Here is a 230686-nt window from a genome sequence, read left to right as displayed (position 1 = left end):
GAACCGGGCAGCACGTGAGGGGCACGGGTCATGGACTCCTGGCCGCCGGCGACCACCACGGTGGCGTCGCCGCTGCGGATCATCCGGGCGGCGTCGATCACCGCGGTGAGGCCCGAAAGGCAGACCTTGTTGATGGTCACTGTGGGAACATTCCAACCGATGCCGGCGCCGATGGCGCTCTGGCGCGCCGGGTTCTGGCCCGCTCCGGCCTGCAGGACCTGGCCCATGATCACGCTGTCAACCTGGTCGGCCTTGACGCCGCTGGCGGCGAGGGCCGCGCGGATGGCGTGGGTGCCGAGTTCGACGGCGGTGAAGCTGGCCAGCTGCCCGTTCAGGCGCCCCTGGGGCGTGCGGGCGGCGGCGAGGATGACAACATCGTTGTTGTCTGCAGGATTGCTCATGGTCTTCTCTTCCCATCTACTTTTGTCTTACATCTACGTTATCGTGAGCCCCATCACGTATCCATTCGGCCCGGCCCCGGTCTCGGTGCGGCCCCAGGCAAATGTTGGTGCTTGCAATCCCGCCGGAAGTGGGGTAGACAAGTAGGTTGCTTTGCCGTATCGTAGATATTTGCGTCTTCCCTGTTTACCTTCAGCCTTCATATAGCGGTGGGCTTAGCCTGACAGCTGTTCCATCAATGTGCCGTCTACAACGTGCACCAGCATGGGCAGCGCGGGTCCCGGGTCATATAGCGGAACCGGACTGGTAGCGCTGCGGAGTCACTCTGCAGGGTGCACAACGGGGGAGATCTGACAACGCCTGAAGGTCTGTGGAAGGATCCCTCTTGGTCGCCTCGAGCACCTCTAATGTAAACAACGCTACCGCTATCAATGCCGACAGCACCGACGGTGCAACCCGCCGGCTCTCATTCGCAAAGATTCACGAACCCCTTGATGTTCCGAATCTGCTCGCCCTGCAAACGGACAGCTTTGACTGGCTGGTCGGAAACGAACGCTGGCAGGCGCGCGTGGCGAAGGCCGTCGAAGAAGGTGACCTCAGCGTCGCCACCACCTCGGGACTGTCCGACATCTTCGAAGAGATCTCCCCGATCGAGGACTTCCAGGGCACCATGTCCCTGAGCTTCTCCGAGCCGGAGTTCGCTGACCCCAAATACACCATGGCCGAGTGCAAGGACCGGGACGCAACGTACTCGGCTCCGCTGTACGTTAAAGCCGAATTCATGAACAACAACACGGGCGAAATCAAGCAGCAGACCGTGTTCATGGGTGACTTCCCGCTGATGACCGAGAAGGGCACCTTCGTCGTCAACGGCACCGAGCGTGTCGTCGTCTCCCAGCTGGTCCGTTCCCCGGGTGCCTACTTCGAGCGCACCGCCGACAAGACCAGCGACAAGGACATCTTCACTGCGAAGATCATCCCGTCCCGCGGCGCCTGGTTCGAGCTCGAAATCGACAAGCGCGACCAGGTCGGCGTCCGTCTTGACCGCAAGCGCAAGCAGTCCGTCACCGTGCTGCTGAAGGCCCTCGGCTGGACCGAAGGCCAGATCCTCGAAGAGTTCGGCCAGTACGACTCCATGCGCGCCACGCTGGAGAAGGACGCCACCGAGACCCGCGAAGACGCGTTGCTGGACATCTACCGGAAGCTGCGCCCGGGCGAGCCGCCCACGGTTGAGGCTGCCCAGTCCCTGCTGGACAACCTGTACTTCAACTCCAAGCGCTACGATCTGGCCAAGGTCGGCCGTTACAAGATCAACCGCAAGCTTGGCATCGACCGCTCCCTTGGCGACAAGGAAGCATCGGTCCTGCACGTTGAAGACATCGTGGCCATGATCAAGTTCCTGGTTGCCCTGCACGCCGGCGAGAAGACCCTCACGGGCAAGCGCGACGGCCAGGACCACGAGCTGCGCGTCGAGATCGATGACATCGACCACTTCGGCAACCGCCGCATCCGCGCCGTCGGCGAGCTCATCGAGAACCAGGTCCGCACCGGCCTGTCCCGCATGGAGCGCGTCGTCCGCGAACGCATGACCACCCAGGACGTCGAGGCCATCACGCCGCAGACCCTGATCAACATCCGTCCCGTCGTGGCAGCCATCAAGGAGTTCTTCGGAACCTCCCAACTGTCCCAGTTCATGGACCAGAACAACCCGCTCTCGGGTCTGACCCACAAGCGCCGCCTGTCCGCGCTTGGCCCGGGTGGTCTGTCCCGTGACCGCGCCGGCATGGAAGTTCGTGACGTGCACCCGTCCCACTACGGACGTATGTGCCCCATCGAAACTCCTGAAGGCCCGAACATTGGTCTGATCGGTTCGCTGGCTTCCTACGGACGCATCAACCCGTTCGGCTTCATCGAAACCCCGTACCGTCTTGTGTCCGAGGGCGTCGTCTCCGATGAGGTCAAGTACCTCACCGCCGACGACGAGGCCGAGGTCCTGATCGCTCAGGCCAACGCTCCGCTCGATGCGAACAAGAAGTTCGCCGAAGAGACCGTCCTGGTCCGTGCCCGCGGTGGTGGAGGCGAGCCCGTGCTGGTTCCCGCCGCCGACGTCGAGTTCATGGACGTCTCCCCGCGCCAGATGGTGTCCGTGGCTACCGCCCTGATCCCGTTCCTCGAGCACGACGATGCTAACCGTGCACTCATGGGTGCCAACATGCAGCGCCAGGCCGTGCCGCTGGTCCGTTCCGAGGCGCCGTTCGTCGGCACCGGCATGGAACGCGCCGCAGCCGTCGACGCCGGTGATGTCACCATCGCCAAGAAGGCAGGTGTGGTCACCGAGGTCTCCGCCGAGCTGGTCATCATGCTCAACGATGACGGTACGGAAACCAACTACCGCATCAACAAGTTCGCGCGCTCCAACCAGGGCAACTGCTACAACAACCGTGTCCTGGTGAACGAAGGCCAGCGCCTGGAGGTCGGCGGCATTATCGCTGACGGCCCGGCAACGGACCAGGGCGAGCTCGCCCTCGGTAAGAACCTGCTCGTGGCATTCATGTCATGGGAAGGCCACAACTTCGAGGATGCCATCATCCTTTCCCAGCGCATCGTGGCCGAGGACGTCCTGTCCTCCATCCACATCGAGGAGCACGAGATCGATGCCCGCGACACCAAGCTTGGTGCCGAGGAAATCACCCGTGACATCCCCAACGTGTCTGAGGAAGTCCTGGCAGGGCTGGACGAGCGCGGCATCATCCACATTGGTGCCGAGGTCGAGGCCGGCGACATCCTGGTAGGCAAGGTCACCCCCAAGGGCGAGACCGAGCTGACCCCGGAAGAGCGCCTGCTGCGCGCCATCTTCGGTGAGAAGTCCCGCGAAGTGCGCGACACCTCCCTGAAGGTTCCGCACGGCGAGTCCGGCACCGTGATCGGTGTCCGCGTCTTCGACCGCGACAACGACGACGAGCTGCCCCCGGGCGTGAACCAGCTGGTGCGCGTGTACGTGGCTGCCAAGCGCAAGATCACCGACGGCGACAAGCTCGCCGGCCGTCACGGCAACAAGGGTGTTATCTCCAAGATCCTCCCGATCGAGGACATGCCCTTCCTTGCCGACGGTACCCCCGTTGATATCGTCCTGAACCCGCTGGGTGTTCCGGGTCGTATGAACGTCGGCCAGGTGCTCGAGACGCACCTCGGCTGGGTTGCCAAGACCGGCTGGAAGATCGAGGGCGAGCCCGAGTGGGTCAAGCAGCTGCCGAACCTGCCGCGCGAGAGTGGCCAGACCACTGTCGCAACGCCGGTCTTCGACGGCGCGCGTGAAGAGGAAATCACGGGCCTGCTCGATTCCACCAACGTCACCCGCGACGGCGACCGCCTGATCAACTCCTCCGGCAAGACCCGTCTGTTCGACGGCCGCTCCGGCGAGCCGTTCCCGGATCCGATCTCGGTCGGCTACATGTACATCCTGAAGCTCCACCACCTGGTGGACGACAAGATCCACGCACGCTCCACCGGCCCGTACTCCATGATCACGCAGCAGCCGCTGGGTGGTAAGGCACAGTTCGGTGGCCAGCGCTTCGGTGAAATGGAAGTGTGGGCGCTCGAAGCTTATGGCGCCGCCTACACGCTCCAGGAACTGCTCACGATCAAGTCGGATGATATCCACGGTCGTGTGAAGGTCTACGAAGCCATCGTCAAGGGCGAGAACATCCCCGAGCCGGGCGTTCCTGAGTCCTTCAAGGTCTTGATCAAGGAAATGCAGTCGCTGTGCCTGAACGTGGAAGTTCTTTCCACGGACGGAACCACAATTGAAATGCGTGACTCTGATGACGCAGTCTTCACGGCTGCGGAAGAACTGGGCATCGATCTGTCTCGTGCAGAGCCCAGTTCCGTAGAAGAGGTTTAGCAGGTGGGGTTCGACGGCGGGTCACCACCCGTCGTCGAGCCTCCCCTCCCTCTTCCCGTAACCCAAGACTTCAGAATTTAGAGAACAAGAGAGAACAGGGACCATATGTCCAGCGAATCCTCCTTCGGCCTCATGCAGATCGGCCTCGCCACCGCGGAAGACATCCGTGGCTGGTCTTACGGCGAGGTTAAGAAGCCGGAAACCATCAACTACCGCACGCTCAAGCCCGAGAAGGACGGCCTCTTCTGCGAGAAGATCTTCGGCCCGTCCCGCGACTGGGAATGCTACTGCGGCAAGTACAAGCGCGTGCGCTTCAAGGGCATCATCTGCGAGCGGTGTGGCGTTGAGGTCACCCGTGCCAAGGTCCGCCGTGAGCGCATGGGCCACATCGAGCTGGCCGCCCCGGTCACGCACATCTGGTACTTCAAGGGCGTTCCCTCCCGTCTGGGCTACCTCCTTGACCTGGCACCGAAGGACCTCGAAAAGGTCATCTACTTCGCCGCCTACATGATCACGAGCGTCGACGCCGACAGCCGCCACGAAGAACTGCCCAACCTCCAGGTTGAGCACGACATCGAGAAGAAGCAGCTGATCGACAACCGCGACTCGGACATCGCCACGATCGCCCGTGACCTCGAGAACGAGCTCGCCCGTCTCGAAGGCGAAGGCGCCAAGGCTGCCGACAAGAAGAAGGCCCGCGACTCCGCTGACCGCCAGATGGCGAACGTCCGCAAGCGCGCCGACGCCGAAATCGAGCGCCTCGAGCAGGTCTGGGACCGCTTCAAGAACCTCAAGGTCGCTGACCTTGAAGGTGACGAAGGCCTGTACCGCGAACTGCGCGACCGCTACGGCATGTACTTCGAAGGCTCCATGGGTGCCGAGGCCATCAAGAAGCGTCTTGAGAACTTCGACATGCAGGCCGAGTCCGACATGCTGCGCGACATCATCGCCAACGGCAAGGGCCAGCGCAAGACCCGTGCCCTGAAGCGGCTCAAGGTGGTCAACGCGTTCCTGACCACCAACAACAGCCCGCTTGGCATGGTCCTGGACGCCGTCCCGGTGATCCCGCCGGAACTGCGCCCGATGGTCCAGCTGGACGGTGGCCGCTTCGCGACCTCCGACCTCAACGACCTCTACCGTCGCGTGATCAACCGCAACAACCGACTCAAGCGCCTGCTTGACCTCGGTGCCCCGGAGATCATCGTCAACAACGAGAAGCGCATGCTTCAGGAAGCCGTTGACAGCCTCTTCGACAACGGCCGCCGCGGCCGTCCGGTCACCGGACCGGGCAACCGTCCGCTGAAGTCCCTGAGCGACATGCTCAAGGGCAAGCAGGGTCGTTTCCGCCAGAACCTCCTCGGCAAGCGCGTCGACTACTCCGGCCGTTCGGTCATCGTCGTCGGCCCGCAGCTGAAGCTGCACCAGTGTGGTCTGCCCAAGCAGATGGCCCTGGAGCTCTTCAAGCCGTTCGTGATGAAGCGCCTGGTTGATCTCAACCACGCACAGAACATCAAGTCGGCCAAGCGCATGGTGGAGCGTTACCGTCCGCAGGTCTGGGACGTTCTGGAAGAGATCATCACCGAACACCCCGTGCTGCTGAACCGTGCACCTACCCTGCACCGTCTCGGCATCCAGGCGTTCGAGCCGCAGCTTGTTGAAGGCAAGGCAATCCAGCTTCACCCGCTGGTTTGTGGCGCCTTCAACGCTGACTTCGACGGCGACCAGATGGCAGTGCACCTGCCGCTGAGCCCCGAGGCCCAGGCCGAGGCTCGCATCCTGATGCTGTCCTCGAACAACATCCTGAAGCCGTCCGACGGCCGCCCGGTGACCCTGCCTTCGCAGGATATGATCATCGGTCTTTACCACCTGACCACCAAGCGTGTCGGTTCAGCTGGCGAAGGCCGGATCTTCTCCTCCGTCGCGGAAGCCATCATGGCCTACGACCTTCACGAGCTGCACCTGAACTCCAAGGTCAAGATCCGCCTCGAGGGCTTCGTGCCCTACGCCGGCTGGGAAGCCCCGGAGGGCTGGGAGCCCGGTCAGACCACATTGGTCGAGACCTCCCTCGGCCAGGTCATCTTCAACCAGACGCTGCCCGCGGACTACCCGTGGGTTGAGAACGTTGCCGACAAGGGCGAGCTGTCCACGATCGTCAACGACCTCGCCGAGCGCTACCCGAAGGTCGTCACCGCGGCAACGCTGGACAACCTGAAGGACGCCGGTTTCTACTGGGCCACCCGCTCGGGCGTCACCGTCGCCATCTCGGACATCGAGGTTCCCAAGGACAAGCCGCAGATCCTCGCCGGTTACGAGACCATGGCCGCCAAGATCCAGGGCCAGTACGACAAGGGCCTGATCGACGACGACGAGCGTCGCCAGGAACTGATCGAGATCTGGAACAAGGCGACCAACGAGATCGCCCAGGCGATGCGTGACAGCCTCTCGCCGATGAACACCATCAACCGCATGGTGTCCTCGGGTGCACGTGGTAACTGGATGCAGGTCCGTCAGATCGCGGGTATCCGTGGCCTGGTGGCCAACCCTAAGGGTGAAATCATCCCGCGTCCGATCAAGTCCTCCTACCGCGAGGGCCTGTCGGTGCTGGAATACTTCATCGCCACGCACGGTGCCCGTAAGGGTCTGGCTGACACCGCCCTGCGTACCGCCAACTCGGGTTACCTGACCCGTCGTCTGGTGGACGTATCGCAGGATGTCATTGTCCGCGAAGAGGACTGCGGCACCGAGCGCGGCCTGATGACCGCAATCGCGGTGGCCGACGCCAACGGCGTCCTCGTCCTGGACGAGAACGTCGAGAACAGCGCCTACGCCCGCACCCTGGCCGTGGACGTCGTCGACTCCAAGGGCAAGGTCCTGGCAGCGGCCGGCACTGACTGCGGCGACGTCGTCATTGCCGAACTGTTCGCAGCCGGCATCACCGAGGTCAAGGTCCGCTCCGTACTCACCTGTGAGTCCAGCGTCGGCACCTGCGCCCTGTGCTACGGCCGTTCGCTGGCCACGGGCAAGACTGTCGACATCGGTGAGGCAGTGGGCATCATCGCCGCGCAGTCCATCGGTGAGCCGGGCACCCAGCTGACCATGCGTACGTTCCACACCGGTGGTGCTGTTTCCGCCAGCGGCGGCGACGACATCACGCAGGGTCTGCCCCGTATCCAGGAGCTCTTCGAAGCCCGTACTCCGAAGGGTGTCGCGCCGATTGCGGAAGCAGCCGGCCGCATCACCATCGAAGAGTCCGAGCGCCAGATGCGTCTGGTCATCACCCCGGATGACGGATCCGAAGAGATCGCTTACCCGGTGCTGCGCCGTTCACGGCTGCTCATCGAAGACGGCGATCACGTCAGCGTCGGTCAGAAGCTCATCAACGGCCCGGTCGACCCCAAGCAGGTTCTGCGCATCATGGGCCCCCGTGCCGCGCAGAAGTTCCTGGTGGACGAAGTCCAGGGCGTGTACCGCAGCCAGGGCATCGGTATCCACGACAAGCACGTCGAGGTTATCGTCCGTCAGATGCTGCGCCGCGTCACGGTCATCGAGTCCGGCGAATCGGATCTGCTGCCCGGCGAGCTCGCCGAACGCAGCCGCTTCGAAGAGGCCAACCGCCGTGTTGTGTCCGAGGGCAAGACGCCGGCTTCAGGCCGTCCCGAGCTCATGGGCATCACCAAGGCGTCCCTGGCGACCGAGTCCTGGCTGTCCGCAGCTTCCTTCCAGGAAACCACCCGCGTCCTGACGCAGGCGGCCATGGAAGGCAAGAGCGATCCGCTGCTCGGCCTCAAGGAAAACGTCATCATCGGTAAGCTCATCCCGGCCGGCACGGGTCTCCCGCGCTACACCGAGGTCACCGTGGAACCCACTGAGGAAGCAAAGGCCAACCTGTTCACCGGCCCCAGCGCCTTCAGTGACTTCTCCTACGATTCCCTGGGTGGAGACGGAGCTCCCGAGTTCCACGCCATCCCGTTGGATGACTACGATCTCGGCAGCGACTTCCGCTAGCCGCTAATGCAACGCGGGGTCACTTACGGCCCAATCCACCCCGTGGATTGGGCTCAAAGTGACCCCGCGTTGCTGTTTAAGTGCTGGGCGATTCCCGGCCCCTTCCGCGCCGATTAAGGGCTGGGACCGGTCCGTGTTAGACTTGAGACTAATTGTTATTGTGGCAGTGGATGAGAGCGCCGGTTTAGTTAGACAGCTTGCAGCTGTATGGCTCAACCAGGACGACGTTTCCGGTTTGCAGGGTTCTTGTGCAACGTATGCCACATTTTCGCATGCCTAGGGGCAGTTCGGCTCGAAAGATCCTGGACCCCGGCGTGCGGTCCGACTATTAAGGCTTCGCCTCAGCTGCTCTGGAGATAACTTCAAGGCTCGAGCGGCGAGGCGCAGCGACAAGAGAGCGTCCGCCAACGGCCGCTCCGGATAAAACGGAGAACACGAGAGTGCCTACGATTAACCAGCTGGTCCGCAAGGGCCGCACGCCGAAGGTCAAAAAGACCAAGGCCCCCGCGCTTAACGGCAGCCCGATGCGCCGCGGTGTTTGCACCCGCGTTTACACGACGACCCCGAAGAAGCCGAACTCGGCTCTGCGTAAGGTTGCTCGTGTACGCCTCAACGGTGGCATTGAAGTCACCGCTTACATCCCCGGTGTAGGCCACAACCTGCAGGAGCACTCCATTGTGCTCGTCCGCGGCGGCCGCGTGAAGGACCTTCCGGGTGTCCGCTACAAGATCGTCCGTGGCGCCCTCGATACCCAGGGTGTCAAGAACCGTAAGCAGGCTCGTAGCCGCTACGGCGCAAAGATGGAGAAGAAGTAATATGCCTCGCAAGGGTCCGGCCCCCAAGCGGCCGCTAGTTCTAGATCCCGTTTACGGCTCCCCGCTGGTCACCCAGCTCATCAACAAGGTGCTGGTTGACGGCAAGAAGTCCACCGCAGAGCGCATCGTTTACGGTGCCCTCGAAGGTGCTCGCGCCAAGTCCGGCGGCGACCCCGTTGCAGCCCTCAAGAAGGCCATGGAGAACGTCAAGCCTTCGCTTGAGGTCCGCTCCCGCCGCGTTGGTGGCGCCACCTACCAGGTTCCGGTTGAGGTCAAGCCGGGTCGTTCCACGGCCCTCGCCCTCCGCTGGCTGGTTGGCTACTCCAAGGCCCGCCGCGAAAAGACCATGACCGAGCGCCTCCAGAACGAGATTCTGGATGCCTCCAACGGTCTCGGTGCCGCTGTGAAGCGTCGCGAAGACACCCACAAGATGGCCGAGTCCAACAAGGCCTTCGCACACTACCGCTGGTAAAACTTCCCGGACGCCGCTGGCTCATGAGAGCCGGCGGCGAACGTGCAGTCCATCCGAAAGGGAGACACCGTGGCACAGGACGTGCTTACCGACCTTAGCAAGGTCCGCAACATCGGCATCATGGCCCACATTGATGCCGGCAAGACCACTACTACCGAGCGCATCCTGTTCTACACGGGTGTGAACCACAAGATCGGCGAAACGCACGACGGCGCTTCGACGACTGACTGGATGGAACAGGAAAAGGAACGCGGCATCACCATCACGTCTGCCGCCGTGACCTGCTTCTGGGAAAACAACCAGATCAACATCATTGACACCCCGGGCCACGTTGACTTCACGGTCGAGGTTGAGCGCTCCCTGCGCGTCCTCGACGGCGCAGTTGCCGTGTTCGACGGCAAGGAAGGCGTGGAGCCGCAGTCTGAGACCGTTTGGCGCCAGGCCGACAAGTACAACGTTCCGCGCATCTGCTTCGTCAACAAGATGGACAAGCTCGGCGCTGACTTCTACTTCACCGTCGACACCATCATCAGCCGCCTCGGTGCCAAGCCGCTCGTCATGCAGCTGCCGATCGGCTCCGAGAACGACTTCGTCGGCGTCGTCGACCTCCTTTACATGCGCGCGCTGGTTTGGCCCGGCGACTCCAAGGGTGACGTCACCATGGGTGCCAAGTACGAGATCCGCGAGATCCCGGCTGACCTCAAGGAGAAGGCCGAAGAATACCGTGCAACTCTCGTTGAGACTGTTGCCGAGGCCTCCGAAGAACTCATGGAGAAGTACCTCGAGGGCGAAGAGATCAGCATCGACGAGCTCAAGGCCGGCATCCGCAAGATGACGATCAACTCTGAGCTGTACCCGGTGTTCTGTGGCTCCGCGTTCAAGAACCGCGGTGTCCAGCCGATGCTCGACGCAGTTGTGGACTACCTGCCGAACCCGCTCGACGTCCCGCCGATGATCGGTCACGATCCCCGCGACGAAGAGAAGGAACTGACGCGCAAGCCGTCTTCCGAAGAGCCGTTCTCGGCTCTGGCGTTCAAGATTGCCACGCACCCGTTCTTCGGCCAGCTCACCTTCATCCGCGTGTACTCCGGTCACGTCGAAGCCGGCTCCCAGGTGGTTAACTCCACCAAGGGCAAGAAGGAGCGCATCGGCAAGCTGTTCCAGATGCACGCCAACAAGGAAATGCCGGTTGACGGCGCTACCGCGGGCCACATCTACGCAGCGATCGGGCTGAAGGATACGACCACGGGCGACACCCTGTGCGACTCCAGCAACCAGATCGTCCTTGAGTCCATGAGCTTCCCGGAGCCCGTGATTTCGGTTGCGATCGAGCCGAACACCAAGGGTGACCAGGAGAAGCTCTCCACGGCCATCCAGAAGCTCTCCGCCGAGGACCCGACCTTCCAGGTCTCCCTCAACGAAGACACCGGCCAGACCATCATCGCCGGCATGGGCGAGCTTCACCTGGACATCCTGGTGGACCGCATGCGCCGCGAATTCAAGGTCGAGGCCAATGTCGGCAAGCCGCAGGTTGCTTACCGCGAAACCATCAAGCGTGCTGTAGAGCGTCACGACTACACGCACAAGAAGCAGACCGGTGGTTCCGGCCAGTTCGCAAAGATCCAGATTGCGATCGAGCCGCTGGACACGTCCGAGGGCGAGCTGTACGAGTTCTCGAACAAGGTCACCGGTGGCCGTATTCCGCGCGAATACATCCCGTCGGTCGACGCCGGTATCCAGGATGCGCTGAACGACGGCGTCCTGGCCGGTTACCCGGTTGTCGGCATCAAGGCCACGCTGATTGACGGCGCGTACCACGATGTTGACTCCTCGGAAATGGCGTTCAAGATCGCCGGCCGTATGGCTTTCAAGGAAGCCGCACGCAAGGCGAACCCTGTCCTGCTCGAACCGCTGATGGATGTCGAGGTCCGCACCCCTGAGGAATACATGGGTGAAGTTATCGGTGACCTCAACTCCCGCCGTGGCCAGATGCAGTCCATGGAAGATGCCCAGGGCGTCAAGGTTATTCGTGCACACGTCCCGCTGTCCGGCATGTTCGGCTACATCGGTGACCTGCGCTCGAAGACCCAGGGCCGCGCTGTGTACTCCATGACGTTCCACAGCTACGCCGAGGTCCCGAAGGCATACGCCGACGAGATCATCCAGAAGAACCGCGGCGAGTAGTCCCTAGGGACAATCGCAGCAACAAGAACTCGGATGCGTCTCCGCCAACGGAGACTCATCTGGTGCAAGTGGCCGGGCTCCGGTCAGCTGTAGTCCGGCCAGGCCGGAGTTCGGCCGCCTGCACGAACAGGCTCTAGGCACTAGCATTAGTACCTGAATCTGCAATTTCACCAATCCAAAGCCCCCCAAGTAGACTTACTGGAGTTTCTGCCGCGACAAGCGCGGCCGAAGGGTAAGTCATTTGAAAACGTTCTAGGAGGAACCTGTGGCAAAGGCAAAGTTCGAGCGGACTAAGCCGCACGTTAACATCGGTACCATTGGTCACGTTGACCACGGTAAGACGACGCTGACGGCCGCCATTTCCAAGGTGCTGTACGACAAGTACCCGACTCTCAACGAGAAGCGTGACTTCGCGTCGATTGACTCTGCTCCCGAAGAGCGTCAGCGCGGCATTACCATCAACATCTCCCACGTTGAGTACCAGACCGAGAAGCGCCACTACGCACACGTAGACGCTCCGGGTCACGCTGACTACATCAAGAACATGATCACCGGCGCTGCTCAGATGGACGGTGCAATCCTCGTGGTTGCCGCCACTGACGGCCCGATGGCTCAGACCCGCGAGCACGTTCTGCTTGCCCGCCAGGTTGGCGTTCCCTACCTGCTGGTCGCGCTGAACAAGGCAGACATGGTCGATGACGAAGAGCTCCTCGACCTCGTCGAAATGGAAGTTCGTGAGCTGCTCAGCTCGCAGGGCTTCGATGGCGATGAGGCACCGGTCATCCGCGTTTCGGGCCTGAAGGCTCTGGAAGGCGACCCGGAGTGGGTCAAGTCCATCGAAGACCTCATGGAAGCCGTTGACGAGTCCGTTCCGGACCCCGTACGTGACCGTGACAAGCCCTTCCTGATGCCGATCGAAGACGTCTTCACGATCACCGGCCGTGGCACCGTTGTTACGGGCCGCGCCGAGCGTGGAACCCTCGCCATCAACTCCGAGGTCGAGATCGTCGGCATCCGTCCGGTCCAGAAGACCACGGTTACCGGCATCGAGATGTTCCACAAGCAGCTCGACGAAGCATGGGCCGGCGAGAACTGTGGCCTCCTGCTCCGCGGTCTGAAGCGCGACGATGTCGAGCGTGGCCAGGTTGTCGTCAAGCCGGGTTCCATCACCCCGCACACCGACTTCGAGGCTAACGTCTACATCCTCTCCAAGGACGAAGGCGGGCGTCACAACCCGTTCTACTCCAACTACCGCCCGCAGTTCTACTTCCGCACCACGGACGTAACCGGCGTTATCACCCTGCCGGAAGGCACGGAAATGGTTATGCCCGGCGACAACACTGAGATGACCGTTGCGCTCATCCAGCCGATCGCAATGGAAGAGGGCCTCGGCTTCGCTATCCGCGAAGGCGGCCGCACCGTTGGTTCAGGACGCGTCACCAAGATCCTCAAGTAATACTTGCTGATCACAGTCATCCCGGCCGTCTGACGGCCGCGGAGAACTAAGGAACAGCCCCACTGCACTTGCAGCGGGGCTGTTCCTTTTAAGTTCCTGCTACCTTTGCAGGAGGGGAAAGGAGCTCACCATGGGCTGGTTTATTTTTCTACTGCTCGCCGTCGCGGTGGTGGTGGCATTCTTCTGGGCGAAGAAGCATTTCCGCCGGGAGATCGAGCGCACCAAACGCATCACCAGGGCAAACCGCAACGAGTAGTGCGCTGACAGCAACCGGCGGCCGACCCCGGCGGCGCGGTCGGGTGTCCGGCCGGCCCATCCGCCCGGCCTATCCTCGCCGGGGCTCCCGGGCCCGGGCGAGGTCCCGGTACCAGTAATACGACTCCTTCGGCGTGCGCTGCAGGGTCTCGAAGTCCACGTGCACCAGGCCGAAACGCTGGGAGTACCCGGCCGCCCATTCGAAGTTGTCCATGAGGGTCCAGACGTAGTAGCCGAGCAGATCGACGTCGTGGGCAATGCCCCCGGGAGCCGTGGCATCGACCGCCTCGCCAAGGTGCGCGGCCAGGTAGCTGATCCGGGCGGCGTCCGGAAGGGGACCGGTGACGTGGTCGGGCTCGGGGAAGCTTGCCCCGCTTTCCGTGATGTAGAGCGGCGGCAGTGCGTCCCCGTACCTGTCCTTCAGCTCCCGCAGCAGGATGCCCAGATGGTCGGGCGCGACGGGCCAGCCGAATCCGGTGAGCCCGTACTCCGGGAACCCGGCGAGGTGGAACGGCACCTTCAGCATCGCTTCCGCCGCGCCGGAGGGGCCGCCTCCGCCGCGCCCCGTCGCCACCTTCACGGGGTAGTAGTAGTTCAGCCCGTAGAAGTCCAGCGGCTGGCGGATGGTGGCGAGGTCAGCATCCGGGATGCCCCGCAGGGAACGAAACCACGGCCGTGCCATCAGCGGCGGTTTGGGGAAGCGGCCCAACAGGATCGGGTCCGCATAGATCCGGTTGAGCATGAGGTCGAACACCCTGGCGAGCAGCCTGTCGGTGACGGAACCGGAGGCCGGCCTTACGGGAGAATGCAGGTTTGTGACCCCGACGGCGCCCTTGACGCCCGCCGCCCGGAGGGCCTGCACCGCCAGCCCATGGCCGAGGAGCTGGTGGTGAACCGACGGCAAGGCATCGAAGAGCAGCCCGTGGCCGGGCGCATGGGTTCCCAGCGCGTAGCCGTTGAGGGTGACCGAGGCGGGCTCGTTGAGCGTCACCCACTGCGCCACGCGATCGCCGAACCGCGCGCCGGCGGCTTCGCTGTAATCGGCGAACCGTTCCGCCGTCGCGCGGTTCATCCAACCGCCGCGGTGCTCGAGGGGCAGCGGCGTGTCCCAGTGGTACAGGGTGGCCATGGGCGAAATCCCGGCGGCAAGCAGCTGGTCGATCAGGCGATCGTAGAAGTCCAGGCCCGCCGGATTGAAGGGGCCGCTGCCTCCCGGCTGGATCCTCGGCCAGGAGATCGAAAACCGGTAGGAGTCGATCCCGAGGCCGCGGATGAGCTCGATGTCTTCTTCAGCCCGGTTATAGTGGTCGCAGGCGACGGCGGGGGAGTGCCCGTACAGGATGTTCCCCGGCTTTTCCGCGAACGCGTCCCAGCCCGAGGGGCCGCGGCCGCCGGCGGCGAGGTTTCCCTCGATCTGGAAGGCCGCGGAGGCCACTCCGAGCGTGAATCCGGGGCTCAGGCGCGCGGCGAGGGCCTGAACTGCTACAGGGTCCTGCACAGTCATGCCCCTATCATCCATTTGATGGGGATGGAGGACAACGCCTGGGCGGCCCCGTTCACCGGCCTGATTCGCTTCTGCCCGCAAATTCCGGCATACTAGATGAGTTGTTCAAGCGCTCTTTCGCGTCCCGATCCGGATAATGCCGGGTGTCAGGGTCCAAGTGAGAGACCAAACATAACCCACTCCCCATGGAATTGCGGATGCGTGCGTGTGAAAACGTACGACACGCCCGACCGCGGGGGTCGGTTACGTCGGCAGGTTGAGGAACCCGGATCTTTCCGGATTCAGCTTGTGCGGCGGGTGGTAGTCACGACTTCAAATGCTTCGGCAGCCACATACAACAGGCAAGTAAACAGAGCAGCATTTACTGAAAGAGAGTCAGGCGACATGGCGGGACAAAAAATCCGCATCCGGCTGAAGTCATACGACCACGAGGTCATTGACGTTTCAGCACGGAAGATCGTTGAGACGGTCACGCGCGCAGGCGCAACTGTAGTTGGCCCCGTGCCGCTGCCGACGGAGAAGAACGTGTACTGCGTTATTCGCTCTCCGCACAAGTACAAGGACAGCCGCGAGCACTTTGAAATGCGCACGCACAAGCGTCTTATCGACATCATCGATCCCACGCCCAAGGCTGTTGATTCGCTCATGCGTCTCGACCTGCCGGCCGACGTGAACATCGAAATCAAGCTGTAGGGAGGTGCTGAGAGACTATGACCGCAACCCGTAACGTAAAGGGCCTGCTGGGCACGAAGCTCGGCATGACCCAGGTCTGGGACGAGAACAACAAGCTCATCCCCGTCACTGTGGTCCAGGCTGACTCGAACGTCATCACGCAGCTGCGCAATGCAGAAACTGATGGCTATGTCGCCGTTCAGATCGGCTACGGCCAGATCGATCCCCGCAAGGTCACCAAGCCGCTGGCTGGTCACTTTGAAAAGGCAGGCGTCACGCCTCGCCGCCACGTCGTAGAACTGCGCACTGCAGATGCTGACTCTTACGAGCTGGGCCAGGAGCTCTCCGTAGAGCTCTTCGAAGCCGGCCAGAAGATCGACGTCGTTGGCACCACCAAGGGTAAGGGCTTCGCCGGTGTTATGAAGCGTCACGGCTTCCACGGCGTTGGCGCTTCCCACGGTGCCCACAAGAACCACCGTAAGCCCGGTTCAATCGGTGGCGCATCCACCCCGAGCCGCGTCTTCAAGGGCATGAAAATGGCCGGCCGCATGGGCGCCGTTCGTCACACCACGCTGAACCTCACGGTCCACGCGGTTGACGTCGAGAAGTCGCTGCTCCTGATCAAGGGCGCCGTCCCCGGCGCCCGCGGCCAGGTCGTACTCGTACGCACCGCCGTGAAGGGAGCCTAGTTCAATGACTAGCACTGTCAAGGTTGACCTGCCTGCAGAGATCTTCGACGTACAGACCAACGTGCCGCTGCTGCACCAGGTCGTCGTTGCCCAGCTCGCTGCTGCTCGCCAGGGTACCCACAAGACCAAGACCCGCGCCGAGGTTTCCGGTGCAGGTCGCAAGCCGTTCAAGCAGAAGGGCACCGGCCGCGCCCGTCAGGGTTCCATCCGTGCTCCTCACATGACCGGTGGTGGCGTTGTCCACGGCCCCACGCCGCGTGACTACAGCCAGCGCACCCCCAAGAAGATGATTGCTGCTGCACTGCGCGGCGCACTCTCGGACCGCGCCCGCAACGGCCGCGTCCACGTCGTTGCTGATCTGGTTGCCGGCTCCACGCCGTCCTCCAAGGAAGCACTGGCAACCCTGCGCGGAGTTTCCGAGCGCAAGAACCTGCTCGTTGTCATTGAGCGCGCCAACGATGTTGCTGCACTGTCCGTGCGCAACCTCGAGGAAGTTCACGTTCTGTACGCAGACCAGCTGAACACCTACGACGTTCTCGTTTCCGACGACGTAGTCTTCACCAAGGCCGCCTACGAAGCATTCGTTGCTAGCAAGGTTGCAAAGAACGAGGAGGATGCCAAGTGAGCGCAGCCACCATCAAAGACCCGCGCGACGTCGTGCTTGCACCCGTTGTTTCGGAAAAGAGCTACGGCCTGATCGATGAGGGCAAGTACACCTTCCTGGTGGACCCCCGCTCGAACAAGACCGAGATCAAGCTGGCCGTGGAGAAAATCTTCTCCGTCAAGGTCGAATCGATCAACACCATCAACCGTGCCGGTAAGCGCAAGCGGACCAAATTCGGCTGGGGTACTCGCAAGAACACCAAGCGTGCAATTGTGAGCCTCAAAGAAGGCACTATCGACATCTTCGGCGGTCCGCTTTCATAGCGGAGACCACTTTAACGAGGAAATAAATTATGGGAATCCGTAAATACAAGCCGACTACACCGGGCCGCCGTGGCTCGAGCGTAGCGGACTTCACTGAAATCACGCGGTCGACGCCGGAAAAGTCGTTGGTACGTCCCCTCCCGAAAAAGGGTGGCCGTAACAACTCCGGTAAGATCACGACCCGTCACAAGGGTGGTGGACACAAGCGCCAGTACCGTCTGATCGACTTCCGTCGCCACGACAAGGACGGCGTCAACGCCCGCGTTGCCGAAATCGAGTACGACCCGAACCGCACGGCTCGGATCGCCCTCCTGCACTACGTTGATGGCACCAAGCGGTACATCATCGCCCCGAACAAGCTGTCCCAGGGTGACTTCGTAGAGGCAGGTGCCGACGCTGACATCAAGCCCGGCAACAACCTTCCGCTGCGCAACATCCCGGTCGGTACCGTAATCCACGCAGTCGAACTGCGTCCGGGTGGCGGCGCCAAGATGGGCCGCTCCGCCGGCGCATCGATCCAGCTTGTTGCCAAGGAAGGCCGTTTCGCCCAGCTGCGTCTGCCCTCCGGTGAAATCCGCAACGTTGACGTGCGCTGCCGCGCAACCGTCGGCGAGGTCGGCAACGCCGAGCAGTCGAACATCAACTGGGGCAAGGCTGGCCGCATGCGCTGGAAGGGCGTTCGCCCGACCGTCCGTGGTGTCGCCATGAACCCGGTTGACCACCCCCACGGTGGTGGCGAGGGTAAGACGTCCGGTGGACGTCACCCCGTCAACCCGAACGGTAAGCGCGAAGGTCGCACCCGCCGTCCCAACAAAGAGAGCGACAAGCTTATTGTTCGTCGCCGTCGTACTGGCAAGAACAAGCGATAGGAGCCTGGACACATGCCACGCAGCCTGAAAAAAGGTCCTTTCGTTGACCAGCACCTCTTTGTGAAGGTAGCAAGGGAAAACGAAAAGGGCACCAAGAACGTCATCAAGACCTGGTCCCGCCGTTCGATGATCGTCCCCGACATGCTCGGCCACACGATCGCCGTGCACGACGGACGCAAGCACATCCCGGTGTTTGTCACCGAGTCGATGGTCGGGCACAAGCTCGGCGAATTCGCTCAAACGCGGACATTCCGCGGCCATGTCAAGGACGACCGTAAGGGCAAGCGCCGCTAGGCGCCTGCACTTACGTCAAAGACGAGAGAAGGAAAGCAATGGAAGCCAAGGCAATTGCGCGTCATATCCGCGTAACGCCTATGAAGGCCCGGCGCGTCGTCAACCTTGTTCGTGGTAAGCAAGCGAATGAGGCTCTGGCAATTCTGAAGTTTGCCCCGCAGGCAGCTTCGGAGCCGGTATTCAAGGTAGTACAGTCAGCAATCTCCAACGCCCGGGTCCTCGCGGACCGCGACGGTGTGGCGTTTGACGAAGGTGACCTCATCATCAGCGAAGCGTTTGTTGATGAAGGCCCGACCATGAAGCGGTTCCAGCCGCGTGCCCAGGGTCGTGCATTTCAGATCAAGAAGCGCACGAGCCACATCACCGTGGTAGTCGCTACCCCGGAGAAAGAGGAGGCTCGCTAAGTGGGACAGAAAGTTAACCCGCACGGGTTCCGACTCGGCATCACCACCGATCACGTATCGCACTGGTTTGCTGACAGCACCAAGGCCGGCCAGCGGTACAAGGACTTCGTTCGCGAAGACATCCGTATCCGCCAGCTCATGTCCACGGGCATGGAGCGCGCCGGCATCGCCAAGGTCGAAATCGAGCGCACCCGCGACCGTGTCCGCGTGGATATCCACACGGCACGTCCGGGCATCGTTATCGGCCGCCGCGGCGCCGAAGCAGACCGCATCCGCGGCGAGCTCGAAAAGCTCACGGGCAAGCAGGTTCAGCTGAACATCCTCGAGGTCAAGAACCCCGAGATGGAAGCTCAGCTTGTTGCCCAGGGCGTTGCTGAGCAGCTGACTTCCCGCGTGGCATTCCGCCGTGCGATGAAGAAGGCCATGCAGTCCGCACAGCGTGCCGGTGCCAAGGGTATCCGTATCGCATGTTCGGGTCGACTGGGCGGCGCGGAAATGTCCCGCTCGGAGTTCTACCGCGAAGGCCGTGTGCCCCTGCACACCCTGCGTGCGAACATCGACTACGGCTTCTACGAGGCCAAGACCACCTTCGGCCGCATCGGCGTGAAGGTCTGGATCTACAAGGGCGACGTCACCGCCAAGGAACTGGCTCAGCAGGCAGCTGCTGCTCCGTCCCGCGGCCGTGGTGCCAGCGACCGCCCGGGCCGCCCGGGTGGCGCCGACCGTGGTGACCGCCGTCGTCGTACCGACCGCCCCGCAGCTGAGGCAGCACCCGCTGCCGCCGAAGCTCCGGCAGCTGAGGCGGCTCCTGCCGCTGTAGAAGGAGGACAGGCTTAAATGCTTATCCCACGTCGAGTCAAGCACCGTAAGCAGCACCACCCGGGTCGTTCCGGCGCTGCTACGGGTGGCACCCAGGTCTCCTTCGGTGAGTGGGGCATCCAGGCTCTGAGCCCGGCCTACGTCACGAACCGTCAGATCGAATCTGCCCGTATCGCGATGACCCGCCACATCAAGCGTGGCGGAAAGGTCTGGATCAACATCTACCCGGACCGTCCGCTGACGAAGAAGCCGGCCGAAACCCGCATGGGTTCCGGTAAGGGTTCTCCGGAATGGTGGGTCTCAAACGTCAAGCCGGGCCGGGTTCTCTTCGAGATCTCCGGTGTCGAGGAATCTGTTGCTCGCGAGGCACTGCGCCTGGCGATCCACAAGCTCCCGTTGAAAGCACGCATTCTGCGTCGCGAAGGTGGTGAATAGAAATGTCAGTAGGATCCAAGGAACTTGCATCCGCACAGCTGGACGGTTTCGACAACGAGCGACTCGTTGAAGAACTCCGCAAGGCCAAGGAAGAGCTGTTCAACCTGCGTTTCCAGTCCGCCACCGGTCAGCTGGAGAACCACGGTCGTCTGCGCGCGGTAAAGAAGGACATCGCCCGCATCTACACCGTTCTCCGTGAGCGCGAGCTGGGCATTCGTGCCGAGGTTGCCGCACCGGTTGTGGAAGCCAAGGAAGAAAAGAAGTCCAAGAAGGCTGCAACCAAGAAGGCTGAAAAGGCTGAAACGGTTGAAACCGAGGAGGATGCCAAGTGAGTGAAAAGGACGAGAACGTGACGGAAACTGTTTCCGACGCAGCCAAGGCTGACGAGCGCGGTTACCGTAAGACTAAGCGCGGCTACGTCGTCTCGGACAAGATGGAAAAGACCATCGTTGTCCAGGTCGAAGACCGCGTGAAGCACGCCCTCTACGGCAAGGTCATCCGCCGCAACGCCAAGATCAAGGCTCACGACGAAGAGAACAGCGCCGGCATCGGCGACCTCGTACTCCTCGCCGAGACCCGTCCGCTGTCCGCTACCAAGCGGTGGCGTCTGGTCGAGATCCTCGAAAAGGCCAAGTAACACCTGCACCTAGGTGCCTGGTGATACAGCAGAAGCCCTCGTTCCCCTCTGGGGGAGCGGGGGCTTCTGCGTTGCCGCGGGGAGCCGGCGGCCGCGCTGGCCGCGCTTGGCGTCACGCCAGGCAGTCTTTGAGGGGGCCCACGACGGCGCCGGGCCGGGTTTCCGGGGGAGCGCAGCCGCAGCCGAGCCGAAAGTCTGTCCTGCGTGACGCCGTTCACTCTCTGTCTGCCGGGGCTCCGGGGGAGTGGGCCGGCATGGGCCGGGCTGTGCTGCAGGGACCCGCTGTGATATGGGGATACGCCTGAAACGTGCTAAGATTTTGAGTTTGTATGGCGCATTTTGCGCGCCGTCATCAACCTCGTAAACAATCGTGCCACGGCATAGTGCCCCCTTGCGCCCCGATTCGTCGGAATCCGCCTGGGAAGCAAATGTTTTTGGCACGGGCGTTTAGGCCTGGTTCTGGCAAAATCCAGGCAGGTCAAGAGACACCCCGATCAACCGTTCCGCAAGGCTCATTCCGTAGGAAGAATTTCGGTCTGAGAACCAGCGCGACGCAAGGAGTAAATAGTGATTCAGCAGGAGTCGCGACTCAAGGTCGCCGACAACACGGGTGCTAAGGAAATCCTTACCATTCGCGTTCTCGGTGGATCTGGCCGTCGCTACGCAGGCATTGGCGACGTAATCGTCGCTACCGTCAAGGACGCAATTCCGGGCGGCAACGTAAAGAAGGGCGACGTCGTCAAGGCTGTCATCGTCCGTACCAAGAAGGAACGCCGCCGTGCGGATGGTTCCTACATCAAGTTTGACGAGAACGCTGCCGTCATCCTGAAGAACGACGGTGACCCCCGCGGTACCCGTATCTTCGGACCGGTGGGTCGTGAACTTCGCGACAAGAAGTTCATGAAGATCGTTTCTCTGGCTCCGGAGGTGCTCTAGTCCATGGCTAAGATCAAAAAGGGTGACCTCGTTCAGGTCATCACTGGCGCCAAGGCTGAGCGCGGCGGCGACAAAGGCAAGCAGGGCAAGGTTCTGCGCGTATTCCCGGAGTCCAACCGCGTGTTGGTCGAAGGCATTAACCGCGTAACCAAGCACACCAAGGTCGGTCAGTCGCAGCGCGGCACCAAGACCGGTGGCATCGAGGTCGTTGAGGCTTCGATCCACATCTCCAACGTGGCTCTGGTTGACCCGTCCACCAAGAAGCCCACCCGCGTCGGTTTCCGCACCGAGACCGTTGAGCGCGATGGCGTGAAGCGTGAAGTGCGCGTCCGCGTGGCCAAGAGCTCAGGGAAGGACATCTAATGACTGAGACTCTCGAGACTCCGGCAAGCAAGATCGTTCCTCGCCTCAAGGCCAAGTACGCCGATTCCATCAAGAACACGCTGACTGAGGAATTCAAGTACCAGAACGTCAACCAGGTTCCCCGCCTGGTGAAGGTCGTTGTGAACATGGGTGTTGGAGATGCCGCCAAGGACTCCAAGCTGATCGACGGCGCTGTCCGCGATCTGACCCTGATCACCGGCCAGAAGCCGCAGGTAACCAAGGCCCGCAAGTCGATCGCACAGTTCAAGCTGCGCGAAGGCATGCCGATCGGTGCACACGCAACTCTGCGTGGGGACCGCATGTGGGAATTCCTGGACCGTCTGGTCACGCTGGCTCTGCCGCGTATCCGTGACTTCCGTGGCCTCAGCGGCAAGCAGTTCGATGGCAACGGCAACTACACCTTCGGTCTGACCGAGCAGGTTATGTTCCACGAGATCGACCAGGATTCCATCGACCGCGTTCGCGGCATGGACATCACCGTCGTGACCACTGCCAAGACCGACGACGAAGGCCGCGCGCTGCTCAAGGCGCTTGGCTTCCCGTTCAAGACCGAAGACTAATCTAGCTACGTAAAAGGTCCGCCCGCGCTCGTCCCGAATTACTTCGGGAAGACAGCACGGCGGAAACCGTTATGAGGAAGGGCAAGAGCCCACATGACAATGACAGATCCCGTCGCAGACATGCTTACGCGTCTGCGCAACGCTAACTCGGCATACCACGATTCCGTGACCATGCCGTACAGCAAGCTCAAGGCACGCGTTGCCGACATCCTGAAGGCCGAAGGTTACATCGCCTCCTGGAAAGAAGAAGACGCTGAGGTTGGCAAGAAGCTGACCCTCGAGCTCAAGTTCGGTCCGAACCGCGAGCGTTCAATCGCTGGTGTTCGTCGTATTTCCAAGCCGGGACTGCGCGTTTACGCAAAGTCCACCAACCTGCCGCACGTGCTCGGTGGCCTGGGTGTCGCAATCCTGTCCACCTCTTCCGGCCTCTTGACTGACAAGCAGGCCGGCAAGAAGGGCGTGGGCGGCGAAGTCCTCGCTTACGTCTGGTAACGGGAAAGGAAGAGAATAATGTCACGTATTGGACGTCTCCCCATCACCGTTCCTGCCGGCGTTGAGGTCAAGGTTGACGGCTCTGTCGTCAGCGTCAAGGGTTCCAAAGGCGAGCTGAGCCACACTGTGCCCAGCCCGATCGAGGTTTCCCTGGAAGAAGGCACCCTGACTGTCGCCCGCCCGAACGACGAGCGCGCCTCACGTTCGCTGCACGGCCTGACCCGCACCCTGATCGCCAACATGATCCAGGGTGTCACCGCAGGCTACGAGAAGAAGCTTGAGATTGTCGGTACTGGTTACCGCGTCCAGGCCAAGGGTTCTGACCTGGAGTTCGCTCTGGGCTACAGCCACCCGGTCAACGTCTCGGCACCGAACGGCATCACCTTTGCAGTTGAGACCCCGACCAAGCTCTCTGTTTCAGGTATCTCCAAGCAGCAGGTCGGCGAGGTTGCTGCCAACATTCGCAAGCTGCGGAAGCCGGACCCCTACAAGGGCAAGGGCATCCGTTACGCAGGCGAAGTCATCCGCCGCAAGGTCGGAAAGGCTGGTAAGTAACCATGGCGATCGCAATTAACAAGAAGCGTACGAACAAGAGCAAGTCTGCCCAGCGCAGCCGCCGCCAGCTTCGTATCCGCAAGCGCATCTCCGGTACGGCTGTACGCCCGCGTCTGGTCGTCAACCGTTCCGCACGTCACGTATTCGTCCAGGTTGTCGATGACACCAAGGGCCTGACCGTGGCAAGCGCATCCACACTGGAAGCCGACCTTCGTGCATTCGATGGTGACAAGACCGCCAAGGCCAAGCGCGTTGGCGAACTGGTCGCCGAGCGTGCCAAGGCTGCCGGTATCGAAGCAGTTGTCTTCGACCGCGGTGGTAACAAGTACCACGGCCGGATCGCCGCCGTCGCTGACGGCGCACGTGAAGGTGGGCTGGCACTGTGACCGAAAATAACGAAAAGGACATTCAGGTGACTGAAGCTGTAGCTGCTCCGGCAACTGAGACCGCTGCGCCTGCTACCACTGATGACCGCCGTGGTGGCGCTCGTCGTGGCGAGCGTGGCGACCGCGGCCAGGGCCGTGGCGACCGTGGCGGCCGTGGTGGCCGTGACGGCGGCCGCGAAGCCGAGAAGAGCCAGTTCGTAGAGCGCGTTGTAACCATCAACCGTGTTTCCAAGGTCGTCAAGGGTGGTCGTCGCTTCAGCTTCACCGCCCTCGTCGTCGTCGGTGACGGCAACGGCATGGTCGGCGTCGGCTACGGCAAGGCCAAGGAAGTTCCCGCCGCCATCGCGAAGGGCGTTGAAGAGGCCAAGAAGTCCTTCTTCCGCGTTCCCCGCATTGGCAGCACCATCCCGCACCGCGTTCAGGGTGAAGCCGCCGCAGGCGTCGTCATGCTGCGTCCGGCTTCCGCCGGTACCGGTGTTATCGCCGGTGGTCCGGTCCGTGCAGTACTGGAGTGCGTGGGCATCCACGACATCCTCTCCAAGTCGCTCGGTTCCTCCAACGCCATCAACATCGTTCACGCGACCGTTGATGCGCTGAAGCGCCTCGAAGAGCCGGCAGCAGTGGCAGCACGCCGCGGCCTCCCGCTCGACGAGATCGCTCCGCCGGCAATGGTGAAGGCGCTCCTGAACCAGAAGGCAGGTGTCTGAGTCATGGCTAAGAACGTGCTTGTCTCCGATGCAAAGTTGGAGATCACTCAGATTAAGTCCGCCATTGGCGGCAAGCAGAACCAGCGCGACACCCTTCGGTCCCTCGGCCTGAAGCGGATCGGACACACCGTTGTCCGCACCGCCGACGCCGTGACCGTTGGAATGCTCAACACGGTTCCGCACCTGGTAAAGGTAGAGGAGGCGAAGTAAATGGCTGAGAAGAACACCGCCGAAAAGGCACAGGGCGCCGCTGAGAAGCAGAACGCACTGAAGGTTCACCACCTGCGTCCCGCCCCGGGTGCCAAGACCGCCAAGACCCGTGTTGGTCGTGGTGAAGGTTCCAAGGGTAAGACTGCCGGTCGCGGTACCAAGGGTACGAAGGCCCGCTACCAGATCAAGGCTGGCTTTGCCGGCGGCCAGCTGCCGCTGCACATGCGCCTGCCGAAGCTGCGCGGCTTCAAGAACCCGTTCCGGGTTGAGTACCAGGTCGTAAACCTGGACAAGCTCAACGAGCTGTTCCCGGAAGGTGGCGCAGTCACCGTGGAGAACCTGGTCGAAAAGGGTGCCGTTCGCAAGAACCAGCCCGTCAAGGTGCTGGGCACCGGCGACATCACCGTCAAGGTTGACGTCACCGTCCACGCATTCTCGGCCAGCGCCGCAGAAAAGATTGCCGCAGCAGGCGGAAGCACCACCGCCCTCTAACCGAGGCGGCGGGGCATTCGCCCGTTGTTGAAACTCCCGGCACTTGGGGCTTAGGCCCCCGGTGCCGGGAGTTTTTTCACTTTTCGGGCCCCGCCGATTGTTCGCCGGACGCATCCACCCGTTAGACTCGGTTGTTGGGTTTATTTGACCTGTCTCACACAACTTTACTTATTACTCAGGAGGACGCTTGCTTAGCGCATTTGGCCGGGCCTTTCGCACGCCTGATCTGCGACGCAAGTTGTTGTTCACGCTGGGAATCATCACAATCTTCCGCTTGGGTGCCTTCATCCCCTCGCCTGGTGTGAGCTACCAGAATGTCCAGCAATGCTTGCAGAACGGTCAGACCTCGGGCGGGATCTACCAGCTCGTCAACCTGTTCAGCGGCGGTGCATTGCTGCAGGTGTCCATCTTTGCCCTGGGCATCATGCCCTACATCACCGCAAGCATCATCGTCCAGCTGCTCCGGGTGGTCATTCCCCGTTTCCAGCAGCTGTACGACGAGGGTGCCTCGGGCCAGTCGAAGCTGACCCAGTACACCCGCTACCTCACGATCGCCCTGGGCTTGCTCAACGCCACCACGCTGGTGTCGCTGGCCCGGTCCGGCCAGCTGCTGCCGAACTGCCAGCTGCCGATCATCCCGGACAGCTCCATTGTCACCACGGTCCTCATCGTCATCACACTGACGGCCGGCACCGGCCTGATCATGTGGATGGGCGAGCTCGTGACGGAGAAGGGCGTCGGCAACGGCATGTCCCTGCTGATCTTCACGTCCATTGCAGCGGGCTTCCCGGGCTCGCTCGGTGCGATCTGGAAGGCCCAGGGTCCCGGAACCTTCTTCCTGGTCCTGATCATCGGCCTGCTGACCGTGGCCCTCGTGGTCTTCGTCGAGCAGTCCCAGCGCCGGATCCCGGTGCAGTACGCCAAGCGCATGATCGGCCGCCGCACCGTCGGCGGAACCAGTACGTACATCCCCATCAAGGTGAACATGGCCGGCGTCGTGCCCGTCATCTTTGCTTCGTCCATGCTGTACCTGCCGGGGCTGATCGCACAGTTCAACCAGCCCAAGGCCGGCGAGCAGATGGCACCCTGGGTTGAGTGGATCAACAACAACCTCACCAAGGGCGATCACCCGATCTATATGTTGCTGTATTTCGCCATGATTGTGTTTTTCACCTACTTCTATGTTGCGATTACTTTCAACCCTGAAGAGGTCTCGGACAACATGAAGAAGTACGGGGGCTTCATTCCGGGCATCCGCGCCGGGAAGCCGACGGCGGATTATCTTCAGTACGTCCTATCCCGGATCACCCTGGCCGGAGCCTTCTACTTGGGCTTCGTGGCACTGATCCCGCTGGTTGCACTGGTTCTGATCAACGCGAACCAGAACTTCCCGTTCGGCGGCACCTCGATCCTGATCATGGTGGGCGTCGGTCTGGAGACCGTGAAGCAGATTGATGCGCAACTACAGCAACGTCACTACGAAGGGCTTTTGCGATGACGAGAATGTTGATTATCGGACCTCCCGGCTCCGGCAAGGGAACGCAGGCGGAACGCATTTCGGAACGCCTCGGCGTCGTTGCGATCTCCACGGGCGACATCTTCCGCGCCAACGTCAAGGGTGAGACGCCGCTGGGCGTCGAGGCCAAGAAGTACATGGACGCGGGCGACTTCGTTCCGGACAGCGTCACCAACAAGATGGTGCGCGACCGCCTCAGCGAGGACGACGTCGAGCCCGGCTTCCTGCTGGACGGGTACCCCCGCACCACTGCACAGGTGGACTACCTCGACTCGATCCTCGCCGACGCGGATCAGCGGCTCGACGTCGTGCTGCAGCTCACCGCGGACGATGAGGAACTGGTCAAGCGGCTTCTGGGCCGTGCCAAGGAAACTGGCCGCAGCGACGACAACGAAGGCGTTATCCGTCACCGGCTGGACCTGTACCACGAGCAGACCGAACCGGTCGTGGCGAAGTATGCCGAGCTCGGGCTCCTGACCCAGGTTGACGGCATCGGCGGCATCGATGAAGTCACCGAGCGGGTCATGGAAGCGATCAAGTCGGCCCAGACCGCCTGATCCACGCTGACGCCCCTAGGGCCGGCGCGTTGGGCCTGACGCACCAAGGAGGGCGCGTTCCGTACCATCAGGTACGGGACGCGCCCTTCGCTGTTGCCGGAGCCGGAGCCGGAGCCGGAGCCTGGCCGCATGGCTGGCCGCCTGGCGGCCTGTTCGAGGAGCCCATCGGGCCGGGCCGTCCCGTGCAGCCGTGCCGGTGCGGGAGAATAGAGCGAGAAGACTTGGGTTGATGACCCAGGGTGGAGGTCCGGGAGCACACCCGCCCGGACCGCGAGACGAGAACACTGAGGTAGAGATGGCATTCGGCCAGCCCCGCATTGAATACAAGACCAACGCCCAGATGCGCACCATGCACGAGGCCGGGCTTGTCCTGAGCCGGGCTCTGGATGCCGCCGTCGCCGCGGCCGCCCCGGGCGTCACCACCGCCCGTCTGGACGAAGTGTTTGCCGCCGTTCTGCAGGACGCCGGCGCCAAGTCCAATTTCCTCGGCTATCACGGCTTCCCGGCCACCATCTGCACCTCGGTGAACGAGGAAGTGGTGCACGGGATCCCCGGCAGCCGGGTCCTTCAGGATGGCGACATCATCTCGATCGACGGCGGCGCGATCGTGGACGGCTGGCATTCGGATTCCGCGCGAACCGTGATTGTGGGCACCGCCGATCCTGAGGACGTGCGCCTGTCCGCGGTCACCGAGGAAGCCATGTGGCGCGGCATCGCGGCTCTGGCGACGGGCAAGTTCGTGGGCGACATCGGCAACGCGGTGGACGACTACGTCTCCTCCGTGCCGGGCAAGCCGCTGGGCATCCTGGAGGACTACGTGGGCCACGGCATCGGCTCCGAGATGCACATGGCACCGGACGTGCTGAACTACCGCACCAGCCACCGCGGGCCCAAGATCCGCCCGGGGCTGTGCGTGGCAATCGAGCCGATGCTGGTCCGCGGCAGCATCGACACCGCGATTCTCGACGACGACTGGACAGTGGTCACCACCGACGCCAAGCGGTCCTGCCAGTGGGAACACTCCGTCGCCGTGCATGAGCAGGGAATCTGGGTGCTCTCGGCGGCGGACGGCGGCGCAGCGAAACTGGCGCCGCTCGGCGTCGTGCCGGTCCCGATTCCCTGACCGCAGGAGCACGGCCACACGCAGGTTTTCCGGCGACACGAAAAATCCCTGGCGACACCGGAAATAACCGGGAGCGCCAGGGATTTTGCGTGTGGCCGGGTAACTAAGCTTTCAGCTTCGGTTTCACGTCCTTGGTGTAGATCCCCTCGAGGGTCGTCTTCAGGGCGGCCATGGTGGCCTTGACGTCGCCCTGCTGGGTGAGGATCGCCGCGGCCGCCTTGGCCATCTCCTGGTCCGCGCCGGGCAGGAACACCCGGGCGTTGTCCTGGACGCGGGTGACGGCGAGCTGGTCCATGGCGGTCTTGATCTGCGGGGTCTTGGCCAGCACGGCGCCCATGTCGGCCGACGTCCGGGTGGGCATGTAGCCGGTGGCCGCGGAGAACGCCGCCGTGTTTTCCGGTTCCGTGATGAACTTCAGGAACGTCGCAGCAGCCAGCTGGACTTCCTTGCTCACGCCGCTGGGGATGCCGAGCCCCGCGCCGCCCGTGGGGCAGACCCCGGTTTCCGCCTTGGGGCCACCCGGCAGGTAGCCGACGCCCACGTTGAATTTGGCGGACTTCAGGACGCCCAGCAGGGATCCGGTCGAGGAAATGGTGGTCGACGTGATGCCTGCGGCGAAGTCGTCGGCGGCTTCCTTGGAGGAGACGCCGGCCCATTTGTCCTTGTAGATCGAGTCCTGGGCCCACTGCAGGGCAGCCACGGACTCGGCGGAATCACAGGTGATGTCCCAACCGTTGGACCAGCTGCCGCCCCAGCCCCACAGGTTGTTCTGCAGCGTCCAGCCTGCGTAGCCGGCCAGTGCGGGGTAGATGTAGGCGTACTGCGCCCCGGAACTGGCCTTGAGCTTCGGCGCCCACTGGCCAAACTCCTGCCAGGTCTTGGGTGCCCGGTCCGGCAGTCCGGCGGCCTTGAAATGGTCCTTGTTGTAGTAGAACAGGGGGGTGGACCGGCCGTAGGGGAGTGCCCACTGCTTGTCCGCGTATTTGTAGTCCGCAACGAGGGACTTCTGGAAGTCGCTGATCTTGAGGTCCAACTGCTTGATCAGTCCGTCCAGGGGGATGATGTTGCCGTTGGTGAAATAGCGGAACCACCAGACGTCCGAGAGGACCACCAGGCCCGGCAGGGCCGATTTCGCGGCCTGGGAGGTCTGGAACTTCTGGGCGATTTCCTCGTAGTTGGCGCCCGCAGTGACGAGGTTGACAGTGATGTCCGGGTGCTTCGCGTGGAACTTGTCGATCATGGACTGTTCGACGTCCTGGGACTTGCCCGGGTGGTTCGTCCAGAAATCGAACGATGCGGCCGGTTTGACGCCGCTGAAGTCGATCTCGGTTGCGCCGGTGGCGGCAGCCGTTCCGGCGGTCGACGGGCCGCCGCAGGCAGCCAGGGCGGCTGCTCCTGCGCTGGCGCCGGCAAGCCCCAGGAAATGCCTGCGGTCAAGGTTTAGTGCCACGGTGGATCCTCTCAAAGGTACGGACTCGTTGGTTCTGATGACGGAGATAGTGGATGGAGAAGGGCAGGGCATCGGTACGGGCGGTGTCAGCCCGTGACACTGCCCTGGGTGAGGCCGGCCACGATGTAGCGCTGCAGCGCTGCGAAGACCAGCAGGATGGGGACGATCACGAGGACGGCGCCGGCCATGAGGATGCCCCAGCCGGAGCCGTTGCCCTCGGAGTTCTGCAGCAGGGTCAGGCCGACCGGCAGGGTCATGGTCTCGGGCCGGTCGGTGATGATGAGCGGCCAAATGTAGTCGTTCCACTCGCTGACCACCGTGACCAGGGCAACCGTGGCGATGGAGGGGACGGAGACGGGCGCCACGACCTGCCAGAGCCGGCGCCAGTGGCCCGCGCCGTCGATTTCCGCCGCCTCGAGAATGGACCCCGGGAGCGTCCTGAAGTGCTGGCGCAGCAAGAAGGTGCCGAAGGCGGTGCCGAGGCCCGGCAGGATGATGCCCCAGAGGGTGTTCTTGCCTCCCATCCCGGCGATCAGGATGTAGTTGGGCAGGATGGACACCTGCGGCGGAACCATGAGGGCCACGAGGATGAGCACGAAGATGGCGTTCTTGAACGGGAAGCGGACGAACACGAGGGCGTAGGCCGTCAGGATCGCCAGGATCACCTTGACGGACGAACCCACTGCCGTGACGATCAAGCTGTTCATGAAGAACTGTCCGAACGGCACCGTGGTCATGGCCGTTTTGTAGTTTTCCAGATTGACGGTGTCCGGCAGGAGTTTGAGGTCCATGGTGATGATCTCGCCGGGCTGCTTGAACGAGCTCAGGAGCATCCACACCAGGGGCAGGACCACCACCAGGGTGGCCAGGATCAGCGGGACGTAGCCTCCGGCGATTGTCTGGACCAGGTTGGCGCGGGAGAAGGGCGCCGGGCGCCGGGGCGGCGACTCGGGTCCGGAGCCGGGGGCGCCGTCGGGAGCGGGGGATAGGACGGTGCCGGCGGGACCGGGGCTGACGGGCGAGAGTGTGCTCACGAGTAGTGCACCTTCCTTTCGACGAACCGCAGCTGGAGCACGGTGATGATGAGCAGGATCGCGAAGAGCACGACGGAGATGGCCGCCGAGTAGCCGGCCCGGTTGAAGGCGCCGAAGGCCTGCAGATAAGCCTCATAGATCAGGGTGCTGGTCCCGTTCCCCAGCGGCGTCATGATCCGGATCAGGTCAAAGGCCTGTAGGGAGCTCAGCATGGTGGTGATGAGCAGGAAGAAGGTGGTGGGGGAGAGCAGCGGCAGGGACATGTTCACGAAGCGGCGGAAGCCGTTCGCGCCGTCCAAGGCGGCCGCCTCCATGACGTCCGGCGGCAGCGACTGCAGCCCGGCGAGGTAGACGACGGCGCAGTAGCCGAGGTTCTTCCAGACGTAGACGATCATCACCATCGCCAGGGACAGCTGGGGATTGTTGATCCACTGCGGGCTTTGCTGCCCGACGCCGCGCAGCAGCCACGCGAGGACCCCGTAGCCGGGATCGAAAATGAAGAGCCAGACGAGGCCGACGCCGACCCCGCTCAGCACATAGGGCGCGAACACGGCGGAGCGGGCAAACGTGGTGCCGCGGACCTTGGAGTTCAGGGCCAGGGCCACGAGAAGGCCGAGCACCATGGACCCGCCGACGGTAACCACGGTGAAGACGGCCGTGGTTCCCAAGACGTTGGGGGCATCGGCGCTGGTGAAGAACGTCACGTAGTTCCCCAGGCCCACCACTGTTGCGGACGCGGAACCCAGCGTCCAGTCCAGCGTGGAGTAGTAGATGTTGTTCAACAGCGGCAGATACGTGAACACCGCGATCAGCGCGAGGTTCGGCAGCGCAAGGGCCAGGAAGACGAAGAAGTCCCGGCGGGCCCGGCCGGACCAGCGCGGCCGGCGCGGGGTTGCCATGGCGGCCTGCGCGACGGCGGGAGGCCGGTCAGTCAATTGTCTGGTCATTCGGGTCTCTATCGGTGCCGGGCCGGCCGGATGGCAGGCGGTTGGGCGGGGGACCTGACTCACTTCAGCACATGCCTGACGGCCGAAATCCCGCATCGGGGCCTTCCCGGACTTTGTTGCCCGAGGCTTCCATGCGTGTTCATGCCGTGTTTGCCGAAGAATTCCATAACTTTTGTTTTCAGCCGGATCCGGCCCCGCGCCGCTCCTCAGGTCGGGCGGGCCCGCGCTGCTTTCCCCTCACGCCGGGCGCACAATGGAGCCATGGAAGCAACGGGAGCGATCACCGATGTCGCGGGGGTCCGCGTGGGGCATGTCCAGAAGACCGACGACGGCTGGCTGAGCGGGGTGACGGTGGTCCTCCCTCCGCCGGGCACGGTGGGCTCGGTCGATGTCCGCGGCGGCGGACCCGGAACACATGAGACCGACGCGCTGGATCCGACCACCCTGTCCTCGACCGTGGATGCCGTGGTCCTCACCGGGGGGAGCGCATATGGCCTGGCGGCGGCACACGGCGCCCAGCGCTGGTGTGAGGAAAACGGCAGGGGCTTCGTCGTCCCGGGCGGCCTTGTTCCGATCGTGCCGGCCGCTGCCATTTTCGACCTGGGCCGCGGCGGCGATTTCTCCGCCCGCCCCGGCGAAGCCATGGGCTACGCGGCAACGGCCGCCGCCGGCGCGCATTCGGACGGGCACGACGTCGAGCGAGGCAACGTCGGCGCCGGCACCGGAGCAGCAATCGGCCGCGGCACCTACAAGGGCGGAGTAGGCACCGCCTCCATCACCCTGGAAAACATTTCCAAAGACGGGCCAGTGGTGGTGGGCGCCATTGCGGTGGTCAACGCGCTGGGACTCCCATTTGGCACATCGCCGCAACGGGCGGAACCCGGCAGCGTGCGTCTAAGCGACGAAGGAGCGAGCACGCAGAGGGTTTCGGCCGCTGCGGCGAAAGGCGCGGTAAGCGGGACTGCCGAGGCGGAGGCCGAGCCTCCGGCACTCAACACCACGCTCGTCGTCGTCGCCACTGACGCCGTGCTGGACAAGGCGGAGTGCAAGCGGACGGCCTCGGCGGCCCATGCCGGACTGGCCCGGGCGTTGAATCCGAGCCATACCCTCGCCGACGGCGACACCGTGTTCGCACTGGCGACAGGCGCCGTAGCGCTGGACCGCAGCACCCCGGCGGCCCGGCAGGGGGCGCTTATTGCGCTGCAGAGCGCGGCCGCCGACGTCGCCCGCCTGGCCATCCTCGACGGGATCTCGCGGGCCGAAGCGGTGACGACGGCGGCGGGCACGCTAGGTGCGTACGGACGCTGAGTGCGCTACGATGGCTGGATTTAACTCCGGATTTAACAATCGGGCCGCGATGGCGTAGTGTGGACTGTTGGTTGTCTGCCCCGTTGTGCCCTTTTGGGGTCCGGTGGCACCAGCCAATCAATCAAAAACGTCCGCGGTCATGACCGGTGCAAACCGGGAGGCTGCGGCAACAACAGTTAGCGGAGGGTATGGCCAAGAAGGACGGGGTCATTGAGATCGAGGGCGTTGTGACTGAGGCGCTGCCTAACGCGATGTTTCGCGTTGAGCTCACCAACAAGCACATCGTTCTGGCACACATCTCTGGAAAGATGCGCCAGCACTACATCAGGATCCTCCCCGAGGACCGCGTAGTGGTGGAGCTGAGCCCTTACGACCTGACACGTGGTCGTATCGTCTACCGCTACAAGTAAACACTGGGCGGCCAGGGCAATAGCCGAGGGCCGTTTCAGCTGACCAACTGCAACACGCAAAGGAACGCCATGAAGGTCAAGCCGAGCGTCAAGCAGATCTGCGAAAAGTGCAAAGTGATCCGCCGTAATGGCCGGGTCATGGTGATCTGCGAGAACCCGCGCCACAAGCAGCGTCAGGGCTAATTTCCCTCTCGGGAAAACCCTGGGTTGCTAACCCACGCAAGTAAATAGAAAAGGCAGCACAAGCTGAACTGGGACGTAATGGGCCCGGACAGCTAACCCCCGGTCGGAGGCTGGGGCCGCACTGAACGTGCGGGTGTACTGCCTACGACCTCCGGTTTATACAAGGAGCACTGCCACTATGGCTCGTCTCGCTGGCGTAGACATTCCCCGCGAAAAGCGGTTGGAAATTGCGCTTACTTACATCTATGGCGTGGGCAAGACCCGTGCACACGAAACCCTGGCTGCCACCGGCATCAGCGCTGACGTTCGGGTCAAGGACCTGACCGACACGCAACTGGTCGAGCTGCGTGACTTCATTGAAGGCAACTACAAGGTTGAGGGTGACCTTCGCCGCGAGGTAGCCGCTGACATCCGCCGCAAGGTTGAGATCGGCAGCTACGAAGGCCTGCGTCACCGCAAGGGCCTGCCCGTACGCGGACAGCGTACGAAGACCAACGCCCGTACCCGCAAGGGCCCGAAGCGTACCGTCGCCGGCAAGAAGAAGGCTCGCTAAACCCCACTTGCCTCCTAGGGTCGCTCACGCGATTTCCAGGAACCAGGCAAATGTGGGCCCAAGCGTAGGCTTTCCCCCAATAACTTTCTGTAGGAGAAAAAATGCCCCCGAAGACTCGTGGCGCGGTTCGCAAGCCGCGTAAGAAGGACAAGAAGAATATCGCGCTGGGCCAGGCGCACATCAAGAGCACCTTTAACAACACCATCGTTTCCATCACGGATCCGAACGGTGCTGTCATCTCCTGGGCTTCGTCCGGTGAGGTTGGCTTCAAGGGCTCGCGTAAGTCCACCCCGTTCGCTGCCCAGATGGCCGCCGAAGCCGCCGCAAAGCGTGCACAGGAGCACGGCATGCGCAAGGTTGACGTGTTCGTCAAGGGACCGGGTTCCGGACGCGAAACGGCCATCCGTTCGCTGCAGGCCGCTGGCCTCGAAGTTGGCTCCATCCAGGACGTCACCCCCAGCGCCCACAACGGCTGCCGTCCGCCGAAGCGCCGCCGCGTCTAAGGCTTTCCAGCGCCCAGGAGCTTGCCCGGACCCTTACCGGTCCGGGCAGGCCCGGCCGCGTTAAGTCTTCAGACCGATCTTTCCACCACCTGTGTTGCGTCATATAGCGGATGCTCGCCGAAAGGAAACCTAAGTGCTCATTGCACAGCGCCCCACCCTCTCCGAAGAGGTCGTCTCCGAAAACCGCTCCCGGTTCATCATCGAACCGCTCGAGCCGGGTTTTGGTTACACCCTCGGAAACTCCCTCCGCCGTACCCTGCTCTCCTCGATCCCCGGTGCCTCTGTCACCAGCATTCGGATCGATGGCGTGCTGCACGAGTTCACCACGGTTCCGGGTGTCAAGGAAGATGTCACTGAGATCATCCTGAACATCAAGAACCTGTCGGTTTCCTCCGAGCACGACGAGCCGGTTGTTGCTTACCTGCGCAAGCAGGGCCCGGGAGTCGTCACCGCCGCGGACATCGCTCCGCCGGCCGGCGTCGAATTCCACAACCCGGATCTGCACATTGCCACGCTGAACTCGAAGGGCAAGTTCGAACTCGAACTGACCATCGAGCGCGGTCGCGGCTACGTTTCGGCAGCTCAGAACAAGTCCGGCGACTCCGAGATCGGCCGCATTCCGGTCGACTCGATCTACTCGCCGGTCCTGAAGGTTACTTTCCGCGTGGAAGCTACCCGTGTTGAGCAGCGCACTGACTTCGACAAGCTCATTGTCGACGTCGAGACCAAGCAGGCTATCGCCCCGCGCGATGCCGTTGCTTCGGCCGGTACCACCCTGGTGGAACTGTTCGGTCTGGCCCGCGAGCTGAACACCGCAGCTGAAGGTATCGAGATCGGCCCGTCGCCGACGGACGCTGCCCTGGCAGCGGACATGGCTCTGCCGATCGAGGATCTGGACCTGACGGTCCGTTCCTACAACTGCCTCAAGCGTGAGGGCATCCACACCGTGGGTGAACTCGTTGCCCGCTCCGAGGCTGACCTCATGGACATCCGCAACTTCGGTGCGAAGTCCATCGATGAGGTCAAGGCCAAGCTGGTCGAACTGGGTCTGTCCCTCAAGGACTCCCCTCCCGGTTTCGATCTCGCAGCACGTGCCGCAGCCATCGAAGAGGACGACGCCGCGTTCAGCGACGACGAGCTCTAACCAACAGATCTTGGCCGGCTGGCTGGATGCACCCTGGCGTGCGCAGCCCAACGGCTTCCTATGAGGAGAAACTATTATGCCTACCCCCGCTAAGGGTCCGCGCCTCGGAGGCGGAGCGGCTCACGAGCGCCTTATGCTCGCGAACCTGTCCGCCGCACTGTTCGAGCACAAGCGGATCACCACCACGGTGACCAAGGCCAAGCGCCTGAAGCCGTACGCCGAGCGCCTGGTGACCTTCGCCAAGCGTGGCGACCTGGCTTCCCGCCGCCGTGTACTCGGCCTGATCAGCAACAAGGGCGTCGTCCACGAGCTGTTCACCGACATTGCACAGGCAGTGGAGAACCGCGATGGCGGCTACACCCGCATCACCAAGATCGGCAACCGCAAGGGCGACAACGCCCCCATGGCTGTCATCGAACTGGTCCTCGAGCCGGTTTCCGCCAAGCAGGCCGTCGTAGCCGAGGCTACCTCCGCTGCAAAGCGCGATGCTGACAAGAAGGATGCCGAGAAGGCCGAAGCTGCTCCGGTTGTTGAAACCGAAGCTGCTGAGACCGAAGAGGCCCCGGTTGCCGAGACCGAAGCTGCTGAGACCGAAGAGGCTCCGGCCGCTGAGGACGCAGCCGCCGAGTCCGAGAAGGACGCGAAGTAATTCGCTAAAACCTTCTTATAGACTTAAGTCTATGAACGAGCTCAAACCCGCTGCCCCCGTCTTGGGGGGCGGCGGGTTTTTGCGTATCCGGTTGGATGTGGCGTACGACGGCGGCCCCTTCAGCGGATGGGGCGTGCAGCCGGGTCTGCGGACCGTGCAGGGCGTCCTGGAGGAGGCCCTCCAGCTGCTGATCCGCCGCCCGGTGCGGGTGACCGTGGCCGGCCGGACCGACGCCGGGGTGCACGCCCGGGGGCAGGTGGTCCACCTGGATCTGACCGAGGCCGAGTGGCTGGGGCTCAATCGCGGGGCTGAGCTCGATCCCGCCGTCGCCCTTCTCCGGCGCATCCGCGGCGCCTTGAGCCGCGGGCTGGGAGACCTCAGCGGGTCGGTGGAGGTCCACCGGGTCGCCTTGGCGCCCGCAGGCTTCGATGCCAGGTTTTCCGCGCTCTGGCGCCGGTACTCGTACCGGATCGCGGACGGCCCCGCACTGTGGGACCCGCTGGGCCGTTCGTCCACGCTGTGGCACAAGAGCCCGCTCGACGTCGGGCTCCTGAACGAGGGGGCCGCGCAGCTGCTCGGGCTGCAGGACTTCCGCTCCTACTGCAAGCCCCGCGAGGGCGCCACCACCATCCGGGAACTGCAGCGCTTCGAGTTCGCGCGCGGCACTGACGGCGTCATTGTCGCAACCGTGCAGGCCGACGCGTTCTGCCACAACATGGTCCGCTCCCTCGTGGGCTCGGCACTGTACGTGGGGGAGGGCGTCGAGGCCCCGGGCTGGCTCTACGAGCGGCTCCTCGCCCGCCAACGCGACGCCCGCTCCGTGCTGGCCGCCCCGCACCCGCTGGTGTTGGAGGAAGTGGCCTACCCCAGTGAGAGCGGCATGCAGGCCCGGGCCGAACTGACCCGCGCAATGCGCGCCTAGAACGTCCGGCGAATTCGCCGAACAGCTGCCAAGTCGCCGGAAGGTCCCGGCGACCCGGCAACTGTCCGGCGACCTCGGGCCACAGTTGGGGGACGTCCTAGAAGGCGGCCGGAGGCCCGTCGGCGGGAAGCTCCACCGTGAAGGTGCTTCCGTGGCCCGGAGTCGTGCAGCAGGAAATGGTGCCGCCGTGCCGTTCCACGATGGCCTTCGTGATTGACAGTCCCAGGCCGGCTCCGGGAATCGAGCCGTCGCGGACCACGGGACTGCGGAAGAAGCGAGTGAAAATCCGCGCGGCGTCCGCGGCGGTCATCCCCATGCCGGTGTCTTCGACGTGGAGGCGCACCAGCCCGCCGCCCGTGCTGGCTGAGATCCGCACCGATCCGCCGTCGGGGGAGTACTTGATCGCGTTGGAAACAAGGTTGTCCAGCGCCTGGCTGATCCGCAGCGGGTCCACGTTCGCCCAGAGCGGGCCCGGGACGTCCATGGCGAGGCAGACGCGGGAAGCCTGGGCGTGAGCCTGGGCCGAGCCGAGGCTGGCCTCCACCAGCCCGGCGAGGTCGGTGCGGCGGGGATGGACATGGACCGCTGAGCTGGCGGACATGAGGAGGTCCGACACCAGGGCCAGCAGCCGCTCAGCGTTGCGTTGCGCCACTTCGACGCGGCGCACTGCCGGACTGTCCAGACCCTCGGTGTCGGCAAGCACCAGGTCCAGGTTGCCGATGATGGACGTCAGCGGCGTGCGGAATTCATGCGAGACCGTGGAGACGACCTCGTCCTTCGCGGCGAGGGCGTCCACCAGCCCGGTGACCTCGTTGAACACCACCACGGCCCCGCGGAAGTCGCCGGCGTCGTTCTTCAGCGGCCGGGCTCCGGTCGAGACGACCCGGCTGTCCGCGGCCTCGCCGAAGCAGACGAGGTAGTCGGCAAAGGATTCTCCTCCCAGCGCCCGCCGGATGGGGCGGCGCTCCAGCGGCAGCGGTGTGGTGCGGTCCTGTCCGGTCAGCAGGAGCTGGCTTTCCTCCTTCGGCGTTTCCGCAGCGCCGGGCGCGGTGGCCGCGGATTCCTCCAGTTGGGTCTGCCAGCTGTTGGTCAGCAGCCGGCGGCCGCCGGCGTCGACCGCAACGATCCCGACGTCGACAGTGTCAAGAATGGTGTTCAGGAGCCGTTCGCGTTCCCTGCTTCCCTCGAGCAGTACCTGCAGCTCCGCTTCCTTGGACTCGATCCGCCACTGCTCATGCCGCAGGCGGGCCCGGGCGAAGCGCATGGCCAGCGAGACGGCGAACATCATCAGCGGGACCAGCACGGCCTCGCCGGCGCGGGCCGCAGGGGGCGCCGGGTCCGTGAGGAGCCAGGGCAGGGCGGCCAGCAGGGGAACGGCGAAGCTGAGCGAAAGACTTCCGGCAGTGGACAACGTGGACGCGGAAATCCACACCACGGGAAGAACGGAGAGCACGCCGGGATCCGGCAGGCCGGCCGAGCTGCCGTCCCGGAGGAGCGCGATAGCGACCAGGTCCACGACGGGAATCGCCAGCGGAGCAAGGGGCCCGAAGCGCTGCCAGGGGACCAGGACACATGCCGCCAGGAGGGCGGCCTGCAGTCCGAGTGCGTACCGGCAGAACGGACTGTCCAGAAGGGCCGGCCAGGCGGCCGGGGCAGCGAGCAGGACTCCGGCCATGAAGAGGGCCAGCGGCAACTGGCAGATGAGGACCCGCGCGCGCGGCCCCAAAGCCTTGACGTATCGATCCGCATACCGGATCAGCCGCTGTCTAGCCAAAGACGCCCCGCCCCTTTCTCGTTGCTCCAGTTTTACACCCGGTGTCACGCAAACTTGACACAAATCGAAGTTTTGCGATTTCTATTACTGAGCCGCCGGGATTTTGCCCCCTGCGATGGGTATTCTGGCAATGCCGGTGGGGGCCGGAGAGTTCATTGTTGCCGCCGCATTCGCGACCGGCAGCGTAGCGTGCCACATGAGGGGGGCCATGACCGACCTGGGAGTCGCCGTCGTTGTAGAAGACGACGAAGATGTTCGGAACCTTGTCGAAGCTGTATTGAGCCAGGCAGGCTTCGAGGTTCATTCGGCCGCCGGCGGGAGGGAAGGGGTGGACGTCGTGCGCGAGCTGGAGGCGAGCGTGGTCACCCTGGATGTGGGGCTCCCTGACATCGACGGTTTCGAGGTGCTGCGCCGGATCCGGCAGTTCAGCGATGCGTACGTGGTCATGCTGACGGCCCGCACCGACGAACTCGACACGCTCACGGCCTTTCACACCGGCGCTGATGACTTCCTGGCCAAGCCGTTCCGGCCCCGTGAGCTGCGCGCCCGGGTGGGCGCCATGATGCGCCGTCCCCGCCAGGACATCCAGGCTGCGCTGGCACCCGTGACGGCTCCCGAGCCTGTTCCAGGGACGGTCGCCTTCCAGAGCCCGGTGCTGCGCCACCGCGGGCTTGAGCTGAATCCGGAGACCCGCTCCGTAACCGTCGACGGTGCGGCCGTCAGCCTGACGCGCAGCGAGTTTGATCTCCTGCAGGCGCTCCTCAAGGGCGCCGGCGCCGTTCGCTCCAAGGTCGAACTGGTCCGGGTGGTGCGGGGGGACTACTACCGTGCGGACGCCTACATCAGCGAATCCGATGAACGCGCCGTGGAGGTGCACATCGGCAACCTGCGGCGGAAACTCGGCGAGGACCCGGTGCAGCCGCGCTGGTTGCAGACCGTCCGCGGCGTGGGTTACCGGCTGGCACCGGAACGGTAGCACCGCGCCTGGCCGGCGTGCAGCGCCGGGCTCGCTTGTTTCGCGCGGCTCGCGCGCAGCGCCCGGCTCGCTTGGCGGTGCCAACGGGTCCGGTGCGACTAGCTTTCCCACAGGACGTAGCTGTACTGCAGCTCGTCAACGGTTTCGCCGCCGCGTTCGGCAACGTCGCACAGGAGTGACAGGGCGCGGTCTATGTCGCCGGCCCTGATGGCGTCCTCGAGTTCGCCGGCGAGCTGGGCCAGACGCAGGCCGCCGACCATGGCCGAGGACGTCTTGAGGCTCAGCACCGCGTCCATCGAGCCGGCAAGGTCTCCCCGCTCCAGGGCCGAGGCCAGCGAACGGTAGCGCTGGTCCCACATCTTTGTGTAGTCCCGGGCGAATCCTTTCGCCACGGCCGGGCTGTCCAGCTGGGCACCCAGGTCCTGGAGCGCCGCGGGGTCCACCAGCGGTGCAGCGGCGCACGATGCCAGCGCCGCGGTCGCAGCGGCTGCCTGCGCCGGCAGCCCGACGGGCGCCGTAGAAGCGAGGCCAATGCTGGCATTTCCGTCATCGGGGCACGCGCTGGGGAGGGACATGTGACCACGCTACTTGCTGACACGGCCGATGCTGTGCAGCCCGGCCTATCCTGCGGAAACCTTGAGGCTTTCCGCAGGCGAACCAATCACGGCGAGTATTGCCGGGACCAATACCGGGCCTATCGCCTCGACTCCGGCCGGAACGCGCGGCAGGAACGAACCCCCGAAGAGAACCCCCACAGAGAACCCCAGAAGAGAACCGCCGTCGGGGAGGCTGCTACTGGCCGCTGAAGGTGTCGATGGCGTTGATGACGGCCGGTCCCAGGATGGCGATGAAGAGCACCGGGAAGATGAAGAACAGCAGGGGGAACAAGATGGTCACCGGCAGCTTCATGGCCTTTTCCTCGGCCCGTTGGCGCCGCTTGACGCGCATCACCTTGGCCTGGATCCGGAGCACCCGGCCGATGGCAATGCCGTAGGTGTCGGCCTGCACAACGGCCTGGACGAAGCTGCGCAGTTCCGGGATGTTGGTCCGTTCCGCCAGCGCCACGTAGGACTCCCGCCGGCTGCGGCCCACCTGCATGTCCTGCAGGGTCCGGATCAGTTCCTCTGCCAGCGGGCCCTTGCCGTTCTCCCCGGCCCGGGCCATGGCACCTTCGAAGCCCAGTCCCGCTTCCACGGAGATGAGCATCTGGTCCAGCGTATTGGCCAGCTCCAGCTGCATGAGTTTCTGCCGTTCCTGGCCCTTGCTGTAGAGCATGAGGTCGGGGATGAAGTAGCCTAGCAGGAGCACAAAGATCCCCACGAGCTTGAGGATCGGCGTCGGGCCGTTGGCGCTGATGTAGAAGCCCAGCAGCGCGCCAAGTAGGCCAAGCAGCGGCTTGGCCGCGAGCACGCGTCCCAGCGGCAGCGATGCGGGGCGCCCGGCGAGGGACAGCAGCCTGTCCAGTTTGCGGACGTAGGCTGCGGGCGTCAGCCGGTAGCCGGCCCGTTCCAGCAGGCTGCTGCGCGCCTGTTGTGTCAGCTCGGCGGGGTCCGTGCCCAGCGCCAGCATCTCCCGCGTGGCCCGCTGTGCCTTCCGGTCTACGGACAGCAGCGACCAGACGAGGTAGCCGATCGGAATCGCCACCAACAGCATGGCCAGGAGTACAGAAGGTGCCATGGCGGCCTCAGAACTTCAGGTCGATGATCTTGCGCATCCACAGACCGCCAATGGTCATAAGGATCACGGACGCGGCGATCATGCCCCAACCCAGCGGGTGGGTGAACATGACGTTCATGTAGTCGGGGTTGACCAGCATCAGCATCGCCACGATCCCGATCGGCATGGCCATGAGGATGTAGGCGGAGAATTTGCCTTCGGCCGCGAGGGATTTGATGTGTCCCTTGATTTCGCTGCGCTCGCGGATGGTCTCATTGACCTGGTCCAGGACTTCGGCAAGGTTGCCGCCCACCTCGCGGTTGATCTGGATGGCCTGGGCGATCCAGACGAAGTCCTCGTTCCGCATCCGGTCCGCGGTGTCGCTGAGGGAGGCCAGGAGGTCCCGGCCGAGGCTGGTCTCGGTGACCACGCGGCGCATCTCCTCCGACGTCGGGCTTTGCGATTCGGACGCCGCGGCGTCAATGGCCCGCAGAATGCTGTGTCCGGCCCGGAGGCCGCCGGAGAGCAGCTGAAGGGTGTCGCCGAGCTGCTGGTCGAACTTGTTGCGGCGCTTGCCGGTCAGGAGCCCGATCACCAGGTTCCCCGCAACCGGCGCCAGGGCCACCAGCAGGAGTGCCAGCAGCGGCCCCGCGACGACGATTCCGGCGATTGCCCCCGCAACTGCCCCGGCCAGCAGCAGGACGTAAAAGTCCGCCTGGCTCAGGCGCAGGCCGGCCTGTTCCAGGACCTCGCGGTTGAAGAGCCGGACTTTGCGGCGTGAGAAGAAGCCGTCCACCAGGTTCACGGCTGAGCCCGCGAACCGTGTCAGCTGCGATTCGGGCTGGCCCTGGACGGGCCTGCGCCGGTCCAGCGGGACGCTGGCCCCGCCCGGAGCTATCAGTAAGATCCCCAGGGCCAGCACGGCGCAGAACAGCAGGCCGACGCCGATGGTCAACACAGTCATGGACAGATCACGCCCTTCCTGCCGGCGCCAGCGGCGCGGCGAACACGCCGGGGGAGACATGGATGCCGAGGTCTTCGAAGCGGTCGATGAAGCGGGGGCGGATCCCGGTAGGGACCGGTTTGCCCAGGAACCGGCCGTGGGCGTCAACCCCTGCGGAGTAGTCGAACACGAAGGCGTCCTGGAGCGTGACGATGTCCCCCTCCATGCCTTGGACTTCCGTCACATGGGTGATCCGCCGTGTTCCGTCACGCAGGCGGGAAATCTGGATGATCAGGTTGACGGCCGAGGCGATCTGTTCGCGGATGGCACGCAGCGGCAGGTCCATGCCGGCCATGAGGACCAGGGTCTCCAGCCGGGCCACGGCATCCCGGGGCGAGTTGGAGTGGACGGTGGAGAGTGAGCCGTCGTGGCCGGTGTTCATGGCCTGGAGCATGTCCAGCGATTCGCCGCCACGGACCTCGCCCACCACGATCCGGTCCGGCCGCATGCGCAGGGAATTCCGCAGCAGTTCGCGGATGGTGACCGCGCCTTTGCCCTCGGTGTTCGGCGGCCGGCTTTCCAGCCGCACCACGTGTTCCTGCTGGATCTGGAGCTCGACGGCGTCCTCGATGGTCACGATCCTCTCGTCGTTGGGTAGGAAGGAGGACAGGACGTTCAGGAGCGTGGTCTTGCCGGTGCCTGTGCCGCCGGAGACGATGATGTTGAGCTTGGCCCGCACGCAGGCGTTGAGCAGTTCGGCCATTTCGGGTGTCAGCGTGCCGAACTCGATGAGGTTCCGCACGGTCAGCGGCACCTTGCTGAATTTTCGGATGGTCAGCGACGAGCCCCCGACGGCGAGCGGCGGGATGACGGCGTTGACGCGGGAACCGTCCTCGAGCCGGGCGTCCACGAGGGGCGAGGACTCGTCGATCCGCCGCCCCACCTTGGACACGATGCGTTCAATCACCTTGCGGAGGTGGTCCTCGGAGCTGAAGCGCGACTCCGTCAGGGTCAGCTTGCCGTGCCGTTCCACGTAGATCTGGTCCATCCGGTTGACCATGATTTCTGTGACGGCAGGATCGTCCAGGAGACGCTGCAGCGGACCGTAGCCCAGGACATCATCGGCCACATCGCGGACCAGCCGGGAACGCTCCTCGGCGGACAACGGGACCTGTTCGGCGTCGATGATGCGCGTCAGCTCCTCCCGCGCCGAGCTGCGCAGGTCCTCTTCCTTGGTCGCGGAATCGTTGAACCGGGATCCCAAGCGCTCGAACAATGCCGTGGCGGCCCGCTGCTTGAGGGCCGCGAAGGCGTCGACGGGCTGCTGGCCGCGGGCGCGTGATTCGTAAGGCTCGCTGAAACCAGGCAGCGGCGTCGGGCTGCTTTTCGCCAGGACGACGACGGCGGGCGGTGCTGCCGTCGTCGTCGTCTCACCGCCTCCCGCAGGAGACACGACCGGCAGTGACACGGCCTGCGGGGCATCGGCGGCCGTTCCCTCGACGGAGCGGAGCCGCTCGGAAAGTTTCATCTAGACCACCACCCGCCGGTGCAGTTTCTTCTGGGCGGTGGCGCGCCACGCCGGATCGAAGCGTTTGACGAGCTGTTGCAGTCCCTTGACGGCTGGATCCTTGCGTCCGTCCTGAAGCACCGGGATGCCCCGGTTGGTCGAAAACGCGACGGCCTGGGACCGGGGGATGCTGACGTCCACCGGGGCCCCAATGGTGGCTTCGACGTCTTGCACGCTCAGCCCGGACTTGGTGTCGGCCATATTCAGGACCACGTGCCGCGTTTCGGGGAGCAGGTCCAGCCGGCGGAGGATTTCCAGTCCGGAGCGCAGCCCGCGGATACTGGGCACGTCCATGGCGGTCACCCAGACAGCGTCGGTGCATTGTTCGAGTGCTGCCAGTCCGACCTCCGGAAGCCCGGGAGCGGTGTCGACGACGACGTACTGGAACTGTTCGGCAAGTTGTTCGAGCAGCCGGGTGATCTGCCGTGGGGTGATGTCGTCAGCCTCTTCGGGCGTCCGGGGCGCGCACAGTGCGTAGATGTTCCCGGGGTGCACGGTAAGGAAGGCTTTCAGCACGAGGGAATCCTGGCTGGCCGAGGACGAGACAGCATCGGTGACGGTGTGCTCGGGGTTCAGATACAGGCCTGAGGCCACATCGCCGAACTGCAGGTCCAGGTCCACGATCACCACGCCCATCGGCGCCACCTTGCCCAGCCCGATTGCGATGTTGGTGGCGATGGTGGTCTTGCCGACCCCGCCCTTAGGGGAGAAGACCCCGATCACGAGTCCTTTGGGGGTGTCGGGGCTTTTCAGCGTGGAGGTGGACGTGCGGTTACGGCTGGCGAACGACTGGCAGGCGCGTTCCAGCAGCACCCGGATCTGCGCCGGGTCCGCCGCCGGGCTGAGGATGTCCCGGATGCCGGCGCGCATGGCCAGCAGAATGAAGCTCGGATCTGCCTCGCCGACCAGGATGACGCTGAGCTCGGGAATCTGGACGTCGAACACCGTCGCCAGGCGCAGGGCATCCTCAACGGGGACATCGGGCCCCAGGATCAGGACTTCGGGGCGTTCCTGGTTGAGGTTCGCGAAGAGCTCCGCCGGGTTCGCGGGGTTGACGAACGCGAACGTCTGCAGGCCGCCCGGGAGCCCGCCGGCCAAGGCCTGGCGGACGCGGGCATCGAAATCGGTGTTGGGGGAAATCAGTACAAAGCGACTCACTTGTAGACCTCCGGTCGGGTGATGATTCCGGGCCGGCCACTGTCCGTCGCGTCAAGTGGCTCCCTGCTCAACCAGACGCTCGCAACGTCCGTGAAGTTCGAGGCGTAGACAATCTTCGTGGCGTCCACATCGTTGACGGCGACGGTCACGATCATGGAGCCGACGGGCAGGGCCGTGTCCTCAGCGGGTGCGGCGGAGCCGGTCGCCGAGGGCTGCGGTGTGGGGGTGGTGACGGGAGCGCGCTGCACCGCCGTCACCAGGGCCTTGTGCACGGTCAGCTGGGTTGTCTGCTTTTCAGGCTTGCCCTCGATGCCGCCGTCCTTCAGGTTAATGAACACGCCGACGTGGTCGCCCGCCGCGATGCGACCGCCGACCACCCTCTGGGGCTCGAGTTGGAAGGAGACCTCCTGCAATCCCTTGGGGACTTCCACAGATCCACTGGTCTTGAGCGCCTCCGGTGCGACCAGCCGCTCGGCTACGAGCTGCTCTCCAGGCAGGAGGTCGACGGCGGTGACTTTGCCGGCCAGCCCGTCCAAGTTCTGGAGCGCCGACTTCGTGACAGCTTTCCCGGGAAGTTCCTCGCTGGTGACGAATTCTTTCAGGGCCGCGACCGAGGTGCCGGCGGGCACCGCCTTGTTAACCACCAGAACGGTCATGGGCGCTAGCCCCTGGACGGCCCGGCTGTCGGCTCCCTGCGCGTAGCTGACCACCAGGATGGCTCCGACGACGGCCAGCACCAGGGCCGCGATTCCTGCCAATAAGCGTGACTTCAAAAACTGCTCCTGAACTGGTGAGTGGTTGGTATTGCGACGGCGGGTGCTATTGCGTGAGTTTGACGATCGTGGCTCCGTTGGCGTCTACGGGCCCCAGTGTGAAGCCGTTCGCCAGCGACACGTACTGGATGAAGCTCCCGATGATTCCCCTGCAGTTGCCATCACAGGCAACCGAGGAACTGACATCGGGCGACTTGTTGTGGAACGAGTCGGGGAGGCTGTTGTTGCCGCTGAAACTCCAGCCGGCCACCTTGAAGGCCGCAAACGAGATCAGTCCGTACGTGGCGCCGGCTCCGGTGCCGGACACCTTGTTGAAGACCGGCAGCAAGACAACGACGTCGCGGCCGGCGGTGATATCGGCGGCCCAGCGCTGAAGCGTTGCGTCGCAGGCGGCGGGGGCGCTGTTGCCGGGATCGCTTCCGCCTTCGCTGACCGCCAGGTTTATCAGCCCCCCACAGATACCGGGATCGTTGGGGAGCCAGCCGAAGCCGCCTTCGACCGCAGCCCCGGACGGACCGTAATTGCAGCTCGGGTTCGCGCCGCTGCCGTGGCCCTGAAGCAATTGCAGGGTGCCGTCGACGTGTCCCCTGACCTGGCAGATTGAGAAGGTTAGGGGGAATGCCGTTGTGCCGGCAACGGGGCTGCCCCATTGGACCGTCGAAGGGGCCGTGACTTCGGTGCTGTTGAGGCCAAATACTCGGGCAAAAAACAGCGAAACGTTGTTGGCTTGCTTGCCCGCCTCCTGGGCGCCGGCAGTGACTGTGACGGTGCGGGCGGTCTTGTCCAGCGACAAGGACTTCACGTTGCTCAGTCCGTCGCCTGCATTGCTGTTCGCAAGGCCCGCGGCAAGGGTGGAGGTGCTGGAACAGTCGGGGTCATTGACATCCTTGGCACACTTCTGCGCGACGGCTAACGCCGCAGCGTCGGCTCCGTTACGCAACTGGGTCCGTTCTGCATAGAGGACACCGGTGTCGACCGCGAGTGCGCCAAAGCCCAAGAGGACCACCATGAGGATGGCGACGAGGACGCTGATGGCGCCGCGCTCGCCGTGTCCCTCAGCGGTTCCCCTGCCTAGCCGCCGCATACCATGACTCCTTTGCCTTGCATGGGGAATGGGCCGGCAATCCCTGTCATGGTGGCGAGGGTGTAGGTGATGGTGAAGGTCACTTGCGCTCCGGTGGTACACGTGGCGGGACTGACGGTGATATTGGCGTCCGTCAATGCAGGCTTCAGAGCCGTAGCCGCATTCTTGGCCGCGGTGCGCGCGGCCGTGCTGTCGTTTCCTATTGCCATCACGCGCACGCCTTCCCTGGCGGCGCTGGACAGGGAAATCTGGACGTTATAGGCACGGCCGAATTCCATGATGCCCAGCAGCAGCATGACGAGTACCGGAGCCAGGAGCGCGAACTCCACGGCCACGGACCCCCGTTCTTTTGTCGTGGACATAGGGGGCCGCCTTTCTGCCTGTGGCTTGCCGGATTTGGCCGTGTGGCGGCGACTCAGAGCCGCCACCACACATGATGTTTCGAGGCCAGGGGGATTACGGCGCGCAGGAGGCCTGTCCGGCGCCGCCGCCTGCAGCGAACGTCCCATGCGACACGGAGCACTGGATCTGGACAAACGTGTCATGCAAAGTGCCACCGAGGGCAGTGACCGCGATGATGATCACCACGGCTATCAGCGAGACCATGATGCCGTATTCAACGGCGGTCGCGCCGCGCTGGTCGCGGCAAAGAGGGGAAATGATATTACGAAGGAATGAACGCATGGATGCCTCCCAGCGAGGTATTCGGCTGGCCATTAGCGGATTTGAAGTGATGTGGCGGGAGCTAGCTGCACTTGCCGCCGCCGGCCGCGGCGCCCGCTGTGTAAACGTGAGCACCGCCCATGACGCTGCACTGGACCTGCGTGAACGTGTCCTTCAACGTTCCGCCGAGGGCCGTGACCGCAATGATGATTACTACGGCGATGAGGGAAACCATGATGCCGTATTCGACGGCGGTGGCGCCGCGCTGGTCGCGGCGAAGACGGGTTGCGAAAGCGGAGAGGAAGGAACGCATTGGGACTCCTGAGCGAGTTGGGCGGCTGGCCCTGCACCAGCACTGAGAGGAACTTAGCAACCGGCGACACGCCGATGATTCGCCTTTGACGCATCCTGTGCTAAGGCTTCCCAAACTGCAGGTTTCCTGTACATTCCTTGCGCCCATCCTGCGCCGGGCGCGCCTCTTTGCCCGGACGCACAGGAGGACCCCCTCGGCTCTGGGTCCAAGGGGGTCCGGTCTTGGGGCTGCCCGAAGACGGGCGGTCGGGTTACTTGTTGGCGAAAACGCTCATGATGCTCATCACCGTCGGTCCAAGGACCACAATGAACAGCGTCGGGAGGATCGAGAAGATAAGCGGGAAGAGCATCTTGACCGGCATCTTCATGGCGTGCTCTTCAGCCCGCTGGCGCCTCTTGATCCGCATGTCCTTCGCCTGCGAGTTGAGCACGTTTGCAATAGCGATGCCATAGGCGTCGGCCTGGACCACGGCCCTGACGAAGGACCGCAGGTCCGGAACGTCCACGCGCTGGGCCATGGCCAGATAGGCGTCTTTCCGGGAGCGGCCGACTTGAATGTCCTGCAGCGTCCTGATCAGTTCCTCGGCGAGCGGACCCTTGCCGTTTTGTCCTGCTCTCGCCATGGCAGTTTCGAAGCCAAGCCCGGCCTGGACCGAGATGAGCATCTGGTCCAGCGTGTCCGGCAGCTCGAGTTTGATGGCCTCGCGTCGCTTTTGGGCATGATTCCGGAGCAGGATGTCGGGGACAAAGTAGGCAAGCGCCGTGATGCCCACCATTAAGACAACGTTGATAGCCGTTGGACTTCCGGCCACGAGAAAGATCCCCATGACCGCGCCAGCGAGGGCCAACAGAGGCTTGACCATGATGACTCGCCCCAGCGGCCAATCCTTGGGCCGACCGGCACCGGCGAGATGTTTGTCCAGCCACGCCGCATAGCCTTTCGGGGTGATCCTTCGGCTGAAGGCTGCGAATTCACCCGTGGCGGACAGCACGGATCCGGCAGCCTGCGGTCCCAGCCCGAGATTCGACTGGATATTTCGCAACCCGGCCCGGTCGCCGGTGAAGGCAAGCCAGGTCATAATCGAGAGCGGGGCGATGACCGCCAGGATTGCTGCGTAGGCAATAGTTTGCACAGTTCTCTCCCTTCCTCTCAGAACTTCGGCTTGATGAGTCGGCTCAGCCAGAAACCGCCAACGGACAGCAGGACAACGGCAGCTAGGATCATCAGGAAGCCTGGAAAAGTGGTCAGAAATACCTTTGAATAAAGCGGGTTGAAAAGTGTCAGCCCGATGAACATCAGCACCGGGAGCGCCATCAGGACCAAGGCGGAAATCCGCCCTTCGGCGCTGAGCGCCCTGACCTGGCCCCGGAGCTGAGTGCGGTCACGGATGGTCTCGCTGACATTGTCCAGGACGTGGGCGAGGTCTCCGCCGACTTCCCGGTGGATCTCGATGGCCCGGGTTATTGAGGCGAAGTCCTCGTTGTTCGTACGCCGGGCCACTTCCCCGAGCGACTCACCGAGGTCCCGGCCGATCCGGGTCTCGTTCACCACGCGGTTGAGTTCCTCTTTCATTGGGGCCTCATTCTCCTCCGCGGCAGCATCCACCGAGCGGAGCAGACTGTGCCCTGCTCGCAGGCCGCCGGCGAGCATTTGCAGTGAATCCGCCACCTGCTCGTCGAACTTCTTGCGTCGCCGTGAGACCAAGAGATTGAGGAACAGAAGGAGGCCGACCGGTGCCACGAGCAGCATCAGAACGGAGAGGAAGGGGCCCGCCAGAAGGAATCCGAGGACTACTGCCACGAACGTGAGGGCGCCGGCCATGACCAAGTAGTCACCAGGTTGCTTCTTCAGCCCGGCGCTGTCGAGCTTTTCGCGGCTCAGCAGTCCGGAACCGCGGGTGCGGAGGCCCTGGTTCAGTGTGTGCACCGCATGATCTGTCAGCCTCGTCAAGTTGGACGAATGGACCGCCGCCTCCTCCGGACGGCGCCGGGACAGGGGCACAGACCGGGCTTTGAAAACGACGGAGACCATGATGGCAAGTGCCGCGTAAGCGAGAATAAGGCCGGCGGCGAAGATTAGGGGAGACTGGTCCTGCATCGTCACCGCCCCCTGACTGGTGCTGCGCCAAATACCGCCGGCGAAATCGGAATCCCGAGTTCTGCGAAGCGGTCGGTAAACCGCGGACGCACACCGGTGGGGATGGGCTTGCCAAGGAACCTGCCGCTGGCGTCGACGCCAGCGGAGTAGTCGAATACGAAGGCATCCTGCAAGGTAACGATGTCGCCCTCCATGCCCTGGACCTCCGTGATGTGCGTGACGCGGCGTGATCCGTCACGCAGACGGGAGATGTGGACGATCAGGTTGACCGCCGAGGCCACCTGTTCGCGGATGGCCCGCAAGGGCAGGTCCATACCGGCCATCAATACCAGGGTTTCCAACCGGGCAATCGCGTCCCGGGGGGAGTTAGCATGGACCGTGGAGATGGAGCCGTCGTGGCCGGTATTCATGGCCTGCAACATGTCCAGGCACTCCCCGCCGCGGACTTCGCCGACCACAATCCGGTCAGGCCGCATGCGCAGGGAGTTGCGGACCAGGTCCCTGATAGAGATTTCGCCTTTTCCCTCGATGTTCTGGGGCCGGCTTTCCAAACGGACCACGTGGTCCTGCTGCAACTGCAGTTCCACCGCGTCCTCGATCGTGACAATCCGGTCCGAGCTCGGAATGAAGGAAGACAGCACGTTCAACAGGGTCGTCTTTCCGGTTCCGGTACCGCCCGAAACGATGATGTTCAGCCGGGCCAACACGCAGGCCTTCAGCAGCTCCGCCATTTCGGGCGACAGGCTGCCCATCAAAATCAGGTCGTGGACGGTCAGTGGATCGCGGCCGAACTTCCGGATTGTCAGGGCAGGCCCATTGACGGCCAGCGGCGGGATGATGGCGTTGACTCGGGAGCCATCCGAGAGCCTGGCATCCACCAAGGGGGACGATTCATCGATCCGGCGCCCCACATTCGAGACGATCCTTTCGATGACCCGCCGCAAGGCGTCGTCGGAGGTGAACTTGGATTCCGTCAGCTGCAGCTGGCCCTGGCGTTCCACGTAGATCTGGTCGAAGCGATTGACCATCACCTCGGTAACCGTAGGATCATCCAAATAGCGCTGAATAGGACCGTGGCCGAGCACGTCGTCGATGATTTCGCGGATTAGCCGCTGGCGTTCGATCGCAGTGAGCGGGATTTGCTCCTCGTCCACGACGGTCTTCAGTTCGTCCTTGACTGACTGGTGGAGTTCAGCCTCATCGATCGAGGAATCGGTGATGCGCGACCCAAGCCTCTCAAAGAGCGCCTGGCTGGCGCGTTCCTTGAGCGCATTCAGCGCCTCGCTGGCGAGCGACGCCGTCTGCTGGAGCTCCGGGAAGCCGGACTGCGACTCTGCCGCAGTCTTGGCCTCGAGGATCCGCCCCAGCGTGGTCGGCTGGTCCTGCGAAGCAAAGACGTCGACGGCAGCTGGCTTTTCCTCGGGCGCGGAGGCCTGGCCACCGCTGCGCAGTTGTGCAAATCGATCGGTGAGGCTCACTGGACTACCGCCCTTCTGTGGAGTTGCTTGTGTGGCCTTGCTTCCCATTCGGGCTTGAACCGGTCGACCAGTTGGCGGAGACCCTTGAGGGCAGTGTCCCGGCTGCCGTCCTGGAGGACAGGGACACCCTTGTTGGTGGAGAACGGAAGGGTCCTGGAGCGAGGCAACACCACGTCCACGGGGGCCCCAATGGTGGCTTCGACGTCCTTGAGCGACAGCCCCGTACGGCGGTCGGCCATGTTGAGCACGATGTGACGATGTGCCGGCACCAGGTTCAGTTCGTCCAGGATTTGGAACCCGGTCCGCATGCCGCGGATGCTGGGGACGTCCATGCCGCAGATCCACACAGCATCGGTGGCCTGCTCCAGCGTGGCTAGAACGTGTTCGCCCAATCCCGGTGCCGTATCCACGACGATGTACCGGAACTCCTGCCGCAACTGCTCCAGCAGGTGGGAGACGTGGGCGGCGCTGATGCGGTCCATCTCCACAGGCGTCCGGGGAGCGCATAGCGCGTAGATGCCCGCTGGATGAACCGTGAGGTACGTCTTGAGCACCATGGAGTCTTGGCTGGCCGCCCCCATCACAGCGTCCGTGATGGTGAACTCAGGTTCGAGCAACAGCCCGCTGGCCACGTCGCCGAATTGGAGGTCGAGGTCCACGATGACCACACTCATGGGGGCGGCCTTTCCGAGTCCAACCGCGAGGTTGGTGGCCAGAGTCGTCTTGCCGACGCCGCCCTTGGGCGACATCACCGCGATGACGCGTCCGGAGCCGTGGTCGGCGTGCTCGGTGGTCTGCGGGCCGAGACCGCGACGCCGGCCGGCGGCTGCGAGGCTGGCCCGCTCGAGCATGACCCGGATGGTGTCAGGGTCGGCACCAGGATCCAGCAGGTCCCGGACACCGGCACGCATCGCCTGAACGACAGTTTCCGGGCTAGCCGTGACGGCGAGAACCACGCTGATCTCCGGATACTGGAGGTCCATGACGGCCGCTAGCTTCAACGAGTCGGCCACGGGTACGCCGGGACCAAGGATCAGTACTTCGGGCGGCTCGCCCACCATTTGACGCATGATGTCGGCGGGACCTTCAGGGAGGTAATCGGCTTTGAAGACGTGAAGCTCGCCGTGCATTCCGCCGATAGCCAGGCGCACCAGCCGCTCGAAGTCAGTGTTGGGCGTGATCAGGATGAAGCGGCTCATCGGAACAGCCCTGCCGCGTCTACAGTGCCCTTGTCGGACGCGACCGCGTCGCCGGGCTCCTTTGACAAGTAGATCTTGCCGAACTCAGCGGCGAAGACGATCCGCTCGGCGTCGGCAGAGTTCCTGGCCAAGGTGATGAGGTAGCTGCCGTCGCCCTGGGCCTTGGTGGACGAGGTGGATGAGACTTGGCTGGCACCGGCTGCGGTGTCGGAGGTTCCCGTTTGCGTGGCTGCGCCGTCGCTGAACTGCGCCGCGGTCACAAGGACCTTGTGGAAGGTCTGTTGCGTCTTACTTAGCTTGGCGCCGGCTGCACCGTCCGCCCCCGTACCTGCGACGTCCATGGACAGGAAGATGCCGACGGTGTCGCCGGCCTTCAGGATGCCGCCGGCGACGCGCTCGATAGGAAGCTTGAGCGTGATTTCCTGCAGTCCCGTAGGTACCTGGACCCGTGCCGGACCGAGGAATGCGTTCTCGTCCACCATCCGGCTGGAGAGCAGCTGCTCGCCCGGCATCAACGTGACCGCGGTGACCTTTGACCCCAGAGATGCGAGATCCGTGACGCTGTTGTCGGCCAGGGCCAGCTTCGGGACGTCCTTCTTTGTCACCATGGCCGCGATCTTGTCCGCAGCGGTTCCGGCCGGAATGGCCTTTTGCACAACGTAGATTGATTCTGTTTCCGTGCTGGCCAATGCTCGTTTATCTGCGTTCTGAACATATGAGACCAACAATACGGTTCCGATAATTGCCACAAGTAATGCGGCGATGCCTCCCAGCAGGCGTGTTTTCATCGTAACTCCCTAAATATTGCTTATTTGATGAGTTTGATATCGACGGTTCCCAAATCAGTGCCGCCGCCCGAAGAGTTTCCAGTTGAATTAATAGTTTCGAATTTCACGAATTGGCCGATGATGCAGCGATCGTTGCCCCCGGAGCAAGCCAGGGCGCTCGTCATATTGGGGTCGCCTGCAGTGTCCCGGAATTCGTAGTTCCCGTTGTTGCCAAACTTCCAGCCCCACATCTTGAAGGTGGCGTAGCCGATCACGTGGAAGGTGCCGTTCTGGCCTTGGTTCGTGGCGTCATCGAAGACGGGAAAAGCTACCTTGACGTCGCCGCCAGCCAGGATGGTGGTGATCCATCCGCCCAATATGGTGTTGCAGTCGCCCGGCGGGCTGTTGCCGGGATTTGATCCGACCTGGTTGTTGCCTGTCGCTGTCACGGCGACGCATGGCGAACTCCGATCGAGCCACCCCCAGCCGCCCGGGATTTGAGTTCCCGACGGGCCGGTGCAGGTTCCGCCCGGCTTGTAGGAGATCCTCTGGACGTCTCCGGTTGCAACCGCCCCCGAGAGGTTGTAGCAGTTATCGGAGATCGCCAGCGGAAACCCGGACCCACTCGTGGGCGCCGCCCAGGACGCGGCGGCGCCGGTACGGACTGTCGCCGGCGGGGCGTTCAGCGCACTGGCAAACAACTTTGTCAGGAAGCCGGCTCCGTCGGTGCCTAAGGTGGATGTGACCACCCGGACCTGGCCGGGGACGGACAGGTCCACCGAATCAACCGCCGAGACGCCGTCGTTGGAATTGGGTCCTGCGAGTTCGCGGGCCCACCCCAGAGCCTGTGAGACAGTGCATGTTCCCGCTGCGTGGCACCTCTGTGCGACCGCCAGGGCGCCTGCATCCGCAGCGTTCTGTAGCTGGGCTTCTTCGGCATAGATTTCGCCAGTGTCAACGGCAAGTGCGCCAGCTCCGATCAGCACCAGCATCAGCACTGCCACCAGGACGCCGGCCGCGCCCCGCTCGGACTCCTTACCACGCGTGTTCTTCAGGATGCCCCTCAGCCGTGGCATCGCATGGCTCCAGTTCCGCTGACAGTGACAGAGCCACCGAAAATTCCTGTCAGGGAGCTCGCGGTGTAGCCAACCGCCACCTTGGCGTTGCCTGTGCCGCCGGTAGGGCACGCGCCCGTGAAAGTGTAGGTGAATCCGGCTGGATTTAGCCCGGGCGCACCAGCAATTGCGGCCGCCTGCGCGCGGGCTGGATCGTTGAAGATCGCCATGGTCCGTGCAGCTTCGCGGGCCGCTTGGGTGACAGAAATCTGCAAGTTGTAGGTGTACGAAAATTCAATGATCCCGCCAACTAGGGCGAGGAGGATAGGGGCGACAAGGGCGAACTCGACGGCGGCGGCCCCTCGCTCACGTCCCTGCGCTCTAAGCCGGCGCGACGGCAATATGCTGCGCTTCATTGGATCCCCCCAGGGATAGATGCAGCCGAAGGATTAAGAACTGTGCCGCGTCCGCGGAACACGGACGCGGCACAGAGAGTGTTGCTGAGACCTGTGGTCGACCTGCTGGCGCCTAGAAGTTGAAGCGGCCCACGTGGGCCGCGAGGTTTTCGAACCAGGTGTTGAGTGCACCGCCGAAGGCCCCGACACCGACGATGATGAGGAACGCGATAAACGCGACCAGCAGCGAGTATTCCGTCGCGGTGGCTCCCTTTTCGGAGGTGAGCTTGTCCTTGACGCCGGCGACGAAAGCGAGCATTGAGACCATGAGACCAGTCATTTTAGTTTTTCCTTTTCCAGAGATTGAGTAATGAACGAATTTCCAGCAAATCCCCGATTGCTTATTTGCTGGTGCTTCGTTGGGACAACATTTGCACGGGCACAAACGCCGCGGCAATGAGGTTCGATACTCGACTTTCTGGAGGGAAAACATGGGTACCACTCGCCCGCAAAAGGGGTGTACTCAGTTTTTTAGCGAGCGCATCGCTGGATTACTTGGTTTAGTAAGCCGTCTTACTAAGCCGCACCCGCGTATCGGGGCGCGCCCACCTAGGGCAGCAGCAGGATGACGGCCAGGCTGGCGGCCAGCATGGAGGGCCCGTAAGGGACTTCCTTTGGCTTGTTTCCGCGGTTTTTGAGCACCAGAAGCGCGGAGGCCATGCCCCCCGCGACGAACCCCAGGGCCCCGCCGTAGAACAAGTGGGACCAGCCTAGGTAGCCCAAGTACAGCCCAAGTGGTGCTGCAAGCTTCACATCGCCCATGCCGAGGCCGTTTCGGCTGGTCAGAGCAAGAAAAAGGTACAAAACGAACAAAATTACGGCGCCGGCGGCCCCGCGCAGCAGGTTCCCGGCATCGCCGGACACTCCTGCGGCGGCAGCCAACAGCGCCAGGCCCACCCCCAGTAGCGGCAGAACCATCCGGTTGGGCAGCAGGTGGTGGAGCAGGTCGATCCGCGCCAGCTGGACGCCGGCCGCGGCCAGAAGCATGTACGCGGCGAGCTCCGGCGATGGTCCGAAGCGCCATGCCACGAGGGCGCAGAGCGCGAACGTGACCGCCGCCGTCGTAATTCTGCTGCGTGCGTTAAGGGGGTCGGCAAGATGGGGGAGCGCGCGCCGCATGAGCGGTTCGGCCAGCAGGGAGAGGCAGGCGCCCAGGAGGCCAATCCCGGCGATGAAGAGAACCCCGGGCAGGGTCCCGGCCGGCGCGGCGAAGAGCAGGGAGACGGTGCCGGCGGCGGCGGGATCGGACACAGTTCCTCCAGGGATGCGACGGGCCGGCACGGGACAGCGTGCGAAACAGCGAGCACACGGGATGCATCCGGACACCCCATTTTGACCCAAGAGGCCGCGGCAGGCTATTCTTGGTAGTCGTTGTGCGTGTCCTATCTCGATGGTGCGTGCCCGCTTGAGAATCCGGTTGCAGGATAGCTACTCAACGTGCACATTCGAGAGCTCAGGATGACTGGTTACATGGAGCCCTCACCTCTGTTCCGGTAGCGCATAGATAGTAGGTGCACCGTAAGAGTGACGCCTAAAACAAGAACGCCAGAACAAGAACGAGGCAAACACCGTGCGTACGTACACCCCGAAGCCCGGCGATATCAACCGCCAGTGGCACGTCATTGACGCCACCGACGTTGTCCTTGGTCGTCTCGCCAGCCAGACCGCAATCCTGCTGCGCGGCAAGCACAAGGCCACCTTCGCGTCCCACATGGACATGGGCGACTTCGTCATCATTATCAACGCTGAAAAGGTTGCCCTCACCGGCGCCAAGCTGGAGCAGAAGCGCGCATACCGCCACTCCGGTTACCCGGGCGGCCTGACCTCCGTAAACTACGCGGAGCTGCTTGAGTCCAACCCGGTTCGCGCCGTGGAGAAGGCCATCAAGGGCATGCTCCCGAAGAACTCCCTCGCTGCGCAGCAGCTGGGCAAGCTGAAGGTGTACCGCGGTGCCGAGCACCCCCACGCCGCCCAGCAGCCCAAGACTTTCGAAATCACCCAGGTCGCCCAGTAGTCCTGGCCACCAAACAACTTATCTATACAAGGAGAACCGTGGCTCAGAACGAAGAGACCACCGAGGCCGTTGTGGCTGAGGAAAACCTGACCAGCTACACCTCGGAGAGCGGTCCTGCGGAAGCAGAAGCGCCGAAGAAGGAACGCCCGGCACTGACCGTCGCCGGCGCCGCAGTTGGCCGTCGCAAGGAAGCCGTTGCACGCGTTCGCGTTGTACCGGGCTCCGGTAAGTGGACCATCAACGGCCGCGAACTGGCGAACTACTTCCCGAACAAGCTGCACCAGCAGGACGTCAACGAGCCCTTCAAGATCCTCGATCTTGATGGCGCCTACGACGTTATTGCACGCATTCACGGTGGCGGCATCTCCGGCCAGGCCGGCGCCCTGCGCCTCGGCATCGCCCGTTCGCTGAACGAGATCGACACCGAGAACAACCGCGCCACCCTGAAGAAGGCCGGTTACCTGCGCCGCGACGCTCGCGTCATCGAGCGTAAGAAGGCCGGTCTCAAGAAGGCCCGTAAGGCTCAGCAGTACTCCAAGCGCTAAAAAATCGCTTGCACGAAAGCCCGTTTCGCCACTCGGCGGGACGGGCTTTCGCCGTTTAAGCCCGACTTGCCCCGCCGATCGACTAAAGTTGAGTCAATGTCTAGATTATTTGGAACCGATGGAGTCCGGGGCCTGGCGAATGGATTGCTGACCGCCGAGCTCGCCATGCAGCTGTCCCAGGCCGCCGCCGTCGTGCTGGGCCATGACCGCAACACGACCGGGAACCGGCCCCGCGCCGTGGTGGCTCGCGACCCCCGCGCCAGCGGAGAGTTCCTCGGGGCGGCCGTAGAGGCAGGCCTCTCGAGCTCGGGAATCGACGTTTACGACGCGGGAGTACTCCCCACTCCGGCAGCGGCGTACCTCGTGGCCGACCTCGACGCCGACTTCGGCGTGATGATTTCCGCCTCCCACAACCCCGCGCCTGACAACGGCATCAAGTTCTTCGCCCGGGGCGGCCAGAAACTGCCCGACGACGTCGAGGACGCCATCGAAGAGCAGCTTGGCAAGGAGCCCTTCCGTCCGGTGGGCGGCGAGGTGGGGCGGATCCAGCGCTTCGCCGACGCCGAGGACCGCTATATTGTGCACCTGCTCGGCACGCTTCCGTACCGCCTTGAAGGCCTGACCGTGGTCTTGGACTGCGCGCACGGTGCCGCCAGCGGCTGTTCCCCGCAGGTGTTCAAGGATGCCGGCGCCAACGTGATTGTCATCGGCGCCGAACCCGATGGGCTGAACATCAACGACGGCGTGGGGTCTACCCATCTTGGCCCGCTGCAGCGCGCTGTCCTGGAACACGGGGCAGACCTCGGGATCGCCCATGACGGCGACGCCGACCGCTGCCTCGCCGTGGACCATGAAGGCAACGAGGTGGACGGCGACCAGATCATGGCCATCCTGGCCGTTGCCCTCAAGGACTCGGGAAAGCTCAAGGACGATGTGCTGGTGGCCACGGTCATGAGCAACCTCGGCCTGAAGCTGGCCCTCCGCGACGCCGGGATCAGCCTGCGCGAAACCGGTGTGGGGGACCGCTATGTCCTCGAGGAAATGCGCAACGGCGGGTTCAGCCTGGGCGGCGAACAGTCGGGGCACGTGATTTTTGCCGACCACGCCACCACCGGCGACGGTGTGCTGACCGGGCTGCAGCTTGCGGCCCAGGTGGCCCACACCGGACGCCCGCTCAAGGAACTGGCCAAGGTGATGACCAAGTTGCCCCAGGTCCTCATCAATGTCAGGGGCGTGGACCGCACCCGCGTGAATGGTGATGAGGCGGTGGCGGTGGCCGTGGCAATCGCGGAAACCGAACTCGGCGACACCGGCCGCGTCCTGTTGCGCCCCTCCGGCACGGAGCCCGTGGTGCGCGTGATGGTGGAGGCCGGCGACCTGGAAACCGCCCAGGGCGTCGCGGAACGCCTTGCCCAGGTGGTCCGCACTGAGCTCGCGCTGGAACTCGTTTCCGAATAGCCAGCCTGCAACAGTCCCGTCGGCCTCACGCCTACCGGTAGCCCGGAGCGGCCTCTAAGCCGAAGTATTGCTCCAGCGTGGCGATGCCACGGGTGGACATGTCCTTCGCCGCCTCGACGCCGATGAAGCGCAGGTGCCAGGGCTCGTAGTAGTAGCCCGTGATTTCATGCAGCATCCACGGGTAGCGGACCACGAAGCCGAAGCGGTGCGCATTGGCCTTGGCCCAGACCGCGGCCTGCTGCTGGGCGAAGCAGGGCTGGAAGCTGCATGCCCCACCGCCGTCGCCGATGTCGAAGGACCAGCCGGTCTGGTGTTCGGAGTAGCCGGGCCGGGCGGAGACGGTGTCGGCCTCGGCCCGGCCCCGGGTGCGCACGTAGCTGCCGTACGTTGCCGTCTGGGTCTGGAACGACCGGTATCCGCTGGCCAGGGTGATGATGACGCCGTCGGCGGCCGCGGCAGCGAACATCTTCTCCGCCGCGGCCGCCGTCGTGCTGTTCAGCAGCGCAGCCTCGCCCGAAGTGGCCAGGCGAACGGCCGGCCGGGCCAGATCCGGCGGCACGAAAGTGGCGGGGGAGAGCGGCCGGTGCTTGTTGACAACCACCCACGGGCTGGCGGGGTCCGTCAGTGAATGCTGGGGTCCCGGCGCCGCAGCCGACGGCGGGTCCGCCTTCAGGGGCGTTGCCGAGGCCCTGGCAGTCGCGGGCGCCGCGCTGGCGGGAAGCGGCGGGTGCGACGCCGTAGCGGTGGCGCTGGGCGTGGCACTGCCGGTCCCCGTTACCGGGCTGGGGCCCGGTTCCGGCGTGCCGGCCGGCGCGGAAGCTGAGCCGGGGGTGCAGGCGGCCAGGGCGGCGAGGCCGGTGCCTGCCAGCAGGAGGCGGCTGAACGCCCGGCGGCTGGGCGAATCCGGGCCAGCTTCCCGCCTGCCCGATGCCTCGCCCCCGCCTTGGTAGCACATGCGTGCTAGACCTTCCTCAGCAGCATCCGCCGGATGGAGTGGTCCGAGTCCTTGGTCAGCACCAGTTGCGCCCGGCCCCGGGTGGGGAGCACGTTCTCCTCGAGGTTCGGTTCGTTGATGCGCTTCCAGATGTCGCGGGCCGTCTGTTCGGCCTCGGCGTCGGAGAGGGTGGCGTAGCGGTGAAAGTAGGACTCCGGCTGGGCGAAGGCCGTGCTCCGCAGTTTGCGGAACCGGTCCACATACCACTCCTCGATGTACGAGGTCTTCGCATCGACGTAGATGGAGAAGTCGAAGAAATCACTCAGGGCGAGGCCCTGCCGGCCGTCCTGCCGCGCTCGCGCCGGCGCCAGGACGTTCAGGCCCTCGACAATCAGCACGTCCGGCCGGCGCACCACCACTTCCTTGCCCGGCACAATGTCGTAGGTCACGTGGGAGTACCAGGGCGCACGGACTTCCTCGGCGCCGCCCTTGATCTCGCTCACAAACCGCAGCAGGGCCCGCCGGTCATAAGACTCCGGGAAACCCTTGCGTTCCAGCAGTTGACGGCGTCTTAACTCGGCGAGGGGGTAGAGGAAGCCGTCTGTGGTGATCAGCTCCACGTTGGGGGTGCCGGGCCAGCGCCGAAGCATTTCCCGCAAAACGCGCGCGATCGTGGACTTGCCCACGGCTACCGAACCGGCCACACCGATCACGAACGGCGTGCGTTGGGTCTTTTCGCCCAGGAACGTGGTGGTGGCCGCGTGCAGTTGGCCGGCGGCCTCCACGTAGAGGTGCAGGAGCCGGGAGAGGGGGAGATAGACCTCGCGGACTTCCCTCATGTCGAGCGGGTCGCCGAGGCCGCGGAGGCGGAACACGTCCTCTTCATTGAGGGGCTGCTCCATTTGGGCAGCGAGCCGGGACCAGGTCTGCCGGTCCAGCTCCACGAACGGGGAGACGCCGTCCCCGTTCGCTTCATTGCGTTGCAAAGTCACCTTAGAGATTCTGCCCTTCACAGCGCCGAGAGCGAAATGGACTGGCCGGTCGGAGCCGGGACGGAGGCTGGGCAGCCCGGAACCGGGCCGTCCCCGCCGTGTTGTCACACGGCGTCCCCTCCGCAAACCCGCTAGGCTTATGACCATGTGTGGAATCGTTGGATATGTGGGCCACTCAGATGGCCGGGTAAATGCTGGACACAATGCCTTGGGCGTTGTCCTCGAAGGATTGCGGCGCCTGGAGTACCGGGGGTACGACTCCGCGGGTATTGCAGTGGTGGCCGACGGCACCATTTCTTCCCGGAAGAAGTCGGGCAAACTGAGCAACCTTATTGCCGAGCTTGAGGCCAGCCCGTTGCCGGAATCCCTGACCGGGATCGGCCACACGCGCTGGGCGACGCATGGCGGCCCGACGGACCAGAATGCGCACCCGCACCTGTCCGACGAGGGAAAGCTGGCGCTGATCCACAACGGCATCATCGAGAACTTTGCCGAGCTCAAGCTGGAACTCGTGCGCAAGGGCGTCGTGTTCCAGTCCGAGACCGACACCGAAGTGGCGGCCGCCCTGCTGGGCGACATCTACCGCAACCAGATGGGCGGCGACGCTGCCAAGGGCGGGCTCACCCGGGCCATGGAGCTTGCGTGCCAGCGGCTTGAGGGCGCGTTCACCCTGCTGGCCATCCACGCCGACCAGCCGGACGTGGTGGTCGCGGCCCGCCGGAACTCCCCGCTCGTCGTCGGTCTTGGCGAGGGCGAGAACTTCCTCGGCTCCGACGTCTCCGGCTTCATCGACTACACCCGGCGCGCCGTCGAGCTCGGCCAGGACCAGATCGTCACGATCACCGCCGACGCCGTGGAGATCACCGACTTCTACGGCGCCCCCGCCGAGGGCAAGGAATACCACGTCAACTGGGACCCGGCCTCCGCGGAGAAGGGCGGTTTCCCGTCCTTCATGGAGAAGGAAATCCACGACCAGCCGGACGCCGTGCTGCAGACCCTGCTGGGCCGCTCCGACATTCATGGCAACCTGACCCTGGACGAGCTCCGGGTTGATCCGGAACTGCTCAAGAGCGTGGACAAGATCATTGTCCTGGCTTGCGGCACCTCCGCCTACGCCGGGCAGGTGGCGAAGTACGCGATCGAGCACTGGTGCCGGATTCCCACCGAGGTCGAGCTCTCGCACGAATTCCGTTACCGGGATCCGATCGTGGACGAGAACACCCTCATCGTCTCCATCTCCCAGTCCGGCGAGACCATGGACACCCTGATGGCCGTCCGGTACGCCAAGGAACAGGGCGCGAAGACGGTCTCGATCTGCAACACCAACGGGTCCACCATTCCGCGGGAATCCGATGCCGTGCTCTACACGCACGCCGGCCCCGAGATCGCCGTGGCCTCGACCAAGGCATTCCTGGCCCAGATCACCGCCGCCTACCTGCTGGGCCTTTATTTGGCACAGCTGCGCGGCAACAAGTTCCAGGGCGAGATCAAGGACATCCTGGCCGACCTCGGCAAGATTCCGGCCAAGGTCCAGCACATCCTCGACAACGAGGACCAGATCAAGGAACTCGGCCGGTCCATGGCCGACGCCAAGTCCGTGCTGTTCCTGGGCCGCCACGTCGGGTTCCCGGTCGCGATGGAAGGTGCGCTCAAGCTCAAGGAACTCGCGTACATCCACGCCGAAGGCTTCGCCGCCGGCGAGCTCAAGCACGGCCCGATCGCCCTGATCGAGGAAGGCCAGCCCGTCTTCGTGGTGGTCCCGTCCCCGCGCGGCCGCAACTCGCTGCACGCCAAGGTGGTCTCCAACATCCAGGAAGTCCGCGCCCGCGGCGCCCGGACGATCGTGATCGCCGAGGAAGGGGACGAGGCCGTCAAGGCCTACGCCGAGCACGTCTTCTACATCCCGGAGACCCCCACCCTCCTGGCCCCGCTGCTCACCACCGTGCCGCTGCAGATCTTCGCCCTCGCACTCGCCTCGGCCAAGGGGTACGACGTGGACCAGCCTCGCAACCTGGCCAAGAGTGTGACCGTAGAATAACGCCATGATCGTAGGCATAGGCGTAGACGTCGTAGACATTGAGCGGTTCGGGCGCCAGCTCGAGCGCACCCCCGGGCTGCGCGACAGGCTGTTCGTGCCTGCCGAGCGTGAACTGAACACGCGGTCCCTCGCCGCGCGGTTTGCGGCGAAGGAGGCCGTGGCCAAGGTCCTCGGGGCGCCGGCCGGCATGAACTGGCAGGACTGCTGGATCGGGCTGGACCAGAACGGTCCCACAGTCCAGGTCAAGGGCACGGTGCTGGCCGTCGCGGAGTCCAAAGGCGTCAAACGCTGGCACTTGTCCATGAGCCACGACGGCGGGATCGCAACGGCGACCGTCGTCGCCGAGGGCTGATCCGGCGGTCCATGCAGAACCTGAGCGCCAGCATTCCCCAGTGACAGCACCGCGAACGGACTGAAACCATGATCAGCGCCTACACCGGAACCCAGGTACGGGAAGCCGAGAAGCCATTTCTCGACGACGCCCTGGGCTCCGGTGCGGGCGCTGTTCTCATGCAGCGGGCCGCGTACGGCCTCGCCAACGCCGTCATCCATGAACTGCGGGGCCGCGGCCGGCGGCTGTACGGCTCCAGCGTCGCCGTGCTGGCGGGCAAGGGCAACAACGGCGGGGACGGCCTCTTCGCCGCCGCGCTGCTGGCCCGCCGCGGGATGCGGACGACGGCGGTGCTCACCGCCGGAATCGCGCACGACGCCGGGCTGGCGGCCTTCCGGCGGGCCGGCGGACATGCCATCGAACTTACCGGGGACAACGTCGCCGGACTGGCCGCGGCGGCCGGAAGCGCCGACGTCGTGATCGATGCGGTCCTCGGCACCGGAGCGCAGGGCGGCCTGCGGGGGCCGGCAGCCGGGCTGGTCGAGGCGCTGGGACGATCCAGGCCGGCGTTTGTGGTGGCCTGCGACATTCCCAGCGGCGTCGACGCGGACACGGGGGAGGCGCACGCGCCGGTTTTGGCCGCTGATCTGACCGTGACGTTCGGCGCCGCCAAGGCCGGCCTGCTCGCGGACCCGGGCGCGGACCATGCCGGCAGCATCCGGGTCATCCCCATCGGGATCGAGGACGCGCTCCCGGAACCGGCCCTTCGCAGGCTCGAGGCCGCGGACCTCGCCGCGCTCCTGCCGCACCCCGCCCGGCGCTCACACAAATACTCCCGCGGGGTGCTCGGCGTCGTCGCCGGCTCCTCCCGGTACCCCGGCGCGGCCGTGCTGGCCTGCAAGGGCGCCCTGGCCGCCGGGATCGGCATGGTGCGCTACCTGGGGCCGCCCGATGTCGCAGGCCTCGTCCGGCAGGCGTGCCCGGAAGTGGTGTGCGGCGACGCAGTAAGCGACGCCCACGTCCAGGCCTGGCTCCTGGGCCCGGGAATCGATGCCACCGCCCACGAACAACTGCAGCGCGTCCGGGACGCCGCCGCCACCGGGCTGCCCGCCGTTGCCGACGCCGGTGCGCTGCCCGCGCTGCCCCGCGTGCTGGCACCCCACGTGATCCTGACGCCGCACGCCGGCGAACTGGCCGACCTCCTGGCCCGCTACGGCGCCGGGACCGGCCGGAGCGACATCGAGGACAACACGCTGGCCGCCGTCCGCCAGGCGGCCGGGCTCAGCGGCGCTACGGTGCTGCTCAAGGGCGCCACCACGCTGGTGGCACCGCCGTCGGGCCCGGTGTTCAGCCAGGCCGAGGCCACCCCGTGGATGGCCACGGCAGGGAGCGGCGACGTCCTGGCCGGCGTGCTGGGCGCGTTGCTGGCCCAGCTTGCCGGCGGCGCCGAAAACTCTGACTCCCGCTTTGCCGGCCGCGGCATCGACGAACCGCACCGGTGGGCGGCCATAGCCGCACTGGCGGCCAGCGTGCACGGCCGCGCCGGCGTCCGGGCGTCCGGCGGGGGGCCGGTGACGGCGTCGGACGTGGCGAAATCCGTGCAGGAGGTCATGACGAAGCTGTAACAAATCCGCGCGCCAGTGCGCCGAGTCAATTAGTAACCCTACTTACAAGTAGTCTGTCTAGAGAATTTTCGCCACGCACGAGGAGTACACATGGAAGTCTGGCCCGGAACGGCTTATCCGCTGGGAGCCACCTTTGACGGCACCGGTACCAATTTTGCCCTGTTCAGCGAACGTGCCGAGCGGGTGGAATTGTGCCTCCTTGCGGATGACCTGAGCGAGACGCGGGTTGAGCTCACCGAAGTGGACGGCTACGTGTGGCACTGCTACCTGCCGCAGGTCCAGCCCGGACAGAAGTACGGCTACCGGGTGCACGGCCCGTACGAACCCGAGAACGGCAACCGCTTCAACGCCAACAAGCTGCTGATGGACCCCTACGCCAAGGCCGTCCAGGGCCAGATCGACTGGGACCCGGCGCTCTTCACCTATGAATTCGGCGACCCTGACTCCCGCAACGACAGCGACTCGGCGCCGCACACCATGCACGGTGTTGTCATCAACCCGTTCTTCGAGTGGGACGGCGACCGCCAGCTGCGGGTCCCGTACCACCAGTCCGTCATCTACGAGGCCCACGTCAAGGGCCTGACCGAGCTCCACCCGGACATTCCCGAAGAGCAGCGCGGCACCTATGCCGGCGTCTCGCACCCAGTCGTGATTGAGCACCTGAAGAAGCTCGGCGTCACCGCGATCGAACTCATGCCCGTGCACCAGTTCGTCAACGACGGCACGCTCGAGGAGAAGGGCCTCAACAACTACTGGGGCTACAACACCATCGGCTTCTTCGCACCGCAGAACACCTACAGCTCCTCCGGCGATGTCGGGCACCAGGTCCAGGAATTCAAGGCCATGGTCCGCGAGCTGCACAAGGCCGGCATCGAGGTGATCCTCGACGTTGTCTACAACCACACCGCCGAAGGCAACCACCTCGGGCCCACGCTGTCCTTCAAGGGCATCGACAACCAGGCCTACTACCGGCTGGTCGACGACGACATGAAGCACTACATGGACTACACGGGCACCGGCAACTCCCTCAACGTCCGGCACCCGCACTCCCTCCAGCTGCTGATGGACTCCCTGCGCTACTGGGTCACGGAGATGCACGTCGACGGCTTCCGCTTCGACCTCGCCTCCACGCTGGCCCGCGAGTTCTACGACGTCGACAAGCTGTCCACGTTCTTCGAACTCATCCAGCAGGACCCGATTGTCTCCCAGGTCAAGCTGATCGCCGAGCCGTGGGACATTGGCCCCGGCGGCTACCAGGTGGGCAACTTCCCGCCGCAATGGACCGAATGGAACGGCAAATACCGCGACACGGTCCGCGACTTCTGGCGCGGCGAGCCCTCCACGCTGGGCGAATTCGCTTCCCGCCTGACCGGCTCCGCGGACCTCTACGAAAGCTCGGCCCGGCGTCCGGTTGCCTCGATCAACTTCGTCACTGCCCACGACGGCTTCACCATGCGCGACCTCGTCTCCTACAACGAGAAGCACAACGACGCCAACGGCGAGGGCAACAACGACGGCGAATCCCACAACCGCTCGTGGAACTGCGGCGAGGAGGGGGACACGGACAATGACCACGTCCTGACCCTCCGCGCCCGCCAGCAGCGCAACTTCATCGCCACCCTGCTGCTCTCGCAGGGTGTCCCGATGCTCCTGCACGGCGACGAACTCGGCCGCACGCAGCAGGGCAACAACAACACCTACTGCCAGGACTCCGAGCTGAGCTGGATCCACTGGGACGCGGTAGACCAGCCGCTGGTCGAGTTCACCGCCGTCGTCAACAAGATCCGCCAGGACCACCCGACCTTCCGGCGCAGCCGCTTCTTCGACGGCCGCCCGGTGCGCCGTGGCGAGGGCGAGAAGCTGCCGGACATCGTCTGGCTCAAGACCGACGGCACGGAAATGCTGCCCGAGGACTGGGACAGCGGGTTCGGCCGGACCATCGGCGTGTTCTACAACGGCCACGGGATCCAGGAACAGGACTCCCGCGGACGCCGGATCACGGACGACAATTTCCTGCTCGCCTTCAACGCCCATGACGGCGACGTCGACTTTGCGCTGCCGGCCGATGAGTACTCCCGCTTCTGGGACGTGCTGGTGGACACCGCCGACCAGGCCAACACCGAGGAACCGCTCAAGGCGGGCTCGGTGGTGAAACTGGCGGCCAAGTCGATGGTGGTGCTCCGGGCACATTCCGGTCCCGAGGTGGAAGTGGACTACTCCGCAGCCGCGTCCCTGGCAGCGATGGCCGAGCACGAGGAAGAGGGCACGGCAGCGGCTGCCGCCGCAGCCGAGGCGGCCGCCGCCGCAGAAGCCGCTGCCGCGGAAGCCGCTGCCGCGGAAGCCGCCGCCAAGGCCGCTTCCGCGAAGGGCCCGGCCAAGGGGTCCAACCGGAAGAAGGCGGCCGGGAAAGCGAAGAACTCGAAGGGATCCGCTTCATGAGGACCCCTGTCTCCACCTACCGGCTGCAGATCCGGCCCGGCTTCACGCTGCAGGACGCCGCGCAGACCGTGCCCTACCTGAAGTCGCTCGGTGTTGACTGGATCTACCTCTCGCCCATCCTGACCGCGGAGAAGGGCTCGGACCACGCTTACGACGTCACCGACCCCTCCGCGATCGATCCTGACCGCGGGGGCGCCGAGGGCCTCGTCGCCGCGTCGCGGGCGGCGCGGGACGCCGGCATGGGCGTGCTCGTGGACATCGTGCCCAACCATGTCGGCGTCGCAACCCCGGTCCAGAACCCGTGGTGGTGGTCCCTGCTCAAGGAGGGACAGCAGTCCCGCTACGCCGCGGCGTTCGACGTCGACTGGGACTTCGGCGGCGGCAGGGTCCGGATCCCCGTGCTGGGGGAGGACTCCGACGTCGACGCGCTGGAAATCAAGGACGGGGAGCTGCAGTACTACGACCACCGCTTCCCGCTCGCCGAGGGCACCTATACCCCAGGTGACCCCACTGCGGATGACCCCCGCGAGGTCCACGACCGGCAGCACTACGAGCTGATCGGCTGGCGCCGGGCCGACAACGACCTGAACTACCGCCGGTTCTTCGCCGTCAACAGCCTCGCCGGCATCCGGGTGGAGCTCCCGGAAGTCTTCGACGAAGCCCACGCCGAGGTTGTGCGATGGTTCCGCGACGGACTCGTCGACGGACTGCGCATCGACCACCCGGACGGCCTGGCCGATCCGGAAGGCTACCTGCGCCGGCTCCGCGAGGTCACGGGCGGCAGCTACCTGCTGATCGAGAAGATCCTCGAGCCAGGGGAGCAGCTGCCAGCAGGCTTCGACTGCGAGGGCACCACCGGCTACGACGCGCTGGCGGACGTGGACCGGCTCTTCGTCGACCCCGCCGGGCAGGAGACCCTCGACGCCCTCGACACCGAGCTGCGCGGCGGCCGGCCGGCGGACTACGAGGACATGATCCGGGGCACCAAGCGCCGGATCACGGACGGTATCCTCCACTCCGAGATGCTCCGGCTGGCGCGGCTGGTGCCCGCCACAACGGGGCTCAGCGGCGAACGCGCGGCCGACGCCCTGTCCGAGATCATCGCCGCCTTCCCGGTCTACCGCAGCTACCTGCCCGAGGGTGCTGAGGTGCTGAAGGAGGCGTGCGAACTCGCCGTCCGCCGTCGCCCCGAACTGGCGGAGGCCGTCGGGCTGCTGCTGCCGCTGCTGCTTGACGCCGGGCCGGAGGACGGCGCCGAGCTCGGACGCCGCTTCCAGCAGACCTCCGGCATGGTGATGGCCAAGGGCGTGGAAGACACCGCGTTCTTCCGCTACACCCGGCTGGGCACCCTGACCGAGGTGGGCGCCGACCCCACGGAGTTCGCCGTCGCCCCCGGGGACTTTCACGGCCGGATGGCCCGCCGCCAGGCCGAAATCCCGCTGTCCATGACCACGCTGAGCACCCACGACACCAAGCGCAGCGAGGACACCCGTGCCCGGATCTCCGTTCTCGCGGAGCTGGCGCCGGAGTGGAAAGCCGCCCTGGGCCGGCTGCAGGAGCTGGCGCCGCTGCCCGACGGGCCGCTCGCCAACCTGTTGTGGCAGGCCATCGCCGGTGCCTGGCCCGCGGACCGCGAGCGGCTGCAGTCGTACGCGCAGAAGGCGGCCCGGGAGGCCGGCAACTCCACCGACTGGCTGGACCCGGACACCGCCTTCGAGGAACAGCTGGCGGCCGCCGTCGACGCGGCCTTTGACAACCCCGCAGTCCGGGCGGAACTGGAAGCCCTCGTGGAGCGCCTGGCGCCGTACGGTGCCGTCAACTCGCTCGGGGCCAAGCTGGTCCAGCTGACCATGCCGGGAGTCCCCGACGTGTACCAGGGCACCGAGTTCTGGGACCGGTCGCTGACCGATCCGGACAACCGGCGCCCGTTCGACTACGGTGCCCGGCGCGCGGCCCTGGCCGCGCTCGACGCCGGCGAACGTCCGGCGTCGTACATGGAGGACGCGGCGAAACTCCTGGTCACCTCGCGTGCCCTCCGCCTGCGACGGGACCGGCCGGAGCTGTTCACCGGGTATACGCCGGTCACGGCCACGGGGGCCGCTGCTGCGCACCTGGTCGCCTTTGACCGCGGAACGGCCTCGGACCCCGGGGCCTTGACGCTCGCCACCCGGCTGCCCCGCGGCCTCGAACTGAGCGGCGGATGGCGGGACACGGCGATCCAGCTCAACTCGGCCATGACCGATGAACTGACCGGACGCGTCTACGGCCCCGGCCGCGTGGCCGCGGCGGAGATCCTCCGGGACTACCCCGTTGCCCTCCTTGTGCCCACCAACGCGGGGTCAGATATGGCCCATCGGGCGGTGTCGGATGGGCGCTAAGTGACCCCGCGTTGACGTATTGACCGATGAACCGACTTGGGGAATGGAACACGACGATGACCTTGCCTGCACACGGAAGCGAACGCTTCGATCTCTGGGCGCCGCGGGCGGCCAGCGTAACGCTGCTCGCCGGCGGCCGCGAGTACCCGATGGCCCCGGCCGCCGGCGGCGCTGACGGCGGGCAGTCCCACGAGGGCGCCGGAAAGGGCTGGTGGACCGCGCCGGGGGCGCCGGCCTCCGGGGACGTGGATTACGGCTACCTGGTGGACGGGGATCCCACGCCGCTGCCGGATCCGCGGTCCCGGCGCCAGCCCGGGGGCGTGCACGCCCTCTCCCGCACCTTCGACGCCGGGCAGCACCAATGGGCGGACGGGCAGTGGCCGGGGCGGGAGCTCAAGGGGGCCGTCATCTACGAACTCCACGTGGGCACCTTCACCCCGGAGGGAACCCTGGACGCCGCGGCCGGGAAACTGGGGTACCTGGCGGAGCTCGGCATCGACTTCGTCGAACTCCTGCCCGTCAACGGGTTCAACGGCACTCACAACTGGGGCTACGACGGCGTCCTTTGGTACGCCGTGCACGAAGGCTACGGCGGCCCGGCGGCGTACCAGCGCTTCGTGGACGCAGCCCACGCCGCCGGCCTCGGCGTCATCCAGGACGTCGTCTACAACCACCTTGGCCCCAGCGGAAACTACCTTCCGCGGTTCGGTCCGTACCTGAAGTCCGGCGAGGGCAACACCTGGGGCGACTCGGTCAACCTGGACGGACCGGACTCAGACGAGGTCCGGCGCTACATCCTGGACAACGCCGCGATGTGGCTGCGGGACTATCACGTGGACGGTCTGCGGCTGGATGCCGTGCACGCCTTCAAGGACGAGCGCGCCGTCCCCCTGCTGGAGGACTTCGGCGCCCTCGCGGATGCCGTCGCGGCGGAAACGGGCCGTCCTGCCACCATGATCGCCGAGTCGGACCTGAACAACCCGCGCCTGCTCTACCCGCGCGGCGTCAACGGCTATGGCCTGGCCGGGCAGTGGAGTGACGACTTCCACCATGCGGTCCACGTCAACGTCAGCGGCGAGAGCACCGGCTACTACGAGGACTTCAATTCCCTCGGCGCCCTGGCCAAAGTCCTGTCCAAGGGCTTCTTCCACGACGGCAGCTACTCGAGCTTCCGCGCACGGCACCACGGCCGGCCCATCGACGAGGCCCTCGTCCATCCGGCCGCCCTCGTGGTCTGCAGCCAGAACCACGACCAGATCGGCAACCGGGCCACCGGGGACAGGCTGTCCCAGACCCTGGGCTACGGGCCCCTGGCGCTGGCCGCCGTGGCCACCCTGACGTCCCCGTTCACGCCCATGCTGTTCATGGGCGAGGAATACGGCGCCACCACACCCTGGCAGTTCTTCACGTCCCACCCGGAACCGGAACTGGGCAAGGCCACCGCCGAGGGCCGGATCAGGGAGTTCGAACGCATGGGGTGGGACCCCGCCGTCGTTCCCGACCCGCAGGACCCGGCCAGCTTCACGCGATCCAAGCTCAACTGGGCCGAGGCCGCGGACGGGGACCACGCCCGGCTCCTGGAGCTGTACCGCGCGCTCATCGCCCTGCGCCGCTCGACGCCGGAGCTCGCCGGCCTTGGCTTCGAGGGCACCGAGGTGGACTTCAGCGAGGCGGACGGCTGGCTCATGCTCCGGCGCGGCCGCACCCAGGTGGCCATGAACTTCTCACCGGAGCCCCTGTTGCTCGGCGTCCGGGGCGGGTCGCTCGCCCTGGCCACAGACGACGCCGTCCGGCTCGACGCCTCTGCCGGGGACGGCGGACAGCTCGAGCTTCCCGGCCACAGCGCCGCAATTCTCACCAATGAGGCAGGATAGAACGTATGACTTATTTGGCAGCTGACACCCGCTACGATTCCATGCCCTACCGCCGCGTGGGACGCAGCGGCCTGAAACTCCCGGCCATCTCCCTGGGCCTGTGGCACAACTTTGGCGACGACAAGCCCTTCGAGATCCAGCGTGCCATCCTGCGCCGGGCCTTCGACCTCGGCGTCAACCACTTCGACCTCGCCAACAACTACGGGCCCCAGGCCGGGTCGGCGGAGACCAACTTCGGCCGCCACCTGAAGGATGATTTCGCCCCGTACCGCGACGAGCTCATCATTTCGACCAAGGCCGGCTACAACATGTGGCCCGGCCCGTTCGGCGAATGGGGATCACGCAAGTACCTCCTCGCCAGCCTGGACCAGTCGCTGAACCGCATGGGCCTGGACTACGTGGACATTTTCTACAGCCACCGACCCGACCCGGAAACCCCGATGGAAGAGACCATGGGCGCCCTGGACCACGCGGTGCGCTCCGGCAAGGCCCTGTACGCCGGCATCTCCTCCTACACCCCTGAGCAGACCATCGAAGCGGCCCGGATCCTGAAGGAGCTCGGCACGCCGCTGCTGATCCACCAGCCCAGCTACTCGATGCTGAACCGCTGGACGGAGAACGGTACGCCGAACCTCTACGAGGCGCTCGAACAGGTGGGTGCAGGCTCTATCGCGTTCTCCCCGCTCGCGCAGGGCATGCTCACCGACCGGTACCTCAACGGCATCCCGGCCGACTCCCGCGCCGCGCAGGAGAAGTCCCTCGCCGAGTCCATGATCACCGCGGACAAGCTGGACCGTGTGCGCGGTCTCAGCCGGATCGCCGAGGGCCGCGGCCAGACCCTCGCGCAGCTGGCCATCGCCTGGATCCTCCGGGAACAGGGCAAGGGCTCGTCCGTGACGTCGGCGCTGGTCGGCGCGTCCAGCGTGCGCCAGCTCGAGGACACCCTGGCCGCGGTCAACCACCTGGACTTCACGGCCGACGAGCTCGACGCGATCGATGAGTTCGCCGTCGAATCCGACATCAACCTGTGGGCCCAGAAGTAGCCGGCCCCGCCAGCTGAGAGCCACACCCGTCAACACCGCCGGGGCCGCAGGGAACAACCGCGGCCCCGGCGGCGTTGACTAGACTACTAAGGGCGCCTAACGGCGCCGTGTCTGCCTGCCGACGCACATCAGAGTGCGGCCGCGCCGGTCACACCCTTGTCCTCTAAAGGAGTTCCGTGTCTTCACATCCGATTCGTGTTGCAATCGTCGGCGTAGGTAACTGCGCCACTTCGCTGGTCCAGGGCGTCCAGTACTACAAGGACGCCGACCCCCAGGCCACGGTTCCGGGCCTGATGCACGTGGAGTTCGGCCAGTACCACGTCGGCGACGTCCAGTTCGTTGCCGCATTCGACGTCGACGGCAAGAAGGTCGGCCAGGACCTGTCCGCCGCCATCCTGGCCAGCGAGAACAACACCATCAAGATTGCCGACGTCCCGCCGACCGGTGTCACCGTCCAGCGCGGCCCCACCCTGGACGGCCTCGGCAAGTACTACCTCGAGACCATCGAGCAGTCCCCGGAGGAGCCGGTCGACGTCGTCCAGGCCCTCAAGGACGCCCAGGTGGATGTCATGGTCTGCTACCTGCCCGTGGGATCCCAGGAAGCCGCCGAGTTCTACGCCCAGTGCGCGATCGATGCCGGCGTGGCCTTCGTCAACGCCCTGCCGGTGTTCATTGCCGGCACCAAGGCGTGGGCCGACAAATTCACCGCCGCTGGCGTGCCGATCGTGGGCGATGACATCAAGAGCCAGATCGGCGCGACCATCACGCACCGCGTCATGGCCAAGCTGTTCGAGGACCGCGGCGTCACCCTTGACCGCACTTACCAGCTGAACGTCGGCGGCAACATGGACTTCAAGAACATGCTGGAGCGCGACCGCCTCGAGTCCAAGAAGATCTCCAAGACCCAGGCCGTGACCTCCAACGTCGAGGCCGACCTCGCCGCCAAGGACGTCCACATCGGCCCGTCCGACTACGTCCAGTGGCTCGATGACCGCAAATGGGCCTTCGTCCGCCTCGAGGGCCGCAACTTCGGTGACGCCCCGGTGTCACTGGAGTACAAGCTCGAAGTCTGGGACTCGCCCAACTCCGCCGGCGTGATCATCGATGCCATCCGCGCCGCCAAGATCGGCCTGGACCGCGGCATCGGCGGCCCGCTGGTGTCGGCGTCGAGCTACTTCATGAAGTCCCCGCCGGAACAGTTCAACGACGACCTCGCCCGTGAAAAGGTCGAGGCCTTCATCCGCGGCGACCTGGAGCGCTAACCACTCCCGCCCCCGCACAATGCAACGCGGGGTCACTTACGGCCCATCCCGAGGGGAATTATGGGCCGTAAGTGACCCCGCGTTGCTGTTTAAAAGAGGCCGACGGGGTTCCCGGCGTCGTCGACGTCCATCCGCATCGCCGCCGGGACCTTGGGCAGGCCGGGCATGGTCATGACCGCGCCGGTGAGGGCCACGATGAAGCCGGCGCCGGTCTTGGGAATCAGGTCCCGGACATGGACGGTGAAGCCCTTGGGGGCGCCGAGCCGCGTGGCGTCGTCGCTGAAGGAGTACTGGGTCTTCGCCATGCACACCGGCATCCCGGACCAGCCGTTCTTCTCGATCTCGGCCAGCCGCTTGAGCGCCGGCACCGAGAAGTCCACGCCGTCGGCGCCGTATACCTCCTGCACGATGGTCCGGATCTTATCCTCGACGGACATGTCCAGCGGGTACAGGTGCCGGAAGCTGTGCGGGGCGTCGATCGCGGCCGCCACCTTCGCGGCGAGCTCGTCCCCGCCGTCACCGCCTCCGCCGCGTCCCCAGACATCGGCCACCGCCGCCTGGACGCCCTCCGCGGCGCACCACTCCAGGAGCCAGTCGAGCTCCTCGGCGGTGTCCGTGGCAAATTTGTTGATCGCCACGACCGGGACGATGCCGAACTTCTCGACGTTGCGGATGTGGCGCTGAAGATTGGCGACGCCGGCGGCCAGCGCCTCCACGTTGGGCTCCTTAAGCCGGTCCTTCGCCACCCCGCCGTGCATCTTCAGTGCCCGGACGGTCGCCACAAGGACGACGGCGGACGGGGCGACGTCGGCCATCCGCGACTTGATGTCCATATACTTTTCCGCCCCCAGGTCCGCGCCGAAGCCGGCCTCGGTGACCACGACGTCCGCGAGGCGGCGGGCCGTCTGCGTGGCGATGAGGGAGTTGCAGCCGTGGGCGATGTTGGCGAACGGGCCGCCGTGCACGAGCGCCGGGGTGCCGGCGATGGTCTGGACCAGGTTGGGCTTGATCGCGTCCTTGAGCAGCAGGGTCAGTGCGCCCTGCACGCCCAGATCGGCCACCGTGACGGGCTTGCGATCGTAGGTGTAGCCGAACGTGATCCTGCCCAGCCGCTCGCGCAGGTCATTCAGGTCCGTGGCGAGGCAGAACACGGCCATGATCTCGGAGGCCACGGTGATGTCGAAGCCGTCCTGCCGCGGGACGCCCTGCACCGGACCGCCGAGTCCGATCACGACCTCGCGCAGGGACCTGTCGTTCATGTCCAGAACCCTCTTGAACGTCATCCGCCGGGGGTCGATGTTGAGCTCGTTGCCCTGGAAGATGTGGTTATCCACCAGGGCCATCAGGGCGTTGTTCGCCGAGGTGATGGCGTGGAAGTCGCCGGTGAAGTGCAAATTGATCTGGTCCATCGGCAGCACCTGGGAGTAGCCGCCGCCGGTGGCGCCGCCCTTCATGCCCAGGATGGGGCCCAGGGATGGCTCGCGCAGCGCGATCATCACCTTGTGCCCGGCGCGGGCCAGGGAGTCGGCGAGACCGACCGTGGTGGTGGACTTGCCCTCGCCCGCCGGGGTGGGGGACATCGCCGAGACGAGCACGACCTTTCCGGGAGCAGATGCGGGGGCATCGACCGGGGAGCCGGGCGGGCCGGGTGCAACGCCCGCCGTGATGTTTAACTTCGCCGGATCGATCTTGGCCTTGTAAGGTCCGTAGAGCTCCAGCGCCTCCGGGTTGATGCCGGCGGCCGCCGCGATCTCCTCGATCGGCTTCATGACGGCTTGCTGGGCAATTTCCAGGTCGCTGGGCACGTTGTTCCCGGCAGTGGTGGTCTCAGACATCGTTGTCCTTCGGCTCGTGGCGTCGGCGGGTTCCCGGTCCAGTGGTGCCGGCACGGGGGCGGGTCCGGCTCAGGGCGTGTGGCCCACCGGAATGGTCAGGTTTCCAAAATACTGGCTCACGGCGGTGTGATAGCTCTCCAGGGTAATCGCGGCGGTGCGTTGCCAGCCGAAATCCTGGGCAAGGATCGCGGCGGCGCGCCCCATGTCGGTGCGCGTTTGGGGGTCGTCGTAGAGCGCTTCGAGGGCGTCGGCCCAGTCGCTGGCCTTGTGGCCCTCGACCAGCATCCCGGTTCGCCCGTCCTGGACTGCCCGGGACAGCCCGCCCACTTTCGTGGCGAGGACGGGGGTCCCGCAGGCCTGGGCCTCCAGGGCCACCAGGCCGAACGACTCGCTGTAGGAAGGCATGACCACGACGTCTGCCGACCGGTACCAGCCGGCCAGCTCGGGGGCGTTGACCGGCGGGTGGTGGGTGGCGACGTCGTCCATGCCCGAAGCGCTGATCAGCGCCTTGAGGTTGAAATCCTGGGCCCCGCTGGCAGCCCCCAGAATGGTGAGCTGCAAGTCGATGTCCGGGCGGCGGGACCGCAGGAGCGCGGCCGCCTTGATCAGGATCTGCGGGCCCTTGAGCCGCTGGATCCGGCCCGCGAAGAGCAGATGGAACTTACCCGGGGCGATGCCGTGCTCGGTCCGTGCTCGGTTCCTGAAGGACGGCGTGAAGACGGCGAGGTCCACACCCGGCGGCGCGACGTCGATGCGGTCGATATCGGCGTTGTAGTGCGAGACCAGCTCGGCCGCCTCGGTGCCGGTGTTAGCGATCAGCCGGGAGGCGCCGTCGACAATCCGCTGCTCGCCGTCCTCACGCCGCCGCGGCTCGGGCTGTTCGCCGGACTCGAGGAGCTGGTTCTTGACCTTCGCCATTGTGTGCATGGTGTGGACCAAGGGCAGCTGCCACAACTCCGCGAGCTCCAGCCCGGCCACGCCGGACACCCAGTAGTGCGAGTGGATGACGTCATACCGGCCGTGCGGCTGGAGGTTCCGGATCCGGTCGATTTCGGCGACCATGCTGTGCAGCAGCCCGGGGAGCTCCTCCTTAGGCAGCTTCCGGGGCGGCCCGGCCAGGACGTTGTGCACGCAAACGCCCGGGGACGGGTGCTCGACGGCGGGCTGCGAGGCCGACGTGGAGCGGGTGAAAATCTCCACCTCGACGCCGGTCTCGGCGAGGGCCGCGGCCAGCGCCCTGACGTACACGTTCATGCCGCCGGCGTCGCCGGAACCGGGCTGTTCCATCGGCGAGGTGTGCAGGGAGAGGAACGCGACGCGGCGGATCAGCGACACGGTTCCCCTTTCCCCTGCACAATTTTCTTCTGCCAAATGCGTTTCGATAAAACATTACTCCTCATGTCCGGGCCGGTTCACGGGACTGCTCGTGGGGCGGTTCGCGGGTTGGTTCACCGGTTGGTTCGAGGGCCGGCCAAATTGCCCGTCGGAGGTGTTCGGTGTCCGGCCCCGGAACGGGCGGCAGTGCAGTTTCATCTCGCGGCTGACAGGGCCGCGCGGAGTGCTAACGTGGCGGCTGTGAACGCTTCCACAGAACTGAAACCTGCAGCCGGCTGGGAAATCCGCGAGGCCCGCCCGGAGGACTGGCCGGGCATCTGGGCGATTCTGGAACCCGTCATCCGCGCGGGGGAGACCTTCACCTGGGACCGGGACACCGCCGAGGACGAGGCCCGCGCGCGCTGGTTCAAGCAGGCTCCGGGGCAGACATTTGTCGCGGTCGGTTCCGGGTCCAGCCCCGGAGACCGCACGCGCGGCGGCACGGGCGGCGCCGATGGGGACACCGGCGGGGCCGGCGGGGCCGGCCGGGCCACGGACGCCGAGGCCATTCTTGGCACCGGCGAACTGCACCCCAACCAGGGCGGCGGTGGCAGCCACGTCGCCAACGCCGGCTACATGGTTCACCCCGCGCAGGTAGGCCGTGGCCTGGCCCGGGCCCTCTGCGCCTATTCGCTCGACGCCGCCCGCGAGGCCGGCTTCCGGGCCATGCAGTTCAACGCCGTCGTGGAAAGCAATGCCCGTGCGGTCGCAGCCTGGAAATCCATGGGCTTTGAGGTGCTCGCGACCATTCCCGAGGCATTCAACCACCCCACCTTGGGCTATGTGGGCCTGCACGTTATGTACCGCAAGTTGTAGCCGGGGCCCAGGTCCCGCTCCCGGAGCCGCTCCGGGCCGGCTGCCCGCGGGACGCTTAAAGCCTCGCCACGGACGGCGTCCTCACGGGCCGATGTGCCAGAGGCTGCCCAGTTCCGGGAACGCCGCCTCGTACCCGGTGAGCAGTTCGGCGGCGAGCACTTCGGAGTCGACGAGCGGATGCCGGGCGAAGGCGGCGAGGGCTGCCTCCCGGCGGCCGGTGGTCACCGCCTCCACCACGAACCGTTCGACTTCCTTGACCCGGCGCATCAGCGTCAGCTGCTCCGGCCCGGGCGGATCCTGCGGAAGGGGCACCGCGCCGTCGGACGTCACAGCGCAGGGAACCTCGACGACGGCGTCCGCCGGCAGCCCCGGCACGGCCGGCACCGCCGACCCGGCGACGGTGTTGACCGTATTGAGGATCAGGTCGGTCGGACCGCCGCCGGACAAGGCGCGCATGGCCGCCAGCGCAACCCGCTCGTAGCCGCCGCCGGCGAGGTCGGACTCATCCCGGTGCTCGCCCGGCGTGCGGGCTTCCGCGAGGTAGCCTTCTTCGCGTGACCGGCGTGCGGCCTCCCAGAGCGCAAACGCGTCCGGCCCGGCCGATGCCAGCCGGGGATAGAGCTCGGCCTGCTGCCGGGCGATGGACTCGCCCCGGGTCAGGTCGGCGCCGCGCATGCCGGCCAGCGCGCGGGCGGTGTCGTAGTAATAGAAAAGGTACTCATTCGGCAGGCAGCGAAGGTCCGCCAGAAATTCGGGCGGAAACAGCCGGCCCTCCTCGAACCCCGCCAGGGCTGCAGGGTTCGCCAGCAGCCCGGGCAGGGCATCCCGGCCGCCGGACTTCAGACGGTACAGCCAGCCGAGGTGGTTCAGGCCGTAGTAGCCGACGCCGTCGAGCCCGCCCGCCGGGAGCGTGACCCCGGCAGCCCGCGCCGCCCGGTGCACGAGGCCGCTGGCGGAGTCGCAAATCCCGATCACCCTGCGTCCGAGCACCGGGACCAGGGCCTCGGTAACCATTCCGGCGGGGTTGGTGAAGTTCAGGAGCCAGGCCCCGGGGCAACGGTTCCGCATTTCCTCGGCGAGCCGCAGCATCGGCGGAATGGACCGCAGGGCGTAGGAGATGCCGCCCGCACCCGTGGTTTCCTGGCCCAGGAGGCCCAGCTCCAGTGCGATCCGCTCGTCGGAGATGCGTCCGGCGGTGCCCCCAGGCCGGATCGCGGCGAAGACCATATCGGTGCCGTCGAGGGCCTCGGCGAGCGACGAAGCGGTTCGGACCTGCGGGCCGGCACCCTGCGGGCCGTGACCCTGGGGGCCCTGACCATGGGTGCCCTGCTGGGCAAGGGCGGCCAGGGCCGCCTCGATTGCCGCCAGCCGGCCGGCGTCGACGTCGTAGAGCACCAGCTCCCGCACCAGCCCCGCGAAGGGGCCGGCGAAGAGCGCCCGATAGACCAGGGGGACCCGGAACCCGCCCCCGCCGACGATGGTGAGCCGCATGCCGACAGTCTATTCCCCGCCCCAATCCCAACTTGTCACCGCTAGTACCGGGCTGATTCTGCCGGGGCGCCGCGGCGAGCCCGCCGACGGCCGTTCGGCGTCGGGAGGCGCCAACCGGGGCGCCGCTGGTGGCGGTTCCCCTCGACGGCGGTACAGCGTAGTCTGCCGTGTATGGACGCGATCCCGACGCCGCGGTTTGACCCGCTGTCTGCCGTCCGCAGCACGGCCGCGGACGGTTTCGACCTGCTGCTGACCGGCACCGTGTTCCAGGACATCATCTTCACCGGGCTGCCCCACGCGCCCCAGCCCGGAACGGAAATCTGGAGCGACGGCATGGGCAGCTGCCCCGGCGGGGTCGCCAATCAGGCGATTGCCGCGTCCAGGCTGGGACTGCGGACCGTGCTGGCCGCCGCGTTCGGCGACGACGGTTACGGGGACTACAACTGGAAGATCCTGGACGCCCAGGAACATGTGGACCTCTCGCTGTCCCGACGGGTGCCCGGCTGGCATTCGCCCGTCACGGTGTCCTTGAGCGTGGAGAAGGACCGGTCCATGGTGACGCACGGCCATCCTGCGCCGGTGTCCTCCACCGAGCTCATCGGATGTCCGCCGACCGCGCTCGCAGCCGTTGCGGAGCTGGGGGAGGAGCTCGAACCGTGGGCCCTCGACGCACATAAGAGCGGCGTGCGGCTGTTCGGCGACGTCGGCTGGGATCCCACCGGCGCGTGGTCCCCGTCCCGGCTGGACAACCTGCAGTACTTCCACGCGTTTATGCCGAACCAGCACGAGGCGATGAACTTCACGGGCCGCGACGACCCCTGGTCCGCGCTGTATTCGCTCGCGGACAGGGTCCCGGTGGCGGTGGTCACGCTCGGTGCCCAGGGGTCCATGGCCGTGGACTCGCAAACGGGGGAGGAAGAGTGGGTCCCCTCCCTGCCCGTCCGGGCCTACGATCCCACCGGGGCCGGTGACTGCTTCGGCGCGGCCTTCATCGTGGGCTGCCTGGCCGGCTGGCCGCTCGGCGACCGGCTGCGGTTCGCGAATCTCTGCGCGGCCCTGGCCGTGCAGGAGGTCGGCGGCTCGCTGGCTGCCCCCGGCTGGGGCGACATTGCCGATTGGTGGCAGCGGGCCAACGCCCGCAAGGAACGGCAGGGCAGTCAATGGCTGCGCCGTTACAGCTTCCTGGAAGAAATCATGCGGGATGTTCCGCCCGAGGCGCAGCGGCGGGCGACGGCGACCATCGCGCACCTCTCCGACGCGTAGCCGCTGGACATACCCCTCGCTGGGGCGCGCGGCGTGTTCACCACTGGACATGTCCCTTGCTGGGGCGCTGGAGTGGGCACGGGCCCGTTATGTGCGGGCTTGGGTGTGAGGAATGGGCATGTCCCTCGGGTGGGCCTGGGAGGCTGCGTGTTCACCACTGGACATGTCCCTTGCTGGGGCGCTGGAGTGGGCACGGGCCCGTTATGTGCGGGCCCGGGTGTGAGGAATGGGCATGTCCCGCGGGAAGAATGGGCATGCTCAGCGGCGGATGGGCCCGCGGATTATTCGGCCCGCGGCGCCGCCCCTAGAATCGTTAAGTGACTTACCAAGCAGCAACAGGCGGCCTCGTGTCCGATTCGGCGGCAGCGCCGGTCCGTGCGGAGGAACGCTCGGCAGTAATCGATCTTGAGGCCATCCGGCACAACGTCCGCCACCTCGCGGCGGTGGCCTCGCCCGCGAAGGTCATGGCCGTGGTCAAGGCCGACGCCTACGGGCACGGCGCCGTCCAAGTGGCCCGCGCCGCTCTCGGCGCGGGAGCCAGCTGGCTGGGCGTCGCCCACATCTCCGAGGCGCTTGCACTGCGCGCCGCGGGCATCGAGGCGCCGCTGCTGGCGTGGCTGCACACCCCGGACAGCAACTTCGCCGCCGCCGTGGCTGCCGGAATCGACATCGGCTGCTCGGGCTGGGAACTGGACCGGATCGTGGCCGCCGCCCGCGAGCAGGAACGGCCCGCCCGCATCCACCTGAAGGTCGACACCGGGCTCGGCCGCAACGGCGCCACCCTCGACGCCTGGGACAGCCTCGTCGGGGAAGCCATGGAACACCAAGACCAGGGACTGCTCCGGGTGGTGGGGATCTTCTCCCACCTCGCCGTCGCCGACGAACCCGAGCGGCCTGAAACCGACGAGCAGCTGGCCGCGTTCCGGCAGAGCCTCGCCGTCGCCCAGGACGCCGGAGTGGACCCCGAGGTCCGCCACCTGGCCAACACCCCGGCCACCCTCTCCCGGCCCGACACCCACTTTGACCTGGTCCGCGTGGGTCTCGGCCTGTACGGGCTGTCCCCCTTCGAGGGACAACGCCCGGCCGAGCTGGGGCTGCGCCCGGCCATGACAGTGCGCACGGTGGTGTCGCACTGCAAGGACGTCCCCGCCGGGCAAGGGGTCTCCTACGGCCTGAACTACCGCACGGACGGACTCAGCACCCTCGGGCTCATCCCGCTGGGCTACGCCGACGGCGTCCCGCGCATCGCCACCGGCGGCCCGGTCCGGGTCGAGGGCGTGAACTATCCGGTAGTGGGACGCATCGCGATGGACCAGATGGTGATTGACCTCGGACCCCGCAACGTCACGGCCGGGGGCCCGAGCGTCCTCGGCGCCGAGGCGGTACTGTTCGGCGACGGTACCGACGGCGGACCCACGGCCGATGACTGGGCCAGGGCCGCCGGAACCAACAATTACGAGATCGTCACCCGGATCAGCCCCCGCGTGCCGCGACGCTATATTAACGAAGAGCCCTCCACCGGCGAAGAGCGGCCGTGAGCGCCCCCGCCTGGGAACGGCGCCTTGAGGTCCGGACGGCTGCGGAGACGCACGCGCTCGCCGCCGCCTTGGGCGCGGTCCTGAAAACCGGTGACCTGCTGATCCTCACCGGCGAACTGGGCGCCGGCAAGACCACCTTCACACAGGGGCTGGGAGAGGGACTGGGCGTCCGGTCCGGCATCATTTCGCCGACGTTCGTGCTGGTGCGCATCCACCCCAATCTGCCTGAGGGCCCCCGCCCGGGCGGTCCGGACCTAGTGCACGTGGACGCCTACCGGCTCGGGTCGGCGGCCGAAATCGATGACATCGACCTGGAAAACACGATGGACAGCGCTGTCACGGTGGTCGAGTGGGGCCGGGACCGGGTTGAACACCTGAGCGACAGCCGGCTCGAGGTGGAGCTTCACCGCACCCGGGGAGGCGCCGCCGCAGCGGCGCCCGCCGGTCCCGACGCCCAGCCAGGCGTGCTGGATTTCGACACGGACGACGACGACGAGCCGCGGTCCGTGGTGATCCGCGGCTATGGCCCGCGCTGGGCCCAGGCTCCAGTCCTCCCCGACGGCCTCGTCGAAGAGACCCTGCCTGAGACCCTGCCCCAGACCCCGGAACGGAACTCCTGATGCTGATCCTCGCCATCGACACCTCTGCCGTCGCCAGCGCCGCCCTGGTCTCCGACGACGCGCCGGAGTCCGTGCTGGCCAGCTTCGCCACCGAGGACACGCGCACGCATGCGGAGGTCCTGGCGCCGGGTATCGACGCGCTGCTGGCCGAGGCCGGCGTCAGCGGGCACGACGTCGACGCGATCGTCACCGGCGTCGGCCCCGGACCGTTCACGGGACTGCGCTCCGGGATCGTCACCGCGCGCACCCTCGCCTTTGTCTGGGACAAGCCGCTTCACGGCGTCATGAGCCTTGACGCGATCGCCCTGGAGGTGGCCGAATCCACCGAATCGGCCGCGGAATTCATTGTGGCCACCGACGCGCGCCGCAAGGAAGTGTACTGGGCCCGGTACACGCTCTCCGATGCCCAGCTGCCGCATCTGGCCGACGGTCCGCACGTGGGCTTCGCGGCGGACCTGCCCGATCTGCCCGTCTACGGCGCCGGGGCCGGAATCTATTCCGACGTCGTCAAGGCCGTCGCCGAATTCAGCACCCGGCAGCCCGAGGCCCTCTCGCTGGGTCAGTTCGCACTCGCCCGGCTGGCGGCGGGGGAGCAGCTGCTGGACTCGACCCCGCTGTACCTGCGCGAGTCGGACGCCCAGGTGCCCGGACCCCGGAAGCGTGCACTGTGAGCGCCGGGCACGCACAGCTCAGGCTGCCGGGCGGAATCACGCTGCGGGACATGGAAGCCGCGGACATTCCGGCCGTCCATGAACTGGAACAGCGCCTGTTCCCGGTGGACGCGTGGCCGCTGCCGATGTTCCACGACGAGCTCGCGCAGACGGAGACCCGCCGATACCTCGTCGCGGAATTCCGCGGCGGAATCGTGGGCTATGCCGGGCTGATGTGCATCGAGCCGATCTCGGACGTCCAGACCATCGCGGTGGTGCCCGAGCAGGAGGGCAAGGGCATCGGCTCGGCCCTGCTCACCGAGCTGATCGCGGAAAGCCGCCGCCGCGGTGCCCAGGACGTGCTGCTGGAGGTCCGGGCGGACAACCCCCGGGCCCAGCAGCTCTACCGGCGCTTTGGCTTCGAGCAGATCCACGTCCGGCCCCGCTACTACCGCGACGGCGTCGACGCCCTGATCATGCGGCTCCAGCTGCCCCGCGAACCACTCAGCCCCCAGCCAACGGAAGCAGGCCGACCATGAACCGCACCCAGCCGCTGGTGCTCGGCATCGAGTCCTCCTGTGACGAAACCGGCGTCGGCATCGTCCGGGGGACCACCCTGTTGACGAACACCGTGTCCTCCTCGATGGAGGAACACGTCCGCTTCGGCGGCGTGATACCCGAGATCGCTTCCCGGGCGCACCTCGACGCTTTCGTGCCCACGCTTCAGGAGGCGCTGGCGGAGGCGGGCGTATCGCTCGCGGACATTGACGCGATCGCCGTGACGTCCGGGCCTGGCCTGGCCGGGGCACTCATGGTGGGGGTGTGCGCGGCCAAGGCGCTCGCCGTCGCCACCGGCAAGCCCCTCTACGCCATCAACCACCTCGTGGCGCATGTCGGCGTCGGGCTCCTTGAAGGGGCCACCGGCACCCGCGGCGCACTGGAACCGGCAGCAGACGCGCCGCGTGAACCTGCACAGTCAGCCCTGCCGGAGAACATGGGGGCCCTTCTGGTGTCCGGGGGACACACCGAGATCCTGCGGATCAGGAGCATTACCGACGACGTCGAGCTGTTGGGCTCCACAATCGACGACGCCGCCGGCGAGGCCTATGACAAGGTGGCGCGGCTCCTGGGCCTGGGCTATCCCGGCGGCCCGGCCATCGACAAGCTGGCGCGCACAGGGAACGCGAAGGCCATCAGGTTCCCGCGCGGCCTCACGCAGCCCAAGTACATGGGGACGGTCGAGGAACCCGGACCGCACCGCTATGACTGGTCCTTCAGCGGACTCAAGACCGCCGTCGCCCGCTGCGTGGAGCAGTTCGAGGCCCGCGGCGAAACGGTTCCCGTCGCGAATATTGCCGCGGCCTTCCAGGAGGCGGTGGTGGATGTGATTACCGCCAAGGCGGTGCTCGCCTGCCGCGAAAACGGGATCACGGAGGTCCTCCTGGGCGGGGGCGTCGCTGCCAACTCGCGGCTGCGCCAGCTCACCGAACAGCGCTGCCGGGCCGCCGGGATCCGGCTGACGGTCCCGCCGCTGCCGCTGTGCACGGACAACGGCGCCATGGTGGCGGCCCTCGGGGCGCAGCTGGTGATGGCCGGAGTGGAACCGAGCGGGATCGGGTTTGCCCCGGACTCCTCCATGCCGGTCACGACAGTCTCCGCCTGAGGGCACCGGCCAGTCGCAGCCTGCGTACCGACGGAGGCTGCGTGCAGCCGGCCCGCGGGATGCTCGTTCCAGGCTCCGACCGCTGCCGCCCGATGCCGCGGAGGGTCCCCTAAAGGGCTAGGCCTCCGGGCCCTGGCGCATCTGCTTGACCAGGTCCAGGACGACGGCGCGCAGGTCCCCGCCGTGCTCGGCGGCAACCCGGCGCTGCCGCTGGTAGCCGGCTCCGCGCTTGATGATCTTCTCGACGTCGGCCAGTTCGGCGCTGCAGCCGAGCTTTTCCGCGACGGGCTCGAGCCGCTTCAGCGTTTCGCGGAGGTGCTCCGTGACGAGCTGCTCGTTGCCGTCGGCGTCGAGGATGATGATGGCGTCCAGGCCGTACCGGGCCGCACGCCATTTGTTTTCCTGCACGTGCCACGGCGGCATGGTGGGGATGGTGCCGCCGTTGTCCAGGGTGGTGGAGAATTCGTCGACGAGGCACTGTGTGAGGGCGGCGATGGCCCCGACCTCTTCAAGGGTGGCCAGGCCGTCGCAGATGCGCATCTCGATGGTGCCGAGGTTCGGGACGGGGCGGATGTCCCAGCGGATCTCGGACAGCGTGTCGATCACCCCGGTGGTGAACATGGCCTGGACGTAGGATTCGTAGTCCTCCCAGCTGGAGAACTGGAAGGGGAGCCCGGCGGTGGGCAGCTGCTGGAACATGAGCGCGCGGTGCGAGGCGTAGCCGGTGTCTTCGCCGCCCCAAAACGGGCTGGACGCCGAGAGCGCCTGGAAGTGCGGGAAGTAGTTGACCAGGCCGTCCAGAACCGGAAGGACCTTGTCCCGGCTGTCCAGTCCGACGTGGACATGGACGCCGTAGATGACCATCTGCCGGCCCCACCACTGGGTGCGGTCAATGAGCTTCGCGTAGCGCTCCTTGTCCGTGACGGGCTGCAGCTGGGGCGGGCTGAAGGGGTGGCTCCCGGCGCAAAAGACCTCCACGCCCATGGGATCGGTGACTTCCCGGACGGCGGCGAGTGAACTTTTCAAGTCCGCCTTGGCCTCGGCCACGGTGGTGCAGATGCCCGTGACAAGTTCCACGGTGTTCAGCAGCAGCTCCTGCTTGATGTGCGGGTGCTCGTCGTCCTCGTTGAGTTCGGGATGCCGGGCAGCGACTCCGCGGAGTACCTGGTTCGCGACGGAGGCCAGCTCACCGGTCTCGGCGTCAACGAGCGCCAGTTCCCATTCCACGCCAAGAGTCGACTGCCTGGATGAAGCGAACTCGATCTTCATGTGGTCCCTTCACTGTTTTGCTGTCCCTGGCCGTCGTCCGGGCGGGAAATGCGCTGTCAACACCCGCGGACGTGCCCCGGGGCGTGGCACCGGCGGTGTTACATGCCGTTTCCACGCCAAGGCGCCGGCCGGGTGGCTGGCAGGGCTGTGGGTGGTCCAAGTCTAGTGCAGGGGCAGGCCGGGGACGGTGTCAAAGCCGGGGCTGGCGCGTGAGGGTCTTCACAAACGCCGCTGGTCAGCGACTGCTTCTGCGCCGGGTCGGGCCGCAGTTGCGGCCGGCCGGACCGCCCCTGGCGTTTAATGGAGCTGTGCCCATTCTGAACAAAGACATGACCCTGTGCATCTCGCTCTCGGCCCGGCCGAGCAACAACGGGACGCGCTTCCACAACCACCTGTACGAACAGTTGGGCCTGAACTGGATCTACAAGGCCTTCGCCCCCACCGATCTCGGCCAGGCAATCGCCGGGGTGCGCGGCCTCGGCATTCGCGGCTGCGCTGTGTCCATGCCGTACAAAGAGGATGTGATCGCCCTCGTGGATGTCATGGACCCTTCGGCCAAGGCCATCGATTCGGTCAACACCATCGTCAACGACGCCGGCAGGCTCACCGCCTACAACACCGACTACACGGCCATTGAGCAGCTCCTGGCGCGCAACGCCGTCCCCACCGATTATTCGGTGCTGGTGCTGGGTTCCGGCGGCATGGCCAAGGCCACGGTGGCCGCGCTGCGCGACGCCGGCTTCAAGGACGTGACTGTCGTGGCCCGCAACGAGGACTCCGGACGCGCCCTGGCCGACCAGTACGGATTCGCCTGGAGCCCGGAACTGGGCTCCGCGAGGTCCGGGTCCGGCACGGCGGACATGCTCATCAACGTGACACCTATCGGGATGGCAGGCGGCCCGGACGCCGAGGCACTGTCCTTCCCGCAGGAGGCCATCAACGCAGCAAAGGTGGTGTTCGACGTCGTCGCCCTGCCCGCCGAGACGCCGCTCATCAAGGCCGCCCGTGCAGCCGGCAAGACCGTGATCACGGGGGCCGAAGTGGCCACGATCCAGGCCCTGGAGCAGTTCGTGCTCTACACAGGAATCCGGCCCACCGATGAGCAGATCCGGGCCGCCGAGGAGTTCATGCGGGCCCAGTAACCCCCGCCGTTTCGTCCGGCGATGCTGAGCCGGCGATGCCGCGCCGGCGATGCTGCGCCGGCGGTGCTGAGCCGCCGGAGCTAGACCGGCTCCACCGAGATGGCCACCCGGTCCTCGCCGATCCTGGTGAGGACCAGGGTGGCCGTTTTCTTGCTCTTAGCCTTTGAGCCTGCCGGCTTCCCGCCGGGCAGCAGTTGCTTGCGCAGCTCCTCGGGGGTCACCGCGGTGCCGCGCTTCTTGATGTCCAGGACGCCGATCCCCTGGTCCTTGACCCAGGATTTGAGTGCCTTGACGTTGAAGGGCATCACCTCGAGGACCCGGTAGGCCTTGGCGAACGGGGTATCGACCAACTCCGGGGCGCAGATGTAGGCGATGTGCTCGTCCAGGAGGTGCCCGCCCAGTTGCAGGGCGACGTCGGCCACCAGCCCCGCCCGGATCACCGCGCCGTCGGGCTCGTACAGGTAGCCTTCCACCGGACCGACGGGCGCCGTCGGGCCGGCCCCGAAATCCTCGCTGCTGGTGAGTTCGGCGGCCCCCTGAGAACCGAGCAAGAGGGCGGCGCGCCGCACCCCGGGGCGCCGCACCGCGTTGAACCACAGGGTCACCTCGGTCACGTCCCCGCCCACGGAGACCCACTGGGCCTCGCAGTCCGCCGGCACGGAATCATGCGGCATCCCCGGTCCCATCTTCACGCCGACGGCGCGCCCGGAGGCGGCCAGCGATTCCACGAAGGACAGCGGAGGGGAGAAATCCTCCGGATCCCAGATCCGTTTGGTTCCCGAGGTGGACGTGCTGCGCCGGGCGGGGTCCAGCCAGACGCCGTCGATCCCGTCGAGCGACACCGCGGCGGCGTCCGAGTGGACCACGGTGGCATTGCGGAACGGGATCAGGTTCATCGTGGCGCAGGCGGCCGTGGCCTCGTCCATCTCCACCGCGGTGACCGTCAGGTCCAGGGACGCCAGTGCCATCGTGTCGGCCCCCAGCCCGCAGCCGAGATCGGCGACATGGCCGATGCCGGCTTCCGCGAACCGCTGCGCGTGCCGGGCCGCCACCGTGAGCCGGGTGGCCTGCTCCAGGCCGGCCTTGGTAAAGATCATCTGCCGGGCGAACTCGCCGAATTTGGCCTCGGCTTTGGTCCGCAGCCGGGACTGGGTGAGCACCGCCGAGACCAGCTCGGGGGAGTGGCCGGCCTTGCGCAGCGCCGCGGTGAGGCGGAACGCCTCGTCCTCGCGGTACGGCCCCAGGGACGCCAGCAATTCCCAGCCCTCGGGGGTGAGGATCGGGGCGATGTGTTCCTGCGGTGCGTCAGTCATGCCATCCAGCGTAGTTCAGCGCCGCGGGCACGCGGCCACCCGACGACGGGGATAGGCTTGACGGCATGGAAGACAGCGGCAGAGGCGACAGCACGTCAGCGGACATGGCCGGGCAGGGCGACGCGGGACAGGAAGAGACCCGGTTGAGCGACGCGGGGCAGGACGCGGCCGATCAGGACGATACCCGGCAGGAGCGCCGCAGCCCGCACGGGCTGGCCCGCTACGCGCGGCCGGCCCTCATCGCCGGCGCGGTGATCGCCGTCGTGTGTATAGCCCTTCTGGTGATCATTTTCTTCCTCGATTCCTTCAACGCCACCGTGTATTCGGTCGGCGGCAAGAATGTCCAGGACGCCACCGACGAGGCGCGGGCCATCCGCGACACCTATGCCGCGGCCCGGCTGGGCGGCATCATCTTCCTCATCGCAGGTGTCCTGTTGGCCGCCGCCGGGGCCGTGTTGACATACCGGCACCGGAACGACGCCGGCCGTGGCCGCGACGAGGACGCCGGCGAGGACGTGGACTTCGAGGACCTCGCAGGCGAGTAGCCCCAGGGCGCCGCGCCTTGGGGACATGCTCATTCCTCGGTACCAGCAGTGGGCATGCCCGTCCGGGCGGCCCGCACTCGTTGGACATGCCCCTCGCTAGGCGCCAGGAATGAGCATGTCCTGCGGGCGGAGCCTGACCCGTTGAGCATGTCCACTCTTGGGCGCGCCGGCTGGGCATTGCGGCGAAGAGTCCATGGGTGGCCGCGAAAAATGAGCATGTCCCTCGGCGGGACAGGTGTTCACCCGGGACGAATTTCTGGCACTCGCCTTGACCGAGTGCTAACCAGTTACATAGAGTCGTCATTAGCACTCTCCCTAGGAGGGTGCTAACACGTGAAGCACGCTCCGCCAAGCTACTGCCGGCACCGCGACGACGGTCAGTACGCCATGGCATCACCGCTTCATAGTCCACAAATTTGCTGACGAAAAGGAGAGGTCCGAGTGTCGGTCTCTATTAAGCCTCTTGAGGATCGTATTGTTGTCCGCCCGCTCGAAGCCGAGCAGACCACGGCTTCCGGCCTGGTCATCCCGGACTCCGCACAGGAGAAGCCGCAGGAAGGCGAAGTTGTTGCAGTAGGCCCCGGCCGCTTTGACGACAACGGCAACCGCGTTCCCGTTGACGTTGCCGTTGGCGACGTCGTTATCTACTCCAAGTACGGCGGAACCGAAGTTAAGACCGGCGGCACCGAGTACCTCGTGCTCTCCGCCCGCGACGTTCTGGCGATCGTCGTAAAGTAACTCTCTTGGACCCCCGCGCAGCAGATCCTTCATCAGGAACGGATCAGTTGCGCGGGGTTCTGTCTTGAAAGGACAAAACCATGGCAAAGCAGCTTGCGTTTAACGACGCTGCCCGCCGGTCGCTTGAAGCCGGCATCGATAAGCTCGCCAACACGGTCAAGGTCACGCTCGGCCCGCGCGGCCGCAACGTCGTGCTGGACAAGAAGTGGGGCGCCCCCACGATCACCAACGATGGTGTGACCATCGCCCGTGAAGTCGAGCTGGATGACCCCTACGAGAACCTTGGCGCGCAGCTTGCCAAGGAGGTCGCCACCAAGACCAACGATGTTGCCGGTGACGGCACCACCACCGCCACAGTTCTGGCCCAGGCTCTGGTCAAGGAAGGCCTCCGCAACGTAGCGGCAGGCGCCGCGCCGGGCGAGATCAAGCGGGGCATCGAGGTTTCGGTCGAGGCCGTCGCCGCCCGCCTGCTGGAGAACGCACGGCCGGTCGAAGGCACGCAGGTTGCCAACGTTGCCGCCATCTCCGCCCAGAGCGACGAGGTCGGCGAGCTCCTGGCCGAGGCGTTCGGCAAGGTCGGCAAGGATGGTGTGATCACCATCGAGGAATCCTCCACCACGCAGACCGAGCTGGTCCTCACCGAGGGCATGCAGTTCGACAAGGGCTACCTGTCCCCGTACTTCGTCACTGACGCGGAACGCCAGGAAGCAGTCCTCGAGGACGCCCTTATCCTGATCAACCAGGGCAAGATCTCCTCGGTGCAGGATTTCCTGCCGCTGCTGGAAAAGGCGCTGCAGAGCTCCAAGCCGCTCTTCATCATCGCCGAAGACGTCGAGGGCGAGGCCCTGTCCACGCTCATCGTCAACCGCATCCGCGGCACCCTGAACGTCGTCGCCGTCAAGGCGCCGGGCTTCGGTGACCGCCGCAAGGCAATGCTGCAGGACATCGCCACCCTCACCGGTGCGCAGGTTGTCTCCCCGGAGCTGGGCCTGAGCCTGGACACCGTTGGCCTCGAGGTGCTCGGCACCGCACGTCGCATCACGGTCACCAAGGACAACACCACGATCGTCGACGGCGCCGGTTCGGCCGAGGACGTCGCTGCCCGTGTTGCCCAGTTGCGCGCCGAGCTGACCCGCACGGATTCGGACTGGGACAAGGAAAAGCTGCAGGAACGCCTGGCCAAGCTGGCCGGCGGCATCGGCGTGATCAAGGTTGGCGCTGCCACCGAGGTTGAGCTGAAGGAAAAGAAGCACCGCATCGAAGACGCGGTGTCCTCGACCCGCGCTGCCCTTGAAGAGGGCATCGTGGCCGGCGGCGGCTCCGCCCTCATCCACGCGCTGAAGGCGCTCGACGAGGACGCTTCCGTCCAGGCCCTCGAAGGTGACGCGGCGGCTGCTGTCGGCATCGTCCGCCGGGCACTGACCCAGCCGTTGCGCTGGATCGCCCAGAACGCCGGCTTCGACGGCTATGTCGTAGTTGCCAAGGTTGCCGAATCCGCCGTCAACCAGGGCTTCAACGCCAAGTCAGGCGAGTACGAAGACCTGATCGCCGCAGGCGTGATCGACCCCGTCAAGGTGACGCGTGCGGCTCTGCGCAACGCGGCCTCCATCGCGGCACTGGTCCTCACCACGGAAACCCTCGTGGTGGAGAAGCCGGCCGACGAAGACGAGCACGCAGGCCACAAGCACTAATTTCGGCCCGCACAGGGGACGGTCCGGCAGATTTTGCCGGGCCGTCCTTTTTTCTGCCCAAATAGTGCCCCATGTGGCCCGCGGTAGACTCCTCGCCGGCCGGCCGTCAGCGCTGAGGACGCACGGCCCGGCGCCGCAACTGCAACGCGGCGTCCGGCGACAGCCGCTTGGTGACCAGGCGGTAGAACAACAGCACCCCGACGGCGGCCACCACGATTCCCAGCAGGTTCAGGAACAGTTGCAAGGCCGATCCGGCCGCCTTCTGATATTCGCCCAGAACGAGTGCCACGGCCACATATCCCGCCGCCGGCACCGTGGTCACGGAGATAAACACCCCGATCAGCGCCGCAGAGCGCCGGCTGATCACTGAGAGCATCCCGGCCATGCCGGCCAGCACGGCGACAATCAGCGAATACGGGCCCGGATGGTAGATGAATTCAACCGCCGAACCGTGGTCCAGCGCGTCCCGGGGGAACAACCCCAGCGGCACGGACAGCCAGGCGGTGAGGGCGGCGGCCAGCATGGCGACCGGAAAGCCGATGCCGAGCGCCAGCGCCGCGTCCCGTCCGAGGCGCCGCTCGCGCCGGACCAGAGCCACTGCAAGCGCAGCCAGCGGGCCGAACTCCGGGCCGACGGCCATGGCGCCGACGATCGCGATGGTGGAGTCCGTGACAATGCCGATGGCCGCCAGTTGGGTGGCCAGGATCAGGAAGGCCAGGAAGCTCCACGTCAGCCGTGAATCTTCGCCGGTCTGCCGTGACACCTCGTCCCAGATGACCGCGTCCGCGCCCTGACCCGGTGCCGCGGCCTCCGCCTTGTCGGCCCGGTCCGAGAGCACCAGGTCCGGCATGATGACCGATATTGAGCCGCGCTTCTGGACATCGAGGGCGTGGAGTTTCTCCACGAGCCCCTCCACAGATTCGCGGGCGAGCATGATTTGGACCACGTCCCCGGCAGGCATGACCGAGGCGCCCTTCTGCAGAGCGATTTCCGCGACGCCTACTTGGGATTCGCAACTCTCGACGACAATTCCGGACAACTCACCCGGGACACAAATGCGTAGCTGGACGATCACTTAGCGGCCTCCTCAGACTCTGACCAGCCTAGCTGGCACGCGAATCGCGCCGGCCGGCTCTCCCATGCGCGCCCCCGCAGGCGCCCCACGCGCGTCACCGCAGGCGCCGCACGCGCGTCACCCGGGGAGGCCCGAATCAGGCCCCGGAGACGAACCAGGGGGCGCACCAGCAGGTGGCAGGCGATTCGCAATGAAGGTTACGGTTCGGTAACATTGAGGTTTTGGAGGATGGCCTGAAAGGTTTTTAGTGTCGAACGAGCGAACCATCGCCACCCCGCGGGCAGCGGACGCGGGTTCTCCGGCGAGCCAAAAAACCAGCTACCGCCCCGAAGTCCAGGGCCTGCGCGCCCTGGCGGTCCTCATGGTGGTTACGTACCACGTGTGGCTGGGGCGGGTATCCGGCGGTGTGGACATCTTCCTTCTCATCTCGGCATTCCTGATGACGCTGAGCTTCACGCGCAAGGTCGAAAGCGGTGCGCCGCTCCGGCTGCTCAGCCACTGGCTGCACCTGCTCAAGCGGCTGCTGCCCGCCGTCGTGGTGGTAATTCTCGGCGTGCTTGCCGGCACCTGGGCCATCCTGCCGCAGAGCCGCTGGCCGGACATCCTCGACCAGGTCTGGGCGTCCCTGCTCTACCGGCAGAACTGGCTCCTGGCGGACAGCGCCGTCGACTACTACGCCCAGGACCATTCGGGCGCGAGCCCGCTCCAGCACTTCTGGTCACTCTCGATCCAAGGCCAGGTGTTCGTGCTCTGGCCGCTCGTCTTCGCGGGCACGGCGCTTCTTTGTCGGCTGCTCGGTAGCCTGCGCAGCCGCGGGATCGTCAAGGACCACGCCCTGCTAGGCTACCGGCCGCTGCTGACCGCAGCCTTCGGCGTGATCTTTGCCGTATCCCTCGTGTATTCGATCCAGCAGACCTCCACCAACCAGGCCCACGCCTACTTCGACACCGGCGCCCGGCTGTGGGAATTCGCCCTGGGTTCGCTCCTGGCCCTCGCCCTGCCGTACCTTAAGCCGGGCAAGATCCTGCGCGTTGTTCTGGGCTGGGCCGGCCTGGCCGCCATGCTGTCGTGCGGGCTGCTGCTGACGGTGGACCGCTCGTTCCCCGGCTACATCGCACTGTGGCCCACGCTGGCGGCCGCCGCGATCATCACCGCCGGACAAAGCGGCAGCCGCTTCGGCGTCGACCGTCTCCTGACCTGGAAACCGCTGGTGGCGCTGGGAGACAACTCCTATGCGCTCTACCTTTGGCACTGGCCGCTGCTTGTCCTGGCCCTCGCCGGCGCGGGCATCACGTCACCAAACCTTTTCCAGGGCCTGTGCATCGTGGCCGTGTCCATCGTTTTGGCCGTGCTCACCACCCGCTTCGTCGAGAAGCCGCTGCGCGAATGGCACTGGCCGAAGAGCCGCACCTGGCGCACCGCCGTCGTGATTGCCGCCTGCGGCGCCCTGCTGGCGGGTCCCGTCGCGGTCTGGCAGAGCCGGCTCGTGGCCGACGAGGCCGCGGCGGCGTCCCAGCCCAAGGAACTGACCCCCGGTGCGGCCGCCCTCGCGCCGGAAAACGCGGGCAAGCCCACCCCGGAGGCCAAGATCATCCCCGCGCCCGCCGCGATGAAGAACGAATGGGCGGACATCGACGGGCTGTGCACGGACAACAACGTCCCGTCAGACCCCCTGCTGCAGGGCTGCCTGCAGAACAACAAACCCGAGAAGGTCACCAAGCGGATTGTGGTGCTCGGGGACTCGCATGCCCAGCAGTACATGGCGGCGCTGGGGCCGATCGCCAAAAACCACGGCTGGGAAGTCGTGACCTTGCTCAAAGGCAACTGCCGCTTCGGCGGCGAGTCCCCGGAACGGGACGCGGACTGCAACGCCTTCAACAAGGCCAGCACCCAGTACGTCCTGGACCACCGGCCCGACGCCGTCTTCACCGTCGCGTCGCTGACCCACAAGGACGCCCCTTTCGAGACCGAAGTGCCGCAGTACCTTGAAGGCATCAAGCCTTTCACCGACGCCGGCATGGACGTCGTGGGCATCCGCGACAACCCCCGCTTCAACATCAACATGCCCGAGTGCGTCCAGAAGAACGGCGCGGATGCCTCCGAGTGCAACGTGCCGGAACAGGACTCGCTGGCGGGGTCCTCGCCGCTGGACGCCTACCGCGGCAAGGTGCGCGGGCTGCACCTGATGGACATGAGCGATTTCATCTGCGCCAACGGGACATGCCCCGCGGTGGTCGGCAACGTGTACGTCTACAAGGACGACAACCACCTGACCAAGACGTACGTGCAGACCATGATCCCCATGTTCGAACGAAGGCTCCTCGCCGCCACCGGCTGGAAATAGGCGGGACGGCCCGTACTGAAGCCGCACATTACTGCCCCGGAATATGGCTATCGCCGCCAAGGTTCTACTATTTATTAATCCCTTCTGCACAGACCAGACCCGTAATGACTGGCTGGTCATCTGTTGCAACCCCTACCCGTGAACCCCGTAACCCAAGGTAAGAGGCGCACTCATGACCCAGCCCGAACACAATCCCTTTGGCTTCATCGGCCTGACGTACGACGACGTCCTGCTTCTGCCCGGCCACACCGACGTGATTCCCTCCGAGGCGGACACGTCCTCGCGGATTTCCAAGCGCATCACGGTCCAGACCCCGCTGCTGTCCGCGGCAATGGACACCGTCACCGAGTCCCGGATGGCCATCGCCATGGCACGCCAGGGCGGCCTCGGCGTCGTGCACCGGAACCTGTCAATCGCCGATCAGGCTGACCAGGTGGACCGGGTCAAGCGCAGCGAATCCGGCATGATCACCAACCCGCTGACCATCGGGCCCGAGGCCACCCTGGCCGAGCTGGACGAGATCTGCTCGCACTACCGCGTCTCCGGCCTGCCGGTGGTGGACGAGGGCATGCGGCTCCTGGGCATCGTCACCAACCGCGACACGCGCTTCGTGCCGGAAGCGGACTTCCCGCTCCGGCTGGTCAGCGACGTCATGACCAAAATGCCGCTCGTCACCGGGCACGTCGGCATCAGCCGCGAGGAAGCCTCGCACAAACTTGCCACGAACAAGATCGAGAAGCTCCCGCTCGTCGACGAGCAGGGCCGGCTCAAGGGCCTGATCACCACCAAAGACTTCACCAAGGCCGAGCAGTACCCCTTGGCCACCAAGGACGACGCGGGCCGCCTGCGCGTCGGCGCGGCCATCGGCTTCTTCGGCGACGGCTGGGAGCGGGCCATGGCGCTCGTCGACGCCGGCGTGGATGCCCTCTTCGTGGACACCGCGAACGGCCACTCCCAGGGCGTGCTGGACATGATCCGCCGGCTCAAGTCCGATCCCGCAGTGGCACACGTGGACATCATCGGCGGCCAGGCAGCCACCCGCGAAGGTGCCCAGGCGCTGATCGACGCCGGTGCCGACGGCATCAAGGTCGGCGTGGGCCCCGGCTCCATCTGCACCACCCGTGTGGTTGCCGGCGTCGGTGTTCCGCAGATCACCGCCATCTACGAATCGGCCAAGGCGGCCATCCCCGCCGGCGTGCCGCTGATCGCCGACGGCGGCCTGCAGTACTCGGGCGACATCGGCAAAGCGCTCGTCGCCGGCGCGGACACCGTCATGCTCGGCTCCCTTCTGGCCGGCTGCGACGAGTCCCCGGGCGATCTGATCTTCGTCAACGGCAAGCAGTTCAAGCTCTACCGCGGCATGGGTTCCCTCGGGGCCATGCAGACCCGCGGCAAGAACACGTCCTATTCGAAGGACCGGTACTTCCAGGCCGACGTCTCCGGCGATGACAAGCTCATCCCGGAAGGCATCGAAGGCCGGGTTGCCTACCGCGGACCGCTCGCCTCGGTGGCATACCAGCTGGTCGGCGGCCTCCGCCAGACCATGTTCTACACCGGTGCCCCCACCGTCGCCGAGCTGAAGGCCCGCGGCAAGTTCGTGCGCATCACCCCGGCCGGGCTCAAGGAATCGCACCCGCACGACATCCAGATGACGGTCGAGGCCCCGAACTACGGGTCACGCTAAACCACCGGATCGTCAGCGAACAGGCCGTGGGGAGTTCTCCCCGCGGCCTGTTCGTGTCTGCACCCCGAACTAGGCTGGAGGCATGTCCGAACTCCTGCCCGCACGTGAGCCAAAGCGCAAGCTCGCGCTGAGGCCCTACGCCCGCGCCGTGGCGCAGGTGCTGCGGGTAAGTTTCCGGGCCTCGCCCGCCGCCGTGGTCATGAAAGTCCTCGGCTCGCTGATCTCGGCGCTCCTGCCGCTGGTCACGACGTACTTCGCCGCCCTGACCACCACGGCGCTGGCCGCCGCCTACGCTGGCGACCCGGCGGCCGGGCAGCGGGCGATAGTCTACGTCATCATCACGGCAGTCCTGGGCCTGTTCTGGGGCTCGTTCAGCAGTGTGGACCGCTACATCCAGCAGCTCATGAGCTTCCGGGTCGGGGCGATCGTCGGCGACCTGATGTACGAGCGCTTCCTTACCCTGGACTTCTGGCGCTACGACGACAAAGAGACGGTGGACCTCTACGACCGCGCCAAGCGTTTTTCCGATTCCTATGCACGGGTCCTGGACCGGATCGCCGCGATCTTCACCCAGTTCGTCTCGGTGATCCTGGCCATCGGCGCACTGTTCCTGGTCAATTGGTGGATCTCCGTGATCGTCCTGATCGCGATCGTGCCGAGCGTGTACCTGCAGTTCCGGCTCTCCCGCGAACAGATCGCGCACTGGAACACCCAGGTGGATTCCCGCAGGCAGCGCAGGATGATCGAGACCAACCTCCTGCGCCCCCAGCACATCGCCGAGATGCGGCTGTACGGGATCGTCGGCTACCTGATGGGGCTGCGCTCCCGGCTCCGGGACGCCGACGAGAAGCGACGGCTGGACTTCCAGAAACGCTACATCCCCAAACAGCTCGCGGCCGATGCCCTGCAGTACGGCGCCGAAGTGGTTTCCCTGATCTGGGTCGTCGGCCAGATCATTGCCCGGGCCCAGCCGGTGGGACAGTTCCTTTACGTCCAGCAGATTGTCAGCCGGGCGCTGTCCACGGCGAACAGCCTCGTCTCCTCGCTCAGTTCGATCGACGAGGACCTGGCAAACCTCACGGACTATGAACTGTTCATGGCGCTGCCGGTGCCTTCCGGCCACGCCCCGCCGCTGCTGCAGGCGCCGAAGACCGTGGAGCTGCGGGACATCCACTTCACCTATACCGGCAGCGAACTGGAAGTCATCCGCGGCATTTCGCTGACCATCCGGCAGGGCCAGCACATCGCGATTGTGGGCGAGAACGGCGCCGGCAAATCCACCCTGATCCGCATCCTGGCCGGGCTTTACCGCCCGGATTCCGGCCAGGTGCTGCTCGACGGCGTCGACCTCGCCGCCGTGGACGTGACGTCCTGGCACCGGCACCTGGCGGTCCTTAGCCAGGAGTTCCTCAAATATGAGTTCGCTACCGCCGCGGAGAACATCTTCTTCGGCGACGTCGATTCGCCCCGCGAGGACGGCCGGATCCGCCGGGCCGCCGCGGACGCCGAGGCCCTGGAATTCATCAACAAACTGCCCAACGGGCTGGACAACCACGTGAGCAACTGGATGGAGGATCCGCGCGGACGGAAGGGTTCAGGCCTCTCCGGCGGGCAGTGGCAGCGGCTGGCGATGGCTCGGAACTTCTACCGCAACGCCTCATTCATGGTGATGGACGAGCCGACGTCGGCCATCGATGCCCTCGCTGAGCACCGGATCTTCACGAGGCTCTTCGCCGACCGCAGCAGCACCATCATCGCCATCAGCCACCGCCTCGCCACGATCGAGAAGGCCGACGTCGTCTACATGCTCGAGGACGGCCGGATCGTCGAACAGGGCACGCACAGGGAGCTTGTGGCGCTGCGCGGCCGGTACTTCCGGATGTTCGAATCCCAGCTCGCCGTGGACGACGCCGAAGGCATCTGAGCCGAAGGCGCCGATGAGCGGCGGCTTGACCGCATCAGCGCGTCCAAGCCAATGCGCGGGGCAGGCTGCAGCCCGGCGCAGGCCTCCAGGCTGGTCCCCTCCCTGCCAGCCCCGCGAGGGGGACTTCTACCCGCCGAACCGAATCACGGTGGTCCGCACCCGCGCCAGGCTGGGCACCGGCGGAACGCTGCTGAAACCAAAGGTGACTTCGGGCCGGATGGCGGACAGGGGCCCCGCGTCTCCGCCGTCCCAGCCGACGCTCGCCGAGTCGATGCGGTGAAGATCGGTCACGCCGTAGTACTCCTCCCGCCCGCCCTTCGCGGCCCCCGCGGTGCGCACCCCGGGGCTGAGGAGGGCAGCGAGCGGGCTGATGGCACGCAGCCACTGCGGATGCACGGCCACCGGACCCGGGACCAGCCGGGCGATGCTGCCCAGCCGGGTTCGTTTGCCGATGGCGGCGCGAATCCGGAGCGGGCCGGCGTCGACCCGGAGCCACTGCCCGCCGTGAGACGCGGCGACGTCGAGCACACGGGTTTCGTCAAAGTTGTAGACCGAAGCGATGAGGTCGCCGATCTCAGCGGTGGGCGCGAGCAGGATCCGCCGGCCGGAGGCCAACTGGACCATCGCGTCGGCGAACGGACCGAAGGGGGAGCGCTGCCAGAGGCCCACCACCGCGCGCAGACCGGACTCCGTGCCGATGCCGGCGATGTGCCCGTCGAAGATCCACCGCATACCCATGCCGCCACCTTACGTCGGTGCCGGACGTTCCGCAGCGGCCTCCTCAGCTGGGCGGACGTGTCCCGGCTGCCACGTCCCGGCGGGGATTCGGTCCGCCAGGACACGGTCGCCGGGAAAACGCCGCCCTGGGATAACCTAGAGCAGTGACTTACGAGATTGAGATTGGCCAAGGCAAGCGTGGGCGTCGTGCCTACTCCCTGGATGACATTGCGATCGTCCCCAACCGACGCACGCGTGACCCCAAGGACGTATCCGTCTCGTGGCAGATCGATGCCTACAAGTTCGAGATGCCGGTCATCGCAGCTCCGATGGATTCGGCCATGTCGCCGGAAACCGTGATCGCTCTCGGGCGCCTCGGCGGACTCGGGGTCCTGGACCTCGAAGGCCTGTGGACCAGGTATGAGAACCCGCAGTCCGTGCTGGACGAAATCGCGGTCCTCGCGGACGAGACCAACAGCCCCGCCGTCACCCGGCGGATGCAGGAGCTCTACCAGGCGCCGATCCAGCCCGAGCTGATCACCTCCCGCCTCGCCGAGATCCGCGCCGCGGGGGTCACCGTGGCCGGCTCGCTGACCCCACAGCGCACGCAGGAACACTACAAGACCGTGGTGGCTGCCGGCGTCGACATCTTTGTCATCCGCGGGACCACCGTCTCGGCCGAGCACGTCTCCAAGGCCCACGAGCCGCTGAACCTCAAGCAGTTCATCTACGAACTCGACGTCCCCGTGATCGTCGGGGGAGCGGCCGGCTACACCCCGGCCCTGCACCTGATGCGCACCGGTGCCGCCGGCGTGCTGGTCGGCTTCGGCGGGGGAGCCACCACCACCACCCGCCGCGCGCTGGGCATCCACTCTCCGATGGCCTCCTCCATCTCCGACGTCGCGGCCGCCCGCCGGGACTACATGGACGAATCCGGCGGACGCTACGTGCACGTGATCGCCGACGGCGGCATGGGAACCTCGGGCGACATCGTCAAGGCCATCGCGATGGGCGCCGACGCCGTGATGCTGGGCAGTGCCCTGGCCCGCGCCGAGGAGGCGCCGGGCAAGGGCTGGCACTGGGGCCAGGAGGCACACCACCTCGAACTGCCCCGCGGCGACAGGGTCAACGTGGGAACTGTTGGACCGCTCGAGGAGGTCCTGTTCGGGCCAGGCCACCACACCAACGGCACCTCGAACCTGATCGGGGCGCTGCGCCGTTCGATGGCAACCACCGGCTACTCGGACCTGAAGGAATTCCAGCGCGTCGACGTCGTCGTCTCGCCGTACGCCGGAAACTGAACCGCACGCCGGCAGGGGATTAGCCCTGCCCATCCGGAGGACTTGGACGTAGTCTGGTGCCCTAACGAGGTTTGATCCGGATGGAGGCGTGACATGAACAGTTTTCCCGGCGGTTCTGCCGTGGCCGGAGGTGCCCTGGGTCCTGCAGAGCGCGATGCTTCCATCGCCTTACTCAAGGGCACTGCTGACCCGGGCAAGGAACTCGACATCCTGATCGTGGGCGGCGGCATCGTCGGCGCCGGCGCCGCCCTGGATGCGATCACGCGCGGGCTCAGCGTCGGCATCGTCGAGGCCAACGACTGGGCAGCCGGCACGTCGTCCCGGTCCTCCAAGCTCATCCACGGCGGCCTGCGGTACCTGGAGATGCTCGACTTCGCCCTGGTCAAGGAGGCCCTGCACGAGCGCGGGCTCATCCTGTCCGTCCTGGCCCCGCACCTGGCCCGGCCGGTGCCGTTCCTCTACCCGCTGACCAAGCATGTGCTTGAGCGCCCCTATGTCGGCGCCGGGATCGCGCTGTACGACGTCATGTCCATCACCGGCGGACACAGCCGCGGCGTCCCGTTCCACAAGCATCTGACCCGCCGCGGGACCCTGCGGGCCGCGCCGAGCCTGAAGGACGACGCCTTCGTGGGGTCCATCAGGTACTACGACGGCCAGGTGGACGACGCGAAATACGTCGCCAACCTGGTGCGGACCGCGGCGCACTACGGCGCACACGCCGTCAACCAGATGTCCGTGGTGGACTTCCTGCGCGAAGGGGAGCGCGTCGTCGGCGCCAAGGTGGTCAACCACGAGGACGGATCAACGTTCAACATCCGGGCCAAGCAGGTCATTAACGCCACCGGCGTCTGGACCGACGAAACCCAGGCCATGGTGACCGACCGCGGACAGCTCAAAGTTCGCGCCTCCAAGGGCATCCACCTGGTGGTGCCCCGGGACCGGATCCAGTCCACCGTGGGACTGATCCTGCGAACCGAGAAGTCGGTGTTGTTCGTGATCCCCTGGGGCAGGCACTGGATCATCGGGACCACGGACACTGACTGGCACCTCGACAAGGCCCACCCGGCGGCCTCCAGCAAGGACATCGACTACCTGCTGGAGCACGTCAACAAGGTCCTCAAACGGCCCCTGACACGCGAAGACGTCGAGGGCGTTTACGCGGGCCTGCGCCCGCTCCTGGCCGGGGAAAGCGATTCCACCGCCAAGCTCTCCCGGGAACACGTGGTGGCCCACCCCGTGCCCGGGCTCGTGGTGGTGGCCGGCGGGAAGTGGACCACCTACCGGGTCATGGCCAAGGACGCAGTGGACGAGGCAACGCGCAGCATGGACGAGCGCGTCCCCCCCAGCTGCACGGAGTCCATTCCGTTGCTAGGGGCCAGCGGTTTCAAGGCAGCGTGGAACAAACGGAACCGGATGGCGGAGGAGACGGGCGTGCATGTGGCCCGGATCGAACATCTGCTCAACCGCTACGGCGCCATGACGCCGGAAGTGCTGGCCCTGATCGCCGGTAACCCGGAGCTGGCCGAGCCGTTGCCCGGCGCGGACGACTACCTCGCCGCGGAGGCCGTCTATGCGGCCACGAACGAAGGCGCCCGCCACGTTCAGGACGTGCTGACCCGCCGCACCCGGATTTCGATCGAGGCCTGGGACCGGGGTGTGTCCGCCGCTCCGGTAGTCGCTAAACTAATGGGAGACGTTCTCGGCTGGAGTGATGCGCAGCGCGAGGGCGAAATCAAGCACTATCTGGCCCGGGTCGATGCCGAGCGCCTGAGTCAGCAGCAGCCGGATGATGAATCCGCCGACGCCGCACGGCTGGGCGTGGAGGATATTGTCCCGTTGCGCTGAGTTTCAGCACCGGCCGGCAGTGCTGACCACATCGCAGGTCAACTGACTGCCGGCCGGCGTGCACTGACGCCACTTCGAAGGGACATCACTTGGCGCAACCACTGGACCGGTACGACGCCGAGCTCACCACGCCCGAGATGGTGATCCTGGAGATGGACGCCACGGACAAGCTGGACGCCACGTCCCAGCTCGCAGAGCGGATGTATGCGGCGGGACGGATTTCCGATCTCGATGGCTTCCTCAAGCAGGTCAATGCCCGGGAGCACCAGCTCGCAACCGGCCTGCCCGGCGGGGTGGGTCTGCCGCACGCCCGAAGCGAGCTGGTCTCGCAGACCTCCATTGCGGTCGGCATCACCAAATACGGCAGGGCACTGGACTTCGGTGCCGCAGACGGCCCGGCCACCGTCATACTGCTCATCGCCACCCCGGCGAGCTCTTTCTCCGATCACCTTGAAGTGCTCGCGACGCTGGCCCGCTCGCTCTCGAAGGAGTCCTTCCGCGAGTCGCTCCGCCGGGCCTACGACGCCGAAGTGATCGCCGAGCTCATCAATTCCAGCCTGGTGTTCTTCGACCACTAGCAGGTTGGGGCAGGCCTTTCGTGTCGAGGTAGTCGCCGCGCAGGGACTCGGCTGCCGCATTCTGGGGGCAGGACCTTTCGTCGCGAGATCGTCGCCGCGCTGGGACTCGGCTGCCGCATTCTTGGGGCGAGATATTTGAATTCTGGATCCGGAGTGGGCCCATCAGCCATTTCGAAGGTTCCCGGCGCTGGACGTCAAAGCAGCCGATCAAAGGTCAGAACACCTTAGGGTGCGGTTCACTCTCCTGGAGGATCAGCTGGTCCGTGCTGCGGGAATCGAGGTCTCGGGTCCTCCCGAGTCTGTCCTCTTCTCGCCCGGAGTCCGCACGCAGTTTGGCCGGCCGCGGGTCCTGGACCGCGCCGCCTTAGTACGGTCTGATCGTTCTCCGGCTGGCAGCCAGGGCCGGATCCTGGACGTCGGCCGAACCTCACGGATCTTCCCGCCCCACATCCGCAAAGCCCTCATCGCCCGCGACCAGGGCTGCACCTTCCCCGGCTGCACCATCCCCGCCGCCTCGTGCGAGGCCCACCACATCCACTACTGGTCGCGGCGGCCTCACCGCCACCGACAACGGCACAATTTGTGAATATGACCCCACTCGAGGGTCGCTGTGTCAAAAGCCGAGTCCTCGCCTATGGCCCGGTAGATTGAGCGCATGAGTGAAGTCGTCGCCAAAGCATTCCTGAGCTATGCCCATGTCGATAACGAACGGGAAGACGGTAGGATTCGGCGTCTCGCCGAGCTTCTCAGGGCGGAGTTCGAGTTCCTCACCGGCGAAACAATAGACATCTTTGTTGATTCGGCTGAAATTCGCTGGGGGCACGACTTTCGGGCGCAACTCGATGAAGCCTTGCAAAACACGACGTTCTTCATACCCGTGTTGACCCCCACATACTTCCTGCGCGAAGAGTGCAGGAAGGAAATGGTTCAATTCGTTTCATCGGCTCGGTCGTTGGGGCTTCAGGAGCTATTGATGTCGATCCGATACACACCAGTGCCTGATCTTCGAGAAGGTAGCACCGACGAACTCAAGGACATTGCGGCGCGCATGCAGTTCGAACCCTGGGACGATGTCCGACTTCTGGAGGAGACGTCATCCCCTTACCGGACGCGGATCCACCGCCTCGCGACAAGGCTAGTGGAATTGACGCGCGACCTCGAAGCACGACCGGTGCACCTTGCTTCAAACCCGAAGCGCGCGTCGGTGGACGTGATCGCGAAAAGTGCGGAGGCAGGCGAGCCGCCGTCAGCGGCACAGCGCCTGCGACCGGCGCCAGAAGAAGAGGAAGCCGACGATGCCCCTGGATTTCTGGAGCTAATGGCTGATTTTCAACCGGTCGCGGACGAGTGGACGAACACTCTCACGACTCTCGGGCCTGCGGTTGGTGAATTCGGAGAGCTTTTCAGTGCCTCGTCCAAGGAGATGGAAAAGGCGAACAAGAAGCCGAACGCGTTTGCCGCGAAGATCGTAATCGCTCGGCAACTGGCAAAAGATGCCGCGGCGCCCCTTGAAACCATCGAGCATATGTCTAAGGAATACTCGACCAGTCTGCTTCGCATGGATCCCATCATTAGGGCGGTGCTAGAGGTGTTGGCCCACCAGGAGGAGGACGCAGGCAACGGGGATGCCGTGGCAGGAATTAGGCGTCTGATCGACTCCTCCCGAGAGGCCATGGCAACGATAACCGAGGCCGCTGATGCTGCTAAGGCCAACGCCGGGATGAGCAGGGACCTGCGCCCACTGCTCCGCAGATTTGAAACAGCGCTCAGAAATGTGGTTGATGGTCAGGACCTAATTGACGGCTGGGAGCCGCTCCTCGAGGGAGCCGCGAAGCGGCTCCCATCACTTGAAGTAGCAACATAACTCGGAAGGCCTGAATTGCCGTCCGTAGGGGCATCGAATTTGTAATGGTGTCGTGCAGGAATCGAAGGGGAAGTTTGTTGTATCCAACGGCGTTGGGAACATTGCCCCTACACTGATGCCGTGACCTCCGAGTCGATTCCTTTGCCCGACGGCGTCCGGCTACGCGCAGAGCCGCTCCCCGGGGCGCAGCCGCCCCGATGGAAAGGGACTAGTGTTCGGCGTCGTCTGGTGGCCTTGGTGGTCTTTTCGGGCGTTCTCTTCACTGGAGTAGCCGTCACTGCCGTCGTCGCCTTTTCTTGGGCCATGATCCCTGTCTGGGGCAGCCATGTGAAGGTGCCCGCCACCGTCACCAGCCAGTACGGTTACTACAAGAGGGACATTTATTCGGTGGATGGCCACCACTGCATCGTCGGTCTCCAGTATGCCCTCGACGGTCGGCCTATAACTGCATCCTCTGACACGCACACGACGTGTAAAGGTTCCCCGTCGTCGGGGTCTACGGTAACGATCAGCGTCTATCAAGAGAATACGGTCGATCCAATCATCGACGGCTATTACACCTTCCAGAGCTCGCTGCCTGGGATGGTCGGACTCCTGGGCCTCGGCTGGGTTTTCGGTTCTGGGTACCTCTTAGTCCTCGTCGGGGTCTCCTATTGGGGCGCACGTCGAATAGGGGAGGGTGAGTCCTCATGGCGGCAAGTGACAGCGACCGTAAAGCAACTCGAGAAGTTCAGATCCTCGACTACCGTGACTCTTGAAGCTGAGGATGTGACTGGGGCGCTCCGAATTTTCCGGATCAGGTATAGCTTCAGGAGCCCGTGGCTCGAATCCTCCCCCCAAGGCACGGTCAGCCTCACGATGTTGGGCAACGGCGGAGATAGGCTCCTGTTCGCGCCTCCGGGCTCCCGTAACGTCAAGGTCGGTTACGTTTCTGTCCCGAGCCAATTTGAGCTGCGGGCGCTCGGACTCTAGCGTTCGCAGTCAGGAGTCCGGGGGCATCAGAAAAGCCGTTCCAATGCATAGTGACTGGCGTACGGGCGTCGCCGCGTAACGACCACCTCTGCATGATTACGGCTCGGCCGCGGCCAGAACCACGGCAGCACAGCGGCGCGGCCGCCAGGACTATTGCCGCAACACCCCTGCCTGCGTGCCTGCTTTGGATACCGCCCAGCATTCTGGGCGGTAGGCAAGGCGCCCTGGGAAGGGTTCGCGTCGGATCGTCGCCCCCAAATGAGGGGTGAAGCCGGCGCGGTGCCCGTTTCGCTGTTCTACACGGGGACGAAGTACGGTTAAGAGGTGCTGAAAACTGCCCTTAAACCCCGCTGGATCGCAGGACTCGTGTTCGCGATTGCCATTTCCGGGGTGTTTGTGCTGCTCAGCCAGTGGCAGTTTGGCCGTTCAACGCAGCCGGAAACCCCGGTTTCCACCACAACAGAGGACCCGCGCGAGCTCACCTCGGTCCTGCAGCCGGGAGGATTCTTCCCAGGTTCGGTGGCGGACCAGATTGTCTCCGCCACGGGAAGCTACGACCCACAAAAGCAGGTCCTCGTTCCGGACCGGCTCAACGACGGTGCCAAGGGCTACTGGATCGTGTCCGCCTTTGCCGTCAAGAACGCTCCCGTCCTAAAGGGCGCGGGGGCCACACCCCAGACCTGGATTCCGGTCGCCCGCGGCTGGGTCGCGGATCCCGCGGACGCCGTGGCGCCGCCCACGGGCACTATCGAACTGACCGGACGGTTGCTGCCATCCGAGTCGCCGCTGCCGCACACAGACCCCGGTCCCGGCCGTGTCAGCGCAGTCTCGGTCGCCGAGCTCATCAACGACTGGAATATCAGCAGCTACCCGGGCTTCGTCGCCGCGAGGACCGAACTCTCCGCCGGAGCCGATGTCGGGGCCCCCGCCAGCAGCGGTGCCGTCAAACCCCTCCTGATAGGCCCGCAGCCGCCGGCCCAGCAAGTGAATTGGCTTAACCTCTTCTACTCCGTGGAATGGGTGGTCTTCGCCGGCTTCGCGCTGTTCATCTGGTGGAGACTCGTGAAAGACGACTACCGCCGCGACCTCGAAGACGCGCTGGACGACGAAGAGTCGGGCCATGACCCGGGCGCTTCCGAAGGACAACAGCGCCGGGCCGACGCGTTTCCGGCCGCACAGCCCGCCGCCGGTGGGAACCCAGCCGGGCACAACCCCGTCGAACCGAACACAAGCGCAGCACATCCCGCAGATCCCTATAGCACCGCCACCCATCCCACCGACCCGAGAGTGCAATCATGATCGAGCCCCAGCCCGCCATCCAGCCGCCATCAACCAACGGCGCGGGGGCCGCCGGCAAGAAGCGACGCTTCGGCGGCACCGAGGCCCAAATCCGGTCCGCCCTCAAGTTCTACAAGGTGATGGCCTACCTGACGGGCTCCATGCTGCTTCTGCTGTGCGCCGAGCTGGTCGCCCGGTACGGCTTCGGACAGTACCTCTTCGCCGGCGGCACCGACGCCGTCACCGGACAGCCGTTCGGCCTGGGCTTCGCCGATGCCGAACCGCCGGGAGTGATCGGGGGAGTCAACCTCTCCATAGCCGTCCTGATCGTGCACGGCTGGATGTACGTTGTCTACCTGATTTCTGACTTCCGGCTGTGGTCGCTCATGCGCTGGCCGTTCGGCAAACTGGTGGTCCTGGCCCTGGGCGGCGTCGTGCCGTTCCTGTCCTTCTTCGTCGAGAAGAGGTTCCATGCCGAGGTCGAGGCGGAACTCGCGGCGAACCCGCAGGCACCCCAGCGGTACTGACCCCAGAGGTACTGACTCAAGCGGCGCCAGCAGCACTGACTCCAGCCTTCGTGGACCGGGGCACCCCGCGGGGGGCCGCCGTCGGGCGTGTGAGTTCGCTTACCCCGGGGGCGATTCGTGGCCCGCAGGGGCTTCTCAATGTGCGGGCGGGCAGCGGGGCAAAGTAGTCTTGTGGGGTGACTACTCCCACTGCATCCCAGACGTCCCACAGGCCCGTTCTGGTTGTTGACTATGGTGCCCAGTACGCGCAGCTGATTGCCCGCCGCGTCCGGGAAGCGAATGTGTATTCGGAAGTGGTTCCGCATACCTACAGCACCGAGCAACTGCTGGCCAAGAACCCCGCTGCCATCATCCTCTCGGGCGGCCCTGCCAGCGTATACGCTGACGGCGCCCCCAGCGTAGGCGCCGATCTCTTCGAGGCCGGCGTTCCGGTCTTCGGCATCTGCTACGGCTTCCAGGCCATGGCGAATGCCCTCGGCGGCAAGGTGGCCCAGACGGGACTCCGCGAGTACGGCTCCACGGAGACCACCACGATTGGTGAAGGCCGGTCCATCCTGGCCGGCATGCCTCAGCATCAGAGCACCTGGATGAGCCACGGCGACTCCGTCCACGAGGCCCCCGAGGGCTTCGAAGTCCTCGCGACGACGGCAGGCGCCGAAGTAGCTGCGTTCGCCAACGAAGAGAAGTGCCTCTACGGCGTCCAGTGGCACCCCGAAGTGAAGCACTCGGCCTACGGCCAGCAGGTCCTGGAGAACTTCCTCTTCAAGGGCGCCAAGCTGGAACCGAACTGGACCGCCGGCAACATCCTCGAGGAGCAGGTTGACCGGATCCGCGAACAGATCGGCGACGCCCGGGTCATCTGTGGCCTGTCCGGCGGCGTTGACTCTGCCGTTGCCGCCGCCTTGGTCCAGCGCGCCGTCGGCGATCAGCTGACCTGTGTGTTCGTGGACCATGGCCTGCTGCGCGAGGGCGAGGCCGAACAGGTCGAACGCGACTTTGTCGCCGCCACCGGCGTGAAGCTCTATGTCGCCAACGAGCAGGAGCGCTTCCTGAGCGCCCTGGCCGGCGTCAGCGATCCCGAGACCAAGCGCAAGATCATTGGCCGCGAATTCATCCGCGCCTTTGAGGAAGCTGAACTGGCAATTATCGCCGAGGCGGCAGCGCACGGTGAAAAGATCAAGTTCCTGGTCCAAGGCACCCTGTACCCCGACGTCGTCGAATCGGGCGGTGGCGAAGGTGCGGCCAACATCAAGAGCCACCACAACGTGGGCGGCCTGCCCGAGGACCTGCAGTTTGAACTCGTGGAGCCGCTGCGCGCCCTGTTCAAGGATGAGGTCCGCGCCGTCGGTGCCCAACTCGGACTCCCGCAGGAAATCGTCGGCCGCCAGCCCTTCCCCGGACCCGGCCTCGGCATCCGGATCGTCGGCGACGTCACCAAGGAACGCCTGGACCTGCTGCGCAAGGCCGACGCGATCGCCCGCGCCGAACTGACCGCGGCCGGCCTCGACAATGAGGTCTGGCAGATGCCCGTGGTGCTGCTGGCAGACGTCCGCAGCGTCGGCGTCCAGGGCGACGGCCGCACTTACGGACACCCGATCGTGCTCCGTCCGGTGTCGTCCGAGGACGCCATGACCGCCGACTGGTCGCGGCTGCCCTACGATCTGCTGGCCCGGATATCCAACCGGATCACCAACGAGGTGGACGGCGTCAACCGGGTGGTGCTGGACGTGACCAGCAAGCCGCCGGGAACCATCGAGTGGGAATAAGAATGTGAATGGCCGGCCTTTCGAGGCCGGCCATTTCATTTTGTTGCTGACAATCCGGGTTGATCCTGGCAATTCGGGCTGAATTTTGCGCCGTCCAGTGTTGCGGCCCCGCACAGGCAGGGGATTCGGGCTACCCTCGAATGCATGCCGGTATGGTCCAGAGCGTCCCGCGGAAGCCAAGCAACCGCGAACACACGATACGCGGCCGGGGAAAGCGCGGACGCAACACAGACAAGCGTTCAGACGAACGCGCCCCGGTCGAGCCCGTCACGGACCGGCGCGGAGAAAGCCGGCACCGAGAAGTCCGGCGCAGAGAAGTCGAGCACAGAAAAGAAGGCAGCAGTGTCAGTTGGTCAAGGCCACCCCGAGGGCTCCGAGGAGTTCAGGAAATGGCTGTCGGGGCTCAAACCCGTCACCGGAGCAGATACGATGCTGCGCTTCACCAAGACGCCCGAAGGCTCAATTGACCTGACCCATGCCCATCCGTCGGGGCTGGCCCAGCTTATGGCAGGCCGGCGCACCCGGCTCTCAACCCTGATCCGGGACCGCCAGCAGTACGTTATTGCGGCCCGGGCCTCACGCAACCTGCGCTCCAAGATCTTCGAACTGGCCAACGACCGCGGCATCGACGCCGGGTATTTCTCCGCCGGAACGGTGGTCTGGACATCCGCCGTCGGCGGCAAACCGCAGCGGGTTTCCGCCCCGGTCATGCTCGCCGCGATCTCCCTCACGGTGCGTCCTGGCGAGGACGACTACGAACTGCAACTGACCGAGCAGGCGCAAATCAACCCGGCTCTGGTCCGGCACCTGAAATCAGTCCACGGGATCGTCTTTGACGTGAACGCGGTGACGCGGATGGCATACAGCACGGCCCGCTACGACCCCCAGCCCGTCCTGGAGCGTCTGGGCACCCTGGTCCAGCCGATCCACGGCGCCGAGGTCGAGCACAATCTGCTCGTGTCCACGTTCGCCGACCTCTCGGGCAACCTGGACGATCCGTGGATCAACCAGAACAACCCCATCGTCACCGCCCTGGCACGGGCCGGTTCCGGCGAGCACGTCGACGTGCCCGCGGTCGATCCCGGCCGCTTCCCCAGCACGGACCATCGCGATCCCGCCGACGAGCTCCTGCTTCTCGACGCCGACACGGACCAGCAATACGTCATCGATGCCGTCCGGGCCGGAGATTCTCTGGTGGTCAGCAGCCCGCCGGGCACAGGCCAGACCCAGACCGCCATGAACTCCATCGGCGCCCTCGTGGACGAGGGCAAAACCGTGCTGGTGGTAGGCGACAGGCGGGCCAGCCTCGCCGAGATCTCCACACAGCTGGAGGGCCTTGGTCTCGATTCACTGCTCCTGCAGCTCACCGGCCAGGCCAGTCCACTGCAGCTCAAAGGGCAGCTGGTCCGGGCGATCGTCCGGAACGAGAAATCGCTCCAGCCGCAACTTAGCAACCTGCACGCCACCCTCACCGGGCACCGCCACGCCTTGATGGACCACGTGGCCTCGCTGCACAACGTCCGGGACCGCTGGGGGTGTTCGCCGTACGAGGCCATGCAGTCCCTGGCCGAACTGACCTCCATCCAGCCGGCGCCGGCCACGACCGTCAGGCTCAAGCGCAGCGTCCTGGATAACATCCGGGACCGCGAGGAACTCGCCGGCCGGCTCCGCCGCGCCGCGGAACTCGGCGGCTTTAGCCGCGCGTCGACCACCAGCCCCTGGCATGGAGCGCGCCTGCTGACGCGCAAGGAGACGCAGGAAGCACAAAAGGTTGCCCAGTCCGTGGCGGAGAAGCTCCCGCTGCTGCGCGGCCGCATGGACGGTGTCGCGGAACACGCCGAGATCCGTCTCGGCGGGACTTTCGCCGAGTGGGGCGGCCAGATCGAGCTCCTTGTCGCCGTCCGCGAAAGCCTGGACAAGTTCACCCCCGACATTTTTGACCGGCCCGTCCACGACCTGATCTCGGCCACGGCGTCTTCCGCCTGGCGCCGCGAACGGGGCATCGAGATGCCGTCCATGCAGCGGTCCCGTCTGCGCAGGGTAGCCAAGGAATATGTCAGGCCCGGCGTGCACATCGCGGACCTGCATAGCTCCCTGGTCCTGGTGCAAGAGCAGCGCGCGGCCTGGTCCGGCTATGCGACGACCCAACGGCACCCGGCCGTGCCGTCCGGGCTGGCCGAGATCTCCGGCCTCTACCGGGAGCTTGACGCGGAACTGGCTGAACTGGGCCAGGCAGTTGAACACACCGCCGCCGGCGGCGAGTTGGAGAGCGCGCCCTACGACGAACTCCTGAGCCGGGTGCAGCGCCTCGTCGCCGACACCGCAACCCTGGAAACCCTCCCGGAGCGCACACTGCTTGTCGAGAGCATGCGCGAACATGGCCTGGGCGAGCTGCTCGCGGACCTCGCCGAGCGTGAGGTTTCGGAAGACTCTGTGACCGCGGAACTGGAGCTGGCCTGGTGGCAGTCGGCGCTCGAAGCCATGATCAGCGGAGACGACTACCTGGCCATGTCCGACGGCGACGCCCTTCGCCAGCTGGAGGCGGAGTACAGGCTTGCGGACAACGCCCATGTCGCCAGCGGCGCCGCCCGGCTGCGATGGAATCTCTCCGAGCGCTGGCGCGTGGCAATCGCAACGTACCCGCGCCAGGCCGAGCTGCTGCGCAGCCTGCTGAAGGACGGCCGGGTAACACTGTCAGCGCTGAGCGGCCAGGCGCAGGAACTGTTGCCCACGCTGGTGCCCGTGTGCTCCGTCAGCCCCTACCTCCTGACCGGGGTACTGCCGATCGAGCAGACCTTTGACGCCGTCGTAATCCTCGACGCCGAGACAACGTCCCTGCAGGCCGTCCTGCCGGCCATCGCCCGTGCCCGGCAGGTCATCGCCTTCGGCGACGATCAGATCGCCAGCCCCCGGAGCTTCACGGTGGGGGTCGAACGGCTGGCCGCGGGGGAGAGCTCTTATCAGAGCGTCGACAGCGCGTACCGAGCGCTCTCCGCAGTGCTGCCCGTGTGGAACCTGAGGACCGTTTACCGCGCGGTGGATGAAGATCTGGTGCGCCAGCTCAGCAAGGGATTCTACGGCGGGGAACTCACCCGGCTCCCGGAAGGACAATCCGCCACCGGACTGGACCGTGCCTTGAGCGTGGAATATCTTCCCGACGGCACCGGGCTTCCCAGCGCCGACCACGACGGCGTTGAGTCGGTCGTGGCCGAAGTGAACCGGGCGGTGGAGCTCGTCTTTGAGCACGCCCGGCTCCGGCCGCGGACCTCGCTGGCTGTCGTCACCGGCAGTCTTCGCCATGCCGCCCGGATCGGCGAGGCCATCCGGGCCCAGCTGCCCAACTACCCCATGCTCGGCAGTTTCTTCACGGCCGGGGACGAGTCTTTCCGTGTGGTGGACCTGGAACGGGCCCAAGGCTTGGTCCGCGACCATGTCATTTTCTCCCCGGGCTATGGCCGCACACCGCACGGGCGCACCCTTCACAGCCTCGGCCCGCTGTCCGCCGACGGGGGACGCGCCAAATTCGCCCTGGCAATGACGCGCGCACGCCGATCCCTGCATGTGCTCAGCTGCTTCCGCCCCGAGGACCTTGACGTCAGCCGGCTCAGCCACGGCGCCGTGGACTTCTACCAGCTGCTGGACCGTGAAATTGCCGGCAATTCGGATCTCGGCAGCCCTGCCTCCCGGGCCGCTGCCAGCGAGCAGGCCCTCGGCGCAGACCCGCTCGTGGCAGACCTGGGCGACCGGCTCCGGGCCCGCGGCGCACGGGTGTGGCACCAGTACGACGGGGCCCTCAACATGGTCGCTGCCGCCGATCCTATGACCACGATCGGACAGGACGATGCGGAAATTCCCCGGCCTGTGGCAATAGAGTCTGACGGCACCGGCCACTACCGGCGGATGAGCGTCCGCGAACGCAGCAGGCTCCGGCCGCAGCTCCTGGAGCGCCTTGGCTGGCGGTATATGCCGCTATGGACCATAGAGGTGTTCACCGATCCCTCGGCCTGCGCCGACCGGATTGGGGGCTGCCTCGGGTTGGAGAAGCCTGCCGTGTCCAGCCGGCTCCGGGCAACGCACGGTTTCTTCGATGACGACGTTGAGCATCTGGCGATTGATGATGCACGGGCCTCGGAGGGGCTTGTGTTCTTACCGGCGGAACCTGCCGAGCAGGAATTCGCCGGCCACGAGGCGCAGTCCCCCCGCACTGCCGGGAGGCAGGGCGAAGCGACCGACTCCGGGAGAAGGCAGTAACCGTAGCCGCCGCCGGCCGCGGCAGGCAGTACACGTAAGACGGGCGCAGTACATGCAAGACAGGCAGTACACGTATGACAGGCAGTAAGGAGGCCGGCGGCATGAATGCGGACGGCGAGATTGCAAAGAACACCGGCGAGAGAATCGCGGGCGCCAACGACGGCGAAGAGACTGGGGCCACTGAGGCGCAGCCGGGCGAGACGAGCGGGGACCGGCAGGACCGGGACGCGGCCGAGGAGAAGTCCCGCCGGGCGACGGAACCGGCGACCGGGCCCGCAGGCGTGCTGCCGAACAAGGCAGCCGAAGATGATCCGCGGCGCTGGGGCGACCAGCCGGACAGCTACGATCACGATGCCTGGCTACAGGAGCAGAAGCCTCCGCACTGGGGCTGAGGCTTCCGGCCGTGCCGGCCGGCCGCCGCGTTGACGGCGGCCTTCCGTGCCCGGGCTTTGACGGCCGCAATAGGTGGCAGCAGGCCATGACAGCAGGCTGCCGCAGTGGCTGCTCAGCGCCTAGCCGGGTGCGGCCGCCACAAGCACGAAGAACAACTTGCCCTGCGTTGATGCGCCAGCCAGCCGACGTGCCTGGTCAGCCCCCGCTGCCACGACTATGAGCCCGTCGGAATCGGCTGTGGCGAGCCACGGCCCTGCCTTACCGCCCTGCACGGAGGTCCACAGCACCGGGACCGCTTCTGCCAGGACTTGGCTTTGCGCCGTCTGTTTGAAGTCGTTGCCGCCGGTGAGCACTACATTGACGAGCTGCCCGGGGGACACCAGCTGGATGGAGGCCGGATCGGACATCCTCAGCGGCACCGCGGCTGTGCCGGCCGGGCTTCCCGCGAGCAGGCCGGGTCCAAGGATCTGCGCATCAGTGAGGAGTTGGCCCCGGCGCAGGGGTGTGGCGAGCTGTTTTCCCTCGAACGCGGATGCGCTTACCGGGCTTCCGGAGGGCACCAGGCCGGGAGGCACGCTGATACCGCTGACATCGCCGGGTTCCAGGGTCTTTCCGGCGGGGAGATCCCCCGCAGCAGCGAATGCGATAACAGTATCGGCAGGAGCCGGAGTCAGCTGCTGAACCGTCAAGCCCGCTGCGATGCACAGCAGGAGGGCCGCAACAAGCCTCCGGTTCCGGTTCAGCCAGCCGCTTAGGCGCCGTCGTGAGGGCCTGACGGGCCGCCGCCCGGCAAGCTTCGCGGACCCGGTCCGGCGTCGGGCGGAACGGCCAGCCGAAGGTGACCTAACTGGAAGAAGGCCGCCGGAAGTGGTCCCATTGCGCTTCCAGCGGCCCGACGCCGCGGCTAGCGGCGACCGGAACGACACACCGGGCGGTGACAAGTTGGGCGGCCGCAAACGCAACAGAAACAGGCTGGGCGGCCGCCAGTTCAGGATCGAGGCAGCCTGGGGATCCGCGCGGAGGTAGTTGAGGTAAAGTGCCATGCCGTTACGCTACGGAGCGGCGCAGGGACGCGGCAGCCGCGAAGCTGTCTATGTGGACGACGGCACGCTATGTGGAAAACGGCAAGGCAGCGATGGGCTGCGCGGGCGCGGCCGACGGGCCTAGCTGGCCGGGGCCGCCGCGGGTGCGGGCGTCGGCGCGGCTGCCGGGGCCGCAGGAGCCGGGGAGACCGTGCTGCCCTTGGTGTCGCGCGAATCGTTCCGGTAGAAGCCGGAGCCCTTGAACACTACGCCGACGCTGTTGAATTTCTTGCGCAGCGTGCCCTGGCACTCGGGGCAGGACGTCAAGGAATTGTCCGTGAAGGACTGCACGATCTCGAAGGCGTGGCTGCAGTCCTTGCAGGCGTATGCGTAGGTGGGCACTGGAAATCCTCCTTTGGGACAAACGAGCAGGTCCCGTGCTGTGGAGTCCGGATCTTAGCCGATCTCTCGATCGACCGGTTCCGTCACTAGCAGTCGCAGGGCCTGAGTGCTAATTCTATCACCCCGGCAGGGACCCACCTCAGCCCAGCCGGATGACGCCGCCCGGGGTCAGCGCCGCGTGGACCTTCCGGTCGAACGACTCGGCGCGAATACTGCCGGCGGGCAGCACCTCGGTGTCATAGACGACGGCGGCAGTCGGCAGTGCGCCGACGTCGGATCCGTCTCCGGAGGCAGGCTGGAGGGCGGCCAGGGCGGCCAGGAATTTGTCATAGTAGCCGCCTCCTTGCCCGATGCGGTTGCCCGAGAAATCCACGGCGGTGGCGGGAAGGAATATTGCGGTGGCGTCCAGCATCACCGACGTGCCGAGGCGCTCTCCGACAGGTTCCTGGATGGGGGCAAACCGGCTGCGGACAAACCCGGAATCCGGGGTCCAATACACCCAGGTGAGCTCAAGGCGGGGTTCGCATACAGGAAGCAGCACCCGGTGGCCGGCGTCGACCAGTGCGGACAAGAGTGGCAGTGTGGGCGGTTCCGAGCCCACGCCGAGGTAAGCGGCGAAAGTGGCCGGCCGGCCGCCCGCCAGCCCGGAAGCCCACTGCAGCCCGTGGCGAGCGATGCTTGCCGCAGCTGCATCCAGCGCGGCCGGCGAAAGCCCGGCACGCCTGGCCCTGTGGCTTGAGCGTATTTCATCTTTTGACGCCATGCTGGCCCGTCCTCCGCCTCGTACAGCCCGAACCGCACCCTCAGATGGCCCGCCGGGCGGTGCGAATAATTACGCAATGATTGGTCCCTCCGTTAGATTAGTCGAGTGAATACACCCAACGCTTCCGTCCGCAAGGCCGTCATCCCCGCCGCGGGCCTTGGCACCAGGTTCCTTCCCGCCACGAAGGCCATGCCTAAGGAAATGCTGCCTGTCGTCGACAAACCGGCCATCCAGTACGTCGTTGAGGAGGCCGTGAACGTCGGCCTGAACGACATCCTGATGATCACCGGCCGCAACAAGCGGGCCCTGGAGGACCACTTCGACCGCGTCCCCACCCTGGAAGCCACCCTTGAAGCTAAGGGCGACACCGCCAAGCTCGAGTCCATCCAGGCGGCCAGCAACCTTGGCGACATCCACTATGTCCGGCAGGGCGACCCCATGGGCCTCGGCCACGCGGTCCTCCGGGCCAAGCAGCACGTCGGGTACGAACCCTTCGCGGTACTCCTGGGCGATGACCTCATCGACGCCCGCGACGAGCTGCTCAGCACAATGATTGAAGTCCAGGCCAAGACCGGCGGGTCCGTGGTGGCTCTGATCGAGGTGGATCCGTCCCAGATCAGCGCCTATGGCTGCGCCGACGTCGCGGCGATCGGCGGCGAGGAGTATGTCCGCATCAATCAGCTCGTCGAGAAGCCCGACGTCGAGGACGCCCCGTCGAATCTTGCCGTGATTGGCCGCTACGTGCTGCACCCGGCTGTCTTTGAAGTGCTCGAGCGCACCGCGCCCGGCCGTGGCGGAGAAATCCAGCTCACCGACGCGCTGCAGGAACTTTCGACCGGAACCGGAGAGGGCTACGGCGTTTATGGCGTCATCTTCCGAGGCCGCCGCTACGACACGGGCGACAAGCTCAGCTACCTTAAGGCCTGTGTTCAGCTCGCCTGCGACAGCGAGGATCTCGGCCCGGGCCTGCGCGACTGGCTGCCCGGATTCGCGGCCAACCTGACCCCCAGCCTCACCAAGTAACCCCCATGGGGGCCACCTTCACCTGGCCGGTGACCCTGGAGAGCGGCGACATTGTGCTGCGGCCCATCCGTTACCGGGACCGCAAGGAGTGGACCGAGCTTCGGTCCCGCAACTGCGAGTGGCTGGCCCCCTGGGAAGCCTCCAACCCGAGCCCCGGCGGCGGGCTGCCGGACTACCGGCAGATGGTGCGGTCGCTGAAGTCGCAGGCCGCGCAGGGATCGGCGCTGCCTTTCGTGATCGCCGAGTGGACACCCGGCCACGAGAAGCCGGTAATGGTGGGGCAGCTGACCGTGTCCTCGATCGTGTGGGGATCGGCCATGATGGCGACTCTTGGTTATTGGGTGGACAAGGACCGGGCCGGCCGGGGGATCGCCCCCACCGCTGTGGCCATGGCGACGGACTACTGTTTCGGCACCCTCGGCCTGCACCGCATGGAAATCAACATCCGGCCGGAGAACGGACCGAGCCTGCGTGTGGTGGAAAAACTGGGGTTTCGGGATGAGGGATTCCGGCCCCGGTACCTGCATATCAACGGTGAATGGGCCGACCACCGGACCTTCGCGCTGACGGCCGAGGAAGTGCCGGAAGGCCTCCTCGCGAGGTGGTTGCGAAGCCGCCCGACCTGAGCCAGCGATGCCCGTCTGACCAGCGCCGATGCTCCGTCGCCGGCCAATTGGAGTCCCGCGTGCGACACACCCCTGACAATGCGGCGCCGCGCCCCGTATACCTCATACGGTTTTGAGTGTGGACTTCCCTCTTAGCAGCTCTGTGATCCTTGTCATTGCTGTTGCGCTCTGGATCGTGTGGGTGGCACCTTACATTCTCCGGAATGGGCGCCACCAACTGCAGCCTGCGGGCGAATTCATGGCGGACGTTATCGATCTGGGACCGGCAGACCCACAAGCGGGGAAAGTTATGAAGATGGCGGCGCACCAGGAGAAACCCATGACCAGCAACCAGCGCGCGGAATCTGCCGGCGGCACCGCAGGGCCCCGGGCGACGCCTGTGGCGAGCCCGGCCGCCGGGTCTTCCCCGGCGTTCAGGATCCGTTGGGGCAGGCTCGTGCTGGCGCTGGCGGGCATGCTCGCCTTGCTCACGGGAGTGGTGACCGCGGGTCTCCGGCTGTTCGGCGTTGACTCCGGGATACTGCCGATGGTTGCCCTGCTCGGCGCCGTCGTGTCAGTGGTGCTGCTCCGACGCCTCGCTGTCCGCGACCGCCGCCGGAAAATGAATGCCGCATTCCGTGCCGCCATGGGTGGCCCTGAACACCGTACGGCGCGCCCGTCCGAGCACGAGCAGCTCCCCGCCGTTCCTGCCGGCCGCCCGGACGCGCGGCCAGAAAGCCCACTATTCGACGCCGAAGCGGGCCGCTCCACCCCAGAACCTGCGCCGAAGCCACTCACCGCGCTCGATCTTCGCCAAGCAGCCCTGGCCGAAGCGGCAGCCTCCGGTGACACCGCGGCGGCTGTGTCAGTGGGCCCGGCGGCACCTGCAAGCGGTCCCAGCTGGGAACCCGTCGATGTTCCGAAGCCCACCTACGTTGAAGCGGCTAAGGCGGAACGCGCCGCGCCCATGCCGCTCGATCTTCCTGAGGCGCCGAAAGCCGTCGGTAAGCCGTCGCTGAAGCAGGCCTCGTCACGGCCGGCCTCGTCCGACCCCCGGACCGCTGAGGCTTCCGAGGGGAAGCAGCTCACCAAGGCCCAGAGCGCCTTGAGCAACCTCGACGACGTCCTCCAGCGGCGGCGCGCCTGACCTCGCCCGCACCTCGGAAATTTCGCCCCGGGCAGCCAGCGATGGCGGCCCGGGGTTTTTCATATCCCTGACGCGCCGCTGACGCGCTGCTGGCGTGGACGCCTGCGGTAGCCTCGGGGCATGACAAGAATCTGCGTAGCCGGCGGAACTGGCCAAGCGGGCAGGGAAGTCGTGCGCCAAGCCGTCGGCGCCGGGCATTCCGTGGCGGTCCTGAGCCGCAGCGTGCCGCCCGACGGCGCCCCCGGCCGGATTGCGGGCGCGGAGTACTTCCGCGCGGATGTGACGACGGGGGAGGGGATTGCGGCCGCCGTGGCCGGAGCCGACGTCGTGATCGACTGTCTGGAGGGACGCTCCGGGAAGGCGCTCCGGGGCTTCGCCGACGGCGGCGCCAGGCTTCTGGCCGCCGCCCAAGACGCGGGATCCGCCAGGGCGGTGATGTTGTCCATCGTAAATTGCGACCGCAGCAACGCGTCCTTCTACCGCTCGAAGGCTTCCAAGGAGCACGTCTACGAGCTGTCCGGGCTGGACACCGTGGTGGTCCGGGCCACTCAGTTTCACTCCCTGCTGGCCATGATGTTCGGCGCCGGCTCGAAGTTGCGGATTATTCCGGCGGTGCGAGGCGCCCGATTCCAGCCCGTGTCGCCAGCCGATGTCGCAGCGATGCTCCTGGAAACCGCCCTCGACCCGGCGCCGGTTCCCGTTGCGGACCCGCGGCACCGGGTACTGAACTTCGGCGGACCGGAATCGAAGGACATGACCGACTTTGCCCGGGAGTGGCAGCAGGCCACAGGCGCAAAGGGCCAAGTGGTGCGCCTGCCGCTGCCCGGCGCGATGGGCCGCTACCTGCGTGAGGGGCTGAACCTGGTGCCGGAAGCGCGACACGGCAACGAGACATTCCGGGGCTGGCTGGAAAACAGCGCGGATACTTTGTAGCCTAGGGAAACCAGCAACGCCGTTCCGCTTGGACCGGCGTTGCTTAGGGGCTATAGCTCAGTTGGTAGAGCGCTTCGTTCGCATCGAAGAGGTCAGGAGTTCGAATCTCCTTAGCTCCACAATTTGCAGGGGTTTGTGGGTCCCTCGGAACAAACGCCGCGAACTTGCCGCCGGCATCGGCTCCGGCGTAACCGCCCGGTTTCACGGAAACGCCTTTGGCAAAGACACCAGCGAGGCCGTCCTCGGCCTTCAGCGCGGCGGGAAGATCACCGCCGACTGCCGGGTGTTCGGGAAGACCCGCGACGCCGCCGAGCCGGTCCGCGGAGCGAAGGGCAAACGCGGGCCGCGAGGCCCTGGCCGCACTGGAAGTCCCCGCCGTCCAGCCGGGCTCCATCGTCGCCGCCCCGGCATGCCGCAGGAGTCCATCGACCTGGGACGCATCTATACCGCACAGTGGACGCGCCGCGACGGTGGCCTCTACGCCCTCCTGCCCGACGCTGACGACACGTTCCGGAACGCCCCGATCACCGGCGACCGGGTGCAGATCCGGCTGTCCGAACTCCACCTCGCCGACGAGGCGCGCCTGGCCGCCCGCCAGCTGGCTGGGGCAAGCACTTAGCGGCAGGTTTGTGCCGCCCGGGACGATCCCATGCCCCCGCGGCACGCCAGAGACCTCATCCGGCAACATGCTGCCTCGGGAGTCCCTGCCTTTCGGAGACGTTGAGTTAGGCTGTCCAAGGATCCGAGAGGACCAAGAATTTGGGGGATACATCTTGAAATCGAATACACGCATGGCCGCCGTCCTGGCAATCCTGACGGCAGCTGTGGCATTGGCGCTCGGCGCCGCCGGCCCCGCTCAGGCACTGACCTGCGCACCAGGCTACGTACTCGCGGTCGCAGGGAAGGGAACCAACGTTCCGGCCGATCCGGTTCCTGCAGGAAATGGCTTCGCGCAGGCCGCGCATAGCCTGCCCGTCAAGAGCTTTGTTCCAAGGGAGAACCGTGTGGCTGCCGGCGTCCCCTTTAGCGCACTGACAGCCAAGGCAACCCCGGGCTGCCAGCCAAACACCCACTGGGTCGGCGACGCCCAGCACTCCGGTCTCCCCGTCGGTGACATAGGCCGCATCAAGGACCCCAGCCCCTAAACCTCGCCAGGTCGAGAAAGCGTCCCAGGCCGCCGGCGGCACACCGCAGCGTTCATTGCCGCCGGCCTCGCCGTACTGCTCGTCGGGCCTGGCGCGTGGCAGTGGCGCAGGAGTCGTCAGACGCGGGCCGCAGCGGCGGCCGCTGCAACGGTCTCAGAGGCGGTGGGCAATCGTCTGCACACATGCGGCGAATGACTCATGCCCGCGCACCCAGACTTACCGCCGTGACCGCCACATGCTTCCGCAATGAGGTCATGAGCCGCGACTACGCCAAGGAACTGTTCCGGCTGGTCACCGCCGAGTAGCGCCCGCTGCTGCGGGTCGTTTCACCGACCCTCGACGGCGCCGCGCACCTTTTCCAGGCAGCTCACGACGCAGGCCGGCCCACTGCCGTGCTTGTGTTCAGCGCTGATGAGAGCGGACGCACCCCGGCAGGGCCTGCAGAGGCCTGTCCGAATACGCCCGCGAGCTCGGCTACTAGCCAGCGGTGGGTAAAGCGGCAACTGCCGCACACATGACACACGTACGTCGGGGAAACAGCGGCTGCCCCGGGGCCGAGGGAAGCCGTCCGACCAGGGCTCCCGGGACTGAAACTGGCCGGACGTGGTGCTAATGCCACGGAGCGCCGGAGCACGCCGTAGAGGTGCCGGGGCGGAGATTCGGTGCTGCCACCGTATTGATCCGCAATTTGGCGAAGCCGGGATGGCTCAGCGCATAGAGCGTCCCTCTCCTAAGGGGAAGATCGCAGGTTTGAATCCTGCTTCGGGCACGAATTACACCGCGGCCGGAATGGACCGGAGCGGTGCGAACTACGAAAGGCAGGCACCGATGAGTGAAAACCTGAAAAATCTCCTTGACACCGCTGCGCCGTCCCGCCGCGGCCTCATCGTTGCCGCGCTGGCAGGAACAGCCGCGGCCATGACCGGCTTGTCGCCCGCCGTCGCGGCGACGGCCGGAACAGTGACGGGCGGATTCACATTCCAGGGCGAAAACCGCCGGTTCGGCACACCGAGAAATCAGCTGCCGCCGTCGCGGGGGACCAGCGGGGCCCTGCAGGGCTTCCTGGGGCAGCTCGCGTCCACCGCCCGGCAGCGGGTCATCGACCTGTACGTCAGTTCGACCCAGAAGAACTTCCAGGTGAAGGCCTACCGGTTGGGAAACTATGCCGGATTGGGCCAGCGTCTCGTCTGGTCCTCGCCTGTAACACCCGCCATCGCCCAGGCTCCGGCCACCGTGGACCCGGCCACCCGGACAACGTCTTGTAACTGGAAGATCAGCCTCAAACTGGACACCTCGGCGTGGCCCGAAGGGTTCTACTACCTGGTCCTCTCCGCACCGGTCGCCTGGTACTCCCGCGCGCAGGGGGCTCAGGCCCACATGATCCCGCTCGTGGTGGAATCGGCGTCCCTGGCCGGCAAGGCCGTGCTGGTCTTCAACGACCTGACTATGCAGGCCTACAACAAATGGGGAGGGGCATCCCTCTACGCCGGGGCTAACGGAACCGTGCCGAGCCGGTCCCTCAAGGTATCGTTCGACCGGCCCTACGCCGATCCCGAGGTGTACGAGACTTACAACGTTCCTATGATCCGCACGGCTGAGAGCATCACAGACAGCCGGGTCTCGCTCGGCTACACCACCGAAGCGCGGCTGGCCGGAAACCCGGCCCTCCTCACCGGCGCGGCTGCGGTCCTGTTCTCTGGCCACTCCGAGTATTGGACGCGCGGAATGCGCCGCGGCGTGGAATCGGCGCGCGACGCCGGGACAAACGTGGTGTTCTTCGGCGCGAACAACGTCTACTGGCGTACCCGCACCGAACCCACCGCCCTCGGGCCCGACCGCATGGTCGTCTGCTACCGGGACCCTGCGCTGGACCCGCTGGCGTCCGCGCACCCGGAGCTGGCCACCACCCGGTGGCAGGACGCCCCTTACCGTGAGCCGGAATGCTCCCTGACCGGAAGCATGTACGGGGACTTCCGCGTCACGGGCACCTTCACTGTCACCGAACCCTCGTTCTTCGGCTTCCAAGGAACCGGGGTCAGGCGCGGAACGACGTTCCCGGGCATTGTCGCGGGGGAGACTGACGCCTCCAACAACCCGTCGCAGCCCGGCAACCTCATGGTTTTCTCGCACTCGCCCTCGTCCGGTTTGTACCGGTCCAAGGACTGGAGCGACGGTTCCGTCTACACCACAAAATCAGGGTCGGCTGTCATCAACATGGCCACAACCAACTGGCTGGCCGCCCAGTATGACCCCGCCGTCCCTGCCCGCTCCCGCCAGTTCGCCGCCCAGGTCACCCGCAACATCATTACCGCCGCCGCCCAGGGCCCGATCGCACAGCGCTACGCGCGGCCGGCTGTCTAAACCCGGGAGCACCACTACCTGCCGAGGCGGAAATCGGTCCAGCGCTCCGGGAACCGTTGCAGGTAGTGGTGCCAAAGGGCTTATCAGGGTCTTCGCTTGCGCTCCGTCGGGTCGCGTTTGGATCCGCACCCGCGAGTCACCAGCTGTGCGACGGCGGCAATCCCCGTTGACGGCCCGTCGACAGACTGGCCGCATAGAAGTATCGAGCGGTACGGACGCAACCGTCGGCCCGGGCATTGCCCGGACCGGCGGTTTCCCTCTTCTATCGGCGGGTGATGCTGGCCGGGCTGGGAACCAGGGAGCCTTTCAGAGCTCCAGTCTGTACCGTCGGCGTCGGTGTCGCACTCGGCGACGAAGTAGGAGTGGGCGAAGGCGTCGACAGCGTGACGGTGAACTTTCCGTCCGGGCCGAGCGCCACCGACCCGTTTTCGAAGGTCACCGCCGTCCCGCCGGCCACGGCGTGGACGCCGCTCGTGGGGTATCCCAGGGCCTCCAGGTCCGTGTCGCTGACTCCATCCAGCCAGGCGTTGGGCAGGTAGTGGACTCCGGCGCCGGCCTTGTAGAAGATGCCGCCGTTCTGGAACCACTGGCCGGCAACCGAGAAAGCGCCGGTTGCGTCTGGCTGGCTGGTGCCTTCATTGTTGGAGATGTAGCCGACGACCTTGGCCCCGCCGGCGGCGAGGTATTCCTTGTAGAAGTCACCGAACACGACATGGGCATGGCCCGGGTCCTCGTTGAAGACGGGGACCCCCACACCGTTCCAGGAGATTATGCCGTGCTCGAAGTTCTGGTAGACGAAGCTTGCCCCGGCGTTCCTGGCGCTGATCTCACTTGAGGTGGGGAACCCGAGCGGGCCGCGCTCTGCACCGGTCTGGGCGTATACGGAGCGGATAGCGCCCAGCGTGGCGTGGGCCCCGCGGGACGCGGTCCAGTAGATGATCCCGCCCTTGAACTGCTGGTAGACGCCGCCTCCGACCGTCGGTTTTTCCTCGGTGATCGGCAGTCCGAGTTTGCCGGCGTCGGAGCCGTTGCTCCTGTACTCGCCGAGGATTCCGCCGCGGACCGAGTGGGCGCCGGTAGCCGATGACCAGTAGATGAGCCCGTACCGGAAGTTCTGGACCCGGTCTGCGCGGCCGCTGTACTCGTTGGACGTCGGGGCTCCGAGGGTGCGTCCCTGGGAGTTGTAAAGGAAGCCGATGGCTCCGCCGGTGGTGTATCCGGCCGCTTCAGCGGGTACGGATGCGGCGACGGTGCTGCCCGCGAGGGCCAGGGCGGCCATGGCGAGCGTGAGCGGTCGTTTGATGAACACTGCAGACCTCATATTTTCCGCAGCGCCTGGCGCTGCCTCGAACCGGTGATGTCGGGCTTGACGCCGGCTGAGACAGTTCCCCCGCCTGATTGTTTCCCCCAAGTAGGAGAATACTTCCACTTCGCGTGTTTGTGTATATCGAATCGGGACCAGATTGACTGCACCAGGATCGTTGCAGACCCGTGTGACGGGCCGCCCCAGACGAGGCGGCAACGGGGACACCGAGCGTCAAATCTCGTTCCGTTTCAGAGTCCCGGAGTAGGCGCCCCTCATGTCGGGCATCCGGTCAGGGGACCGTCACTGGCTTGAACCGGAACGGTCCGCCGCATTGGGGTCCGTCCGGGTGCTCTCCAGTGGATTCCGTTTCGATCGCCAGTGTGCGGGCAACACGGGCGCCTGAAGCGCCCACCGCGTCCACGGAGACCGAGGTAACGCTGACCGACGGCGCCAGGTACGGCGCGGACTGCGGCACCAGCCACCTGCCGTCGGCGGTCCTGGCCACAGGGGAAGGGGTGCAGCCCTCCCCGAGGCAGGCGGCCACGGACTCCGGCTCGTGGGCGAAGATCAGCTCCACATCGCCGGTGTAGGCGTACCCGGTGGCCGGGCAGATGGTGCCGACGGGCCCGTGGCTCATCGCGGCCACAGACAGGACAGTAACGAGCATCCCCAGCATGATCAGAAAAAGCCCCCGGCGCTTCATGGCGTGAGCCTACCCCAGCAACCCGGCCGCCTAAAGGGGGAGCACGGCCGCGGCTACTGGCACCCCGCCGTCACGGCATCGGTCTCCATCCTGGCCGGCACAGAAAATCCGCAGGATCACCGCACTTTCCTCGTGCTCCGTGGATCTTCTGGGTAAGGTTTTGGCGGGTGCCCGGGGCTGTTTGAGCACGTGTGTTTCCCGCTCCCGCCCGTCCGCCGGCCAACACCGGCCGCACCTGAGGACCTCCATGACCGCACCGCGCCTGTCCAGCGCCGCCGCAGCACTGAGCGCCACCGCCCTCCTGCTCGGCACCCTGTTCGCTCTTCCTGCCGCAGCGGTCCCGAACCCGGCCATCGACCCGCGCCCGGTCGCCCCGCCCGCGACGACTTCGGCGCCGGCACCGGCCGACGCGGCCGGCCGCTTCGTGGTGAAATTCAAGACCGGGACCGCCAACGCCCGGGCCAATGCGTACGGGAAGGCAGCGAAGGCTGCCGGCGTCTCCATCAAGGAGCTGCACGCCACGGCACGCGGAGCGACCGTCGTTCAGGCCGCCGGATCGCTCACGCCCAGTGAGAGCGCCGGGGTCCTGGCGTCGCTGCGCGGCCAGGCCAACGTCGAGTACGCCGAACCGGACACGTTCATGCGCCCGGCATCAACGCCGAGCGATCCGCTGTACCCGCAGCAATGGGATCTGTTCGAGGACGCCGGCGGCATGCGCGTCCCCGCCGCCTGGGACATCACGAGCGGGCAGGGCACCGTGGTGGCCGTCGTCGACACCGGCATCACGCCCCACAGCGACCTGACCCAGGTCCTCCCTGGCTACGACTTCATCTCCGATCCCACAGTGTCCAATGACGGCGACGGCCGCGACAGTGACGCCACCGACGCCGGGGACTACTGCCAGGGCGGAACCTCGTCCTGGCACGGGACCCATGTTGCCGGAACCATCGGAGCCGCCGCGAACAACGGCATCGGCATAGCCGGCATCGCCTACTCTGCGAAAATTCTCCCGGTCCGCGCCCTCGGGGCCTGCGGCGGCTACCTCAGCGACATCGCCGATGCCGTTGTCTGGGCAGCCGGCGGGACCGTCTCGGGCGTTCCGGCAAACCCGACTCCCGCCAAGGTCATCAACATGTCCCTCGGCGGGGCAGGGCAATGCGATTCCTTCTTCCAGTCCGCGCTGGACTTCGCCGCCGCGCAGGGCGTCGCCGTCGTCGTAGCTGCCGGAAACTCGGACGCACCGGCCTCCGGCTCGACGCCGGCGAACTGCAACAACGTCATCACCGTGGGCGCGACCGGCCGTGAAGGCAGCAAGGCCGTCTACTCCAACTACGGTCCCGAAGTTGACGTCAGCGCACCCGGCGGGGACAGCTCCACCGGCGGAGCCAACACCATTCTGTCGACCTGGAACGACGGCACCACCGTGCCGGGCAACGAAACGTACGGCTATATGCAGGGCACCTCGATGGCCGCACCCCATGTTGCCGGCGTCGCGGCCCTCATGATGACCGCCAACCCGGCCCTCACCCCGGCCGAGGTCGAGGCGCTCCTGAAGCAGACGGCCCGCCCGCTGCCGGGCACCTGCGACACGGGCGGATGCGGGGCAGGGCTGGTCGACGCTGGCGCCGCGGTGCAGGCGGCGATGCCAGACCTGCAGCAGCCACCCGTCGCGGGAACTCCCTCAATCCAGGGGGAGGCAAAGGTGGGGTCGGCGCTGACTGCCGACCCGGGCACCTGGACCTCGGGGCCTGTCAGCTTCAGCTACGAATGGTTCCGCAACGGCACCCCCATCGCCGGCGCCACAGGCAGTACCTACGCCGTGGGCGCAGCGGACGTGGGCCAGACGCTCACGGTCTCCGTCACCGGCACCAAAGCCGGATATGAGCCGGTGACTGTCGCCTCGGCACCCACCGCTCCGGTCCAGGCCGGAACGCTCACCGGTCCCGTCCCTATCATCAGCGGCACGAAGAAGGTGGGCTACACCCTGGCCGCAGCGCCGGGCACCTGGACTGCGGGCGCGGCCCTGAAATACCAGTGGTACCGGTCCGGCATCGCCATCACGGGGGCCACAGGGTCCAAGTACGCCCTGGCAGCGGCCGACCTGGGCAAGGCGATGCGGGTCCGTGTCACCGGCAGCAAGGACGGCTACGTGACCCTCAGCAAGGACTCTGCCTTGACCACCGCGGTCATTGCCGGGTCCCTGACCGTGGGGAACCTCTGGATCAGCGGCTACCCGCATTACGGCTACACCCTCACGGCCAACACAGGCACCTGGACCGCCGGGACCACCCTGCGGTACCAGTGGTACCGCTCGGGGGTGGCGATCGCCGGAGCCACGGGGCGGTACTACCGGATCGTCTGGGCTGACCGCTACGACATCCTCAAAGTCCGCGTCGTCGGGTCCAAGGCGGGCTACACCACAGTCACCAAATACTCAGGGCCCACACTCCGCATCCCCTAGCGCAGGGCAAACGTCACCCGGTGGCGGGTCCGGCGGGTTCTGCCGTTAGCCTTGGTAGTGACAAGAGGAGAACAATGACCACCCTGAAAGAACGCCTGCACGCCGACGTCGTGAGCCACATGAAGGACCGCAACATGGTTGCCCTGACCACTGTGCGCAACGTCCTGGGCGAGATCGAAACCCGCGAGAAATCGGGCAAGACGCCGATCGTGCTGGACGACGCGCAGGTGACCTCGCTCCTGCAGAAGGAAGCCGCCAAGCGCCGCGACACGGCCCGCATCTATACCGAGGCCGGTGAGGCCGAGCGTGCGGCCGCCGAGATCGCGGAGGCGGAGGTGATTGAGGCGTACTTGCCTAAGGCGCTCACCGCGGACGAGGTCGAGGCCATTGTGGACGAGGCCATCGCGGCGCTCAAGGCCGACGGCGTCGAACTGTCCCTGCGCCAGCTGGGGGCCGTGATGAAGCCAGTTACCGCCAAGGTGGCCGGACGCTTTGACGGCAAGGCCGTCAGCGAAATCGTGCGCAACCGTCTCGCGCAGCAATGAGCCTGATCCGGCTCCACGACGTCGGGGTCCGCTTCGAGAATGCCCAGATCCTGCGCGAGGCCTTCTTCCGCCTGGAACCGGGGGACCGGGTCGGCTTGATCGGCAAGAACGGCTCCGGGAAGACGACCATACTCAGGCTGGTCCTGGACCAGGTCGCCCCGGACACGGGGACGGTCACCGTGGAGCAGGGAACCAAGGTGGGGTATTTCTCCCAGTTCTCCGACCTGGACGGCCAGGCGGCAATCCTTGAGGTGCTCGACGGCCTGTTCGTCGAGATCAAGGCTGCCGAGGCCGAACTGGCGGACATCGACGCCGCCATCGCCGCGGACCCTGCCGGCGACGAACTGGACCGGCTGATCCGCCGCCAGGCCGAGCTGTTCGAGGACATGGACCGTCTCGACGGGTGGGACTACAAGCGCCGTATCGACACCGTCCTGACCACGCTGGGGTTCAGCGAGGCGCACCGGAACTGCGCCATCGACGAACTCTCCGGCGGCTGGCGCAACCGCGCCGCCCTGGCCAAGATCCTGCTGGAGGGCCCGGACGTGTTGCTCCTGGACGAGCCCACCAACTACCTCGACGTGGCCGGCGTCGAATGGCTGGAAAGCTGGTTCCGCGACTACCGCGGCGCCGCGATCATCGTCTCGCACGACCGGAAATTCCTCGATGCGGTGGTCAACCGGATCATCGAAGTGGAGAACTTCCATCTGCACGAGTATCCGGGAAATTTCGCCGAATACGTTGTCCAGAAACAGTTCCGGCTCAAGACGCTTGAGGCTCAGTTTGTCCACGAGTCCGAGCTCCTGGCCTTCGAAGCCGAGGGCATCGCCGATCGCCGCGAGGCCGCCAAGGCTGCCAGCCGCGGGCTTGGGAACCAGCTGGCCAAGATCAAGAAGGCGCGTGCGCCCCGGCCTGTTGACCAGATCGTCACGGAGATCTACGGCGGCCTCCACGTCAAGGACGTCCTGTGCCGGGTGGACGGACTGGCCAAGTCCTACGGTGACAAGGTGCTGTTCGAGGACCTGGACTTTGAGATCCGCCGCGGCAACAGGATTGTGGTGCTGGGTTCCAACGGCAGCGGCAAGTCCACCCTGCTGAAAGTCCTTACCGGCGAGGAGTCGGCGGATTCCGGCCAGGTGGTCTGGGCCAAGGGCCCGGGTTTTGTTTCGTACAACAAAATGCTGGAAGAACTCGACGACGCCGACACCGTTTCGCACGCGGTCAATGCTCTGCCGGACAGCCTGGCCTTCAGCGCCACGAAGAAGTCCGTCAACAGGTTCCTCGCCATGTTCCAGTTCTCCGAGGCCGACCTCAAACAGAAGATCGGGAACCTCTCCGGCGGGCAGAAGGCACGCGTCGCCATGGCTCAGTGCCTGCTGTCTGGGGCCTCGGTGCTGCTTCTGGACGAACCCACCAACCACCTGGACATGTCCAGCACCCAGGTGATGGAGCGGGCACTGCTCCACTTCCCCGGGGCCGTGGTGGTGGTCAGCCACGACCGCTTCTTCACCGAGAAGATCGCCAACCGGAAACTGGTCTTCGGCAGCGAAGGCTCCGAACCCGGAGAGATTGACGTCCGCGCCGCCTGATGGGCGTGGCGTTGCGGGTCCGCGGGATAATGGGAGCATGACCGACCAGCAGCAGGACCGCGACCCGTGGGAGGAGTTCGACCGGCTCAAGCCCGCCGGCCCGGACCGCGTTGCCGGCTACCCGGGAGGGGAACCCCAAGGCTTTGGTTTCCGGACCGGTGTCCGCAGCGCGCGCGTCGCCTTCGGATTTGCCGTCTATTCCCTGGCGCTCGGCAGCATTCTCGTCCTCACGGGGGCTATCGTCTTCATCGGCAGCGGGAAGTGGCTCTTGCTCGGGCTCATGGTGCTCATTGAGGTCATCTTTGTGCTGGCCTTCCGCCGGCTTGTGGCCCTGGCCCGGAACCGTCGCTCCTCCGGTTAGTGCACCGAAGGGCCACGGCCCGGCGGCTGCGGGTCAGCCTCCGGTGCCGGTGTCTGTGCTCCGCCGCCCGGCCCGGCGACCGGACCGGCGCCCGCTAGAGCCAGCCCTTCTTCTTGAAGATTGCGTACATGAGCGCCGCCGTCCCGGCCATGAGCGCGACTGCCATCGGGTAGCCCAGGGGCCAGTGCAGCTCGGGCATGACGTCGAAGTTCATGCCGTAGAGCCCGGCCACGAACGTCGGGGCGAAGAAGATCGCGGCCCAGGACGAGATCTTCTTGACCTGTTCGTTTTGTTCCGCGCTGGCCTCGTTCTGGCGGTTGGCGGTCAGGGTTCCGTCCAGGGTGAGCGCGTTCTGCAAGAGGTCCCGGAAGGAATCGGCGCGGGAAATCAGCCGCTCCACGTGGTCCTCGACGTCGCGGAGGCTGTGCTGCAGTTCGGTGTTCACCATGTACTTTTCGAAGCCGCGGCGGAGCTGGTGCATCATGGCCGGCAGCGGATGAATGGCGCGCTGGAAATGGATGACCTCGCGGGCGAGTTCGTAAATGCGCCGGGACACCAGCGGGTCGCCGCTGAAGAGCTGGTCCTCGATCTCGTCGATGTCGTTTTCCAGCCCGGCCACCACAGGCCCGTAGTCATCGACCACCTGGTCCATGAGTGCATACAGGACGGCCTCGGGGCCGTGGCACAGCAAGTCCGGGCGGCTCTCCAGCCGGCGCCGGACCTGGCCCACCACCTTCGTCTCGGCGTGCCTGACCGTGACCACGAAGTTCCGGCCCGTGAAAACGTGCAGTTCGCCGAACTCCACGGTCTCGGTCTCATCCAGATACCGGGCAGGACGGAGCACCGTAAACAGGTTGTCGTCGTAGCGTTCCAGTTTGGGGCGCTGATGGGCCGAGATCGCGTCCTCCACCGCCAGACGGTGCAGTCCGAATTCCGCTGCGACGGCGGCCATTTCGTCCGGCGTGGGCCGGTACAGGCCAATCCAGGCCATGCCGCCGTGCTCGGCCAAGGTCTCGAAGGTCTGCTCGAGGTTCCGCGGCTCGGCGCTGCGTTTGCCATCCACGTAGACGGCGTTGTCGATGATAGTCACCGAAACATTATCCAGTGTTTGCCTGTTGTTCGGCGGAAGCGGCCCGGCGCGACGCCGGCCGGCCGGGGGCGAGTGCGTTGCCCTGGGCGAGCCTGCTGATCAGAGGCTCGGTGCGGTAAGGGATATGGGTGTGCAGGGCCAGAACGGTTTCCGTGCGGATCACGCCCTTGATCCGAAGAATGGACCGGAGAGCGGCCTGCAGATTATGGGTATCCGTCGCCACTACCCGGCACCAGACGTCCCCGCGTCCGGAGATTTCGTGGACCTCCAAGACCTGGGCGATCAGCCTGAGGGCACCCACCACGCCGTCGAGCTCCCGGTGGTTGACCTCGATCGTCACGAACGCGACGACGTCGTAGCCGACCGCCTCCAGATCGATCTCACGCCCGCCGTCGTGCAGTATGCCCGAGCGGAGCATGCGCCGCACCCGCGACTGGGCGGTATTCCGTGCGATGCCCAGGGAATCGCTGAGCTCGCCGATCTGGATCCGCGGATCCCGGATCAGCTCCAGCAGGATCTTGAGGTCCGTGGGGTCCAGACTGTTCAAATCGTCACTCCCGTTCACTGATACAGCCAGAGAATGACTGTTTTGCTCAATTTTGGCACATAACTTAGTCATCGGGATCATTGGTATTGCATTGTGGAGATATCAACTTTCGACCGGGCCGGGCGTTTCCTCCACAACAGGGAAAGCCTGGCCTGCACTTTGCAAGGGCGCGGCCATGACAGTCTTCAGCGAACTCCGCATGCGCCCGGCCACAGCTGACCGCTGGGGCTGGGACGCTTCCACCACCGCACGGCTCGTGATGGCCGGAGTCGTGATCTTCACGCTGCTCGTCGGCGCAAACCTTGCGACGCCGCTGTACCCGCTGCTGCAGGCGAAACTCGGCATCACGGCGCTCGATGTCACGGTGGCGTTCTCGGCCTATGTCCTGGCTCTCGTGGCCACCCTGGTCCTGGCCGGTCACTGGTCCGACCACATCGGACGCCGCGCCGCCCTGGTGCTCGCGGTCCTGGTGGGCCTGGTCGGCGGCTTCGTCTTCGCCACCGCCGGCAGCCTCGCGGCACTCTCCGCCGGGCGCGCGCTGCAGGGCGTGGCCGTGGCGCTGGCCACCGGCGCCAGTTCGGCAGCCTTGCGCGAACTCCTGCCCAGCCGGCCGGAGTGGGCGTCCCGGTTCACGCTCCTGGCCTCGGCCGGGGGCGTCGCCGCCGGCCCTGCGATCGGCGGAATGCTCTCCCTCCTGCCCGGGCCGACCTCGACGCCGTACTTCGTGCACTCCGTCGTCCTCGCCGCCGTGCTGGTTCCTCTCTACCTGCTCAAGGCGCGGCCCGCGATCACCCTGCAGGCCGGCCCCCAGCCGCTGCGCGTTCTGGCGCCCCGGCGGCCCTCGATCTCGTCTGACGCGCGCGGCGCCTTCTGGCTGGCCTCGTCCGTGGGATTCCTGAGCTTCACCGTCTTCGGCTTCTGCCTCTCGCTCGCGCCCGGCTATTTTGCCCAGATTGTGCACGCCGATTCACGGCCGCTGATCGGCCTCCTGGCCGGACTGACGCTGGGATCTTCGGCCCTGAGCCAGCTGTTGGCCATCCGGGGACGGTTCGCAGTGCCGGCCGGCCTGGCGGTCCTGGGCGTCTCCGTCCTGCTGATCGCCGCTGCCGCCGCCTGGAGCAGCCCGTGGCTGCTGATCCTGGCCAGCATCGCTGCCGGCGTCGGCCAGGGCGTGGCCTTCCGGACCGTCTTCAACGAAGTGGCCGGCAAAGTGGAGGCCGCCCGGCACGCCCAGATCATCAGCACCGTCTACGTCATCACGTATCTCGGCAGCGCGTTTCCGGTGATCGGGCTGGGGCTTGCGGCCGGCATGGTGGGGCTGCAGACCGCCGTCGCCGGCTTCGTCACGGTGTGCGCCGCCGCGGCGCTAACCCTGGCGGTCATCACGCTGAGGGCCGCGCTGCGCCCACGCGCCTAGGCCGGCCAAAGCGCCTTGGGCGCCTTCAGTGCCGGCGCGTTCCCGGGAACCGTTAGGGCAGCGGGCCGTGGTTGCCCTGGATGTGGTCGAAGACCAGCGTGGTTTCGGTATGGCCCACCACAGGGTCGGTCGCCAGATTGTCCAGTACCCAGTCGCGGAGGTCCTCGGTGGTTGCCACGGCGATGTGCAGCAGGTAGTCCACCGATCCGGACGTGTGGAAGGTCGAGAGCACGGCCGGCAGTTTCGGGACCCGGGCGGTAAAGCGGTCGATCTGCTCGCGGTCGTGGGCGCGGAGCCGGACGGCGATGAGGGCCTGGACCGAGCGCCCGATCGCGGACAGGCTCAGGTTGGCCTCGAAGCCCTCGATGATGCCGCGCTCCGACAGGGCACGGGTGCGCATCAGCGCCGTGGACGGCGCGATGCCCACGAGCTCCGCCAGCTGCTTGTTCGAGATCCGGGCATCCGCAACGAGGGCAGCGAGCAGGCGCTCGTCGATCGCGTCCAGCGGCTCGCTGGTTCCCGGCCGAACATTCTTCGCACTGCTGCTCACGGATCCTCCTTGTGGTGTTGTGAGTTCATCATAAACGGCAATTTCCGACAGTTCCATTCAGAACCCCTATAAAACCTCGAATTATTGCCAGATACTTGCGGAATTCAAAGGCGAATATTCGTAAGGAGTTAGGGTGCTTTCTCAAGATTCACTGGCGGTACACGCAGGCCGGGACGGGCTAACCGAACTGGGGGTGCACGCGGTGCCCATTGACTTGTCCACGACGGCGCCCCTGCCTTCCGTGCACGACGGCGGCCTGGCCTACGAGCATATGGCCACCGGCGGGTCACATATGGAGGGTCAGAGCACTGTCTACCAGCGGTTGTGGAACCCCACCGTGGCACGCTTCGAGGAGGGTGTCTCCGTCCTGGAAGGTACCCCCGAGGCGGTTGCCTTTGCCACCGGCATGGCGGCGCTGAGCGCGGTGCTCCTCGCGGTGGTGGCGGCGGGCAAGAAGCATGTGGTGGCCGTGCGGCCCCTCTACGGCGGCAGCGATTACCTGCTTGCCTCCGGGGTCCTCGGCAACGAGGTCACCTTCACGACGCCGGAGGGCGTCCGGGGCGCCCTCCGGCCGGACACGGGCCTGGTGATCCTGGAGACGCCGGCCAACCCGACCCTCGAACTCGTTGACATCGCCGGGGTGGCAGCCGCCGCCGACGGCGTGCCGCTTCTGGTCGATAACACGTTTGCCAGCCCGGTGCTCCAGCAGCCCTTCAAGCATGGTGCCGCCATGGTCCTGCACAGCGCCACGAAGTTCCTGGGCGGCCACGGCGACGCCATGGGCGGCGTGGTGGGCGCGGCCCCTGAATGGGCGGTGCGCCTGCGCCAGATCCGCGCCGTAACCGGTGGAATCCTGACCCCGTGGCCGGCGTATCTGCTCCACCGCGGGCTGGCAACTCTCCCCGTCCGGGTGCGTGCCCAGCAGACCAGCGCCGAGAAGGTCGCAGTGGCGTTGTCCGGGCACGGGCTTGTCAAGCGCGTCTACTACCCGGGGCTGGCAGAATGCGACCCGCAGAGCCTCATCGGCACGCAGATGTCCGGCCCGGGATCGCTCATGGCCTTCGAACTCGCCAGCGCCGAGCACGCCGAACGCATCCCGGCCGCCGTCGGCATGATCACGCACGCCGTCTCCCTGGGAGGGATCGACACGCTCATCCAGCACCCGGCCGGGCTTACCCACCGTCCTGTCGAGGCTTCCGCCAAGCCGCATGCGAGCCTGCTGCGGATCTCGGTGGGGTTGGAGGACCCGGCCGATATTGTGGCCGATCTGGTGCAGGCGATCGAGGCCACCCGGTAGCTCGGCGCCTGCCGGGACGCGGTTGCCGGGACGCGGCTGCGTGCCCCGCCGCGCCGGCGCCTACCGGGACGTGCCTGCCGTGGTGCCGGGGGCGGCCCCGGCTGCGGGCGCCGATGCGGGATGCGCGACGGCGGTGATGACCGCCGTCGTGCCGGCCAGAGCAATGACCGTCAGGGCAAGGGCCGTCCAGCCCAGGCCCTGGAAGACCAGGCCGCCGGCCCAGCCAAGGACGCTGGAGCCGAGGTAGTACGCGAGGTTGTACAGCGAGGCGGCCTGCGCCCGGCCCGTCGTGGCGATCAGTCCGGTCCAGCCCGAACCAATGCTGTGCGCCGCGAAAAAGCCGCCGGTGAACAGCAGCAATCCCAGCAGGATCAGAACCAGCAGTTGCGTGAGCGTCATCGCCAGCCCTGTCGCCATCAGCCCGGTCCCGGCCATCAGGACGGTGCGCCGGCCGAAGCGCATGGTCAGTCCCGCCGCCCAGCGCGCCGAAACGGTTCCGGAGAGGTAGGCCAGGAAGATCAGGCTGATCGCCGTCGCCGGCAGGCTGAACGGCTGCCCGGACAGCCGGAACCCGAGGTAGTTGTAGACGGCTACAAAGCCGCCCATGAGCAGGAACGCCTGGACGTAGAGCGCCAGCAGCCGGGGGTTGCGGGCATGGCCGGACAACGTACGCAGGGCACCACGGAAGCCGCCCGCGGCCGCCGCCGTGAACCCCCGCGCCCGCGGCACAAGCAGGAGGAACACGACGGCCGCGGCGGTGGCCAGGACGGAGACGGCCAGGGCCGCGGCCCGCCATCCCCACAATTCGCCGGCCGGTCCGGCGACCAGCCGGCCCGCCAGGCCTCCCAAGGTGGTTCCGGCAACGTAGCTTCCCGCGGCGAGCGCGGCGTGGGCCTTGTTGACCTCTTCGTTGAGATAGGCGATCGCGATGGCCGGGATGCCGCCCAGGGCCATGCCCTCCAGCAAACGCAGACCGAGCAGCACGGGGAAGCTCGGGGCCAGGGGAACCAGCAGGCCCAGGACGGTCGCCGCGGAGATGCCCCACATCATCGCCCGGACACGGCCGATCCTGTCGGCCAGGAAGGACCACGGGAGAACGGTTAGGGCCAAGCCCACGGTCGCCAGGGAGATCGTCAGCGCGGCCTCAGCGGCCGAGACGTGCAGATCCGCCGCCAGAATGGGAAGCACCGCCTGCGTCGAGTAGAGCTGAGCGAAGGTCGCAACGCCGGCAAAGGCGAGCCCGGCGAGAATACGCCGGTATGCCTCGGAACCCTTCGGGTGGCCGGCCCACACGTCCGGCGTGGCCCCCGGACCAGCCCCTAAACCGGGGCCGGGATCAGTCCCAAAACCGGGGCCGGGGGCGGGGGAGATGGATAGGCGCGGCATGCCTTCAGCGTAGAACCTGCCCGAGGGATGCTTCCAATGCATGATTTCCATAGGATAAATAGCAAATATGGAACAGTGGGAGATTCGGGCCTATGGACGTCGAACACAAACAGCTGGTGCAGTTGCTGCCCCTCCTGCCGCTCTTGGCAGAACTCGGACGGACTGAGCACATTACCGAGACGGCCGAGCTCCTGGGCCTGCCGCAGTCGACCGTGAGCAGGGCGGTCGCGCGTGCCAGCGCCATCGTCGGGACTGAGCTGTTGATCCGCGACGGCCGCGGCGTGCGGCTGACTCCTGCGGCGAAGACGCTCCTGCCTCACGTGGAAGCCGCCCTGGCCGAATTCCAGCGGGGTCTGGATGGTGTCAGGCACGAATCGGAAGTGGTCCGCGGCCGGATCGCCGTGTCGTTCCAGCACACCTTCGGCGAGGCGATGCTGCCGCTGCTCATCAGCGCGTTCCGTAGCCGGCATCCGCAGACGGCCTTCGACCTCAGCCAGGGGGCCCGGGACGGCTGTCTCGCCGAACTCGCCGCCGGCTCCGCGGACCTGGCACTAACGGCACCTGTCGCCACCCCCGGGAGGACCATCGCTTCGGCCGCGCTGTACCGGGAACCGCTCCGCCTGGTGGTGCATCACCGGCATCCTCTCGCCGGCCGTCCCCGGGCCCGGGTTGCCGATATCCGGCATGAGCCGTTCGTCGCGATGGGGCCCGGCTACGGCATGCGCTCGCTGACCGATGCGCTGTTCCGGGAGGCCGGTTTCCGCCCGCGCATTGCCTTCGAGAGCCAGGACTCGCATACCGTCCGCGGGCTCGTCTCGGCCGGCCTGGGTGTCAGCATCCTGCCGCCCGGCGGTTCCGCACCCGGCAGAGCCGCACCAGACAGCAACCGCCCGTCCCCGGGCGCCGGAGCCGACGGCGGCGGTCCGGGGTGGGTGGAGATTCCCCTGGATTCGGCCTTGGCGTACCGCGAGATCGGCCTCGCATGGCGGGAGCGCCGCGGCGGGGCCGACGCCGAGCCCGACCCCGTCCGGCTGTTCCGTGAACTGGTGCTGCGCGACGGGCCGGATCTCCTGGCAGGATTCGTGCGCGAACGCTCGGGAGGCTGAGCGGAAGAGCCGGGCCGGGCCGGGCCGTTAGAGCGGTGAGCGGTGAGCGGTGAGCGGTGCGCGGTGCGCGGTGCGCCGAAGTCGCCGGAAGCCTGCGGGGTCGCTGTGCTCTTACGGCGGTTTCGCGCGTGTCCGGCGACTTCGGGGGCTGTGAGGGTCTGCGGGTCTGTGGGGCTGCGCGGATCGCCGTTTCTCAGTGGCCCGCGAGCAACCCGGCCAGGATGCCTGCCACGGGCCCGGCCTGGGCCTGCTGCCACCCGGTGCCGGCCCACAGGTTGAGGCGCTCTGCGTCGCCGGCTGCGGCAGCCGCGGCCCGGAGCGGAGCCGTGAGATGGTGGACCGCCGGATAGGCAGCAGGTGCCTCGGGGTGGTCGCGGACGAACTCGTTCTCCAGGGCCCGGGCCAACCGACCGGTGAAGGCGCGCGTCAGCCGGGTCCGCGTGAAGTGCGGATCCGCCAGGGCGTCCTTGTGCAGCTGCCGGGCGCCGCTTTCGTCCGAGCGCAGAAAGGCGGTTCCCAGCTGTGCTGCGGCCGCTCCGGCGCGCAGCACGGCGTCCAGCCCTGCCGCGTCCATGACGCCGCCGGCGCCCACCAGCGGGAGTCCGACGGCGGACCGCACCTCCGTGAGCAGCTCCGCCGTAGTGCCGCCTGGCTGTGAACCGAAGGGCTGTGATCCCGCGGCCCGTGATCCGCCCGGCTGGGATCCGCCCGGCTGTGAACCGCCATGCTGGGATCCCGCGGGCGGTGAACCGGATGGCAGGGATGCTGGCGCCGGCGCGGGCAGGAACGCCGAGCTGTGTCCGCCGGCGCTGGCGTGCTGCACCACCAGGGCGTCCACGCCCTGGTCCGCCGCCTGCCGTGCCTCTGCCGCGGTGGTGACCGTTGCCAGCACCGCAGACCCCGCCCGCTGCAGAGCCCGGACGACGTCCTGGCCGGGGAGTCCGAACGCGAAACTGACCAGTTCCACGGGATCAGCCAGCAGGACATCGATCTTGGCCCGCCACTCGTCGTCGTCATCGAGCCGCAGCTGCGGGAGCTCCACGCCGTAACGCAGGGCATCGGGGCGCAAGCGCAGCCTGTATTCCTCCAGTTCCGCCAGCAGGGCCGCGGACGGCGCCAGCTGGGCCGGATCCGGAACGAAGACATTCATGCCGAACCGCGCACCGGACTCCCGGACGGTGCGGATATCCGCCTGCATGGCCGCAACGCTCTTGTAGCCGGCGGCCAGGAAGCCAAGTCCGCCGGCGCGGTGGACGGCCGCGACAAAGCCCGGGGTCGAGGTGCCCCCGGCCATGGGCGCCGCGATGACGGGTGTGCCGAAAAGACCGTGGGACATTGCGGGCTCCTTGCAGCTATTCAGTAACCTGTTCCAGTGACTAACACTGATTTCCCGCCGGCGGCGGACTCCGTTCCATCTTCCACCACGCCATCCGCCCCGGCGACGACGGGCGCCGTGATCGGCCTGGACATCGGCGGATCCAAAACCAGGGGAGTCCGGTTCGAGGACGGCATGCCCGTGGCCGACGAATCGGTGGGCAGCTCCAATGTCCAGAACGTCAGCCCCGCGGAAGCCGCGCGGCACCTCGCCGAACTCTTCGGCAGGATCGGCGGGGGCGAGGTCGCCCAGGTCTACGCCGGGGCCGGCGGCATCGACACCGACGACGACGCCGCGGCGCTCGCGGCACTCATTGCCCCCCATGTTCCCGGCGCACGGATCACCGTGGTCCATGACTCCCGGTTGCTGCTCGCCGCCGGCGGCGCCAGCACCGGCGTCGCCGTGATCGCCGGCACCGGCTCGGCCGCCTGGGGCCGGAACAGCCGCGGCGAGGAAGCCCGGGCCGGTGGCTGGGGCTACCTCCTCGGCGACGAGGGCAGCGGCTACTGGCTGGGCCGGGAAGCCGTCCGCCACAGCCTGCGGCGAATGAACCAGGGTCTGGACCCGGACGGGCTCACCAAAGTCTTGTTGGCCTCCTGCGGGGTGGACCACCCGAACAAGCTCATTGCGTTGTTCCATTCACCGGAGACCGGGCGCCGGTTTTGGGCCCAGCAGGCCCGGCTCGTCGTGGAGGCCGCGGCCGCCGGCCATGCGCCGAGCCAGACGCTCATGAACCAGGCCGGGAGCGACCTCGCCGACCTTGCCGCGCAGACCGTCCGGCAGCTTGGCATCGAGGGTCCTGTCATCCTGGGCGGCGGACTCGGCATGAACGTGCCGCCCCTGCAGGAGGCCTTCCGCGCGGCCCTTGCCGCCTTGGGGATCACCGACGTCCGGGTCCTGGAGCAGGAGCCCGTTTTCGGCGTACTGCAGCTGGTGGCGGAACAGGAGTAACCCGGGGCAAAACAGGCGGCTACTACGCTGGGGGAATGAGCATGCAATTCGACACCAGGCCCGCAGCCTACGCCGTGATCATCCGCGACGCCGAGATCCTCCTGGCCTACTGGAAACAGGACGGGCGCGAGGGCTGGACGCTTCCCGGCGGCGGCCTGGATCTGGCCGAACACCCGGTGGACGGGTGCCGCCGCGAGATCGCGGAGGAAACCGGCTACGACGCCGAGATCGGCGTCATGCTGGGGATCGACGTCGGGCACTGGCCTTCAGAGGTCCGGCTCGACGGCGGGGAACGGGACTTCCAGTCCCTCCGCCTGGTCTATGAGGCAACGGTCACGGGCGGGGAACTGCGGCACGAGGTGAACGGCACCACCACCCACGCGGCCTGGATTCCGCTGGACGCCGTGGCGGAGCTAAACAGGGTTTCGCTGGTTGATGCCGGGCTGCGCCTGTACCGCGAGCGGCCGCTGAACGGAAAGCTTTCCGGCTGAGTCCCCAGCCACGCACGCACCCGGCCCGCGCGCCACCCATCCGGAATCGTTGTGCTTCCGAAGCCTTACCGGAGCCGCGGCGCTGCTGACAGCATTTCCATGACATTGTCATGAGTGCTGGTTAGTCTAAGTGCTAACTGCTTTATGGCCAGCACACTGAGGATCAGTTGGCTGGCCGGTTCGATGTTACCGCCAACAGTTAGGTATGCCCGGAAATGGCCGAAGCCATGATCGAGTTCCAGAACGTCACAAAGCAGTACCAGGGCGGCCAGGCCGCCGTTGACGGGCTGACCATGTCCATCGACAAGGGCGCCATCACGGTTTTCGTCGGGCCCTCCGGCTGCGGAAAGACCACCTCGCTGCGGATGATCAACCGCATGGTGGAGCCCACCTCCGGAGTCATCACCGTGGGCGGGGCTGACATAACCTCGGTGCCGGCGCCCCAGTTGCGGCGTTCCATGGGCTACGTCATGCAATCTTCCGGCCTCATGCCGCACCGCTCCGTGCTGGATAACATCGCCACCGTTCCCCGGCTCAACGGCGTGTCCAAAGCCGATGCGCGCAAGCGTGCGCAGGAGCTGCTCGACGTCGTCGGGCTGGCCTCCTCGCTGGGCAAGAGGTACCCGTCCCAGCTTTCCGGCGGCCAGCAGCAGCGCGTCGGCGTGGCGCGGGCCCTGGCGGCCGATCCTCCCGTGCTGCTCATGGATGAGCCCTTCAGCGCCGTGGACCCTGTGGTCCGCGACGAGCTGCAGCAGGAACTCCTCCGGCTCCAGCGCGACCTCGCCAAGACCATCGTCTTTGTCACCCACGACATTGACGAGGCCACTGTCCTGGGGGACAAGGTGGCCGTTTTCGGCCTCGGCGGCAAACTGGCGCAGTACGCCGCCCCGGAAGAGATTCTGCGCGCGCCGGCCAACGACTTTGTGGCCTCCTTCGTGGGCCGGGACCGCGGTTTCCGGCACCTGGGGTTCAGCCCGTCCGACGGCGTCACCATCCATCCCGTCCGCCCGGTCACGCCCGAGCAGCTCCGGCAGGAGGGCAGCTCCGGGGACTGGCGGCTGGTGGTCGACGACGCTCTGCGCCCCCTGGGCTGGGCCGGGCCCGGCCCAGCAGGGGCCGAACCGGTCATGGTCGCCGGCGGCTCCCTCTTCCGCAAGGGGGACACGCTCCGCCGCGCCCTGGACGCGGCACTGTCCTCCCCGTCGGGCTTCGGCGTCGCAGTGGACGACGACGGCCGGGCGGCCGGCCTCATCGCCGCCGCCGAGGTCCTTGCCGTGATCGAGTCGGACCGCAATATCCGGCATGGAGGGCTCTGATGGAGTGGTTCCTGGCCAACAGCGCGGAGGTCTTCTCGCTCGCCGGCCAGCACCTCGTCCTAGCTATCTTGCCGATGATATTCGGGGTGATCATTGCCGTTCCGCTGGCCCAGCTGGGCCGGCAGAACCGGGGACTGCGGTCCGTGGTCCTCACCGGTTCCTCGCTCCTGTACACGATCCCGTCCCTTGCCCTCTTCATCATCCTGCCGACCATCCTCGGAACCCGGATCCTGGATCCCGTCAACGTCGTCGTGGCCCTGACCATCTACGCCGTCGCCCTGCTGGTGCGCGCCGCGCTGGACGCTTTTGACTCGGTGGACGAGGACCTCCGGCAGTCCGCCGTCGCCATGGGCTTCAAACCTTTCGCCCGCTTCATGCAAATCGACCTGCCGCTGTCCCTGCCGGTGCTTTTCGCCGGGCTGCGGGTGGTCTCCGTCAGCAACATCTCGCTGGTCAGCGTCGCGGCTCTGCTCGGCATCGGCAATCTGGGCATGCTCTTCACCTCGGGTCTGCAACGCGATTTCGTCACCGAAGTGGTGGTGGGCATCATCGCCATCCTGATCCTGGCGCTCCTGATGGACTCCATCCTGGTCCTGCTTGAACGGCTGCTGACCCCCTGGACCCGCGCCGCCGCGGCCTCCGGTGCGGGCACCGACGCGGGCACCGGCCAGGCGAAGCCGGGCACCGCTGCCGCGGCATTGCGGCTGTCGCGTCCCGAGGCCGGAGGGGGAACCGCATGAGCAACGTCGTCACGGACACTATCGCCTGGCTCACCGATCCTGCGAACTGGTCCGGCAGCGCCGGGATTCCCGTCCGGCTGGCAGAACACCTGCTCTACACGGGTCTGGTGATGGTCATCGCGATGGCGATCGCCATTCCCATAGGGCTGTTTGTCGGCCACACCGGCCGGGGGAGGGTGGCCATCGTGGCACTTGCCGGCGCCCTGCGCGCCCTGCCCACCCTGGGCCTGCTGACCCTGTTCGTCCTCCTCGCCGGCATCGGACTGATGCCGCCGATCTGGGCCCTCGTCATTTTGACGGTCCCGCCCCTGCTGGCCGGCACCTACGCCGGGATCTCCAGCGTCGACCGGAACGTGGTGGACGCTGCCCGCGCCATGGGCATGACGGAGATGCAGGTGCTCTTCCGCGCGGAATTCCCCAACGCGCTGCCCGTCATGTACGGCGGGTTCCGGACCGGGGTGCTGCAGGTGATCGCTACCGTCTCGGTGGTGGCCTACATCAATCTGGGCGGCCTGGGCCGCTACCTGTTCGACGGGCTGGTGCTGTCTGACTTCCCACAAATGCTGGGCGGTTCCCTGCTGATCGCGGGCCTGGCTATTACCGTCGACCTCGTCCTCGCCCTTATTCAGAGGCTGTTCCTGTCACGGGGCGCCTCGTCACAGCCAAACCGCAGCCAGCAGGCTGCGGTTGATCTCACAGACCCCGCATTGGCGGAGACTGTTGTTCAAGGAGGTACGTCATGAAGGAATCCAGCCAACGAGCCCTCGGCAGGCGCGCATTCGGCGGTCTGGCCGCCGGCGTCGGCATTGCCCTGGCCCTGTCCGCCTGCGGAGGCTCATCCAACCCGCTGAGCTCGGCCCCGGCCAGCGGCGGTGCTTCCGGTTCCGGCGGCGCCCTGGTGATCGGCTCCGCTGACTTCCCCGAAAGCCAGATCATGGCCGAGGTCTACGCCGGCGCCCTGAACGCCGCCGGTGTCACGGCCAGCACCAAGCCGAACATCGGCTCCCGCGAGGTCTACTTCAAGGCCGTCCAGGACGGCTCGGTGGACGTCGTTCCCGACTACAGCGGCAACCTGCTGCTGCACGTGAACAAGAACGCCACCGAGGTCTCCGCCGAGGACATCGCGAAGGCGCTCCCGACCAAGCTGCCGCAAGGCCTGGCTGTGCTCGATGCCTCCAAGGCCGAGGACAAGGACGCCATGGTGGTCACCAAGGCCACGGCCGAAAAGTACCAGCTCAAGTCCATCGAAGACATGGCGAAGGTCTGCGGCAACCTCGTCATCGGCGCGCCGGCAACCTTCGCCGAACGCGCATACGGTCTCCCCGGCCTGGCGAAGAACTACAACTGCGTGCCCAAGAAGCTGGAGCCGTTCAGCGACGGCGGCGGCGCCGTCACGCTCAAGGCGCTGCTCTCGGACCAGGTCCAGGTCGCGGACATCTACACCACCACCCCGTCCATCCCGGACAACGACCTCGTGGTGCTGGAGGATCCGAAGAACAACTTCATCGCCCAGCAGGTCCTGCCGCTGTACAACACGGCGAAAATGACGGACAAGGCCAAGGAAGCACTGAACGCCGTATCCAAGGTCCTCACCACGGAAGACCTCATCAACCTCAACCGTGCCGTTAGCGGCAGCCAGAAGCAGAACCCGAAGGACGCCGCGGACGCGTGGCTGAAGGAGAAGGGGATCGTCAAGCAGTAGCTTGACGGGTAACCGACTATTCGCTGACAGGTAACCAGCACCTCACCTGCACGCCGTCGATCCGTCGATGACACGTTAGGTGCGCCGGCGGCGGGGCCCACAGCCCCGCCGCCGGCGTCGTTGTTACTGCCGGGTCGGCGTGTGAGTCATGTCTCAGCGGAAGTACATCCTCCATATGGCATATTTGATGAATGGCAGAATTCAAGCAGTCCACCAAGCTTCATAATGTCCTTTACGACATCCGTGGACCGATTCTTCAGGCCGCCCAGCAGATGGAGGCGGAGGGTCACCGGATCCTCAAACTGAACATCGGAAATCCGGCCCCGTTCGGGTTTGAAGCGCCGGACGCGATCCTGGTGGACATGATCCGCCACCTGCCGCACGCCCAGGGCTACAGCGACTCCCGCGGCATTTTCTCCGCCCGCACCGCCGTCTCGCAGTACTACCAGACCCGCGGGATCCAGAACATCCACGTGGATGACATCTACCTGGGCAACGGTGTCAGCGAACTTATCACCATGTCACTCATGGCATTGCTCGACGACGGCGACGAGGTCCTGATCCCCACCCCGGACTACCCGCTGTGGACGGCCTCGGTTGCCTTGGCCGGTGGCAAGCCCGTGCACTACCTCTGCGACGAGGAGTCCGGCTGGCAGCCCGACCTCGAGGACCTGGAAGCGAAAATCACGCCGCGCACCAAGGGCATTGTGGTCATCAACCCGAACAACCCCACGGGCGCGGTGTATCCCGAAGCAACTCTGAAGAAAATCGTCGCCCTCGCCGAGAAGCACGGGCTGGTGCTCTTCGCCGACGAAATCTACGAAAAGATCCTCTACGAGGACGCCGTGCACGTGAACCTCGCCTCGCTCACGGGCGACGACGTCCTCTGCCTGACCTTCAGCGGGCTCTCCAAGGCCTACCGGGTCTGCGGATTCCGGGCCGGCTGGATGGCCATCTCCGGGCCGAAAAAGGACGCCGCGGACTACCTTGAGGGCATCAACCTGCTCGCCAACATGCGCCTCTGCGCCAACGTGCCGGCCCAGCACGCAATCCAGACCGCCCTCGGCGGCTACCAGAGCATCAATGACCTCATCCTGCCCGGCGGCCGGCTCCTGGAGCAGCGGAACAAGGCCTACGACATGCTCAACGCCATCCCGGGCGTCAGCACGCAGCAGGCGCGCGGCGCCATGTACCTCTTCCCGAAGCTTGACCCCGAGGTTTATCACATCCGCGACGACGAGAAGTTCGTCCTGGACCTGCTCCGCGAACAGAAGATCCTCCTCTCCCACGGCCGGGCGTTCAACTGGGTCCGTCCGGACCACTTCCGGATGGTGACGCTGCCCAACGTCAAGGACTTGGAGGAAGCGATCAACCGGATGGCGGACTTCCTCAGCCGGTACAAGGGGAACTAGGCTTCGGTCAGCAGCGCAACGGGGCCCTCGCCCCGCGGTCCAGGGCTGCGCCAACCGGAAAGAGGCATTGATGGCAGGCTCCGCGACATTCGATGACCAACCCTCGAAACTCCTGAAGGTCGGGAAGGGCTTCAGCCTGAAGGCGCTGGACCCCGACTCGACCCCCGGATACGACGGCGACAAGCCCGACGGTGAGCAGCTCCTGGACGACCTGGACGACAAACTTGCCCGGCTCCAGGAACAGCTCTTCGCGGAGTCCCGGTTTGGCGGGACCAAGCGGATCCTGCTGATCCTGCAGGCCATGGACACGGCCGGCAAGGGCGGCATCGTCACCCACGTTATGGGCGCCATGAATCCGCACGGCGTCCAGCTGAAGTCCTTCAAGGCGCCCACTCCGGAGGAAAAGTCGTACGACTTCCTGTGGCGGATCGAGAAGGAAGTGCCGGCCGCCGGGATGGTGGGAGTCTTTGACCGGTCCCACTACGAGGACGTCCTGATCCACCGGGTGCACCGCTGGGCCAGCCCCGAGGAACTGGAGCGCCGGTACCGGGCCATCAACGAATTTGAGACCCGGCAGGCGGGAGCCGGGACCAAGATCGTCAAGGTGATGTTGCACATCAGCCGCGACGAGCAGAAGGCCCGGCTGCTGGCCCGGCTGGACGACCCCGCCAAACTGTGGAAGTACAGCGGCACGGACCTGAAGGAACGGGCCTTCTGGGCAGACTATATGGATGCCTACCAAAAGGCCTTCGACAAGACCAGCACCGAACTGGCGCCGTGGCACGTGGTGCCGGCCAACAAGAAATGGTACGCCCGCATCGCCGTGCAACAGCTCCTCCTGGAAGCACTGGAGAGCCTGAAGCTTAAGTGGCCGGTTCCCGAATTCGACGTCGACATGGAACGGGAACTGGTGCAGCGGTCCTGATCTGCGGTCCTAAACGCGGTCCCGATCTGCGGTCTTGTGGAGCGCAGTCCCGTTAGTTTTCCGTGGCCTGGTCCCGGGCGGCGGCGAGGCGCTTGCGGGCGCCTTCCAGCCACTGCTCGCAGCGCTTGGCCAGAGCCTCGCCGCGTTCCCACAGCGCGAGCGATTCCTCGAGGCTGGCGCCGCCGGCCTCGAGCTTGCCCACCACGCCTAGCAGCTGCTCGCGGGCGTCCTCGTAGCTGAGGGCGTCGATGTCGGCGTTCGGGGACGTTTCTGCTGCCATGTGGGTGCTCCTAGTTTGTCTGGTGGCTGGTTCGAGAAATCTGTGTCGAGGAATCTGTTTCGCTGCGCCGGGTCCGGTGGTTGGCGGCCCGGGGAGAGGCCGGCGGATCAGGCATTTTGGCTCCCGTCAGGTCCCGAGGCTCATTCCACGGCGGGGTCCTCGCCGCCGGTGGACTGTGCGCTGAATCGGCCGCCGGCCACCCGTACCGTGAGGTCCGTGCCGGCAGGCGCCTGCGACGGGTGCCGCACCACGTCCCGGCGCGTCCCCGGGGCGTCCCCGGGGGCGGCGAGCTGGACCACTGCGTAACCGCGGTCCAGCGTCTTCTGCGGCGAAAGCGCGCGCACCTGCGCTTTGAGGTGGACCAGCTGATCGGCGGCCCGCACCACCGCGGAGCTGATGGCCGAGTGCGAGCGGACCTTGAGCCGTTCGACGTCGTCGTGGCGGTGGGTGATCATGACCTCGGGGGACAGCAGCACGGGCCGGGAGCGTAGGGACGCCAGACGGTCGACTTCGCGTTCCACGAGCCGGGTGACGCCGCGCCGTAGCTGATCCCGTGCCTGCCGGACCCGGGCGAGCTCTTCGGCGACGTCCGGAACAATCCTCTTCGCGGCGTCGGTCGGGGTGGACGCCCGGAGGTCCGCGACGTCGTCCAGGATCGGGCGGTCCGCCTCGTGCCCGATCGCGCTGACCACGGGGGTGGAGGCCGCCGCGACAGCCCGGATGAGTTCCTCGCTGCTGAAGGGCAGCAGGTCTTCGAGGGCGCCTCCGCCGCGGGCAATGACAATGACGTCGACCTCGGGGTGGCTGTCCAGCTCCCGCAGCGCGGCGATCATCTGGGTCACGGCGGTGTTGCCCTGGACTGCGACTTCGCGGATCTCGAATTCGACGGCCGGCCAGCGCAGGGCAGCGTTGCGCAGCACATCCTTCTTGGCGTCCGAGTCGCGTCCGGTGATCAGTCCGATCCGGTGCGGGAGCAGGGGGAGCCTTTTCTTGCGGGAGTCTGCGAAGAGCCCTTCCGCGGCGAGGGCATGGCGGAGCCGCTCGATCCTCGCGAGGAGGTCGCCGAGCCCGACGGGCCGGATGTCCTTCACGGACATACTCAGCCGGCCGGTCTTGAGCCAGAATTCGGCCTTGAGAAGTGCCACCACCCGGGAACCGCGTTCCAGCGGAATGTCTTGCCGGTCCAGCACAGTGGTCCAGACCGACGCCGGCAACGAGATCTCGGCGTCGATGTCCCGCAGTGTCAGGTAGGCGTTGCTGCCGCGCCGGTTCAGTTCGATCACCTGACCCTCGACCCACGCGGAGGGTGCGCGATCGATGTGCATCTTGAGCTTCTGGGACAGCAGCTGCAACGGCCAGGGGTTGTCCGGGCTGGTTTGGGCCGCGGTGGCCGGCAGTGTGGTGGCCGCCGCTTCCTCAGGCATGCGTGGGCCCCTGGGCGGAGAATGCCTGGTGGAGTGCCATGTGCATATGCGTGCGTGTCCTTTGCTGCGTGCCCTCACTGGGGGCTTTACTCGGGTTCTACCGGGGTTTTACCGGGCCATTTATTGGGGCGTCTACTGGGTGTTCATTTTGGCGTTGCCGTTACCGGGGCTGCCGGCTGCCCCTTCCCGGGCAGGGATGGCCGGCCGGCAGCCGGAAGTTGTCTCGTTCAACTCTATCCATAGCTCTATCACCGGGGGCTGACTTTATGACCACGACCGGACCCGCCATAGGATGGTGGCATCCCAACGAGCTCCTAGGAATCCCTTGCGCACTTTTGTCTCCGCCGCCGCCGTACTTGTCGGGCTCTTGATGGCCGCCGTCGCCGTTCCTGCCATGTGGGTGGACCGGAACATCGTCCAGGAGGACGGCTTCGTGGCCCTGACCGCCCCGCTGGGCAAGGACCCGGCATTTCAGCAACGGCTGGCCACGGCCGCCGTCGGTACCCTTGCCTCCGGCGCCAACATCCCCGATGTCGTCAAGGAACTTGCCCGGCCGATCCTGGACAACGCGGCCCAGTCGCTCACCGGTCTGCCCGGCTACCCGGATGCCTGGGCCGAAACCTTGCGCAAGAGCCACAGGCTCACGTTCGCCGACCCCAACACGCTTCCGCCAGCCTCCGGCGCCAGCTCATCGCTCACGCTGGATGTCGCACCCCTTGCGGGGCTTGTGGCGAAGCAGGTTTCGGACACGACGAGCATTCCGTTGAAGGCCCCCGGCCAGGTGCTCATTAATATTGGTCACTCCGACCAGCGCCAACTGATCGAACGGGTCACCGTCTACGCCCCGATGGGCTATGCCGTCGCGGTCGGCGCGGGCATCGCCTTCGTCCTGGCGTTCGTTGCCGCCCGGCGGCGGTGGACCGTGCTGGCCGGCATGGGCGTCGGGGCGCTGCTGCTCGCCGGGGTCTGGAAACTGGCCAGCGACGCCGCGGGCACCGCCGTCGCCTCGACTTCGAGCGGAAACGATGTGGCCGAGCTCTTCAAGAGCGAATTTGTCGCGGCGTGCTCAGCCAGCTTCGGCCAGTGGATCGTCGCTGCCGTCGTTGCAGGAGCCGCCCTGCTGGCCGCGGGCATCGCGGTCCGCGTTGCCGGCGGCCGCAAGCGTGGCAACATCGAACACCGGTAGCATGGGGGCATGACCACCACCGCTGTTTCCGTTCCGATGCCATCCGTTCCGCGCCGGCGGCGCTCACCGGAAGACGTCCTGGCGGCGGCCCCCGTCGCCGGTCCCAAGAAGGTCCTGCTCGCAGCCCCGCGCGGCTACTGCGCCGGCGTCGACCGTGCGGTCATCGCGGTGGAAAAGGCCTTGGAGCACTACGGCCCGCCTGTCTACGTCCGCAAGCAGATCGTGCACAACGTCCACGTGGTCAGCTCCCTCGAGGAGAAAGGCGCCATCTTCGTCGACGAGACCGACGAGGTCCCGGAAGGTGCCCTCGTGATCTTTTCCGCGCACGGCGTCTCTCCCGCCGTCGTCCAGTCCGCCGAGGACCGCGGCCTGCGCACCATCGACGCGACCTGCCCGCTGGTGACCAAAGTGCACCGCGAAGCCGTCCGGTTCGCCAAAGATGACTTCGACATCCTGCTGATCGGCCACGACGGCCATGAGGAAGTGGAAGGCACGGCCGGCGAGGCCCCCGAGCACATCCAGATCATCAACGGCCCGCACGAGGTCGACAAGGTCACCGTCCGCGATCCCGAAAAAGTCATCTGGCTTTCGCAGACCACCCTCAGCGTGGACGAGACCATGGAGACGGTCCGCCTCCTCAAGGAGCGTTTCCCCACCCTGCAGGATCCGCCCAGCGACGACATTTGCTACGCCACCACCAACCGCCAAGTGGCCATCAAGAAAATCTCACCCCAGGCGGAGCTGGTGATCGTGGTGGGTTCGGCCAACTCATCGAACTCCGTCCGCCTCGTGGAGGTGGCGCTGGAATACGGTGCCAAGGCCTCCTACCGCGTCGACTTCGCCAACGAGGTCGACGAAACCTGGTTCGAAGGCGTCGCCACCGTCGGCGTGACCTCGGGGGCGTCAGTCCCGGAAGTGCTCGTCAAGGACGTCCTGCGGCTCCTGGCCGACTACGGCTACGGATCGGTCGAGGAGGTCGTCACTGCGGAGGAAGACTTGCTCTTCTCCCTGCCGAAGGAGCTCCGGGCCACCCTCAAGCAGGCCGGTGACGTCTCGCGCGCCCTCGGCGGCCGCGGCACCCGGCCCGAACAGTCCTAGCGGTCCTACGCCGCTGACTCTTCCGACTCCTCGCGGGACTGCAGCTCCGGCGCCGCGACCGCCCGCGGCGTGACCTCGACGGCCGGGGGAGTGACCAGGCCGGCGGACTCCAGGGCGTTCAGCTTCCTGGCCGTGGGCAGGACCCGGGCCTCAAGGGTCCCGACCATGGAGTTATACCGCTCCACCGAGGTCTTCAGCGAGGACCCCAGCTTGGTGACGTTCTCCCCGAGCGTCCCCATCCGGTCGTAGAGCTGCCGCGCGAGTTCGAAGAGTTCCCGGGCGCTGTCCGTCAACACGTCCTGCCGCCACGTGAACGCCACGGACTTCAGCACGGCCAGCAAGGTCCCGGGCGAGGCGAGGACCACGTTCTTGGACAGCGCATAGTCCAGCAGCGCCGGGTCCGCAGTGAGGGCGGCGGCCAGGATGGACTCCGCCGGAAGGAAACAGACCACCAGCTCCGGGGAGTTGCCGGAGATGTCCCAATACTTCTTGCTGCCCAAAGCGTCCACGTGGGCCTTGAGGGCCTTGGCATGGGCGGCGAGGTGCGCCTGCTGGCTGCCGGGGTGCTGCGAGGACTGCTGGCCGGCCTGCGCCGCGCCGAGGTCCTGGGCGGCGAGGTAGGAGGCCAGGGGCACCTTGGCGTCCACCACCAGCTGCTTGTCACCGGGCAACTGCACCACGAGGTCGGGCCGGAGGCTGGTGTCGGGGCCGGAACTGTGGGACTGGCCGCTGTGGACCTGTTCGTAGAAATCCACGTGCCGCAGCATGCCGGCGGCCTCCACCACGCGGCGCAGCTGGACCTCGCCCCACTGGCCGCGGGCGCTGTTGGAGCGCAGGGCAGACTCCAGCGCATGCGTGGACCGCAACAGCTGCTCGTCCGACAGGCGGGCCTCCTGCAACTGCTGGGCCAGCTGGCCGTATTGCTCCAGCCGGTCCCGTTCCAGCAGCGAGACCTGCTGCTGTACCGCCGTGAGTTTTTCCGCGACCGGCGCCAGGGCACGGAGCACACTGCCGTCCTGGTTCCGGGACTCGCCCAGTTCCCTGTTCTGGGCGGCGAGAAGGCGCCTCTCGGCGTCGGCGGCGGCGAACTGCGAGCTGACCTCGGACAGGCGCGCCGAAACGCCGTCGAAGTCCTGTTCCACGGCGAGGTTGCGCCGGCGGAGCGGGACGTAGACGGCTGCGGCGCCCGCAACGGCGCCCAACAGCAGCATGAACAGGGCAAGAATCAGTGCAAATGCATCCATGACTTCACTGTGGCATGCCCCTGTGACAGTTTTAGCCACGACGCCCGGACAGCCCCGGAAAGCCCGGAATCGTTTCCGTTACATGGCCGCTAAGTGGCCGGAATTGCCGTCAGCACGACGCTCCGGCCCGCGCCGGGACCTGCGACGGCGCTTGGTGATCGCTGCGTGCCACCCCCGGGCCGGGGCCCGGGACGGCCGCCGCAGCGATCACCAGCCGGGGCGGGTAGAATATATACTCGTGGCACTTACTATTGGCATCGTCGGACTGCCCAACGTCGGCAAATCAACCCTCTTCAACGCACTGACCCGCAACCAGGTCCTCGCGGCGAACTACCCGTTCGCCACGATCGAACCCAACGTCGGCGTCGTGAGCCTGCCGGATGCCCGGCTCGAAAAGCTGGCCGGCATCTTCGGCTCCCAGCGCCTGCTGCCCGCCGCGGTGTCCTTCGTGGACATCGCCGGCATCGTCAAGGGCGCATCCGTTGGCGAAGGGCTGGGTAACAAGTTCCTCGCCAACATCCGCGAGGCCGAGGCCATCGCCCAGGTCGTGCGCGTGTTCGATGACCCCGACGTCATCCACGTCGACGGCAAGGTCGATCCGCGCTCGGACATGGAGACCATCAACACCGAGCTGATCCTGGCCGACCTCCAGACCATCGAAAATGCCATCCCCCGGATCGAAAAAGAAGTCAAGATCAAGAAGCGGGAAGCCGCCGAGCTGGCCGCCATCAAGGCCGCCCAGGCCGTGCTGGAACGTGGCGACACCATCTTTGCCTCGGTCAAGAGCGACAAGCTGGAGATGGCACACCTCAAGGAGCTCGGCCTGCTGACTGCCAAGCCCTTCATCTACGTCTTCAATGCCGACGAGGGGATCCTGGGCAGCCCGGAGAAGCAGGCGGAACTGCGTGCCCTCGTCGCCCCGGCAGACTCCATTTTCCTGGACGCCAAGCTGGAGTCCGATCTGGTGGAACTCGATGAGGCGGAAGCCCGCGAGATGCTCGAGATGAACGGCCAGGATGAATCCGGGCTGGACCAGCTGGCGCGCGTCGGCTTCCACACCCTCGGACTGCAGACCTACCTCACGGCCGGCCCCAAGGAAACGCGTGCGTGGACCATCCGGCGCGGCGACACCGCCCCGCAGGCGGCCGGCGTGATCCACTCCGATTTCCAGCGGGGCTTCATCAAGGCCGAGGTTGTCTCCTTCGACGACCTCGTCGAGGCCGGCTCCATGGCCGAGGCGAAGGCCCGCGGCAAGGTCCGGATCGAAGGCAAGGAATACATCATGGCCGACGGCGACGTCGTGGAATTCCGCTTCAACGTCTGATGTCCGCCGCCCGGCAGCGCGGTAATTCTGCCAAGTAATAACGGATTAACTGAAGGGCCCCGATTTTCGAATCGGGGCCCTTTCTGTCGTCGGCGGTTTTATCCTTTTGTTACGCCTACGTCAATGATTTTGGGAAAAGCGGCGCGTGCGGAACGCCTCCAATGTTGCAGCTCGGTAACGAACTTTACGGTGAGTCAACAATGGTGGCCCCAAGTGGCCTCTGGGGTTTACGCTTCATGCCATGTGAGACGGGCCACACTGCCGCTGGGGGAGTGTGGACGTCTGCCTGGCGCTTCCGGCGCCGGTCTCACCCACACCACAGAAACAAGGAGGCGGAATGCGCTTGGGTCGTATTTCCAAAGCAGTGGGCGTGGCAGCAGTAGCTGCCATCGCCCTCAGCGCCTGCGCAGGCAACAGCGGCGGGACAACCCCGACCACCGCGGCCGCAGCAGGCAAGCAAGGCGGATCGGCAACCGTTGTAGAGGTCAACGCGTTCAACACGTTCAACCCGAATACGGCTGACGGCAACACTGACATCAACTCAAAGATCAGCTACGCCACGCACTCGGGCTTCTTCTACATCGACAACAAGCTCAATGTCGTCCGCAATGAGAAGTTCGGCAAGATGGAAAAGGTCTCCGACAATCCGCTGACGGTCAAGTACACCATCAACGACGGTGTGAAGTGGTCAGACGGTACGCCCGTCACCGCGGCCGACCTCGTGCTCCAGTGGGCCGCTTTCTCGGGCTACTACAACGACGCCAACGCCGAAAAGAAGACCGGAACGTCGTACTTCTCCTACGCTGGCGACCCCACCGGTCTTGCCCTCACCGACTTCCCGGAACTCGGTGACGACGGCCGCAGCATGACCCTGAAGTACTCCAAGCCCTTCGCGGACTGGGAAATCGCCCTCGGCGGTCCCGGCATCGACGTCCCGGCCCACGTCCTCGCCAAGAAGGCAGGCCTGGCCGACACGAAGGCTTTCCTTGACCTCCTTAAGGGCATGCCCCGTGGCGATGCCAAGGCCCCCAAGCCGGCGAACGCCAAGCTTAAGGCCATGGCGGACATGTGGAACACCGGCTTCGACACCAAGACCCTGCCGGCCGATCCGAGCCTCTACCTCTCCGACGGACCCTTCATCGTCAAGAGCGTCAACCAGGACCAGTCACTGACCATGGTCAAGAACCAAGACTACAACTGGGGTCCGACGCCCAACCTGGACGAAATCACCGTCCGCTACATTGGTGAGGCCCCCGCCCAGGTCCAGGCGCTGAAGAACGGCGAGGCGGACATCATCGCCCCGCAGGCATCCGCGGACACCGTGGAGCAGCTCAAGGCGCTTGAAAGCCAGGGCGTGAAGGTCGACGTCGGCCACCAGCTCGCGTACGATCACCTCGACCTGAACTATTCGGGCCCGTTCGCCGACAAGAACGTTCGTGAAGCGTTCATGAAGGCCGTCCCGCGTGCGGACATCGTCGACAAGATCGTCAAGAAGCTCGACCCGCAGGCCGCGCCGCTTGACTCGCAGCTCTTCGTCCCGGACCAGGCACCGTACGCCGACTCCGTGAAGAACAACGGGTCCTCCGCGTACCAGGGTGTGGACATCGAGGGCGCCAAGAAGCTCCTCAACGGTGCCACCCCGTCAGTGCGCATCATGTACAACAAGGACAACCCCAACCGTGTCGATGCTTTCTCGCTGATCAGCGAGTCCGCCACCAAGGCCGGCTTCAAGATCGTTGACGGCGGCCTCGGCAAGTCCGACTGGGGCAAGGCCCTGGGTGACGGCACCTACGACGCCACCATCTTCGGCTGGAGCAACTCCGGTGTCGGCGTGTCCGGCGTCCCGCAGATCTTCAAGTCCGGCAACGATTCCAACTTCAACAAGTTCAGCGATCCGGCAGCGGACAAGCTGATGGACGAACTGATTGTCACCACCGACAAGAGCAAGCAGGACGGCCTCGTCACGCAGATCGACAAGAAGATCTGGGACTCGGCCTACGGTCTTCCGCTCTTCCAGTCGGTTGGCGTGGACGCATACAGCGACCGCATCACCGGTGTGAAGTACATGCCGAACCAGACCGGCGTTTGGTGGAACTTCTGGGAATGGGCGCAGAAGTAGCCCGCGACCGCAAGTAACACTGCTTGAAAGGCGTCGGGACCACAGCTTCTTCGGTCCCGGCGCCTTTCTGGCGACCTCCCTGGCGATGCCGTGGCCCCGCCGCCACATCGGCGGGAACCGGCCAAACTCCGCGACCGGTCCGGGCAATCCCCGGACCCGAATACCGAGGTTCAATTCCAATGGTGACCTACATCTTCCGGCGGCTTGTCACTGCCGCCCTCATCCTGCTCGGCGCATCGTACTTCGTGTATCTCCTGACAGCGGCGTCCGGCGATCCACTAGAGGACCTTCGCGCCAACCCCACGCCGCAGAAGCAGCAACTGATGGACGCGAGGACCGAGCTCTTGCAGCTGGACACCCCCGCCCCGCTGCGGTATTTCAAGTGGTTCGGCGGCGCTGTCCAGTGCCTCGTTCCGTTCGCCAACTCCTGTGACCTCGGAAAGAACATCGCCGGCCAGCCCGTCACCGAGGCTCTCGGCTTCGCGCTCGTGCAGACCCTGACCCTCGTCACCGCGGCGACGGTGCTTGCCATCCTGATCGGCATTACCCTGGGCATCGTCACCGCCCTGCGCCAGTACAGCACTCTGGACTATGGCGTGACCTTCATGGCCTTCCTCTTCTTCTCCCTGCCGATCTTCTGGGTTGCCGTCCTGCTCAAGGAATTCGGCGCCATCGGCTTCAACAACTTCCTGCGAAACCCCGAAATTCCGCTGACCACGGCGCTCGGCATCGGCGTCCTCGTCGGCGCGCTGACCGCGGTGGCGGCGGGCGGGGTCATGAAGCGCAGACTGATGGTCGGCGCCATCGCTTTCGCCTTCGTCACCGTGGTGCTGATCTACTTTTCCGCCACCGAATGGTTCAAGAACCCGGGCTTGGGCCCCGTGGTCATCGCCATCGCCGGTGTAGGCATCGCCTTTGCCGTCACCCTGCTCTCCGCCGGACTGAAAAACCGCAAGGCCCTCCAGTCGGCCCTGATCGCCGTCGGCGCCGGCGTCGTGCTGTACTTTGTCCTGCAGCCGCTGCTCAACGAGGCCACGTTCCTGATGATCGTGATCCTCGCGGTCGTCTTCGTCCTGCTCGGCATGGGCATCGGCTATCTGGTGGGGGGCTACGACCGTGGGCAGTCCATGCGGGCCGCCGGGATCACCTCCTTCCTGGTCGGCTTCCTGATTCTGCTCGACCGCTACATGCAGGCCTGGCCCAGCTACTTCAACAACAGCCGCGTGCGCGGGCGGCCCATCGCCACCATCGGCGCCAGCACGCCGAACATACAAGGAGACTTCTGGGTCCTGAGCCTTGACTCCTTCACCCACCTGATCCTGCCCACGCTGGCCCTGATTCTCATTTCGCTGGCCAGCTACACGCGGTTCACCCGGGCCTCCATGCTGGAAATCATGAACATGGACTACATCCGCACGGCCCGGGCCAAGGGCCTGAGCGAGCGCACCGTCGTCATGCGCCATGCCTTCCGCAACGCCCTGATCCCGATCGCCACGATCGTGGCCTTCGATATCGGGGCCCTGATCGGCGGTGCCGTCATCACCGAGACAGTCTTCTCGGTCCGCGGCATGGGCTTCCTCTTCCTGGACGGAATCTCGCACGTCGATCCCAACCCGGTCATGGGCGTCTTCATCTGCGTGGCCATCACGGCCATGGTCTTCAACCTCATCGCGGATCTGGCATACTCCGCACTGGATCCGCGCGTAAGGGTAAAAGCATGAGCCAGCCAAGTCAGCAGGAAGTCATCATGGCCGAAGACGGTTCGCGGAAACCAGCCGCGGCAGGCATTGAGCCAGTTCTTGAGGCCAAGGGCCTCAGCCAGGGCCAGATCGTCAGGAAGCGGTTCCTCGGACACTCCGGGGCCATCATCGGCCTCGTGGTCTTCGCCTTTATCTTTGTCCTGGCCTTCACCTCCGTGGGCTACCTGGGCATCCCGGGCTGGTGGAAATACACCCACGAGCAAGTCTCCCCACTGGTCAACGACGGCGTACCGACCCTCTCGCTGTGGCCGCTGGCCTGGGGCGAACATCCCTTCGGCCAGGACCGGATCGGGCGCGATCTCTTCGCCATGACCATGCGCGGGGCGCAGCAGTCCATCACCATCATGATCGTGATCGGCCTCATCGCCGGCCTGATCGGCGTGGTGGTCGGAGCCATCTCCGGCTACTTCCGGGGCTGGGCCGAGGCCATCCTGATGCGCGTGACTGACGTCATCATCATCATTCCCGCCCTGCTGCTGGCCGCCGTCATGGCGCAGCTCGCCGGCCGCCGGGACCAGGGAAGCTGGTTCGCCTCCTTCACAAGCACCAACGGCGTCCTGGCCCTCGGCATCTTCCTGGGCCTGATCAGCTGGGTCGCCCTGGCCCGCCTGATGCGCGGCGAATTCCTGTCGCTGCGCGAACGTGAATTCGTCGATGCGGCCCGCATTTCGGGGGCCAGCAACGCCCGGATCATCTTCAAGCACATCCTGCCGAACGCCGTCGGCGTGCTGATCGTGAACGTGACCCTGACAATGTCCGCGGCAATCCTCACCGAAACGGCCCTCAGCTACCTGGGCGTGGGCGTCAAGGCCCCGGACACCTCCCTGGGCCTGCTCATCTCGCAGAACCAGCAGGCCTTCGCCACCCGGCCCTGGCTCTTCTGGTACCCGGGCATGTTCATTGTGCTCATCTGCCTCAGCATCAACTTCATCGGCGACGGCTTGCGTGACGCCTTTGATCCGCGGCAGAAGAAATTCAATGCCAAGAAGGCAATCGATCACGGGGGACCGGCGGTCCAATCAAGCGCCGTCACCGCCCTCGACGGGCCGGATCACGGTGAGTCACGGAACGATTCACCCGGGACCGACGGATTCCGACCCGGCGGACCGGCCGACGGAACCCAGGGCAAGTAGGATGCCGGCATCCTGCAGGGCCGTGCTAGCGGACGGTCACGGCCAGGTAGCTCGCCGCCAAGAGAAGCACGACGGCGCCGATCGCCACCCAGCGGACCGTGACGGTCGCCGCGGTGGTGTCGGCGTCGCCGGAAGCGAGCCGACCGCTTTCCGCCAGCTCATGCCACCGTGCCCGCACCAGCATGGCGGCCTGGCCCGAATCCGTGGTTTTCAGGTCGCCGGGACGGACCGACCTGCCGGGACCGTACGTGGTTGCCGGCAGGCCGTGGAGGTCCTCGGGGCGGGCATGGCGGCCGCCCCAGATGCCGGGTGCGGGTGCGGCCCAGGACGTGTAGCTCTTCCCGGCGGTAACCAGGGTGAGCGCGAAGCGGGTGTCGACGTGCACCAGCGCGGCCCACGGGACCTCGACCGAGCGGAACGGATTTTCCAGTGTGACGCCCGCGTCGTGCACCACCACGGACGGCATCCAGAACAGCTGCCAGCCCATGAAGGCAATGAAGGCCAGCGGGGCGAGGCCCGCCAGCGCCCCCGGACCGGCCATGGCAATCGTGGCCACAGCCCCGAACCCGGCCACGGCCCAGGACAGCCAAGCGAACCATTTGTTCGTTCGTGCCTTGAAGACTTCAACATTTCCGGCGTGCGGCGCAGAGCTCATGCCCCTAATAATTCAGTATTCCGAGCCGCAGCACTAATCCCCGGTGCACCGGCGGCTCGGGCGGAAGGATGGCCCCATCATGACTGACTTCATCACCCTCGATCCCCCCGCGGACGCTGCGCCCGGCAGAGGCGAGCCCGTCCTGGAAGTCCGCGACCTCAGCGTGGATTTCGGCGTGGACAAGAAATGGGTTCCGGCCGCGATTGGCCTGAACTACGAGGTGCGTGCCGGCGAAGTGCTCGCCATCGTGGGGGAGTCCGGATCCGGGAAAAGCGCAAGCTCGATGGCGCTCCTGGGCCTGCTGCCCACCAACAGCCGTGTGACAGGAAGCGTCAAGCTCGCCGGCCGTGAACTGCTGGGGGCCAATGAGGCCAACATCCGTGCCGTCCGCGGCAAGGACGTCGCGGTGATCTTCCAGGAGCCGATGACGGCCCTGAACCCGGTCTACACCGTGGGCGCGCAGATCGTCGAAACTGTGCGACTGCACAATGAGGTCTCGCCGGAAGAGGCGCGGATCCGGGCCCTGCGCATGCTGGACCTTGTGGAACTGCCCGATCCGGAAAAGGCCTTCCGGTCCTACCCCCACCAGCTGTCGGGAGGCCAGCGCCAGCGAGCCATGATCGCGCAGTCTCTTTCCTGTGACCCGAAGCTGCTGATCGCCGATGAGCCCACCACGGCCCTCGATGTGACAGTCCAGGCGGAAATCCTTGACCTCATGCGCAACCTGCGGAACAAACTGGACAGCGCCATTGTGCTCATCACCCATGACATGGGCGTGGTGGCCGACCTCGCCGACCGGATCGCGGTGATGCGCAAGGGCCTGATTGTGGAAACCGGAACGGCCGCGCAGATCTTCCACAACCCGCAGCACGAATACACCCAGGCGCTGCTGGCCGCGGTGCCCCACCTGGGCCAGGGCGGCACGGATGCCACGACGGAGGTTGACGTCACCGCCGCGCTGGCGGCCGCCACGCACGCCGAGATCCTCTCGATCCCGGAAGATGAGCTGATCCGGCGGGAGCGGGAAAACGCCGCCGCCTTGGCCGCGGCGGAGGCGGCCAAGCCGAAGGGCGAACCGGTCCTGGAGCTCAAGGACGTCGCCATCGAGTACCCGAAGCAGGGCCGGGTGCCGGCGTTCCGGGCCGTGGAAGGGGCGAACCTGGTCATCTATCCCGGCCAGGTGGTCGGCCTCGTGGGGGAGTCCGGCTCGGGCAAGACCACCATCGGCCGGGCCGCCGTCGGCCTCCTGCCGGTGGCAGAGGGCACCATGCGAGTGGTGGGGCAGGACATTTCCGCCGCCAAGAGGAACGGCCGGCAGCTGCACGAAATGCGGCGGCATGTCGGCATGGTGTTCCAGGATCCGTCTTCCTCTCTGAACCCCAGGCTGCCGATCGGCGAGAGCATTGGGGAGCCGATGTTCCTGGCCAAGGTCGCGAAGGGCGCCGAGCTGCAGCACCGCATCGAGGCCCTCCTGGACCAGGTCGAGCTCCCGCGCGATTACCGCAACCGCTACCCGCACGAACTCTCCGGCGGCCAAAAGCAGCGCGTGGGAATCGCGCGCGCCCTCTCGCTTAAGCCGAAGCTGATGGTCGCCGATGAGCCGACCTCCGCCCTCGATGTATCGGTTCAGGCCAGGGTGTTGGATCTCTTCCAGAATCTGCAGAAGGAACTGGGATTCGCCTGTCTCTTCGTCACCCATGACCTGGCCGTAGTGGACGTGCTCGCGGACCGGATCTGCGTCATGCAGCGCGGCAGGATCGTGGAGCAGGGGACCCGGGACCAGATCCTCCGCAACCCCCAGGAGCCCTACACCCAGCGGCTCTTGGCCGCCGTCCCGCTGCCCGATCCGGACAAGCAGCGCGAGCGCCGCGAGCTGCGTGCGCAGCTACTCTCGGGCGCCAGCTAGGGCGGGCCGCGGGGGCGTAAAGCCGCCTAATTTGAGTTAATCGGGCGTAACCCGGATCACAGTGGGGGCGAATAGTACCAGCCAGTAGCGTGTGACTTGAAATACTTTGCGCTTGACGCTAACGGTCAAGACACTGTCGAGTCACGGTTTGGCAACGGAGTTCCAACATTCGGACATTTTGGGGCTAGGCTACTTCCATATGTAGGCCACGTCACAGGGGATACCCCTGTGCCTGCTTACGGGGAAGCATAAGTTTTTCCCTCACGAACTCCCACAACTCATAGGAGGCGGAATGCGTTTTTCGCGCACTTCCAAAGCACTGGGCATGGTGGCCATCGCTGCCCTGGCCCTGACCGGATGCGGTGCCAGCGGCTCCGCAACCGGTAGCGGCAGCACCGGTGGCGACACCAGCAAAGTGATCCTCGCCGACGGCTCCGAGCCCCAGCGTCCGCTCATGCCTGCCGACACCAACGAGGTCGGCGGCGGCAAGGTCATCGACATGATCTTCGCCGGTCTGGTCAGCTACGACGCCAGCGGCAAGGCAGTCAACGAACTCGCCGACTCGATCGAGGGCAAGGACGGCCAGCACTTCACCATCAAGATCAAGAAGGGCGAGAAGTTTACGAACGGCGAGGCCATCACGGCCAAGACCTTCGTCGATTCCTGGAACTTCGGCGCAGCGGCCAAGAACGCTCAGCTCAGCGGCGGCTTCTTCGAAAGCATCAAGGGTTACGACGAGGCGAGCAAAGAAGGCTCCACCGTCACGACCATGTCCGGCCTGAAGGTCGTTGACGATCAGACGTTCACCGTCGAACTGAAGCAGCCGGAATCCGACTGGCCGCTTCGCCTGGGCTACACCGCCTTTGTCCCCGTCCCCTCCGGTGCCCTCAAGGACCCGAAGGGCTTCGGCGAGAAGCCGGTCGGCAACGGCCCGTACAAGCTTGCGGACGGCGGCTGGCAGCACAACGTGCAGATCCAGCTCGTTCCGAACCCGGACTACAACGGCCCGCGCAAGGCCAAGAACGCCGGCGTGACCTTCAAGATCTACCAGAACGACGACGCCGCCTACCAGGACCTGCTGTCCAACAACCTGGACATCCTGCAGACCATCCCGACCAGCCAGCTGAAGAACTTCAAGTCTGACCTCGGCGACCGCACCATCAACAAGCCGTACGCCGGCAACCAGACCATCGCCATCCCGGAATACCTGCCGGAATGGAGCGGCGAGGCCGGCAAGCTCCGCCGCCAGGCTATCTCCATGGCCATCAACCGCGACGAGATCACGAAGGTCATCTTCAACGGCGCACGCAAGCCCGCCAAGGACTTCACGGCTCCCGTGCTTGACGGCTACAGCGACGCGATCCCCGGTGCAGAGAACCTGACGTTCAACGCCGATAAGGCCAAGGCAGCATGGGCCAAGGCCGACTCGATCAAGAAGTGGGACTCCAACGAGACCTTCACCATCGCCTACAACGCCGACAAGGGCGGACACAAGGCATGGGTTGAGGCAGTGGTCAACCAGCTCAAGAACACCCTCGGCATCAAGGTTGAAGGCAAGCCGTACGCCACCTTCAAGGAAGCCCGCAACGACGCCACCGCCAAGACCCTTACCGGCTCCATCCGCGCCGGCTGGCAGGCAGACTACCCGTCGCTGTACAACTTCCTCGGCCCGATCTACAAGACCGGTGCAGGCTCCAACGACGCCAGCTACGCCAACCCGGCATTCGACAAGGCCGTCTCCGACGGCCTGAACGCCTCGAGCGTCAGCGACGGCAACAAGGCCATGAACAAGGCCCAGGAGATCCTCCTGACGGACCTGCCGGCCATCCCCCTGTGGTACCAGGTTGCCCAGGGCGGCTGGAGCGACAAGGTCAGCAACGTTGACTACGGCTGGGACGGCGTCCCGCTGTACTACGAAGTCACCGGCAAGTAACACCTAAGCGACGGCGGGGGCCGCCCTTTATGGGGCCTCCGCCGTCGTCGTGTTTCCCCTTTATTTTCTTGATGCCCGGCTCTCCGGGCGAACTTTTCGCAGCCCTGACGCCGTGAGTGAACCGGCGCCGGCCTGCATCCATAGTGAAAAGGTTCTTTGATGAACAACTCCGCCGCATCCCTGGACAGGATGCCTGCCAACGAGGGTGTGACTCGCTGATGCCGACATACATCCTCAAGCGTTTCCTGCAACTGATTCCAGTCTTCCTGGGCGCAACACTGCTGGTCTACTTCCTGGTCTTCAGCCTGCCCGGTGACCCCATCGTGGCACTGTTCGGCGACAAGCCGGTCAACGTGGCCGTCGCAGCCAAGCTGCGGGAGCAGTACCACCTGGACCAGCCGTTCTGGATTCAATACCTGCTCTACCTCAAGAGCATCTTCACGTTTGACCTTGGCCAGGACTTCTCCGGACGTCCCATCGCCACGGTGCTTGGCGAGGTCTTCCCCGTCACGGCGCGGCTGGCCATCATGGCGCTGATCTTCGAGGGTGTCTTCGGCATCGTCTTCGGCCTCATCGCCGGCCTGCGCAAGGGTAAGTTCTTTGACGCCACAGTTCTGATCGCCTCACTGGTCGTGATCGCTATTCCGATCTTCGTCCTGGGCTTCCTGTTGCAGTTCACCATCGGAGTCCAGCTGGGCTGGGCCAAACCGACCGTCAGCTCCGCCGCGACCGTCCAGGACCTCATCCTGCCGGCGATCGTGCTCGGACTGGGATCTTTTGCCTATGTCCTGCGCCTGACCCGCACGTCAGTCATCGAGAACATGAACGCCGACTATGTGCGCACCGCCACCGCCAAGGGCCTGTCCCGGTTCCAGGTGGTCCGGGTCCACATCCTGCGCAACTCCCTGATTCCCGTCATTACGTTCCTGGGCGCCGACCTCGGTGCCTTGATGGGCGGCGCGATCGTTACCGAGGGCATTTTCAACGTCCCGGGCGTGGGAAACCGGCTCTACCGGGCCGTCCTGTCGGGCGAAGGCCCCACCGTGGTCTCGATCGTCACCGTTCTGGTGCTGATCTACTGCCTGTCCAACCTGCTCGTTGACCTGCTTTACGGCTGGCTTGACCCGAGGATCCGTTATGACTCCTGAGAACACCACCGCACGCCACGCCGTTGCCACCCGTCCGGCCCGCCGGATCGAGCACTTCGTTGCCGATGTCTCCGAGACCCCGCTCCAGGTAACGGACCGGGTCAAGGACGAAGCCGCACCGCTGAGCCTTTGGGGCGAGGCCTGGAAGAACCTGCGCAAGCAGCCGCTCTTCCTCATCTCCGCATTCCTGATCCTGGTGGTCGTGGCGGTCTCCCTCTTCCCCGGGCTCTTCTCGCCGATCGACCCGACGTCGGAGGCGTGCCAGCTGGCCAACTCAGACGGCGGCCCCGCCGCGGGCCACCCCCTGGGCTTCACCCAGCAGGGCTGCGACGTCTATGCCCGCGTCATCTTCGGCACACGCTCCTCGGTCACGGTGGGCCTCTTCACCACCCTCGGGGTCCTCCTGTTCGGCTGCATCCTCGGTGCCGTGGCCGGCTACTACGGCGGCTGGATCGACTCAGTCCTGGCCCGCATCAACGACATCTTCTTCGCGCTGCCGCTGATCCTGGGCGCGATCGTGCTCATGCAGCTGCCGATGTTCCGGACGAATCGGACGGTTTGGACGCTGGTGCTGATCCTGGTGGTCTTCGGCTGGCCGCAGATCGCCCGCATCACCCGCGGCGCCGTCATCGAGGTCCGCAACGCCGACTTCGTCACGGCCGCCCGGTCGCTCGGCGTCTCGAAGTTCGGCGCCCTGATGCGGCACGTCCTGCCGAACTCGCTGGCTCCGATCATCGTCGTGGCCACCATCTCCCTGGGCACGTTCATCGTGGCCGAGTCCACGCTGTCCTTCCTCGGCATTGGGCTGCCGCCCAGCGTCATGTCCTGGGGCAACGACATCCAGGCGGCGCAGTCCTCGCTCCGGTCCAACCCGATGCCGCTGCTCTACCCGGCCATCGCGCTGTCCATCACCGTCCTGAGTTTCATCATGCTGGGCGATGCCCTGCGTGATGCGCTCGATCCCAAAGCCCGCAAGCGATGAAAGGGGACACCATGAGCGCCTCTGTTGAAATCCAGGAAGCGGAAGACGCCATCGAGCGCCCGCTGCTTGAAATCAAGGACCTGGCAATCGGCTTCACCACCAGCAACGGCGAGGTCAACGCCGTCCGCAACGCCCACCTCACCATCATGCCGGGCGAAACCGTCGCGATCGTGGGCGAGTCGGGTTCCGGCAAGTCCACCACCGCGCTGGCCGCAATCGGCCTGCTCCCGGGCAACGGCCGCGTCGCGGCGGGCCAGATCCTGTTTGACGGCGAGGACATCTCCAACGCCAGCGAAAAGCGGATGATCGAACTCCGCGGCAACAGCATCGGCATGGTCCCGCAGGACCCGATGTCCAACCTGAACCCGGTCTGGAAGATCGGCGACCAGGTGCGCGAGACGCTGAAGGCCAACGGGCTGCCCAGCGGCCCCGACGACGTCGCCAAGGTCCTGTCCCAGGCCGGGCTGCCGGACGCCGCCAGCCGTGCCAAGCAGTACCCGCACGAGTTCTCCGGCGGCATGCGCCAGCGGGCCCTGATTGCGATCGGGCTCTCCTGCCAGCCGCGGCTGCTCATCGCGGACGAGCCGACGTCGGCCCTCGACGTTACCGTGCAGCGCCAGATCCTCGATCACCTGGACAAGATGACCACCGAGCTCGGCACCGCCGTGCTCCTGATCACGCACGACCTCGGCCTCGCCGCCGAGCGCGCCGACCAGGTAGTGGTCATGTACCGCGGCCAGGTTGTCGAATCCGGGCCGTCGCTGGAGCTGCTGCAGAACCCGCAGCACCCGTACACCCAGCGGCTGGTCGCCTCGGCGCCGTCGTTGGCGTCCCGGCGCATCCAGGCCGCCAAAGAGCTGGGCGTGGAAACGGACGACCTGCTCGCCCCCGCCGAGACCGGAGTGGCTGTACCGTCCAAGGCCGACGAGATCCTGCAGATCCGGGACCTCAAAAAGGTGTTCAAACTCCGTTCTGGCCTGGGTAAGTCCACGGACTTCACCGCCGTCGACAACGTCTCGTTCAGCGTCAAGCGGGGAACCACGACGGCGATCGTGGGGGAGTCGGGGTCCGGCAAGTCCACGGTGGCGCAGATGGTCCTGAACCTCCTGTCGCCGACCTCGGGCAAGATCATCTTCGACGGCGTGGATACCTCCACGCTGAACAGCAAAGAACTCTTCGCCTTCCGGCGCCGGGTGCAGCCGATCTTCCAGGACCCGTACGGTTCGCTGGACCCGATGTACAACATCTTCAGGACCATCGAGGAACCGCTGCGGACCCACAAGATCGGGGACAAGGCGAGCCGCGAGAAGAAGGTCCGGGAACTCCTGGACCAGGTGGCGCTGCCGCAGTCCACCATGCAGCGGTACCCGAATGAGCTCTCCGGCGGCCAACGCCAGCGCGTCGCGATCGCCCGCGCACTGGCACTGGACCCCGAAGTGATCATTTGCGACGAGGCCGTCTCGGCACTGGACGTGCTGGTGCAGGCGCAGGTGCTGAACCTGCTCGCCGAACTCCAGTCCCGGCTGGGCCTGACCTACCTGTTCATCACTCACGACCTCGCGGTGGTCCGGCAGATCGCGGACCACGTGTGCGTCATGCAGAAGGGCAAGCTGGTGGAGACCGGTTCCACGGATGAGGTCTTCGATTCGCCGCAGCAGGAGTACACCCTGGCCCTGCTCAACGCCATCCCCGGTGCCGGCCTCATGCTGCCGCCGGAAGTTGAAGTGGCCTGACCGGCCCTTTCCCTAGGGCTTGAACACCTCAGCCGTCACCAGCACAGAAGCCGGTGCCCGTCCGTTGGACGGGCACCGGCTTCTGTCTTTTTAGGCCGCCGCTAGCGCGTCAGGCCGCCGAGCAGGCCGGGGTCCGCGTAGTCAAACCCCATGGACTCGAGCCGCTGCCCGAAAACGGCGCCGAGGGCCGCGTGGCCCTGCCGGTTCAGGTGGACCCCGTCCGCCATCGAGCCCGTGAGGTTGTAGCGGGTGAGCCAGTCGCCCGCGCTGACGAACGGCAGTCCGTGCCGGGCCGCCACCGTCCCAAGAAGCGTATCCACCTCGCTCCGGCGTCCTCCGCCGTTGCGTGCGCCGCGCGCGAGCGTGCCCACCATGAGCACCCGGGCCGCGGGGTAGCGCTGCTCGATGCTGGTGATCAGCCGATCTGCGTTGGCTGCGATCTGCGCGTCCGAGGCGCCGCGGCCGGCGTCGTTCCCGCCTCCTTCGATGACCACGAGGGAAGGGGTGCCGTAGGGGAGTTTCCAGTCGCCGTGCTGGAGCGCGTCAATGTAGTTCCCGGTTTTGCCGTTCGACGCCACATACCCGGTGCCGCCCCGGCCGCAGAAGAAGACCTTGTACCCGGCCGCCGCCAGTCCCTGCCTGGTCCACCCGTAGGACGGTTCCGACTGCGAGTCGCCGATCAGTACGGCCATGTTGGCGGTGTCCTTGACAATCACCTCACTGCGGCCGTTGATGGGGTTACGGTAGACGGCGCCGCCAGGCAGGGCGGCGGGGTCGACGTCGGAACCGATCCTCGTGTTGGCGGCGGGCCCTGCGGCGACTGGAACACCGGCGCCGTTGGCCGCCGCACTTCCCGTTGCCGCCTTGCCGGCGTTGAACGGCCCAGCATAAATGCCCGCGCCTGACGCGGGTGTTGAAGAAGGTGCCTGCCCGCAGCCGCCAAGAACCACGCCTAGGGCGATCATCGTTGCGACAAAGCAGGACGTTGCCGAGGCGTTGCGCATAAATGTCTCCGGGCTTGCTCGCTGTTATCAGGGCAATGATGGTGCACGTGCGCCAGAAAATCCAGTGACTTTACTCACATGTGATAATCCGCTTCCGCGTGTCTTTCGGGCGCCGGCGGCGCCGGGAAGGCCTGCGCCCAGTCCATCAGGGTTTGGCATTTTAGGCCAATAAATGACCTAGCGCTTAGAATGGATGAAGGTGCCCTGTGCCAAAGGGGCGTAACCGTCGTGCGTTCCGGTTGGAAATGTCGCGATACCACAGCTGACTTCACCACTGAATCGAGCAATAACGCATGTCTGAAACCACCACCAACACCGCGGTAGCCACTGCATCGCGCAGTGACCTGCGCAACGTCGCGATCGTGGCCCACGTTGACCACGGCAAGACCACTCTGGTCGACGCCATGCTCAAGCAGACCAACTCCTTTGCCGAGCACAACCACCTCGAAGACCGTGTCATGGACTCCGGTGACCTGGAACGCGAAAAGGGCATCACCATCCTGGCCAAGAACACCACGGTGGCCTACAACGGCCCGTCCTCCAAGGGCGAGACCATCACCATCAACGTGATCGACACCCCCGGCCACGCCGACTTCGGTGGCGAGGTGGAGCGCGGCCTGTCCATGGTCGACGGCGTCGTCCTCCTCGTCGACGCATCTGAGGGCCCGCTGCCCCAGACCCGTTTCGTGCTCCGTAAGGCTCTCGCCGCACACCTGCCGGTGATCCTCCTCGTCAACAAGACCGACCGCCCCGACGCGCGGATCGAAGAAGTTGTCCACGAGTCCATGGACCTGCTCCTGGGCCTCGCCTCCGACCTCGCGGACGAAGTTCCGGACCTGGACCTGGACAAGATCCTCAACGTTCCGGTCGTTTACGCCGCCGCCAAGGTCGGCCGCGCTTCCCTCGAGCAGCCCGCCGACGGCACCGCCCCGGAGAACGAGGACCTCGAGCCGCTCTTCAACGCCATCATTGAGCACATCCCGGCTCCGACCTACAACCCGGACGGTGTCCTGCAGGCGCACGTCACCAACCTGGACGCCTCGCCGTTCCTCGGCCGCCTTGCACTGCTGCGCATCTACAACGGCACCCTGCGCAAGGGCCAGACCGTGGCCTGGGCGCGCGCCAACGGCGAAATGAAGAACGTCAAGATCACCGAGCTGCTGGCCACCAAGGCCCTGGACCGCGTTCCGGCCGAGTCCGCCGGACCGGGCGAGATCGTCGCCGTCGCCGGCATCGACGAAATCACCATCGGCGAGACCCTGACCGACGTCGACAACCCGCAGCCGCTGCCGCTGATCACCGTTGACGACCCCGCCATCTCCATGACCATCGGTATCAACACCTCGCCGCTGGCCGGCCGGGTCAAGGGCGCCAAGGTCACGGCCCGCCAGGTCAAGGACCGCCTGGACAAGGAACTGATCGGTAACGTCTCCATCAAGGTGCTCCCGACCGAGCGTCCTGACGCCTGGGAAGTCCAGGGCCGTGGCGAGCTCGCGCTGGCCATCCTGGTCGAGCAGATGCGTCGCGAAGGCTTCGAGCTCACCGTGGGCAAGCCGCAGGTTGTCACCAAGACGGTCGACGGCAAGGTCCACGAGCCGATGGAGCACATGACCATCGACGTGCCGGAAGAATACCTCGGCGCCGTCACCCAGCTCATGGCAGCCCGCAAGGGCCGCATGACGAACATGGCCAACCACGGTACCGGCTGGTGCCGCATGGAATTCATCGTTCCGGCCCGTGGCCTGATCGGTTTCCGCACCAAGTTCCTCACGGACACCCGTGGCGCCGGCATCGCCGCCTCGATCTCTGAGGGCTACGAGCCGTGGGCCGGCCCCATCGAGTACCGCACCAACGGTTCGATGATCGCCGACCGCGCCGGTGTGGTGACCCCGTTCGCCATGATCAACCTGCAGGAGCGCGGCTCCTTCTTCGTCAAGCCCACGTCCGAGGTTTACGAAGGCATGATCGTGGGCGAGAACTCCCGCGCCGACGACATGGACGTCAACATCACCAAGGAAAAGAAGCTCACCAACATGCGTGCCGCTTCCTCCGACACCTTCGAGAACCTGACGCCCCCGCGCGACCTGACCCTCGAAGAGTCCCTCGAATTCGCCCGCGAAGACGAGTGTGTTGAGGTCACCCCGGATTCCATCCGGATCCGGAAGCTCATCCTGGACGTCAACCAGCGCGCCAAGTCCAACCGGGCCCGCGCCAAGGTCTGATCCCGGTCCCCGGGCTTCGGCTGAAACGTGAATAGGAGAGCTGCCGGTACGGCAGGCGGCATTGCCGCCGCCGTGCCGGCAGCTCTTTTTGTTGCCTTGGCCGGCACGGCCCTGCACCGGCGCGATCTGGTTCTGGGCGGCGCGCAGATTCCCTGGGGTGCCGCAGCGGCACTGCTCCTGCTGGGCTCGGCCGAACTGTGGCTCGGGGCGGCATTCCGGTCCGTGATCCCGACGGCGGTCTGCGGGGTCCTCTGCTATGCGCTCACCGGCTGGTTGTCCACGCTGGAAACAGGCAAGCGGCTGGTGATCGGTGACGCCGCGGGCAATATCTGGGTCTTCGGCATCGGAGTCGTCACCCTGGTAATGCTCCTCTGGTGCCGCCGGTACCGGCCGCCCACAGAATAAAGCGTTCGCGGCCCCCGTGCGCGGGTGGCGTGCTGTCGGGTGTCCCGTCCCCGCAGTCCTCCAGTTCTCCACATAGCGCGGGACCTGACTTCCAGGCCGCGGTGGAGGGCTCCACCATAGGAGCATGGCCAACATCATCGAGGTGCTCTCCAAATACGACGGCGTTGCGCGCGCCAAGCATATTGCCGCGGCAGGAGTCTCCGATTTCCAGCTCAAATCAGCCATGGCCGCAGGCGCCGTGTCCCGGGTATCCCGCGGAGTCTATGCCTTGCCCGGCGCCGACGCGCAGCTGATCTCGATACGCTCGCTTCCAGCAGAGCCGGCCTGCATTACAGCCGCCCAATTCGGTGGGCTGTGGGTGCTCGAAGCACCGGACCATCCACACGTTGCCTTGACCCACAGCAGGACTTATCAGGGCTTCGTCTGTCACAGGAGTTCCACCCCGCCGGGGCTCCTGGACACCGTCATCCAATGCCTGCGCTGCTTACCGGAACCGGCAGGGCTGATCATTGCCGAGTCCGCAGTCGTTCTCAAGGGACTGGAGTTGGCATCCTTACGCCGGCGGCTGAATGGACGGAAGGACGCGCGCGAACGCCGGATCGTGTCGGGAATTGTCCCGCAGTCGCAGTCAGTGATCGAATGCCTGGCGCGATTTCTTCTGCGGCGTGCCGGTTTCCACGTCGAATCGCAGGTCAACATCCCCGGCATGGGGCACATGGATCTCATGGTCGACGGACGCCTCGGCATAGAGACAGACGGGGCCGCGTTCCACATGGACAGGGTGAGCTTCGAGGAAGACCGGCGGCGCTGGAATGTCACAACCCGCAAGGGAATCCCGACCCTGATCGTGAGCTATCAGCTGCTCAGGGACCATCCCGAGGAATTCATCACCATGGTCCGTGGAACTCTGAACAGGCTGTCTGCCGCCGCCTAGATTTACTGAGCCAGCAGGTTGGTGCCACCCGGGTGATGGCTCAATACGGTGATGGCTCAATACATAGAGCCGTATGTGATTTCTCCCTTCTGCGTGCCGGGGCCATGCGCCTTCGAATGCCCTGCCGAAACGGCCACGTGCATAGTCGCGTAGATTCACCAATGAGCATGTCCCTTGCTGCCTGCAATAACCAGTGGACATGTCCCGCGCTGGCCGTCGTCGATGGACAAGGCGCCCAAGTGTCCATTGGCGGCAACCTGGGGAGAGCATGTCCATCGGTTACGGCCGATCAGGGCGGGCATGCCCATTTGCCAGGGCGCGAGATGAGCATGTCCATCGGCTGTGGCAGTGAGAGGGAACATGTCCATTGCTTGTGCGCCGGGGAGGGCATGTCCAGTGGTTGCCACGGCTGCGGCTGGAGATGTTCTCAGCTGGTCAGCAGGGGAGGGCATCTCCAGTGGTTGCCACGGCAGCGGCTGGAGATGTTCCCAGCTGGTCAGCAAGGGAGAGCATGTCCATTGGTGACGGCCGATAGGGGAGGGCATGTCCATTCATCACAGACCAGCTCCGGGTGCGAGATGGCCATGTCCAATGCTCGGGGCGAGGGGAGGGCATGTCCGGGGGAGTTTGGCCCGTGCCGGGACGGCGCGCCCGCCGCTCCAGGGATCGTCGCGGGCTTATGGGCCCGGCACCCGTGGGGCGCGGCGGGGCGGGGCCGGCGGGACTTCCTTGGCCGCCACGACGAGCGGGAAGGCGATGACGACGTCGGAGCGCCGGGTGCGGACGGTGCACGCGCCGTCGGCACGGTGAACGAGCTCGCCAAGCGCGTCCGTCAGGCCGCCGTCGATCCGGTACCGGACCACAACGCGGGTGCCGAGCGGGGCACCGGAAAGGAACTGCAAGGGCAGGGGCAATGGCGAGCTCACCAGAACATAGTAAGACGCGGACCGTGTGTGACGCCCCGCTAGGTTCGCGGGAACAGGCTGGGAGATAATAGGCTCAGAAGTCAGCAGCCGGGCTTAGGGCCTGGAAATCATCCGGCCGGTCGCCGGAACCAACGTGGAGAGGCCAGGGACGTGACGTACGTAATCGCGCAGCCGTGTGTAGATGTCAAAGACAAGGCATGTATTGAAGAGTGCCCCGTCGACTGCATTTACGAGGGTGAGCGCTCCCTGTACATCCACCCCGACGAGTGCGTGGACTGCGGTGCCTGCGAGCCGGTCTGCCCCGTCGAGGCGATTTACTACGAGGACGACACCCCCGAAGAGTGGGCCGACTACTACAAGGCGAACGTGGAGTTTTTCGACGAACTCGGCTCCCCGGGCGGGGCCGCGAAGGTTGGCAACACTCATACCGACCACCCCATGATCGCTGCCCTGCCGCCGCAGAACCAAGACAACTAGGGCGGCCCTTCGGTGACATCCGTGGTGCGCACGTTCGGCCTGAGCTTGCCCGACTACCCGTGGGAGGCCATGGCGCCGTATCTCGCCACGGCAGCCCGGCACCCGGCGGGCGCCGTCAACCTTTCCATCGGGACCCCGGTGGACCCGACGCCGGTCCTCATCCAGGACGCGCTGCGCGCCGCGGCTGACGCCCCCGGCTACCCCACGGTCCACGGGACGCCGGCACTCCGGGAGGCGATCGCCGGCTGGTTTGCGCGGCGGCGCGGTGTGCCCGGGCTGGATCCGCAAAACGTGATGCCGACCGTGGGTTCCAAGGAGCTCGTCGCCTGGCTGCCGTTCCTGCTCGGCCTGAGGGCCGGCGACGTCGTGGTCCGCCCCACGGTCGCCTATCCCACCTACGACATCGGCGCCACCTTCGCCGGTGCGGAGCAGATCGCCGCCGATGACCTTGACGAGCTCGACGCCGCCACCCGGGCCCGCGTGCGCCTCATCTGGGTCAATTCGCCGGCCAACCCCACTGGCAGTGTCCGGGACATCGCGTCGCTGCAGCGGATCGTGCGGCAGGCCCGCGAGATCGGCGCCGTCGTCGCGTCCGACGAATGTTACGCCGAACTCGGCTGGGGGGAGTGGGACGTCCAGCGCGGCGGCGCCCCGGTCCCCAGCATCCTGGATCCCCGGGTCGCCGACGGCTCCCACGAGGGCCTGCTCGCCGTCTATTCGCTCAGCAAACAGTCCAACGTGGCCGGCTACAGGGCGGCATTCGTCGCCGGCGATCCGGCAATCATGGCGAACCTGGTCAACAGCCGTAAGCACGCCGGCATGATCGTTCCCTATCCGGTGCAGGAAGCCATGCGCGTCGCGCTCGGCGACGACGCCCACGTCCAGGCGCAGAAAGACCTCTACCGGAGCCGGCGGGAGCGGATCGTGCCCGCCCTGGAGGGCTTCGGCCTGACGATCCACGAGTCCCGGGCGGGACTCTACCTTTGGGCCACGGCCGGCGAGGCGACGTGGGACACGGTTGGCAGGCTCGCGGACCGCGGAATCGTGGTCGGCCCCGGCGTGTTCTACGGTGACGCCGGCAACGGATTCGTGCGGGTGGCGCTCACCGCAACCGACGAGAGGATCGACGCCGCCGTGGCGCGGCTGGACGCGGGAGCGTAACAATGCTGTGACGCGTGCCACATGTGGCGTGTTTTCGGTGCCGCGGAGGCCTCCCGGATTAGTGCCACCCGCGAAGTGAAGGTACTTTTTAACTGACGATCAATGGTGGCTTTCCACAAGAAGGCAGCGCAGCCTTTGGAAATCCTGTCCGCACAGGATCCGCGGGCAGCTTCACCAGATGTTGGACCAGCTTTCGACAGAGGCCCCGATGCCTCATGAGGAGACTCCATGACTGAAACCACCAGCGCAACCCTGCGTCATGCCGGCGGCGAACTCGAACTCCCGCGCATCAAGGTTGTAGAAGGAAACGAAGGCTACGACGTTTCCAAGCTGCTGAAGCAGACCGGCGCCGTCGCCTTCGACCCCGGTTTCATGAACACCGCGGCCACCACCTCGGCCATCACCTACATCGACGGTGACGCCGGCATCCTGCGCTACCGCGGGTACCCGATCGAGCAGCTGGCGCAGCACTCGAGCTTCCTGGAAGTCTCCTACCTGCTGATCTACGGAAACCTTCCGACGCCCACGGAGCTGGAGTCCTTCGACCAGCGGATCCGCCACCACACCCTGCTGCACGAAGAGCTCAAGGGCTTCTTCAGCGGCTTCCCGCGTGACGCCCACCCGATGCCCGTGCTTTCCTCGGCCGTGTCTGCGCTCTCGACGTTCTACCAGGACTCGCTGGACCCGTTCAACGCCGAGCAGGTGGAGGTGTCCACCATCCGCCTCATGGCCAAGATGCCGGTCATCGCCGCGTACGCCCACAAGAAGTCGATCGGGCAGCCCATGCTGTACCCGGACAATTCGATGAACCTGGTGGAGAACTTCCTGCGCCTGAGCTTCGGCCTGCCGGCCGAGCAGTACGAAGTCGACCCCGTGGTCGCGAAGGCCCTGGACCTGCTCCTGATCCTGCACGCGGACCACGAGCAGAACTGCTCCACGTCCACGGTGCGCCTGGTGGGCTCCTCGAACGCCAACCTCTTCGCGTCCGTCTCCGCCGGCATCAATGCCCTCTTCGGACCCGCCCACGGCGGCGCCAACGAGGCTGTGCTGAAGATGCTGCGCCAGATCCAGGCCGACGGCATCAAGCCGGAGGACTACATGGAGAAGGTCAAGAACAAGGAAGACGGCGTCCGCCTTATGGGCTTCGGGCACCGGGTCTACAAGAACTACGACCCCCGCGCCAAGATCATCAAGGCCACTGCCCACGAGGTCCTGAGCAAGCTCGGCGGCAATGACGAGCTCCTCGACATCGCCATGCGCCTTGAAGAGAAGGCCCTGGGCGATGACTACTTCATCCAGCGCAAGCTCTACCCCAACGTGGACTTCTACACCGGCCTGATTTACAAGGCCATGGGCTTCCCCGAAAAGATGTTCACCGTGCTGTTTGCCATCGGACGCCTGCCGGGCTGGATCGCCCAGTGGCGCGAGATGATCAGCGACCCCAACACCAAGATCGGCCGCCCGCGCCAGCTTTACGTAGGCGAACCGGAACGCAACTACCCGGCGCTGTAAGGCGCGCGCAGGGGCGGCACCTGCCGTCCCCGGCAACAACGCACGGCAACAATGCAGGGCAACAACGACGCCGGCCGCGCACCTTCGCTGAGGTGCGCGGCCGGCGTCGTACTGGGGGAGCGACGCCGGCTGTGACCCCTGCCACGCTGCCGGTCGTCCCCGGTGTGCCCCCGGACGGCAGCGGCACGGACGTGCTAAAAAAGACCAGTGCCTAAATTTGTCGACGCCGTAATCCGGCGCCAGGAAATAGTTGACGCGGTGTTCCGGATCATTGCCACGGACGGTCTTGAGCGGGCTTCCCTGCGGGAAGTCGCGGATGAGGCCCAGCTGGCCGTCGGCTCGGTGCGGCACTATTTCGCCAGCAGCGACGAGTTGCTGTGCCACGCGTTCGCCGTCGCAGTGGACCGGATCGTCGGCCGTCTTACGGTGGCGGACTCCCGGCTGGCTGACCTGCCGACAGGGGCGGCGGAGCACCACAGTGCCGTATTGGCGCTGCTGGCAGAATTTCTTCCGCTGGACGAGGACCGCGCCGTGGACGCCTGTGTCTGGATGGCCTTCAAGAACGCGGCGCGGACAAAGCCGTTCCTGACCTCGGAGGCCGACCGAAGCCATCGCGCCGTGGCCGCAATCGTCGGCGGCCTCATTTTGGGCGTTGCCGGAACCGCCTCTGCAACCGCTGCGGCTGACGACGCGGCCGCCGGAGTTGACCAGCAGGTGCTGGTCACGGAAGCTGAGCTGCTGCTGGCCGTCTTGGACGGGCTCACGATGCACGCGCTGCTGCAGCCGGAATGGATGACGGCCCAGATGTGCCGCGACGTGCTCGAGGCCCATCTGGAGGGCTTGAATCGCCGGCTGCCGGGCCGGGTGGCGAGCCGTTAACGTGCGATAACAACAGGAATAGACTGAGATAGTACTTCTTGCCAAGGGAGGCAATTGGATGCACCACACCGGCGGACCTGGCTGGCGGATCACGATGGATACTTCTGGTCCCATGCTCATCGCCCTTTACGTTCGTGACGCAGCCGGTCTGGACTCCGCGGGGCATCCGGCACTGTGCCACGCGGCGCCGAAGATCCGCGCGTCGGACCATACCCATCTGATCGCCGAGGCCGGCGGCCCCGCCGCGCTCAAGACCGAGTGGGAGGCATGGTGGGAGCAGCTGCTCAAGGCGCACCCGGAAATGTCGCCCGAGCTTACCCCGCCGGGCTTTGGCACGTTCAGCAATTCACCGGCGCTGCGGCGTGTGCTGCAGGCGCACTTTGGGGCCGCGCTGACGTGGGCCCGGGAACGCCGCGCGGAATACGTGGCCATGGAAGCGGAGCGGGAAGCCAACAGCAACAACGAGCTCTTGGCCGACATGGTGGAGGACCGGCTGCTTGAGGTGGGCCGGGCCGCCAGGGATTTCAGCCTGACGATCATCGAGCTGCCGCTGGCGGAGCCGCGGGCCTGGTACCTCGAGCCCGACAAGATCATCATGAGCCACGAGCTCCTGTCCCAGCCCGAACTTTTCCGCAGCTACGTCCAGCCGGTGGTCGACCTGCTCGTCTGAGCCGGGTCCTGCCCTGGCAACCTGCCTGGTGCAATGCGGGGTCACCTACGGCCCGTCCCGAGGGGAATTACGGGCTGTAGGTGACCCCGCGTTGCACTCTGTTGCTAGGTCCCGGGCGTGGCGGCGACGGTGACCCTGACCTGGCCGGCCGGAACCTGTGCCGGCTGCCAGCCGTCGCGGGACTGCCGGTTCCAGGCGCGGCCGTCGACCTCGACGCTGGTGATGGCGAGTGCCTTGGCGTTGGCCACGGCCCACTGCCCTACAGCCCAGGCCTCGGTGCCTTGTGCGTCCACCACCAGCGTCCTGCCGGCGGCGGACGTCCCGACATTGCCGAGCGCCGTGGTCAGCTCGTCGGCGACGACGGCAGGGTCCCCGGCGGCGTCGGGGGAGCGCAGCGAGCAGTCCAGTCCCGCGGCCGTCTGTCCGCTCAAGGCAGAGGCAAACGCGCGCGCCATTCCCTCATGCTGGGCATAAGCGCCGGGGTACGCCGAGTGCTGGACCTGCTGCGCGGCGTCGGTGATGTCCAGTGACTGGTACCCGGCGATCTCCACGAGCGCATCGTAGAACGCATTGCTGGCGTGGTACGGGTCCATCACCTGCGCAGCTGTGCCCCAGCCCTGGGAGGGCCGCTGCTGGAACAGCCCCCGCGAGTCCGGGCCCGCCTGGTCCCCGTGGCCGATGTTGCGCAGCTTGGATTCCTGCATCGAGGTGGCCAGCGCGATGCTGGCGGCGCGGGCGGGAAGCCCGCGGCGGACCGCCACGGCCGTGATCAGGGACGCGTTGGCGGCCTGGTCCGGGGCGAGGTCGTCGCCGCTGCTGCCCACGGCGGTGCAGCGCTCGGTGATCAACGTTTCCGAGCGCTGCAGGAAAGCCACCGCGGTGTAGATCGCGCCCGCGACCATCGCAAGGGTCAGCAGAAGGACGATCCGGCGTCGCCAGCTCCCTCTTCGTGCCACGAAAATAACTCCTCAGGCCCTAGTGGGCTGCATCATTGGCTGCGTCTTCGAAGGGGCGGCCCCCTCGGGACGGCCTACGCCGCCCGCCATACGGTACCAGCCGGTGCGGTCAGTTGGCGTGCAGGTCCGCGTTGAGCTCCACGGTCTGGCCCTTGCGGGGGAGTGCCTCGACCGTGCCGGTGGTGGAATTGCGGCGGAAGAGCAGGTTCGGAACCCCGGAAAGCTCGATGGCCTTGACCACCCGGCTGGTGTCTTCGCCTTCGGCGTCCCGGGGGCTAACGACACGGACGCGCGTTCCGGCGGTGACGTACAGCCCGGCCTCCACCACGGAATCATCGCCCAGGCTGATGCCCACGCCCGAGTTGGCGCCCAGGAGAACCCGTTCGCCGATCGCGATCTGCTCCTTGCCGCCGCCGGAGAGGGTGCCCATGATCGAGGCGCCGCCGCCGACGTCGGAGCCGTCACCGGTGACGACGCCGGCCGAGATCCGGCCCTCGACCATGGAGGTGCCCAGCGTTCCGGCATTGAAGTTCACGAAGCCCTCGTGCATGACCGTGGTGCCCTCGGCCAGGTGGGCGCCCAGCCGGACCCGGTCGGCGTCGGCGATCCGGACTCCGGAGGGGATCACGTAGTCCACCATGCGCGGGAACTTGTCCACGCCGAAGACGGTGACCGCGCCGCGCTTGCGCAGGCGTGCACGGGTGAGCTCGAAGTCCTCCACCGCTGCGGGGCCGAAGTTGGTCCACACCACGTTGGGAAGCTTGCCGAAGATCCCGTCAAGGTTGATGGTGTTGGGCTGCACGAGCCGGTGGGAAAGCAGGTGCAGGCGAAGGTAGGCGTCCGCCGTGTCCGCGGGTGCTTCGTCGAGGTTGATCTGGGCGAAGATGACCTTCTGCTCCGTGCCCCGGTCCGCGTCTGCGCCATTGGCGGCGATCTCCATCAGCGACTGGTCCGCGTTCTCCACATCACGCAGGTTCTGCGCCGCAACGCCGAGTGCCGGAGCCGGAAACCATACATCCAGGACTGTGGCGGCACCGTTGCGGATGGACACGGTGGCCACCCCGAAGCCATAGGCAGAACGAGCGTCAGAACGGGCGTCGGCGGGCACAGCGGAAGCAGCAGTTTCAGTCATGCGCCAAGTCTAACGAGAGGGTCCGTGCGCGCTGAAACTCATGACAGCCCGAGTGGCTCGCCGCCGGCCGTGTGACGCGCGAAAACGGTCCCTGCCGGGAGCCGGCTGGAAGGGCGCGGTGAACGGATAAAGTGGGACGGTGACCGCCACGAACCCCCGCACCCCTGCCAGCAATCCCGTACGGGCCGCCGTCCACCTGGACCTCCGCAAGGACGTTGCCCTGCTGACGGCCGCTCTGATCGACATCAACAGCGTCTCCGGCAACGAAAAAGTGCTGGCCGACGCCGTTGAGCATGCCCTCCGCCGGCTGCCGCAGCTGGAGCTGGTCCGCGACGGCGATTCGATCATCGCCCGCACCAACCTCGGCCGCGCCGAACGCGTGATCCTGGCCGGCCATCTGGACACGGTGCCCCTGCCCGTCACCGAGGGCTCGCTCGGGACCGTGCCGTCTTACTGGCCCTCCGGGGCCCCGGGGGAGGGCATTCTCTACGGCCGCGGCGCCACCGACATGAAGGGCGGCGTCGCCGTGCAGCTGGCGCTGGCAGCGACCATGTTCGACGCCGGGGCCGAACCGGACAAGGACGTCACGTTCGTCTTTTACGACCATGAGGAAGTCGAAGCCGTGAAGAGCGGCCTGGGCCGGCTGGTGCGCAATCACGGGTCCATGCTCGGCGGAGACTTCGCGATCCTGCTCGAGCCGACCGACGGGACAGTGGAGGGCGGCTGCAACGGCACCATCCGCTTCGAGGCCACGACGCGCGGGGAAGCGGCCCACTCGGCCCGGGCCTGGATGGGCAGCAACGCCATCCATGCCGCGGCTCCCATTTTGGCCCGGCTCGCCGCGTATGAGCCGCAGACCGTGGCCGTGGACGGCCTCGACTACCGGGAAAGCCTCAATGCCGTGAAGATCCACGGCGGCACGGCCGGAAACGTCATCCCCGACGCGTGCGTGGTCGAAATCAACTACCGGTTCGCGCCGGACAAGTCCCCGGACGCGGCCGAGGCCGTGGTGCGCGAGCTGCTGGACGGGTTCGACGTCGTCCGCACGGACAGCGCCGCCGGGGCCCGGCCGGGACTGACCCACCCCGCCGCAGCATCGTTCGTGGCCGCCGTCGGTGCTGAGCCGAAGCCCAAGTACGGCTGGACCGACGTCGCACGGTTCAGCGAGCTGGGCATCCCCGCGGTGAACTTCGGCCCCGGCGACGCGCTGCTGGCGCACAAGGACAACGAGCACGTTGAAGCGGACGCGATCCGGGAATGCCTCAGGGCTCTCCGGACCTGGCTCGGCGCCTAAGGCGCCTAGGGCTTACCGCCGACAAGCGACCCGCACGCACAAAGGGTCCGGAAACCCCACGGGGTTTCCGGACCCTTTATGCGTTGACAGGCTTATGCGTTGACGGGCCTTGAACCGAGGAGACCTACTTGGCCGCCGGGATTCCGGCAACCGGCACGTGCGCCACGCCGCCGGCGGCGCGCCTGGAGCCGCGCCGCTCCAGCCAGATGGCGAGGCGGGAGACGGCCAGGTCGATGGCGATGTAGATGGCCGCGGCCACGAAGAACACCGGGAACAGGTATTGCGGGCCGAGGAAGTCGGCCATGACCTGCACTGCCCGGAGCAGCTCGCCGTAGGCAACGATGTAGCCGAGCGAGGTGTCCTTGAGCAGCACCACGAGCTGCGCCACCAGCGAGGGCAGCATGCGCCGGATGGCCTGCGGCAGCTCAATGGTCAGCCGGGACTGGAAGCTGGTGAGGCCAATCGCCAGGCCAGCCTCACGCTGGCCCTTGGGCAGCGACTGGACACCGGCGCGGATGATCTCGGCAAAAATCGCCGAGTTGTACAGCACCAGGCCGGCCACGACAGCGACGAACGAGCTGGTGGCGAAGACGAGCAGCACGAACAGCATCATCAGCACCACGGGCATGCCGCGCAGGAATTCCAGCACGATCCGGGTGGGCACCCTGATCCAGGCGTTGTCCGAGATGCGCATCAGGCACAGGAGCAGGCCGAGCGGGAAGGCAATCACCGCCGCCACTGCCGCAGCGGCGAGCGTGGCGCCGATGCCATTGGCGATCAGCACCCAGACATCGGGAATCTGGAACACCGCCCAGCGGTTGGCGTCGAAGATTCCCTGCTGGGCGAGCGTCATGACCGCCAGGACCAGGAGGCCACCGATCACGACGACGCCGATGATGGAGCCGATCAGCGAGATGCGGCGGGCCTTGGGGCCGGGGACGTCGTAGAGAACTGAACTCATCGCGCGATTGCCACCTTTCGTTCAACGACGTTGGCGAGGTAGCCAAGCGGGATGGTTATCAGCAGGTAGAAGAACGCGACGCCGACCAGGACCCACACGACCGCGTCGCCGTTGGCGTTGGCCAGCTGCTTGCCTTGGCCGAACAGCTCCAGCACGTAGAACGCGCCGGCCACGGAGGAGTTCTTGACCAAGGCGATCAGAATGTTGATCAGCGGCGGGATGACGGTGCGCAGGGCCTGCGGAAGGATGATGAGGGTGAGCACCTGGCTGAACTTCATGCCGATGCTGCGGGCGGCCTCTGCCTGGCCCACCGGGACACTGTTGACGCCGGAGCGTACGGCCTCGGCGATGAAGGCCGAGGTGTAGGCGCTCAGCGCGATGATGGCCGCCACCTCGAACTGCTGGAAGGTGATGCCGAGGCGGGGCAGAACCACGGCCGCGAAGAAGAACGCGATGGTCAGCGGCGTGTTCCGGACGATCTCGACGTACACCATGCTGAAGCCGCGCAGCGCGGCGATGGGCGAGACACGGGCGGCGGCGAGCACAGTACCGAAGATCAAGGCGATAATCCCCGAGACCACGGACAGGAAGAGGGTTCGGAGAAAACCGTCCCAATACTGCGGGAGGTTTTCAATGATGACGTCCATAAGTTCCTTCAGCTGCGTTGAGGGGATTCCATGCGGAAGACGGGCGTGGCGGCTGCCGAGCTGCGGAAAATCCGCTGCCCGGCAGCCGCCACAGCCGACTAGTAGCGGTTGATCGCGGGAAGCTCGGGCGCGGTCTTGATGACGGTGCCGGCGGTGGCGTCCCAGGCCTTCTTGTAGGACCCGTCCTTGGCGAAGGCCTCCAGCTGGTCATTGATCCACATGCGGAAGGTCTTATCGTCCTTCTTCAGGCCGATGCCGTAGGGCTCCTTGGTGAAGGTCTGGTCCGAGGCCAGCTTGAACGCATCCGGTTCCTTGGACACGAACCCGGCCAGGATCACGTTGTCAGTGGTGACGGCTTCAACCTGGTGGTTGCGCAGCGGCTCAAGGCAGGCGGAGTAGGTCGCGGCCGGAACCAGGACTGCTCCATACTTCTCCACGATCGTCTGGGCCGGGGTGGAGCCGGTCACGGAGCAGACGTTCTTGCCCTTGAGGTCCTCGGGCTTGGTGATGGAGTTGTTGTCCTTGTTCACCATGAGGGCCTGTCCGGCCTCGTAGTACGGGCCGGCGAAGTCAACTTGGGTCTTGCGCTTGTCGTTGATCGTGTAGGTGGCGACGATCATGTCCACCTTGCCCTGCTTGAGGAACTCCTCGCGGTTAGCGGAGACCGTTTCAACCCACTCGATCTTGTCGGCGGGGATGCCCAGCTTGGCGGCAATCAGCTTGCCGATTTCGACGTCGAAGCCAACCGGCTTGCCGTCGAGGCCCTTCTGGCCGAAGAGGGGCTGGTCGAACTTGGTGCCGATGGTGATCTTTCCGGCGTTTGAAAGCTTGGCCATGGTGGAATCGGCAGCAAAGCTCGGCTTCTCGGCTACGGGCGGGTTAGTGGTAGTGGAGGAGCTGCCGCCACAGGCGCTCAGGCTGAGCGCGAGTGCTGCGGATGCGGCAACCAGAAGGGTTTTCCTTCGGGTCAAAAATGCCTTCATGACATTCCTTTCATTGGACGGCCGCCATCCGGCGGCCAGAGTGCGAACTCGTCGGGACTTAGTGCGTCAGAAGCTTGGACAGGAAATCCTTGGCCCGGCTGCTCTTGGGATTGGAAAAGAATTCCTCAGGGGTCGCGTCCTCGACGATCTGGCCGTCGGCCATGAACACGACGCGGTCGGCGGCCTTGCGGGCGAAGCCCATCTCGTGGGTGACCACGATCATGGTCATGCCCTCCTTGGCGAGCTGGACCATGACGTCCAGGACCTCGTTGATCATTTCCGGGTCCAGCGCAGAGGTGGGCTCATCGAAAAGCATCACCTTCGGCTTCATGGCCAGGGCGCGGGCAATGGCAACGCGCTGCTGCTGGCCGCCGGAGAGCTGCGCCGGAAGCTTGGGGGCCTGATGCCCGACGCCGACGCGCTCCAGTAGGGCCATGGCGTCCTTGTCGGCCTCGGCCTTGGAGACACCCTTGACCTTGATCGGGCCGAGGGTCACGTTTTCCAGGATGGTCTTGTGGGCAAACAGGTTGAAGGACTGGAAGACCATGCCGACGTCGGCGCGCAGCTTCGCCAGTTCCTTGCCCTCCGCGGGCAGTTCCTTGCCATCGATCCTGATCTCGCCGTCGTCGATCGTTTCCAGGCGGTTGATGGCTCGGCACAGCGTTGACTTGCCGGAACCGGAGGGTCCGATGACAACAACGACCTCACCCTTGCGGACATTCAGGTTGATGTCCTTCAGGACGTGCAGCTGGCCGTAATGCTTGTTCACGGCCTTCAGGGAGACGAGCGCATCGCCGGGCACTTGAGTAGTCATAAGAAGAATCTATCGAAGATTGACGCGGTATGACCGCAATCACTGCCTTTGGCGAGGATCGTGATTCAAGAGATACCTGCACGTCAGGGCCTCCGGCGGTGTCTCGGCCGGCCCCTGCGGCGCCGCCGCCGCGGGGCCTTGGCGGCTCGCACGGACGCTTCGCCGCCGACGTGCCGGAGCGGCGGAGCCGGTGTTCCGCGCTAGCCTATGGGCATGAGTACCGATCCGCAGCAAGGCCCCAAGCAAGACGCCGACCCCAACGCCGCAGGGAAGCCTGCCCGGGAGGCCCGCATGACTCCGGGACCCAACGGGATCCGCCATAAGGGCCCGCTCGAGCTGCGCCGCAAGGCCGCCAAGGTCACGATGTCGGACCAGACCTTGCTGGACACCAAGGGGCCGGGGCAGTTCGTGCACACCGATCCCTGGCGCGTCCTGCGGATCCAGAGTGAGTTCGTGGAAGGCTTCGGCGCCCTCGCCGATCTTGGCCCCGCGGTCAGCGTCTTCGGCTCCGCCCGCACCCTGCCGGGCAGCCTGAACTACGAGCTCGGCGTCGAGGTCGGGCGCAAACTGGCCGAGGCCGGGCTGGCCGTGATCACGGGCGGCGGTCCCGGTTCAATGGAGGCCGCGAACAAGGGCGCCGTGCAGGGCAACGGCATCTCCGTGGGGCTGGGGATTGAACTGCCCTTTGAGCAGGGCATGAACCAATGGGTGGACCTGGGCATCAACTTCCGGTACTTCTTCGCCCGCAAGACCATGTTCGTCAAGTACGCCCAGGGCTTCATCGTGCTCCCCGGCGGCCTTGGCACCCTGGACGAGCTCTTCGAAGCCATGGTCCTGGTCCAGACCCGCAAAGTCACGTCCTTCCCGATCGTGCTGGTGGGAACCGCCTTCTGGACCCCGATGCTCGAATGGGTCCGTGACACGCTCGTCGCGGAGGGGATGGTTTCCGAGGAGGACCTCGACCTCGTGCAGGTGGTGGACGACGCCGCGCTGGCCGTCGAACTCGTCGTGGAGGGTGCCGCCCGCCACCGAAACCCGAACGGGAACGCCAACGGGAACGGCAACGGGGACGGCAACCGAACGCGCGGCTGAAGCGTCCGGCCGCCGGCGTCTGGCACGATGGTCTAGTGAGTCTCTTCCTGGTTTTCCTGGCGATAGTGCTGATCGGCGTCGCCGTCCTCCTGGGCACGGGCCTGGCGCCCAAGATCTTCGGCCGGGGCCGGGGCGGCGGTGCGGCCGCCTCGTTTGAGGACGGTTTCGACGAGCCGGTTGCCTCCCTGCCGCCGGTGCTGCTGCCCGAGCACGCGGCAGCGGCTGACATCGACCGGCTCCGTTTTGCCGTCGGGCTCCGCGGCTACCGGATGGACCAGGTGGACCAGGTCCTGGATGACCTGCGGGACCAGATCGTCGCCAAGGATCAGAAGATCGAGGCACTCGGGGAGGAACTGGAACGCCTCCGCCCGCCGGCGGAGCAGGGTCCGTGAGCCACGTGGACAACCCGGAGACCGTCGCGGGGCCTGAGGCCCGGACACCGCTGGGGCTGACCGCTGTTCTGTGGAAACGCATCGCAGCGGCCGGCGACCGGTTGTCGAGGTGGCCGTGGTGGGCCCAGGTGGCCGGCCTGTATGCCCTCGCCCGCCTCCTCAGCGCCTGCATCTTCATGGCAGCCGCCCTGCACCAGGGCGTGAATCCGTGGTTTCCCGCCAAGCCGGACTACTGGAACTTCATCAATATCTGGGATGCCCGCTGGTACGCCGATGCGCTCCAGACCGGGTACCCGGCGCTGCTGCCTACCAGCGCCGCAGGTACCGTCGAGGAGAACACGTGGGCCTTCTACCCGCTGTTTCCCGTCCTGGGCCGGGTGGTTTCCGGACTCACGGGCACGGGCCCCGCGTGGTCGCTGACGGCCATCGCGCTATTCTCCGGGCTTGGCGCTGCCCTTGTGGCCTACAGAATTTTCCGGCACCGGGCCCCCCACCGCACGGCGCTGTGGGGGACCGTCTTCCTGGCGGCCTTTCCGGTGGCACCGGTGTTACAGGTGCCCTACGCCGAATCCCTTAACCTGTTGCTGCTCGGCGCCGCGCTGCTCCTGGTCCTCGAGCGCCGGTACCTGTGGGCCATGCCCGTAGTGGTCCTGATGTGCCTCTCCCGGCCCACCGGCGTGCCGTTCGCCGCGATGACGGGGCTGCTGTTCCTGTACCGGATGTGGCAACGACTCGCATCCGAGCGTCTGGCGGCCAAGGCCCCGGCAGGCCAGACCCCTGCAAGCGAGGGCCTCGCATCCGAGGGCCTCGCAACCGACGGCCTCGCAACCGGGCGCCCGCGCGGCGGTCCGGTGCACGCCACCTCCCAGCTCTGGTCCCTGGCCGGGCTCACTGTTGTCAGCGGGATCGGTGCTCTGCTGTGGCCGGCCATCGCCTGGGCCGCGACTGGCGATCCGAGCGCCTACACCAAGACCGAAACCGCATGGCGCGGCGCTGACCTGGTGCCCTTCAAGCCGTGGTTCGATACCGGCATCATGCTGTTCGGCCCGACGCTCGGGATACTGGCGCCGTTCGTGTTCGTTGCCGCGTTCACCCTGCTGATGATGTCCCGGCCCGTGGTGGCGCTGGGCACCGAGCTGCGGCTCTGGTGCTGGTGCTACATGGGGTATTTGCTGGTCTTCCTGCAGCCCCAGACCAGCACGTTTAGGATGCTGTTGCCGCTGTTCCCGCTCGCCCTGAGCGCGGCACTCCTCTCACGCTCCCGCGCTTACCGCGGGGCGGTGGTGGTCATGTTTGTGCTGCTGCAGATCGTCTGGATTGTGTGGTTGTGGGCGTGGGCCCCGCTGCCGGGCGGAGGGGACTATCCGCCGTGACGCACGGCACCATTTCGCGGCACCGGCCCGGCTTTGCGGGGCGCGCGGGAAAGTCCAACGATTAGCTCCGGGCGCATTGTTACGCGATAATAGAGGATAAGCAAGGACAAGAAGCACACTGAATAACAGCGCACTGAATAAACACACACTGATTATTCGCACGCGGTTCATCTGTGAACGGTTTGTCATGGCGGCCTCGTGGAGTGCTGCCGGACGGCTAGATTGACCAAGCGGACGCAGCCCGGCCGGGCTGGTATGTCAGGGACTAATGGAGGGGATATTCCTTATGGCGGCAATGAAACCACGCACCGGCGACGGCCCTATGGAAGTGACAAAAGAGGGACGAAGCCTGATCATGCGTGTTCCGCTCGAAGGCGGGGGGCGACTCGTGGTGGAACTCAACGCTGCTGAGGCGACAAACCTCAAGGAATGCCTCGTAGGCGTCACCGAATAGCTCCGCACCAAGAGATTCGCAAAAGGGCGGGGTCCCAGCCATCAGGCTGCGGACCCCGCCCTTTGTTGTCGGCGCCCGGCACGTCACCTGTGACGCCTGGGCGGGCCTGCGGTTGCGGCCGCTACTTCTTGACCGCGATCAGCAGGCCGTCGCCGGTGGGCAGCATGGCAGAGGCGAGGCGGTCGTCGTCGCGGATGGACTTGCCGATCTGGCGGAGCACCACCGTAGTGGCATCCCGGGCTGCCGGATTCGCCACCCGGTCCTTGTCGAGCGCGTCATTGACAATCAGCAGGCCGCCGGACTTGAGCAGCCGCACGGCCTGTTCCACATAGCTGGGGTAGTTCGGTTTGTCGGCGTCAATGAACACGAGGTCGTACGCGCTGTCCGTCAGACGGGGGAGGACATCCCCGGCCCGGCCCGAAATGGTGCGGGTGCGATTGGCGGGGCTGCCCGCTTCATGGAACGCTTCCCGTGCCGCCTTGAGGTGCTCGACGTCGACGTCGATGGTCGTCAGGACAGCCTGCGGACCCAGCCCGCGCAGGATGCACACGCCGGACACCCCGGCGCCGGTGCCGATCTCCACCGCGGTCTGTGCCTTGGACGCAGCCGCCAGCACCGTCAGCACGGCACCCACCCCGGGACCGATCGGCGTCACGCCAAGCTCGAAAGACCGTTCGCGCGCGTGCAACAGGACCTCATCCTCGGCAGGCAGATCTTCTGCATAGGACCAGCTCGTGGACTTATCGGCGCTCATGGGATATCGCTTTCTGGGCGGCAGGGGAGTGTTCACTACAGCGTACTGTGTCCGGCGGGACGGGACACGGAGGCGGCAGCGCCGTGGCCCCGGCGGCCGGGAAGGCGATTGCCCTTTGGCGCAGTTTTGCGAGTGCTAGCTGGCGGGGTCGTATTGGAAAGCGCGCACCTCCTGCGCGCAACGGCAGGAGACCGCGATCTTGGCGGCCCACTCCAAGGCCGCCTCATAGGAGGGCAGCTCCAGCACCGAGTAGCCGCCTTCGAGCTGCGCCGTCTGCGGGTACGTGCCCTCGCGCACGGTTCCATCGCCGTCGACCATGACCGGAGGGATGCTCTCATCGATGCCGCCGCCGAACACCCAGACGCCGGCGTCCTTCGCCTCCTGAACCACCGCATGCGCCGCATCCGAAACGGCCTGCAGCTCTTCGTCAGGGAAGTCCATGGCGGCACTCGGAAACGAGATCAGGTACTTGGTCATCACGGCTCCTTCTTCGCGGCACGGGGATCGCATTCATCCTCGCCGATGCCATCTTGCCGACGCAAGGCTCTCGGCGGTCGCTGGTGCAGTCTCGCCGCTGCGTTGCTTGGTGAATGTCCGCGGGGCGCGCTTCTCTCAGCGCCTCTCACAGCGAAGTGATGGTGATCTTCATCGGGGCGGTGGAATCCGGGCCTTCAAGGACTCGTTGACGGGGGCGAAGGCGATCCGATCCAGGACGAGTTCGATCTCGCGGATTTTGTCTGCGGTGATCGTGAGCAGCTCAATGCACCTCACGGCACCGGCAGCCGTATCGGTGACGAAGTCGTACACGATGCAGGCGCGGTCGCGGTCAGTGAAGACCTCCCGGATCTCATTGCGGACCAGCACCGGGAGGAGGCGCTTGAGTGCCGCCATCCAGCCGGCCTTGTCGAGAACCGTGCCGGCGAATGTGGCTACGAGATCCTCGTCGAGGAAAGTATCAAGGGTGTCCATATTGTGGGAGCCAACGGCCTGGATGTAGGACCGTGCGATCCCCTCGACGCAGGCGTCCGGCATGGGTGGTCCTTTCGTGAGTGGCGCTGGGACCTCCTCGCGGGCCACAGGCAAGCCTGGAACCCGCGGGTGGTCGCAGCGTTTTTTCGAAAGCCTAGCGGCGGGCACCTGGCACGGGAAGCTCCGCAGGCGGGCGGTCTAAATCATGGGTGCGGGAACCGCCGGTTGTCCGGATGCCGACGCAAAGCCCTTTCCAGCGACACCCAGTGTTCGCAGACCGCCGCATGAAGCGCGGAACTGCGCGCCCGGCGTCCGGGACAGGCGTTCCGCCTTGGGCTGAAGACGGGTCTGCGTCAGGTAATTCCCAGTTTATTTTGAAATGATGGGAGTCCGCTCATCCGCGTGGTGATCGGCGTCGAATGAAGGGTGCGGAACCTGTGCGAGCAGGCACCGCTTCGGGCGTAGGTACCATCCATGAGGGGAGCGGACGATGTCGGTTCTGACACCTGTCCCGGCAACTGGGGCAACTGATCCGGCCGGCCAGCCCGGCACCGCGGCGGAAGCCGAGTGGGTCCGGCCGACCTGGGAGGAAGTGGTGACCAACCACTCCGCCAAGGTCTACCGCCTTGCCTACCGGCTGACCGGAAACAAGTACGACGCCGAGGACCTCACCCAAGAGGTTTTCGTCCGCGTGTTCCGTTCGCTGGAGAACTTCAAGCCCGGCACACTGGACGGCTGGCTGCACCGGATCACCACCAACCTGTTCCTGGACCAGGCCCGGCGCAAGAACCGCATCCGCTTCGATGCCCTCTCCGACGACGCCGAATCGCGGCTTCCCGGCCGGGAACCGGGCCCGGAGCAAAGTTTCGAGTTCAACAACCTTGACGTCGATGTTCAGGCGGCGCTCGAGGAGCTGCCCCCGGACTTCCGTGCCGCCGTCGTGCTGTGCGACCTCGAGGGGCTCTCCTACGACGAAGTGGCCGCCGCGCTGGACATCAAGCTCGGCACCGTCAGGTCCCGGATCCACCGGGGCCGGACGATGCTGCGCGAGAAGCTCGCGCACCGTGACCCGCGGCCGGCGCAGCCAGCCAAGCAGTCCCTCAAGCCGCGGCTCAAGATGCCGCGCATCGCCGGCCTCCTCTGAAGCGGTCAATGGGTCTGCTGAAACGTTTACTGGGAAGTTCCGGCTGCAGGTTCTCCGCTAGGAGCCGCGGCGCTACGCGGTTGTGGGCCGCCAGCCACCATGACCATGTGGCGTCGTGTGCCGAGTGCCGCGCCCGGCAACAGCGTGAACGGCAGTATCTTGAGCGGCTCCGTGGCGCCGCCGTGCCCGAGGCCAGCGAGGACCTGACCGCGCGGCTCCTCGCACGGACCGAGCAGTTGGCCGCCGAACGGACTGATGCGGATCCGGAGCGCACGCCCCGGGATCCGGCAGGCGGGCTGCCCGCAGGACCGGCCGCTCCCGGTCGGGCCGCGACGGACGGGCCCTTCGCCGACGGGCCGGTTCCGGTGGCCCGTCCTCAGGGCGGCCGTCGAAGCGGCGCACGCGGGCCTGTCCTGGCGGGAGCCGGGGCCATCGCCGCCCTTGCCCTCATGGCCGGCACCGCCTACTTCATGGGGGGTGACGCCGGGATCCCCGCCGACGGCGCCGAGGGCAGCGCCCTCGCACGGCCGGATTCCGCCGGTCCCCTCAATACCGCCGGTTCCCTCGATGCCGGCGAACCGCTCGGGGCAGGGGAACTGCCCGGTGCCGCCGGCGGTGCCGGGGTCCCCGGGAACGCCGATGCGCCCCGCGTCGGGTTCGGCCCAGGCGACGGGTCAGACATCGCTCCCGCCGGCGCGCTGAGCGCCGGCCAGCTGACCGTGCTCCGTGCCCAGGGATGGACCTGTCCGGAACTGCGCGACCTTGGGTTCCATCTCATGTGGGCCCGTGCCGGCGTCATGTCCGGGGTCAAAGTCCTGGAACTTCGGCTCACGGACGGCCGGCACTTTGCCACGGTCCTCGAGCAGCACATTTCCCCGGACCAGGTCCACGGCACTCCGCCCGCCCAGGCCGATGCTTCGCCCATCAATGTCCTGACCGGCCACACCGCCCGGGCCGACGGCTTCACCCCGGCCCCGGCCGGACTGCTGTCATCCGCCCCCCGGCCCCGCAACGGTGCGCTCTGGATCAACCCGGCCCCGCCGTACCGGGCCATCTACCAGAGCGCGGCGGGCACGTACACCTACATTTCGGATCTGCCGGCCGTACAGGCCGGCGACGGCGCCGCGGCCCTCACCCGGGTCAGAAGCGAAGCCCCGGCCCCGGCATCACGCGACGGCATTCCGGAGCGGATTGAGCGCGGACTGAGCCGAATCCTGGAGCATCTGGCCCCGTGAGGGACGGATGCGGCCGACATCATCGGCGCCAGCCCTTCGCCAAATCGTCGCCAGCCTGAATGAGAGGGTAATCTTCCTAAAGTGCTTGGAATCAATGGACCGGAGTTTGTACTTCTGCTGATCATCGGCCTTCTGGTGATTGGTCCCAGCAGGCTGCCCGAATACACCCAGAAACTTGCCAATATTGTCAAGGAAGTCCGACGGATGGCGTCGGGTGCGCGGGAACAGATCAAGGAAGAAGTCGGCATCGATATCGATGAGGTCGACTGGAAGAAGTACGATCCCCGGCAGTACGATCCCCGCCGGATCATCAAGGAAGCCCTCCTGGAGGATGACACGAAGCCCGTGAGCCCCGGGGCCCCCGCAATGGCCGCGACGGCCGCCGCGGAGCGCCGTCCGGCGCGGGTCATCGAGCACCTGGCCGACGGCGAACCGGCGCCCTTCGACTCAGAGGCAACCTAGGCCGTCCCCGGCCGGATGCGCCGGACCGGACGCCAGCGTCCACGTCCGTGCAGCCCCCACGCCCGCACAGCCCCCTTAACGCGTAGCCTACTTGGCGGGTGGCCCGTCGTCAGCGGGGCTGGAGGCCAAGCGATAAGCCCGTGAGACCGCGGGGAACCGACGTCAGCTTTCCGGCGATCCCCGTCAGGGCCACGGCAGCCGGGGTTTCCGGCCGGCCCAGCACCAGCGGCACCCCGGCATCCCCGCCCTCGCGCAGCAGGACTTCGAGGGGAATCTGGCCCAGCAGGGGAACGTCCGTACCCACGGTCGCCGAGAGGCGCTCGGCGAGCACGGCCCCGCCGCCGCTGCCGAACAGTTCCATCCGGCCGCCGTCGGGCAGTTCAAGATAGGACATGTTCTCGACGACGCCGGCCACGGTCTGCCCGGTCTGGGTGGCGATCGCGCCGGCCCGCTCGGCAACATCCGCCGCCGCCGCCTGGGGGGTGGTCACCACCAGGATCTGCGCCTTGGGTAAAAGCTGGGCCACGGAGATCGCGATGTCGCCGGTACCCGGGGGGAGATCCAGGAAAAGGGCGTCGAGGTCGCCGAAGTAGACGTCAGTGAGGAACTGCTCCAGCGCCCGGTGCAGCATCGGTCCGCGCCAGGCCACGGGCTGGTTTCCGGTGACGAACATGCCGATGGAGATGACCTTGACGCCGTAAGCGACCGGCGGCAGGATCATGTCGTCCACCCGCGTGGGGGCCTGGGTGATGCCCATGAGCGCCGGAACGGAGAACCCGTAGACATCCGCGTCCACGATCCCCACACGGAGCCCCTGGGCCGCCAGGGCGCACGCCAGATTGACCGTCACCGAGGATTTGCCTACGCCGCCCTTGCCGCTCGCGACGGCGTACACCCTGGTCAGCGAGCCCTGCTCATTGAACGGGATGCCCCGTTGGGTGCCGGCACCGCGCAGCCGCTCCTTGAGGGCGTCGCGCTGGGCCTGGGTCATGACGTGCAAGTCAACCTCGACGCCGGTGACGCCCGGGACGGCGGACAGGGCCGCCTCGGTGTCGGCCGTGATGGTGCCGCGCAGCGGGCATCCCACGATGGTCAGCAGGACCACGATCCGCACGCGGCCGCCGTCGGTGACCTCCACGGACTCGACCATGCCGAGCTCGGTAATGGGACGGCGGAGTTCCGGGTCGATCACGGTGGCAAGTGCCGCGCGAACGGCCTCTTCCAGGGCGGGACGGTTCCGGGCGGGGCTCTCCAGGGGAGGAGCGTCCGTGGAAGGGCGGTGCGGCGGGGTGCTCATGCGGGCGGTGCTCAGCTTTCGGGAAAGGTGCGGTGCGCGGGGAGGCGGGCCGGGTCTGCAGGGGACGCGGACGAGTTCGCCGTGGCGTCCTCCGGCGGAGTGTCCCGTTTGCGTCCGGCCTTGACCCGGGGAATCTGCTGCGTGCGGGGGCTTCGCTGCTTGTCGCGCCGCTCTTTCATTTTCTCTTTGACCTTGTCCCGCGGGGTCTCGTGGACGCCGGCGGAAGGATCGTGGGTCCGCAGTTCTTCCTGTGCCTCCAGCATGTCCTCGAGCAGGCTCCGCAGCTCGGCGCGGACGTAGTCGCGGGTGGCGACCTCGCGCAGGGCGATGCGCAGGGACGCAAGTTCCCTGGTCAGGTATTCGGTGTCGGAGAGGTTGCGTTCGGCCCGCTGGCGGTCCTGCTGGAGCGAGACCTTGTCCCGGTCGTCCTGCCGGTTCTGCGCGAGCAGCAGCAGCGGCGCCGCGTAGGAGGCTTGCAGGGAGAGCATGAGGGTCAGCAGCGTGAAGCCCAGTGCCCGCGAGTCGAACTGCCATTCCACCGGAGCCCACGTGTTCCAGCCCAGCCAGAAGACACAGAAGACGGTCATGTAGAGCAGGAACTGGGGCGTGCCCATGAAACGGGCGAAACCTTCCGTGGCATGGCCGAACGCGTCCGGGTCGGGCCGGAAGTTCGGCAGGATGCGTTGCCGGCCGCTCAGGGGCGTGTCGAGGCCGCCGGAGGTCCGGCTTCCGGGCCGGGCGTTGGAGGTGCGTGGTGTGGGGGAGTCAGCCAATGCGGCCTCCAAGCTTCCTTATCGGGGCGTCGTCCTCATGGGCGCGCCAGTCGTCCGGCAACAGATGATCAAGCACGTCGTCAACAGTCACCGCCCCGACAAGCCGTCCGTCCTCGTTGACCACGGGGAGCGAGTTGAGGTTGTAGGTTGCCAGCGTCCGGGCGACCTCACTGATGTGGGCCTGGTCCGAGACCGGTTCCAGGTTCTTGTCCACCAGGTTGCCCAGCGGTTCGGGCGGCGGATAGCGCAGCAGCTGCTGGATGTGCACGACGCCGAGGAAGCGCCCGGTGGGCGTCTCCAGCGGCGGGCGGGCGACGAAGATCGAGGACGCCAACGCGGGGGAAAGTTCCTCCCGGCGGACGTGCGCGAGTGCCTCGGCGACGGTTGCCTCCGGCGGCAGGATCACCGGAACCGGGGTCATGAGGCCGCCGGCTGTGTCCTCGTCGTATTCGAGGAGGCGGCGCACGTCCTCGGCGCCTTCGGGTTCCATCAGCTGCAGGAGTTCCTCGGCCTGCGCGCTGGGGAGTTCGGCGAGGAGGTCGGCGGCGTCGTCGGGGTCCATTTCCTCAAGGACGTCGGCGGCACGGTTGACGTCCAGGGCGGAGAGGATTTCCACCTGGTCACCTTCGGGCATCTCCTGGAGGACGTCCGCGAGACGCTCGTCCTGGAGTTCGCTGGCGACCTCGAAGCGGCGCTTGTCGCTCATTTCCTGGAGGGCTTCGGCGAAGTCGGCCGGCTTGAGGTCCTCGTGCGTTGCCACGAACTGGGTGGCGGCCTGGGGCTCGGTCTTGGCGCCCTGCCGGGCATCGGCCCAGTCAATGATCATGGTTTCGTTGCGGCGCAGCCGGCTCAGCGGCGAGAGTGAATGGCCGCGGCGCACGAACAGCTTACTGACGAACCAGTCGCCGGAGCGGTGCTTGTCCATGGCGATGTCCTCGATGGTCGCGTCTCCGCTGCCGTCCGCGAGGGTGACCCGGCGGTCGAACATTTCGGCTACCACGAGGGTCTCCGCGCCGCGCTGTTCGAAGCGGCGCAGGTTGACCAGTCCGGTACAGATGATCTGGGTCTGGTCAATGGAGGTAATCCGCGTCATGGGCACGAACACGCGCTTCTTGCCGGGGACCTCGACGACGATGCCCACCACGTGCGGGGCGCCCCTGGTTCCGCGCGAGAGCACCACGACGTCGCGCAGCCGGCCCAGCCGGTCGCCCAATGGGTCGAAGACGTCCAGTCCGAGGAGGCGCGCGACAAACACCCGCGATACATTTGTACTCACTTATACAGGCTACCGAGTCTGCTCTCTTTTAGCTGAATTTCCAGCCACACACCAGCCGGATAGGTGAGAATGGGCGTATGTCAAACATTTTTGGTGCTCCCAGGGCCGGTGCCCCCAATGGCCCGGACGAAGCGCGCGCTGTCCCGAGAGGTGACGTCGTCGGTTCGTACAACTCCTACCTGGATGCCCAGAAGGCGGTGGACTACCTGGCCGACCAGCAGTTCCCCGTGCAAATGGTGTCGATCGTGGGCAACGATCTGAAGATGGTGGAGCGCGTCACCGGCCGGCTCACGTACCCGCGCGTAGCCCTGTCCGGCGCGCTCAGCGGCATGTGGTTCGGCCTGTTCGTCGGCGTCATGCTGTCCTTCTTCTCCACGACCCCCGGGTATTTCTCGATTGTGACGTCCGTGCTGATGGGTGCTGCGTTCTTCATGCTCTTCGGCATCGTCACCTACGCCATGCAGCGCGGCAAGCGCGACTTCACCTCGACCAGCCAGGTGGTGGCGACTAACTACGACGTCGTGGTCTCCTTCGAGGCCGCCGGCGAGGCGCGGCGCCTGCTGCACCAGTTGCCGATGACGCCGCATGACGCCTCCGGCGTAGCCGCGGCGGGCTATCAGCAGCACGACTACCGTCATCAGGAGCCGCAGCAGCACCACCCCCAGCAGCCCGGCCATGCGCCCCAGCGCCCGGCAGGCTGGAATGATCCGTACGGCCAGAGGACCCCGGAGGCCGGCAGCGGCCCGGCCGGCCAGTACGAGGGTGGCCAGTACCAGGGTGGCCAGCCCCAGCAGGGCGACGCCGCGGGCCACGCGGCGTCGGGCGCGGAAGAGGAAGAGGCGCCCCGCCCCGCCGGCCGCGTCTCCGGTGTGACGTATCCGGACCTCCCCGACGGCCGTCCGCAGTACGGCGTCAGGGTCACCGACGCTGACAAGCAGGCGCCCGGCCAGGACGGCCGGCAGCACTGATTTAGCAAAAAAGCGAGGGTCCCGGACATCCGGGACCCTCGCTTTTCTGCTTTGTCCTGATGCTCCCGCCATGCCGGCTGGCCGGCGGGAGCATCAGGCGGGCAGGATGCTACGGCGTCTGGCCGTCAACTTCCAGGTAGATGCCCGCCATCCAGGACTCGACGTCGTCCGCCTTGCGCGGCAATGCGGCGCTGAGGTTGACCGGGCCGTCGGCCGTCATGAGGATGTCATCCTCGATCCGGACGCCGATGCCGCGGTATTCCTCGGGAATGCCGATGTCCTCGTTCTTGAAGTACAGGCCGGGCTCAATGGTGAACACCATCCCGGGCGTCAGGACGCCGTCGAGGTAGAGCTCCCGCTTCGCCTGGGCACAGTCGTGGACGTCCAGGCCCAGGTGGTGGCTGGTGCCGTGCGGCATCCAGCGGCGGTGCTGCTGGCCTTCGGGGCTGACCGCCTCCGCGACGGAGACGGGCAGGAGGCCCCACTCGGCGAGCCGTTCGGCCAGCACGGTGGTGGCCGCGGTGTGGATGTCGCGGAACTTGGTGCCCGGCCGGGCGGCGGCAAAACCGGCGTCGGCGGCGTCGAGGACTGCCTCGTAGACCTTGCGCTGGATCTCGGAGTACTTGCCGTTGGCCGGCAGGGTCCGGGTCACGTCGGCCGTGTACAGGGAGTCGGCCTCGACTCCCGCATCCAGGAGCAGCAGCTCGCCAGCGTTGACCTTGCCGGTGTTCCGGGTCCAGTGCAGCACGGTGGCGTTGTTGCCTGAGGCGGCGATGGTGTCATAGCCGAGCTCGTTGCCTTCCTCGCGGGCCCGGGCGAAGAACGCCCCCTCCACCACGCGTTCGCCGCGGTGGTGGGTCAGCGCCCGCGGGATGGCCTTGACGACCTCCTTGAAGCCGGCCACGGTGGCGGCGACGGCGATCTTCATCTGCTCGATTTCCCACTCGTCCTTGAGCAAGCGCAGTTCGGAGAGGGCCTCGGTGAGCTTCTCGTCCAGGGCATCGAGGACGCTCAGGTCCAAGTTGTCGGGGTCTTTGGCCGTGTTGTAGCGGGCGGTGTCGACGAGGGCGTCAATGTTCTCGTCAACCTTGCGGACCAGCCTGACGGAGATACCGCCGATCTCCGGCGCGCCGACATTTTTGGTGATCGCGAGTTCGAGTTCGGCAATGTCCGCCGTGTCCAGTCCGAGCCTGGCTTTGAATTCTGCCAGGCTGGGGCGGGCACCGATCCAGAATTCGCCGGAGCGGGAATCGGCGTAGAACTGCTCGGTGTCGCGGCCGGCCAGGGGATGGAAGTAGAGCGTGGCGCGGTGGTTGCCGCCGTCGTCGCCCGTACCCTCCGCCACCGGCTCCAGGATCAGGACCGCGTCAGGTTCGTGGTCCACGCCGAGGCCGGTGAGGTGGGCAAACGCCGAGTGCGGCCGGAAGCGGTAATCGCAGTCGTTCGAGCGGACCTTCAGCGGGCCTGCAGGGATGACCAGGCGTTCACCTTTGAACTGGCCTGAAATAGCCCGGCGCCGGGCGGCGGCGTGGCCCGCGACGGCTTCGCGTTCGGGGACGTGTTGCGTGGCCGGAGCCCAGTTGCCGGCCATAAAGGCCTTGAAGGCATCGGAGCTGGGCCGCTGCGAGCGGTTGTTGACGCGCTCTTCGAGGGGCTGGGAAGCGGAGACTTGGGTGTTATCTGCATCGTTCACCGTCCCATAGTCTCACCAGCGCCGAGGCTTAGGCCAACGGCGCGCGCCCCGCCACGGGCACCAGCCCTTACGGCAGCACGGCTGTGGATCCGGCCATCTACTAGGCTGGTGGGGTGAGGATAGACCTGCATGCGCACTCGAACGTTTCCGACGGCACCCAGGCGCCGGCTGACGTCATTGAGTCCGCCGCAGGCGCCGGGCTGGATGTCATCGCCCTGACCGATCACGACTCCACGGCCGGATGGGACGAGGCCGCCGCCGCTGCCCGGAAGACGGGAGTCGCCCTGGTCCCTGGCATGGAGATCTCCTGCCGGACCGCGGAAGGCATCAGCGTCCACCTCCTGAGCTACCTCCATGACCCCGCGCATCCGGGGCTGCTGGAGGAAATCACGAAATCCAAGGATGCCCGGCACGCGCGGGCGCAAAGAATGGTCACCCTGCTGGCCGAGGACTACCCGCTGACGTGGGACGACGTGATTCACCACGTGGCTCCGGGCGCTACCCTCGGCCGCCCGCACATCGCCGACGCGCTTGTTGCCGCCGGTGTGGTGGAGGACCGGGCCGAGGCCTTCGGCTCCATCCTCACCTCACGTTCGCGCTACTGGGTCCAGCACTACGCGCCGGAGCCGGCGCTCGCCGTCGAACTGGTCCGCGCCGCCGGCGGCGTGCCGGTTTTTGCGCACCCCGTTGCCTCCGCCCGCGGGCGGATCGTGGGGGAGGAGACCTACCGGGAGATGGTCGACGCCGGGCTGGCCGGCCTGGAAATCTACCACCGCGACAACCCCGAGGAAGGCCGGAGGTTTCTCCGCCGCATCGCCAAACAATACGGCCTGCTGGTCACCGGGTCCTCCGACTATCACGGCGCCGGGAAGCCGAACCTGCTGGGGGAAAACCTGACCACGCCCGAAGTCCTGGCCCGGATCGAGGAAATGGGCACCGGTTCGTCCGTGGTGCGCTGACCCGGCAGGGTCAGGCCGGCGGGAAGGAAGTGAACTGGGCTTGCACGGCCAGGCGTTTGGTCATGACGTCGACGGCGGCCTGGTTCTGGTCCACGCACACGAACCTGCGGTCGAGTTTCGCGGCCACGGCGCCGAGCGTGCCTGAGCCGGCGAAGAAGTCCAGGCACCAGTCGCCGGGCCGGCTCGAGGCCGCCACGACCCGCCGGATGAGGCCCTCCGGCTTCTGCGTCGGATAGCCGGTCTTTTCCTTACCCGTAGGTGAGACGATCGTGTGCCACCAGACGTCCGTCGGGAGCTTGCCGAGCTCACGCTTGGCAGGAGTGACCAGCCCGGGGGCCATGTACGGCTCACGGTCCACCTCGGCGCTGTCGAAGTGGTATTTCGCCGGGTTCTTGACGTAGACAAGGATGTTGTCGTGCTTGGTGGGCCAGCGGTACTTCGCGCGTGCGCCATAGTCGTAGGCCCAGATGATCTCGTTCAGGAAGCATTCCCGGCCGAAGATCGCGTCCAGCATGACCTTCGCGTAGTGCACCTCGCGGTAGTCCAGGTGCAGGTACAGGGTCCCGTCGTCCGCCAGCAAACGCCAGGCCTCCACAAGCCGGGGCTCGAGGAAGGACCAGTAGTCGCTGAAGGCGTCGTCGTAGCTGTGCAGGGCGCCCTTGATGGTGTCGTAGGACCGGCCCTTGAATCCGACCCGGTCACCCTCGCCGCCGGCATTGAGCACCATCTTGGTTTCCTGGCGCCGCTGGACCCGTCCGGTGTTGAAGGGCGGATCCACATAAATCAGTGTGAAGGCGCCGTCCGGCAGCGTGGGGAGATAGTCCGCGTTGTCCGCGTGTACCACCAGGTTGCTGCCGTCCGGCGCCCAGACGGTGTCAGTCATGGAGGGGATTAGGCCTCTGCGCCGCGCGGCTGTGCGTCGCCGCCGGCCACCACTTCGCCGTTGTGGCGGCGGGTGCGGGTGCGGCGGCGCGCACGGGTCGCCCGGTCCACCTCGGTCGGAGCGCTGGCCGAAGCCGCCCGCGCCGACGCGGCCGACACGGGGGCCTGGGCCGAAGCCTCAGCAGGGGCGGCGGCGGAGTCCGTGGCGGTCGAACGGCGACGGCGCGAAGCCGGGCGTCCTCCGGTTTCGCCGGCACCGGAACCGCCGCTGCGGCTGTTCTCGCGGCTGGAGGTACGGTTGCCCTCGCGGGCGCCGTCGCGGCTGGCGGTGCGGCTGCCCTCGCGGGCACCGGTACGGCCGCTGTCCTTTGCGCTGCTGCGGGTGTTCTTCTTGCCGGTCTCGCCGAGGTCTTCGAGGACCTCAGCATCGACGCCGGCCAGCACACGCTTGTCGCGGGGGAGCCGGCCCTTGGTGCCCTCGGGGATATCAAGTTCCTCGAACAGGTGCGGCGAGGAGGAGTAGGTCTCCACGGGCTCCGGGTAGCTCAGGCCCAGGGCCTTGTTGATGAGGCCCCAGCGCGGCATGTCGTCCCAGTCGACAAAGGTCACGGCCGTGCCCTTGTTGCCGGCGCGGCCGGTGCGGCCGACGCGGTGCAGGTAGATCTTTTCGTCCTCGACGCACTGGTAGTTGATCACGTGCGTGACGTCGTCGACGTCGATGCCGCGGGCGGCGACGTCGGTGGCCACGAGGACGTCCACCTTGTTGTTGCGGAAGGCGCGCAGCGCCTGCTCGCGGGCGCCCTGGCCGAGGTCACCGTGGATGGCGGCCGCGGCGAAACCGCGGTCCACCAGTTCCTCGGCCACCTTCGCGGCGGTGCGCTTGGTCTTGGTGAAAATGATGGTGCGGCCGCGTCCGCGGGCCTGCAGGATGCGGGCGACGACCTCGACCTTGTCCATGCTGTGGGCGCGGTAGATCAGCTGGCGGATGTCGCGCTTGGTCAGGCCCTCGTCGTCCGGGTCCGCGGCGCGGATGTGGGTCGGCTGGGTCATGTAGCGGCGGGCCATGGCGATGACCGGGCCGGGCATGGTGGCCGAGAAGAGAAGCGTCTGGCGCACCGCGGGGGTACCGGCGATCAGGGTTTCGACGTCCGGCAGGAACCCGAGGTCCAGCATCTCGTCGGCCTCGTCGAGGATGACGATCTTGACGTTCTTCAGGCTCAGGTGCTTCTGCTTGTAGAGGTCTATCAGGCGGCCGGGAGTGCCGACGACGATCTCGACGCCGTTCTTCAGCGCCTCGACCTGCGGCTCGTAGGCGCGGCCACCGTAAATGGTGGCGATGCGGGCGTTGCGCTTCTTCGCGGCGTTCTCGAGGTCCTTGGCCACCTGGACGGCGAGTTCGCGCGTGGGCACGATCACCATGGCCTGCGGGGCGCCGGGAACGGCCAGCTTGTCGAAGCCTGCATCGTCACGGCCCACGACGCGCTGCAGCGCCGGAATGCCGAAACCGAGGGTTTTGCCCGTGCCGGTCTTGGCCTGGCCGATGATGTCGTGGCCGGCCAATGCGACCGGCAGCGTCATGGCCTGGATCGGGAACGGGTGGGTGATGCCGGCGTCGGCCAGGGACTCCACGATGTCGGCGCGGACGTTGAAGTCGGCAAAGGTCTTTTCGGCGATCTCGTGCGGCTTTTCGTCCGAAATGATCGTCTCTTCGGGCTCGATGGTCTCCGTGCCGGACTCATCGGTCAGAAGCTGGTGCGTGTGCAATTCACTCACAGGTGAGTTTCCTTATTCATTTTGGGCTGCGCTGCTTGCTCAACGGGGGCGGCCATAATGACCATTCCGGAGCACGCTCAGAGGCGCAAGCAATTCCAGTGGAAGCCGATCGCGGGCTATCTAAATGCTGGCACTGGGGACCAGCGGGTGTATCTCAAGATCGCGTAGGGGCGGGCTTGTTGAATTCGAAAATCATGGAAATCAACGACCGGGCATCCATTTCTACTTCTCCAGTCTAGCTGGCCGTGGCCCGGATCCTCGACTGGGGCCCCGATCGTGCCGCCGGGCCAGGGCCGCGGCGGATCCTCAGCCCACCAGCTCCAGCCGGATTTCGCGGGTGGCGATGTCCGAGGAAACCACCCGGACCCGGACCTGCGTCCCCGGTTCCAGCTCGCCGGGGCACCGCGCGGTCACGGCCGGCTCGGCGATCTGGACTATTCCGGACGGCCCGTTGCCGTTGCCGTTGGCCTTGCCGCCGTTCCCGTTGCCGTTGCCGGTGGGCTTGCCATTGGCAGCGGTGCCCTTCGCCGGCTTGGAGCCCGAGATGACCACCGCGTCGAACTCCTGGCCGACGTGGTTGACCAGGAGCGCCGCCTCCACGGTGTCCAGTGCCAGCCGCTCCAGCCGTGCGGCCATCTGGTCAGACGTGGCCATGATGGCCGGCAGGGAAGGCAGGGCCTCCCTGGCCCAGGCCGGAACTTCCGTTCCGCTGCTCAGGGCCTCGCAGATCACCAGTACGAAGCGGTCGACCAGCCGCCGCAGCGGCGCCGTCGAATGCGCGTAGGCGGCGCCAATGGCGGACTGGGCGGCGGCCTGCGGCACGGTGCCGTCGAAGGTCGTGTAACCGGCGCCGCGGAAAAGCATGCCGGCGGAATGCACAATGGCCAGCTGCCGCGGGTCGGTGGGATCAAGCGTCCGCAAATATTCGCCGTACCGCATCTCGCCGTCCCAGGGCTTGCCGAGGGCGTGGGTCTGGCGGTGGAAGTGCCGCAGCGACGCCTCGTCCGGTGCCGGCATGGTGCGCAGGATGCCGACCTTGCCGCGGAGCATCAGTGCGGCGGCCGCCATCCCGGTCATGAGCGAAATCTGGGCGTTCCAGTCCTCCACCGGAAGCGGCGGGGCCGCCACGATCCGGTAGCCGCCGTCGGGCAGTTGCTGGATCTCCTGCTCGGGCATGTTCAGGCTCGCCCCGCCGCGCCTGCGTTCCAGCTCCACCCGCTTGATGCCCACTTCTTTCAAGAGCTGCAGCACCGGCACCGCGGTGCCGGCGTCGAGCTCGGCCTGGACGCCCTTGTAGCTGAGCTTCGCGCGGCTGCGGACCTGCGCCCGGCGAACCAGCACCGAGGTCACCTCGGCGGCGTCGTCGAGCTCGAACTCCCAGACGAAAGCCGCGCACAACTGCCCGGCGAGGAGGCTGCCGGCGGCCTCGCTGATGATCTCCGGATGCAGCGGGATCCGCCCGTCCGGCGTATAGAAGGTCTGGCCGCGGCGCCGGGTCTCGGCGTCGAGCGCCCCGCCCGGAGCGACGAACGACGGGACGTCGGCAATGGCGTAGTACACCTTGTAGCCCTCGCCGCTGCGCTCGATGGACAGGGCCTGGTCGAGGTCGGTGGACGACGCGGGATCGATGGTCACGAACTCGACATGCGTGAAGTCCAGGTCCGGCAGCTTGTGTTCGGCCACCGCAGCCTCCGCGTCTCGCAGCACATCTTCGGGGAACGGACCGGGGAGTTCCAGCGTGGTTCGCAGCGCCTTGAGAGCCTCGGCAAGCTGGTTTTGCTGCTCGTGAACGCTCGGGGTCAGGCGATGATGTGACACGAAAATCAGGTTAGCCCGATTTCCGCGATTAGTCTTGGAATATGAGCGCAAGCCCGGGCGATCCCGCCCGCTACAACAGCTTCCTGACGGATCTGCTGGGGGTCATGGCCTACGGCGAGCTTTCGGCCTTCGAACGGCTGTCCTCTGATGCCCGATATTCGCCCACGCTGCACGACCGTGCGGTGCTGGGCAGGCTCGCCGTGGCCGAGTTCCAGCACTACGAACTCGTCCGGGACCGGCTTGAGGGCATGGGCATGGACACCGAGGCCGCCATGCTGCCGTTTCAGCCCTCCGTGGACCACTTCCACGAGCGGACGCGCCCGGCGGACTGGTACGAATCCCTCATGAAGGCCTACGTGATCGATACCGTTTCCGCGGACTTCTACCGCGCCGTCGCCCGGTACGTCGACGCCGGAACCAGGGAACTGATCGGTCAGGTTCAGTCTGCCGACGCCGCCACCACGGTCTTGCAGGAACGGCTCAAGGCGGCCCTGTCCGATGACCCCCGGCTGGCGTCACGGCTGGCGCTGTGGGCCAGGCGCTTGCTGGGCGAGGCCCTGAGCCAGGCCCAGCGGGTCAGCCTGGAGCACGAACTCCTCGGCGGCCTGTCCGGCCTGGACGACGCCGGCGCCAGGGAGCTGGTCCGTGCCCTGACGGTCGAGCTCGCGGCGAACCACGCGCGCCGGATGGCGCAACTGGGGCTGCCCGGCTAGGTTCGCCGCCGGGCAGCCCGCCCGGGAATCAGCGGGCGTCCAGGGCCGCCAGCAGTGCGGCGGCGGCGTGGGCCGGATCATCGGCGTCGGTGATGGCCCGGACCACGACGATCCGCCGGGCACCGGCGTCGACCACCTGCTCCACATTGCCGAGATCGATCCCGCCGATCGCGAACCACGGCAGCAAGCTTCCTGCCGGGCCGTCCGCGTTGCCGGTGCCTTCCGCGTCCGCCCCGCCGGTTGCCCGGGCGGCGTAACGCACCAGGTCGAGGCCGACGGCGGCCCGTCCCGGCTTCGTGGGAGTCGCCCACACGGGGCCCACGCAGAAGTAGTCGAGTCCCTTCCGGCCAGGCGAGGACGCAATGGCGGCGTCCACCTGCTCCGGGCTGTGGGTGGACAGCCCGATCACGGTGTCCTTGCCGAGGAAGCCGCGGGCGGCGTCCAGCGAAATGTCCTTCTGCCCGATATGGAACACCGGCGCCCCGGACAGGGATCCGATGTCCGCCCGGTCGTTGACGGCCCAGAGCCGGCCGTGGCGCTGCGCCGCGGCCTGCAGGACCTCGAGGAGTTCCAGTTCCTCGGTTGCTTCGAGTGACTTGTCGCGCAGCTGGATGATGTCCACCCCGCCGGCGAACGCGGCGTCCACGAAGTCCGCGAAGTCGCCGCGGTCCCGGCGGGCGTCGGTGCACAAGTAGAGGCGGGCAGTGGTGTGGAGGGAGTCCTGGCTCATGAGAGAAGCCTAGTTCCTCTAAACTGGGCCCATACCGCGGGAGCCCGCAGCGGCCATGCCACCGCTGCCCGGCTGAGAGGGCGTCAGAGCCGACCGCTTGACCTGATCCGGCTAGTACCGGCGTAGGGAAGGAATTTTTCATGGGCACAGCAGCAGGCCGTGAAGCCGAAGCCGCAGATGACGCCGCTTCCAGGGATTGTGACACCGGGCCCGGCACCGCAGCCGGCCCCGCAGCCGGCCCCGCAGCCGGCCCCGCTGCGGGGCCGCGGGGACGGCACAGCGCCGCAGGGGACAGCACAGTAGGGGACTTCGCCGCTGACGTTGCCGTGATCGGCGGCGGGGTGATCGGCCATGGCATCGCCTTTGAGGCCAGCCGCGCGGGCCGGTCCGTGATTGTGATCGATGACGCGCCCGGCAGCGGAGCCAGCTGGGCCGCGGCCGGCATGCTCGCCCCGGTCAGCGAACTCCACTACCAGGAAGAACAGCTCCTCGAACTGATGCTGGAGTCCTCCCGGCTGTGGCCCGGGTTCGCGGCCGGGATCGAGGCCGGTGCCGCCGGGGAAGCAGCCGGGGCCGATACCGGTTATTTGACGACGCCGACGCTCGCCGTCGGGGCGGACGCGGCGGACCGGCGCGCGCTCGCGGACCTGCGCGAAGTCCAGCAGTCCTGCGGCCTCAGCGTGGAACCGCTGGCCGTGCGCGAGGCACGCGGCCGGGAGCCCCTGCTGAGCCCCGGCATCTCCTGTGCCTTCGACATCCCGGCCGACCACCAGGTGGACCCCCGCCGGCTGCTCGCGCGCCTCGCCGAGCTGCTCGAGGCAGACGGGCGCAGCAGCTTCGTCCGGCGCCGCGCGGCGGGACTGCTCTGGGAAGACGGCCGCGTTGCCGGGGTCCGGCTGGAGGGCGGCGGTGCCGTGCGGGCCGCGGAAACCGTGGTGGCCAACGGGCTCGGCGCGGCCGGGCTCGGCGGACTGCCCGCCGGACTCGTCCTGCCCCTGCGGCCGGTCTACGGCGACATCCTGCGGCTCCGCGTGCCCGCGCACCTGCAGCCACTGCTCACGGCCACCGTGCGGGGCATGGTGCGCGGGGTGCCCGTGTACATCGTCCCCCGGCAGGACGGCACCGTGGTGATCGGAGCCACCCAGCGCGAGGACGGCCCCTCGGATCCCCATGCCGTCTCTGCCGGCGGCGTCTACCAGCTGCTGAGGGACGCGCAGCTGCTGGTGCCCGCGGTGGCCGAACTGGAGCTGCTCGAAGCCACGGCGCGGGCGCGCCCGGGAACGCCGGACAACGCTCCGTTGCTCGGACGCGTCCCGGGGCCGGACGGCGGGGACCTCCCTGGACTCATCATCGCCACGGGCTTCTTCCGGCACGGCGTCCTGCTGACCCCCGCGGCCGCCGTCGTCTGCCGGCAGCTCATGGACGGAACGGCGGACCCGCGCTGGGCCGGTTTCCGCCCCGACCGTTTTTCCCGTATCCCGGATACGTCCGGGGACAGCCCCAACAAGGAAGCAGCATGAACATCAGACTGAACGGATCGGAGCAGACCGTCGCCGACGGCGCCTCCGTCAGCACCCTCGTCAGCCAGCTCACGGGCCGGAACATCGGTCCGGACGGCCGGGCGGCCGACGGGCAGAAGCTCGGCGTCGCGGTGGCCCGCAATGCGGAGGTGGTGCCACGAAGCCAGTGGCACGCCACGGCGCTCGCCGACGGCGACGACGTCGAACTTGTCACGGCAGTCCAGGGAGGATGACCAGCATGAATGAGACAACCATCGCGGGAACAGCGGCGGTTCCGGCTGTATCAGCCGCCGTGGCCGATCCGTTCGTGGTCGACGGCGTAACGCTCGGCTCCCGCCTGATCATGGGCACCGGCGGCGCGCCGAGCCTCGACGGGTTGGGCGCCGCTCTCGTGGCCTCGGGGACGGAACTGACCACCGTGGCGATGCGCCGCTATTCGCCCGCGGAGACGGGCTCGCTGTTCCAGCTGCTCGTGGACCATCACATCCGGGTGCTGCCCAACACAGCCGGCTGCTTCACCGCCAAGGACGCCGTCCTCACCGCCGAACTGGCCCGGGAGGCCTTGGAAACGGACTGGGTCAAGCTGGAGGTCATTGCCGACGAGCACACCCTGCTGCCGGACGCGGTGGAGCTCGTGGACGCCACAGAGCAGCTCGTGGCCCGCGGTTTCAAGGTTTTCGCCTACACCAACGACGACCCCGTACTTGCCCTCCGCCTGGAAAACCTCGGCGCAACGGCTGTCATGCCGCTGGGTGCTCCGATCGGCACCGGCCTGGGCATCCTGAACCCGCACAACATCGAGCTGATCGTCTCGCGGGCGTCCGTGCCCGTGGTTCTGGATGCAGGGATCGGCACGGCCTCCGACGCGGCCCTTGCCATGGAACTCGGCTGCGATGCCGTGCTGTTGGCCACGGCCGTGACCCGGGCCCAGAACCCCGCACTCATGGGGGAAGCCTTCAAACACGCCGTCATCGCAGGCCGGCTGGCGAAAGCGGCCGGCAGGATCCCGCGGCGCGAGCACGCGCTGGCGTCATCGGCCATGGAAGGCCGCGCCGAGTTCCTCTAAACGGGCGCGCCTAAGCGGGCGCGCCCGACGCCGGGCCGGACGGCGGCCCGGACGGCGGGACCGACCCGGCCCGGCGTCGTCCCAGGTCGGCAAAAGGGCCCTAAGGCACGTTCCGACCGGTCGCGGGCCCGCAACGAACCGTGACCACGCACCCTGTTGGGCGCGTGGTCACGGATGAATTGGTACCGGCGGGGGACTGCGTGGCGGGACGGGCGGCGACCGGACCTCCCGACGCGGATCCCGTGCTGCCGCTGCTTGCAGGCGTCCGTTAGAGCTTCAGGATGGCGGTCAGCCGGTCAGTGTCGTGCCGGGTGCGGACCTTGCCGAGGTACACGGCAGCGGCAATGGAGGCCGCAGTGCCCAGAATCATCGGCAGGATCCAAGGGATCCAGGTAAGGCCCGGCTGGTAGCCGAACCCGGCCGCCATGAAGATAATCCAGCTGAGCATGCCGACCGCGGCCGCGACGGCCGCCGGGACGCTGATGCCGTATTTCGTGTGCCGCTTGTCATTGGCCCACACCACGAAGCCCGCAGCAATGGTCACCATGGCGACCACAATCAGGGAAAGCATTCCGGACACCTCGAGCCGGGCTACAGCGCGCCGAAACCGACGCGGCGGGCCTCTTCTGCACCGATTTCCACGTAGCCCAGGACGTTCGCGGGGACGATCACCAGACGGCCCTTGTCGTCCTTCAGCCGCAGTTCGCCGCCCTTAGCGATCGCGTCGCCCACCACCTTGGCGACCGCTTCAGCGTCCTGCGCCGATTCGAGCACAATTTCGCGGCCGATGTTCTGAATGCCAATCTTTACTTCCACTGCAGGGCCTCCCAGCCAGTCAACGTCCAATAAAAGTCCAAGGTCAATCTCTATTTGTAGCCTAGGTTTCCTTGGGGAAGCGGGAGATTCCGCGCCAAGCTAAACGGTAGATGAGATCGCTGGCCACATCGAGATCCAGGTTTCCGTCCGTTTCCAGCCAGTACCGGGCGCTCACCTGGGCCAAGCCGGCCAGTCCCCGGCCCAGCAGCTGGGCCTCCAGCTCCGGCAGCTTGGTGTCCTCGGCGATGACGCGGGCGACGGCGTCGGCAAAGGTCTTGTTGAACGTTTCCAGCCGCGCGCTGACGTCGGGGTCGTTGATCAGGTCGGATTCGAAGACGAGCCGGTGCGCCTGGTCGTCGTGGGCGATGAAGCGGAAATAAGCGCGCATCACCGCCTGGACGCGTTCGTCATTGTCGCTGGTGGAATTCAGGGCGCCCAGGAGGAGGTCGATCAGCTTGCTCAGATGGCTGTCCAGCAGGGCCAGGTAGAGGTCCCGCTTGGACGGGAAGTGCTGGTACAGCACCGGCTTGCTGACATGGGCCGTCTCGGCGATCTCGTCCATGGCGGCGCCGTGGTAGCCGTTCGCCACGAACACTTCCTGCGCGGCCGCCAGCAGCTGAGCCCGGCGCTCGTCACGGGGGAGCCGTGCCGAACGCTGTCCGCTCCGCGCCTGCCCGGCCGGCGGCTTGCCGGTCTCGTCCCGCTCCACCGGTGCCTGATGAACCACTGTCGGCCTTCTTTCCCTATTCACCCAAGTGCGCGCAGCGCGACTGAACCCTATTTGCACTCAACTACTCTGCACTCAACCACACTTTACGCGCGGGTAATATGACCTGGTGGTATCTTCGGGCATAGATTGAAGTATGGCTTCCAAGTTCACCGCCAACGGTGCCCCCGCAACCGCCCGGACGCAGCTGGATCCGCGGCCCGGTCCGCTGGTTGACCCGGCAGCGGATCTCAGCCCGGAGGAGGTGGAGCGCTACTCGCGCCACCTGATTATTCCGGAAATCGGGGCGATCGGTCAGCGCCGCCTCAAGAACGCGAAGGTTCTGGTGATTGGGGCCGGCGGCCTTGGTTCTCCGGCCCTCCTCTACCTCGCCGCCGCCGGAGTGGGTACCCTCGGCATAGTCGACGACGACGACGTCGACCTGAGCAATCTTCAGCGGCAGATCATCCATGGTGTCGCGGACGTGGGCAGGCCCAAGATCGAATCCGCACGCGATGCAATCGCCGCCCTGAACCCGCTCGTGAACGTCCGGCTCCACAATGTCCGCCTCGACGCGTCCAACGCTTTGGACCTTTTCGCCGGCTACGACCTCATTCTCGACGGAGCGGACAACTTTGCCACCCGCTACCTCGTCAACGATGCCGCCGCCATTCTGGGAAAGCCTTACGTCTGGGGGTCGATCTTCCGCTTCGACGGCCAGGTGAGCGTTTTCTGGGAAACGCACGGCCCCACTTACCGGGACCTCTACCCGGAGGCGCCGCCGGCCGGGTCCGTGCCGTCCTGCGGGGAAGGCGGCGTGTTCGGCATGCTGTGTGCCGCCGTGGGATCGCTGATGGTGACCGAGGCGGTCAAGCTGATCACCGGCGTCGGGCGGTCACTCCTTGGCCGGCTGGCGCTCTACGACGCGCTGGGCGGCACCTGGCGGGAGATCAAGGTGGCCCGCGACCCTGCTGCCGCGCGCATCACGGAACTTACGGATTATGAGGCGTTCTGCGGGATCACGCCCACGGCGGAGGCCGGCACGGAGCACACCGTCACCGCGACCCAGCTCGCCACCATGCTGGCCTCCCGTAGCGCCGGTCTCAAGGACTTCCACCTGGTGGACGTGCGGGAGAGCGGCGAGCACGAGATCGTCCACATCGAAGGGTCGGTGCTGATCCCGCAGGGCCGCATCCTCGCGGGGGAAGCCTGGCAGGAACTGCCTCAGGACGCCGAGATCGTCTTCCACTGCAAGGCCGGGACACGGTCCGCCGCCGTCCTGTCAGCGGCCCGCGCTGCCGGTTACGAGCGCGTCAGCCACCTGGAAGGCGGCATCCTGGCCTGGGTGCGGGACGTGGAACCCGGCAAACCTGTGTACTGAAGCCGTCCCGCGGGTCACGCCGGCGGGACTTGAAGAACACCGAGCAGCACGCGAACAGCACGACCCGTGGAAGGCGCCCTCCATTGAAAGGCTTGGTCATGAACGAGGAATACACCCTGACGCCCCAGCGAAAGATCGGTTCCGGCTTCGGCCGGGACTCGACGGCGGCGGAGGTTATTACCGGCATCGACCTGAGCGGCAAGACCGCGATGGTCACGGGAGGCTACTCGGGGCTGGGCTTGGAAACCGTGCGGGCACTGGCGTCCGCCGGTGCAGCTGTGGTGGTGCCGGCCCGCCGGCCTGAGCATGCCCGCAGCGTCCTTGCCGCGGCGGGGCTGGCGCCGGGAACCCGCCTCGGCGATGTCAGCGTGGCCGAACTGGACCTTGCCGATCAGGCAAGCGTGAAGGAGTTCGCCACGAATTTCCTGGCCGGCGCGGCCCCAGGCACGCCGCGCGCCCTGGACATCCTGATCAACAACGCCGCCATTATGGCAAGCCCGGAGCAGCGGGTGGGCCCGGGCTGGGAGGCGCAGTTCGCCACGAACCACCTGGGCCATTTTGCCCTCACCAACCTGCTGTGGCCGGCGCTGGCGGCAGCGGGGGAAGCCCGGGTGGTCTCGCTGTCCTCCACCGGGCACAAGCTTTCCGGGATCCGCTTTGAGGACATCAACTTCGACGCCGGCTATGACAAGTGGCAGGCGTACGGCCAGGCCAAGACGGCCAACGCGCTCTTCGCGGTCCGGCTCGACGAGCTGGGCAAGGATGCCGGGGTGCGGGCCTTTGCCGTGCACCCCGGCGGCATCATGACCGAACTCCAGCGGCACCTGCCGCGGGAGGAAATGATCGCCGCGGGCTGGATGGACGAGCACGGCACTCCCGACTCCCGGTTCAAGACCCCCGCGCAGGGTGCTGCCACGTCGGTCTGGGCCGCGACGGCGCCGGCGCTCAAGGGCATGGGCGGCGTGTACTGCGAGGATTGCGATATCGCCGAGCCCACCGTGCCGGGTTCGCCCGAAGCGAGGATCAGGGGCGTGGATGCCCATGCGGTGGACCGGGAGGCGGCTGCACGGTTGTGGGAATTGTCCGCCGAGATGACCGGGATCAACGCTTTCGCCGGGTAGGCCGGGTGGGCCCGGGGGAGCCGCGGCCAGGGCCGAAGCTGCATGTGCGCGGGAGTCAGCGGTGCGCCGCAGGCAGCTAGGCGGTTTCGCGGATGTCGCCGACGGCGGGGCTGCTGTTCACGGTGGTGTGCTCCACCGGGCACTCCGCAGCGGAACCGGCAACGCCGGAAACCGCCGCGCCGGGGGCGGGCTCCACCGTGATGCCGTACAGAGCCTCTAGGCCCGCAACATAGGCATCCTGCTGCCCGTTGGCGGCCAGCTCACGCGCCCGGACGGTGGGGACGTGGAGCAGTTGCTTCACCATGCGGCGCAGGGCAAATTCGACTTCCTCGGCGGCGGCGGTGCAGCCGTGCCGGGCCCGGACCTTTTCCATTTCCGCGTCCAGGACGTTCATCGTGTGGCGGCGCAAGGCGACAATCGCCGAGTCCACGGAGCGCGCCTCGCGCTCCTGTTCGAAGGCGCCGGCCGCGCCGGCCACAATGCTGCTGGCCTGCGCCAGCGATTCGGCTTGTTCCTGGGGCGCGGCGAGCCGGACGGATTCGAGCGTGAGGAGTTCGACGCCGTCGAGGTCGCCCACCGCCGGGTCGAAGTCGTGGGTCAGGGCGAGGTCGATCGCGATAAGCGGCTGGGGCGAGTCCGCCCGGATCCGGGCGAGGTCATCCGCTTCGACCCGGCTATCGGAGCCGCTGCAGCCGATCATGACGTCGGCGGCGGCGACGGCGCCCGGAAGGGTGACCTCATCCAGGGCGGTGCCGCCGCGGGTGGCGACGAAGCCGGGGGCGCGGCCGGAGGAGGAAAAGACGCTGACATCCGTGCAGCCGCGTTCGCGCAGCAGGGACATGGTGGCTCCGGCGTAGGCGCCGGTACCGAAGACCACCGCCTTCTTGGCGGACCAGTCCGGGCTTTCCGACAGGTCCGTGGCAAGATCCAGCGCCACCGAGACGATCGAAAGGCCCCGCGATCCGAGCGCCGTCTGGGCGCCCACGTCTTTGGCGGTCTTCGAGGCGGCCTGGAACAGGCGGACCAGGCCGGAGCTGGCGGTGCCCTCGTGCTGGGCGGTGATCAGGGCGCGGCGGACCTGGCCGGCGATTTCGCGTTCGCCGACGACGGCGGAGTCCAGGCCCGAGCTAACCGCGAAAAGATGCTGGCTGACCTCGGCGCCGGTGCGGGTGCTGAATGCGCGGGAGACGAGCTGATCGTTGAGTCCGCTGGCCCCGCTGATCTGGGTGATGAGGGCCGCCCGGGCCGCGTCGACCGCGTCGGGATGGGGGGCCTCGCCGTAAATTTCGAAGCGGTTGCAGGTGGCAAGCACAACGGCACCCGCCACGGCCGGCGATCCGGCGAGGGCGGATGTGGCAAGCCCTGAAGCGCCGGTGCTCAACTGAGCAACGGTTTCAAGGTCGATGTCGGCGTGTGTAGCCACCAATGAGAAAAGAACCACAGCACGACCATCATAGCTTTTTCGCGCCCGTGTAGAACAACTATTCCGACGTGGGGCTCCGCACCCCGGCCTGTGATTCCCGCCACGGCGCAGCCGCCGGAGCGGCCCCGGCACCGCGCGTGACAGGCTGTCGTTATCTTTTGGGCGCAAATTTGGGCACAATCGGAGTCATGACTCCAAGCGCTGCGGCACGTGCCGGCACGACAAATTTCAGTACGTCCGACCATGACGCCACCGCCGATGCGGCACCCGACTCACCCGCAAACGCCGCAGCCGGCCTCCCCGCCGGACACCCGCTGATGGACGGCCGCACCGCAGGCTCCCCGCTGATCACCGCCTACCGCGGCGGCACGCCCTCCCGGCGTCCCGTCTGGTTCATGCGGCAGGCCGGCCGCTCGCTGCCCGAATACCTCAAGATCCGCGAGGGTGTCGCGATGCTGGACTCGTGCCTGCGTCCGGAGCTGGCCTCCGAGATCACCCTCCAGCCGGTCCGGCGCCACGACGTCGACGCTGCCATTTTCTTCTCCGACATCGTCATCCCGCTGAAACTGGCCGGCGTCGGCGTGGACATCGTTCCCGGCGTGGGCCCGGTCCTGGACGTGCCGGTGCGCACGGCCGCGGATGTCGCCGCCCTGCCGCAGCTGAGCTGGGAGGCCCTGGAACCCATCCGCGAGGCCGTCCGGCTCACCGTGGCCGAACTCGGGAGCACCCCGCTGATCGGCTTCGCCGGCGCGCCCTTCACCCTTGCCGCGTACATGGTCGAAGGCAAGCCGTCGCGCGACCACCTCGGCCCGCGCACCATGATGCACGCCGACCCGGAAACCTGGACCGCCCTGGCCAACTGGGCCGCCGACGCATCCGGCATGTTCCTCCGGGCACAGCTGGAAGCCGGCGCCTCCGCCGCCCAGCTCTTCGACTCCTGGGCCGGTTCGCTGGGACTGGCCGACTACCAGCGCTTCGTTGCGCCGGCGTCGGCCCGGGCCCTGGACCATGTCCGCCACCTCGGCGCACCGCTCATCCACTTCGGCACCGGCACCTCGGAACTGCTCGTCGCCATGCGCGACGTCGGCGTCGACGTCGTGGGCGTCGACTACCGGCTGCCGCTGGACGAGGCCAACCGCCGCCTCGGCGGGACCGTTCCGCTGCAGGGCAACATCGACCCCGCGCTCCTCTCCGCACCGTGGGAGGTCCTGGAGGCGCATGTCCGCGACGTGATCGCGGCCGGCTCCGCGGCGCCGGGCCATGTCCTGAACCTGGGCCACGGCGTGCCCCCGGAGACGGATCCGGCCGTGCTGACGCGCGTCGTCGAACTCATCCACTCCATCTCCCCGGAGTAACGGGCATGGACGCAGGCGCCGCCGGAACGTCCGCGGAAGGCACCGCCGCGGCGGCTGCGTCCCTTGACGGGACCGCGGTCGTGGTCGGGGGCGGGATTTCGGGCCTGCTCGCGGCCCGGGAGCTCGCCCGGGCCGGCGTCCGCACCACCGTCCTGGAGGCCAGCGACGCCTGGGGCGGCTGCGTGGGCAGCCATGTGATTGACGGACTGACCCTGGACAGCGGGGCGGAGTCCTTCGCCACCCGCACCCCGGCGGTTGCCGATCTCGCCGCCGATCTCGGGCTTGCGGGCGAGATCGTCGCCCCCAACCCCGGCGGCGCCTGGGTCCAGCTCCCCGACGGCCCGCGGGAACTGCCCAAAACCGGGGTGCTCGGCATCCCGGCCAGCCCGTGGGACCCGGAAGTCCGCCGGTCCCTGGGCCTGCTTGGCTCCCTCCGCGCCTCCATTGACACCCTGCTGCCGGCCTCGCTGGGCACTTCCGATGCCGCCACGAGCGTGTCCGTGCTGGTCCGCCGGCGGATGGGCAGGCGCGTGCTTGACCGGCTGGTCGCACCGGTCGTCGGCGGCGTCCACTCGGCCGATCCAGCAGTACTCGACGTCGACATGGTGGCGCCGGGATTGCGGGCCGGCATCCGCCAACACGGATCACTCGCCGCAGCCGTCGCGGCCCAGCGCAGGGGAGCGGCCGCCACGGGCGCGCCGGCGAAGCCCCAGTCCCCGGGACTTCAGAAGGCCGGCTCCGCGGTGGCCGGCCTGCGCGGCGGCATGCACACCCTCGTGGACGCACTGCTGGCCGATCTGCGGCAGCGCGGCGTCATCCTCCTCGACGGGACCCCGGCCCGGTCCGTGCAGCGAACGGCCGGCGGCTGGAGGATCACCACAGACCATGCGAGGTACGACGCCGGCCTGCTGGTAGTTGCCGTCGAAGGACCGGCCGCCATCGGGCTGCTCGCGGAATCCCTGCCGGACCTTGCGCCTCTCCGCCCGGACGCCGGACCCGATGTCAGCCTGGTCACGCTCGTGGTGGACCTCGCGGCCCTCGACCGGGCGCCGCGCGGCACGGGCGTGCTCGTGGCGCCGCAAAGCCCGGGCGTGCAGGCCAAGGCGCTGACGCACGCCACCGCCAAGTGGGCCTGGCTGGCGGACCGCACCGGCCCGGGCAGGCATGTGCTCCGGCTCTCCTACGGCCGGGGCGTGGCCCCCGGCGGTCCCCGGGAGCCAGGCGGCGGCACAGCGGCCGCGGGGCAGCGCCCGGACGATGAACTCTTCCGCGCTGCGCTGGCCGATGCCTCGGCCCTGCTCGGGGTCCCGGTCACTGCCGCGAACGTGGTGGGCTGGGACGTCGTCCGCTGGGCCGGTGCGCTGCCGTTTGCGTCCCTCGGCCACAAAGAGCGCGTCGCTGCGGTCCGGAGCATCTGTGCCGCAGACGGCTCGCTCGCCCTGGTGGGCGGCTGGTTGTCCGGCAACGGACTGGCGGCGATCGTGGCCGACACCCCGCGTCAGGTTCGGGCCCTGCTGACCTGAGGGCCGGCTGACCTGAGGGCCGGGTGACCGGAGGCGGCCCCTCCGGCTGCCCCGACGCGGCCCCGCGAACGTCACAGAGCCCCCCCTCAGTCACAGCAATCACAGCGGTCCCGGATGCACCCTTGGGCCCTCCGGCCCCGGGGGTTACTGTCCAGTAGTCCGCGGTTTTTCGCCGGTTTTCCCTCCCGGCGCATCCCGGCTAGGCTCGATGACCATGGTTATTTTCAGGTCCAACGTGTCAACAACGAAGACCCGGCGCCATGGGGGACTCCGGCGCGGCGCAGCGGCAGCTTCGCTCGGGGTGGTACTGGCAGTCACCGCAGGAGTTCCTGCTTCGCACGCCGCCACGGAGGTTTCGGCAACGGCGTCCGCCCCGCTGTCGGTTCAGCGCTCACTATCCCAGGGCTCACTGACCGTCGGCCTGGACGACGTGCTCGGCAACCTGCTGGGCTCCTCGTCCACACCGAGCCCGTCGATCTCCGCCGACGTCTCCGGCTCGGGCGGGTCCGACTCAACGCCGTCGCCGTCCCCCAGCAGCAGCCCGCAACTCGCGATCCCGGAGTCCAGCAACCCCCAGCCGGGCACTCGGCAGCCCGCCGCTCCGCGCACCAGCGCTCCGCCGGCCGGCACTCCGAGCGCGAATGCCCCGCAGTCCTCCGCTCCGTCGGGCCCGGGCGCCCCGCTCACTGCCCCCGCGCCGGGAGCGCCTGCCGCAGTTACCGCCGCCGGGCCGGTGCCAGGCCCGGCGGCGGCGGCCGGCAGTGGCGCCGGCGCGGCCGGATCCGCGCCCGCCGCAGGGGGAGGCGCCGTCGGGCAGTCATCGCCCTCGCGCCCTGCCGCGGCGCACGCTGCCGTGGCGCGCCCTGCCACGGCGCAGCCTTCCAGCCCGGGCTCTGGCCCGGCCGATCCGACAACGCCGCCGGCCCAGGGCCAGGGCCACACGGGCGGCACGTCGCTGCAGGCCACCTCGGCGGTGGAACCCGCAGGACCGTCCCCGCTCATCGGCTGGGGCATTGGCCTGGTGGCGTTGTCCCTCGGCGCCGGGGTCGCCGTCGTCCGCATGCGGAGGAGCTGACGCGGCCGCCGGGTTCTCGGGGCGCTGGACGCGGGGGACCACGGCCCACGGGACTCGTGACCCGGCGACACCCAGCGACCGCCGCACGGACTCCGCAACCGCGACCGCCGGAACGTCAGCATGTGAAATAAAGCACTTCTACGCCTTGTAGAAGTGCTTTATTTCGACTTCACTGAGGAGAGGGGGCAGACTGGTAGGCATGAGCCACACTTCTGCCGAATCTGTCACTAAAACCGGTATGCCCGTCCCCGGAGAATCAGTCGCCGGGGCGACGGCGCCCGACAATTCACCCGAGCAGTTCTTCACCCTCTGGACCGTTTTCAAGCGGTCCGCTGACGTCCCCCGCGATGCGGACGCTGCCGGGGGCTTCGAGTCGCTGATGGCGGGCCTCGCCGACTCCGGCGTGATCCACCGCGGCAGCTACGACGTTTCCGCCATGCGCGCGGACGCAGACATCATGATCTGGCTCCACGGGCCGAAGCCCGAGGACCTGCAGCGAGCGGTCCGGGACATCCGCCGCAGCAAGCTTTTCGCGGGCACCGAGATCGCCTGGTCCGCCATGGGCGTGCACCGTGAGGCGGAATTCGCCAAGAACCACACGCCCGCGTTCTCCCGCGGCGTCGAACCGGCCGAGTGGCTCTGCGTCTACCCGTTTGTCCGCTCCTACGAGTGGTACCTCCTGCCGGACGCCGAGCGCGGCGCGATGCTCCGTGACCACGGACTCCTGGGCCGCGACTTCCCTCAGGTCATCTCCAACACCGTTTCCTCCTTCGCCCTGGGCGACTGGGAATGGATCCTTGGCCTGGAGGCGCCCGAGCTCGTGGACCTCGTTGACCTGATGCGGCACCTGCGCGCCACCGACGCGCGCCACCACGTCCGCGAGGAAATCCCCTTCTACACGGGCCGCCGCGTCAGCGCCGCCGAGATCGCCGAGGTTCTTGCATGAGCCCGCTGGACCCCCAGGAGATCGCCACGGCGGTGACCGCAGTGAACCCCGTCACCGAGGCCGGCCGGATGGCCCCCAAGGATTACGACGCCGTCCTCCTGGCCTCCTTCGGCGGGCCGGAGGGGCAGGAAGATGTCATCCCGTTCCTCCGCAATGTCACCCGGGGCCGCGGCATCCCGGACGAGCGGCTCGAAGAGGTCTCGCACCACTACCGCGCCAACGGCGGCATCAGCCCCATCAACGCCCAGAACCGCGCGCTCAAGGCCGCCATGGAGACCGAGCTCGCTGCCCGCGGCGTGAATCTGCCGGTCTTCTGGGGCAACCGCAACTGGGACCCCTACATCCCGCAAACGCTGCAGGACATGTACGACGCCGGGCACCGCAAGGTCCTTATGGTCACCACGAGCGCCTACTCCTGCTACTCCAGCTGCCGCCAGTACCGCGAGGACATTGGCATGGCCCTGACCGAAACCGGGCTGGACGGAAAACTCGAGGTGGACAAGGTGCGCCAGTACTTTGACCACCCCGGCTTTGTCGAGCCGTTCATCGAGGGCACCGCCGCCGGCCTGGCCGACGTCCGGGCCCGTCTCACCGCGGCCGGCAGCCCCGACGCCCCGGTGCACATCCTGTTCGCCACCCACTCCATCCCCACCCGTGACGCCGAGGCCGCGGGCCGTTCCGAGGGCGAGCCCCGCCACTTCGAGGAAGACTCCGCCTACGTGGCCCAGCACCTGGCCACCGGAACCGAGGTCATCCGCCGCGTCGAGGCCGAGTCCGGCCTGACCGCACCGTGGTCTCTGGTCTACCAGTCCCGCTCCGGCGCTCCGCACGTCCCGTGGCTCGAACCCGACATCAACGACGCCATCGAGGATCTCGCCGGCAAGGGCGTCAAGGGCGTCGTGATCGTGCCGCTGGGCTTCGTCAGCGACCACATGGAGGTTGTCTGGGACCTGGACACCGAGGCACTGGAGACCTGCGGCAAGCTGGGCCTGGCGGCGACCCGCGTCCCCACGCCGGGAACCCACCGCAAGTTCGTCGGCGGGATCGTGGACCTGATCTGCGAACGGACCGCGGCGAACAACATCGCGGACCGGCCGCACCTGACCGGACTCGGCCCCTGGTACGACGTCTGCCGGCCCGGCTGCTGCGCCAACTTCCGCGGCGAAAAGCCCACCATCGCGGGTGCCGACACTAGCATCGGCACGGGCCACGATCCCTACCCCGCCGCAACGCCCGCAGCCGCGGATATGGCGACCCCGGCGGCTGGTCAGGCAACGCCGTGACCGTCCGGATCGGAACCCGCGCCAGCAAACTGGCCCTCACCCAGACGCAGCAGACCGCGGACCAGCTGGCCGCCGTCGGCGGGTTCGCCGTGGAGCTTGTCCACATCCGGACCGACGGTGATGTCCTCACCGGATCGCTGTCCCAGATGGGCGGCACCGGCGTGTTTGTGGCGGCCCTGCGCGACGCCCTGCTGCAGAACGCATGCGACGTCGCCGTGCACTCGCTCAAGGACCTGCCCACCGGGCCGGCGCTTGGCCTGACGCTCGCGGCGACGCCGAAACGCGTCGACGTCCGCGATGTGCTCTGCGCCCGCGACGGGCTCAAGCTCGCGGACCTGCCCGCCGGCGCCAGCGTGGGCACCGGTTCCCCGCGACGCGCCGCCCAGCTGCGCGCCGCCCGTCCGGACCTGGACATCCGGGATATCCGCGGCAATGTCGACACCAGGCTCGGACGCGTCCCCGGGTTGCCCGGCAACTCGACCGACGCCGTCGTCGACGGCAAGTCCTGCGACCTCGACGCCGTCGTGCTCGCCGCCGCGGGCCTGCACCGGATCGGCCGGCTGGACACGGTCAGCGAATACCTCGAGACGGACATCATGCTGCCGGCCGCCGGGCAGGGATCCCTCGCGATCGAATGCCGCACGGCCGACGCGCCCCGCAAGGCCGGGTCCACCGAAGGGTCCCAGGGCGTCCTCGCCCAGGCCCTCGCAGCCCTCGACGATCACGACACCCGGCTCGCCGTCACCGCCGAGCGGGCGCTCCTGGCCCGCCTTGAGGCAGGCTGTGCCGCACCGGTGGGCGCCTACGCCTACCGGAAGGGATGCATGCTGCACCTCGAAGCCGTGGTCTGCGCCGTCGACGGCACCGCCAACGTCCGGGACCGGAAGGCAACCGACGGGCTGACCGAGGTGGGGGCGACCCTGCTGGGGATCGAACTGGCCGAGGTCCTGCTGGCCCGCGGCGCCGCCGACATCGCGGACCTGACCGCTTCCTGAACCGGGGGATCCACCGCATATGGGACGGGACAGCGCCAGCAACGAGGGCACCAGGGGACACGACGGTCAGGCGCTGGAAGGTGCCCGGATCCTGATTGCCCGCAGCCCGGACCGCGCGGGCGACCTCGTCGCGGCCCTGCGCCGCCTGGGCGCCGAGCCCGTCCTGCTGCCCCTCATCGACTTTGAGATGGCACGCGACCAGCACTCCCTGGACGTCGCCTTCGACGCCCTCGGCGCCGGAGCCTACAACTGGCTCGTGATCAGCAGCGTGACCACCGTCCAGGTTCTCGAGGCCAAGGCCGTGGAGCGGGGCTCCACCCTCGCCGCGTGGCTGCCGGGCCACGTCCAAGTTGCCACGATCGGCCCCGCCACCCGGCAGATCCTCGAGTCCCGGGGAATCAGCGTGGACCTCGCGCCGACGGCACTGCAATCCGGCACCGGATTGCTTGGCGTCTGGCCCGAGGGGCGCAGCAGCGTGCTCCTGCCCCAGGCGGACATCGCCGATCCGCGGCTTCGCCGAGGACTGGAACGCCGCGGGGCCTCGGTTCAGGCCGTCACCGCCTACCGTACCGTCGAGTACCCGGCTGATCCCCGCCTGAGCCTTCCGGCCAGCCGCCCGGTGGAAACCGGCGCCGCCGTGAACGGTCCCCCGGCCGACGTCCTGACAGCCGCCGAAGCCAGACGCGAGATCCTCGCCGGCCGGCTCGACGCCGTCGTTGCCGCGTCCCCGAGTGCGGCGCGCCGCATTCACGCGGACCTCGCCCCCCTCGGCGCGTGCCGGTTCGTCGCGATCGGGCGCTCTACAGCGGGGGAGGCGGCAGATCTTGGACTCAGCGTTGCCGCCGTCGCCGAGGCACCGACCGCGTCCGGCCTCGTCGCCGCCGTCGTCCGCGCCCAACAATCCCGGCAGCCGCAGCAGCCATCCGCCTGGCCCGCACCGGCAGGGCAGCCGCCGGCACATCAATCTCCGGCAGTTCGTTTTCCAGCAGAGCATCCAGCGAAGGACAACACATGAGCTTTCCCAGCCACCGGCCCCGCCGGCTCCGCACCACGCCCGCCATGCGGCGGCTGACGGCGGAGCACCGCCTCTCCGCCGCCGAACTGATCCTTCCCGCCTTCATCCGTGAGGGCCTCAACGAGCCCAACCCGATTGCCTCGATGCCCGGCGTGCAGCAGCACAGCACCGAGTCGCTCAGGCGCGCCGCGGCCGAGGCCGTGGAGCTGGGCGTCGGCGGCATCATGCTGTTTGGTGTCCCCGCCGTCCGGGACGCACGCGGCACCGCCTCCCTGGACCCCGACGGCGTGCTGAACAAGGCCATCAGGGACGTCCGCGCCGAGGTCGGCGACGAGCTCGTGGTCATGAGCGATGTGTGCCTCGACGAGTTCACCGATCACGGCCACTGCGGCGTCCTGGACGCCAACGGCTACGTGGACAACGACGCGACCCTGGAGATCTACGGCCAGATGGCCGTCGCGCAGGCCGACGCCGGTGCGCACGTCCTGGGCCCGTCCGGCATGATGGACGGCCAGGTCGCCGTGATCAGGCAGGCCCTCGAGGACGCCGGGCACGCCAACACGGCCATCGTGGCCTACGCCGCAAAGTACGCCTCCGCCTTTTACGGGCCCTTCCGCGAGGCCGTCGACTCGCAGCTGACCGGAGACCGCCGCACGTACCAGATGGACGCCGCCAACCGCCGGGAGGCCATCCTCGAGGTGGACCTGGACCTGGCCGAGGGCGCCGACATGGTCATGGTGAAGCCGGCCATGAGTTACCTGGACATCCTCGCCGACGTCGCGGCCATGAGCCCGGTGCCGGTGGCCGCGTACCAGATTTCGGGCGAATACTCGATGATCGAGGCCGCCGCGGCGAACGGCTGGATCGACCGCCGCGCAGCCATCACCGAATCGGTCCTGGGCATCAAGCGCGCCGGCGCCAACATGGTGCTGACCTACTGGGCGAGCGAGCTCGCCGGCTGGCTCAAGGAGTCCCGGTGAACCCGGCCCCCGAGGACCGGACCGCTTCCCCCACGGCTTCTCCCACGGCTCCGGTAGGGCCCGGGCGGATCCTCCTGGGACTGAACACGTTCGGTGACGTCGGCGTCTTCCCCGACGGCCACCCCGTCCCGCACGCCCAGGTCCTCCGGCAGCTCCTGGAGCAGGCTGAGCTGGCCGATGAGGTCGGCCTGCACGCCTTCGCGGTAGGGGAGCACCACCGCCGCGACTTCGCGGTGTCCGCCCCCGAGGTGTTTCTGGCCGCAGCGGCCGCCCGCACCAAGCACATCCGGCTCGGCTCGGCCGTCACGGTGCTCAGCTCCGATGATCCGATCCGGGTCTTCCAGCGCTTCGCCACCGTGGACGCCATCTCCAGCGGCCGCGCCGAAGTCATGCTGGGCCGCGGCTCCTTCATCGAATCCTTCCCGCTGTTCGGCCTCGACCTGGCCGATTACGAGGTCCTTTTCGAGGAAAAGCTTGAGCTCTTCGACAAGGTCCGGGCGCAGGAACCGGTCCACTGGGAGGGACGCACCCGGCCCGCCATCAGCGGCCTCAGCGTCTATCCGCCGCTGGAGCACCACCTGCTGCCCACCTGGATCGGCGTCGGCGGAACTCCCGAATCGGTGCTTCGCTGCGCCGAGTACGGCTACCCGATCATCTTCGCGATCATCGGCGGCCAGCCGCGGTCCTTCGCCCCGCTGGCCGGTCTCTATCGTGAGGCCATGGCCAAGTACGGGCAGCCGATGCAACAAATGGCCACGCACTCACCCGGCCACGTTGCTGCCACCGATGAGGAAGCCCGCGAGGAGTTCTTCCCGCACTGGATCGCGATGCGCAACCGGCTGGGCGCGGAGCGGGGCTGGGGCCCCGGGAGCAGGGCCGAGTTCGACGCCATGTGCACCCCCGAGGGAGCGCTCTATGTGGGCTCCCCGGAAACCGTGGCCGCGAAGATCGCCCTGTTGAAGAAGAACCTGGGCGTGGACCGCTTTGATCTCAAGTACAGCAACGGCACCCTGCCGCACGCGGCCATGATGCGCTCCATCGAACTGTTCGGCACCGAAGTGGCACCCCGCGTGGCCGCGCTGCTGGCCAAGGCTGCAGGAAACTGAACCGGCCGCAAAACTGAAAGAATAGGAACCATGACTTCCAGCATGCCTCGCAACGAGGAACTCTTTGACCGCGCCCGCCAGCTGATGCCCGGCGGCGTGAACTCACCCGTGCGTGCCTTCGGCTCCGTGGGCGGAACGCCGCGGTTCATGGTCTCCGCCAAGGGCGCCTACCTCACCGACGCGGACGGCGCCGACTACGTCGACCTCGTCTGCTCCTGGGGCCCGGCGCTGCTTGGACACGCCCACCCGGAGGTCATCGCAGCGGTGCATGCCGCCGTCGACCGCGGCCTGTCCTTTGGCGCATCGACGCCGGACGAGGCCAACCTCGCCGCGATCGTCAAGGAGCGCGTGCCGGCCGCCGAACGCGTCCGGATGGTCTCGACCGGCACCGAGGCCACCATGACCGCCATCCGGCTGGCCCGCGGCTTCACCGGCCGGAATCTCGTCATCAAATTCGCCGGCTGCTACCACGGCCACCTCGACGGACTCCTCGCCGCCGCGGGCTCGGGTCTGGCGACCCTCGCATTGCCCGGCTCGGCCGGCGTCACTGCCGCCACCGCCGCCGAAACCCTTGTGCTGCCTTACAACGACCTCGACGCCGTCGAGGCCGCCTTCGCCAAGCACGGTGAGAACATCGCCGCCGTGATCACCGAGGCCGCGCCCGCCAACATGGGCGTCGTTACCCCCGGCGAGGGCTTCAACGCCGGCCTGTCCCGGATCACCCGCGAGCACGGCGCCCTGCTGATCCTCGATGAGGTCCTCACCGGTTTCCGCACCGGCTACTCCGGCTACTGGGGACTCACCGGCGGGGCCGCCGACGCCGCCGAGCCGTGGGCCCCGGACCTGCTGACGTTCGGAAAGGTGATCGGCGGCGGCATGCCGACGGCGGCCCTCGGCGGCCGCGCCGATGTCATGGACTACCTGGCCCCGGTGGGACCCGTCTACCAGGCCGGCACCCTCTCCGGTAACCCGGTGGCCATGGCAGCCGGAGTCGCGACCCTCACCCACGCCACCGCCGAGGTCTATTCCTTCGTGGACGCCCGGTCCCTGGAGCTCTCCGCGGCCCTCTCTTCGGCCCTCGACACGGCCGGCGTGGACCATTCCATCCAGCGCGCCGGCAACCTGTTCTCCGTGGCGTTCGGCACGTCCGCCCGCGGCGTCCACAACTACGACGACGCCCAGGGCCAGGAAGTCTTCCGCTACGCCCCGTTCTTCCACTCCATGCTCGACTCGGGTGTCTACCTGCCGCCGTCGGTCTTCGAGGCCTGGTTCCTCTCCGCCGCGCACGACGACGCCGCGATGAACCGGATTTTCGACGCCCTGCCGGCCGCGGCCAAGGCAGCCGCCGGCGCGAAACGGTAACAACCGGGCCGAGCGCCGCATCAAACCCGCTGGCGTTCGTCGGCGGCCACGGTCCTTAATCGACTGATGGCACCCGCAGCGGCGGGTGCCATCAGTCGTTTAACGCCGCCGCAGCGGCCGCGTTACCTAGAGGACGTCGGAGAGGAACCCCTGAAGGCGTTCGGTGCGCGGGTTCGTGAAGATCTGTTCCGGCGGTCCGGACTCCACGACGACGCCGCCGTCCATGAACGTGACCGTGTCCGAGACGTTGCGGGAAAAGCCCATCTCATGGGTCACCACCACCATCGTCATGCCGCCCTTGGCGAGGTCGGCCATCAGCGCCAGCACGCCCTTGACGAGCTCCGGGTCGAGGGCCGAGGTGGCCTCATCGAAGAACATCACCTCAGGCTTCATGGCCAGGGCACGCGCAATGGCGACACGCTGCTGCTGGCCGCCGGAGAGGTTGGCAGGACGGGCGTCGGCCTTGTGCTTGAGGCCGACCAGATCGAGCTGCTCGAGCGCCTCGGCCCGGGCCTGCTCGGCCGGCAGCTTGCGCAGCTTCCGCAGGGCGAGCGAGACGTTGTCCACCACGGTCTTGTGCGGGAACAGGTTGAACTGCTGGAACACCATGCCGATCCGCTGGCGCAGCTCATCCGGGTTGTCCTTCAGGACCGACCGGCCGTCCAGCAGGATGTCGCCCTGATCCGGTTCGATCAGGCGGTTCATGACCCGCAACAACGTGGACTTCCCCGACCCGGAGGGGCCGATCACCGACGCGGTGGTGCCCTTCTCGACGTGCAGGTCGATCCCGCGGAGGACGTGGTTCGAGCCGAAAGACAGGTGCAGGTTCTTGCCGGTCAGCGAGCCGGAGGCGAATTCGCTCATGGCTGTGCTCCCTTCCCGATCAGGGCCGCGGCGTCGTCCGGCTGCTGTTTCTCCGGACGGCCCGTGCGCAGGCGCTTGTCGATGTAGTTGACCAGGTGCGTGAGCGGAACGGTCAGGATGAGGTACATGAACGCCGCGGCAACCAGCGGCGACAGGTTCCCCGTGAGGGCAGCGGCGTCGTTACCGATCCGGAAGATCTCACGCTGGCTGGTGATCAGGCCCAGCAGGTAGATCAGGGACGAGTCCTTGATCAGCGTGATGAACTGGTTGACCAGGGCCGGGAGCACCCGACGGATGCCCTGCGGAATCACCACGAGCCGCATGGAGGAGCCGTAGCTGAAGCCCAGGGCCCGGGACGCCTCCAGCTGGCCCTTTTCCACGCTCTGGATGCCCGAGCGGAAGATCTCGCCGATATAGGCCGCCGCCATGAGGGTCAGGGCGAAGATGGCGAGCGGGAACGGATTCGTGGATCCGGTCGTCACCCGGACCACGGGCCCGAGCCCGAGGCCGATCAGGAGGATGACCACAATCGCCGGGACGCCGCGGAACACGTCCGTATAGATCCGGGAGAGCCAACGCAGCGCAGTGATCCGGGACGTGCCCATGACGGCCAGGACCATGCCCAGGATGCACCCGAGCACGCCCGAGGAAACCGCCAGGATCAGGGTGTTGGGCAGGCCGAACCGAATCATGTTCGGTAGGACGGCTGCCATCGCCTCCCAGTCAAAGAAGGTCTTGACGAGTTGATCGAGTGCATCCATGGACTAGGACTTCGGAACGGTGACGGCCTTGGAGCCCGGGGACCACGTGGCCGGGGTCTTGCGGTCCGGGTACCATTCCTTGGTCAGCTTGGACCAGGTGCCGTCGGCAATGACGGCGTCGAGGCCGGAGTTCAGCGCATCGATGAGTGGCTGGTTTTCCTTATTCACGGCGTAGGCGGTGAAGTTCTGGGTGTTCACCACCGACTCGGCGATGACCGTGCCGTCGCCTTCCTTGACCTGGCCGGTGGCCTGCTGGGACGGGGCCACCCAGGCGTCAACCTGTCCGCTCTTCAAGTTGGCGTAGGCGGTGTTGTAGTCCTCGAAGCGGACCGGCTCGATCTGGAGCGTGTTCGTGACGTAGTCATCCTGCACGGTGCCCTGGACCACGGCGATGCGGGTGTCCTTGGTCAGGTCCTTGAACCCCTTGATGTTGGAGTCCTTCTTGGCCACCACTGCCATGTAGCCGAAGTCGTAACCGTTGGTGAAGCCCACGGTCTTGCGTCGGGCGTCGGTGGTGGAAATCGAGGAGGACCCGAGGTCGAACTGCTTGTTCTGGACCTGGGCGAGCAGGGACGCGAAGCCGGTGGACTTGAACTCCACCTTGAGGCCCAGCTTGTCCGCGATGGCCCGCAGGAGCTCGTTGTCGTAGCCGGTGAACTTGCCGTTCTTGTCGATGTAGATGTTCGGCGGGGCGTCCGAAAGGGTGCCGACGGTGAGCGTTCCATCGCTGATGAGGCCGAGCTTGGACTTGTCGATCTTGTCCAGGGGAGTGACGTCCTTGGTCGTGTATTTGTCCAGGGATTTCTGGTCGCTACCCTGCAGGGCATCGGTCGATGACGCCGTTGACTGCGCCGACCCGCCGCCGCACGCTGCAAGGGAGACCGCCACGGCTACGGCCACGGGAACGGTGGTCAGCCACTTCAAGGCTTTGCTTTTCATCACGCAATCACTTTCGTCTGAAATTCGGTGGTTCGCGGGGAGGTCCGTCGGGCTCCAGACATCTGGCTTGGGTGCCGGGCGGAGCAGGCACGCCGCGAAAGATAATTGTGTCACCCGCCGTTGATGCCAAATGAATCCGAATTAATCAGAGGCAATCTGGAATGCAGGTGAACTATCTTCATGCCCTGGGATGAATGACAGCGCTTCGGGTAGTGCCCGGAAGCTGTGACGGAATCATCGGCGGGGAGGGGCGCGGCGGACGGATGCCCCGGACGGTGTGAGTTGCGTCGCAATCGCTGGAATTCCGCGCCACCGGGGACTAGCCGGATCTGTTCGGCGGCCATTCGCCGCCGAACGTTTCGTTTTAAGAAGTGCCGGGCCGCATTCAGGCAGCCACGGTTAAGACTGCAGCAACGGTTAAGCGTCAGGCCAAGCGGGTCGCGGACCGGAGCCCGGACTTCACCCCTGCAGCGGCCAATGAAAGGCCGGCTGGTCCGGGACGATCAGAAGTCGCCGCGGCTGGCGTCTTCCGGGGGAAGCACCGGCCAGTCGCCTTCGATCACGGCTGCCGGCTTGGTCTTGCGCAGGTAGCTCTGGAAGTCCGCGGCCTGGGCGGAGGCCCATTCGACCTGGAGCTGGTGCAGGTTGCCCGCCGGCATCCTGAGCTTGGGGAACTTTCCGGCCATGGCATCGAGCATGCGCAGGGTTGCCAGGGCGTCGGCGGCCGAGGTGTGGGCGTTGTCGAGGCCGACGCCGTATTCCTCGCATAGGGCCGTGAGCGTGCGTTTGCCCTTGCGGTACCGGTCCACCTGCTTGTTCATGATGTACGGGTCCAGGACTGGAAAACGGCTCAGCTGGGGGACCCCGTAGCGGGCCGATTCGGCCGCGAGCACGGTGAAGTCGTAGCTGGCGTTGAAGGCGATGACGGGCACGCCGGCGTCGAACAGCTCCTGCAGCACAGCGGCGAGTTCGCGTGTCACTTCGGCGGCGGGCCGGCCCTCGCGGCGGGCCTGCTCGGTGGTGACGCCGTGGATGTCGCTGGCCTCGGTGGGAATCTCCACGCCCGGGTCGGCGAGCCACTCGTGCTCGTGGATCACGCCGCCGTCGGCATCCACCACGGTGACCGACGCCGTGACGATCCGCGCAGACCGGGAGTTGCGGCCCGTCGTTTCGAGGTCGAAGGCTGCGCGGGGAAGGCTGTTCCAAGTGCTCATGCGTCAACGCTACCTGCTGCCTGCGACAGTTCCTGACCGGAGTCCGCGCGTGCCGTCAAGGCATCTTCCCCGCACCGTGCCGGAGCCCGGAACGGCTAGGCTGGATCGATGCGGACGGAGTATGTGGAGGCGGTGCTGGAACTCGTGGCGTTAATCCCGGCCGGCACCGCGGTGGCTTACGGCGACGTCGCGGAGCTCCTGGGCTCCGGCGGCCCCCGCCAGGTCGGTTCGGTCATGAGCCACAACGGCAGCAGCGTGCCGTGGTGGCGGGTCCTGAAATCCAGCGGAGACGCGCCCCCCGGCCTTGAGTACGAGGCGCTGGCCCTCTATCTGCGGGAGGGGACCCCGCTGCTGGGCAGCTACAACGACTTCCTGCGGACCGGCGAGGGACGCTGGCGCGTTGACCTGGCCACCGGCCGGTGGGCGCCCACCGACGCCGATTTCGACCGGATCGACGCCATCGCCGAGCGCCTCGAGCGGCAGTTGCATAAGTTGTCGGTGCCGGATGATGAAATGACCGTGTGAGTATCCCCAGCCGCGGCCACCAGTTAGAGCAGCCGGAATCCGAGCAGCGCGAAATCCACGATCCTGGCCAGCGCCGGCCGGCTTCCAGACCGACGTCGAACCCCTCTACCGGGGCGCGATCGGCAGCGGGCGCGGGGTTGCGCCTGCTGCCGCCCCGGACCCACCACAGCGCGGTCCCGGTGCTGTCGCCGGACCAGCAAGCCGCGGTGGACGTTCCGCCCGGTTCCGGCCCGGTACTCGTGGCCGGTGCACCCGGCACCGGCAAGTCGACGGTCCTCGTCGAGGCCGCCGTCCGCCGCACCCTCCGGGACGGCCTTGACCCGGAGCGGATGCTCATCCTGGCTCCCGGAAGGCTCGCCGCGGATACGCTCCGTGACCGCTTCACCGCCCGTCTGGACCGGAGCCTGAGCACGACGCCGGCCCGCACCTGGGCGTCCTATGCGTTCGATCTGATCCGGCGCGCCAAGGCCGAGGGCATCCTGCCGCTGCCGCGCCAGCCGAAGCTGCTTTCCGGGCCGGAACAGGACCTGATCATCAAGGAACTGCTCGAAGGGCACGGGCTGCCCGGCCTCGAACTGCCGTGGCCCGAGGACCTGGGCGCCGCCCTGCAGACCCGCGGGTTCCGGCAGGAAGTGCGCCAGCTCTTTGACCGCATCATCGAATCCGGTCGGACGGCCGAGGACCTCGTAGCCCTGGCCCGGCAGTGCAACCGACCGGACTGGATTCCGGCGGCCGCGCTGTACTCCGAATACCGCGACGTCCTGGACCTGCGCATGCCCGAGGCCTTCGACCCCGCCGGCATCATCACCGCAGCACGCCAGATCTTCCAGGACGCCCCGGACTTCCTCGCAGCCGAGCGTGACCGCCTGCAGCTGATTCTCGTGGATGACATCCAGGAGGCGAACCCCGCGGTCTTTGAACTGCTTGCAGACATTGCGGCCGGCAAGGACGCCATCATCACCGCGTCGCCGGACACGGTGGTTCAGGGCTTCCGCGGGGCACGACCCGATCTCGTCGCCGAGCTTCCCCGCCTTCTGGCCACCGACGCCGCAATCCTGGAACGTCCGCTGTGGATCGCCCATCGGCACGCCCCGGCCGTGGCGGAATCGTGGCTGTCGGTCGCAGGGCGCATCTCCCGCCGCTCCGGCGGGCAGTCCGCGCGCCGGCTCGAGCCCGAACCGGACACGACGCCGCCCGCGCCCGGCACCGCCGCGCCCGGCCCCGCCGGGACCGTCGAGGCGCACCTCCTGCCGTCCCCGGTCCA

Annotated in this window: 218 protein-coding genes, 1 tRNA gene, 1 pseudogene and 1 riboswitch (2 of these 221 cut by a window edge); of the genes and pseudogenes, 145 read left to right on the top strand and 75 right to left on the bottom strand. The window is 66.5% G+C overall.

All coding sequences use genetic code 11. The features are described from left to right. Positions 1 to 401: the start of an acetyl-CoA C-acetyltransferase gene (locus C8D78_RS06180; RefSeq protein WP_120951168.1), read on the bottom strand. Its footprint begins 799 nt before the window's first position; the window shows 401 of its 1200 coding nt (coding positions 1-401); it begins with the start codon at positions 399 to 401; its stop codon lies off the left edge, out of view. Between the two features lie 383 nt (positions 402 to 784). On the opposite strand from C8D78_RS06180, the gene rpoB reads away from it, so the two are divergent. The 7 genes from rpoB to C8D78_RS20060 all read left to right on the top strand — a co-directional run bounded on the left by rpoB (position 785) and on the right by C8D78_RS20060 (position 13488). Continuing rightward, on the top strand, positions 785 to 4300 hold the full coding sequence (gene rpoB, locus C8D78_RS06175; RefSeq protein ID WP_120951166.1) for a DNA-directed RNA polymerase subunit beta: 3516 nt from the start codon (positions 785 to 787) through the stop codon (positions 4298 to 4300). 105 nt (positions 4301 to 4405) lie between these two features. Then, positions 4406 to 8305 carry a DNA-directed RNA polymerase subunit beta' gene (locus tag C8D78_RS06170; protein ID WP_120951164.1) on the top strand — a complete coding sequence of 1300 codons (3900 nt, stop codon included), beginning with the start codon at positions 4406 to 4408 and terminating at the stop codon, positions 8303 to 8305. Positions 8306 to 8745: 440 nt separating this feature from the next. Then, positions 8746 to 9120, top strand: a complete 375-nt coding sequence (gene rpsL / locus C8D78_RS06165) for a 30S ribosomal protein S12 (RefSeq protein ID WP_018773658.1) — start codon at positions 8746 to 8748, stop codon at positions 9118 to 9120. A gap of 1 nt (position 9121) precedes the next feature. After that, a complete protein-coding gene (rpsG, locus tag C8D78_RS06160) occupies positions 9122 to 9592 on the top strand; it encodes a 30S ribosomal protein S7 (protein ID WP_011692813.1) in 471 nt (156 codons plus the stop codon). A gap of 69 nt (positions 9593 to 9661) precedes the next feature. Beyond that, positions 9662 to 11776: an elongation factor G gene (gene fusA / locus C8D78_RS06155; RefSeq protein ID WP_120951778.1), complete on the top strand. Its 2115-nt coding sequence runs from the start codon at positions 9662 to 9664 to the stop codon at positions 11774 to 11776. Between the two features lie 265 nt (positions 11777 to 12041). Next, a complete protein-coding gene (tuf, locus tag C8D78_RS06150) occupies positions 12042 to 13232 on the top strand; it encodes an elongation factor Tu (RefSeq protein WP_120951162.1) in 1191 nt (396 codons plus the stop codon). A 130-nt stretch (positions 13233 to 13362) separates the two neighbouring features. After that, positions 13363 to 13488, top strand: coding sequence for a hypothetical protein (locus C8D78_RS20060; protein ID WP_279629522.1), 126 nt, complete (start codon positions 13363 to 13365; stop codon positions 13486 to 13488). A gap of 69 nt (positions 13489 to 13557) precedes the next feature. Here C8D78_RS20060 and C8D78_RS06145 read toward each other — a convergent pair whose 3' ends face one another. After that, positions 13558 to 14991, bottom strand: coding sequence for a GH1 family beta-glucosidase (locus C8D78_RS06145; RefSeq protein WP_120951160.1), 1434 nt, complete (start codon positions 14989 to 14991; stop codon positions 13558 to 13560). A 384-nt stretch (positions 14992 to 15375) separates the two neighbouring features. Here C8D78_RS06145 and rpsJ point away from each other — a divergent pair, with 384 nt between their 5' ends. The 23 genes from rpsJ (at position 15376) to map (ending at position 28655) form a co-directional block, all read left to right on the top strand. After that, positions 15376 to 15684, top strand: a complete 309-nt coding sequence (gene rpsJ / locus C8D78_RS06140) for a 30S ribosomal protein S10 (RefSeq protein ID WP_003803825.1) — start codon at positions 15376 to 15378, stop codon at positions 15682 to 15684. A 17-nt stretch (positions 15685 to 15701) separates the two neighbouring features. Continuing rightward, a complete protein-coding gene (rplC, locus tag C8D78_RS06135) occupies positions 15702 to 16352 on the top strand; it encodes a 50S ribosomal protein L3 (protein ID WP_003803812.1) in 651 nt (216 codons plus the stop codon). A 4-nt stretch (positions 16353 to 16356) separates the two neighbouring features. Beyond that, entirely contained in the window at positions 16357 to 16977 is a 621-nt protein-coding gene (rplD, locus tag C8D78_RS06130) for a 50S ribosomal protein L4 (protein ID WP_120951157.1), read from the top strand. After that, positions 16974 to 17279: a 50S ribosomal protein L23 gene (gene rplW, locus C8D78_RS06125; protein ID WP_018773664.1), complete on the top strand. Its 306-nt coding sequence runs from the start codon at positions 16974 to 16976 to the stop codon at positions 17277 to 17279. Before rplD ends, rplW begins: the two co-directional genes overlap by 4 nt. Before the next feature lie 29 nt (positions 17280 to 17308). Beyond that, complete coding sequence (gene rplB, locus C8D78_RS06120) at positions 17309 to 18148, top strand: 50S ribosomal protein L2 (protein ID WP_026266473.1); 840 nt, start codon at positions 17309 to 17311, stop codon at positions 18146 to 18148. Between the two features lie 12 nt (positions 18149 to 18160). Continuing rightward, positions 18161 to 18442: a 30S ribosomal protein S19 gene (gene rpsS / locus C8D78_RS06115; RefSeq protein WP_120951155.1), complete on the top strand. Its 282-nt coding sequence runs from the start codon at positions 18161 to 18163 to the stop codon at positions 18440 to 18442. Positions 18443 to 18480: 38 nt separating this feature from the next. Continuing rightward, on the top strand, positions 18481 to 18846 hold the full coding sequence (gene rplV, locus C8D78_RS06110; protein ID WP_003803798.1) for a 50S ribosomal protein L22: 366 nt from the start codon (positions 18481 to 18483) through the stop codon (positions 18844 to 18846). Next, positions 18847 to 19683 (top strand): 30S ribosomal protein S3, encoded by an 837-nt coding sequence (gene rpsC / locus C8D78_RS06105; protein WP_120951153.1) that lies wholly within the window; start codon positions 18847 to 18849, stop codon positions 19681 to 19683. Further along, positions 19684 to 20100, top strand: a complete 417-nt coding sequence (rplP, locus tag C8D78_RS06100) for a 50S ribosomal protein L16 (RefSeq protein WP_120951151.1) — start codon at positions 19684 to 19686, stop codon at positions 20098 to 20100. Between the two features lie 2 nt (positions 20101 to 20102). Then, positions 20103 to 20432 carry a 50S ribosomal protein L29 gene (gene rpmC / locus C8D78_RS20055; RefSeq protein WP_120951149.1) on the top strand — a complete coding sequence of 110 codons (330 nt, stop codon included), beginning with the start codon at positions 20103 to 20105 and terminating at the stop codon, positions 20430 to 20432. Then, positions 20429 to 20737, top strand: a complete 309-nt coding sequence (gene rpsQ, locus C8D78_RS06090) for a 30S ribosomal protein S17 (protein WP_051628707.1) — start codon at positions 20429 to 20431, stop codon at positions 20735 to 20737. Before rpmC ends, rpsQ begins: the two co-directional genes overlap by 4 nt. A gap of 567 nt (positions 20738 to 21304) precedes the next feature. Continuing rightward, entirely contained in the window at positions 21305 to 21673 is a 369-nt protein-coding gene (gene rplN, locus C8D78_RS06085) for a 50S ribosomal protein L14 (RefSeq protein WP_003803789.1), read from the top strand. A gap of 3 nt (positions 21674 to 21676) precedes the next feature. After that, complete coding sequence (rplX, locus tag C8D78_RS06080) at positions 21677 to 22036, top strand: 50S ribosomal protein L24 (protein WP_120951147.1); 360 nt, start codon at positions 21677 to 21679, stop codon at positions 22034 to 22036. Next, positions 22036 to 22617, top strand: coding sequence for a 50S ribosomal protein L5 (rplE, locus tag C8D78_RS06075; protein ID WP_120951145.1), 582 nt, complete (start codon positions 22036 to 22038; stop codon positions 22615 to 22617). The genes rplX and rplE overlap by 1 nt, the downstream gene beginning before the upstream one ends. A gap of 93 nt (positions 22618 to 22710) precedes the next feature. Continuing rightward, positions 22711 to 23109 carry a 30S ribosomal protein S8 gene (rpsH, locus tag C8D78_RS06070; RefSeq protein ID WP_018773673.1) on the top strand — a complete coding sequence of 133 codons (399 nt, stop codon included), beginning with the start codon at positions 22711 to 22713 and terminating at the stop codon, positions 23107 to 23109. 18 nt (positions 23110 to 23127) lie between these two features. Then, complete coding sequence (rplF, locus tag C8D78_RS06065) at positions 23128 to 23664, top strand: 50S ribosomal protein L6 (protein WP_120951143.1); 537 nt, start codon at positions 23128 to 23130, stop codon at positions 23662 to 23664. Positions 23665 to 23666: 2 nt separating this feature from the next. Continuing rightward, entirely contained in the window at positions 23667 to 24050 is a 384-nt protein-coding gene (gene rplR / locus C8D78_RS06060; RefSeq protein WP_018773674.1) for a 50S ribosomal protein L18, read from the top strand. Between the two features lie 26 nt (positions 24051 to 24076). Then, a complete protein-coding gene (gene rpsE / locus C8D78_RS06055) occupies positions 24077 to 24757 on the top strand; it encodes a 30S ribosomal protein S5 (protein ID WP_173403037.1) in 681 nt (226 codons plus the stop codon). 3 nt (positions 24758 to 24760) lie between these two features. Continuing rightward, positions 24761 to 24967: a 50S ribosomal protein L30 gene (rpmD, locus tag C8D78_RS06050; protein WP_018773676.1), complete on the top strand. Its 207-nt coding sequence runs from the start codon at positions 24761 to 24763 to the stop codon at positions 24965 to 24967. Next, positions 24968 to 25459 carry a 50S ribosomal protein L15 gene (rplO, locus tag C8D78_RS06045; protein ID WP_091563112.1) on the top strand — a complete coding sequence of 164 codons (492 nt, stop codon included), beginning with the start codon at positions 24968 to 24970 and terminating at the stop codon, positions 25457 to 25459. A 187-nt stretch (positions 25460 to 25646) separates the two neighbouring features. Then, complete coding sequence (gene secY, locus C8D78_RS06040) at positions 25647 to 26957, top strand: preprotein translocase subunit SecY (RefSeq protein ID WP_120951142.1); 1311 nt, start codon at positions 25647 to 25649, stop codon at positions 26955 to 26957. 5 nt (positions 26958 to 26962) lie between these two features. Next, entirely contained in the window at positions 26963 to 27532 is a 570-nt protein-coding gene (locus C8D78_RS06035) for an adenylate kinase (protein WP_208641902.1), read from the top strand. Positions 27533 to 27827: 295 nt separating this feature from the next. Further along, entirely contained in the window at positions 27828 to 28655 is an 828-nt protein-coding gene (gene map / locus C8D78_RS06030; protein WP_120951138.1) for a type I methionyl aminopeptidase, read from the top strand. Between the two features lie 103 nt (positions 28656 to 28758). On the opposite strand, the gene C8D78_RS06025 is transcribed toward map, so the two are convergent. The 3 genes from C8D78_RS06025 to C8D78_RS06015 all read right to left on the bottom strand — a co-directional run bounded on the left by C8D78_RS06025 (position 28759) and on the right by C8D78_RS06015 (position 32086). After that, on the bottom strand, positions 28759 to 30105 hold the full coding sequence (locus C8D78_RS06025; RefSeq protein ID WP_120951136.1) for an ABC transporter substrate-binding protein: 1347 nt from the start codon (positions 30103 to 30105) through the stop codon (positions 28759 to 28761). Positions 30106 to 30191: 86 nt separating this feature from the next. Next, complete coding sequence (locus tag C8D78_RS06020) at positions 30192 to 31139, bottom strand: carbohydrate ABC transporter permease (RefSeq protein WP_425266677.1); 948 nt, start codon at positions 31137 to 31139, stop codon at positions 30192 to 30194. After that, positions 31136 to 32086 carry a carbohydrate ABC transporter permease gene (locus C8D78_RS06015; protein ID WP_208641888.1) on the bottom strand — a complete coding sequence of 317 codons (951 nt, stop codon included), beginning with the start codon at positions 32084 to 32086 and terminating at the stop codon, positions 31136 to 31138. Before C8D78_RS06015 ends, C8D78_RS06020 begins: the two co-directional genes overlap by 4 nt. 261 nt (positions 32087 to 32347) lie before the next feature. Here C8D78_RS06015 and C8D78_RS06010 point away from each other — a divergent pair, with 261 nt between their 5' ends. The 8 genes from C8D78_RS06010 (at position 32348) to C8D78_RS05975 (ending at position 37758) form a co-directional block, all read left to right on the top strand. Beyond that, complete coding sequence (locus tag C8D78_RS06010; protein ID WP_120951134.1) at positions 32348 to 33394, top strand: P1 family peptidase; 1047 nt, start codon at positions 32348 to 32350, stop codon at positions 33392 to 33394. Positions 33395 to 33582: 188 nt separating this feature from the next. Continuing rightward, on the top strand, positions 33583 to 33804 hold the full coding sequence (infA, locus tag C8D78_RS06005; protein WP_009358723.1) for a translation initiation factor IF-1: 222 nt from the start codon (positions 33583 to 33585) through the stop codon (positions 33802 to 33804). Positions 33805 to 33873: 69 nt separating this feature from the next. Further along, positions 33874 to 33987: a 50S ribosomal protein L36 gene (rpmJ, locus tag C8D78_RS06000; RefSeq protein WP_009358722.1), complete on the top strand. Its 114-nt coding sequence runs from the start codon at positions 33874 to 33876 to the stop codon at positions 33985 to 33987. Positions 33988 to 34165: 178 nt separating this feature from the next. Beyond that, positions 34166 to 34540 carry a 30S ribosomal protein S13 gene (rpsM, locus tag C8D78_RS05995; protein ID WP_120951132.1) on the top strand — a complete coding sequence of 125 codons (375 nt, stop codon included), beginning with the start codon at positions 34166 to 34168 and terminating at the stop codon, positions 34538 to 34540. Positions 34541 to 34641: 101 nt separating this feature from the next. Then, entirely contained in the window at positions 34642 to 35043 is a 402-nt protein-coding gene (rpsK, locus tag C8D78_RS05990) for a 30S ribosomal protein S11 (protein WP_018773682.1), read from the top strand. A gap of 133 nt (positions 35044 to 35176) precedes the next feature. Further along, complete coding sequence (locus tag C8D78_RS05985; RefSeq protein WP_018773683.1) at positions 35177 to 36187, top strand: DNA-directed RNA polymerase subunit alpha; 1011 nt, start codon at positions 35177 to 35179, stop codon at positions 36185 to 36187. 76 nt (positions 36188 to 36263) lie between these two features. Next, positions 36264 to 36836 carry a 50S ribosomal protein L17 gene (rplQ, locus tag C8D78_RS05980; RefSeq protein ID WP_120951130.1) on the top strand — a complete coding sequence of 191 codons (573 nt, stop codon included), beginning with the start codon at positions 36264 to 36266 and terminating at the stop codon, positions 36834 to 36836. A gap of 31 nt (positions 36837 to 36867) precedes the next feature. Continuing rightward, entirely contained in the window at positions 36868 to 37758 is an 891-nt protein-coding gene (locus tag C8D78_RS05975) for a tRNA pseudouridine synthase A (protein WP_208641887.1), read from the top strand. A gap of 97 nt (positions 37759 to 37855) precedes the next feature. Here C8D78_RS05975 and C8D78_RS05970 read toward each other — a convergent pair whose 3' ends face one another. Continuing rightward, positions 37856 to 39532, bottom strand: a complete 1677-nt coding sequence (locus tag C8D78_RS05970; protein ID WP_341867109.1) for a sensor histidine kinase — start codon at positions 39530 to 39532, stop codon at positions 37856 to 37858. 208 nt (positions 39533 to 39740) lie between these two features. Between C8D78_RS05970 and C8D78_RS05965 the strand changes: the two genes are divergently transcribed. Next, positions 39741 to 40508 (top strand): response regulator transcription factor, encoded by a 768-nt coding sequence (locus tag C8D78_RS05965; protein WP_120951126.1) that lies wholly within the window; start codon positions 39741 to 39743, stop codon positions 40506 to 40508. Between the two features lie 98 nt (positions 40509 to 40606). Here the strand turns inward: C8D78_RS05965 and C8D78_RS05960 are convergent, their stop codons facing one another. The 19 genes from C8D78_RS05960 to C8D78_RS05870 form a co-directional block, all read right to left on the bottom strand. Beyond that, positions 40607 to 41083, bottom strand: coding sequence for an Hpt domain-containing protein (locus tag C8D78_RS05960; protein WP_244208272.1), 477 nt, complete (start codon positions 41081 to 41083; stop codon positions 40607 to 40609). Positions 41084 to 41300: 217 nt separating this feature from the next. Then, positions 41301 to 42185 carry a type II secretion system F family protein gene (locus tag C8D78_RS05955; protein WP_120951124.1) on the bottom strand — a complete coding sequence of 295 codons (885 nt, stop codon included), beginning with the start codon at positions 42183 to 42185 and terminating at the stop codon, positions 41301 to 41303. Positions 42186 to 42192: 7 nt separating this feature from the next. After that, complete coding sequence (locus tag C8D78_RS05950) at positions 42193 to 43128, bottom strand: type II secretion system F family protein (protein WP_120951122.1); 936 nt, start codon at positions 43126 to 43128, stop codon at positions 42193 to 42195. A gap of 7 nt (positions 43129 to 43135) precedes the next feature. Beyond that, complete coding sequence (locus C8D78_RS05945) at positions 43136 to 44635, bottom strand: TadA family conjugal transfer-associated ATPase (RefSeq protein ID WP_120951120.1); 1500 nt, start codon at positions 44633 to 44635, stop codon at positions 43136 to 43138. Then, on the bottom strand, positions 44636 to 45832 hold the full coding sequence (locus C8D78_RS05940) for a CpaE/TadZ family protein (protein WP_120951118.1): 1197 nt from the start codon (positions 45830 to 45832) through the stop codon (positions 44636 to 44638). It abuts the gene before it with no gap. Next, the gene (gene cpaB, locus C8D78_RS05935; protein WP_167467862.1) at positions 45829 to 46605 is read right to left on the bottom strand and encodes a Flp pilus assembly protein CpaB; all 777 of its coding nucleotides are present in this window, start codon (positions 46603 to 46605) and stop codon (positions 45829 to 45831) included. Before cpaB (C8D78_RS05935) ends, C8D78_RS05940 begins: the two co-directional genes overlap by 4 nt. 46 nt (positions 46606 to 46651) lie before the next feature. Further along, positions 46652 to 47689 carry a pilus assembly protein TadG-related protein gene (locus C8D78_RS05930; RefSeq protein WP_120951116.1) on the bottom strand — a complete coding sequence of 346 codons (1038 nt, stop codon included), beginning with the start codon at positions 47687 to 47689 and terminating at the stop codon, positions 46652 to 46654. Further along, positions 47677 to 48051 carry a TadE family protein gene (locus C8D78_RS05925; protein WP_120951114.1) on the bottom strand — a complete coding sequence of 125 codons (375 nt, stop codon included), beginning with the start codon at positions 48049 to 48051 and terminating at the stop codon, positions 47677 to 47679. The genes C8D78_RS05930 and C8D78_RS05925 overlap by 13 nt, the downstream gene beginning before the upstream one ends. 94 nt (positions 48052 to 48145) lie before the next feature. Continuing rightward, on the bottom strand, positions 48146 to 48373 hold the full coding sequence (locus C8D78_RS05920; protein WP_120951112.1) for a Flp family type IVb pilin: 228 nt from the start codon (positions 48371 to 48373) through the stop codon (positions 48146 to 48148). Between the two features lie 61 nt (positions 48374 to 48434). Further along, complete coding sequence (locus C8D78_RS05915; protein WP_120951110.1) at positions 48435 to 48665, bottom strand: Flp family type IVb pilin; 231 nt, start codon at positions 48663 to 48665, stop codon at positions 48435 to 48437. A 250-nt stretch (positions 48666 to 48915) separates the two neighbouring features. Beyond that, the gene (locus tag C8D78_RS05910) at positions 48916 to 49797 is read right to left on the bottom strand and encodes a type II secretion system F family protein (protein WP_120951108.1); all 882 of its coding nucleotides are present in this window, start codon (positions 49795 to 49797) and stop codon (positions 48916 to 48918) included. A gap of 17 nt (positions 49798 to 49814) precedes the next feature. Continuing rightward, positions 49815 to 50591 (bottom strand): type II secretion system F family protein, encoded by a 777-nt coding sequence (locus tag C8D78_RS05905; RefSeq protein WP_341867108.1) that lies wholly within the window; start codon positions 50589 to 50591, stop codon positions 49815 to 49817. A 173-nt stretch (positions 50592 to 50764) separates the two neighbouring features. Next, on the bottom strand, positions 50765 to 52240 hold the full coding sequence (locus C8D78_RS05900; RefSeq protein ID WP_120951104.1) for a TadA family conjugal transfer-associated ATPase: 1476 nt from the start codon (positions 52238 to 52240) through the stop codon (positions 50765 to 50767). Next, entirely contained in the window at positions 52237 to 53439 is a 1203-nt protein-coding gene (locus tag C8D78_RS05895) for a CpaE/TadZ family protein (protein ID WP_120951102.1), read from the bottom strand. The genes C8D78_RS05900 and C8D78_RS05895 overlap by 4 nt, the downstream gene beginning before the upstream one ends. Continuing rightward, positions 53436 to 54128, bottom strand: a complete 693-nt coding sequence (gene cpaB, locus C8D78_RS05890) for a Flp pilus assembly protein CpaB (protein WP_244208271.1) — start codon at positions 54126 to 54128, stop codon at positions 53436 to 53438. The genes C8D78_RS05895 and cpaB (C8D78_RS05890) overlap by 4 nt, the downstream gene beginning before the upstream one ends. Before the next feature lie 119 nt (positions 54129 to 54247). Then, complete coding sequence (locus C8D78_RS05885; RefSeq protein ID WP_120951098.1) at positions 54248 to 55282, bottom strand: pilus assembly protein TadG-related protein; 1035 nt, start codon at positions 55280 to 55282, stop codon at positions 54248 to 54250. Beyond that, positions 55270 to 55677, bottom strand: a complete 408-nt coding sequence (locus C8D78_RS05880) for a TadE/TadG family type IV pilus assembly protein (RefSeq protein ID WP_120951096.1) — start codon at positions 55675 to 55677, stop codon at positions 55270 to 55272. Before C8D78_RS05880 ends, C8D78_RS05885 begins: the two co-directional genes overlap by 13 nt. Positions 55678 to 55789: 112 nt before the next feature. After that, a complete protein-coding gene (locus tag C8D78_RS05875) occupies positions 55790 to 55996 on the bottom strand; it encodes a Flp family type IVb pilin (protein ID WP_167467861.1) in 207 nt (68 codons plus the stop codon). A gap of 269 nt (positions 55997 to 56265) precedes the next feature. Then, positions 56266 to 56967 (bottom strand): prepilin peptidase, encoded by a 702-nt coding sequence (locus tag C8D78_RS05870; RefSeq protein WP_120951092.1) that lies wholly within the window; start codon positions 56965 to 56967, stop codon positions 56266 to 56268. A 319-nt stretch (positions 56968 to 57286) separates the two neighbouring features. Here C8D78_RS05870 and rplM point away from each other — a divergent pair, with 319 nt between their 5' ends. The 3 genes from rplM to glmM all read left to right on the top strand — a co-directional run bounded on the left by rplM (position 57287) and on the right by glmM (position 59733). Next, the gene (gene rplM, locus C8D78_RS05865) at positions 57287 to 57730 is read left to right on the top strand and encodes a 50S ribosomal protein L13 (protein ID WP_015937805.1); all 444 of its coding nucleotides are present in this window, start codon (positions 57287 to 57289) and stop codon (positions 57728 to 57730) included. A gap of 38 nt (positions 57731 to 57768) precedes the next feature. Further along, the gene (gene rpsI / locus C8D78_RS05860; RefSeq protein WP_120951090.1) at positions 57769 to 58275 is read left to right on the top strand and encodes a 30S ribosomal protein S9; all 507 of its coding nucleotides are present in this window, start codon (positions 57769 to 57771) and stop codon (positions 58273 to 58275) included. Between the two features lie 96 nt (positions 58276 to 58371). Further along, positions 58372 to 59733, top strand: coding sequence for a phosphoglucosamine mutase (glmM, locus tag C8D78_RS05855; protein ID WP_120951088.1), 1362 nt, complete (start codon positions 58372 to 58374; stop codon positions 59731 to 59733). Between the two features lie 31 nt (positions 59734 to 59764). Here glmM and C8D78_RS19675 read toward each other — a convergent pair whose 3' ends face one another. Then, positions 59765 to 60688, bottom strand: coding sequence for a M15 family metallopeptidase (locus C8D78_RS19675; RefSeq protein WP_167467860.1), 924 nt, complete (start codon positions 60686 to 60688; stop codon positions 59765 to 59767). Positions 60689 to 60693: 5 nt separating this feature from the next. Then, a complete protein-coding gene (gene coaA / locus C8D78_RS05845) occupies positions 60694 to 61659 on the bottom strand; it encodes a type I pantothenate kinase (protein WP_120951086.1) in 966 nt (321 codons plus the stop codon). Positions 61660 to 61804: 145 nt separating this feature from the next. Between coaA and glmS the strand changes: the two genes are divergently transcribed. The 8 genes from glmS to C8D78_RS05805 all read left to right on the top strand — a co-directional run bounded on the left by glmS (position 61805) and on the right by C8D78_RS05805 (position 74649). Beyond that, positions 61805 to 63697: a glutamine--fructose-6-phosphate transaminase (isomerizing) gene (gene glmS / locus C8D78_RS05840; protein ID WP_120951084.1), complete on the top strand. Its 1893-nt coding sequence runs from the start codon at positions 61805 to 61807 to the stop codon at positions 63695 to 63697. A gap of 4 nt (positions 63698 to 63701) precedes the next feature. Next, positions 63702 to 64049 carry a holo-ACP synthase gene (locus C8D78_RS05835; protein WP_018773713.1) on the top strand — a complete coding sequence of 116 codons (348 nt, stop codon included), beginning with the start codon at positions 63702 to 63704 and terminating at the stop codon, positions 64047 to 64049. Between the two features lie 68 nt (positions 64050 to 64117). Further along, positions 64118 to 65653 carry an NAD(P)H-hydrate epimerase gene (locus C8D78_RS05830; RefSeq protein ID WP_120951082.1) on the top strand — a complete coding sequence of 512 codons (1536 nt, stop codon included), beginning with the start codon at positions 64118 to 64120 and terminating at the stop codon, positions 65651 to 65653. Between the two features lie 90 nt (positions 65654 to 65743). Further along, positions 65744 to 68092: a glycogen debranching protein GlgX gene (gene glgX / locus C8D78_RS05825; RefSeq protein ID WP_120951080.1), complete on the top strand. Its 2349-nt coding sequence runs from the start codon at positions 65744 to 65746 to the stop codon at positions 68090 to 68092. Further along, positions 68089 to 70470 (top strand): malto-oligosyltrehalose synthase, encoded by a 2382-nt coding sequence (gene treY / locus C8D78_RS05820; protein ID WP_120951078.1) that lies wholly within the window; start codon positions 68089 to 68091, stop codon positions 70468 to 70470. The genes glgX and treY overlap by 4 nt, the downstream gene beginning before the upstream one ends. 56 nt (positions 70471 to 70526) lie before the next feature. Further along, complete coding sequence (gene treZ, locus C8D78_RS05815; protein ID WP_120951076.1) at positions 70527 to 72344, top strand: malto-oligosyltrehalose trehalohydrolase; 1818 nt, start codon at positions 70527 to 70529, stop codon at positions 72342 to 72344. 5 nt (positions 72345 to 72349) lie between these two features. Further along, positions 72350 to 73387, top strand: coding sequence for an L-glyceraldehyde 3-phosphate reductase (gene mgrA / locus C8D78_RS05810; RefSeq protein WP_120951074.1), 1038 nt, complete (start codon positions 72350 to 72352; stop codon positions 73385 to 73387). A gap of 176 nt (positions 73388 to 73563) precedes the next feature. Further along, positions 73564 to 74649, top strand: a complete 1086-nt coding sequence (locus tag C8D78_RS05805) for an inositol-3-phosphate synthase (RefSeq protein ID WP_120951072.1) — start codon at positions 73564 to 73566, stop codon at positions 74647 to 74649. Positions 74650 to 74738: 89 nt separating this feature from the next. Here C8D78_RS05805 and C8D78_RS05800 read toward each other — a convergent pair whose 3' ends face one another. Together C8D78_RS05800 and mshA are read right to left on the bottom strand one after the other, a co-directional pair. Next, complete coding sequence (locus C8D78_RS05800; RefSeq protein ID WP_120951070.1) at positions 74739 to 76484, bottom strand: formate--tetrahydrofolate ligase; 1746 nt, start codon at positions 76482 to 76484, stop codon at positions 74739 to 74741. Positions 76485 to 76553: 69 nt separating this feature from the next. Next, a complete protein-coding gene (gene mshA / locus C8D78_RS05795) occupies positions 76554 to 77819 on the bottom strand; it encodes a D-inositol-3-phosphate glycosyltransferase (protein ID WP_120951068.1) in 1266 nt (421 codons plus the stop codon). A 240-nt stretch (positions 77820 to 78059) separates the two neighbouring features. On the opposite strand from mshA, the gene C8D78_RS05790 reads away from it, so the two are divergent. Next, positions 78060 to 78674 carry a GNAT family N-acetyltransferase gene (locus tag C8D78_RS05790; RefSeq protein ID WP_120951757.1) on the top strand — a complete coding sequence of 205 codons (615 nt, stop codon included), beginning with the start codon at positions 78060 to 78062 and terminating at the stop codon, positions 78672 to 78674. Positions 78675 to 78755: 81 nt separating this feature from the next. Here the strand turns inward: C8D78_RS05790 and C8D78_RS05785 are convergent, their stop codons facing one another. After that, positions 78756 to 80165, bottom strand: coding sequence for a family 4 glycosyl hydrolase (locus tag C8D78_RS05785; RefSeq protein WP_120951066.1), 1410 nt, complete (start codon positions 80163 to 80165; stop codon positions 78756 to 78758). Positions 80166 to 80336: 171 nt separating this feature from the next. Between C8D78_RS05785 and C8D78_RS05780 the strand changes: the two genes are divergently transcribed. From C8D78_RS05780 to tsaD, 6 genes are all read left to right on the top strand, one after another. After that, the gene (locus tag C8D78_RS05780; protein ID WP_120951064.1) at positions 80337 to 81428 is read left to right on the top strand and encodes a carbohydrate kinase family protein; all 1092 of its coding nucleotides are present in this window, start codon (positions 80337 to 80339) and stop codon (positions 81426 to 81428) included. Between the two features lie 317 nt (positions 81429 to 81745). After that, positions 81746 to 82966, top strand: coding sequence for an alanine racemase (alr, locus tag C8D78_RS05775; protein WP_120951062.1), 1221 nt, complete (start codon positions 81746 to 81748; stop codon positions 82964 to 82966). Continuing rightward, positions 82963 to 83586: a tRNA (adenosine(37)-N6)-threonylcarbamoyltransferase complex ATPase subunit type 1 TsaE gene (gene tsaE, locus C8D78_RS05770; RefSeq protein ID WP_120951060.1), complete on the top strand. Its 624-nt coding sequence runs from the start codon at positions 82963 to 82965 to the stop codon at positions 83584 to 83586. Before alr ends, tsaE begins: the two co-directional genes overlap by 4 nt. Beyond that, entirely contained in the window at positions 83586 to 84257 is a 672-nt protein-coding gene (gene tsaB, locus C8D78_RS05765) for a tRNA (adenosine(37)-N6)-threonylcarbamoyltransferase complex dimerization subunit type 1 TsaB (RefSeq protein ID WP_120951058.1), read from the top strand. The genes tsaE and tsaB overlap by 1 nt, the downstream gene beginning before the upstream one ends. A gap of 50 nt (positions 84258 to 84307) precedes the next feature. Continuing rightward, a complete protein-coding gene (gene rimI, locus C8D78_RS05760; protein ID WP_120951754.1) occupies positions 84308 to 84775 on the top strand; it encodes a ribosomal protein S18-alanine N-acetyltransferase in 468 nt (155 codons plus the stop codon). After that, a complete protein-coding gene (gene tsaD / locus C8D78_RS05755; protein WP_120951056.1) occupies positions 84772 to 85899 on the top strand; it encodes a tRNA (adenosine(37)-N6)-threonylcarbamoyltransferase complex transferase subunit TsaD in 1128 nt (375 codons plus the stop codon). The genes rimI and tsaD overlap by 4 nt, the downstream gene beginning before the upstream one ends. Positions 85900 to 86016: 117 nt before the next feature. Here the strand turns inward: tsaD and C8D78_RS05750 are convergent, their stop codons facing one another. Beyond that, positions 86017 to 87168, bottom strand: coding sequence for a glutamate--cysteine ligase (locus tag C8D78_RS05750; RefSeq protein ID WP_120951054.1), 1152 nt, complete (start codon positions 87166 to 87168; stop codon positions 86017 to 86019). A 308-nt stretch (positions 87169 to 87476) separates the two neighbouring features. Here C8D78_RS05750 and C8D78_RS05745 point away from each other — a divergent pair, with 308 nt between their 5' ends. Continuing rightward, positions 87477 to 88310: a shikimate 5-dehydrogenase gene (locus C8D78_RS05745; RefSeq protein WP_279629521.1), complete on the top strand. Its 834-nt coding sequence runs from the start codon at positions 87477 to 87479 to the stop codon at positions 88308 to 88310. Between the two features lie 80 nt (positions 88311 to 88390). On the opposite strand, the gene C8D78_RS05740 is transcribed toward C8D78_RS05745, so the two are convergent. Continuing rightward, positions 88391 to 89623, bottom strand: a complete 1233-nt coding sequence (locus C8D78_RS05740; RefSeq protein ID WP_120951052.1) for a class I SAM-dependent methyltransferase — start codon at positions 89621 to 89623, stop codon at positions 88391 to 88393. A 65-nt stretch (positions 89624 to 89688) separates the two neighbouring features. Here C8D78_RS05740 and C8D78_RS05735 point away from each other — a divergent pair, with 65 nt between their 5' ends. The 3 genes from C8D78_RS05735 (at position 89689) to groL (ending at position 92597) form a co-directional block, all read left to right on the top strand. Further along, the gene (locus tag C8D78_RS05735) at positions 89689 to 90168 is read left to right on the top strand and encodes a hypothetical protein (protein ID WP_208641886.1); all 480 of its coding nucleotides are present in this window, start codon (positions 89689 to 89691) and stop codon (positions 90166 to 90168) included. A gap of 441 nt (positions 90169 to 90609) precedes the next feature. Beyond that, the gene (gene groES / locus C8D78_RS05730) at positions 90610 to 90906 is read left to right on the top strand and encodes a co-chaperone GroES (RefSeq protein ID WP_028275747.1); all 297 of its coding nucleotides are present in this window, start codon (positions 90610 to 90612) and stop codon (positions 90904 to 90906) included. Positions 90907 to 90986: 80 nt separating this feature from the next. Further along, positions 90987 to 92597, top strand: coding sequence for a chaperonin GroEL (gene groL / locus C8D78_RS05725; RefSeq protein WP_120951050.1), 1611 nt, complete (start codon positions 90987 to 90989; stop codon positions 92595 to 92597). Positions 92598 to 92703: 106 nt separating this feature from the next. Here groL and C8D78_RS05720 read toward each other — a convergent pair whose 3' ends face one another. Then, positions 92704 to 93672: a DUF389 domain-containing protein gene (locus C8D78_RS05720; RefSeq protein WP_120951048.1), complete on the bottom strand. Its 969-nt coding sequence runs from the start codon at positions 93670 to 93672 to the stop codon at positions 92704 to 92706. 265 nt (positions 93673 to 93937) lie between these two features. Between C8D78_RS05720 and C8D78_RS05715 the strand changes: the two genes are divergently transcribed. The 3 genes from C8D78_RS05715 (at position 93938) to C8D78_RS05705 (ending at position 99624) form a co-directional block, all read left to right on the top strand. Further along, positions 93938 to 96016: an acyltransferase family protein gene (locus tag C8D78_RS05715; RefSeq protein WP_120951745.1), complete on the top strand. Its 2079-nt coding sequence runs from the start codon at positions 93938 to 93940 to the stop codon at positions 96014 to 96016. A 172-nt stretch (positions 96017 to 96188) separates the two neighbouring features. Next, positions 96189 to 97700, top strand: a complete 1512-nt coding sequence (guaB, locus tag C8D78_RS05710) for an IMP dehydrogenase (protein ID WP_120951046.1) — start codon at positions 96189 to 96191, stop codon at positions 97698 to 97700. An 82-nt stretch (positions 97701 to 97782) separates the two neighbouring features. Further along, a complete protein-coding gene (locus C8D78_RS05705; RefSeq protein WP_120951044.1) occupies positions 97783 to 99624 on the top strand; it encodes an ABC transporter ATP-binding protein in 1842 nt (613 codons plus the stop codon). A 126-nt stretch (positions 99625 to 99750) separates the two neighbouring features. Here C8D78_RS05705 and C8D78_RS05700 read toward each other — a convergent pair whose 3' ends face one another. Continuing rightward, positions 99751 to 100362, bottom strand: a complete 612-nt coding sequence (locus C8D78_RS05700) for a hypothetical protein (protein ID WP_120951042.1) — start codon at positions 100360 to 100362, stop codon at positions 99751 to 99753. A gap of 143 nt (positions 100363 to 100505) precedes the next feature. Between C8D78_RS05700 and C8D78_RS05695 the strand changes: the two genes are divergently transcribed. From C8D78_RS05695 to C8D78_RS05640, 11 genes and pseudogenes are all read left to right on the top strand, one after another. Next, positions 100506 to 101642 carry a GuaB3 family IMP dehydrogenase-related protein gene (locus C8D78_RS05695; protein WP_120951040.1) on the top strand — a complete coding sequence of 379 codons (1137 nt, stop codon included), beginning with the start codon at positions 100506 to 100508 and terminating at the stop codon, positions 101640 to 101642. Between the two features lie 93 nt (positions 101643 to 101735). Then, positions 101736 to 103487 (top strand): glycerol-3-phosphate dehydrogenase/oxidase, encoded by a 1752-nt coding sequence (locus tag C8D78_RS05690; protein ID WP_120951038.1) that lies wholly within the window; start codon positions 101736 to 101738, stop codon positions 103485 to 103487. A gap of 89 nt (positions 103488 to 103576) precedes the next feature. After that, positions 103577 to 104065 carry a PTS sugar transporter subunit IIA gene (locus C8D78_RS05685; protein ID WP_120951036.1) on the top strand — a complete coding sequence of 163 codons (489 nt, stop codon included), beginning with the start codon at positions 103577 to 103579 and terminating at the stop codon, positions 104063 to 104065. 391 nt (positions 104066 to 104456) lie between these two features. Then, positions 104457 to 104646: pseudogene (locus tag C8D78_RS05675) on the top strand (HNH endonuclease signature motif containing protein); the annotation flags it as partial. Positions 104647 to 104720: 74 nt separating this feature from the next. Beyond that, a complete protein-coding gene (locus C8D78_RS05670; RefSeq protein ID WP_120951034.1) occupies positions 104721 to 105929 on the top strand; it encodes a toll/interleukin-1 receptor domain-containing protein in 1209 nt (402 codons plus the stop codon). 120 nt (positions 105930 to 106049) lie between these two features. Continuing rightward, positions 106050 to 106901, top strand: a complete 852-nt coding sequence (locus C8D78_RS05665) for a hypothetical protein (protein ID WP_147429557.1) — start codon at positions 106050 to 106052, stop codon at positions 106899 to 106901. 324 nt (positions 106902 to 107225) lie between these two features. Next, positions 107226 to 108200, top strand: coding sequence for an SURF1 family protein (locus tag C8D78_RS05660; RefSeq protein WP_120951030.1), 975 nt, complete (start codon positions 107226 to 107228; stop codon positions 108198 to 108200). Next, entirely contained in the window at positions 108197 to 108706 is a 510-nt protein-coding gene (locus tag C8D78_RS05655; RefSeq protein WP_120951028.1) for a DUF3817 domain-containing protein, read from the top strand. The genes C8D78_RS05660 and C8D78_RS05655 overlap by 4 nt, the downstream gene beginning before the upstream one ends. Before the next feature lie 176 nt (positions 108707 to 108882). Beyond that, the gene (gene guaA / locus C8D78_RS05650) at positions 108883 to 110472 is read left to right on the top strand and encodes a glutamine-hydrolyzing GMP synthase (RefSeq protein WP_120951026.1); all 1590 of its coding nucleotides are present in this window, start codon (positions 108883 to 108885) and stop codon (positions 110470 to 110472) included. A gap of 342 nt (positions 110473 to 110814) precedes the next feature. Next, positions 110815 to 114723, top strand: coding sequence for an AAA family ATPase (locus tag C8D78_RS05645; protein ID WP_244208270.1), 3909 nt, complete (start codon positions 110815 to 110817; stop codon positions 114721 to 114723). A 74-nt stretch (positions 114724 to 114797) separates the two neighbouring features. Further along, on the top strand, positions 114798 to 115115 hold the full coding sequence (locus C8D78_RS05640) for a hypothetical protein (protein WP_147429555.1): 318 nt from the start codon (positions 114798 to 114800) through the stop codon (positions 115113 to 115115). A gap of 120 nt (positions 115116 to 115235) precedes the next feature. Here the strand turns inward: C8D78_RS05640 and C8D78_RS05635 are convergent, their stop codons facing one another. The 3 genes from C8D78_RS05635 to C8D78_RS05625 form a co-directional block, all read right to left on the bottom strand. Next, entirely contained in the window at positions 115236 to 115805 is a 570-nt protein-coding gene (locus tag C8D78_RS05635; RefSeq protein ID WP_244208269.1) for an RcpC/CpaB family pilus assembly protein, read from the bottom strand. A 474-nt stretch (positions 115806 to 116279) separates the two neighbouring features. Beyond that, positions 116280 to 116540 carry an FmdB family zinc ribbon protein gene (locus C8D78_RS05630; RefSeq protein ID WP_120951022.1) on the bottom strand — a complete coding sequence of 87 codons (261 nt, stop codon included), beginning with the start codon at positions 116538 to 116540 and terminating at the stop codon, positions 116280 to 116282. A gap of 139 nt (positions 116541 to 116679) precedes the next feature. Next, positions 116680 to 117303 carry a 5-formyltetrahydrofolate cyclo-ligase gene (locus tag C8D78_RS05625; protein WP_120951020.1) on the bottom strand — a complete coding sequence of 208 codons (624 nt, stop codon included), beginning with the start codon at positions 117301 to 117303 and terminating at the stop codon, positions 116680 to 116682. 105 nt (positions 117304 to 117408) lie between these two features. On the opposite strand from C8D78_RS05625, the gene galU reads away from it, so the two are divergent. From galU to C8D78_RS05580, 8 genes are all read left to right on the top strand, one after another. After that, positions 117409 to 118326 (top strand): UTP--glucose-1-phosphate uridylyltransferase GalU, encoded by a 918-nt coding sequence (gene galU / locus C8D78_RS05620; RefSeq protein WP_120951018.1) that lies wholly within the window; start codon positions 117409 to 117411, stop codon positions 118324 to 118326. A gap of 5 nt (positions 118327 to 118331) precedes the next feature. Then, positions 118332 to 118952: a GNAT family N-acetyltransferase gene (locus C8D78_RS05615; protein WP_120951016.1), complete on the top strand. Its 621-nt coding sequence runs from the start codon at positions 118332 to 118334 to the stop codon at positions 118950 to 118952. 142 nt (positions 118953 to 119094) lie between these two features. Continuing rightward, positions 119095 to 120078, top strand: coding sequence for a hypothetical protein (locus tag C8D78_RS05610; protein ID WP_120951014.1), 984 nt, complete (start codon positions 119095 to 119097; stop codon positions 120076 to 120078). Positions 120079 to 120198: 120 nt separating this feature from the next. Continuing rightward, a complete protein-coding gene (locus C8D78_RS05605) occupies positions 120199 to 121011 on the top strand; it encodes an SDR family oxidoreductase (protein ID WP_120951012.1) in 813 nt (270 codons plus the stop codon). 46 nt (positions 121012 to 121057) lie between these two features. Continuing rightward, a tRNA-Ala gene (locus C8D78_RS05600) sits at positions 121058 to 121130 on the top strand. A 14-nt stretch (positions 121131 to 121144) separates the two neighbouring features. Next, on the top strand, positions 121145 to 121630 hold the full coding sequence (locus tag C8D78_RS19810) for a hypothetical protein (protein WP_120951010.1): 486 nt from the start codon (positions 121145 to 121147) through the stop codon (positions 121628 to 121630). 154 nt (positions 121631 to 121784) lie between these two features. Beyond that, on the top strand, positions 121785 to 122156 hold the full coding sequence (locus C8D78_RS05590) for a hypothetical protein (protein ID WP_167467858.1): 372 nt from the start codon (positions 121785 to 121787) through the stop codon (positions 122154 to 122156). An 828-nt stretch (positions 122157 to 122984) separates the two neighbouring features. Further along, entirely contained in the window at positions 122985 to 124517 is a 1533-nt protein-coding gene (locus C8D78_RS05580) for a N,N-dimethylformamidase beta subunit family domain-containing protein (protein ID WP_120951006.1), read from the top strand. A gap of 262 nt (positions 124518 to 124779) precedes the next feature. Here C8D78_RS05580 and C8D78_RS05575 read toward each other — a convergent pair whose 3' ends face one another. Continuing rightward, a complete protein-coding gene (locus C8D78_RS05575; protein WP_167467857.1) occupies positions 124780 to 125826 on the bottom strand; it encodes an LGFP repeat-containing protein in 1047 nt (348 codons plus the stop codon). 286 nt (positions 125827 to 126112) lie between these two features. Beyond that, positions 126113 to 126526, bottom strand: a complete 414-nt coding sequence (locus C8D78_RS05570) for a hypothetical protein (protein WP_120951002.1) — start codon at positions 126524 to 126526, stop codon at positions 126113 to 126115. 247 nt (positions 126527 to 126773) lie between these two features. Between C8D78_RS05570 and C8D78_RS19805 the strand changes: the two genes are divergently transcribed. The 4 genes from C8D78_RS19805 (at position 126774) to C8D78_RS05550 (ending at position 131482) form a co-directional block, all read left to right on the top strand. Next, positions 126774 to 128987: a S8 family serine peptidase gene (locus C8D78_RS19805; RefSeq protein WP_208641884.1), complete on the top strand. Its 2214-nt coding sequence runs from the start codon at positions 126774 to 126776 to the stop codon at positions 128985 to 128987. Between the two features lie 74 nt (positions 128988 to 129061). After that, positions 129062 to 129532, top strand: coding sequence for a GatB/YqeY domain-containing protein (locus C8D78_RS05560; protein WP_120951000.1), 471 nt, complete (start codon positions 129062 to 129064; stop codon positions 129530 to 129532). Further along, complete coding sequence (locus C8D78_RS05555; RefSeq protein WP_120950998.1) at positions 129529 to 131121, top strand: ABC-F family ATP-binding cassette domain-containing protein; 1593 nt, start codon at positions 129529 to 129531, stop codon at positions 131119 to 131121. The genes C8D78_RS05560 and C8D78_RS05555 overlap by 4 nt, the downstream gene beginning before the upstream one ends. A gap of 37 nt (positions 131122 to 131158) precedes the next feature. Then, entirely contained in the window at positions 131159 to 131482 is a 324-nt protein-coding gene (locus C8D78_RS05550; RefSeq protein ID WP_120950996.1) for a hypothetical protein, read from the top strand. Positions 131483 to 131576: 94 nt separating this feature from the next. On the opposite strand, the gene corA is transcribed toward C8D78_RS05550, so the two are convergent. Further along, the gene (corA, locus tag C8D78_RS05545) at positions 131577 to 132572 is read right to left on the bottom strand and encodes a magnesium/cobalt transporter CorA (RefSeq protein WP_120950994.1); all 996 of its coding nucleotides are present in this window, start codon (positions 132570 to 132572) and stop codon (positions 131577 to 131579) included. 7 nt (positions 132573 to 132579) lie between these two features. Further along, complete coding sequence (locus C8D78_RS05540; RefSeq protein WP_120950992.1) at positions 132580 to 133119, bottom strand: Lrp/AsnC family transcriptional regulator; 540 nt, start codon at positions 133117 to 133119, stop codon at positions 132580 to 132582. 175 nt (positions 133120 to 133294) lie between these two features. Between C8D78_RS05540 and C8D78_RS05535 the strand changes: the two genes are divergently transcribed. After that, positions 133295 to 134536: an MFS transporter gene (locus C8D78_RS05535; RefSeq protein ID WP_120950990.1), complete on the top strand. Its 1242-nt coding sequence runs from the start codon at positions 133295 to 133297 to the stop codon at positions 134534 to 134536. A 52-nt stretch (positions 134537 to 134588) separates the two neighbouring features. Here C8D78_RS05535 and C8D78_RS05530 read toward each other — a convergent pair whose 3' ends face one another. Further along, positions 134589 to 135086, bottom strand: a complete 498-nt coding sequence (locus tag C8D78_RS05530) for an Lrp/AsnC family transcriptional regulator (protein ID WP_120950988.1) — start codon at positions 135084 to 135086, stop codon at positions 134589 to 134591. A 133-nt stretch (positions 135087 to 135219) separates the two neighbouring features. Here C8D78_RS05530 and C8D78_RS05525 point away from each other — a divergent pair, with 133 nt between their 5' ends. Further along, positions 135220 to 136383, top strand: coding sequence for a trans-sulfuration enzyme family protein (locus tag C8D78_RS05525; protein WP_120950986.1), 1164 nt, complete (start codon positions 135220 to 135222; stop codon positions 136381 to 136383). A gap of 60 nt (positions 136384 to 136443) precedes the next feature. Here the strand turns inward: C8D78_RS05525 and C8D78_RS05520 are convergent, their stop codons facing one another. Continuing rightward, positions 136444 to 137769, bottom strand: a complete 1326-nt coding sequence (locus C8D78_RS05520) for an MFS transporter (RefSeq protein ID WP_244208268.1) — start codon at positions 137767 to 137769, stop codon at positions 136444 to 136446. 92 nt (positions 137770 to 137861) lie between these two features. Here C8D78_RS05520 and C8D78_RS05515 point away from each other — a divergent pair, with 92 nt between their 5' ends. After that, complete coding sequence (locus C8D78_RS05515; protein ID WP_120950982.1) at positions 137862 to 138875, top strand: LysR family transcriptional regulator; 1014 nt, start codon at positions 137862 to 137864, stop codon at positions 138873 to 138875. A gap of 193 nt (positions 138876 to 139068) precedes the next feature. Here the strand turns inward: C8D78_RS05515 and C8D78_RS05510 are convergent, their stop codons facing one another. Further along, on the bottom strand, positions 139069 to 140211 hold the full coding sequence (locus C8D78_RS05510) for a nitronate monooxygenase (protein WP_120950980.1): 1143 nt from the start codon (positions 140209 to 140211) through the stop codon (positions 139069 to 139071). A 36-nt stretch (positions 140212 to 140247) separates the two neighbouring features. On the opposite strand from C8D78_RS05510, the gene C8D78_RS05505 reads away from it, so the two are divergent. The 8 genes from C8D78_RS05505 to C8D78_RS05470 all read left to right on the top strand — a co-directional run bounded on the left by C8D78_RS05505 (position 140248) and on the right by C8D78_RS05470 (position 147787). After that, positions 140248 to 141201 carry an N-acetylglucosamine kinase gene (locus C8D78_RS05505; protein WP_120950978.1) on the top strand — a complete coding sequence of 318 codons (954 nt, stop codon included), beginning with the start codon at positions 140248 to 140250 and terminating at the stop codon, positions 141199 to 141201. Between the two features lie 35 nt (positions 141202 to 141236). Further along, the gene (locus tag C8D78_RS05500) at positions 141237 to 141692 is read left to right on the top strand and encodes an NUDIX hydrolase (protein ID WP_120950976.1); all 456 of its coding nucleotides are present in this window, start codon (positions 141237 to 141239) and stop codon (positions 141690 to 141692) included. Between the two features lie 215 nt (positions 141693 to 141907). Next, positions 141908 to 143008, top strand: a complete 1101-nt coding sequence (locus C8D78_RS05495; protein ID WP_120950974.1) for an ABC transporter ATP-binding protein — start codon at positions 141908 to 141910, stop codon at positions 143006 to 143008. After that, complete coding sequence (locus C8D78_RS05490) at positions 143008 to 143748, top strand: ABC transporter permease (RefSeq protein ID WP_120950972.1); 741 nt, start codon at positions 143008 to 143010, stop codon at positions 143746 to 143748. Before C8D78_RS05495 ends, C8D78_RS05490 begins: the two co-directional genes overlap by 1 nt. Next, positions 143745 to 144491: an ABC transporter permease gene (locus C8D78_RS05485; RefSeq protein WP_120950971.1), complete on the top strand. Its 747-nt coding sequence runs from the start codon at positions 143745 to 143747 to the stop codon at positions 144489 to 144491. Before C8D78_RS05490 ends, C8D78_RS05485 begins: the two co-directional genes overlap by 4 nt. Then, a complete protein-coding gene (locus C8D78_RS05480; RefSeq protein WP_120950969.1) occupies positions 144488 to 145450 on the top strand; it encodes an ABC transporter substrate-binding protein in 963 nt (320 codons plus the stop codon). Before C8D78_RS05485 ends, C8D78_RS05480 begins: the two co-directional genes overlap by 4 nt. Positions 145451 to 145641: 191 nt before the next feature. Further along, the gene (locus C8D78_RS05475; protein WP_120950967.1) at positions 145642 to 146862 is read left to right on the top strand and encodes a pyridoxal phosphate-dependent aminotransferase; all 1221 of its coding nucleotides are present in this window, start codon (positions 145642 to 145644) and stop codon (positions 146860 to 146862) included. Positions 146863 to 146932: 70 nt separating this feature from the next. Beyond that, complete coding sequence (locus C8D78_RS05470) at positions 146933 to 147787, top strand: PPK2 family polyphosphate kinase (protein ID WP_120950965.1); 855 nt, start codon at positions 146933 to 146935, stop codon at positions 147785 to 147787. Between the two features lie 52 nt (positions 147788 to 147839). Here C8D78_RS05470 and C8D78_RS05465 read toward each other — a convergent pair whose 3' ends face one another. Further along, entirely contained in the window at positions 147840 to 148067 is a 228-nt protein-coding gene (locus C8D78_RS05465) for an exodeoxyribonuclease VII small subunit (RefSeq protein WP_120950963.1), read from the bottom strand. 140 nt (positions 148068 to 148207) lie between these two features. Next, positions 148208 to 149491, bottom strand: coding sequence for an exodeoxyribonuclease VII large subunit (xseA, locus tag C8D78_RS05460; protein WP_120950961.1), 1284 nt, complete (start codon positions 149489 to 149491; stop codon positions 148208 to 148210). Between the two features lie 325 nt (positions 149492 to 149816). Here xseA and C8D78_RS05455 point away from each other — a divergent pair, with 325 nt between their 5' ends. Next, positions 149817 to 150677, top strand: coding sequence for a hypothetical protein (locus C8D78_RS05455; RefSeq protein WP_120950959.1), 861 nt, complete (start codon positions 149817 to 149819; stop codon positions 150675 to 150677). Between the two features lie 9 nt (positions 150678 to 150686). Further along, the gene (locus C8D78_RS05450; protein ID WP_120950957.1) at positions 150687 to 151775 is read left to right on the top strand and encodes a 4-hydroxy-3-methylbut-2-enyl diphosphate reductase; all 1089 of its coding nucleotides are present in this window, start codon (positions 150687 to 150689) and stop codon (positions 151773 to 151775) included. A gap of 5 nt (positions 151776 to 151780) precedes the next feature. On the opposite strand, the gene C8D78_RS05445 is transcribed toward C8D78_RS05450, so the two are convergent. Beyond that, entirely contained in the window at positions 151781 to 153019 is a 1239-nt protein-coding gene (locus tag C8D78_RS05445; protein ID WP_120950955.1) for a DNA recombination protein RmuC, read from the bottom strand. Between the two features lie 238 nt (positions 153020 to 153257). On the opposite strand from C8D78_RS05445, the gene ychF reads away from it, so the two are divergent. The 4 genes from ychF to C8D78_RS05425 all read left to right on the top strand — a co-directional run bounded on the left by ychF (position 153258) and on the right by C8D78_RS05425 (position 159355). Further along, positions 153258 to 154343 (top strand): redox-regulated ATPase YchF, encoded by a 1086-nt coding sequence (gene ychF / locus C8D78_RS05440; RefSeq protein ID WP_120950953.1) that lies wholly within the window; start codon positions 153258 to 153260, stop codon positions 154341 to 154343. Between the two features lie 337 nt (positions 154344 to 154680). Further along, positions 154681 to 156462 (top strand): ABC transporter family substrate-binding protein, encoded by a 1782-nt coding sequence (locus C8D78_RS05435; RefSeq protein WP_120950951.1) that lies wholly within the window; start codon positions 154681 to 154683, stop codon positions 156460 to 156462. A 179-nt stretch (positions 156463 to 156641) separates the two neighbouring features. Next, positions 156642 to 158183: an ABC transporter permease gene (locus C8D78_RS05430; protein WP_120950949.1), complete on the top strand. Its 1542-nt coding sequence runs from the start codon at positions 156642 to 156644 to the stop codon at positions 158181 to 158183. Next, on the top strand, positions 158180 to 159355 hold the full coding sequence (locus C8D78_RS05425; protein WP_425266676.1) for an ABC transporter permease: 1176 nt from the start codon (positions 158180 to 158182) through the stop codon (positions 159353 to 159355). Before C8D78_RS05430 ends, C8D78_RS05425 begins: the two co-directional genes overlap by 4 nt. A 25-nt stretch (positions 159356 to 159380) precedes the next feature. Here the strand turns inward: C8D78_RS05425 and C8D78_RS05420 are convergent, their stop codons facing one another. Continuing rightward, positions 159381 to 160010 (bottom strand): PH domain-containing protein, encoded by a 630-nt coding sequence (locus C8D78_RS05420; protein ID WP_120950947.1) that lies wholly within the window; start codon positions 160008 to 160010, stop codon positions 159381 to 159383. A gap of 79 nt (positions 160011 to 160089) precedes the next feature. Here C8D78_RS05420 and C8D78_RS05415 point away from each other — a divergent pair, with 79 nt between their 5' ends. The 5 genes from C8D78_RS05415 (at position 160090) to C8D78_RS05395 (ending at position 167712) form a co-directional block, all read left to right on the top strand. Beyond that, entirely contained in the window at positions 160090 to 161916 is a 1827-nt protein-coding gene (locus C8D78_RS05415) for an ABC transporter ATP-binding protein (protein ID WP_120950945.1), read from the top strand. A 292-nt stretch (positions 161917 to 162208) separates the two neighbouring features. Next, complete coding sequence (locus C8D78_RS05410; RefSeq protein WP_120950943.1) at positions 162209 to 163849, top strand: peptide ABC transporter substrate-binding protein; 1641 nt, start codon at positions 162209 to 162211, stop codon at positions 163847 to 163849. Between the two features lie 218 nt (positions 163850 to 164067). Continuing rightward, a complete protein-coding gene (locus C8D78_RS05405; RefSeq protein WP_120950941.1) occupies positions 164068 to 164997 on the top strand; it encodes an ABC transporter permease in 930 nt (309 codons plus the stop codon). Beyond that, entirely contained in the window at positions 164987 to 165979 is a 993-nt protein-coding gene (locus C8D78_RS05400; protein ID WP_120950939.1) for an ABC transporter permease, read from the top strand. Before C8D78_RS05405 ends, C8D78_RS05400 begins: the two co-directional genes overlap by 11 nt. An 11-nt stretch (positions 165980 to 165990) precedes the next feature. Further along, entirely contained in the window at positions 165991 to 167712 is a 1722-nt protein-coding gene (locus C8D78_RS05395) for an ABC transporter ATP-binding protein (protein ID WP_208641883.1), read from the top strand. A 101-nt stretch (positions 167713 to 167813) separates the two neighbouring features. On the opposite strand, the gene C8D78_RS05390 is transcribed toward C8D78_RS05395, so the two are convergent. After that, on the bottom strand, positions 167814 to 168716 hold the full coding sequence (locus tag C8D78_RS05390; protein WP_120950936.1) for an SGNH/GDSL hydrolase family protein: 903 nt from the start codon (positions 168714 to 168716) through the stop codon (positions 167814 to 167816). Between the two features lie 293 nt (positions 168717 to 169009). Between C8D78_RS05390 and typA the strand changes: the two genes are divergently transcribed. The 3 genes from typA (at position 169010) to C8D78_RS05375 (ending at position 172277) form a co-directional block, all read left to right on the top strand. Next, positions 169010 to 170938, top strand: coding sequence for a translational GTPase TypA (typA, locus tag C8D78_RS05385; RefSeq protein WP_120950934.1), 1929 nt, complete (start codon positions 169010 to 169012; stop codon positions 170936 to 170938). A 27-nt stretch (positions 170939 to 170965) separates the two neighbouring features. Continuing rightward, positions 170966 to 171343, top strand: a complete 378-nt coding sequence (locus tag C8D78_RS05380; RefSeq protein WP_244208267.1) for a hypothetical protein — start codon at positions 170966 to 170968, stop codon at positions 171341 to 171343. A 124-nt stretch (positions 171344 to 171467) separates the two neighbouring features. Next, entirely contained in the window at positions 171468 to 172277 is an 810-nt protein-coding gene (locus tag C8D78_RS05375; protein ID WP_120950930.1) for a type IV toxin-antitoxin system AbiEi family antitoxin domain-containing protein, read from the top strand. Positions 172278 to 172954: 677 nt separating this feature from the next. Here the strand turns inward: C8D78_RS05375 and C8D78_RS05370 are convergent. After that, positions 172955 to 173203, bottom strand: a complete 249-nt coding sequence (locus C8D78_RS05370; RefSeq protein WP_244208266.1) for a putative acetyltransferase — start codon at positions 173201 to 173203, stop codon at positions 172955 to 172957. Between the two features lie 150 nt (positions 173204 to 173353). On the opposite strand from C8D78_RS05370, the gene fdxA reads away from it, so the two are divergent. The 5 genes from fdxA to C8D78_RS05345 all read left to right on the top strand — a co-directional run bounded on the left by fdxA (position 173354) and on the right by C8D78_RS05345 (position 177902). Beyond that, positions 173354 to 173680, top strand: a complete 327-nt coding sequence (gene fdxA, locus C8D78_RS05365; RefSeq protein ID WP_026266493.1) for a ferredoxin — start codon at positions 173354 to 173356, stop codon at positions 173678 to 173680. 12 nt (positions 173681 to 173692) lie between these two features. Then, positions 173693 to 174841 (top strand): succinyldiaminopimelate transaminase, encoded by a 1149-nt coding sequence (gene dapC, locus C8D78_RS05360; protein WP_120950928.1) that lies wholly within the window; start codon positions 173693 to 173695, stop codon positions 174839 to 174841. 228 nt (positions 174842 to 175069) lie between these two features. After that, complete coding sequence (locus tag C8D78_RS05355; RefSeq protein ID WP_120950926.1) at positions 175070 to 176353, top strand: citrate synthase; 1284 nt, start codon at positions 175070 to 175072, stop codon at positions 176351 to 176353. 207 nt (positions 176354 to 176560) lie between these two features. Continuing rightward, on the top strand, positions 176561 to 177232 hold the full coding sequence (locus C8D78_RS05350) for a TetR/AcrR family transcriptional regulator (RefSeq protein WP_120950924.1): 672 nt from the start codon (positions 176561 to 176563) through the stop codon (positions 177230 to 177232). 58 nt (positions 177233 to 177290) lie between these two features. Next, complete coding sequence (locus C8D78_RS05345; protein WP_120950922.1) at positions 177291 to 177902, top strand: hypothetical protein; 612 nt, start codon at positions 177291 to 177293, stop codon at positions 177900 to 177902. Between the two features lie 104 nt (positions 177903 to 178006). On the opposite strand, the gene C8D78_RS05340 is transcribed toward C8D78_RS05345, so the two are convergent. Together C8D78_RS05340 and dapD are read right to left on the bottom strand one after the other, a co-directional pair. Continuing rightward, positions 178007 to 178858, bottom strand: a complete 852-nt coding sequence (locus C8D78_RS05340; protein WP_425266675.1) for a hypothetical protein — start codon at positions 178856 to 178858, stop codon at positions 178007 to 178009. A gap of 109 nt (positions 178859 to 178967) precedes the next feature. Beyond that, on the bottom strand, positions 178968 to 179990 hold the full coding sequence (gene dapD, locus C8D78_RS05335) for a 2,3,4,5-tetrahydropyridine-2,6-dicarboxylate N-succinyltransferase (RefSeq protein ID WP_120950918.1): 1023 nt from the start codon (positions 179988 to 179990) through the stop codon (positions 178968 to 178970). A 139-nt stretch (positions 179991 to 180129) separates the two neighbouring features. Here dapD and dapE point away from each other — a divergent pair, with 139 nt between their 5' ends. Continuing rightward, positions 180130 to 181284 carry a succinyl-diaminopimelate desuccinylase gene (gene dapE / locus C8D78_RS05330; protein ID WP_208641882.1) on the top strand — a complete coding sequence of 385 codons (1155 nt, stop codon included), beginning with the start codon at positions 180130 to 180132 and terminating at the stop codon, positions 181282 to 181284. A 124-nt stretch (positions 181285 to 181408) separates the two neighbouring features. Here dapE and C8D78_RS05325 read toward each other — a convergent pair whose 3' ends face one another. The 4 genes from C8D78_RS05325 to C8D78_RS05310 form a co-directional block, all read right to left on the bottom strand. Continuing rightward, positions 181409 to 182245, bottom strand: a complete 837-nt coding sequence (locus tag C8D78_RS05325; RefSeq protein ID WP_120950916.1) for an amino acid ABC transporter permease — start codon at positions 182243 to 182245, stop codon at positions 181409 to 181411. Beyond that, positions 182242 to 182892 carry an amino acid ABC transporter permease gene (locus tag C8D78_RS05320; protein WP_120950914.1) on the bottom strand — a complete coding sequence of 217 codons (651 nt, stop codon included), beginning with the start codon at positions 182890 to 182892 and terminating at the stop codon, positions 182242 to 182244. The genes C8D78_RS05325 and C8D78_RS05320 overlap by 4 nt, the downstream gene beginning before the upstream one ends. A gap of 98 nt (positions 182893 to 182990) precedes the next feature. Beyond that, positions 182991 to 183875, bottom strand: coding sequence for a glutamate ABC transporter substrate-binding protein (locus C8D78_RS05315; protein WP_120950912.1), 885 nt, complete (start codon positions 183873 to 183875; stop codon positions 182991 to 182993). Between the two features lie 58 nt (positions 183876 to 183933). Then, a complete protein-coding gene (locus C8D78_RS05310; RefSeq protein ID WP_120950910.1) occupies positions 183934 to 184689 on the bottom strand; it encodes an amino acid ABC transporter ATP-binding protein in 756 nt (251 codons plus the stop codon). Between the two features lie 213 nt (positions 184690 to 184902). Here C8D78_RS05310 and C8D78_RS05305 point away from each other — a divergent pair, with 213 nt between their 5' ends. The 4 genes from C8D78_RS05305 (at position 184903) to C8D78_RS05290 (ending at position 188000) form a co-directional block, all read left to right on the top strand. Beyond that, positions 184903 to 185781 (top strand): LOG family protein, encoded by an 879-nt coding sequence (locus tag C8D78_RS05305; RefSeq protein ID WP_425266674.1) that lies wholly within the window; start codon positions 184903 to 184905, stop codon positions 185779 to 185781. 35 nt (positions 185782 to 185816) lie between these two features. Further along, a complete protein-coding gene (locus C8D78_RS05300; protein ID WP_120950908.1) occupies positions 185817 to 186173 on the top strand; it encodes a DivIVA domain-containing protein in 357 nt (118 codons plus the stop codon). Next, positions 186170 to 187546: a hypothetical protein gene (locus tag C8D78_RS05295; RefSeq protein WP_120950906.1), complete on the top strand. Its 1377-nt coding sequence runs from the start codon at positions 186170 to 186172 to the stop codon at positions 187544 to 187546. The genes C8D78_RS05300 and C8D78_RS05295 overlap by 4 nt, the downstream gene beginning before the upstream one ends. Positions 187547 to 187832: 286 nt before the next feature. Continuing rightward, the gene (locus tag C8D78_RS05290; RefSeq protein ID WP_079550332.1) at positions 187833 to 188000 is read left to right on the top strand and encodes a DUF3117 domain-containing protein; all 168 of its coding nucleotides are present in this window, start codon (positions 187833 to 187835) and stop codon (positions 187998 to 188000) included. 121 nt (positions 188001 to 188121) lie between these two features. Here C8D78_RS05290 and C8D78_RS05285 read toward each other — a convergent pair whose 3' ends face one another. From C8D78_RS05285 to C8D78_RS05275, 3 genes are all read right to left on the bottom strand, one after another. After that, positions 188122 to 188754 (bottom strand): O-methyltransferase, encoded by a 633-nt coding sequence (locus C8D78_RS05285; RefSeq protein ID WP_120950904.1) that lies wholly within the window; start codon positions 188752 to 188754, stop codon positions 188122 to 188124. A 135-nt stretch (positions 188755 to 188889) separates the two neighbouring features. Then, on the bottom strand, positions 188890 to 189231 hold the full coding sequence (locus tag C8D78_RS05280; RefSeq protein ID WP_120950903.1) for a YciI family protein: 342 nt from the start codon (positions 189229 to 189231) through the stop codon (positions 188890 to 188892). Between the two features lie 168 nt (positions 189232 to 189399). Continuing rightward, positions 189400 to 189786, bottom strand: coding sequence for a nuclear transport factor 2 family protein (locus C8D78_RS05275; protein WP_120950901.1), 387 nt, complete (start codon positions 189784 to 189786; stop codon positions 189400 to 189402). Between the two features lie 427 nt (positions 189787 to 190213). Between C8D78_RS05275 and sigE the strand changes: the two genes are divergently transcribed. From sigE to C8D78_RS05260, 3 genes are all read left to right on the top strand, one after another. Further along, on the top strand, positions 190214 to 190867 hold the full coding sequence (gene sigE / locus C8D78_RS05270; protein ID WP_120950899.1) for an RNA polymerase sigma factor SigE: 654 nt from the start codon (positions 190214 to 190216) through the stop codon (positions 190865 to 190867). A gap of 107 nt (positions 190868 to 190974) precedes the next feature. Continuing rightward, positions 190975 to 192102 (top strand): hypothetical protein, encoded by a 1128-nt coding sequence (locus C8D78_RS05265; protein WP_167467853.1) that lies wholly within the window; start codon positions 190975 to 190977, stop codon positions 192100 to 192102. An 81-nt stretch (positions 192103 to 192183) separates the two neighbouring features. Then, positions 192184 to 192564, top strand: a complete 381-nt coding sequence (locus tag C8D78_RS05260; protein ID WP_120950895.1) for a twin-arginine translocase TatA/TatE family subunit — start codon at positions 192184 to 192186, stop codon at positions 192562 to 192564. Between the two features lie 109 nt (positions 192565 to 192673). On the opposite strand, the gene C8D78_RS05255 is transcribed toward C8D78_RS05260, so the two are convergent. From C8D78_RS05255 to C8D78_RS05245, 3 genes are read right to left on the bottom strand one after another with little or no spacing between them, the layout of a single operon-like run. Then, entirely contained in the window at positions 192674 to 193861 is a 1188-nt protein-coding gene (locus tag C8D78_RS05255; protein ID WP_244208265.1) for an Mrp/NBP35 family ATP-binding protein, read from the bottom strand. Positions 193862 to 193872: 11 nt separating this feature from the next. Further along, positions 193873 to 194646 carry a DUF1003 domain-containing protein gene (locus C8D78_RS05250; protein WP_120950893.1) on the bottom strand — a complete coding sequence of 258 codons (774 nt, stop codon included), beginning with the start codon at positions 194644 to 194646 and terminating at the stop codon, positions 193873 to 193875. Next, complete coding sequence (locus C8D78_RS05245) at positions 194627 to 195910, bottom strand: magnesium transporter MgtE N-terminal domain-containing protein (RefSeq protein ID WP_120950891.1); 1284 nt, start codon at positions 195908 to 195910, stop codon at positions 194627 to 194629. The genes C8D78_RS05250 and C8D78_RS05245 overlap by 20 nt, the downstream gene beginning before the upstream one ends. Positions 195911 to 195987: 77 nt before the next feature. Between C8D78_RS05245 and C8D78_RS05240 the strand changes: the two genes are divergently transcribed. After that, complete coding sequence (locus tag C8D78_RS05240) at positions 195988 to 196878, top strand: YflT domain-containing protein (RefSeq protein WP_120950889.1); 891 nt, start codon at positions 195988 to 195990, stop codon at positions 196876 to 196878. Between the two features lie 109 nt (positions 196879 to 196987). Here C8D78_RS05240 and C8D78_RS05235 read toward each other — a convergent pair whose 3' ends face one another. After that, on the bottom strand, positions 196988 to 198571 hold the full coding sequence (locus C8D78_RS05235) for an aminopeptidase P family protein (protein WP_120950887.1): 1584 nt from the start codon (positions 198569 to 198571) through the stop codon (positions 196988 to 196990). Between the two features lie 113 nt (positions 198572 to 198684). Here C8D78_RS05235 and C8D78_RS05230 point away from each other — a divergent pair, with 113 nt between their 5' ends. Then, positions 198685 to 199530: a PHP domain-containing protein gene (locus tag C8D78_RS05230; protein WP_120950885.1), complete on the top strand. Its 846-nt coding sequence runs from the start codon at positions 198685 to 198687 to the stop codon at positions 199528 to 199530. A gap of 10 nt (positions 199531 to 199540) precedes the next feature. On the opposite strand, the gene C8D78_RS05225 is transcribed toward C8D78_RS05230, so the two are convergent. The 3 genes from C8D78_RS05225 to C8D78_RS05215 form a co-directional block, all read right to left on the bottom strand. Next, positions 199541 to 200413, bottom strand: a complete 873-nt coding sequence (locus tag C8D78_RS05225) for a DNA-methyltransferase (RefSeq protein ID WP_120950883.1) — start codon at positions 200411 to 200413, stop codon at positions 199541 to 199543. Between the two features lie 8 nt (positions 200414 to 200421). Then, entirely contained in the window at positions 200422 to 202185 is a 1764-nt protein-coding gene (locus C8D78_RS05220) for a DEAD/DEAH box helicase (RefSeq protein ID WP_120950881.1), read from the bottom strand. A 306-nt stretch (positions 202186 to 202491) separates the two neighbouring features. Next, positions 202492 to 204003, bottom strand: a complete 1512-nt coding sequence (locus tag C8D78_RS05215; protein ID WP_120950879.1) for an RNB domain-containing ribonuclease — start codon at positions 204001 to 204003, stop codon at positions 202492 to 202494. Positions 204004 to 204044: 41 nt separating this feature from the next. Here C8D78_RS05215 and C8D78_RS05210 point away from each other — a divergent pair, with 41 nt between their 5' ends. Continuing rightward, positions 204045 to 204716 (top strand): ferritin-like fold-containing protein, encoded by a 672-nt coding sequence (locus tag C8D78_RS05210; RefSeq protein WP_120950877.1) that lies wholly within the window; start codon positions 204045 to 204047, stop codon positions 204714 to 204716. Between the two features lie 28 nt (positions 204717 to 204744). Here C8D78_RS05210 and thiE read toward each other — a convergent pair whose 3' ends face one another. Next, positions 204745 to 205446 (bottom strand): thiamine phosphate synthase, encoded by a 702-nt coding sequence (thiE, locus tag C8D78_RS05205; RefSeq protein WP_120950875.1) that lies wholly within the window; start codon positions 205444 to 205446, stop codon positions 204745 to 204747. A gap of 26 nt (positions 205447 to 205472) precedes the next feature. Next, positions 205473 to 205593: riboswitch (TPP riboswitch) on the top strand. Here thiE and thiO point away from each other — a divergent pair. The 3 genes from thiO (at position 205587) to C8D78_RS05190 (ending at position 208032) form a co-directional block, all read left to right on the top strand. After that, positions 205587 to 206966 (top strand): glycine oxidase ThiO, encoded by a 1380-nt coding sequence (gene thiO, locus C8D78_RS05200; RefSeq protein WP_120950873.1) that lies wholly within the window; start codon positions 205587 to 205589, stop codon positions 206964 to 206966. It overlaps the preceding riboswitch by 7 nt. Beyond that, positions 206963 to 207199, top strand: coding sequence for a sulfur carrier protein ThiS (thiS, locus tag C8D78_RS05195; protein WP_120950871.1), 237 nt, complete (start codon positions 206963 to 206965; stop codon positions 207197 to 207199). Before thiO ends, thiS begins: the two co-directional genes overlap by 4 nt. A 5-nt stretch (positions 207200 to 207204) precedes the next feature. Further along, positions 207205 to 208032, top strand: coding sequence for a thiazole synthase (locus C8D78_RS05190; protein ID WP_279629520.1), 828 nt, complete (start codon positions 207205 to 207207; stop codon positions 208030 to 208032). A gap of 268 nt (positions 208033 to 208300) precedes the next feature. Here the strand turns inward: C8D78_RS05190 and C8D78_RS05185 are convergent, their stop codons facing one another. From C8D78_RS05185 to C8D78_RS05175, 3 genes are all read right to left on the bottom strand, one after another. Beyond that, positions 208301 to 208603, bottom strand: coding sequence for a hypothetical protein (locus C8D78_RS05185; RefSeq protein ID WP_120950869.1), 303 nt, complete (start codon positions 208601 to 208603; stop codon positions 208301 to 208303). Between the two features lie 20 nt (positions 208604 to 208623). Next, a complete protein-coding gene (locus C8D78_RS05180; RefSeq protein ID WP_120951722.1) occupies positions 208624 to 208848 on the bottom strand; it encodes a DUF3107 domain-containing protein in 225 nt (74 codons plus the stop codon). Positions 208849 to 208909: 61 nt separating this feature from the next. Further along, positions 208910 to 209557, bottom strand: a complete 648-nt coding sequence (locus C8D78_RS05175; RefSeq protein WP_120950867.1) for a TetR/AcrR family transcriptional regulator — start codon at positions 209555 to 209557, stop codon at positions 208910 to 208912. A 154-nt stretch (positions 209558 to 209711) separates the two neighbouring features. Between C8D78_RS05175 and moeB the strand changes: the two genes are divergently transcribed. Together moeB and C8D78_RS05165 are read left to right on the top strand one after the other, a co-directional pair. Continuing rightward, the gene (gene moeB / locus C8D78_RS05170; RefSeq protein WP_120950865.1) at positions 209712 to 210935 is read left to right on the top strand and encodes a molybdopterin-synthase adenylyltransferase MoeB; all 1224 of its coding nucleotides are present in this window, start codon (positions 209712 to 209714) and stop codon (positions 210933 to 210935) included. A gap of 98 nt (positions 210936 to 211033) precedes the next feature. Next, positions 211034 to 212056, top strand: a complete 1023-nt coding sequence (locus C8D78_RS05165; RefSeq protein WP_120950863.1) for an SDR family NAD(P)-dependent oxidoreductase — start codon at positions 211034 to 211036, stop codon at positions 212054 to 212056. A gap of 76 nt (positions 212057 to 212132) precedes the next feature. On the opposite strand, the gene C8D78_RS05160 is transcribed toward C8D78_RS05165, so the two are convergent. Beyond that, entirely contained in the window at positions 212133 to 213497 is a 1365-nt protein-coding gene (locus C8D78_RS05160) for a glutamyl-tRNA reductase (RefSeq protein WP_120950861.1), read from the bottom strand. A gap of 170 nt (positions 213498 to 213667) precedes the next feature. Between C8D78_RS05160 and hemE the strand changes: the two genes are divergently transcribed. From hemE to hemL, 10 genes are all read left to right on the top strand, one after another. Further along, entirely contained in the window at positions 213668 to 214834 is a 1167-nt protein-coding gene (gene hemE, locus C8D78_RS05155; protein WP_120950859.1) for a uroporphyrinogen decarboxylase, read from the top strand. Between the two features lie 5 nt (positions 214835 to 214839). After that, entirely contained in the window at positions 214840 to 216357 is a 1518-nt protein-coding gene (gene hemG, locus C8D78_RS05150) for a protoporphyrinogen oxidase (RefSeq protein ID WP_120950857.1), read from the top strand. Between the two features lie 235 nt (positions 216358 to 216592). Further along, positions 216593 to 217432 (top strand): hypothetical protein, encoded by an 840-nt coding sequence (locus C8D78_RS19570; RefSeq protein WP_208641881.1) that lies wholly within the window; start codon positions 216593 to 216595, stop codon positions 217430 to 217432. A 199-nt stretch (positions 217433 to 217631) separates the two neighbouring features. Continuing rightward, positions 217632 to 218378, top strand: coding sequence for a hydrogen peroxide-dependent heme synthase (gene hemQ, locus C8D78_RS05135; RefSeq protein WP_120950851.1), 747 nt, complete (start codon positions 217632 to 217634; stop codon positions 218376 to 218378). Next, on the top strand, positions 218375 to 219661 hold the full coding sequence (locus C8D78_RS05130) for a ferrochelatase (protein WP_120950849.1): 1287 nt from the start codon (positions 218375 to 218377) through the stop codon (positions 219659 to 219661). Before hemQ ends, C8D78_RS05130 begins: the two co-directional genes overlap by 4 nt. Beyond that, positions 219658 to 220656, top strand: a complete 999-nt coding sequence (gene hemC / locus C8D78_RS05125) for a hydroxymethylbilane synthase (protein WP_120950847.1) — start codon at positions 219658 to 219660, stop codon at positions 220654 to 220656. The genes C8D78_RS05130 and hemC overlap by 4 nt, the downstream gene beginning before the upstream one ends. A gap of 19 nt (positions 220657 to 220675) precedes the next feature. Next, a complete protein-coding gene (locus C8D78_RS05120; RefSeq protein ID WP_120950845.1) occupies positions 220676 to 221671 on the top strand; it encodes a uroporphyrinogen-III synthase in 996 nt (331 codons plus the stop codon). After that, positions 221668 to 222651 carry a porphobilinogen synthase gene (gene hemB / locus C8D78_RS05115; protein ID WP_120950844.1) on the top strand — a complete coding sequence of 328 codons (984 nt, stop codon included), beginning with the start codon at positions 221668 to 221670 and terminating at the stop codon, positions 222649 to 222651. Before C8D78_RS05120 ends, hemB begins: the two co-directional genes overlap by 4 nt. Next, entirely contained in the window at positions 222648 to 223757 is a 1110-nt protein-coding gene (locus tag C8D78_RS05110) for an LLM class flavin-dependent oxidoreductase (protein ID WP_120950842.1), read from the top strand. The genes hemB and C8D78_RS05110 overlap by 4 nt, the downstream gene beginning before the upstream one ends. 30 nt (positions 223758 to 223787) lie before the next feature. Then, entirely contained in the window at positions 223788 to 225119 is a 1332-nt protein-coding gene (hemL, locus tag C8D78_RS05105; protein ID WP_120950840.1) for a glutamate-1-semialdehyde 2,1-aminomutase, read from the top strand. Positions 225120 to 225245: 126 nt separating this feature from the next. Here the strand turns inward: hemL and C8D78_RS05100 are convergent, their stop codons facing one another. From C8D78_RS05100 to C8D78_RS05085, 4 genes are all read right to left on the bottom strand, one after another. Further along, a complete protein-coding gene (locus C8D78_RS05100) occupies positions 225246 to 225983 on the bottom strand; it encodes an amino acid ABC transporter ATP-binding protein (RefSeq protein ID WP_120950838.1) in 738 nt (245 codons plus the stop codon). After that, positions 225980 to 226744: an amino acid ABC transporter permease gene (locus tag C8D78_RS05095; protein ID WP_120950836.1), complete on the bottom strand. Its 765-nt coding sequence runs from the start codon at positions 226742 to 226744 to the stop codon at positions 225980 to 225982. Before C8D78_RS05095 ends, C8D78_RS05100 begins: the two co-directional genes overlap by 4 nt. A 3-nt stretch (positions 226745 to 226747) precedes the next feature. Then, positions 226748 to 227683: an ABC transporter substrate-binding protein gene (locus C8D78_RS05090; protein WP_120950834.1), complete on the bottom strand. Its 936-nt coding sequence runs from the start codon at positions 227681 to 227683 to the stop codon at positions 226748 to 226750. 503 nt (positions 227684 to 228186) lie between these two features. After that, on the bottom strand, positions 228187 to 228897 hold the full coding sequence (locus C8D78_RS05085) for a 3'-5' exonuclease (protein ID WP_120950832.1): 711 nt from the start codon (positions 228895 to 228897) through the stop codon (positions 228187 to 228189). A gap of 108 nt (positions 228898 to 229005) precedes the next feature. Between C8D78_RS05085 and C8D78_RS05080 the strand changes: the two genes are divergently transcribed. Then, positions 229006 to 229422, top strand: coding sequence for an MGMT family protein (locus C8D78_RS05080; RefSeq protein WP_120950830.1), 417 nt, complete (start codon positions 229006 to 229008; stop codon positions 229420 to 229422). 137 nt (positions 229423 to 229559) lie between these two features. Beyond that, positions 229560 to 230686 carry the 5' end (the start) of an ATP-dependent helicase gene (locus tag C8D78_RS05075; protein WP_120950828.1) on the top strand. Its footprint extends 2161 nt past the window's final position, so only the first 1127 of its 3288 coding nucleotides appear in the window; the start codon lies at positions 229560 to 229562; its stop codon lies beyond the right edge, outside the window.

This window comes from Arthrobacter oryzae (assembly GCF_003634095.1).
Classification (GTDB): Bacteria; Actinomycetota; Actinomycetes; order Actinomycetales; family Micrococcaceae; genus Arthrobacter; species Arthrobacter oryzae.
This window is presented reverse-complemented; position numbering and strand designations above follow the sequence as displayed.

Excerpts from the sequence above, each read along its gene's own strand:
- C8D78_RS06170 (WP_120951164.1), top strand. The coding sequence starts at position 4,406 with ATGTCCAGCGAATCCTCCTTCGGCCTCATGCAGATCGGCCTCGCCACC.
- rpsG (WP_011692813.1), top strand. The coding sequence starts at position 9,122 with ATGCCTCGCAAGGGTCCGGCCCCCAAGCGGCCGCTAGTTCTAGATCCC.
- C8D78_RS20060 (WP_279629522.1), top strand. The coding sequence starts at position 13,363 with ATGGGCTGGTTTATTTTTCTACTGCTCGCCGTCGCGGTGGTGGTGGCA.
- C8D78_RS06145 (WP_120951160.1), bottom strand. The coding sequence starts at position 14,991 with ATGACTGTGCAGGACCCTGTAGCAGTTCAGGCCCTCGCCGCGCGCCTG.
- rpsJ (WP_003803825.1), top strand. The coding sequence starts at position 15,376 with ATGGCGGGACAAAAAATCCGCATCCGGCTGAAGTCATACGACCACGAG.
- rplC (WP_003803812.1), top strand. The coding sequence starts at position 15,702 with ATGACCGCAACCCGTAACGTAAAGGGCCTGCTGGGCACGAAGCTCGGC.
- rplD (WP_120951157.1), top strand. The coding sequence starts at position 16,357 with ATGACTAGCACTGTCAAGGTTGACCTGCCTGCAGAGATCTTCGACGTA.
- rplB (WP_026266473.1), top strand. The coding sequence starts at position 17,309 with ATGGGAATCCGTAAATACAAGCCGACTACACCGGGCCGCCGTGGCTCG.
- rpsS (WP_120951155.1), top strand. The coding sequence starts at position 18,161 with ATGCCACGCAGCCTGAAAAAAGGTCCTTTCGTTGACCAGCACCTCTTT.
- rplV (WP_003803798.1), top strand. The coding sequence starts at position 18,481 with ATGGAAGCCAAGGCAATTGCGCGTCATATCCGCGTAACGCCTATGAAG.
- rplP (WP_120951151.1), top strand. The coding sequence starts at position 19,684 with ATGCTTATCCCACGTCGAGTCAAGCACCGTAAGCAGCACCACCCGGGT.
- rpmC (WP_120951149.1), top strand. The coding sequence starts at position 20,103 with ATGTCAGTAGGATCCAAGGAACTTGCATCCGCACAGCTGGACGGTTTC.
- rplX (WP_120951147.1), top strand. The coding sequence starts at position 21,677 with ATGGCTAAGATCAAAAAGGGTGACCTCGTTCAGGTCATCACTGGCGCC.
- rplE (WP_120951145.1), top strand. The coding sequence starts at position 22,036 with ATGACTGAGACTCTCGAGACTCCGGCAAGCAAGATCGTTCCTCGCCTC.
- rpsH (WP_018773673.1), top strand. The coding sequence starts at position 22,711 with ATGACAATGACAGATCCCGTCGCAGACATGCTTACGCGTCTGCGCAAC.
- rplF (WP_120951143.1), top strand. The coding sequence starts at position 23,128 with ATGTCACGTATTGGACGTCTCCCCATCACCGTTCCTGCCGGCGTTGAG.
- rplR (WP_018773674.1), top strand. The coding sequence starts at position 23,667 with ATGGCGATCGCAATTAACAAGAAGCGTACGAACAAGAGCAAGTCTGCC.
- rpmD (WP_018773676.1), top strand. The coding sequence starts at position 24,761 with ATGGCTAAGAACGTGCTTGTCTCCGATGCAAAGTTGGAGATCACTCAG.
- rplO (WP_091563112.1), top strand. The coding sequence starts at position 24,968 with ATGGCTGAGAAGAACACCGCCGAAAAGGCACAGGGCGCCGCTGAGAAG.
- C8D78_RS06035 (WP_208641902.1), top strand. The coding sequence starts at position 26,963 with ATGTTGATTATCGGACCTCCCGGCTCCGGCAAGGGAACGCAGGCGGAA.
- map (WP_120951138.1), top strand. The coding sequence starts at position 27,828 with ATGGCATTCGGCCAGCCCCGCATTGAATACAAGACCAACGCCCAGATG.
- C8D78_RS06015 (WP_208641888.1), bottom strand. The coding sequence starts at position 32,086 with ATGACCAGACAATTGACTGACCGGCCTCCCGCCGTCGCGCAGGCCGCC.
- C8D78_RS06010 (WP_120951134.1), top strand. The coding sequence starts at position 32,348 with ATGGAAGCAACGGGAGCGATCACCGATGTCGCGGGGGTCCGCGTGGGG.
- infA (WP_009358723.1), top strand. The coding sequence starts at position 33,583 with ATGGCCAAGAAGGACGGGGTCATTGAGATCGAGGGCGTTGTGACTGAG.
- rpmJ (WP_009358722.1), top strand. The coding sequence starts at position 33,874 with ATGAAGGTCAAGCCGAGCGTCAAGCAGATCTGCGAAAAGTGCAAAGTG.
- rpsM (WP_120951132.1), top strand. The coding sequence starts at position 34,166 with ATGGCTCGTCTCGCTGGCGTAGACATTCCCCGCGAAAAGCGGTTGGAA.
- rpsK (WP_018773682.1), top strand. The coding sequence starts at position 34,642 with ATGCCCCCGAAGACTCGTGGCGCGGTTCGCAAGCCGCGTAAGAAGGAC.
- rplQ (WP_120951130.1), top strand. The coding sequence starts at position 36,264 with ATGCCTACCCCCGCTAAGGGTCCGCGCCTCGGAGGCGGAGCGGCTCAC.
- C8D78_RS05975 (WP_208641887.1), top strand. The coding sequence starts at position 36,868 with ATGAACGAGCTCAAACCCGCTGCCCCCGTCTTGGGGGGCGGCGGGTTT.
- C8D78_RS05965 (WP_120951126.1), top strand. The coding sequence starts at position 39,741 with ATGACCGACCTGGGAGTCGCCGTCGTTGTAGAAGACGACGAAGATGTT.
- C8D78_RS05960 (WP_244208272.1), bottom strand. The coding sequence starts at position 41,083 with ATGTCCCTCCCCAGCGCGTGCCCCGATGACGGAAATGCCAGCATTGGC.
- C8D78_RS05955 (WP_120951124.1), bottom strand. The coding sequence starts at position 42,185 with ATGGCACCTTCTGTACTCCTGGCCATGCTGTTGGTGGCGATTCCGATC.
- C8D78_RS05950 (WP_120951122.1), bottom strand. The coding sequence starts at position 43,128 with ATGACTGTGTTGACCATCGGCGTCGGCCTGCTGTTCTGCGCCGTGCTG.
- C8D78_RS05945 (WP_120951120.1), bottom strand. The coding sequence starts at position 44,635 with ATGAAACTTTCCGAGCGGCTCCGCTCCGTCGAGGGAACGGCCGCCGAT.
- C8D78_RS05930 (WP_120951116.1), bottom strand. The coding sequence starts at position 47,689 with ATGCGGCGGCTAGGCAGGGGAACCGCTGAGGGACACGGCGAGCGCGGC.
- C8D78_RS05925 (WP_120951114.1), bottom strand. The coding sequence starts at position 48,051 with ATGTCCACGACAAAAGAACGGGGGTCCGTGGCCGTGGAGTTCGCGCTC.
- C8D78_RS05920 (WP_120951112.1), bottom strand. The coding sequence starts at position 48,373 with ATGCGTTCATTCCTTCGTAATATCATTTCCCCTCTTTGCCGCGACCAG.
- C8D78_RS05915 (WP_120951110.1), bottom strand. The coding sequence starts at position 48,665 with ATGCGTTCCTTCCTCTCCGCTTTCGCAACCCGTCTTCGCCGCGACCAG.
- C8D78_RS05895 (WP_120951102.1), bottom strand. The coding sequence starts at position 53,439 with ATGAGCCGCTTCATCCTGATCACGCCCAACACTGACTTCGAGCGGCTG.
- C8D78_RS05885 (WP_120951098.1), bottom strand. The coding sequence starts at position 55,282 with ATGCCACGGCTGAGGGGCATCCTGAAGAACACGCGTGGTAAGGAGTCC.
- C8D78_RS05880 (WP_120951096.1), bottom strand. The coding sequence starts at position 55,677 with ATGAAGCGCAGCATATTGCCGTCGCGCCGGCTTAGAGCGCAGGGACGT.
- C8D78_RS05875 (WP_167467861.1), bottom strand. The coding sequence starts at position 55,996 with ATGACTGGTCTCATGGTCTCAATGCTCGCTTTCGTCGCCGGCGTCAAG.
- glmM (WP_120951088.1), top strand. The coding sequence starts at position 58,372 with ATGTCTAGATTATTTGGAACCGATGGAGTCCGGGGCCTGGCGAATGGA.
- C8D78_RS19675 (WP_167467860.1), bottom strand. The coding sequence starts at position 60,688 with ATGTGCTACCAAGGCGGGGGCGAGGCATCGGGCAGGCGGGAAGCTGGC.
- glmS (WP_120951084.1), top strand. The coding sequence starts at position 61,805 with ATGTGTGGAATCGTTGGATATGTGGGCCACTCAGATGGCCGGGTAAAT.
- C8D78_RS05835 (WP_018773713.1), top strand. The coding sequence starts at position 63,702 with ATGATCGTAGGCATAGGCGTAGACGTCGTAGACATTGAGCGGTTCGGG.
- C8D78_RS05830 (WP_120951082.1), top strand. The coding sequence starts at position 64,118 with ATGATCAGCGCCTACACCGGAACCCAGGTACGGGAAGCCGAGAAGCCA.
- glgX (WP_120951080.1), top strand. The coding sequence starts at position 65,744 with ATGGAAGTCTGGCCCGGAACGGCTTATCCGCTGGGAGCCACCTTTGAC.
- treY (WP_120951078.1), top strand. The coding sequence starts at position 68,089 with ATGAGGACCCCTGTCTCCACCTACCGGCTGCAGATCCGGCCCGGCTTC.
- treZ (WP_120951076.1), top strand. The coding sequence starts at position 70,527 with ATGACCTTGCCTGCACACGGAAGCGAACGCTTCGATCTCTGGGCGCCG.
- mgrA (WP_120951074.1), top strand. The coding sequence starts at position 72,350 with ATGACTTATTTGGCAGCTGACACCCGCTACGATTCCATGCCCTACCGC.
- C8D78_RS05800 (WP_120951070.1), bottom strand. The coding sequence starts at position 76,484 with ATGTCTGAGACCACCACTGCCGGGAACAACGTGCCCAGCGACCTGGAA.
- C8D78_RS05785 (WP_120951066.1), bottom strand. The coding sequence starts at position 80,165 with ATGCGGCTCACCATCGTCGGCGGGGGCGGGTTCCGGGTCCCCCTGGTC.
- C8D78_RS05780 (WP_120951064.1), top strand. The coding sequence starts at position 80,337 with ATGGACGCGATCCCGACGCCGCGGTTTGACCCGCTGTCTGCCGTCCGC.
- tsaB (WP_120951058.1), top strand. The coding sequence starts at position 83,586 with ATGCTGATCCTCGCCATCGACACCTCTGCCGTCGCCAGCGCCGCCCTG.
- rimI (WP_120951754.1), top strand. The coding sequence starts at position 84,308 with ATGGAAGCCGCGGACATTCCGGCCGTCCATGAACTGGAACAGCGCCTG.
- tsaD (WP_120951056.1), top strand. The coding sequence starts at position 84,772 with ATGAACCGCACCCAGCCGCTGGTGCTCGGCATCGAGTCCTCCTGTGAC.
- C8D78_RS05750 (WP_120951054.1), bottom strand. The coding sequence starts at position 87,168 with ATGAAGATCGAGTTCGCTTCATCCAGGCAGTCGACTCTTGGCGTGGAA.
- C8D78_RS05740 (WP_120951052.1), bottom strand. The coding sequence starts at position 89,623 with ATGACTGACGCACCGCAGGAACACATCGCCCCGATCCTCACCCCCGAG.
- C8D78_RS05735 (WP_208641886.1), top strand. The coding sequence starts at position 89,689 with ATGGAAGACAGCGGCAGAGGCGACAGCACGTCAGCGGACATGGCCGGG.
- groL (WP_120951050.1), top strand. The coding sequence starts at position 90,987 with ATGGCAAAGCAGCTTGCGTTTAACGACGCTGCCCGCCGGTCGCTTGAA.
- guaB (WP_120951046.1), top strand. The coding sequence starts at position 96,189 with ATGACCCAGCCCGAACACAATCCCTTTGGCTTCATCGGCCTGACGTAC.
- C8D78_RS05705 (WP_120951044.1), top strand. The coding sequence starts at position 97,783 with ATGTCCGAACTCCTGCCCGCACGTGAGCCAAAGCGCAAGCTCGCGCTG.
- C8D78_RS05700 (WP_120951042.1), bottom strand. The coding sequence starts at position 100,362 with ATGGGTATGCGGTGGATCTTCGACGGGCACATCGCCGGCATCGGCACG.
- C8D78_RS05690 (WP_120951038.1), top strand. The coding sequence starts at position 101,736 with ATGAACAGTTTTCCCGGCGGTTCTGCCGTGGCCGGAGGTGCCCTGGGT.
- C8D78_RS05670 (WP_120951034.1), top strand. The coding sequence starts at position 104,721 with ATGAGTGAAGTCGTCGCCAAAGCATTCCTGAGCTATGCCCATGTCGAT.
- C8D78_RS05655 (WP_120951028.1), top strand. The coding sequence starts at position 108,197 with ATGATCGAGCCCCAGCCCGCCATCCAGCCGCCATCAACCAACGGCGCG.
- C8D78_RS05640 (WP_147429555.1), top strand. The coding sequence starts at position 114,798 with ATGACAGGCAGTAAGGAGGCCGGCGGCATGAATGCGGACGGCGAGATT.
- C8D78_RS05625 (WP_120951020.1), bottom strand. The coding sequence starts at position 117,303 with ATGGCGTCAAAAGATGAAATACGCTCAAGCCACAGGGCCAGGCGTGCC.
- C8D78_RS05615 (WP_120951016.1), top strand. The coding sequence starts at position 118,332 with ATGGGGGCCACCTTCACCTGGCCGGTGACCCTGGAGAGCGGCGACATT.
- C8D78_RS05605 (WP_120951012.1), top strand. The coding sequence starts at position 120,199 with ATGACAAGAATCTGCGTAGCCGGCGGAACTGGCCAAGCGGGCAGGGAA.
- C8D78_RS05580 (WP_120951006.1), top strand. The coding sequence starts at position 122,985 with ATGAGTGAAAACCTGAAAAATCTCCTTGACACCGCTGCGCCGTCCCGC.
- C8D78_RS05570 (WP_120951002.1), bottom strand. The coding sequence starts at position 126,526 with ATGAAGCGCCGGGGGCTTTTTCTGATCATGCTGGGGATGCTCGTTACT.
- C8D78_RS19805 (WP_208641884.1), top strand. The coding sequence starts at position 126,774 with ATGACCGCACCGCGCCTGTCCAGCGCCGCCGCAGCACTGAGCGCCACC.
- C8D78_RS05560 (WP_120951000.1), top strand. The coding sequence starts at position 129,062 with ATGACCACCCTGAAAGAACGCCTGCACGCCGACGTCGTGAGCCACATG.
- C8D78_RS05555 (WP_120950998.1), top strand. The coding sequence starts at position 129,529 with ATGAGCCTGATCCGGCTCCACGACGTCGGGGTCCGCTTCGAGAATGCC.
- C8D78_RS05550 (WP_120950996.1), top strand. The coding sequence starts at position 131,159 with ATGACCGACCAGCAGCAGGACCGCGACCCGTGGGAGGAGTTCGACCGG.
- C8D78_RS05535 (WP_120950990.1), top strand. The coding sequence starts at position 133,295 with ATGACAGTCTTCAGCGAACTCCGCATGCGCCCGGCCACAGCTGACCGC.
- C8D78_RS05520 (WP_244208268.1), bottom strand. The coding sequence starts at position 137,769 with ATGCCGCGCCTATCCATCTCCCCCGCCCCCGGCCCCGGTTTTGGGACT.
- C8D78_RS05515 (WP_120950982.1), top strand. The coding sequence starts at position 137,862 with ATGGACGTCGAACACAAACAGCTGGTGCAGTTGCTGCCCCTCCTGCCG.
- C8D78_RS05510 (WP_120950980.1), bottom strand. The coding sequence starts at position 140,211 with ATGTCCCACGGTCTTTTCGGCACACCCGTCATCGCGGCGCCCATGGCC.
- C8D78_RS05500 (WP_120950976.1), top strand. The coding sequence starts at position 141,237 with ATGAGCATGCAATTCGACACCAGGCCCGCAGCCTACGCCGTGATCATC.
- C8D78_RS05495 (WP_120950974.1), top strand. The coding sequence starts at position 141,908 with ATGGCCGAAGCCATGATCGAGTTCCAGAACGTCACAAAGCAGTACCAG.
- C8D78_RS05490 (WP_120950972.1), top strand. The coding sequence starts at position 143,008 with ATGGAGTGGTTCCTGGCCAACAGCGCGGAGGTCTTCTCGCTCGCCGGC.
- C8D78_RS05485 (WP_120950971.1), top strand. The coding sequence starts at position 143,745 with ATGAGCAACGTCGTCACGGACACTATCGCCTGGCTCACCGATCCTGCG.
- C8D78_RS05480 (WP_120950969.1), top strand. The coding sequence starts at position 144,488 with ATGAAGGAATCCAGCCAACGAGCCCTCGGCAGGCGCGCATTCGGCGGT.
- C8D78_RS05475 (WP_120950967.1), top strand. The coding sequence starts at position 145,642 with ATGGCAGAATTCAAGCAGTCCACCAAGCTTCATAATGTCCTTTACGAC.
- C8D78_RS05470 (WP_120950965.1), top strand. The coding sequence starts at position 146,933 with ATGGCAGGCTCCGCGACATTCGATGACCAACCCTCGAAACTCCTGAAG.
- C8D78_RS05465 (WP_120950963.1), bottom strand. The coding sequence starts at position 148,067 with ATGGCAGCAGAAACGTCCCCGAACGCCGACATCGACGCCCTCAGCTAC.
- xseA (WP_120950961.1), bottom strand. The coding sequence starts at position 149,491 with ATGCCTGAGGAAGCGGCGGCCACCACACTGCCGGCCACCGCGGCCCAA.
- C8D78_RS05450 (WP_120950957.1), top strand. The coding sequence starts at position 150,687 with ATGACCACCACCGCTGTTTCCGTTCCGATGCCATCCGTTCCGCGCCGG.
- C8D78_RS05445 (WP_120950955.1), bottom strand. The coding sequence starts at position 153,019 with ATGGATGCATTTGCACTGATTCTTGCCCTGTTCATGCTGCTGTTGGGC.
- C8D78_RS05435 (WP_120950951.1), top strand. The coding sequence starts at position 154,681 with ATGCGCTTGGGTCGTATTTCCAAAGCAGTGGGCGTGGCAGCAGTAGCT.
- C8D78_RS05430 (WP_120950949.1), top strand. The coding sequence starts at position 156,642 with ATGGTGACCTACATCTTCCGGCGGCTTGTCACTGCCGCCCTCATCCTG.
- C8D78_RS05425 (WP_425266676.1), top strand. The coding sequence starts at position 158,180 with ATGAGCCAGCCAAGTCAGCAGGAAGTCATCATGGCCGAAGACGGTTCG.
- C8D78_RS05420 (WP_120950947.1), bottom strand. The coding sequence starts at position 160,010 with ATGAGCTCTGCGCCGCACGCCGGAAATGTTGAAGTCTTCAAGGCACGA.
- C8D78_RS05415 (WP_120950945.1), top strand. The coding sequence starts at position 160,090 with ATGACTGACTTCATCACCCTCGATCCCCCCGCGGACGCTGCGCCCGGC.
- C8D78_RS05410 (WP_120950943.1), top strand. The coding sequence starts at position 162,209 with ATGCGTTTTTCGCGCACTTCCAAAGCACTGGGCATGGTGGCCATCGCT.
- C8D78_RS05405 (WP_120950941.1), top strand. The coding sequence starts at position 164,068 with ATGCCGACATACATCCTCAAGCGTTTCCTGCAACTGATTCCAGTCTTC.
- C8D78_RS05400 (WP_120950939.1), top strand. The coding sequence starts at position 164,987 with ATGACTCCTGAGAACACCACCGCACGCCACGCCGTTGCCACCCGTCCG.
- C8D78_RS05395 (WP_208641883.1), top strand. The coding sequence starts at position 165,991 with ATGAGCGCCTCTGTTGAAATCCAGGAAGCGGAAGACGCCATCGAGCGC.
- C8D78_RS05390 (WP_120950936.1), bottom strand. The coding sequence starts at position 168,716 with ATGCGCAACGCCTCGGCAACGTCCTGCTTTGTCGCAACGATGATCGCC.
- typA (WP_120950934.1), top strand. The coding sequence starts at position 169,010 with ATGTCTGAAACCACCACCAACACCGCGGTAGCCACTGCATCGCGCAGT.
- C8D78_RS05375 (WP_120950930.1), top strand. The coding sequence starts at position 171,468 with ATGGCCAACATCATCGAGGTGCTCTCCAAATACGACGGCGTTGCGCGC.
- C8D78_RS05355 (WP_120950926.1), top strand. The coding sequence starts at position 175,070 with ATGACTGAAACCACCAGCGCAACCCTGCGTCATGCCGGCGGCGAACTC.
- C8D78_RS05345 (WP_120950922.1), top strand. The coding sequence starts at position 177,291 with ATGCACCACACCGGCGGACCTGGCTGGCGGATCACGATGGATACTTCT.
- dapD (WP_120950918.1), bottom strand. The coding sequence starts at position 179,990 with ATGACTGAAACTGCTGCTTCCGCTGTGCCCGCCGACGCCCGTTCTGAC.
- C8D78_RS05325 (WP_120950916.1), bottom strand. The coding sequence starts at position 182,245 with ATGAGTTCAGTTCTCTACGACGTCCCCGGCCCCAAGGCCCGCCGCATC.
- C8D78_RS05320 (WP_120950914.1), bottom strand. The coding sequence starts at position 182,892 with ATGGACGTCATCATTGAAAACCTCCCGCAGTATTGGGACGGTTTTCTC.
- C8D78_RS05315 (WP_120950912.1), bottom strand. The coding sequence starts at position 183,875 with ATGAAGGCATTTTTGACCCGAAGGAAAACCCTTCTGGTTGCCGCATCC.
- C8D78_RS05310 (WP_120950910.1), bottom strand. The coding sequence starts at position 184,689 with ATGACTACTCAAGTGCCCGGCGATGCGCTCGTCTCCCTGAAGGCCGTG.
- C8D78_RS05305 (WP_425266674.1), top strand. The coding sequence starts at position 184,903 with ATGAGTACCGATCCGCAGCAAGGCCCCAAGCAAGACGCCGACCCCAAC.
- C8D78_RS05290 (WP_079550332.1), top strand. The coding sequence starts at position 187,833 with ATGGCGGCAATGAAACCACGCACCGGCGACGGCCCTATGGAAGTGACA.
- C8D78_RS05285 (WP_120950904.1), bottom strand. The coding sequence starts at position 188,754 with ATGAGCGCCGATAAGTCCACGAGCTGGTCCTATGCAGAAGATCTGCCT.
- C8D78_RS05280 (WP_120950903.1), bottom strand. The coding sequence starts at position 189,231 with ATGACCAAGTACCTGATCTCGTTTCCGAGTGCCGCCATGGACTTCCCT.
- C8D78_RS05275 (WP_120950901.1), bottom strand. The coding sequence starts at position 189,786 with ATGCCGGACGCCTGCGTCGAGGGGATCGCACGGTCCTACATCCAGGCC.
- sigE (WP_120950899.1), top strand. The coding sequence starts at position 190,214 with ATGTCGGTTCTGACACCTGTCCCGGCAACTGGGGCAACTGATCCGGCC.
- C8D78_RS05255 (WP_244208265.1), bottom strand. The coding sequence starts at position 193,861 with ATGAGCACCCCGCCGCACCGCCCTTCCACGGACGCTCCTCCCCTGGAG.
- C8D78_RS05240 (WP_120950889.1), top strand. The coding sequence starts at position 195,988 with ATGTCAAACATTTTTGGTGCTCCCAGGGCCGGTGCCCCCAATGGCCCG.
- C8D78_RS05225 (WP_120950883.1), bottom strand. The coding sequence starts at position 200,413 with ATGACTGACACCGTCTGGGCGCCGGACGGCAGCAACCTGGTGGTACAC.
- C8D78_RS05210 (WP_120950877.1), top strand. The coding sequence starts at position 204,045 with ATGAGCGCAAGCCCGGGCGATCCCGCCCGCTACAACAGCTTCCTGACG.
- thiE (WP_120950875.1), bottom strand. The coding sequence starts at position 205,446 with ATGAGCCAGGACTCCCTCCACACCACTGCCCGCCTCTACTTGTGCACC.
- thiO (WP_120950873.1), top strand. The coding sequence starts at position 205,587 with ATGGGCACAGCAGCAGGCCGTGAAGCCGAAGCCGCAGATGACGCCGCT.
- thiS (WP_120950871.1), top strand. The coding sequence starts at position 206,963 with ATGAACATCAGACTGAACGGATCGGAGCAGACCGTCGCCGACGGCGCC.
- C8D78_RS05190 (WP_279629520.1), top strand. The coding sequence starts at position 207,205 with ATGAATGAGACAACCATCGCGGGAACAGCGGCGGTTCCGGCTGTATCA.
- C8D78_RS05185 (WP_120950869.1), bottom strand. The coding sequence starts at position 208,603 with ATGCTTTCCCTGATTGTGGTCGCCATGGTGACCATTGCTGCGGGCTTC.
- moeB (WP_120950865.1), top strand. The coding sequence starts at position 209,712 with ATGGCTTCCAAGTTCACCGCCAACGGTGCCCCCGCAACCGCCCGGACG.
- C8D78_RS05165 (WP_120950863.1), top strand. The coding sequence starts at position 211,034 with ATGAACGAGGAATACACCCTGACGCCCCAGCGAAAGATCGGTTCCGGC.
- hemE (WP_120950859.1), top strand. The coding sequence starts at position 213,668 with ATGACTCCAAGCGCTGCGGCACGTGCCGGCACGACAAATTTCAGTACG.
- hemG (WP_120950857.1), top strand. The coding sequence starts at position 214,840 with ATGGACGCAGGCGCCGCCGGAACGTCCGCGGAAGGCACCGCCGCGGCG.
- hemQ (WP_120950851.1), top strand. The coding sequence starts at position 217,632 with ATGAGCCACACTTCTGCCGAATCTGTCACTAAAACCGGTATGCCCGTC.
- C8D78_RS05130 (WP_120950849.1), top strand. The coding sequence starts at position 218,375 with ATGAGCCCGCTGGACCCCCAGGAGATCGCCACGGCGGTGACCGCAGTG.
- C8D78_RS05120 (WP_120950845.1), top strand. The coding sequence starts at position 220,676 with ATGGGACGGGACAGCGCCAGCAACGAGGGCACCAGGGGACACGACGGT.
- hemB (WP_120950844.1), top strand. The coding sequence starts at position 221,668 with ATGAGCTTTCCCAGCCACCGGCCCCGCCGGCTCCGCACCACGCCCGCC.
- hemL (WP_120950840.1), top strand. The coding sequence starts at position 223,788 with ATGACTTCCAGCATGCCTCGCAACGAGGAACTCTTTGACCGCGCCCGC.
- C8D78_RS05100 (WP_120950838.1), bottom strand. The coding sequence starts at position 225,983 with ATGAGCGAATTCGCCTCCGGCTCGCTGACCGGCAAGAACCTGCACCTG.
- C8D78_RS05095 (WP_120950836.1), bottom strand. The coding sequence starts at position 226,744 with ATGGATGCACTCGATCAACTCGTCAAGACCTTCTTTGACTGGGAGGCG.
- C8D78_RS05090 (WP_120950834.1), bottom strand. The coding sequence starts at position 227,683 with ATGAAAAGCAAAGCCTTGAAGTGGCTGACCACCGTTCCCGTGGCCGTA.
- C8D78_RS05085 (WP_120950832.1), bottom strand. The coding sequence starts at position 228,897 with ATGAGCACTTGGAACAGCCTTCCCCGCGCAGCCTTCGACCTCGAAACG.
- C8D78_RS05080 (WP_120950830.1), top strand. The coding sequence starts at position 229,006 with ATGCGGACGGAGTATGTGGAGGCGGTGCTGGAACTCGTGGCGTTAATC.